Origin of the sequence: Vibrio sp. 1CM7H (assembly GCF_023161645.1) — a bacterium.
In the GTDB taxonomy this organism is placed as follows: domain Bacteria; phylum Pseudomonadota; class Gammaproteobacteria; order Enterobacterales; family Vibrionaceae; genus Vibrio; species Vibrio diabolicus.
The window spans coordinates 1,565,076-1,795,761 of sequence record NZ_JALNTV010000001.1 but is presented as its reverse complement, the minus strand read 5'-3'; the positions used below and the strand labels follow the sequence as shown (position 1 = coordinate 1,795,761).

Genomic DNA, 230,686 nt, shown 5'->3' with positions numbered 1-230,686 from the left:
GAGAAGGGTTTTATTATTCAGGGCCCGAATAACTGGCTTAACGCCATACCCCCCATTGACCCGTTGTGCCTGGTTCCTCACCAGACGTCCACCACTGAGCGGTCCATTCTTTACCGTTGTGCGTCACCACATCACCTTGGTCGTAAACGGCCGTCTTGTCCCATAAGTTGGTTGGTTCAACTGGTGGCGGTACATCCGCTTTGATCAGTGACAACGCATAACTGAAGTCTGCGCTTGGCGCTAATACTTGGTTCGCATTCACGTTCTTACTATCGAACATGTAGTGGTTCATCTCTTGATGCCAAATGCCCACATACCAATCGCCCGTTTGCTGCGCGTTAAATTGATCCGCAATTTCTGCCGCCCAAGTCGTCGTATTGTTTGCGCTGATTGGCAGTGAAATATCAACAATTTCATTGCCTGTCGCATTAAACGTACGGAAACGGATGGTGTCACCCGCTTCTACTGGTCCAAAACCTTGCTGAACAAAGTAGCCCAGAGATGTCAGATTGTTGCCCGGTTCGGTTGGATCAACAGGGTCAGTCGGTGGCGTCGTGCCCGTTCCGTTTAACGTAATGTCACTACAGTTGTAGAAACCTTCACCAGCGACATCAATGCGCTGCCAACGAGTATAAAGCACCGCATCGCCGGAACGATCAGCTGGGAAAGTCACCTGAATACGGTAGCGTTTTTCCGCATCAACATACACGTCACCTGCGGTGTCAATCAGCTCTAAATCCCCCCAAGTAAGCGGTTTTGAATCATCATAGGTCGGCTTGGTGAGATAGAATTCCCAGTATGATGGGTTGTGCGGCGCCTTGCCGTAAAACACCAATTCAATCTGGTTATTTGCATCTGGCGTAACATTGGTGCGCTGCCAGTTTGGAGAAGGAATGTTCAAACCTTTCTTAGCGGCATCGCCGGCAGAACACAGTTCGCCGTCACGGACTACGGCTTTAACATGCTCCATATCTCGGTAATTTGGTACGTTTGCTGCAATTTCACTGCGTTGCACAAACGGGTAAGCACCAGATTCTTCAAAAGCCGCTTTACACGCTTGGTTGGGGATCTCATTGGTCCAAAAACCACCGTCTAAATAACACGTATTCTGACGAGCACTTGGAAATTCTACCCAGCCGTGGGCGTTGACGTTAAATGAGCTCAATGCGGCAACAGCGCTTAAGCTCAAAAGAGGAAGTGTTACATGTGATTTCATCGTTCATCCTTAAATTTGCTGACTCGCCGCTCATGAACACAAGCGGTTTAAGCAAAACTAGCAGGATGAGATTATTTCGAAGGTGAGAATAAAGGTGGAAATTGTAAGAGTGCCATCTGCTTTCCAGCATTTGTTGTGTACTTATCTCATACTCGACTGACTCTTTCGAGTCACTTCAAATTCATGTGCCACAAAACCATGCCAATCTTGACCGACTAACGTTCGTCTTTCGGTGTGTCCATTACCACCATGGTTGTGATCGACTTGACGTGCTCACACTCACCCAGTACATCGGCATGGAACGCTTTATATGCGGCTAAACTTTGCGTTTCTACGCGTATTAAATATTCATTGGCTCCCGTAATATTGTGACATTCCACCACTTCATCCACAAAGCGCACGTGTTCTTCAAAACCAAGCTGTGCTTGCTTAGAGTGCGAGGCCAAACCAATCGACACATAAGCGACAAAACCTACGCCAAGTTGCTGATTATCCAGCACCGCTCGGTAGCCTTTGATCACGCCTTTACGCTCTAAATCTTGCACTCGGCGTAAGGTTGCAGACGGAGATAAACCAACGCGTTCCGACAGCTCCACATTGGAGATTCTTCCGTCTCGCTTGAGCACTTGCAATATTCTTTCGTCAAATCTATCCATAATGATGTTTCATTGCTTATTTAATTTCTAATCATCAAATAAAAGCACAATATTGACCTCAGTTCTACTTATAGTTGTTCTCAACTTATCGAGAACTGATTCAAGGAACAATCTATGGAATATCATCAATTGGGCGCTTTGGCGTTGTTCGCTTTTATCTCCACTTTTACGCCGGGTCCCAATAACATTATGTTGATGACCTCAGGGGCAAATGTTGGATTTAAACGCACCATTCCACACATGTTGGGCATTACCTTCGGTTTTGGTGCCATGCTGATTTTAGTAGGCATTGGTTTGATGAGTCTCTTCAACGCTTACCCGATTACTCACTCCATTTTGAAAGTATTGAGCTTGAGTTATTTGCTGTACTTGACGTACAAAATCGCCACGAGCGGCAAAACCGAAGCAAAACACGATTTTCGCCCAATGTCTTTTTTAGGGGCGGTGGCATTCCAATGGGTGAACCCGAAGGGTTGGTCGATGGCGTTAACGGCTATTACCGTGTACAGCAGCGGTGGCGCATGGCTAGAGCTGACTTTTATCGCGGGTATCTTCTGCTTAGCTAACTTGCCATCGGTAACATTTTGGACCGCGGCAGGCATGCAACTTCAACGCTGGTTGACCACATCTAGGCGTGTAAAAGGGTTTAACTATGGGATGGCAGCGCTTTTACTGCTGTCGACTATCCCAATGATATAGAAGACAAAATAGCCGTAAAACCGTGATCTAATACAAAGTTCAGGTAGATACTGAATCAATAATCACAATCTAACGCCACTTTTGGACAATGCCAGGGTCATAGTAGCGAAGCAATGCGCTATTTATTAAAAGCACACTAATCATAAGCCACAGCTATTTTAATGTTCGTTGCTTGCTCGCAGTAACTGCGATGAATCTATCACCCTGGCCAAAAGCTCATGAGCTTAAGGTCCTTTACACAAGGAGCGTTACACAATGCACACTCGCAAGCTTATTCTTGCTGCCACTTTTGGATTATTATTGGCGGGTTGCAGTCAAACATCCACCACAACCAATGCTGAAATGATTCCACCCGAGTATCCAGTGGATTATTTCTTTAAAAACAGCGAAGTTTCTAGCTATCAAATCTCTCCTGCTGGTGACTACATCTCAATGATGAAGCCATGGCAAGACCGTAAGAACGTCTTTGTTTATCCCACAGATAACCCCGATCAGATAAAACGCGTCACATCCGTAACAGGGCGTGACATCGCATACTACTACTGGGTTGGCGAAGACACCGTAATTTACTCTCGTGATACGGGAGGAGATGAGAACTTTTATCTCGTGACGGTTAATGTCAAAACAGGCGAAGAGAAAACCATCACACCGACATCCGGTGTTGTGGCATACGTCATCGACACGCTAGACAATCAACCCGATGACATTTTGATTTCGAGTAACGAGCGTAACCCGCAAGTCTTTGATGTCTATCGACATAATCTAAAAACAGGCGAAAATACTCTCGTCGCGCAAAACCCGGGCAATGTGCGCTCATGGGGTACCGATCACGATGGCAACATTCGTGTCATCACCACATCAGATGGTGTTAATACCTCCGTTTTATATCGCGATACGGTTGAAGATGAATTTAAGCCGCTAAAAAATCTCACTTTCAAAGAGAGCTTTAGCCCCATTTCATTCACGCCGGACAACAAAAACTTATATGTGGCATCACGAATTACGCGTGATAAATCAGCCATCGTTGAATACGATGTAAAAGCCAATAAAGAAATACGAGAAATCTTCTCTCACCCGGAAGTTGACGTGAATAGCGCTCATTACTCTGAAGCGCTTAATAAGCTGGTTTCAGTCTCTTACGTGACAGATAAAAACCACTATCACTTCTTAGATAATTCCTACCAACAAACCTTCGAACGCCTCTCAGAGAAACTGCCAAATGTGGAAATTTCTGTAACCAGTGCGACGCGAGATGAAAGTAAAATGATTGTCGTCACCTACAGCGATGTCGATCGACCGAATTACTACTTCTACGATCGTAAAGCAGACAAATTGGAGAAATTGGCAGAAAACGCTCCATGGCATAAGCCAGAACATATGGCGAAGATGACGCCTATCCAATACACCGCTCGCGATGGAGAAACCATTCATGGCTACCTAACGCTGCCGAAGGGTCGAGAAGCCAAAGATCTGCCTTTGCTTGTGCTCCCACACGGCGGTCCATGGGCTCGTGATCACTGGGGATTTCAGCCTGAGGTGCAATTATTCGCTAACCGCGGTATCGCGGTGCTGCAAATGAACTTCAGGGGCTCAACTGGTTATGGTCGCGAGTTTTGGGAGAAGTCGTTTAAGCAATGGGGACAATCCATGCAGGATGACATTACCGACGGTGTCAAATGGGCTACCGAACAAGGTTACGCACAAGATGGCAACGTATGTATTTATGGTGCCTCTTATGGCGGCTACGCAACTCTGGCGGGGGTGACATTCACTCCTGATTTGTATAAGTGCGGAATCGACTACGTTGGCGTATCTAACTTATTTACCTTTATGGACTCCATTCCACCTTATTGGGCACCATTCCTTGCAATGTTACACGAGCAAGTAGGCAATCCGAATGATCCTGAAGACGCGAAAATGATGAAAGCCTACTCACCAGTGTTCCATGTCGACCAAATTAAGGCACCTTTATTGGTTCTGCAGGGAGCACAAGATCCACGCGTGGTGAAGAGCGAGTCAGACCAAATCGTTAATGCACTGCGTGAACGAGGCGTCGAGGTCGAATACATCGTGAAGGAAAATGAGGGGCACGGATTCCGCTCTTTGGAGAACCGTCTTGATGGTTACCAAGCGATGGATAGATTCCTAAAAACACATTTACTTGAGCAGACTCAGTAAGCCTTTACATCGTTAAGTTCGAAAGGGCATGTTGGCGTGCCCTTTCTTATTTTTTCTACGTATTTTGCTCGCCCCAGTCCCCAGTACCACTGCAATACTCCAATAATCCAGCTCAATTCACAGTGTAAATTTATATAAAGACACTACCCTCTTATGAGAGATCTTGATAACCTTAAATGAGAAAGAGAATAATTATCGAGTAGAGTCAAAGATGAAGAAGAAGCCTCAACCTAAAACGATTGTTGTCACAGATACAGAGACAATTACCCCAAATATGCAGCGTATTACTTTGCAAGGTGAAGCGCTAAGCCAGTTTCCACGCGACTGCGAAGGTAGCTACATCAAGCTATTGTTCAATGAGATGGGCGGTACCGATTTGAGCACGCTAAGCGACGATGACCGACCATTAATGCGAACCTATACTATTCGTCGTTTCCATCCGGAAACACACACCATCGAAGTCGATTTTGTCCGCCACACCACACAAGATTTACAGTGTGGCTTTGCCGCGCGTTGGGCGATGGCCGCACAAAAAGGCGATACGATTAATATCGTAGGTCCAGGCAGTATCTCTAATTTGAATACCGAGGCTGACTGGTTCTTTATGGCCGCCGATATGACAGCACTTCCTGCTCTTTCAGCGAAAATTCGTACGCTACCAGAAGAGGCAAAAGGCTATGCCGTGATCAGTGTGATGTCTGCGGCAGACATCCAGCCTCTGCACGCACCAGCTGGTATGGAGCTAATTTGGCTTACAGAAGGTCAAACCCTAGCAGAAGCGGTACGCGAACAAAAATGGCTAGATGGGGACGCTTCGATATGGTGTGCGTGTGAGTTCGATTCAATGCGTGCGCTGCGCCAATACTTCCGCAACGAGAAAGAAGTTGATCGTGAAAATATCTACATCAGCAGCTATTGGAAACAAGGCGTGTCGGAAGACGGGCACAAAGTGATTAAACGTGAAGACGCGGAATCCAATCAATAGTGGTTCATGTCTTTTCGATTCCAGCTCTCATCCCAATAAAAACGCCCGGCACCACCGGGCGTTTTAGCAACATACCTTGTAATGAGGCACTTTAAACCGCTAATCAACAAGCTCTTGCGCCAAAAAGTCGATCAATAACCGCACTTTTGGCGACAAATTGCGACTTTGCGGATACAGCGCCCAAATGCCTTCGCGATCATCGCGGTAATCGGTCAGCACCTCGACCAACTCACCACTGTCTAACGCCTCTTGCACGTAGTAGTCCGGCAGCTGCACTAAACCCAGACCGCGTTTCGCTGCGTCCACCAAAGCAAAACCGCTGTTGCATTTAATCCGTCCCGACACGCGTAAAGACTTATCGCGTTTATTTTCTTTAAAGTGCCAATAGTCGACCGAGCCAACCAAGCACTGATGCCGTCCCAATTCCGACAACGTATGTGGCTCACCAAAACGCTCCAAATACATCGGACTGGCACACACATAGTTTTGGCGCGACGAAAGACGTTTAGCAATCATGCTGGAATCTTGCAAGCGGCCAAGACGAATCGCCACGTCCACACCTTGCTCAATCAAATCCAGCTTTTGGTTGGTCAGCACTAAATCAAGATCCACACGCGGGTACTTTTCCAAAAACTGATGCAAAAGTGGCGCGAGGTTCATTTCCCCATACGTCACAGGAGCCGTCACGCGCAGCAAACCGCGCGGTTCGGTCTGCATTTGCGTGACGGCAAGCTCGGCCAGTTCTAACCCTTCCACCAAATGTTTACACTGCTGGTAATAGAGTTGTCCGGCTTCAGACAGGGAGACTTTTCGCGTCGTGCGATGCAGCAATTTCACCGCAAGTCGTTCTTCAAGTGCTGATACCCGACGACTGATTTGTGCCACCGATGTTTTCAGCTTAGCTGCTGCTCCGGTAAAACTGTTGGTTTCCGCCACAGCAACAAATTCGCTGACCCCTTCCCAATTCGCCATGCTGTATTCCTGTCGACCTCTTTTAGACAAATAGTGATGAAAATGTTCTCGTCGCGCTACGCTTTGAAAACGGGAGAATTTTACGCATCAGGCAACGGACGAAGATCGCCGTACTGCGCATCAAGCTCAATGCCGAAGTATTCTTTCAATGCATCCAGATAGGCTTGGCCCGGCTCTAACTCCAATTCTATCTGCTCACCTTGGCTGGTGTATTTGAGTGTGTAGTTAAGCAATGTCACCAACCCACTTTCTGTTGCTTTCGCCGCGACTCTTGCGCTGGTAAAACGCGAGTGAGGAAAAGTGGAGGTAAAAAAGTTGCCACACGCGATATCACCCGCAAACACAAACTCTAAATCGAAGCTATAAAGGTTGTTCCATGTGTCCGTTCCATCCGTTGACAACACTTGAAGGAAGTAACCAAACTGAGCATCTTCGACAAAGCGGAAGGTTTGTAAGTCCGTCTGAATCACTTGGTTGAGGATAAACGGCAATGGCGCGCGCGGCGTATTGGAGCCAAAGCCCACATCGACAATCCATGCTTGTTCATCCAGCGTTACCAACGTGATTTGATGACTACGGCCCGTTGGTGTGCCCGACACATGCACACGTCCTAGTAAACTGCGTGCTTCAAATCCGAGAGTATTGAGTACCTCAAGCATTAAGCCATTCAATTCAAAGCAGTAACCACCGCGAGAGTGATACACCGTTTTTTGAATGATGTCTTCAATCTCAACAGAGATGCCGCGCTGCAACGCAATATCAAAGTTCTCAAACGGCAGGCTGCGGTGCTGCGCCACGTGTACTTTATGTAATGTTTCTAAATCGGCAGGTAGCTCTCTTGGCAAACCGAGCTTGGTTAAATAGGCATTCAGATCCGTCTTGTTCATAATCACTCTTACTTCGCTGATGGGTTGATTGCGTTCTACTCTAGCCCCTCTACCTAACTTCAGGTCAACTGCCTTTTCCGCTTTCCCTTCCGCGTTGAGGAGGCATCACACTCTTATAATCTGCTTACCTTACCATTATTACGTATATGTAAAAATCATTTTCAAAATGGACGGATTATCATTTTTATTGAAACACCTAGAATAGATACCAACAAAACGACGCAGCGCAGTAAGCAAACCTTAACTACGCTTATTACGTCACTCCATATACTGAGAATATAAAGGAAAATCCAATGACTGTTGAAATCAAACCTGGTCAAACTCACATCAAATCCAAGGCAATGGTTGCATGGGCCGCTGGCGAACCACTGAAAATGGAAGAAGTGGATGTACAGCTTCCTAAAGCGGGTGAAGTGCTAGTGCGCATCGTCGCAACAGGTGTTTGTCATACTGATGCGTTCACTCTGTCAGGCGACGATCCAGAAGGCATCTTCCCTTCGATTCTTGGTCACGAAGGTGGCGGTATTGTTGAAATGGTTGGCGAAGGCGTTACCAGCGTTGAGGTTGGCGACCACGTGATTCCTCTTTACACCGCAGAATGTGGCGAGTGTAAGTTCTGTAAATCGGGCAAAACCAACCTTTGTCAGGCAGTGCGTGAAACACAAGGTAAAGGTCTGATGCCCGATGGTACAAGCCGCTTTTCTATCAACGGTGAAACCATCTTCCACTACATGGGTTGTTCTACTTTCTCTGAGTACACGGTACTCCCTGAAATCTCGCTAGCGAAAGTAAACAAAGATGCACCACTTGAAGAGGTGTGTCTGTTAGGTTGTGGCGTAACAACCGGTATGGGCGCAGTTATGAATACGGCAAAAGTTGAAAAAGGCGACACGGTTGCGATATTCGGTCTGGGTGGTATCGGTCTTTCAGCGATCATCGGTGCACGCATGGTGGGTGCGAGCCGCATCATCGGTATCGATATCAACGAAAGCAAATTCGATCTTGCAAAACAGCTAGGCGCAACCGATGTGATTAACCCACAGAAATTCGACAAGCCTATACAAGAAGTGATTGTTGAAATGACTGACGGTGGTGTTGACTACTCATTCGAATGTATCGGTAACGTAAACGTGATGCGTCAGGCACTTGAGTGTTGTCACAAAGGTTGGGGGGAATCGGTGATCATCGGTGTTGCGGGTGCAGGTCAGGAGATCTCAACTCGTCCATTCCAGCTAGTAACTGGTCGTGTATGGCGTGGCTCGGCTTTCGGTGGTGTTAAAGGCCGCTCTGAGCTTCCAGAAATCGTAAACCGTTACATGGCTGGTGAGTTTGGCTTGCAAGAGTTCATTACTCATACAATGGGATTGGCTGACGTAAACAAAGCGTTTGATCTGATGCACGAAGGTAAGAGCATCCGTACTGTTATTCATATGGATCAATAATGCTGCCTCAGGCTCTCCTTTTGGGGAGCCTGAATTCATTCTGTTGTTAGAGAGTTTATTCATGACCATTGAAAATGTAAGCCAAACCAAAGTGTTTGGCGGTTGGCACAAACAATATACACACGAATCCAAAGCCCTAAACTGCACGATGCGCTTTGCGATTTTCTTACCACCGAATGCCACTAAATCGAACCCCGTACCCGCTTTGTACTGGTTGTCGGGCTTAACCTGCACCGATGAAAACTTTATGCAGAAAGCGGGCGCATTTCGTATGGCGGCCGAGCTTGGCATTGCGATCATTGCTCCGGACACGAGTCCAAGAGGCGAAGGTATCGCTGACGATGAAAACTATGACCTGGGTAAAGGAGCTGGCTTTTACCTTAATGCGACTCAAGCACCTTGGTCACTGCATTACTTCATGTACGATTACGTGACGAAAGAGTTACCAGAGATCATTGAAAGCAATTTCCCTGTCTCAGAAGTAAAATCCATTTCTGGGCACAGCATGGGAGGTCACGGAGCATTAACCATTGGTCTGAAAAACGCAGAACAATATCGCTCAATATCGGCGTTTAGCCCTATCTGTAACCCAGTCCAATGCCCTTGGGGACAAAAAGCCTTTACTGCTTACTTAGGCAAAGATATTGAGAGCTGGAAGCAATACGATGCAAGTGAGCTTCTCAAGCAAAAACCATCACCACTTCCTATTTTGGTTGATCAAGGTGATGCTGATGGCTTCCTTAACGAGCAACTTAGGCCAGAAGCGCTGGTTGCTGCAGCAAAAGTTCATGATTCAAACCTGAACTTAAGAATGCAATCTGGTTATGACCATAGCTATTATTTCATCTCAAGCTTTATTGACGATCATCTCAACTTCCATGCGAAGTATTTGTTTGCCTAATTCATAGAAGTAACTTGATGAATTAAAAAATAAAGCTACCTAGGTAGCTTTATTTTTGGTGCGTATTAACATACCAATCTTAAATAACATTGGAATAAAGATAGAGAGCAATGTAAGGATGAAATCGGGTTTGCTTATACCTCAATCATTAACCCTTCTAATTCTCATTCACAATACAATTCATCGGTTGAAAATAGGATTAATTTCCATTAAAAATCTGCGAACTGACGCGAATTCGTTATAGAGCGAAATAATAACGCATATTTCTGACCTTTTAATTAAGAAGTCACTTAATAACCTTGACGTACAGTAAACCGACAGTTACTTTTCAAACATAACATATTATAAAATCTCATCCGGTTGGCTCTATTATTACAATTACAAATAAAGTACCGCTAGCACCTTTGTCCTAGCTCAGCAAAAAGAATAAAACTCAAAGGGCATATGATGAAAAAGATAGTCGCGCTAGGTCTGTTTTTTGTTGCGCCATTCTTATCTGCAAGTACGATCGTATTTAGCAGTAGCCAACAACCTAGTGTCACATTAAAACTGGAAGAGATTCAATCTTTACCAACCACCAGCTACACAACCACGCTGCCTTGGATCCCTGCTTCTTCTGAATTTCTTGGGGTCAAACTTAGCACGCTACTCACCCACGTCTATGGCAAAGTGCCAGAACAAGTTGATGTCAGTAGCTTGAATGACTATCACTCGACACTGTCTCGACAAGACATTCTTAGATACCAACCAATACTGGCTTACCAACAAGATCAACACTATATAAAAGTCAGGAATAAGGGGCCATTTTGGGTAATATACTCTCTTAGTCTCTATCCTGAGCTCAACTACAATAAATATCACGCGCAAATGGTCTGGCAAGTAAATGAGATGAAAGCAAAATAATAAGAATGAAGTTATCAGAACCCACCCATCAAAAGCAGAGAGCACCACAATACTCTACAACCAGTAAAATGTTGCTTGTGGTGTTTGCCACTTCTTTGCTTCTCGCAAATGTATTGCTTCTGCAGCAGACACGCGCACTGTCACAAAACTTTAATAATGAGCAAAAACAAGCGACCTGGTTTTTATTCCAACTCTCTAAAGAGCTTTCGGAACTTGTCGGAGAAGCGAGACGAGTCGATGAAAATGTATTAAATATCGAAGGTGCAGAGCTGCAATATGAATTGGCCTGGAGTAGATTCGATTTATTAATTAGTAGTAATGAAGCCTACACTTTTTTCTCTCGAAATAATATGCATCAGTATTTCATTGATCTTTTTGAGGAATTTCAGGGTCTGGAAGCACAATTAGTTGAAGCAAGAACTGGCGATAGCCAAGCTGCGGCTCAATTTTATCGATCCACTCAAACACTGTACTTAAGCTTGGTCGATTTCGTTAATCAGAACTTTCGCCTAAGCAGCAAAGTCTATGAGGCACAGAAAGGAGAAACGCAACGGTTAATGCAAGCGCAGTATATGCTGTTTGCTACATTCGTTTTGTCGATCCTGTCTCTGACTTATTTCTTTTATCGTGAATCCCATTTCCATAGAAAACTGGCGCTCAGCGACCCACTGACTCATCTTGGAAATCGCAATGCACTATTTATCAACCTGAATGAGCTCACTCAAGAGAAAAGGCCTTTTTCTCTGTGGATTTTAGATTTAAATGGTTTTAAAAGTGTCAACGATACACACGGTCACCAAGTGGGAGACACCGTACTGCGTGAAATTGCTAGACGGCTTAAATCTATGGCGTTGAATGATTTTACCGTCTATCGCATGGGAGGCGATGAGTTCGCCGTCATCCTCGAAGGGGAGCATGTTGATGAAGAAGGCGTTCGTGAGCATATCAATGCGGTATTTGATGCGCCAATACTAAACTCCGACAACGTCGCGACACTATCAACCAGCATGGGCTTAGCGCAATACCCAAAAGACAGTAACAATGTTGACTTTCTTATCAGCATAGCGGATAAGCGCATGTACAAAATGAAATTTCAACGTTAAACGGTATTTATGATGAGAAAGTTCATGCAAGTACTGCTTCTACTAGCAGTCATTGCGGCAGGTGTGTTGGCTTGGGTATTTATCCCATCGCACGAAACCATCGGGCAAAAAACGCTTGAGCAGGCACTCAACGACGACTACAGCCTCGTTGGGCATCGAATCTACTCAACCGATCCGGATGCTGGCAACCGATTCGGCTACTTCGTATTGGCAACGGGACAGAGCATTGAAGAACAAGAGCCGTTTTTGGTCACTTCGGATCAGTTTATTCGCATGGAACAAACGGGTGATAACACCTTGTCTTTGACCGTCAATGGCCGTATCTACCAATACCACAACGACTTGTGGGTACCAAAATCGGACGGAAAGCTGCAGCATTTTTTAGTCAGCGCAACCGCTAAGTACGTGCGCTAAAAAACGGGAACATTACTACCCCCTCCCACCACACAAAAAAACAAAGCCCCGCATGCACTGCGGGGCTTTTTACGTTAAGAAGAAAGTACCGTTGAATGGATGAACGTTACTTCGCTAACACTTTTTCTTTAATCACTTTTAGTACCCCTGCCTCTTGGTTGCTTGGCGCAGAATAACGAGCGATTTTCTTAATCTCTTCATGCGCGTTGGCAACCGCGTACGAATGCTCACTGACTTGCAGCATTTCAAGATCGTTGAGGTAATCACCAAACGTCATGGTTTCTGCCGGAGTAAAATTCATCGACTCTTGAAGATGCTGAATGGCCGCGCCTTTAGAGGCCTCGGCATTCATCACATCCAGCCAAATTTTGGCGCTCACTACGACTTTATGCGTTGCGCCAAACTTCGCGTTCATGGTCGGGAACAGGAGCTCTTCCGAACCGTCAAAGTGACAAATTGCTACCTTGATGAACTCGTCTTCGACCTCAAGCAAATCCGGCACATATTCACAGCGGTGGTAGTACTTTTGAAACTCTTCCAGTGATTGCTGATCATGCGTTTCGATGTACGCCGAGCGCTTGCCACACAATACGATGTTCGCTCCGTCAATTTCACGAGCCGCTTTCACAATCTCCGCCACTTCCGCTTTAGGCATGGTGCAACTGTAGAGCTCTTTATCTTGGTACATCACCAAGGTGCCGTTTTCGGCCACATACAACACTCGATCTTTGATTGGCGCGAACGTGTCACGCAGGCTGTAATACTGACGACCAGACGCAGCGGAGAACAAAATACCTTGCTCTTCCAATTGCAAAAACAGGTCGAAAAACTCTGGATCCAAACGACCATATTGGTCAAGCAAAGTGCCATCCATATCGGAAGCAATAAATTTGATGCGAACTTGTGACATTAACTAAAACTCTAAATGACGCTGCGAAAAATATATCCATGTAAGGTACAGGATCTTGTATGAATCTCAAGTCGGGATGACGAGGCCTTTCGCGATTACCAATGGTGCTGTTTAAAGTAATCTTCACTGTGATCGATGAAGGCTCTCACCGCCGGAGACAAGTGTTTACGCGATGAATATAGCGCGTAAATGTTGAGATCATTTGGCTTCCAATCCGGCAACACCGACTCAAGCTGACCCGATTGCAGATAGATATTGCTCAAATAGGTTGGCAGCATCGAAATACCCATGCCTTGCAAAGCACCATGCAATAACGCCGTGGCCTCATTGCTGGTTAGGCGACACTCAATTCCCACCGATTCGAACTGCTCGCCCTGAGACAAATGCCACACGTGACGCTCAAAGTTTTTGTAACCCAAACAGTCGTGTGAAGATAAATCTCGCGGATGCGCGATCGCGCGATGAGTTTGCAAGTATTGCGGTGATGCCACCAACACCGATTCACACACCGCAATCGGCTTACCAATCAAAGAAGGATCGGGATCTGACGCAATTCGGATCGCTAGATCGATGCGTTGCTCGGTTAGGTCACTCACTGAATCTTGCAGATCAATGTCGATATGCACTTTGGGGTGCTTTTGCATAAAACTGTTTACTGCTGGGATCAACTGTGAGAACCCAAATGAAGTGCTAGACGCGAGACGGATTTTTCCGGACAGCTCACCATCAACGGCAATGTTCGACGTCAACGTCTCGGCCTGTTTTAACCAGCGCTCAATCTGAGGCAAGCTGCGTTCCCCTGCGGTGGTGAGCGACACCTTGCGCGTGGTGCGGTGCAACAAACGAGTTTGCAGCCAGTTCTCCATCGCCTCTACATAACGAGTCACCATTGGCCGAGACATGTCTAACCGCTCGGCGGTAGCGGTAAAACTGCCAGAATACACCACATCCACAAATACTTTTGCTGCCGTTACTCTGTCCATACATTTGCTCGAAATAAGAAATAGTGATGCACATTATTGTGTATTTTTCCGAGCGTATCAATTTCCTAATATAGCTCCCGTTCCCAAGCCATGGTCGCTTGGCCCCAAATTCTTTAGGAGCTTATTATGAAAAAATTCACTTTGATTGCTGCATCCATTTTAATGGCAAGCCCTGTTCTAGCGGCAAACCACTCTCCCCTTACTCTTGAGGTTTACAACGCCGACGGTAACAGCTTCCACGTAAACTCAACCTTGGTATACGGTGAGACTGACGCCATGGTTATCGACACTGGCTTCACCAAAGCTGACGCGATGCGTATTGCCGCTAAAGTGTTGGACTCAGGCAAAACGCTTAAAACCATTTTCATCAGCCAAGCGGACCCTGATTACTATTTTGGCGCAGAGGCCTTACACCAACAGTTCCCTGATGCGCAGATCATCACAACGCCAGCGGTTCAAAAAATTATTAAAGAGAAGTTGGCTGGAAAGTTGGCGTACTGGGGACCAAAGCTTGGCGCAAACGCACCGGTAAAACCAGTAATCCCTGTCGCATACGACAAAGCATCATTAGAGCTAGAAGGTCATAAGATTGAAATCCGTGGTAACCATGGCACATCAGCACACCGCCCTTACCTATGGATTCCAGATAACAAAGCGATTCTAGGTAACGTAGCCGTGTACTCAAACGTGCATTTATGGATGGCAGATGCCGCTGACCAAACCGCTATCAATGCTTGGGAGCAGCAGCTTAGCGAGATGCTTGCGCTTAAACCTCAAGTGGTCATTCCTGGTCACATGAAAGCAGGCACAAAGCTGAACGCAGACACCATTCGCTACTCGCAACAATACTTGCAGGATTTTCAGCAAGCGAAAAAACACAGCAATAACAGTGCTCAACTCATTGACACCATGTCAGCGAAATACCCAGAAGCTCAATTGCCAATCGCGCTAGAAATCGGTGCGAAAGTGCATACTGGTGAAATGTCATGGTAACCGTGCATTACTTCTTCGATCCCATGTGTGGTTGGTGCTACGGGGCATCACCACTCATCGAAGCCTTGATGGACACCTCTCAATTTAAGGTGGAGCTTCATCCCGGCGGCATGATTGAGAAGCGCGCAATTGAGCCTGAATTTCGTCAGCACATCATCAACAGTGACGCTCGTATCGCAACCGAAACCGGAGCAACGTTTGGTGAAGCATATCTGCAACGCGTGAAAAGCGAAGATGCGTTTGTTCTTGATTCTTATCTACCCACACAAGCGATCTTGAGTGCGGAGAAAATGGGGCTGAATCCATGGCACATGCTAAAGGCCATCCAATCCGCGCATTATCAGCTCGGGTTAAAAGTGAATGAAGCACCGACGCTCAAAGCCATTGCAGAATCGCTAGGTTTAGCAAACGGTGTGTGGGAGCAAAACATGACGTTAAGCGAAGCCGATCTAGATGAGAAAATTCGCTCTAGCCGACAGTTGATGCGCCAGTTACACGTTGGTGGTTATCCAACCCTGATTGCAGAAGTAAATGGCGAGTACCTGACCTTGCCGCACTCGGCCTACTACGACAAACCGGCACAGTGGAAGCTGGCATTACAAAAACTGCAATAAGCTCTTCCCCACTCGCTCTTGTTCTTAATCCAAGAGCGAGTGCCAACACCGACATGGCAATCCTGACTCAAACAGGTACAATCCTCGCTCGATTTTTTACTCGCGCGGATACCCACCATGCACTCGCCTGAACATTGTTTTACTCGTTTTACTGCTGATACTTCTGACTATGAATTACCAACGCAGTTTACGTTTCCGTTCTACTACACGCCGCATCCTCTTTGCGTTATGGCTGCAAAGCAATTGCAACAGCACTTATTAGCGCAAACCGACTTCGAACACGATTTTGGTTTGGTTAATGAAGAAACGGGGCGAGGCAAAATGTTTGGCGTATTACTAGTAGAAAGCTCTCAAGGCGATCTCGGCTTTTTAAGTGCGTTTTCTGGCAAAATTGCTGACCAAAACTTGATTCCAGGATTTGTCCCTCCTGTATACGACATGCTGACCGATGAAGGCTTCTTCCGCGCAGAGACAGATGCCATCAACGCCGCCAATGCGGAGTACAAAACCTGTGCCGCGAATCCGGAATTGGCGGAGCTTAAAGCGCAAATCCAAGCCGACCGAGCCGCTTATCAGCAAGAAGAGCAAACACAGCGCCAAGTGATGATTGACGGCCGCGCCGCACGCAAGCGACAGCGCCAACAGGGCGAGCAAACGCTCAATGCCGATGATCTCAAAATCTTGTTGGATGAGTTGGGTAAGCAAAGTGTCGCCGAGAAAAACGTTCTCAAATACTTAAAGCAAGCGTGGGATGAAAAGCTTGCAATCAAAGAAGCGCGATTGGACGAGTTAGAGCAGCAACTTGCTCATCTGAAAGAACAGCGCAAAACGCTCTCCAACGCTTTGCAGCACAAATTGCATAAACAATACCGCTTTCTAAACAACCATGGCAAAACACGCGACTTGGTGGACATTTTTGCGGACACCACAAACCCAGTACCACCAGCAGGTGCAGGGGAATGTGCTGCGCCAAAACTGCTCCAATACGCGTTTAAATACGGATTCAAACCGCTGGCGCTGGCAGAATTTTGGTGGGGTGTGTCGCCAAAGTCTGAAGTTCGCCAACACAAAAAGTTCTACCCATCGTGTAATAGCAAATGTCAGCCGATTTTGGGCCATATGATGCAAGGACTGGATGTCGAACCTAACCCATTGGCGGAGAATTGGGCAGACGACAAAGAGCTAGAGATAATCTACCAAGACGACGCTATGGTCGTCGTCAACAAGCCCTCGGGCTTACTTTCAGTGCCGGGTAAAACCATCAAAGACTCTGCTTATACTCGCCTACAAGCGATGTTCCCTGATGTGGAAGGGCCGTTTGTGATTCATCGCCTCGACATGGCGACCTCTGGCATTTTGGTGTTTGCCTTAACTAAGCGCGCGAACAAAAGTCTGCAAAAACAGTTTATGGCTCGCGGCGTACAAAAACGTTATATGGCACAGCTCGAAGGCGTATTAAACGAGCCTGAAGGGGAAATTTCACTGCCAATGCGTGGCGACCCAGACGACCGCCCACGTCAGCTGGTGTGTTTTGAGCACGGTAAACATGCAGATACCTACTGGCAACTGATTGACGTCAAAGATGGACGCAGCAAGGTATACATGTATCCGAAAACCGGGCGAACTCACCAACTACGTGTACACAGTGCTCATCACATGGGGTTAAACATGCCGATGGTCGGTGATGGTTTATACGGCGAAAAAGCGAATCGCTTACACCTGCATGCTGAGATGCTAGAGCTGGCTCATCCATACAGCAAAGAGCGCATGGTGTTTAAAGCTGAGTGCGAATTCTAACTTCTTCCAGATTTTAAATAACAAAAAGGCACTGACTATCAGTGCCTTTTTTGGTTTCTAACAACAGAATAAGCGTGATGCGTGATACAGCAAACCGTTAGCTCACCTTAAACTTGGTCCACACCTGAGAGCGCCAACGCCTTGCCATGATGATACCACGCACCCATTCATCGAGAGCGATTGCCATCCAAGCCCCTAAAACGCCATAACCCATGTGGATGCCAAAGATGTAGGAGAAAAACACGCCTAGTCCCCACATACTCAAAATCCCCATTTGCACTGGGAACTTGATGTCACCCGCGCCTTTCAGCCCCGCGATAAAAATCAGGTTAAACACACGTCCGGCCTCGAGCAAAATTGAGCCCATGACTAACGAGCCTGCCAATGCGAGTATTTCTGGTTGATCGGTAAATACGCGCAGAATCTCTTCTCTAAACAGGTAAATCAGCGTGGTTGCCGCCGTTGATGCCACAAATCCCACTAAGAAGTAGATTTGTACACGTTTTAAAATGCTGCTCACCCAACCTTTACCGATGTAGTAACCAGTCTGAATTTGCGCTGCCTGACCAATTGCCAACGCGAAAGCAAACGAGAAACGGGCAATGTTTTGCGCATAAGTGAAAGCTGCCAACGATGCCGTCCCCATTTGCACCACAAAGTACACAATGCAGATTTGCGCCACGTTGTAAGACAGCACTTCACCCGCGTTCATACCGCCGATTTTTAAGATCTTTTTGTAAATTTCTGCGGGCACTTGTTTCATGGTCGACATTGGTAGTTCAATGCTGCTGCGAGCTAGAATAAACCATAACATTAACGTACCGATGACTTGGCTGACGACGGTTGCTATTGCTACACCTTGCACACCATACACAGGTAAACCGAATGGCTGGTAAAGCGCAATATAGTTACCAATGATGTTGAACACACCCGAGATCAAGTTCACCACCATTGGAGAGCGTGAATAGCCATGGCTACGCAGAATGGTCGTAAAAACAACGCCAATCGTAACGTTAAACGTCATCGCACCGCTGATCAGCAGATATTCACGTGCGTATTGCTCGACTTGTGCCTCCAAACCGTAATACGGGAGCAGGAATATCGCGCCAAGCACGGCAATCACACTCAAGAACGCACCGACAATCACGGACAGCGCAATACTTGCAACGCCGACGTTCACAGACTCTTGCGCGCGCCCAGCGCCGTTGTATTGGGCAATCAAAATCCCCGTTCCGCTGCTGACAAACGTCGAAACGATGATTAAGAAAAAGGTAATCTGCGTGATCACACCAACAGCGGATACCGCTTTGTCTGAGTAGCCACTCAGCATGAACACGTCACTGGTTCCTAAAGCCGTCCGTAGCAAAATTTCGACAAGAATCGGCCAAGCCAATGCCACGATGGACATTCGTTGGTTGATGTTTTGGCTTTTAGGCATGTTTTTAACCTTTCCTACAACTAAAAACTGCCTCACAAAATGTGTGAAGCAGTTTGGAAAAAGAGTAACTCGAATGAAGCTCGATATGAGGTCGTGATTTAGCGCGGATTCTAGTCGCATATTGGTCACAACGACAACAATATTTCGATCTGTTTCGGAAAAATATTTCTAATGCTTTTTCACAACGAAAAACTCATTGCCGGAATTTAGAGATCGTCGATTGACGAACAATGAGCTCAATAGGTAGAAGGCGCAGTTCATGCTACTCCCAACAGAGTTGAGTCAGGATAGATCCTGCAAATACGGCGGTGGAAATGCATTACTTTGAATTATTAATCGAACCATCTGAAGCCATAAAGATCCGCCATGGAAAACTTTATAAGCCTTTGTTGCGCTTTGAGCACTCTCACCAAACCACACTTCTAGGCCCATACTAAAAATGACTGACATCACATTTGGAAACTTTGTTGTTCTATTCATCGCTAAAATACCGCCTAGAATAAGCGTACACGTTAATTAAGCAAGGATACGTAATGTCGACATTAGCTGGAGCACGCTTAGAGGAAATGGCGGATATCCGCTCAACAAGAAAAAAGAAAATTGTCTTTTTATGCTCCAGTATCGCCGCGGCATGTTTAACTTATGGCTCCATTGCTCAATTGTTTGAGGATAATTGGGGATTAAGCTTTTTCCATGCTCTGTGTGCCTTAGCCTGTTTAGGTATCAGTTATGTGATAAAGGTTCAACGACATCATCAATATGCCGACCTATGGCTGAGTGCAGTATTGATGTTCGAAGGGTTATTGCTACTTCTGTATAACGATGCCCCCTCAGGCAAACTGCTATGGCTATACCCCATTGTCGCTACTCTGGTGCTGATCAATGAGTTTAAAGTCGGTCTGCTGTTTAGTGGCACCTATATCTTACTGATCTTTTTTGGCGTCGTTTTTTTAGATCGGCTACCAACAGCCAGTGACATCATAGAACGACGATTTATGCTGACCCTGATAGCAACTGCATTTGTGTGTCACACATTCTCGTACTACTACACAAAAGTCCTCAACTACATTCAAACACTTTATCGTGAAGGGATTGAAGAGTTGGCGTATTTTGACCAACTCACAGGGCTTGCCAACCGCTGGAGCTTTGAAACTTGGGCACGTGCAAAGCTCGATGAGATCAACCATTCATCTGATGACCGTATCACTGCTCTGGTCTTCCTAGATATTGATAACTTCAAACACATTAACGATACCTACGGACACGATATTGGTGACCAAGTGCTTCAAGCCTTTGCAACTCGATTAAAAAACAATGTTCGCCATAAAGACAGAAAAACCGACAAACACGACTACTCCATCGCTCGATTTGCGGGCGACGAGTTTGTGCTCATGCTGTACGACATAAACAGTAAAGATGACCTCGACAGCATTTTGAAGCGTATTGTGAATCTATTCCCAAAAGGCTACCGAAGCTACGATATGATTAACGAGTTAACAATGAGTGTGGGCGCTGCTATCTACAAACAAGATGCGAAGGATTTATCTGAATTGACTCGGTGCGCAGATAAAGCAATGTATGCGGCTAAACACACAGGGAAAAACCAATACGCGTATTACGAACACTGCAATACCGAAGAGAAGTCAGCCTCTGAAACGCCGGCTGTGTCAGAAGCTTGCTAACGGTTAAGCGAATACATGCATCACCCATAGCCCCAGCACCAGAAATACGATTAGCCACACAGCTTGCAGCACTCTGCTCGGCTTATCTTGCTGGCGACCGAATTGGCCTTTAAACGCACGGTCCTTCACTTTGCCCATTAAGCCTTTTCCTAGAGCACGTCGATAGAATTCACGTCTCTTATGGGCTGCATTGGCGACCTCGGTAAAACGATGTCTTTGCTCATTGGTGAGATCTTTGTCCTCGTAACGAGGAGGGAGATCAGAATGCTTGCGTTGTACTGCCATCACTTCCTCCCTGGTCGATGGGTACATTTTTATTAAGTATATACCCAAATAACCAAAAGATGCGTTATAAGTGAAGGACATAGACGAAAAAACCACCCGAAGGTGGCTTTGTTACAGGCAAAAAGGACGCTTTAGAAGTACTCACATAAATACGCAGTCGCGTCTTTCACTTGAAGCTCAAATGAGGAGTTCCCTTCCACTTCAAAAAACTCACCACTTTGGTAAGTCGTCCAATCACTCTCGCCGACACGCTTGACCACAAGTGCACCTTTTACAACCGTCATACGCTCAGGCGCTTGAGTGCCGAACGTGTATTCACCAGGAAGCATTACACCAACGCTAACGTCCTGATCATTCTGGTTAAAGCCTAGTGATTTTACACTACCTGCAAAATAGCTATTTTCCTTAATACTCATTATTGGTTTCCTTATCAAAAGTCCGCTCTTTTTTACCTTGTTTCTTCCTGTTACTCAAGCTCTGAAAGCCATTAAGCTCAACGTTATAAAGCACATCCTTTGCTACTGAGCGAGGCCACCTTTTTCTAGGCTTAACCAGACGACGTAATTAGTGAGATAAAGTCGGTGAATTAGTTAACGCCAGCAAACAATAAAACCATCAATAAGAGTGTATCCGAATGTAAAAGTGGACATTAGATCATAATTTCTTAGTCTTAATCGCGGGATTGTTTGTTTTTGAGAAGGAAGGTTTCCACCATATTAAAAAAGGGAAGAAAAGTAGACCAATGACGGACTCAGCTCGCCGAAGGCGGAAAACAAGACAGGAACCAAAACTTTCATTTTGGGCTCGCCACCAATCCAAAGTCCTCAAAAGCACATTTGCCGTTTTTGGGGTGGGTCTTTTGACGTTTTTCAGCTATCAAATCCACCTATCCTATCAAGACCATATTGACCCGGAAAAAGTCTACGGCGAGTGGATTGAGATCGGCGCTCCACCCTACCAAACAGAACGTCTGACTTTCACCGAGGATGGGGTATATCGAAACCATCGACTCATCACGACAGAATTTGAATTCGATGGAAAGGTCATCACGTTGAACACTGGATTAGGAAAAACCGCGTACCAGATCTCGGGCTCTCACCTTTCACCTCAGATTCGCCGCATTGAGCCTCTTATTCCAGACCAACGATTCATCCGTAAGGGATTTGAGCATACCGTTCAAGGCTCAGAAACCGGAGCGGCTTCAAAACGTCGCGCTGCATTAAGTGAACATTTCAGCCGTGACTAGCACGTCTTCACGGCTATTTCTCCTTTCAATTATCTTTCTACTTCGATGAAACAAAACCTTAATAAACAATGAAATAAGGTATTCATCGCATTTATCCCACCCGATACTGAGTAAACAATAATTTTAGTTTCTGCTGAGATTTTATAAATTATTGACTCAGTCTGACACTTTCTGTGTAACAGAGTGCGAGTTTTAGTTAAGTTCTCTCAAGTGCCTCGAAAACCGTCTTAATTTTTTTTGACGAAAAAAAACTCTCTGAAATGCTGAGTGTGATGCTTTTGCACATGGAGTAAATCCAATCATCTTATCTGGTGCAAGAGCAGCCTATGTTCTAGGTAGAACATGAATCCAAGGATTGAGAGAGAAGTTATGATTCGATTTAACCTATGTGCAGCTGGCGTTGCTTTAGCACTATCAGGTGCTGCAGTTGCGGCTCCAACCGCACCAAGTATCGATATGTACGGTTCCAACAACCTTCAGTTTTCTAAAATTGAACTCGCGATGGAAACCACGTCAGGCTACTACGACATGGTGAAATACCATGAGCAAGCGAAGATCACTGTTAAATTTAACCAGTGGAGTGGCACGCCAGGTGATACTTACAACGTCTATTTTGATGGTGCAAAAGTAGCAACCGGCCCAATCACTGGTAGCCAAACAACAGCGACATTTGAATATGGTCAGGGCGGCCTATACCAAATGGAAATCGAGGCGTGTGATGCGACAGGTTGTGCGAAAAGCGCACCAGCTGAAATCACGATTGCAGATACCGATGGTTCTCACTTGAAGCCACTGACGATGAATGTTGATCCAAACAACAAAACGTATAATACCGATCCAAGCGTCGTGATGGGTACGTATTTTGTTGAGTGGGGCATCTATGGTCGTGACTACACGGTCGATAACATGCCAGTCGACAACTTGACTCACATCCTTTACGGTTTTATCCCAATTTGTGGCCCAAATGAGTCTGTGAAGTCTGTTGGCGGCAACAGTTTCAATGCACTACAAACCGCTTGTACAGGCGTGCCTGACTACGAAGTCGTGATCCACGACCCTTGGGCTGCTTATCAGAAGAGCTTCCCACAAGCTGGTCATGAATACAGCACACCTATCAAGGGTAACTACGCAATGCTAATGGCATTGAAACAACGTAACCCTGATCTAAAAATCATCCCATCTATCGGTGGCTGGACACTGTCTGACCCATTCTTCGATTTCGTAGACAAGAAAAACCGAGACACATTCGTCGCATCGGTTAAGAAGTTCCTGAAAACTTGGAAATTCTACGACGGTGTTGATATCGACTGGGAATTCCCTGGTGGTGGCGGTGCAGCCGCGGATAAGGGCGACCCTGTAAACGATGGCCCTGCTTACATCGCACTGATGCGTGAATTGCGCGTAATGCTTGATGAATTAGAAGCTGAGACAGGCCGTACTTACGAGCTAACGTCAGCTATCGGTGTCGGTTACGACAAGATTGAAGACGTAGACTATGCAGATGCGGTTCAATACATGGACTACATCTTCGCGATGACTTACGACTTCTATGGCGGTTGGAACAACGTTCCTGGTCACCAAACTGCGCTTTACTGTGGTTCATTCATGCGCCCTGGTCAGTGTGACGGTAGTGGCGTTGATGAGAACGGCGAACCGTACAAAGGTCCTGCTTACACAGCAGATAACGGCATCCAGCTTCTTCTTGCTCAAGGCGTTCCTGCGAACAAGCTAGTACTTGGTACAGCAATGTACGGTCGTGGCTGGGAAGGCGTAACTCCAGATACGCTAACCGATCCAAATGACCCAATGACAGGTACTGCAACAGGTAAACTGAAGGGCAGTACAGCGCAAGGTGTTTGGGAAGATGGCGTAATCGACTACAAAGGCATTAAGTCATTTATGCTAGGTGCCAACAACACTGGCATTAACGGTTTCGAGTACGGCTATGATGCACAAGCAGAAGCACCATGGGTGTGGAACCGCACAACGGGTGAGTTGATCACATTTGATGACCATCGCTCAGTGCTAGCAAAAGGTAACTACGCGAAGTCTCTAGGTCTTGCGGGTCTATTCTCTTGGGAAATCGACGCGGATAATGGTGACATTCTCAACGCAATGCACGAAGGTATGGCTGGCGGTGTGGTTCCTCAACCAAACCGTAAACCAACCGCAGCTGCTGGCGCAGATCAATCTGTAACTGGCCCTGCAAGTGTGGTTCTAGATGGCAGCCTATCGAAAGACTCTGACGGCACTATCGCAAGCTACGCGTGGGAGCAAGTCTCTGGTACAGCAGTGGTACTAGCAGGCGCAGGCACAGCGAAAGCAAGCTTTGATGCAGCAGAAGTTACTGTTGAGGAGCAATTAACTTTCAAGCTAACGGTGACTGACAACGAAGGTGCAACGGCATCTGACCTTGTTGTAGTAACTGTGAAGCCAGCAGGTGTGGTTGACCCAGCGAACAATGCGCCAGTAGCGCAAGTTGTTGCTCCAGCAACAGCAAACGCTGGTGACGTTGTGGTTGTAGATGCGTCAGGCTCTAGCGATGCAGACAACGATACTCTTACTTTCAACTGGACGCTTCCTCAAGGTTTGAACGCAACGGTTGAAGGTTCTAAAGTAACTTTCACTGCTGCTGAATACCCGCAAGACACTAGCCTGAGCTTTACCGTAAGTGTGAGCGACGGCAAAGCGTCTTCAACGGCAAGCGCAACGGTTGTTGTTGCACAGCATACCACCGATCCAAACCCAGGCACCTGTGACAACGCATGGGATGCAAGCGCAGTGTACACAGGCGGCAACCAAGTCACTCATGCAGGTAAAACTTGGGAAGCGAAATGGTGGACTCAGGGTGACGATCCTAGCCAATCTGGCGAATGGGGCGTATGGAAAGAAGTTGGCGTAGCTAACTGTAACTAAGCCCAACCTTGCAGACTTTCTGTAAAGTTAACGATCAAAGGACAGCTTCGGCTGTCCTTTTTTGTTTTTATCTCATAATGAGAAAAGCGATACCACTGACGAAAAACAGTCCGAGGTATTGCTTTCAAATCGAATTAGCCCAAAACGGATCGAGCCGATTAGTAAGAATGAAGATTACCAAGAACGATCGAGTAAACGGTCAAAACTACTGAAGACTTGTGCACACTTCATCACTCGGCCATGACCTTGACCTTGCGTTGTCACTAACTCAACATTTTCAATCTCTTCAGCGGCTTGTGCAGAGATACTGTACTTAGTGAACTTATCCTGCTCATCATGAACAATGATGGCTGGAGACGAGCGCTCAGCCAAACGCTTCAGCGGAGCAATTGACTGTAATGGGTAACCAAATTGATCTTCAACTTCAGAAACTACGGCATTAAAAAGCTTCATCGAATAACCTGAACGCGCAATGCTACCGAATAGGTTCTCTACGTAATTCAATACCGGTGCAATAAGCAGTAAAGGCTTGTTTTCTAATTTGCTATGTCTGCACTCAAGAGCAGAAGCGGTGCCCATGCTGTGCCCAACTAGACCAACAATATCGTCTACCGTATCTAACACATCTTCTAACCCTTTGACAAAACCCGGAATGTGCCCATACTGCCCTTCACTCTCACCATGTGCTGGATGATCGTATGCCAAAGCGGTGAACCCTTTCGACGCAATATGTTCCATCAACGGATAAAACTGACTTGCGGTGCCAGACCAACCATGAGTTAACACCCAAATAGGTCCAGAGCCCAAAGTGTAGGTTTTGATAATGCCTGCATGCCCTTTAATTTCACCTTTGGCAAGTCCTTGAGGTTCGGTGTTTTTAGGTGCTGTGCGAGCAGGTGTCAGGAGCAACTTACGCGCGGTATTCTTTGCATGTGACGGGGCAAGTGTGTGGTGTAAACGCGTACTGATGTTCACCAAACTGCGCTTAATACTGAAACGTTGCGATGTATTAAAGTAAATTTTTTCACTCATGATTATGTCCTTAACTATCAGCCACGCACAAAAAATAGAACGGTCGTGCTTTTTATGCTGATAAGAAAGAGCGAACTCAGCCGCTCTTTATGATTTTATGTCTACAAACCTGGAAAGCGAATAACTGGTATCAGCCTTTCCAGCGAGAAAATAAGTTGTCGATCCCTTGCCAAAACAGGCGCAAGCTTTCTTCCTCACCTTTAATTGAGTAAAAAACATGCGCACTCAAATAAAGACCGTATAAATCAAACGTTGCTTGGCGTGTATCTAAGTCTGCTGCAAATTCTTGCTTCTCTTTGCCTTTCGTTATTTGGATCTCCAAATAGCTCAGCCAAGTGTCTATGGATTTACGCAGTCCGGCCTGAAGTGGGCAATCTTTATCTGCCGTGTCATTCCAAGCGTCTAGAAACATACAACTTCCTTGAAATGCGTGGTTCCAAGTCATCCAAGAGTCGAGCAACCCTCGAATTTTACGTTCGATATTGCCATCCCCTGCTTCACGAACAGGCTCAATAACCCGAGCAGCGAACACTTTATTGGCGTGCTCCAATACCGATAGTTGTAAATTCAACTTCGAATTGAAGTGGGCAAACAGACCACTTTTCGACATACCGCATTGCTTGGCTAACTCACCAATCGTAAGACTTTCTAATCCGTCTTCGCTGGCGATCTCAAAAGCCCGTTGCAGAATAAACTCTTTTGTCACTTTTCCTTTTTGCATAATCTTATTTTTAGCACGATCGTTCTTTTTTGCAATCTAGAGTTAACTGGTCTAACCATGCATTAGTGTCATTTTCGACTCGCTAATCACGTATTGAGTTGGTTAATGGGTTAATAATTAAGAAGTTTGAAGTAAGTCTTAAATTTAAACACAGCTTCAGTGTAAGCGCGAGTCTGTTGACTTTTTCACGCATTAATTCAGCCACAACCTGCTACTTTCACCTAAGTTTTTTATTTAGGTAAGTAATGTAATGGCAAAGAAACAAAAAATAGCCAGCTTAGAGTTTGCGCGTATTATTGCGATGTTTGCAATTATAGGATTGCACTGCCAGATGGCCCTGACATACTGGCAATGGGATGGAATACCGTGGGTTGGCTATATGCTCAACCAATTGGCTCGTTTTGCTGTGCCACTGTTTTTTCTCATTTCTGGTTATCTTATCCAGCCCAAACTAAGCCGCGCACCTATCGAAACACTAAAAAACTACGCCAAACCACTGATGAAGGTTTGGCTCATTTGGAGCGTGCTCAGTTTATTGATGCCATTCCAGTGGCAAACTGTCGCTGAGGCGGGGTATCTCGCCGAAAGGCAGGGCTACTGGGGCTACTTAATGTCGACCCCGCTCAATTCACTCGTCGAAGGCGGGCTCGTTCACCTGTGGTTTATTCCAGCTCTGGTCATTGCCGTTGCCTTAATTGCCTTCCTCGTGCATATCAATATGGCTCAATTGGTACTGCCAACCGCCGTATTGCTATACATATACGGCGTGTTTGCTGGCAGTTATTCGACTATTACCGATCTGCCAGCGCCTTTCTTTACTCGTAATGGGCCGTTTTTCAGTACTTTGCTGGTAACACTGGGTTATCTAGCACGAGAAGAACAGTGGCGATGGTCGCGAAACAATACGATTCGATGCATTCTTCTTGGTATGGCGCTGCATTTTGGTGAAGCTTATTGGCTAATGCAACACGAGGTCGCTTTTAATTCTCACGACTTCCTGTTTGGTACTGTTATCTGGGCCCTGGGTGTCTTCATGTGGCTGTTAGTCCACCCACATTTTGGCGATATGCCTTGGGTATTCAAACTATCTCCTAGCGTGTTAGGCATTTATGTTAGCCATCTGCTTGTGATAATTATTATGATGAATGTCGCTGGATTTATCGGGTTGCAATACCTTGCGAAAGATGTGTTTATTTATCTTGCAACGATTGTCGCAACCATACTGCTTGTGAAAGCAATTGAGGCTTCACCGTTGAGAAAATGGCTGCTGCGCTAAATCCATTCAGCGCTCGATATAGCTAGCTCTAACTCAAAAGGGTTAGAGCTAGCCAGTTAAAAATGAGATTTCTCTCTCACTGACCAATTTTTGACTTTCTAATCCTTCAGAATTTGCCGTCACTCACAAAAAACATTGTTCATTTCCTTTAAATTGGCTCGAATATTACAACATTGCTCATTAAACGGAGGCTGTATGTGGGCAGGTCAAGGACTCGTTCCTTTTTTAGAGATTAGCCATTGGTTAACTTACGGTTTGTATGCCGCTGTGGTTTTATTTGGCGCAGCAAGCATTGCGTCACTCAGAAAATAGTGGCGCACACTATCATTTCCTAACTCCTACTGTTAATTCGAGCTCTCTCACAACTAACTCATTAATTTGTGGCTAATATTTCTCCAACCAGACAAAGGAGAAATGTCTATGCCAATCTATCCAATTGTGGCTTTCTGCTGTTTGTTGTTCTCTAGCGCCACCTTTGCTGCCCCCACCAATGAACTGAACCTTGTTAATTCTGGTGTCGGTTACGCGGCTCTCATTATCTTTTCGATTGCTTACATACTGGTTATGTTGGAAGAGTATCTGAAAATGAGAAAATCCAAGCCTGTGCTGCTCGCTGCAGGGTTAATTTGGATTCTGATTGGCTACACCTTTGCTCAACACAACCAGCCAGAAATCGCCAAATCCGCACTAGAACACAACTTGTTGGAATACGCGGAACTGCTGCTGTTTTTGTTAGTAGCGATGACTTACATCAATGCTATGGAAGAGCGCAAACTCTTCGATGCCTTACAGGCGTGGATGGTCGGCAAAGGCTTTGGCTTCAAAAAGCTGTTTTGGCTGACGGGGTTTCTCGCCTTTATTATTTCACCGATTGCCGATAACTTAACCACAGCCCTCTTGATGTGCGCTGTGGTGATGAAAGTCTCTGGTGATAATCCTAGATTCGTGAATCTTGCCTGTATCAACATTGTTATCGCTGCCAACGCTGGCGGTGCATTCAGCCCGTTTGGTGACATTACGACCCTGATGGTGTGGCAAGCCGGGCATGTCAGCTTTGCTGAATTCATCCCGTTATTCGTCCCGTCACTGGTGAACTATTTGGTTCCTGCGTTTTTGATGTCACTCTTTGTTCCAAACACCAAACCGAATACGATTCACCAACACGTAGAACTGAAACGCGGCGCGAGACGTATTGTCGCACTATTCATTCTGACGATTGCCACCGCAGTCTCTTTCCACGCTTTACTGCACTTCCCACCCGTTATGGGCATGATGATGGGCTTGGCTTACCTACAATTTTTCGGTTATTTCTTACGCCAAACACTCAAACATTCTTTGGCAAAAAAAGCGGCCATGGCAATTGCCAATGGCGACGATCACGCATTAAAACGCTTAGGTTCAGTCGTTCCGTTTGACGTGTTCCACCGTGTATCTCGCGCAGAATGGGATACCTTGCTGTTCTTCTACGGCGTAGTGATGTGTGTCGGCGGTTTGAGCTTACTTGGCTATCTCGAACTGGTTTCAAACGTCATGTACAACCAATGGAACCCTGTCTGGGCCAACGTGATGGTTGGTGTTCTATCTGCCATCGTCGATAACATTCCGGTTATGTTTGCTGTACTGACCATGGAACCAAGCATGTCGATGGGGAACTGGTTACTTGTCACATTGACTGCGGGTGTGGGGGGCAGCTTGCTTTCAATTGGCTCTGCGGCAGGTGTCGCATTAATGGGAGCCGCGCGTGGTCAATATACCTTCTTTGGCCACCTAAAATGGGCTCCCGTCATCGCCTTGGGTTATGCCGCCAGTATTGCAGTGCATTTGTGGATGAATAGCGGTTTATTTACCTAAAAGCACCGCGCGTCAGGCGCTTAACTTGCGATATAACCTAACGGTCGGATGGATGGTTAACGCCATCCATCACTTCGATAGTTCCCAATTCATATGGGTTGATGCCCTCTAAACAGCCGACATTATAGCCGTACTCACTCGGGTCAGAGCGACGCTGATGGTGCGTATAAATACCACATTCGCCACAGAAAAAGTGCTTCGCTGTGCGAGTGTTAAATTGATACAGCTTCAAAACGTCTTCGCCTTGCACGATACGAATACCATTCAGAGGCACAGATGCCACAATCGCGCCGCGACGTCGACACATGGAGCAATCACATCGTCTCGGCTTCTCAATACCATTAGGTAATGCAAGTTCCAGCTCAACTTTTCCGCAGTGACAACTCAGTCGATGTAATGCGTTGATTTGGGTAGTGCCGACTGTCTTAATCATAACTTTTCCTTGTTGTTTTTCTACCTGTGTACATTATGTTAAACAGGCTAGCATCAGCACAATCTTGTCCAAAAACTCGACATTCATCACTTTTCGCGACATTTTATTGGCCGATTTGTTAGTTGCTATTTTGGCAACTGTTTATCGCGTTGGATGGACGTGTTGTCTCCGGCGCGGTTTTTAAACCAAGGAAAAAATTTTATGGATAAAGATCATAGCCTAAGAGAGAACCTCTTGGCTCTGACGCTCGGCAGTGCGTTAGTGTCGCTTGGGGTAATATTTTTCAGCAAAGTAGGATTGCTCACCGGAGGTACGGCTGGTTTGGCGATCTTCCTTACCAAAGTGAGTGACTTCAGCTTTGGTCAGATATTTTTCGCTCTCAACCTCCCTTTTTATATTTTGTCTGTAGTGCGCATGGGATGGCGCTTCACCATTAATACTTTCATTGCGGTCTCGATTGTTTCTTTTGCGGTCGATCATCTGCACCATGTGATTGAAATTTCACGAATCGAACCTTTCTATGCAGCACTTCTAGGTGGTGGGTTAATTGGAATAGGTATGTTGGTGATTTTCCGTCACAAGATGAGTTTAGGCGGTTTTAACATTCTAGCGTTGTACCTTCAGGAACGTTTTGGGATTCGAGCGGGTAAAGTTCAGATGGCACTCGATTGTGCCATCGTAGTGATGTCGCTGTTCATTGTGGATGTGCACCTTATCGCTCTATCCGTCCTAGGTGCCGTGGCGACAAACTTGATTTTGGCGATGAACCATAAACCAGGACGATACCAGGCAAAAGCGCAAATAGCTTAATCAACATCGTGTAATGAGTGAACTTGCAAAATATGAGCCCCGAGCCATTCGCTCGGGGCTTTTTTATTCAACGTTGAGATCATGTCAACGAACTCGTTGTGCAGTATTGCTGCATCCCCACATCCACTTGAGCTTTATATTTCTGGTTAAGATGGAAGTGCACTTGCATCAGCAAATCATGCGCATGGAACAGCTCAAACGCGTCACCACCATTTTTCTGACAAATGGCTTCGCAGCGCTCGGCATGCTGCTTGGCTTGTCCGGCTTCACCCGCTTTGAGTAAACTCATCGCTAAGCGATACTCTGCACGTTCTTCTTTCATCCAACCACCCGCCACTTTCCAGTAATCCAACGCGAGCTTGGCCGCTTCTAGCATCCTCGATTTTTCCATATCCGTGCGCTCAGCCAGCGCTTCATACTGACACGCCAAGTTGTTTGCCGTGATTGCGATAGAGCGCGCTAGCGGCCCTTCAGCATCTTGTGGTGTCATACCTAGCGCGGCTTTCTCCAGCCATTGGCTCGCCAGTTCAAGCTGAGCAAGCGCAGAAAGTTCATTCGAAATCAGAGCGTAAACTCGGCGTTGTTCTTGCTCTTCCAATAATTCCATATTGTCAGTGCCATCTACGAAGTAGCGCGCAACGGCAATACTGCGTTGCAATGCCGAACTCTCGGCAACATTGCGTTTATCAAAGCGCTCTAAACAAGCAAGAAACGGTTCTGGACGCTGGAGGTGCCCAATCGCGGTGTGCAGCATCAATGCGAATATTCGCTCGATGTGGCTAACGTTTTCCACCTCACTCAGAGCCGTTTCCAATTGAGCATAAGTTTGTTCGGGCTGTGCTTCGTGATGCTGCCAACACTCACTCATGAATGCATCAAAATCCGTTTTGAAAGGCATGTCCTTATTATCCTTTTTCTATTCGTATAACGAATATGAAACTCTACACTATCGTTTCCCCTGTGTAGCTCGCTTAATCACAATATGAGAATCGCCTTACTTAAAGTGGTGTACCTTGCTCCAACGCAAGTAAACGTTGCTTGCGCTCTACTCCACCAGCATACCCTGTCAATTTACCGCTTTTGCCAATAACGCGATGACAAGGCACCACGATAGAAATAGGGTTTTTTCCGTTTGCCAACCCAACAGCGCGCACAGCTTTAGGGTTGCCAATCGCGTTGGCGAGATCTTGATAGCTCCACGTCTCGCCGTATGGAATGGTCGTTAGTGCCTGCCAAACTTGATTTTGAAAATCCGTGCCTGTAGCCGCCAAAGGCAGCTCAAATTCATTACGTAGGCCAGAAAAATATTCATTCAACTGGGTAACAGCTTGGCGCAAAATCGGGTGTTGATCGTCTCGCGCTCCCAGTTCACTCGGCTTAGTGGTGCATGTTTCAAACCAAATGCCAAGCAAGCCCTCAGTGTTAGATTGGATGGTCACCGTTCCTAATGGGCTCGGCATTTCGGTATAAAATGTTTTCATGATTGATTCCATAAGTGAAACGTCGCGTAGCTTCCCCAAGGGGCCGCAGTGTGCGTATTCAGTGATGGGTAACGCTGCATCGCCTTTTTCACCACTAAGTCTTTATCTAAAAAGCAATCGGGTTGAGATTGCCCTCGCAGTTGAGCATAACTGACTGTCCAAGGTCCAATGCCTTTCAAGGCTAGCCACTTCTGGGGGTCGGCTTCTGAGTTGTCCTGCATGAACTGGGCGAAGCGCACTAGCGTCTCTTTACGGCTTTGCGGCATGCGCAAAAAGCTCACGTCGGTATTCGCTATCGCATCTGGTGTCGGGAAAAAGCGTTTTTCTGACTCTCCACTAAGTGTGGCCACCAATAAGTTAAGTTGACCAATCGCCGCTTTGACCGACACTTGTTGGCCTAAAATCGCTCGAACTCCAGCCTCCCATGCATTCCATACACCAGGAATCCGAATACCTTTACTCGACACAAGCCCCGGTGCAACATAATCCAAATGCTGCTCAACAGTACAAATATCGGCGTCAAGATCGAACATACGACGAATGTCAGACACCAAGTTTTGCAGCTTCGTTACGTCTTCAATTTCAAACGCTAGCTCTAGGTACCCTTCACCTTTGGTTGCTTTAAACCACGCTTTACTGGTATCCAGACAAACGTTGCGCTGATAACTCTCATCACTCACCTGCTCAACCCCCTCAATCGCTCGTAAACGGTAGAAGTCCAACATGTGCTGCCAATTCAATTCACCTCGATAAGGCAAGGCAATTCGATTGCTACCCATACCATCAAACTCTTTGCGACGGACTTGAGAAGGCGTCAGTTTGAGAAACTTTTGGAAAGCATCGTTAAAGCGGCGTGTACTATTAAAACCGGCGGCGAAGCCTACTTCCGTGACCGACATAGAACTGGAATGAAGTAACTGTTTGGCGAACATTAATTGTTGATATTGCGCATACTGCTTGGGTGACATGCCTAGATACTGCTCAAACAACATACGTAAGTAGCGATCCGAAATCCCAACACGCTCTGCTAGCTCAGACACCGAGTGATGATGCAGTTCCCCTCGATCAATTAACGAAATCGCTCGTTGAAAGGTCGTTTCTACGCCTTTCCATGCCCAAGAACCCGGCGCGCTATCAGGTCGACAACGCAAACAAGGACGGTACCCCGCTTGGAGAGCTTGCGCTTTATCGGTGAAGTACTCTACATTTTCTTCTTTAGGTAAATTAGCCGGACAAATTGGGCGACAAAAGATCCCCGTTGTTTTCACAGCCACATAAAATCGCCCATCAAAGCGGCTGTCTCGCGCGACTCGCGCCTTATGACACTGCTCGAAAGTCAGTGAGGTATGGGGGTGAATAAACATAGTGCTTTCCTTGCTCATGCCTTTTGTCATTTATTGTTCACAGGCATCGTTCAATATAATGTTATTGTAGCTTGCTTAAGCGCCTACAATTAGCCATTTTCGGAACTCAATATTGAGATTTATTGGCATTAGCGCTTTTGTACACTAAAGTTAGATTCAGAACATCACAACAACGTCGGCTAAAGGGAATTGGCATGGACTTACACACTTGCGTAATTGTACTAAGAAACCAAAAGGTTATTACCAGTAAATCCGTAGATCATTCAATTGGAATTATCGAACGAGACTCAGATAACGAGATCTCAGAAATTCAAATTAATGCCACGGATGGACGTAATATTCGAACCTATCACTACAACAATGTAGAGGAGTCACTAGAGAGCTTAATGAACCTCTGACGGTTTTCTTTAACACACCTTTCTCCCTTGTTAATAGCGAAAGCAATAGAGCACAGCAACCTGTGCTCTTTTTTTTTGTTTAACAGCAAAAATGTTTATCGAAAATAATGATGGAACCTGATTTAAAACACGACAAAACTGGCATAAAAAACTCATAAAAAACACTCAAGCAACTGATTAAAAATAACAAAAATCCATTATTCAATTTTTTAGAACGAGTTTATCAAAATACTCCCGTTATTTTTATTCTCACCACCACCTAAACTGTTCTCAACAGCACGGGAGCACACGCTTCCCACTCATTGAAAAGAGTCAGAGGACAGAATCATGAAAGCACTATTACAGAAAATCACCACTTCAAACGCAGGTTACAGCGCACTATCACTTCGCATTCCAATCGGCATTATCTTTATGGCGCACGGCGCACAAAAACTGTTTGGTTGGTTTGGTGGCTATGGGTTAGAAGGTACAGGTCAGTGGATGGCATCCATCGGTTTAGGTCCTGGCGTGCTAATGGCATTCCTTGCTGGCAGCGCAGAGTTCTTTGGCGGCTTGTTCATCTTGCTTGGCCTGCTAACTCGCCCGGCAGCCGTTGCTTTAGCGTTCACGATGGTGGTAGCGATATTCTCCGTCCACTTTGAAAACGGTTTGTTCATGGCAAACAACGGTTACGAGTTTGGCTTAGCTTTACTGGCAGCAAGTGTTTCACTGGCGTTTTCTGGCGCAGGTAAGGCCGCGCTAGATAACTTCTTGAACAAAAAGCTCTCTTAAGGAGACCCCATGATTACGGTAAGACATGCAGCAGACCGAGGTCGAGCAAACTTTGGCTGGCTTGATAGCAAACATACGTTTTCTTTCGGTAGCTATTACGATCCACAACATATGGGCTTTTCTGAGCTGAGAGTCATTAATGACGATGTAGTCCAACCTGGCGCAGGTTTTGATACACATGGCCATCGTGATATGGAGATCATCAGCTATGTGCTGGAAGGTGTTATCGCGCACAAAGACAGCGAAGGTAACGTGAAAACATTACCTGCCGGGGAATTCCAACTCATGTCGGCAGGGAAAGGGATTTACCACAGTGAGTACAATGCGTCGAACCGCGACACGCTGCGCTTTCTACAAATTTGGATTCAGCCAAATACATTTGGAACCAAACCAGGTTATCAGCAAAAAGACTTTGGTCGCACGCCTGGATTAACAACTATCGCGACTCCAACAGGAGAAAACGGTACGCTACTTATTAAGCAAGATGCCACATTACATCAGTTAATTCTTGAACCAAATAGCGAACTTAACTTTGAGATAGAATCGGGTAGAAACTTATTCGTTCACCAAGTAACGGGGAGCCTTAGCATCGACAATACCACCTTGACGGCAGGCGACGGCGCGAAGATCGAACAGCAAAGTAAGGTTGTTTTACGCAATACATCAAACGGGAGCACAACCGCCCTGCTATTTGACTTGCCATAACTATCGATTCATCGAGATAAAAGAAAGCCGCCTGAATTTTCCAAGACGGCTTTTTAATTTCTCTGACTTTTCACTCAAAGCTATTCGTCGGAAGTGCCGGAACCAATTTGCTGAAAACTGTAAGCCGTCAGTGGATCAATCTCTTTGACAATTTCTTCCACTTGCTTAATCGCGTCTACAGACGAGCTAGCTTTACGATAGCTCAAATAGATAGGGCGACACCAATCTTCTACGCCAGACACCTTGTGAAGCTGCCCGTTGGCAATAAAGGGCTCTACCAGAGAGATGGGTAAGTAAGCGGCACCGCCCTTCTCCAAAATAAAGTCCAATGCAATGCGCGCCGTTGACGTGCGCAGATACGGAGCCGGGATCTTAGGGTGACGTTCAGAATGTTCTGAGGAGAAACGCGTCCCCCAGTCAACGTACACGTATTTGTTTTCAAAAACGGTGTCTAAAGAGTCTTTCTCAGTCGATACCAAAACGAGAACAACATCAGCCACTTTTTTGCAGTTAAGCTCATCAGCTTTGATTTGGTCGAACGCAAATGCCATATCTAACGTGCGCTCTAGCAAGCTGCGACTGAGCATTTCCCGCCCCATCACTTCTGCCATAAAACCATAACCACCAAATGAATCTGTGACGACACTTAAACAGTTCTGCAAGTAGGCGTCCCAAATATTTGGCGTACCGCCTAACGTTAATTGCAGCGCTTTGCCATCTTCAAGCGATAACTCTAGCTTCGCTTGTTGCAATGTGGTGACCATCACCTCTGCATAACTGATTAAGCGCTCACCTGCAGAGGTCAACTTTATGTTATTTCGATCACGAATAAACAATTGCGTATCGAAGTAACTTTCCAATTGTTTGATACGTGCGCTCACTGCAGCTTGGGTAATATAAAGATTCTCAGCGGCGCGTCCGAAGTGACGAACCCTTGCCAGCTCTAAAAATGTTCGAAAGACTTTTACATCCATAAACCATCTCCTGGTTAATATAAAACCAGATTAACAACTAATTAAAATCATGACGACAAAAAAGTTTTGTTTTTCTTTTGTTAGCTTTACGCCTAATTTTCGCCGTAGTTCACTACATTCATCAATAACGGTTACAGAGGCTGTTGACATGTCTGACACTGAATTCCGTCATGGCAAAAAACGTTTTTACGACAACGTAAAATTCCCACGCGGCTTTGCAAAGTCTGGCGATTTTACTCTCTCGGAAGAGGAAATCCTAACAATTTATGGGGATACTATGCTTGGCTTAGAGTCAGGCGAATTAACACCTGAAAATAGCGAAGAGAAACACTTCATCAAGGTGCTAGAAAACCCAGGCAAAGCAAAAACAAAACTTGAGCGTACGTGGCTAAAGTACACCCAACTTGCTCGTGGTCGCAAGCGCTTCCACACGCTAAATGGTCGTAATAAGCCTGACGCGACAGAAGATTACATTGAAGAGAGTTTGGTCGAAGACGATTAATAACCAAATAAACTAATTCTCGCCTTTTTCTAGCAGTAGGTAATAGGCGAAAGCTCGTTTGGTTTGACTGAGCGAGCAAAACAAGCTCATTTCTTCTCCTAAAGCCCAAGGGCGCGTTCTCCCAAGGGCTTTTTTAGTATTTAGTGCTGCCAGTCTACTTTGCAAGCATCGCGATCTTTTTCAAAAAGCTCTCTTTCAAGTGCTCTTGGTCGTACTCCAATTGATAGGTATTGTGGAAGCCAACCTTTAGCTCAACACCATTCCCTCGTAAGAAAACGTTGTACCCGTCGTAATCGGAAAACGCTTCTACACCTTCATACATTTTGCCAAATTCGGTTGGTGTACCGTTGTTCATCACACATTCGTAAGCCTGTAGTACTTTGCTCGGATCTAACTCATTTTTCATACCGAATTCCTCACTGGTTTACACATTTCAATTATGGTTAAGGAATGAGCGTCGTGCCATGTCCATCCCATAATATTTGAAGTTCGTGTGCGGTTTCACACTCTGTAGGTTGTTAAAAAACAAGGTTAAGTGCGAAGACAGAACTTAATTTAGATCATAAATTTTATCTATCAATTCGTCAGTTTCATAATGCAATTTCTTTGTAAAAAATCGGCTTATAAAAGCATTTAGATATAAAAACAGTCGATAAAATCAACACTGGTTAAAGAAAAAGCAAAATTTTGACCTAAAACAATAGCAGTTCGTCATTACTTATTTTATAATGCGAATTAATGTTTCGGTACATCGTAAATTCCAATAACTAGGGGCACAAAATGAGACTTATCCCGTTAACTCGAGCAGCACAAGTAGGTAAGTGGGCAGCTGCGCATATCGCTAAGCGTATCAACGACTTTAAACCTACTGCTGAGCGTCCATTCGTTCTGGGTCTACCAACTGGTGGCACTCCTCTAGCAACCTACAAAGCCTTAATCGAGCTTTACCAAGCCGGCGAAGTGAGCTTCAAAAACGTCGTGACTTTCAACATGGATGAGTACATTGGCATCCCTGCGGATCACCCAGAGTCTTACCGCTCGTTCATGTACAACAACTTCTTTAATCACATTGATATCCAAGAAGAAAACATCAACCTACTGAACGGTAACACTGACGATCACGACGCAGAATGTAAGCGTTACGAAGACAAAATTAAGTCTTACGGCAAGATCAACCTGTTCATGGGCGGCGTGGGTAACGACGGTCACATCGCGTTCAACGAGCCAGCGTCATCTCTGTCTTCTCGTACTCGCATCAAGACACTGACTGAAGACACTCGCATTGCGAACTCTCGCTTCTTTGACGGCGATATCAACCAAGTGCCTAAATACGCACTGACTATCGGTGTGGGTACACTGCTAGACGCAGAAGAAGTGATGATTCTGGTAACAGGTCATAACAAAGCTCAAGCACTTGAAGCAGCAGTAGAAGGTTGTGTAAACCACCTATGGACGGTTTCTGCACTTCAACTTCACCCTAAAGCAGTGATCGTATGTGACGAGCCAGCTCAACAAGAACTGAAAGTGAAGACTGTGAAGTACTTCTCGGAGCTAGAAGCGGAAAACATCAAAGGTTTTTAATCCATAGGATGACAGCCTAGATGCACGCTAAAAATACGAAACCCGTGATTGATCACGGGTTTTTTCTTATCTGAACAGCGGGCTTAAGTCGTTAATAAGCTTTAATACCAAACTGACGAAGACGCTTAGGCAGCACTTCATCTAACTTGTCTAGTTCACTCGGTTTGACTTCGATAAGGTTGAAATGATGCTGCTCATAAACAGTACGAATGGTCTCACGGTCAGCCTCAGCCATCTCCCCAGTATCACTTCCCCAAAACTGTAAATAGACTTTACCGCCTGGCAAATAAAAATCACTGGTGACATCTTGGTCAATCGGCAGCTGACGTTCATAAGCGTGCACCACACCAGCCAAGTACAGCCAGTTGTCGATGAGCAACTCCCCCTTAGAGCGCACGTAATGCCCATCTAATGTTCGGTATTTGGCTTCAAACTTTTGGCGAAAGCTTGAGTAAGATTTATCCGTGGAGTGTGACTCCGCATCTTGCCCTAAAAATTCAATGACAGACTGCTTAAGACGCTTATTACGCAGCACCACATCGTGCCATACGACAAAGGTATTTTGTGTCTCTTTATCGGTTCTTTGCTGGCCACCAGCGCGTATACCAGCTTCAGTGACACTCCAACCTTCTTCAGATTTGGCGATCCACCCCAACTCACTCAACAGTTGGTTCATGCGCTTCGCATTCAGTTTCAGCTTTTCACCCAGCTGCGTGGCGCTTAATGTTTTCCCTGAGCTGGAAGTCAGCTCAATATGTAAATTGGTCGGCCAGACGATGAACTGGCCAAATTTAGGGTGATCCACATACTCGCCGCCAAACTTGGCGCCTTCTTCTGTCAGAATCCATTTTTCGTCTTGGCGAACAATGTAGCCAGCACGTTTGAGATCGGCAAACAACAGCTTGGCTTCAACCTTGCGCATTTTAGCTAATGCCGACGTCGATATTTTTTCAGACATGTGGGTACCTCATGCTGCTGTAAAACTGAACACTATGTCATCATAGTAACGTATTGATTTCACGGCTTGAAGTCAGAGAAACAAGATTTCGTGTTACAAATAACAAAGCCAATCTCAAGGGACTGGCTTTGTTATGTTAAGTTGAAAGAAGCGGGGGCTATTTAATAAAAGCAATACAGCCTTGCAAAATCACTAAGTTCACAATGTCGATGAAGAATGCACCGACAATTGGTACTACCATAAATGCTTGTGGTGATGGACCATAACGACTCACGATAGAGCCCATATTCATGACCGCAGTCGGTGTGGCACCTAAACCGAAACCACAGTGTCCACTGGCGATCACCGCGGCATCGTAATTACTGCCCATCATGCGGAATGTTATGTAATAAGTGAACACCGCGAGTACGGCCGACTGAATAGCAAGAATAATAAGGAACGGGATCGCAAGATCAAAGATATTCCACAATTTCAAGCTCATCAGAGCCATGGCAAGGAACAGCGATAGCGAAACCGTACCAAGAATATCAACGGTTTCTAAATCAACCTTGCGCACCTTGGTCACTTCCATGATGTTGGTGATGACAACACCAATAAACAGCGCATAAACAAAATCTGGGATCATCAACCACTTGATGCCAAAACTGCTCACCCAACTCTCCAGATAGCTCGCGCCTGTCACGCAAAGCAAAATAATGGATAAGCTTTCTACAACTCTTTTCGCCGTGACACGATCTTCTTCATGTTCGTTATAGGTCACCAATTCAGGGAAACTCTGATGGCTTTGGTTGGTGCGTCCGTATTCCGATTCTAAGTTGTGCTTGTTGAGTAACTTTTGCGCGACAGGGCTGCCAATAATCCCGCCCATGACCAAGCCAAACGTAGCAGAAGCCATCGCCACTTCTAGGACATTGTGCAAACCATACATTTCTTGAAAAGTTTGCGACCACGCCGCACCAGTTCCATGTCCGCCAGAAAGCGTAATAGAGCCGGCGATCAACCCCATGAGTGGATCTAACCCCAATGCGGTTGCTAAGGATACGCCGACCGCATTTTGGATAAGAATGTAGACCGATGCCACAACAAGGAAGATGAAAACCTTCGCACCGCCTTTAATCAGTTGGGTGTAATTCGCGGCTAAGCCAACCGTCGCAAAAAACATCAGCATAAAGGTGTTTTGCAGTGGCAAATCAAATGATACATCCACACCATTTAAGTGCATCGTCGTGATCACGCAAGCCACAACTAGACCACCAACAATGGGCTCTGGGATATTGAATTTCTTTAAGGTTGGTAATTTGGTGTTAATGAACTGCCCTAAAAATAACACGCAAATTGCGACGAGAAACGACTCTTGTGGGCCGATAGATATTACCTGATTCATGAGACCTCTTTACTCTCCTCTTTCTCATTCATTGAGCAAGCGCCCAACGTGAGATAGGTGCCTAAGTCAATCAGATTGCCTCTCGAACCTTTTGTTTTCTAGGGTGTATTTGCCATCAATTCTCATCAAGTAAGAAATGGATGCGCCCAAAATCTCACTGATTATCATTAGATGAGAATACCAATACCAAGCTGGTGGTAAATGCCTTGATTGGATTAGAAAAATAACACTTCTCAACTTATGAGAAGTGTTTAATTTATGCTCATAACAAAGTATTCAAATTAGCTATCACATAGGTAGATATTTAGGAAAAGCGAAGGCTGGTACATACGCTTTATTTTAAATTATTACTTTCTCTCCGGCACACCAGGTGTTATACCTATATATAACACCATTTCAGCCAAGAGATTCACTCATGACCAATTGGCATGATCGCCAACCGATTTTTCGACAGTTGGCTGACCAGATCACTCAACAAATACTGCAAGGTATCTGGCAAGAAGGCGATGCTCTGCCCTCTGTTCGTAGCATCTCTGCGGATATGAAAATTAACCACCTCACCGTCATGAAAGGCTATCAATTGCTTGTTGATGAGGGATTAGTGGAGAAAAAACGCGGTCAAGGTATGTTTGTCGCTTCAGGGGCAAAGCTCAAATTGCTCGCAGACGAGAAGGCACGTTTTCTTCAACAACAAATTCCGCAGATAGCCGACACAATACAGCGTCTGGATATGTCACTCGACGAATTCATTCAACAACTAAAACCACACTTGAAAGGTGACCAATGAGCGCATTAGTCAGTGTAAACAATGTCTCCAAGCAATATCAGCAACAAGGAGAAGCACTGCATGAAGTGAGTTTCGACCTACATGCAGGACAAGTACTTGGCTTACTCGGCCATAATGGCGCAGGTAAATCAACGCTTATTAATGCCCTACTCGGCGCACATGAATATCAAGGCACTGTTCGTATCAACGGATTTGAACCCATTATGCAACGCGACAAAATAATGCAGAGCTTGTCCTACATCTCGGATGTGAACGTTCTGCCAGATTGGATGACTGTCGCTCAACTGCTTAACTATACCGAAGGCGTGCATCCAGGGTTCAATCGCGCTCAAGCAGATACGCTGCTTCGTCAAACGGACATCAAACCTCGTGCGCGCATCAAATCTTTATCCAAAGGGATGAAGGTGCAATTGCACCTCGCGATTGTAATCGCGACTAACACCCAAATCCTCATATTGGATGAGCCGACACTCGGGTTAGATCTCGTGTATCGTGATACGTTTTATCGTCACTTATTGGAATGGTTTCACGACGGCGAGCGCGTGTTGATCATCGCCAGTCATGAAGTATCAGAGATTGAGCACTTACTGACTGATGTGCTGATTCTCAAGCATGGCCGCCCTGTACTACAAACCTCGATGGACAGTATCAGTGAAGACTACTTTATCCTTGAGGCCAGCGACGAATACCGCACACAAATTGAAGCGATGAACCCACTGTCGTCACAAAAAGGGCTCGGTTCAACGAAATGGTTACTCACTGCCCAGTATGCCCAACAAGCAGAAACAATGGGGGCCATCCATGGGGTGAAGTTAGCGGATCTATTTTTAGCATTGCAGAAGGAGGCAGCGTAATGCGTTCAGTTGTCGCGATGTTGCAAAAAGAGTGGTTAGAAAACCCTCTTGTTTTACGTATTCCACTGTTTGTGTTGGCGTGTGGACTTATTCTCTTTGTCAGTTTAATGAGTAACGACACTCTACAACACAATATGTTTTTCCAAATGAGCTTTGGTGGCGATGTCAGTGACATTCACAAAGAGCTTGGTGACGATGTAAACATGTTGCTCACCGGCGGGGCGGGACTGCTGTCTATCTTGTTAGCCGTTCAATACTTCCCGAGAACACTGCGCAAAGAGCGCGCAGAGGGCAGTATTATGTTTTGGCGTAGTATGCCGGTCAGCGATATAAAAACTCACTTAGTGAAGCTAGGGTTTGGTTTATTGGTGATTCCGCTCGTTTGCTCGGCGCTTGTGCTCGCAGCAGATTTGATGTTGTGGTTGCTGAACATCTCTACTGATCACCAATTGGCTTTGTTGTACCGCCAAGCCTCGTTAGGTTACGTGCTGCTGCATTGGGGAGAGTTTTTAATCAGAATGTTATTCGCCGGTATTCTACTATTACCGCTGGCATTAACCGCAATGGCTATTTCTCAGAAAGTGAATTCACCACTGGTCATTTTGTTTATCGCCATTTATGCGCTGCGCTGGATGCCAATCGCACTATTTGGCTATTACGGCCTAGATCAGTTCTTCTCCGAAGTGCTTTACCTTCCACTGCACGCCATTGTTGCACCAAGCCCATTTAATGCAATTCCTCAGGCGGGCTGGTTAAACGTTGGCATTTACGCTTTCATCGGCGTTCTTGGTTGGACAGCTAGTCTCAAATTCAGCCGAACCATTCAATAATCCGTCGTTCGATAAACGGCCAAAATCGAGCCATAAAAAAACGGTCACAACCTGTGTTGTGACCGTTTTTATTTCGACCTTAGGAGATCATGAACTTAAATTTAACCAAGGAATGAAATGTAACCTTGTAAAATGATTAAGTTAACGATGTCTATAAAGAAAGCCCCCACAATTGGCACCACCATAAATGCCTGCGGCGACGGGCCAAATCGGTTAACGATAGAGCCCATGTTCATCACGGCTGTTGGGGTTGCCCCCAAGCCAAAACCACAGTGACCACCCGCAATAACCGCAGCGTCATAGTTGCGTCCCATCACTTTGAACGTAACGTAGTAAGTGAAGATAGCTAAGACCACAGACTGCACAGCTAAAATAACCAAGAATGGAATCGCTAAGTCAAAGATATTCCATAACTTCAAGCTCATTAATGCCATCGCCAAGAACAATGACAAAGAAACGGTACCGAGCATATCGACGGTTTCTGCATCTAACTTACGAAGCTTGGTCACCTCTAAGAAGTTCGTGATGATCACACCAATGAACAGCGCATAAACAAAGTCTGGAATCATCAACCATGAGATTTCATACGTGCTAACCCATTGCTCAACATACTTCGCCCCCGTAACACAGATCAGTAGGAAGAAGAGTTTCTCCACCACTTTTTTCGCCGTTACTTTATCTTCTTCGTATTCGTTGTAGGTCACCAACTCAGGGAATTTTTCGTGAGTTTTGGCATCCCGACCACCACGACCATACTCCGATTCAATGCTGTTTTTTTCTACGAGGCGCTGTGCCACTGGGCTACCAATGATACCGCCGATGATCAAACCAAAAGTGGCTGATGCCATCGCAATTTCCAAAACGTTATCCAATCCATACACGTCTTGGAAGGTTTGTGACCACGCAGCACCTGTACCATGGCCACCAGACAGAGTAATCGAGCCAGCAATTAACCCCATCAAAGGATCTAAACCGAGCGCCGCCGCGAGTGAAACGCCAACGCCGTTTTGTATGATGATGTAAAACGATGCGACAGCTAAGAAGATAAAAACCTTCGCACCTCCTTTCATCAACTGAGTGTAATTTGCGGCCAAACCAACCGTCGCAAAAAACATTAACATAAACGTATTTTGTAACGGCAAATCGAACTCCAAGTCGATGCCGTTGAAATGAAGAGCAGTAATCATGCAGGCCACAATAAGGCCACCTACAATCGGCTCAGGTATGTTGAACTTCTTTAAAATCGGTAGCTTAGCATTAATAAAATGCCCCAGGAAAAGCACACTGATTGCGACCAAGAAGGACTCCAGTGCACCTACAGATATTAAATGATTCATATCGCCTCTTATTATTGTTCTCTTCATCCTCCGTAATGATCGAGTGTTAATTTAACCTTCATTCAATAGCAAATGTTCTCGCTTTACTGTTTCGAAAATACTCAAAAGTTGGTGTAGATGCGCCTTAGGCTAGTTTAAGGGACGCTCCTTTAGCGATGTGTCAGTTTTCCGCTGTTAGCAAGCCCTTAAATGTGAAAGGAGCCGATATAGCTCCTTCAAATGCCCCCTCGCAATACCTGTGTGTTACTGCTTGGGGTATAGTGTTGTGAGTAAATTCTGGGTGACACTTTCTGAACCACGTTGGGCTCCCTTACTTAAACAGAATGTGTCAATTACTATCAAACAAAGTTCCTTCCCGTTGTAACCTCTAAACGCCGAGATCGCGTTCAAAACAATTGGGTTTGCTTGTTCCTGTCGTAGTTTTTCAACTCTGGCTCATGGTGTGTAAACGAGCCGAATCCAAGGAAACTCTCAAGCTGCAACAAACGTTTTCGTCACAACGGAGCCGGATTATAACATATTGCTGATAATTTTCTTCAATTCAGTGACATTCACCAATCCCATGGTTTCATTCCATAATGATTAACTGCTGAATAGCATTTTTACAGACAAAAGAGCAAAGCCAATTCAACTTGGCCTCACCAAAAAATAAACCTTAAAAGCCAATCACTTATCTATCGTCTCCTGAGTAAACGTGTTTTGATCGGCTTTCTTGAGGGCCCAGCAACCAAAATGTACGGTGTTGTCATGGTAGTCTTTCGAGGCTAACTACCCGATTCTGGGTGATAAAAACAATCCCAATTATGCATCACACAAAAACATGTATAATTTTTATGTAAGTTATTCAAATAACAAGAGCCCTACATGAAAATTCATTCGCTTTTCCCTGTGCTATTACTCTGTGCCATCTCATCTGCCACTGCAGCGGAAAATATCCGTATTGAATATTCTCCCGTGGAAACAACCCATGAAAACATCGCCCTGCAATCTATCCAAAACAGCGATGTAAACCCAATTTTTCTTGAGCTATCTCAGATCCACTTTCCATTTCGCAAACCACTCACACTGGTTTACGGCGGAGAAGATGGCCCAATGTACGATCCCGATACGCACACGATACACATTCCTTACACTTTTTATTTGGAATCACTCAATTACTTCTCCAATAACCAGTATGAAGAACGCCTTGGAAAATCCCCAAAAACAGGGGCGTTAGATACGTTATTACACACCTTGCTGCATGAAGCCGGGCATGCTTACATCGAAGATCAAAACATCCCTGTTCTCGGAAAAGAAGAAGATGCCGTCGATAATTTTGCCACGATCTTAATGATTGACTTCCTAGAAGATGGCGCAGAGATGGCCATTAGCGCCGCCGACATGTTCGCATTTGAGTCCGATGACAGACCGGACTACTACGACTTCGGTGAGTACATTGATGAGCACAGTTTTGATTTGCAACGCTACTTCTCTACCTTATGTTTGGTGTACGGCAGTGATCCGGAACAGTACAAGTCGCTTCTCGATGAAGTTGAAAAAGACTACCTACGTGATCGCAAAGACTTTTGCCAATACAACTATGAGAACATACGCGCGAATTGGAACCACTACCTGCAACATAATGAACCAAAAGAAAAATCGCCACGTAGAATTCAGTAAGACAAATCAAGTAAGACGATCGCAATGACAAAACTCACTATATTTTATGACGGAACTTGCCCACTGTGCGCCAAAGAAATGCACGCACTTAAGCGACGAGATGTAAAACAAGCGATAAAAATTGTCGATATCTACAGCGATGAATTTTCTGATTACCCACAGATAGACGCGCAAAAAGCCAATACTATTTTGCATGCGCTGAATGACAACAATGAACTGATACTTGGTCTTGATGTGACTCACCGAGCATGGCAGTTTGTCGGACGAGGTTGGCTATATGCACCACTACGTTGGCCATTATTCAAACCAATTGCCGACTGGCTTTACCTGCGCTTTGCCAACAATAGGTATCGTGTCTCATACTGGCTTACTGGTAGCTCCCGCTGCAACTCGGGCCAATGCTCTCGCTAATTGTGATCCTGCTTAAAAATGTGAGTCTCTCTCGTCCACGATCACCAACTTCCTGTACTTCTCACCCGCCAACTCGGTTAATCTGCAATCAGTACAAAAATAATTATTAACACTTTTATTTGGTAAAACTATTGAAGTTTACCAGTTTGTAACGCTGCGCCGAGACGTAAGGAAGTACCTATGAATCTAACGATAAGAAAGCGACTTTATATTCTTTCCATCATTCCCGTGTTAACGATTGCTTTGGGTATGATGTGGTTTACCTACCTCCAAACCAGTACCTACAACCAACAACAAATCAATCATACGCACACGACGATGATGGCGATGAAGAAAGCGGAACTGAAAAACTATGTGCAGATGGCTCATTCCGCACTCAAACCGTTATTGGATCGTAATGCCTCATTGCAAGAAGCTATTCCAGTGCTCAAAGAGCTAGAGTTCGGCCAATCAGGTTATATTTTTGCGTACGACTCAAAAGGCGTGCGTGTTGTTGTCGGAAAAAACAATAAAGGGGTTGGAGAAAACTTCTATAACCTACAAGACAAAAAAGGCAACTACCTGATCCAAGACCTGTTGAAAAACGCCAAAACGGGTGACTTCACAACCTACTACTTCCCTAAGTTAGGGCAAACCGAAGCATTACCTAAACTCAGCTACTCCATGTTCATTCCCAAGTGGGATATTATGATTGGCACAGGTTTTTATACTGATGATATCGATGCGATCATTACAGAGATGGAAAACACAGCAAACGATGAGCTAAACAATACCTTAGCCGCTATTGCTATGTTTTGTGTCTCTATTGCCGTTGTCGTGGCCATTTTTGCCGTACTCGTCAACCGTAGCATTATGCGCCCTATCGAACAGTTTGACAGCTCAATCCAATCTTTCGCGCAAGGTGACGCCGACTTAACCGCGCGTATGGAAGAATCTAGCGTGCCAGAATTTAAGCAGCTCGCGCATAACTTCAATATCTTCGTTGAGAGCTTGCAAGGAATTATTAAGAGCGTCAGCCATGTCGGACAAGAGGTAGTATCAGAAACTAACAACATGTCTCAACGCGCCTCACAAGTGGATGAATTGGCTTCAGGTCAACGTGAGGAAACGGAACAAGTCGCGACCGCAATGACAGAAATGACGGCCACCGCTCACGAGATCTCTGGCAATGCAAACCAAGCCGCCGATTCCGCTAAAAACGCCGATGACAACGCACAACAAGCGAAGCACATCGTGGACTCCGCCGCTAACTCCGTTGAAGCGCTAGCAAATGAGGTATCTGAAGCAAGCACTGTAATTTCACGTCTAGAGAGTGACGTGCAGAACATCTCATCCTCACTTGAAGTCATCCAAGATATTGCTGAACAAACCAACTTGCTTGCGCTAAATGCCGCCATTGAAGCGGCACGAGCGGGCGACCAAGGACGCGGATTCGCAGTTGTAGCGGATGAAGTGCGTAAGCTTGCAAGCCGCACTCAGGACAGCACAGGTGACATTCACAAGATGATCGATCAACTTAAAGCTGGATCGGATGCCGCTGTAAAAGCGATGGAATCTAGCCAAGCACGTGGCGAAGCGACAGTAGAAGAAGCACGTGCTGCATCGGTTGCGCTGCAAGATATTCAAGCAGCGATTGCGAATATCATGGACATGAACACGCTGATCGCTACCGCGACCGAAGAGCAAAGCCAAGTTGGACAAGAGATTTCACAACGCATCGAAGTCATTTCTCAGCAAAGTAGTCAATCGGCGCACCTTGCCAATCAAAATCGCTCGGGCAGCCAAAACCTCAATCACAAAGCCAACGAGCTTTACGACTTGGTGGGACGCTTCACGGTTTAACTTCCTTAACCATACTTAATAGTAGAAACAGCGACGCCTTAACGTCGCTGTTTTTATTTCTGCTATCCTCAAGCGACTTAGCTATAATGCCGCCAACTAAGCACCCATAAGGGCAAAACCAGATGATTATCATGACCACCAATTTCGGTGACATCGAAATTGAATTGAATCTAGAACGAGCGCCAGTTAGCTCAAAGAACTTCAAAAAATACTGTGAAGATGGCTTTTACGACGGCACCATTTTCCACCGCGTTATCGACGGCTTTATGATCCAAGGTGGCGGTCACACCGAAGACATGGCAGAAAAGCCAACACGCGCCCCAATCGCAAACGAAGCAAACCGTGGTCTAAAGAACCTTGTTGGCACTATCGCAATGGCGCGTACCGATGCACCGCACTCTGCAACGGCACAGTTTTTCATTAACTTGGAAGACAACGATTTCCTAGACCACACCGCAACCACCAACCTAGGCTGGGGTTACGCGGTATTTGGTAAAGTGACCGCGGGTATGGATGTCGTAAATCGCATCGCGAAAGTGAAAACAACTTCTAAGCTTGGTCATGATGATGTGCCATGCGATCCAATCATTATTGAGAAGGTGACGATCAGCGAATAAGCACACTCGCCTCTTCGAAGAAGTCGTCACTATAAAACGATAAAAGCGCCTAACGTCTTATGACTTAGGCGCTTTTTGTTTTGAAGGCTCAGCTTATTAGTTTAAGTTTAGTAACGGAGTTATTGATAGAAAAGCTCGGCTTTTGCTCCAACCAAATCCAGCTCAGAGCCCTGAAAATCAGCCAGATATTCCGCGACAAGGTTGTACCCGACCCAATACCCCATGTACTTCGGCCAGCGGCTTTCATCACTGCCAAGAAAGTAAGCATCGAAGTTGTAATCTAAACTGGTCAGCTTGTCTTTCATCTCAGCATAGAAAGGACGCCAATCTTGATCTTTGATGTTCTCAAACAAGCTCGGAGTGACGCCACCATTCACCTTACGTTCGAAATGACAAGCTAACCCTTCCATAATCAGCACATCACCAAGCGCAACGCCATTCTCTCCCGCTCGCATACGGAACAGGTGATGCAACTCATGCGCTAGCACCGCGGCTAGTTCTTTCTCAATAACGTTTTTAATATCTGCACGTTGCGTATCAAGCAGAATCTCTACACGATAGGCGCTTAAGCAATAGCCACCAATCCCCGTCTGCGGTACGTCATTGCGATCAAACGGGCTAACGGTCAGGTCAACGTTACTTAAATCGAGGTTACTTAAATCGATGTTACTTAAATCAAAGTAACTAGAAAGCTGTGAGCTCAGGTCATCAAGTTTCTGATGCAAATACTCAGCGATTGGAGACAACTCTCCCGTCGCATTTAAGAGGGTGACGCGATAACTCATTTATCTTCCTTGATAATTTAGGTTAAGAGTAGCGAGTTTACAGTGTAAAGAGTGAGCAGTTCTAGCGATTACATCCCTTTGAACAAACTTTGAGATGCACGGCTCACAGGGAGCTTAGTTTCTCCAACATGCACAAACATTCTTCCAGCAAAGTCTTTGTTTACTTTGTTAATTTTGCACACTTGCACCACGCTTGAACGGTGCACTTGCCAGAACTGTTCTGGGTTAAGCTGCCCTATCAACTCTTTCAACGATGTACGAATCAAATACTCCTGCACTTTGCCTTGTCCTTGTTGGGCATACACAGAAACGTATTTTTCTTCCGCTTTGAAATACAACACATCAGACGTGGCGATCAGATGAATATCTTCCCCTTGCGTCGCTTTAATCCACTGTAAATACTGCGGCGTTTGTGGCGCGGATAATTGCTGCAACTGCTCTAACAGGCTGCTCATCTGCACATTACTGCTTTCTTGCTCTCGCTTAGCAAGGCGTGCTTTCACTCTTTCACACGTCGTCAGGAGGCGCTCATCCGAGATAGGCTTAAGCAAATAATCGGCAGCATTTTGCTCAAAAGCTTTGATGGCGTAATCATCGTACGCGGTGACAAACACAATCAAAGGTGGATTGGCGAGTTGATTGAGCTTTTGTGCTAATGTCATGCCATCCAAAACTGGCATACGAATATCAAGAAACGCAATGTCAGGTTGGTTTTGCTCAATGGCTTGCAACGCTTGTTCACCATCTGCGACTTTGGCTATCACCTCTAGCTCTGGCCACACTTCAGCTAGGCTTTTATCAAGATGACGCCTCAATAGCGGTTCATCATCAGCAATAATGGCAGTAAACCCTGTATTCATTCCACTATTCCTTGCTTGTCATTGGCCAACTCAAACGGACACTCACGCCACCTTCAACTGGTTCACTGATCGACACTTGTCCTTCGCCTGCAAACAACGCATCGACGCGTTGTTTCAGGTTACTCAGCCCTACCCCTGAACCACAATGCTTGCTGACATGATTCAAGCCAACACCCGTGTCTCTAACTTCAATCTGCAAGTTCTGTTGTTCGCGCTTTATGAGTAAACTGACTTCGCCACCTTCTCGCTTTGGCTCAATACCGTGAACAATGGCATTCTCCACCAAAGGTTGCAACATCATCGGTGGCAGTTCTGTTGTTCCTAAACCGTCTTCTACTTCAATTTTGTAGCTTAGACGTCCATCCAGACGTATCTTCTGAATACTCAAGTAGGCTTCAATTAAGGCAATTTCATTCTCAATCGTGGTGTGCTCTTCACGTGAGCTTTTTAGCGTCGCACGTAATAGTGCGGTAAGTTGATCCAACATCTGCTTGGCCTTATCAACGTCCTGGGACATCAACGCGCTGATATTTGCCAAGGTATTAAATAGGAAATGCGGTTCAATCTGGCTTTGCATCTGTTTAAGCTGACTTAGCAACAGTGCACGTTCCTGCTCTGCCTTTTCACGCTTGATACTCTCTAATTCACGCTGAGCAATCGCTTCTTTCTCTCGTGAGTGGAAATAAAAGTAACACATGCCGCTGAATAACAAGCCCATCAGCAACACTGGCAGCATGCCCGAAATGCCGAAGTATTCACCGAGCCAAAACTGCGCATTAATGACGCCAAACAACAAACAGGCGGTCAGTGACAAAGCAATTTCTAGTCTACGAGGGATGCTAGGAAACAACTTGTCGACTAACCAAGAGAAGAACAAGGCGGAGTAACCAAAACCAAAACTCACCAATACATGTACATAGTAAGGACCACCCCAAACAGACAATGTCATTACCGAGATAAACAAACAGAATAAAGTCGTGACAACCACACTGCGTAGCCATCCACTTTCTACCATTAACTTAGCTGAATACATTTAGAATTTCCCTTTGATATTAAATACAATCATATGCTTATCATTGATTTGTGCGTAAGCAGATTGGTCGTCTCCGGTTAAAAAGCGTGCGGCAACTTCCACTTCTACACTTTGATCGCCAGTATCAATCCATTGGTAGTTAAGCCACTGCGTGACAATCACACCGCCATCTTGCGGCGACAGCATCACATCCAACGTAGGGGTTACATCACTTAGCCAGCCCATATCCGCTTCGCCGTTCCATGCAGCCCATGCTTCTACATCCCAACTCCAGTGCAGCATTACGTTATGCTGAACGATATTGGCATGCTGAAACCCTTGGGCGTAGCTTGTCGCAAGTAGAGCGCTGCTAGCCAACAGAGAGTTGTTAGGATCAGGGATCTGAGAGAGTAATTCGCCACGCTCCATTGCTTGTTGCCATTCGTTTTTCGACCATGCTCGGCTGTCGTACCAATATTCCGCAATCACGTTGTGTCCGGCTTGGTTTGCCCAGTTCAATCCAATTAAGGCTTGGAATGCGCTGCCCTGCTCCTCAACCGAAACAGGTTGGTAAAGATCACCCTGCTGAAACTGATACCCGACACTTTGCTTTTGCCACAGCATTGATCCGTGCATGGCGATGGATTCATCCCACACGGCAATGGCACTAGCACCAAGCAAACCTCGGCGCACATCATCGTAATAACCAATAAGTTGATACTCGGTGTCTCCCACCAGCGCATAACGACGAATACCAACACCTTGTTGCTCTGCGGCTTGATCAAGTGCACTTTGGTCTTGTTGCCCCCAGCTTGAATCGGTCGCAATGACGGTCCATTCGCCGTCCATATCATAGTGTGAAAGTGAAAACACGCCCGCGCCCTCTTCTGCGACTAAGCCAACCGGGTTTTGTCGATAAGGCTTAAACAGATCCAAAGGTCGGTAGCCATAACCCACGCCCCAATCCACGCGCAACTTACCCAAACTCATATCAAGAGTGGTGTCACCGACTTGCCACTCCCCTAGCCAAGCCAGCTCACGAATCAGCAACTGGCTATCAGCTTCACTCCACCAGTCACTCTCACCTTGTTGATTGAGGTACAAACCTTGGCTGTACAGAGCGAACAAACCACTGAAGTTCTGATAATTCACCTGCACATCCAACAGTGCATTAAGTGAATCACGAGAACTGCCCTGCGCCTGCATAAATGCGCTATCACGCTGCTTGGCAGTTTCGTAGCTGACAGCCCAATCCCACTCAAAACTCAGCTCATCATTGGCAAAAACTGGGGCTGCTGCGCCCACACACAACGACGCAGCAATCAACAAACTGGTGCTTTTGTTAAGGTTAGACTGGTGCGATTTCATGTGACTTCCTTGCTCGTTTTCATGGTTCTATTTACGGAGTTCAGGCTAAAGCTGAGTCGTATTGGCTTTCGGCAAATAGCTTGGGTTGTAGAACTTGTTATCCAGCTGCCAAGGCACGATTTCTTGGTACTCGATAACGGTCTTTTTGCTCGGCTGGATGCTATCAAGCAAGATCATCTTACTGACGTAGTCTTCGCCATTGTCGCTTGCACGTCCGTATTGCGCTTGCTTGGCGAGTTTGCCAGAGCGCAAGTAAAGATCAGCTTTGATTGGAAACGCATCTTGCTCAGACAACCACAAGTCGATCTTCTGATAGCTCGCCCCTTTAGTTTTCGCAGTTAAAACAAAGTGATAAGCCGCGACACTTTCTCCGTTCACCGAGACGATTTCTGTCGCTTTCCATTCACCTTGATAATCTTGGCTCCACGTCAGGGTTGAGATGTCGCCGATAGACGCTTCACCAAGCAGCTTCTGCATCGGCGTAATGCGAATCGGACGGCGGCTCTTTGGCATTTGTAGCCAGTAGTTGTCGCCCATCATCAACATCTTTTGCCCAGCTTCGACTGCCGATTTGAACACCACCAGCGATTCACGATTTGGACGCGTGTACACGTGGTAAAGACGGGTTTTATCTAACTCTTGATCTTGATATAAGCGCACCAATGACACCACTTTGGAGGAATCATCTTGCAAGCGGTAGCTGTCGGCTTTTTCAATCAATTGCGCAACTTGCTGTGCATCTAGCGCTGTTTCATTCGCACTGGCATTCATGCTTGCAACGCTGCTTACCATCAACAATGCAATTGGTAATAGTGATTTGAAATTAAACATAAATCAGAGCCTCCGTAATTGGCTTGTTCACCCCTTTGCGCGCTGAGAAAAACGCCGCAACCAAACAAATCATCAATACTGCGAATCCTGCGACAGCCACCAGCTCCCAAGAGAAGTAAATCGTCAATGGGTAACCTTCTGTACGTCCTGGTGGTGGCGGCATTTGCACATCCACGACCATCAGTAAGACGGTCACTAGCGCCGTAAACAAAGCGCCGATTAAGCTGCCAATCACGGCAAGTAACCCAGCTTCACGCAAGAACCCAGCAATGATTTCGCGAGGGTAGCTACCAAGAGCCGACAAGGTGCCGATTTCACGTGTACGCTCGGTGACCGACATGGTCATGGTGTTGAACAGCGCGACAAAGACCACCAACGCCATTACTGCGCCCATGATGCCGAAGATACGGTCGTACAAATCTTTCACTTTGAGATAGAAGAACGCGCGTTCTTGCCAAGGCGTAATCTCAATATCTTGGTCGCCAAAGTTCTTCTTTTGCTTACTCAGCACCGAAGCCACTTGTTGCTCGACTTGGCTAGTTAAACTGGTATCGAACAGAAAGACCGACAACGCACTGACTTTGTCTGAACCGAGCAGCGATTGCGCGCTGTTGATGTGCACGTACAACTGGCGTTTATCAAGCTCTGGTACGCCTGTTGAATAGATGCCACGAACTTTGAAGTCATACGCGTTCAACGCACCGTCGGTTGTGGTCGCCAGCAAGGTGATCCAATCACCAACGTGCACGCTTAGGTTGTTCGCTAAATCAACGCCAAGCATCACTTCTGGTTCTGCTGGGTCATAACGCGATGCATGAATGTTGGAAAGTGTTTGCCCTTCACGCACGTCCAAAAATGGTCCTTTCATATCGAATTCGCGTTCGTTGACGCCAATGCCGATAAAGATCGAGGACTTGTTGCCGTTGGAAATCAAACCGCTGAACTCAACTCGTGGCTGCACGCCTCGCACTTCATTCAATCCAATCAATTGCTTGGTGATGTCGTCCGCATGAGTTAAACCGTTACTCAGCGGCATCTCTTCTTCTTTGGCGAAGTAACCCGGCGTGGTTAACGTCAGATGCCCCGTGTCACGCGCTGTCGATTCTTTCAAACTGTCATAGGTGTACAGACCAAAACCACCCGCACTGGTTAACGCAAACACCGCAATGGCAATGATCAGCATCGACAATAAACTGCGACGGCGATTGCGTTGCAGGTTCAACCAAGCAAGGCGAACGGAAACAGGAATTAGCTTGCCCATGAAACCTCCTCCACACTTGCGTGCGTTTGGGTAATTTTGCCGTCCACCAACTCAATGGTGCGGTCACAGCGGGATGCCATACGAGGGTCGTGTGTGGCGACAATAAAAGTGGTACCAAGCTCGTGTCCGAGCCCTTTCATAATGTCGATGACCTTGTTGGCAGTTTGGCTATCAAGACTTGCGGTTGGCTCATCAGCAATCACCAGCGCCGGTTTGTGTACTAAAGCACGAGCAATTGCCACGCGTTGTTGCTGACCGCCTGATAGGTTATCGGGCATGTGATGAATAAACTCGCCCAAACCAACGTGTTCTAGCATTTGTGTGGCGAGCTCGGTTTGTTCTGCTTTTGAAAAGCCGTTGAGATGCAGCGGATACGCCACGTTCTCTAACGCTGTCATCACGGGCACAAGATTGAATTTTTGGAACACAAAACCAAGCTTTTCACGGCGCATTTTCGCAGCTTGCATTTGTCTGGTTGGGTATGGGCTGCCTGCAAATGTCACCTGACCTTGGTATTGAGTATCCAGCATACCAAGCACGTTAAGTAAGGTACTTTTGCCTGAGCCAGACGGTCCACACAGAGCCACCATTTCGCCAGCAAACACTTCACCAGACACGTCTCGCAATGCACGCACCGTTTGGTTGCCAAGGGCGTAATCGCGGCTAAGTTGATTAAAAACGATCATGACGCCTCCCTAATATTTCGCTAGCAGCGCTTTTGCGGTTTGCGTTTCTAAATTGCTGTCACCCAACTGCTCCATTTGCGCTAACCATATTTTGGCTTGTTGAACGTCTTCAGCGCGCAGCGCTGCTTCAATGGCATAACGGTAAATCCATGAAGTAGCCGCAAAAGGTTGCTGACTAAAACTCGGTTCATCGAGCAGAGAAAGGTACAGCTCGTAGCCGCGCTCAAAGTGATTGAACATGTCTGGCAGAGAGGTAAAGGTAGTGGCTGCCATGGCGGTAGCTAGCTGGTATTCAGGTAAGCCTTGTAAGCGTTGTTGCTCTTGCAGTGGTACTGGCTGATTCGCCATTAGGTCCAAACCTTTTTGGATTGTGGCAAGACCGCGCTCGGTGAACTTCATCTTGTTCCAAGGCATAAACGCCTCACGACCTTGCAACGTCTCCGCACTGCCTAAGTAAACCAAGGTCACCGGCGTTGCGCCCTGCTCTTCGAGTTGTTTGGATAATTCGCCGTAAACGGTATCAACTAAGCCAGAGTCACCCTGCGCAGCTTGGTTGAATTGACTGAGTGTGCGCTCGCTTGGATTAGCCAGAGCCAGATTGCTGCTAAGTGCAAATGCGGCGATAAACGTACTTGCCAGTTTAAGAGCTTTAATTGAGCGAGATTGAGAAACCATCATGTACTGTCCTTAGTTGAACGTGATTTGATGGTTTCAGATTAAGGGAGAAAATCGCACGCTGCTTTTGCATGCGACCAATGGCAGTTATGTGGAGTGAATGGTTGTTTGCTGCGATGAATGACATTCCATCCTTAAAGAGAACATTTATCCCAGCTTGTTTGTAAGCGTCTGTCTTTCACCACAATAGGAATAAAAATACTGGCTTAAAACCTGCGTCTAGTGTATTTATCCATTCCACAGCTTTCCAAGCAGCTTACCCATAACAGACGACATCGACGCTCCTCTCATACACACCTTTGCATGGTGTCTGTTATTTCCAAATAGGATTCTTAGCATCGGAATAGTTCGAACTCTCGAGTTCTGGTTGTTTTCGCGCTCGAACTGGGTGCGTTATTAGGTCGTAGAAAATGAATAAGCGTTTTTTCCCCAGGGTCGATTTGCCACTGCTGATGGCGATCATTCCGATCATGCTATTGAGTACACTAACACTTTGGAGTGCCAGTGGCTTTAATGAGGCCATGCTCTTCAAGCATTTAGCACGCTGCGGACTGACCTTGGTTTGTATATTGGTCATGTCATCGATTCCCGCCGCTAGCTATCAACGCTCAGCTCCATATCTCTACATTATTGCGGTTGCGCTGCTACTTGCTGTCGCTTTGTTTGGCGATAGCACTAATGGTTCTCAACGTTGGCTCGATATTGGCTTTTTTCGCTTTCAACCCTCGGAGCTAATCAAACTCTCGATTCCAATCATGATCGCGTGGATGCTACATATTGAAGGTGGCAGACCAGATAGTAGGAAAATCGCATTCTGCTTACTCATCACAATGATTCCTGCTGGGTTAATCGCGCTACAACCGGATTTAGACGGTGCAGTTTTTACCGTCATTTACGCCTTATTCGTTTTATTTTTAGCTGGCATGAGCTGGAAAATAATCGGTGGCTTTGTCGCGAGTATATTAACGTTGGCGCCTATTTTGTGGTTCTTCGTCATGGAAACGTATCAAAAAAGCCGCGTTACTCAGTTCTTGCACCCGGAGTCGGATCCGTTAGGTTCGGGCTACCAAATCATCCAATCTTTAATTGCGATAGGCTCCGGCGGAATGAAAGGCAAAGGTTGGATGAATGCTACGCAAGGAACACTTGGCTTTATTCCAGAAAGTCATACGGACTTTATTTTTTCGACTTATGCCGAGGAGTGGGGTTTTGTTGGTAGTTTAGTCTTGCTCGCACTGTACTTGTTTATTACCGCGCGCGTCATGTTGCTTGCATGTCAGTCTGACCACTTTTTTAGTCGGCTTGTGAGTGGCGCATTAGCGATGAGCTTTTTCCTGTATGCTTTTATCAATACAGGTATGGTGAGCGGCTTGTTGCCAGTAATGGGAAGCCCTCTGCCGTTCTTTAGTTACGGCGGCACGGCCATGCTGACGCAAGGCATCTGTTTTGGTGTGATCATGTCACTGTGTTATTCCAAATATCGCAACGCATAATGCTGCTAGCAAAAAGTGCGATCAAAAAAGGCTTCCCTCGGGAAGCCTTTTTACAACGGTGGAAGCTAAGAAATTATAGCTCTGCGTTGTGGTAAACCTGCTGAACGTCGTCACAGTCATCTAGAAGATCTAGGAATTTCTGGAACTTCTCAGCATCTTCACCCGCTACTGGAGTGTGAGTTTGAGGAACGAAAGTGATTTCTTCCACATCGATCGTTAGATCTGGGAACGCACCATTTAGTGCTGTTTTCGTCTTGAAGAACTCTGTGTGAGGAGCAAATACAGTGATCACACCATCTTCTAGCTCAACGTCAGTTACGTCCACATCTTCCATCATTAGCGTTTCTAGGATGATTTCATCATCGTCGCCTTTGAACTGGAATACCGCTTGGTGATCAAACATGTGAGAAACTGAGCCCTCAACACCAATTTTCGCACCAACTTTAACAAAGCATTGGCGTACATCTTGGAAAGTACGGTTGCCGTTATCGGTCAGACAGTCAACGATAACACTAGTACCGCCAGGGCCGAAGCCTTCGTAGCGCGCTGGTTGGTAATCTTCACCACCGCCGCCACTCGCTTTGTCTAGTGCTTTGTCGATAACGTGCGCTGGTACCTGATCTTTTTTCGCTTTCGCGATCAGGTGGCGAAGAGACAAGTTCATGTCTGGGTCACTACCGCCGTTTTTCGCGCACATGTAAATTTCTTTACCGTATTTGGAATAAACTTTAATTTTCGCGCCTGCAGTTTTCGCCATAGAGGCTTTGCGCACTTCAAAACTTCTTCCCATCGGGATGTCTCTCTAAATTCAAATTTAATGCGAAGGATTTTAGCAAAAAGCGAAACCTTTTCAATTTCGCTTAGCAAAGGAATGGGGAGGTTACCTCATTCGCCACATAGTTTTATACCGTTGTCACGATTCGCGTTAAGCGACACCCATTACTCGTTTGTACTTTTCGACCGATTGCTGAAAAAACGCTTTTTCATCAGCATCGTTAATCTTGGACAACTGTTCTTCTATTGCTTCAGGACCAGATTTGGCCTCTCTGAGCTTCCAAACCAAAAACGACGCTTGTTTATCCAGTTCGATTTTGTTTTTTTCATCAGGCGGCAATAGGGATAGATTGAACGACATTTACAGCCTCAAGGTACTTTAAATACTAGCCGCGCACTATAGCATACAGAGTTACAATTGCAGAATAGAAACGCACTTAACTTGATCAATTTCAAGTTAACTATTTGGGACCCGTACTGATTTTCAGCGCTTTTGGTAAAAACTGCTCGAATATTTGATGCAACCGATCTTTGGTCACAGGTTTGGCGACAAACTCATTCATACCGACGTCAAAGCAATGTTGTTGATCTTCTTTAATAACATTGGCACTCAACGCAATAATGGGAACGTGTTTCCCCCACTCACCCATTTGTCGAATACGCTCAGTAGTAATGAAGCCATCCATCACTGGCATTTGGCAATCCATAAACACCAAGTCAAAAGCTTGCTTCTCACATAGCTGAAGCGCTTCTTCACCATGATTTGCGACGCTCACTCGAACGCCGAGCTTTTCCAACATAATACGCACGACTTTCTGGTTTACGATGGTATCTTCAACAATCAATACCCAAGGTTGATTGTCATGCTGGAGGCTGGTTTCATTATCTTCAACTTTTGGAAACGTCAAAACATTAGGTCGTTCCGAGTAGGTAGACCGTGCTTTTACTACAACTGGAATCGAAAACTCAAAACAACTACCGAGCCCCAACTCACTTGTCAGCTGGATTTCTCCCCCCATTAAGTTCACCAACTGAGCACCAATCGCCAAACCAAGGCCGGTACCACCGTACTTTCTGGTTGTACTGCCATCGGCTTGTTGGAAACGTTCGAAGATCGCTTGTTGGTTCTCTTTCGCAATACCAATGCCAGAATCAACGACGCGAAATCGAATCATGGCGACATCATGCTCTTGACGTGTTAACTCAACAAGAAGCTTCACATGACCACGATCAGTAAATTTGATCGCGTTGCTCAACAAATTGTTCAATACCTGTTTTAAGCGTGCAGCATCACCTTGCACTTCCGCTGGCAAGTGAGGATCAATATCGCTAAGCAATTGCAGATTCTTCTGCTTGGCTTTGACGGTATGTAAGCTGATCACATCATCCAAAATACGGCGCAGATCATAACTCGCATTTTCTAATTCGACTTTACCTGCTTCGACTTTGGAAAAGTCGAGAATATCGTCGATGATCGTCATTAAAGAGTGAGAAGAACTATCGATGATCTCTACAAACTCTTTTTGCTGAGGATCGAGTTTGGTGTCACCCAGTAATGAAGCGACACCAATAATGCCATTCATCGGTGTTCGAATTTCATGGCTCATGGTTGCAAGAAATTCACTTTTTTTGCGGTTGGCGACTTCCGCTCTATCTCTTTCTTCTTCAAGCTCAGTCTGATGTTCACGGACTTTCTCAACGCTTCGGTTGTATTTCTCCGCCAACACGCTCACTTCATCAAAACACCAACGCTTTGGGAGCGTAACTTTGCTTGGGACCTTCCCGCCACTAAAATCGCTCACGGCGCCAGAAAGCAGTTGGAGAGGATTGACCAAGAGGCGGAAGGCGACCCAAAGCACGCCAATTATGAGCAATAGGATCTTTATCGCTTCTGTCGTAAGCAAGAAAAAAAATTGTTGCCAAAGATCTTCATAAATCGAGCTCAGATCCGCCTGAACAGTCAATGTCGCCAGATCATAGGTTTTATCACCAACACGATATTGCATCGGCCAACTTCTTTCTACGACATCCTCAGAAAGAGCGGTGCCCAGTTCGACGATAACTTCATCTTCATTAGCGATACGTAAATAATCCACAGAGGGCATGCGCATTGCGCCCTCTGCTTGAGTGAGTAACAGCTCCCTATCCTCCACCCATAAGCTGGCAGAAAAGCTCGATAAGTAACTGGATTCGACCTGCTTTAGCTCGACGTGCAAATGGGCTAAATCTTCATTAAAAACTCGATATAAACTCACAGCGGAAATGATGACAGTAAAGATTAAACTCAACGTTAACACCGCCAACATAAGTTGGTTGCCGATACTAAATCGACGTTGAGATCGCTCTTTTTCATCCATATGAAATCGCTCCGATAAACTTGCGCTACTCTAAATATAGCCACGCGCAAATAATAATCGAGGATACGATGAAAAGACTTCTACTTAGATTGGCTTTTAGTTTTATTGCGATAGGAACTTATGCTACTGCCGCTGAAGTGAACTATTACGTTATCGCCGACCAAGCAAGGCCATTTCAAATAGAACAACAGGGGCAAATGCATTCCGGGATTGTGACTGACATCGTCAGTGCCATTTTCGCTGAATCGGATTATCAGGTGAATTATCACACTTATCCGTTTAAACGAATGATTTCCATATTAGAAGAAGGTGGCGAACCAAACTGGCTAACTTACGGCAGCCCAAACTGGGGCAAGGTGCAATCAGAAAACTTGTCTGAAGAGCCCATTTACACTGTAAAACATGTATTGGTATCGAGTAGTGAGAAACCGTTAGAGTTCAAGAATATGGACACCATGCATGGCCGATCTATCGTATTACTACTCGGTTTTGATTATCCGAATTTAATCCCATTCTTTGAGGATGGTAGTGTGAATGAAATACGCGTTAAAGATTATGATGCCGCATATCGAGTGATAACCCGAACACCAGGAGATACAGCCTTCGTCGAAATGGAATCACGCGTTATGTACAACTTAAAACGCCTCAATTTGTCGCTAGAAGATTTTCAGATCCAATCTTTCGACTCAGTTATCCCTGACTACTCGATCTATTTGGCCTTTTCGCCCCAAATGCAGCCAGAAACTCAGGACTACATCAATACACGTTTGGCTGAGTTAAAAATATCGGGTGAAATTGATGAGATCATTCAAAGATATCAATAAATGACCTAACGAATGAAAACGCCAACGATTCTATCGTTGGCGTTTTCATCTATTGATGACATAGATGATGCTTTACTTGGTGTGATTGACAAACTTAGGATCAAACATGTGCCCTAATTTACTCGCCTTAGTTTGCAAGTAGTGTTGATTGCTCGGATTATTACCTTCTTGCAAGGGCACACGCTCAATGACGTTGATATCAACCGCTTTTAACGCAGCCAGCTTACGTGGGTTGTTTGTCATTAGTCGCACCGCATCAATGCCCAAATGCTCTAACATCCCTTTACAGAACGCGTAATCACGCATATCGGCAGCAAAGCCCAAACGTTCATTGGCTTCTACAGTATCGGCGCCATCGTCCTGGAGGTGATAAGCTCGAATTTTATTAATCAAGCCAATACCACGTCCTTCTTGACGCAAATAAAGCAGCACACCACATCCCTCTTCGACAATATTTTGTAGCGCCCTATTGAGCTGAAAACCACAGTCGCAACGCGTACTAAACAAGGCATCGCCAGTAAGGCACTCCGAATGCAACCGAATAAGCGGTGCAGCGCTGCTTTCAGGCTCTCCATACACGAGGGCAAGATGCTCTTTGTTCGTGGCAGTTTCAACGAAGCCATACATCATAAATGTGCCCCATTGGGTCGGCAATTTGGCTTTATCGATGAACTTCACGAGATTGTAGGGCTCGACATGTCTCAGCTCAGCCCGAACGTTCATCAGAATTTCTCCTAAATGATTTTCTCCTTTACCGTCTCCCCCATCCCCCCAAAAGGCATCTTTGTGAGAATGCTCTGTAAGACAAGCGTTACCCGTTCTCATTAACTGCTGCGCTAAAGGTGGATTTTGCAGAAACTTTTCTCTAACGATGAAAGCCATAACGGCCAACTTCATATCCTCCCAGTCACTTCTGACGAAATGTTCGTATTTTCGGCTTAAGGCGAATGCTTCATCGGGAGTGCTCGCGTGTTGAATTTTGCTTTGTAACTGCGCATCGAGGAACTTTTGGGCTTGATAATAATGTTCGCTGGTGGGCCAAGTTTGGGAGGATATATTGACTGGGGCATGGCAAAAATTGGAAAGAAAACCGTGGGACTCATCGGGCTCATAAAAAAGGATTTGGTCAACCATACTCGCGCTCCTTGCTTTGTGGTCGCGATAATCAACAAAAAGCATATCGCTATTGATATATCTTTTAGTAACGCTAGGTAAGATTGTCAAACTTCTACACAGATGAAAATGAGTTTGGATCTAGAACTTTTTAGGTGAAATAGAGGTGAATTAGAACGTTTGGATAAGAAAAATAAAGAGATGTGAGATGTTGTGGTGAGACGCTATGGCTAAAATGGAGCGAAAAATAAAAAGGGCAGTCCGACGACTACCCTATGGATTGCTATACCAAACTAGAGCAATCAGTGTATCAAGCCAAGCTCCCTTGCTTCTTCAATGGTCAATCCACTTTCACGGATTTCACGTAGCGCTTCAATGCGTCTTCTGGCTTCTGCTGATTTCACTGTTTTCTCAGGCTTCACAACGGCTTCTTCATCAGGTAATTCCCATTTGTGAGCGATGTTGGTCATCTCGTCATGGTCGATAGAATTAATGGACATATTTCCTCCGAACACACCATGTTTTCGATGCGTAATCTATAGCAAAACAGGAACGAGGTGGTAAGAAAAACTGTAGGGAAATGTGACCCCTCCCGCCCTTTCGTTAACTCCTTAATAGATCCATCATTTAAGTTTTGCCAAGGGGCAAATTTACGATTAGATTTGAATAATTCCCCCTAAGAAAAGTGTGCTGATCCAGCTCTCAATTCTCGTCTTCCTGACTTCATTAACAACGCCGGATACCACTTTTTATTTCGCCTAACTTTCGAGTCACTTCACTGATTCACCGCTTGCCACTTTCTAAAAACCATCACACCTGATAATGATAATAATTATCTTTTACATTAGTAAGGTGTTTATATGGATGGTATTAACTTAAATCATGCATACCACAATAATCCGGTCATCCAGATCCGAGATTTATGCGTCGATTACATCACCGATCATGGTGATTTCAATGCGGTAAAATCCGTCAGCTTCGATATCGGCAAAGGAGAAGTATTTGGACTTGCTGGTGAATCGGGATGTGGCAAAAGCACGATCGCATTCTCGATCAATCGTCTCCATAAGCCGCCAGCGTTCATTTCTGGCGGTAAAATATTATTTGATGGCAAAGACATTCTTAACCTCTCAGATTCTGAGCTAACCGCTCTGAGGTGGAGTGAAATCGCCATGGTGTTTCAAAGCGCGATGAACTCACTCAACCCTGTCTTAACGATCCAAGAGCAATTCGCAGATGTATTGCGTCATCACCAAGGACTCACCAACGCTCAAGCGAAAGATCGAGCAGAAAAACTATTGGACTTGGTCAATATTCCACGAGAACGGTTAACGGAATACCCTCACCAATTTTCAGGTGGAATGCGTCAGCGCTTAGTGATTGCTATTGCTTTGTCTTTGAACCCTAAGCTGATCATTATGGATGAGCCCACAACCGCTTTAGATGTGGTGGTACAAAGGGAGATTTTACAACAAATCTATCAGCTTAGAGATGAATTTGGCTTCTCAGTACTCTTTATTACGCACGACTTGGCGCTGATGAGCCAATTGTGTGATCGCATTGCCATCATGCGGCATGGAGAAATCGTCGAAGTCAATCAGGCATACGAAATTCGTAATAATCCTCAACATCCCTACACACAAAAGCTATGGGCTTCTTTCCCAAACATCCACGACGTCCACAAACAACCAGAGCGACTAGGAGCGCAATCATGAATCAGCCTATCATCCAAATGAAAAACGTGATTAAAGAATTCAGAGTAGGCGGTGGTTTAGCGAAAGAGGAAACCTTCCGTGCGCTCCAAGGCGTGAGCTTTGATCTGTATGCAGGAAAAACGCTGGCTTTGGTTGGAGAATCAGGCTGCGGTAAAAGTACGTGTGCTCGCTTGATCACTAAAGTCTATCCGGCAACAGAAGGCGAGATCCTTTTCAATGGCACTAATATCAATGAGATTACGTCACGCTCAGCGCTCCAAGAGTATCGCAGTAAAGTACAAATGGTGTTTCAAGATCCGTTTGGCTCACTCAATCCAACTCATACCATTCGCCATCATCTAACACGCCCTTTAAAGATTCATAAGCAAATCCAAAGCGAGCGTGACATTCCTGCCCGCTTGGAAGCGCTTTTAAAGCTGGTGGAACTACCTGAAGAGACATTAAATAAGTTTCCTCACGAGCTTAGTGGTGGACAACGTCAGCGAGTAAACTTAGCACGTGCTCTCGCCGTCGGTTCGCAAATCATTCTTGCGGATGAGCCAACATCGATGCTGGATGTCTCCATTCGCCTCGGGGTACTGAATCTAATGCAGCGCATGAAGCAAGAGCTAGGAATCGGCTTTTTGTACATTACTCATGATTTGGCGACCGCACACTACATCGCGGAAGAAACAGCTGTGATGTACAAAGGGCAAATCGTTGAATGGGGTGATACACACTCAATACTGAAGAATCCGCAGCACCCGTACACCAAACTATTGATTTCAGCCGTTCCCGATCCAGATCTTCCTTTTGGTAACTTAGTGAAAAGTGAACCAAACTATTCGATAGATGCCGATGAAATTCGTAGTCGTAGCAGCATCATTGTCGACGAATTTGATCAAATAGGACCCAATCACTATGTAAAACAATGGACTGAGGCTGCGTAATGGAATTGAGGACTTGGCAAGATCAGATCGCCATGTGGTATGAACATCGGAAGCATGATCAAGTTGAAAAACTGGAAACGATCTTATATCAAGCGCCCGACGGCGTGTTTGGCCCAGAACTGAACGAAGTTCAAAGCAAAGCGATTGCTTGCTGGCTAGACGGTTGTTTACGTGTGTTTCAACATGCTAGGTACCAAGATCCTCAAAAAGCGTATCAAACCTTGCTTTACACGAGCGCAAAGCTTGAGCAAGCGGCATGTCAGGTATCGACCGATATTCTGATCAAAGATTGGTGTTTAAAGCGACTTCAGCACCTTACCGTTTTAGCGTTAGAGTTTTGTAATCAGCAATGTGATCAAAATGAGTGGCAACAACAAGCATATAACTTGATCGAGTCGCATGTTGCTTTGATGCGTTCTTTACATTGGAATGAAGACAAGAAGCATGATCAAGGTTTATCTCATTAATTCGGAAAGATGATCAAGGCTTACTTTGAGGAATTTGAGGTAAAAAAAAAGCGAGTTTCCTGAGGAGAAACTCGCGAAGTCTATTCAGAATGAATGTAACAATATGAGCCAATCTATTAATCATCAGAAAGGACAAAAGGTTGTCTATTCGTGATAAATAGTAGTCTCAGGCTTGGCTCCTAATGTCAGTGATTTGTTAGAGTTAAGTCTGTTTTTTATCATCGAAAGACATTGTTACATTTCAAATCAATACGCCACGCCTATTGCTTGATACACATCAAGCAACGCTTTTAAATCGCCATTTCATCCAGAGCGCGGAATACCATTTCATCCATGTGGCCATCGAAGATTTGACGGCACACCTTCCGACGTACCGCTAATCCAGCAATCAAGCGCTCAATGGTAAGATGCTTAACATCATTTTGGGTGTTAAACAGCTCGACGGTTTTGCTTAATGTCTCATAAGGAATTGGCTCATCCCCTACCCTTAGCCAATCAAGCTTCTCTATGTAATCAGAGCACTCTTCTTTGATTGAGGCATATGAGTGCCCTGTCATCGCAGATAAAGCCGTTATACTGCGTTCTAGAGCCTCTGGTGAGGTATATTTAGATAAAGTAATGGTGATCTCGTCTGCATTGATCTCTACCAGGTGTTTTCTTTGCTTCACGCGGCGGCCTAAATTCCCTCTTGGAGATGGCGCTTTGCGTTGGATAGGCTCAAATTCGCCGTCTATGATGCCTGAGAGCTCTTCAAGCTGTTGTCGGGTAACCATCTCATTACGAAGTGGATTTGGCAGCGTAGGCGCCATGTTACGCTTTCCTGCGTTGGTTGTTCGCGCACGTGAATAACGTAAGACTTCTTCCACATCGCATTTAATATCGATCTGGTAGTCCATCACTTTGTCATTCTCGATCATAGTTTCGATCGTCAGGTGATAACCCCACAAATTCACCACAAACAGCTCATCCGTTCCCTTACCATCCGATAAACGCTTCAGCTCTCGGATCAAATCCATCGAGAATCGTCGCCATTCGATGTTGCGTGCCAGCTTCTGGTTTAATTCACTCAGCAGCATGCAGTCAGTATGACGACGCACCATGCGGCTACGGAAGAAAGAATACAGTTGGAATACCAAAGTATGTTGCTTCAAGATCTCTGGTGGGAACAAGAAGAAATAATCACGCGTTAATAGTTCTTCATAAAACGAAGGCTCCCAAACCAAAATGTACAAGTTTGGCTTGATACGAATTTCACCATCGCTTCCCTCTACAGGCGCTTCTTCAGACGCAGTGATGGTTCGAGCAAGAAAACGAAAACGATCACTTTTGAATCCTTCTGGCATGTTTTCACTTAGCCAACGACCAGTAAGTTCATGCAGCTGGAAATCGGTAAACTCAATACGATCAATGCTGTCGCGAATAGAATCACGTGCTGGACCACTGTCTTTTTTGCCTCGAAGCGACAAAATATCAGTAATGTATAACGGCGTCTTGTTCGGCACGTGTGCTGCGTCGAGTTGATACTGATCTTTGTGATGATCATGGTATTGCACGGTCAACGTGAACAGAGCAAACAAGGTCATCAGATCATCCACAGTCATGATATTTTTGGATGATCGCGTTTCAATAACCGCTTTGGTACCAGAGATCGACACCATGGATTTCTGATAACTTTTTCGAGTTCTTGGTGGTGCAAGTGCTTGGTCAATGATCCCAGCCCAATTCGTTGGAGATACGACAAATTGATCGGCTTCATCTTTCATCGTTGGAGGGGTATTCAACCCATGTTCATTCAACAAACGCTTGTTCACTTGGGTTTGAGCCAATGCTTTTGAACGTTTTTGCTTTTCGTTTTGGCGTACTTTGTCTGTAACAAGACTTGTTGCACCCAACACTGAAATAAGCTGATTAGGATTAACAAACTTATGTAACATCGTCTTACCAGCAAGTCCTTCTTCAAACCGCACTGGAGTTTGAGTAAACAAACCAATGTTTACTGCTGCACGTAAGCGTTGTTGCAGAGCTGCACGAGTGAGTTGTCCGTCCGTTGCTTCCACAATCTCTGTGGTTGAAACCAATCCATCTTTGCTGCTGAAACCTCGCAATGAGATCAGATTAAGCAACTCTAAGATGCTTTTGGTCACCCCTTTGAAATGTTGGTACTGCTCTACCCAATCTGCAGAGGATTCATGTACCTCAAAAAGATGGCCATCCTTATGGCTTCTAGGTGCTTTAATCAGAATTTTTTCATCAGCCGTCATTTTAGATCCAGATCACACTAGCCGTAGTTGTGCTATGGTTCCGAAGAATAAAGAAAAACAGATCATAAATAAAGAAAAAAGATTGTTTTTTAAATAACTGATCTTTTTGATTAATCTGATCTTAATTGATTATATGATCTAATGATCTGGCTATCGTTTTTCCGCTAAGTGCATGTTCTATAAAGTGATTATTTTCATGCATGTCGGAACTATGATCATGTTAATTCTGAAACTATGATCAACAATAGCCTGAAAGCATGATCACATTTGCTCGTAAGCATGATCATTAAGTTTATGAAAAGATGATCAAAAGAGTCTTGAAACGATGATCATGATGTTTTTACAGGTTATCCACAGATGCTGTGTTTAATAATGATCTTAATGAGAATTTTATTGAGCATTGTCGATGTTATTGATACTCGGATCGATGATCAAGAGCTGAGATAGCTATCGTTCTGGAGACAATATTGATGATAAATTACTCATGTGATGAAAATGCATCCAAGTAGCTCTTATTCCGCAGTAAAACCTAGTTTCGGACTATTCTTAGGAAGCATGATCATGAGAGTAAGATTTATCATAGTCACTTGAACAATTTCATTGTTCCGGCTTCTCTATCCACTAATTTCTTCTCCATCCCCCATTCTGACTGCATTCAACCGTAAATTAGAGACAAAAACTCATGCTTCCGAGAGATTCTATAGCTTGATCATATTTCCGATTGATGGATCTTATTTAATCCGCGTGTTTACACCCTCGTCTACTCTATTTTTCCATGATCATGCTTTCGTATTTGTGTTTTATCATGGAAGCATGATCATAAGCATACCTTGATCATACTTCCATAGGAGCATCACTTGAACAGCCCTTTTTGGCTCGGATACATGATCAAGGTTGTTATTAGCGTTCATGTTGAAAGATTGCTTTCTATTTTTTGTTTAAATTAGGTTGGCCTAACATAATCCGTAATTTAGCTTAAGAATATAATCGTTCCGGTAGAAAATTGATTTACATTGTAAATGAGTGACGCTGTAACACTTTTATTTTTAAGTTTAAGGTGTCCATTTATTCGAAGATTATTTAATTAAAAATAGTTATGTTTTTTACCATAAATCATAAAAGCGTCGATTTGAGTGTTTTTTTATGTGATGGTTATTCAAAATGTTCGTGCACCTTTTTGTTGTTTTTGGTCTTTACTGCTGTACAATTGCAAGCATAAATCCTTCCAACGGAATTTGGCATGAAAAGAGAAAAAACGATTGAAAACCTTCTTGAGTTGGCGGAGCTGACTCAGCAGGTTCAAGCTGACCGTATTGAAATTGTTTTAGAAGAGCGAAGCGATAACTACTTCCCACCAATGTCTAAGGCGATGATGGAAACCCGTTCAGGTTTAACTCGCCGTAAGCTCGATGACGCGATTGGTAAAATGGAAGCCGCTGGGCATCAATTTACCAAAAACAACGCGAATCATTATTCAATTACGTTAGAAGAAGCACATATGCTTATGGATGCGGCTGAAGTGCCTAAATTTCATGAGCGTAAAAAGAATTCAGGTAACAAACCTTGGATTATTAATGTGCAGAACCAAAAGGGCGGTACTGGTAAATCAATGACCGCGGTTCATTTAGCGGCATGTTTAGCGCTAAATTTGGATAAACGCTACCGTATTTGTTTAATCGACTTAGACCCACAAGGCTCGCTACGTTTATTCCTCAACCCACAAATCAGCATGGCAGAGCATGACAATATCTATTCTGCTGTAGACATTATGTTGGGTAACGTGCCTGATGGTGTAGAAATTGACAGTGAATTTTTGCGTAAAAACGTATTGTTGCCAACGCAATACCCGAACTTAAAGTCGATTTCAGCGTTTCCAGAAGATGCAATGTTTAATGCTGAAGCATGGCAAACGCTATCTGAAGATCCATCACTTGATATCGTTCGTCTGCTAAAAGAGCAACTGATTGATAAAATTGCTGATGACTTCGATATCATCATGATTGATACCGGCCCACACGTTGACCCACTAGTATGGAATGCGATGTATGCATCAAATGCGTTGTTAATCCCTTGTGCGGCTAAGCGTCTGGACTGGGCTTCAACAGTAAACTTCTTCCAGCATTTGCCTACGGTATATGAAATGTTTCCGGAAGACTGGAATGGTCTTGAGTTTGTTCGCTTGATGCCAACCATGTTTGAGGACGACAATAAGAAGCAAGTTTCTGTTTTAACTGAAATGAACTATCTTCTAGGTGACCAAGTTATGATGGCTACTATCCCTCGTAGCCGTGCGTTTGAAACCTGTGCCGATACCTACAGCACAGTATTTGATCTGACAGTAAGCGATTTTGAAGGCGGTAAGAAGACGCTAGCCACCGCACAAGATGCTGTTCATAAAAGCGCACTGGAATTAGAGCGTGTGCTGCATTCTAATTGGCCGTCATTGAATCAGGGGTAATAAGTAAATGGCTTTGAAAACGTCTGAATTAAACGCGAAATTATTTGGCAAAACGAATAAACGTCGTGTTGTGACTCCACAAGAGGCGCAAACCGCGGCAAAAGAAAAAGCTCAAACGATTGAGCTAGCTGTCGCAGGTGAAAACATTGTTCAGTTTGAACTTGTTCGTATTCCTGCAGAGAAAGTCGCGACAGAAACAACGGTGTTTGTTGATAACGCTCGTGAGCAATCGTTCTTAAACGAACATGCTTTATCTGATGTTTTAGTCACACTCAAAGAGCGTGGCCAACAATATCCAGCGGTGGGTCGTAGAACTAAAGATGGCAAGATTGAAGTTTTAGATGGTAGCCGTCGTCGCATGTCTTGTATCCTCGCGGAGCAAGATTTTTTGGTTTATGTTGCTGACAACATCAATACTGACCATGCTAAGTTTTTATCTGATGTGGCAAATGCTCACAAGCCGCTCTCTTTGTACGAAAAAGGTAAAGAGATGCAGGCTAAACTAGATAGTGGTGAAGCTGAAGATCAGAAAGCATTGGCGAAAATGTTCCAGTGCAGTGAAGCGTTAGTAAGTGGCGCTTTAAAAGCGGCGGCATTACCGTTAGAACTGCTTCAAGCGTATCCCAATGTCGGCGATCTTGGTCGTCCAACTATCGTGAAACTGCACAAACAGTTTTCAACGTTAACGCCAGAGCAGCAGCAAGAGCTGTTAAATAAGTGTCGCTCTAGCGAAGGCTTTTTATGGCAGCGAAGCACAGCTCAAGGCGTTGCTCGTCTGACAAAAGAAGTAACGGAAAGCATCGAAAACTGGATTGCTGAGCTTGCACCAGCAAAACCTGGCAAGAAGACCGAAAAAGTCGACTTAGTAAAAGGTCGAGCAAGCTACAGCCGAAAAGGTAGCAGTCTGGCGTTGAACTTGAAGAAAGTTGACGACAGCTTGATGGAAGAGATTCTTGCCTTTGTGCAAAACAAGCTGCAATAACAAAAGATGATTGAATCAACCGCCTCCGGGCGGTTTTTTTATATCTGAGAAGCGTCAAATTAAAGATGTGATACCATTGCGTCAGTTCAACGTTGGATAGACAAAATGCAGACACAATCTGATTTCCTTTCATCACTTCAACAACAAGCTCACCAATCTTTCCAAAGATTCGGCATCGTCATTCAAGGCGAGTCTTCTTGGCAAGATGCATTGGTGTCAGAGTTCCATAAAACACAGATGTATCAACGTTGGTTTTGTGTCGGCGATTTTGGTTTGGAAAACGCATACAGTGTTTCGCCTAAACAAGGGCACATGTTGTTAGGCAGAGAGTGTGACGTTCTATTGTTTGATGCTCGAAATGGTTTTGACGCAAATAGCTTTACCGCCGCGCTTGGCTCATTGGTTGGCGGTGGCCTTCTTATTATCATTACTGAGCCGCGACAACCTACGAATTTTGCTCAGCAATGGATGCACAAACAATGGGAGAAGCTCGTTGTTATTGAGCAAGACAAAGCATTGCCAACGGCTCCAGACATCAAGCAAGCAGAAAAAGAAAGCCACTACACGGAACAAGAACATGCCATTTCTCTAATTGAAAAGGTGGTAACTGGACATCGAAAGCGACCGTTAGTTTTGACCGCTGATCGTGGGCGCGGAAAAACAAGTGCCCTCGGCATTGCGTGTGCGAACTTATTACAGCAGAAGCCACTTAGAATCTTAATTACGGCACCATCTATAAAAGCTGTTGAGCCTGTTTACCAACATGCTTTGCGGTTACTTCCTAATGCGCAGCGTATTAGGAAGGACAGATTAGAATCAGGGCAGGGAGCCATTCAATTCATTGCTCCTGACGAACTTCTATCGAGCCGACCTGAATGTGATTTGTTACTTGTCGATGAAGCGGCTGCAATTCCAGTTCCTATGCTCAAAAGCATTACCGAACATTATCATCGACTCGTTTTTTCTACGACTATTCACGGTTATGAAGGTTGTGGCCGGGGCTTTACGATTAAATTTGTTGATTGGCTTCAGAAACAGCGTTCGGGAATGAAAACATGGCACATGACACAGCCCATCCGCTGGAGCATGAATGATGCGCTCGAATCATGGCTCTATGACGCGTTTTTGTTGGATGCGGAGTTAACGTACCATCAACTTAACCAAGTCGACTCAATTCCCCTTTCTAAAGCCGATAAGAACGATTTGATATCGCAGCCTAGTTTGCTGCGCGAGTGCTTTGCTCTTTTGGTTAATGCTCATTATCAGACCTCGCCGAATGATTTGATTCACCTTTTGCAAGACGACAACAGTCAGCTCTATTTTGCTAAGCAAGATAATGCGGTTGTGGGGGTAATATTAGCGGTCGAAGAGGGTGGGCTTGACGCCGAATTGGTTGAAGAAATTCAGCTTGGTAAGCGTCGTCCTAAAGGACACTTAGCCCCAGTTACGATTGCAAACCACCTTGGATTCCCCAATATTGCGAAGCTATCGACGCTGCGAGTCATGAGAATTGCTGTTAATCCGGCATTGCAAGGAAGAGGCATCGGTCAAAAAATGCTGCAGAAACTTGAGCAAATGGCGGCTAAACACATTGCTTACTTATCCACGAGTTTCGGTGCGACGGAAGAGTTGGTCTATTTCTGGCGACAATCAAACTTCCGTGCAATTCGCTTAGGCTCAATGCGCGATGCTGCTAGCGGTTGTTATTCAGTCTTAATGGTCAAACCTTGTGATTCCCAACAGACGGCTTGGGTCGACCAATCTCAGGTGCTATTTGAAGAAATGTTGTCTAACAATGTGGCTGACGTCTATCCAAAATTGGAAGCCTCTATTTTTCGATCTCTATTACCGCAACCTTTGGGAATGAGTCCACTTCATCCCGCGAAGTTATTACTAATTGAATGCTATGCTGATGGTGGTAACAGTTATGAGTCCGTGTCTGCTTGGCTTCAGCAGTGGTTACTCAACTTAGGTTTGAACTCCGCTTCCGACTTGATGATCAGTAAGCTTTTTCTTAACCGTAGTTGGACTGAATGTGCTCAGCAATTTGGTTTACCTGGAAGAAGGCAAGTTGAGCAGCAGTTAAGGGACGAAGTTAGACACATTTGGAACGATTTACACTGTAAACAATAAAGGGAAATTTACACTGTAAATGAAATAAAAAGGAGCTGATTTTACACTGTAAATCCAGCTCCTTTTTATTTCTGTGTGTATTTTGATTGAGCTTTAGGTTAAATCGAAATGCTCTCCTAATATCTGTTTAACCGTTATTAATGGATTACTTTCTTTAGTGACGTGAGCCCTATAATAAGAAATGCGAGGTTTGTTCAGAAAACGGATTTGGGTAGACTGAAAGTGTTGATGGGAAGCAAAGTGGTAAGGGTATGTGGAAGCTGTGTCTTGAGTTATCTGAAGATAAGACCAAGGTGATAGCCCGTCTTCCGGGAGAAGTGGACCTCGGTGGTGAGCTAAATCAAAATGAATTAAACGAGCAGCTCGTCGCAATGAACGCAGAAAAGCTGTTTGTTGTAGAGGGGGAAGTTGTTAGATTCATTAACTGCGCCAAAGAACGTAAAGCCGAAGCTTACGAAGGCATCGTCATTGCAGAAAAACGCAACGCACAAGTTGAGGTCGAATTGTCGAATAATGACATGCTCGCCAGTATGAACGTTGTCGGTGCGTACGGAGGCCGAGGTTTACGTGGCCCCGAGATTGTTCAAGCTCTTGCTCAAGCGCGAGTTTCGAAAGGCATCAACAAACTGGCTTTGAAGAAAGTGTTGGTTGTCAGCACTCAGCTCAAACCTGGCGAAACTTTTTCTCAACCTGTAGCGGTTGGTAAGCAACCTATCAAAGGCAAAGACGCTCTTTTTACTCCTCTTGTTAAAGACATCACCAAACGCATCCTCAAACCCAAAGACGGCCAATCTGCTAGCGACAAAATTGATTTACGTAACCTCGGTGAAACTATCGCGGTTGACGTAGGCGATGAGGTGATGCGTCGCACGCCTGCGACCAAAGGTACGCCAGGTTTTACTGTTCAAGGGCGAGTGATTCCTCCACAAGCTGGAAAAGACAGCCCAATGAAGCCAGGCAAGGGCACCGAGATAAGCAAGCACGACCCAAACCTATTGATTGCATCGGTATCCGGTACGCCTCTGATTAAAGACAAAACCATTGAAGTTGATAACGCACTCTGTCTCAATAGCGTTGGCGTGAATACAGGTCACGTGAAATTCAAAGGGAATGTGATTATCGGTGGCAACATTGAATCCGGAATGATTGTTAAAGCGACGGGCTCTATTACTGTAGGCGGCTTCATTGAATCGGCTGACGTACAAGCGCAAGACGACATTCAAGTTGGTAAAGGGATCATTGGCCACACAGTGAGTGATGGCCAGCCAAAGAGTTGTCACGTCAAAGCCAAAGGTTCGATTCGTGCCAGCTACGCCCAATATTGTGATTTGCAAGCTGGCGAAGATATTGAGTTGGCGGTGCACAGCATGAATAACGATATTGTTTGTGGGCGCAATCTGACGGTGCTGGATGAGAACGGTAGGAACGGTACGCTCAGCGGCGGAGATGCAAAAGTCGGTGACAAAGTTGTGTGCTTACAATTGGGCGTAGAAGGCGACACCGTCACTAAGGTAGAAGCGTTCGCGCGCTATTCTGCATTTAAGGAGCGATTAGCTGAGCTCAAAGATCAATACAAACGCGCTCAAGAAGGAACGATGGATGTGATTCGTAAAGAGCTCGAATTTAAGAAACGTCCTAAAGCCGAACGTACCGACGAAGAACAAGCTCAGATTGATGTGATGAAAACACAAAACAACGAGCAGCTTGAAGCGATAAAGCAAAAGCTAGAACAAACGGAACATGACTTTGAAGTCGCGTTAGAAGAAAATATTGTCGAAGCCAAAGAGCGTGTCTTCACTCGCGTGACGGTGCAGTTTGGCGACGAACAAGTAACGACAAAGCGCACTCATGGCGGTTGTTCGTTCCGTTTCAATCAATACGAAATTAAAGTCTCGGCGAACTTGGAAGAAGAGGACGTCGCTGCGGTTTAAGCTTTCTTACTCACTGAGCCCACACGTCGCAACAAGATGTATGGGCTTTTGTTTATCTACAATACAAATCGACAATGTGCTCTTGATAGTAGTCCGCAAGCGCACCGACTTGGCTGCTACACATTACTTTCATTGCTTGTTTAATGTGTTCTATTGGCCAGTTCCACCATTGGATATTGAGTAGAGTTTCAATCTCTTTATCGCCGAATCGTTGACGTACGACTTGGTTGTTTCCAACCACCACCGAATAAGGTTGGACGTCTTTCGTCACTACGGTGCGTGCTCCGATGACGGCTCCATCGCCGATGTTTACTCCGGGCATGATCATCGCCTCGCTGCCAATCCAAACATCGTTCCTCACCACCGTGTCTCCGGCACGCTCGAAACCGTCTTGCACGCCTTCTCCAAATTCTTCAGGAGAGAAGGGGAAGGTCGAAATCCAGTCAATGCGATGACCTTGATTTCCTGCCATCATGAAGGTGGCTCCAGAAGCGATGGAACAAAACTTGCCAATGATTAATTTGTCGATACTATCGGGTTCTCTACTTTGCCATTCTTGAAGTGTGACGGGGTCACCCAACAAGTAGCGTACCGCTTGCTCTTCGAAGCTTTTTTGATGATAGAAGCCCGAGTAATAGCTGTAATCGCCAACGATGATATTGGGATTTGTGATGTGATCTTTAATGACTTGACCTTTTAACCACGTGTCGAAAACACTCATAACTCATCCTTTCAAATTTAGGTTGTACAGAGTTTAGAGGCTTTCTATTATTTCCAGTAGTTTGATTTTAGAGATTCAGAATTACTGTATGGAAATAAAATGGCTCAGCTACGTACCACTTTATGTTGCTTTGTGCGAGGAGCGAAGTATTGCTGGCGCAGCAAAGCGACTGAATTGTTCGAATGCGCATGTAAGTCGGCAACTTAAACAGCTTGAAGAGATATTGTCGGTGCAGCTTATTCAGCGAACTACGCGCCAGTTTAATTTGACCTACGATGGTTTGCGGTTTTATCAGCAGGTAAAGCAACTGCTCGAAGGCGCTGAGCAGATCAATGAGCAAGTCATGGCAAACGAGATCGTATCGGGAAAATTGAGAATAGCGGCGTCTGCTTCTTTCGGAGCCGCGTTACTCAGCCAAACATTGATAGAGTTTCGATTGCAACATCCACAAGTGAGCGTCGAAGTGATCTTCACAGAGACACCTCTCGACTTGATTGAGGCTGGGTTTGATATCGCATTCTACTTTACCGATACTCCTCCAGAGGGATACGTCGGCCATCAGCTACGCACTTTACACTGTAAACCGATCGCTCATCGCTCTTATTTAGCTGATAAACCAAATGTAAGTACGCCAGAGGAGCTTTGCGACTTGAAGCACATCCTTTATAAAAGTCGTGACTTGGTGTTAGATAAATGGATGTTTACGCATAAGCAAACTCAGCAGCAGTACAGCATTGAGTTAGAAAGTACGCTGAGTTTTAATCTTGTCCAGTCCATGTTGGATGCTACTTTGGCTGGCTGTGGTGTAGCCATGTTAGATGAATTTGCATTGGCTAAACTCGAACTTGCACAAAAAGAACAACTCGTGAGTTTGCTGCCAGATTGGCAAACGGATGCGATTTTGCCGCTTTATCTGCTTTACCCAAAACGTGAGCACTTACCAAGAAGAACGCGAGCGTTCATTGATCACTTTAGGAACATATATTCTGTCGGCGAATTGCGACAGCAAACTTAGTAACAATAGAGGAAGCAAAGGAATGCGAAAACACTGTATTGCGATTGGTGGTGGTGGCTGGATGATGGGAGAGAATCCGAGTCCGCTCGATCAATACATTTTGTCTTTGTCTGGTAAGGAGAATCCAAACATTTGTTTTCTACCGACAGCCACGGGAGACGCCGATGAAGTGATTGAACGTTTTTACGATGCGAAGCTTAGTGAGAACGCAACCCATTTTCCGCTGTTTAAGTTTGATGCTGGTTGGAAAGAAACGCTATTTGAACAAGATATCATTTACGTCGGTGGCGGTAATACGCGTTCGATGTTGGCCATTTGGCGCGAATGGGGAATCGATAGAATACTCAAGCAGTGCTATGAACAAGGCATCATCATTTGTGGCATGAGCGCTGGTTCAATTTGTTGGTTTGAGTTTGCGGTGACAGACAGTGATCCCGAAGCATACCAAGTTATGCGTTGTCTCGGATTAATTGACGGTTTGGCTGTGGCGCATTTTTCTCATGTAGGTGAGAAGTTCGAGGTTTTCCAAGCCTTTGCTCGTTCTCAACCGAGCATCACTTGTTATGGCATTCAAGATTATGCGGCATTGCACTTTGTTGATGGAAAATTGTTAGCTACTGTCACCAGCCTTCCTGATGCAGGCGTGTTGGTTAAAACAGGTAACGAAGAAAACATATTACGAGGGTGAGCTTCTTCAAATCAGCATTAAAGGCAATAACTACTGATCGGACACAGAAGAAGCTCATGGATTCAGCTAACTTACATTAAGTATCGTGCTTACAGCTCGTAACGCAGACCTAAGTGGTAGTAGCTTTCGTCTGCGTGCGCACCGCCAAACGAGACTTCTTGTCCATTGCTGTAGCCACGCGAACCGTTACGATCAACGTAGTTTGTGTAGATAGAAGAACGAGGCGTCAGTTTGTATTGCACTTCTAGCGTTGTATCTTTCAGCTCTAGCTCGTCACCATCACTGTTTTCTAAAGAACGATAACCAGCACGCAGTGCCCATTTGTCATTTACACTGTAAACCGCCGTCAGTTCCATCACTTTGTCGGTACTAGTTTGTGAGTAATAGCCCTCAAGTTCATCTTCCGAGTACAACGCACCCAACATCAAATCACCTAGGTAGTAACGCGTACCTGCGCCCCAGAATGTGTAATCGGTGTCGTTGCTTTCACGTGCATCACCTTTATTTTTCTGCATCGCCACCACTGGCGCCAAGGTACCCAAATTCCCCATGTCTAGCGTATAACGCAGTGCAGCGTTGTAACCGTAGTCGAGCTCAGAAGTGTTGTTTCCTAAAATGTACGCGACAGAAAAGTCGAAATTACCTAGGCTGTTTTGATATTGCAGCGTGCCATCTTGACGGAAAACTTGCGTCGCGGTTTTGTCGACTTTATTCGCTTGGCGCGCCATAGAAACATCGGAAGAGGCGAACACATCACCAATGTCGGTAAACATAATCAATCCAGATGCCACGCGACCACCAGTAATGCGACCATAATCTTTCGCATCAATACCCGCCCATACATAACGTGCGGTCAGAGACGGTTTGTCGTTTACTTGGTTTGCGTATTCAGCGGCACCCACTTGGTATTGCGCTTGGCCGATGATCGACGCGTACTCGTTGATGGTTTGTGAACCGTTTAAACCAATACGGCCATCAAACTCGCCATTTGCATCGCCGTGCTCATCATTTTTACTGGTGACATTGAAACCAAGACGAGAGTAAATATTTAAAACTGACCCATCTTCCGCTTGATACAGCTGCGCTGCCATTGCGTTTGATGCCATCAATGTTGGGATAAGTAGAGTCAAAATGTGCTTTTTCATGATTAACGACCTTTCATTTCTATTGTTTTAGGTACGACAAAGCCCCTTCCGAGTAACGGAATAAGAAAAATTGTCGTGAAGTAGAGAGAGGGTGCGCCCTTGTTTGCCAAGGGCGCGAGCTAGTCCATTCCTATAGGGGAAGAATGATTTAGCTTAAATCGACGTCTTTGCTGCCAAAGAAGTAAGTCGCGAGGAAGCCAACGATGTAAGAGATAAGCAGGCCAGCAACAAACACCATCATGCCCGGGAAGATGCCATTTTCTGATGTCATGAGAGGAATCGCCACGATACCGGACGGGCCAAACACCGTATTAAGACCAACTGGCAAGCCAAGGTAAGAAACTAAGCCGATAAAGAAGCCGCCCGCAGCACCACCAATACAAGCGGTAACGAATGGTTTTACGCGTGGTAATGTCACGCCGTAAATCAATGGTTCGCCAATACCTAGAAGGCCAGGAATAATAGCGCCTTTAACTTGAGTGCGCAGTAGAGCGCCTTTTTTGGCTTTGAAATACAGCGCCATTGACGCGCCAACCTGACCGCCACCAGCCATCGCCAAGATAGGAAACAGCGAGTTAAAACCCTGTGCTTCCATCAATGCAAAATACACTGGAACAAAACCCTGGTGGATGCCAAATACCACAGAAATTAAGAACAAACCTGCCAAGATTGCAGCGCCTAATGGGTTATCGTTCAAGTTGAGGAACAACCAAGACATCCCTTTAAACAGCTCGCCGCCGATCGGCATGATGATCAAGAAGGTTACCGCACCCATGATCAATAGAGTAATAACGGACGTTAAGATCATGTCCAGATCATCAGGCATGTATTGACGAACCTTACGCTCGACTTGCGCACCGATGATCGCCGCCAAAAGTACGCCGATAATGTTGCCGCGCGGATCAATCGCAAAGCCGAAAAACTCGTTCATGCCAGAATAAATGCCGGATGTCGCCTCTGGGTTGTAACCCAGCACAAACAAAGAGGCGAGAATGGCACCATTAACACCAGAGCCGCCAAACGCTTGCTGCGCGTTGTAACCAATCAGAATACTTAGGAAAGCAAACAGACCCTTACCAAAGACTTTCATGTAGGCGATCAAATCCAACATAAACTGGCTTGGTGTCTGGTCGAGAACAAACATCTGTTCCAATAACGTCGCAAAACCTAGCAACAAACCAGCGGCAATAAAGCCAGGGATCAACGGCGTAAAGATGGTAGCAAACTTGCTTAAAAAACGCTGAACCGCACTGGTTTGCTTGCTCTTCATCTGTTTTTTCTGCTCGGCCGCGACGGCAGAAAGATCTTGTTGCGGCATATCTGCTTCTTCACTATCACCAGAAGTTAAGCTGTCGATCAATTGATTCATCATCTCAGCCGCTTGTTGAGCTTTTCCGGGACCGAGAATGATCTGAAATTGCTCATCGCTTTCCACCACACCCATTACGCCGGGAATCTGCTTGATAACTGACTGATCAGCCAAACCATTGTTGGCGAGCGATAAACGCAAACGCGTCATACAGTTACCACATTTGCTTACGTTGCTACTGCCACCCACTGCGGACAGCAACTGCGATACTGTGTTTGAAGTTATTTTTGCCATAGGGTCTATCCTTCAGAACTCGGATTATTTAGTTATTATTTAGTGCTGCGCGAATAAAACCGTTGTGCGCGGCGAGGCGTGATTTGGCTTGTTTGGCATCCAAATCGGCCAAAATCATTAAGATGGCGGTTTTGCAGTGGCGATCGCATGCAGTTAATGCTCGCTCTGCTTCTTCTTTTGATGCGCCGGTTGCTTCGACAACAATGTTGGTTTGGCGTTGGATGAGCTTGGCGTTAGTGGCTTCTACATCCACCATTAAGTTACCAAACACCTTACCGCTACGAATCATTGCGCCTGTCGTGAGCATGTTTAGCACCAGTTTTTGTGCGGTGCCGGCTTTCATACGAGAAGACCCAGTGACAACCTCTGCGCCAACTATCGGCAGAATCGCGATGTCGGCCGCTTTTGCCATGGCACATTCTGGATTACAGGCGATAGATGCGGTCGTGGCTCCGATGTATTTAGCGTACTCCAAACCACCTAGCACATAAGGTGTACGGCCACTTGCAGCTATGCCTACAACCACGTCATGCTTGGTGAGGTGAAGCGCTTTTAAGTCGTCTTGACCCATTTTCACGTCGTCTTCTGCGTTTTCTACCGCTTTCAAAATCGCTTGGTGTCCACCAGCAATTAAGCCAATCACCATATCTGGGTGCGTGCCGTAGGTAGGAGGACACTCGCTCGCATCAAGAATGCCTAAGCGGCCTGATGTGCCAGCTCCCATGTAAACCAAACGGCCACCATTGGCGAACGCTTGGGTAATTGCATCAACCGTCTTTGCAATTTGTGGTAGTACCGCTTTGACCGCGAGCGCGACTTTTTGATCCTCTTCATTAATGACTTGCAGCATCTCGATGGTCGAAAGCGTATCAATCTCTGCACTGGCTGGATTACGGCTTTCTGTCACCAATCGGCTTAAATCAATTTTCATGTTTTACACTCTTCGTAATGTTCAATCTGAGGGCGATTCTATGGAATAAAATATTCTGTTTTGGTGATAAAAATCACACTTGAGGTTATTCTTTGTGTAGGCGAAATTTGGAATAATGAGAGAAAATATACGTCCATTACATCCGGTATAAACTGGCTTGGTTAGAATAATCATGTAGTTAAATCAAACTCCAATTATTTTTGTTTTGGAATAATTTATTTAAATTTTTTGAGGTTTTTGTTGTGTCAGTTGTCAATAAGATAGTCGCGAGGCGTACTCAGCTTTCGCAAAGTGGTCGTTTGGTCGGCGATTGGATTGTTGAAAACGCAGAAAAGGCCGCGCTGCTCACTAGCCAAGAACTTGCGGCGCAAGTAAAAGTGAGTCAATCGAGCATTGTGAAATTTACTCAGCGTATCGGCTTTAAAGGCTACAGCGAGTTTAAGTTAGCTCTGAACGAAGAGATTGGCCGTAAGCATGCGATGCAGTCGACACCGCTGCACAGTGATATTTTGGCAGACGATCCCATCGCGGTTATTTCACAAAAGCTGGTGAGAGCAAAAACAGATGCTATGTTTCAAACCACCAATGCGCTGTCTTATGAAGCGTGTCACCAAGCGGTGAAATGGTTGAGTGAAGCGCGTCGAGTGCAAGTGGTCGGGATTGGGGGCTCTGCACTGACCGCGAAGGATTTAAGCTTTAAACTGCTTAAACTTGGTATTACGGCGCTTTCTGAACAAGACAGCCACGTGCAGATTGCTGTTGCCCGCACGCTCTCTCCAGAAGATGTTCAGATCGCAATCTCGTTTTCGGGTGAGCGCAAAGAAATTCTCGTCGCGGCAGAAGCGGCAAAAGAGCAGGGCGCGAAGGTGATTGCGTTATCTGCTCCTGGGAGAAGCCGCTTGCGCGGTATTGCCGATATTACGTTTGATACGATTGCCAATGAAACGGAACATCGCAGCTCATCCATTGCTTCACGCACCGCGCAAAACGTGATCACCGATTTGCTGTTTATCATCTTGGTTCAGCAAAGAGACGACAGTGCCCGTCAGTTGATCAGCGATATCAGTACTGATATCAAGCAGATCCTCACATGATCGCTTGTTCAACAGTGGACTAAAGATCCGGATCGTGCCTCAGCAAAGCAATAAAAGCGGAGAGATGTTTTTCAATGGTGAGATCGGCAGAAATTGCCGGTAACTCCAACGTGATGCAAGGTAAATCACGTTCACTACACCAAGTGCCGAATGAGCCGGGTGTTTCGTAGTCGACATCGTCTACGATTGGCAGCTGGAACTGCTCGCCGAGCCATTTGGCAAGGTCGGAATGTTTGGGATCATCTACAAACGCAAGCGGTTCATGAAACGACACCACAAACTTTGGCTTGCGCAGTTCAATCAAGTTAATTAATGCGCTAACTTCTGGCTCTAGCTGGTTTTTAGTGCCAGTTTTCACTTTTACGTCTCGAACGGGTGTGTGAGAACTCCATCGATACACTGTGCCATGCTCAGTCCAATTTTGGGTTGGAAACGCGCGATTGAGGTCCACTTGGTTTGCATTTGCGCGTGTGCCTAGCTGGTTGCCGTCCGGATTCAGTGACAGAATCACATCATGTCGTAAGTTTTCAGCAGGCAAGCTTCTTAGCGCGCAGGACAAACCTGCAATCGAGGCCGTCTCATCCCCGTGAGTGCCTGCTAAAATCAAACCTCGCGAAGCACTTTCGACTTGTGCCGGAAAATACAGTAATGGCGCACCAAGCACGGATTGACCGTATATTGTTGGCCGAATTAAAAATGCCGCTCTTTCCGTTCTTGGAATTAGACTCACCGTAATCTCCTGATTGATGAAGTAGTATCAATATCTAAGCTAATTAAACCTAGCTAAACCGAACCGTTTAAACTCGTCAACGGTTGAAATGTTAATTGTGGCACTTGCTTCACAAGACGCGTTAGGAGAACGAAAAACGATATGGATTTTAAAAAACATTCAACGGCGTTGCTGATTTCCTCTTTATTCACCCCTTTTCTTGCTACATCGGTTGCTGCGGAGACCTTACCTAAAGGCATTCAACTTGCCGCAGAACAGCATTTAGTACGTGCGAATGACGCAGAGGCGGCGACGCTTGACCCAGCGAAAGCCGAAGGTCTGCCAGAAATGCATGTGATTCGTGACTTATTTGAAGGGCTTGTGATTCAAGATCGTGACGGAAACATCATTCCCGGTGTGGCAGAATCATGGGAAACCAACGACAACCAAACCTTTACTTTTCACTTGCGCAAAGACGCGAAATGGTCGAATGGCGAGCCTGTGACAGCGGATGATTTTGTCTATTCACTGCGCCGAGCGGTGGATCCGAAAACCGCTTCTCCAAATGTTTGGTATCTCAAACTCACCAAGATCAAAAACATCACCGATGTAGCAGAGGGCAAAAAGCCTTTGGACGATCTCGGTATCAAGGCAGTGGATAAATACACCCTACGTTTTGAGTTGGACAGTCAAGTGCCGTACTTTGTTGCTATGACTGGGCACACGTCCATGATGCCAGTGCATCAAGCGACAGTGGAAAACCGCGACAAGCCGTGGAGCGATCCAGACCAATTTGTTAGCAACGGTGCATTCACATTGGATAAGTGGGTCGTGAATGAGCGCATTGAACTGGTTAAGAGTCCAAGTTACTGGGACAGCGCAGATACGCATCTAAACAGAGTGACTTACATTCCGTTTGAAAACCAAAACGCGTCGATCAATCGTTATGCGGCAGGAGAGTTGGATATCACGTCAGATGTGCCGACTCATATGGCGCAGAAGCTTAAACAAGATTATAAGCAGGCTTACACGGTGGTGCCATTACTGTGTACGTATTACTACGCGTTCAATACCACTCGTCCGCCATTTGATGATGCGCGAGTGCGTCAAGCGGTGTCGTACTCCATCATGCGTGATGTGATTACGAATGGTGTCACGCAAGTGGGCAACCTTCCTGCTTATACCTTTGCGCATCAGTACACCGCCGGGTTTGATGCGACGCCACCTGAATACAGTAAGTGGAGTCAGCAACAACGTGACGAGAAAGCGCGTGAACTGCTGAAAGAAGCGGGATACGGTGATGGCAAACCTTTGGATTTCAAATTGCTGTACAACACCAGTGAGGCAAACAAATCGATCGCCGTTGCAATAGCCTCGATGCTACACAAGAATCTCGGTGCAAACGTTGAGTTAGAAAACCAAGAGTGGAAGTCGTACTTGGTGGCGCGTAAACAAGGCAATTTCGATGTGATGCGTGCGTCTTGGTGCGGTGATTACAATGAAGCGTCTACTTTCCTGAGCTTACTTCGCTCAGGTTCTTCGGGTAACTTTGCACGTTACAGCAATGCAGCATACGACAACGCGATGAACAGTGCATTGGCTGCAACCGATGAGAAAGCGCGCCAAGGATTTTACGACCAAGCTGAACAGTTGCTGGCGACAGATATGCCCATCGCGCCAATCTATTACTACATGCAAGCACGTTTGGTTCGTCCTACGGTTGGCGGTTTTGCCAAGAATAACGTAGAGGGCCGTATCTACTCAAAAGACCTCTACATTAAGAAGTAGCGCTCAAAACAAGCGATAAATAAGAAGCCCCGAAGATGTATCTTACGGGGCTTCTTTTATTGCTAGCGAGTGGAGAGCTTGTCTACGAGTATTGCGACTCGTTTGCCAAGATACTCTGCTGTTGCAACATCTGAGGCATGCAACTGACCATCTTCACCGCCTTGAGCAACAATGCCACCTTGTACGCCATATCGGTTCAGATTCTGCTCGCCAGAATTGCTGATCTTATCCAATCCGACCCACATCATGCCATGCTGACTAGCTAGCGTTTGTAGGTATTGTAATGTGCAAGATTGGTCGCCATTCATTGCTCCACCACTGGTAAAGCCAGCCGCGATTTTTCCTGCCCATTTTTGGTAATACCAAGATTCACTGCTTGCATCTGCAAATGCTTTAAACTGTGCTGCTACGCCGCCCATATAGGTCGGTGAGCCAAAGATAATCGCATCGCACTCAGCAAGTTCATCTATTAGGTTAGGGTTCACAAAACGTCCCTCAATAATCTCACTGCCTTCAATACGGTGAGAGAGAATTTCAAATCCACCTTGTTGCTCAATGCCCTGTTGTTCAGCGCCAGCGGCAATCGCGCGAGCTAACTGGCCAGTAACGTCGGTTTTAGAGAAATAAATAATCGCAATTTTGGACACAATGGTTCCTTTTTCATTGTTGATTTTGAATCGTGCGAATAAGGCTAAAACCTCAAGCCAAGTTGAGGTCAAGAAGAGATTTGAGATAGATAAAGTACGAATTGGTATCTAAAGAGCTTTCTTATAGGGTAAGTCGACGGCATAACTACAGTGAATGCAACGACGATGAATGTCGTGTATAAAAGCGTTAAAGGAAGATCTTAAAGATGTAGAAAACTCTCTTGGAAACAATGATAAAGGTACCGATGCTAGTGATGATTAATAGGCGGAAAAATAGATTAAAATATGTAAACTCAGACCTGATCCAAGGCGGGAAAAGTACATTTCATCGTTTCTTAAGGCGAGGGATTATTATCATTATGGTAGGAGGCCTTTCTACAGCCTTTTCCACGGTATTTGCACACTTTATAGGGGGGATGTTTGATGTGGATATGAATGTTCATCCAGAGAGCTTAGAAGAAAAAGTGCATGCACTACTTTTTGTTTCGGTCAGTCTTGTTTTTTACCTCTTTTCTGCCCTTATCTCGCTAAATATTAGTGGGTGGCTCATAATGAAGCTAAAAATATAAGCTTAACTAAAACCATGTCCTTGTATTTTAAGGAAGATGGAACTAGTGACGATTTTTTCTTTGCTTGCACCATCTCTATTTTTTGTATTTATTTAAGGTTCGTAAAGAAGAAGCCTCCTTTGGTTAAAGTGGCGCTTTTGGTTTCGGCGATGTGTCATGTTTTTATCATGAAAGAATACAGTGGTGACCTTTCAGCTTATACGTTTTGTCTCTTCACTGTTTTTCGCCATTAACTTTGGGTTATTTCTTTCTGCGAGTATAAATACGAGATTTTGCTTTACTTGGCTCTGGCTTGCTTTTCGCCAGCTTTAGCACTGCTTTTTGTAAAATCTGGTTGTTTGGGTAAGTGATCAGCATTCAATCTCTAATTTGACTGATGGCGTTGGTACAATAAAAACAATAGGAGAATATAATGAATAGAATAGTAAGACTTTTGAAAATAGGTAGTCTCCTTACGTTTTTCTCCCTATTTTTAGTTTGGCTATTTTGTACAACACCTGATACTAGTACATTTAAGACTGTAAACTTGAGCTTGGATGAGGTGCTTTGTGCTGATTCTAGGGGATGGGGAAATGGGACAAAAGTTGCGATAATTAAAGATAAAAAAAGCAATCTACAATATTATGCAGATAGCCTGTCACCGCAGATGTGCAGATGGTTACAAACACAACTTTTAAGTACAACAACACTAACTGCTTCCGGTGCCTATGATGCTAGTTATGATCAGGGAAAAAATATTGAGTTACAACAGATATATTTAGGAAAAGAAATGATCTATCAAGATCAGTATATAACCGAAGCAGGATTTTGTAAGTATATCCCTCTATTAACATGTATATAAATTAACGTATTACGGAAGTATTGGTGCTAGCTCTTGTTGCATAAAGGATAGAGCTCAATGATGTAGCGCTGACATGTCGTGTATTAAAGTGTTAAAGGTATACTTAAAAAGGATGAGTAGATGATCGTTTTATCGAGGGGCGTATCACTGTTTCTACTATTGATGTTGGTAGTTATGCTGCACACTGAGCTTTCTATTAGCGGCGATTATTCGACTATTTATGTTTTTATCCCTTTTGCATTGGTCTATTCATTGCCTTTGCTTACCAATTCGGTTCTGCTCAAATTTAAAGCGATTATTGTAATGGCTTTTCTGGTCTCTGTGGTGCAGTGCGCAGGTATTTGGCTACAGTTTCCTGTTATGAGGGGCGCGGTCATCGGTTACTTTTTATTAATTACCATACCAATATTTTTGACTCTTTATTAGAGGGTGAAAGTGGAATAAAAAAGCCTATGTAGAAAACTCTCTTGGAAACGATGATAAAGGTACCGATACTAGTGATGAGTAATAGGCGGAACTAGTGACGATTTTTTCTTTGCTTGCACCATCTCTATTTTTTGTATTTATTTAAGGTTCGTAAAGAAGAAGCTTACTTTGGTTAAAGTGGCGCTTTTGGTTTCGGCGATGTGTCATGTTTTTATCATGAAAGAATACAGTGGTGACCTTCAGCTTATACGTTTTGTCTCTTCACTGTTGTTCTCCATTAACTTTGGGTTATTTGTGACTACCAAGTGATATTAAAAAGCCGATGTAGATACATCGGCTTTTTAGTGGGTTATTTCTTTCTGCGAGTATAAATCCGAGATTTTGCTTTACTTGGCTCTGGCTTGTTTTTCGCCAGCTTTAGCACTGCTTTTTGCAAAATCTGGTTGTTTGGGTAAGTGATCAAGTTACCGTTATCGTGCTTAATTAACACGTGAAACATACTGATTTCTTGAATCTCGCCGCTGATGTCTTCGTCTTTGTCTACGACTTTAATGCGATCGCCCACTCGGTATGGGAAGACAAAAAAGATCAAAAAGCTGGCAGTGATGTTGCTCAGAATTGACCATTGCGCAATAAACGCCACACCCAATACGGCGAAAATGGACGATAGGAACAATGACACATCGCCATAGCCAATCCCGGTGATAATGGCAAAAACAGACGCGGTTAAAAATAAAAGCACGACGTTAAAACAACGCTGAATAAAACTCAGGCGGGCCTTTTTTACACCTTTTGAGGTCGCTAAGTTTAAAATGGCTCGATTGACGATTCTCTTCAGAATGCGATAAGCAATCAGGACAATAATGCCCATTAAGACTTTGTACCCGAGAGAGCCAGCGGTGAAATACTGGCTCACTTGATCTAGATGGATCCAATCATTCATTTCTTCAACTCGACGATATTAAGAAAACCGCTGTTATAGCTGATTTTCTGATGTAAGTAATCACAAATTTTCTCTCTCCATTTTTCGTCTCTCTACCTAGGAACTTCGCCCTAGAGCCTACGGAGAGTTGTAGAGTTTTATCAATAGTGTGCAGAGCTTTGCTTCTGTTTGCGCTCACCGCATATATTCAGCCAAAGTTGATGCGGTTTTAAAGTGTTTAATGTTTGAGCTGTATCTCATATCCGGTATTGTATGAGGCTAGGAGCGTATAAACGTGCTGAATATGATTTTTGTCCTGATAACCTAAGACGTGTTGAGTGAAATGGCTTGCTAGGATATCTATCAAATGGAAGAAGATGAAAAGGCGATTATGATGTTGGTAGTGATTGTGGGGCTAGTGCTCGTTTGGATAGTGCTTGAAGAGCTTAACTATCTTGGATTCTCAATAAAATAAGCCCCGTTAAACATGAGTCAAACGGGGCCTTTCTCTTTTGTAAATGCTAATTTCGGTTAGCTAACCGCACGTACTTTGCCTTGCTTCAGGTCATTCAGCACTTGCGCTTTAGGACCATCAGCAATGATGCTGCCTTTCTCCATCACAATCACTCGATCAACGATGTCGAGCATCGACGTTTTATGCGTAATCAGTATCAATGTTTCGCTCGGTTTGAGCTGAGATAGCTGGTGCTTAATATGCATTTCAGAGCGGTTATCCATCGCGCTGGTCGGTTCATCCATAAGTAGGACGGGAGGACGGCCCAAAAATGCACGAGCAATCGTGACGGCTTGACGTTGACCACCAGAAAGCATCGCACCACCTTCACCTACTTGACGTTCTAAACCAGCTGGATCCGATTGTGTAAATGCGGTCACGCCTGCACGGTTTGCTGCATCAAGCACGTCTCGGTCATCCGTTAGTGGACGACCCAAGGTAATATTGTCGCGAATCGAACCGTAGAATAGATTCGAATCTTGAGGTACACAGCCGATGTTACGTCGAACATCAACGTGGTGAAGCTGTGCAATATCAGTATCATCGATACGTACGTGCCCCTCTGTTGGCTTATACAAGCCCATAATCAAGCGCTCTAACGTTGTCTTACCCGAACCAATCCGACCGATTATCGCGACTTTTTCACCAGGATTTATCGTGAGAGAAATGTTACGTATAGACGCGACAGGAGAGTCTGGGTAATGAAACGTTACGCGATCAATTTCAATCTTACCTTGGATGATTGGGCGATGGATGTAGCGTTTCCCTTCTTCTTGCTCGTCTGGCATTTCCATGACTTGATTGATAATCGTCATAGAAGACTTCGCCTGGTTGTAGCGCGTTGAGAGCAAAGACAGCTGAACCAAAGGCCCTATGGCGCGACCACTCAACATGGTTGCGGCGATTAAGCCACCCATAGTGAGCTCACCCTCTGCAATCAGATAAACACCGAGAATGATCATCCCAACGTTACTACTTTGTTGTACGAAGCCAGCCGCGTTCTGGATGCTGTCGGTAATGCGGCGGCTTTTTATGTTCCAGTTCGCCATGTGCGCCACCGCTTCTTCCCAACGGTATTGGAATTGGCTTTGCGCGCTGAGCATTTTTACGGTTTCTAGCCCCGCTAGACTCTCAATTAAGTTGGCGTATTTTTGCGATGCTAAGCGTGACCCTTCCTCTATAGAGCGACGCAGCGGTCCTTGTATCAGTAGCGAATGGACAATCAAAATGACCACGCCGACCATTGGAACATACACAAGATCGCCAGCCATTAGCCATATAATCACCAAGAACAGAATGGCAAAAGGCAGGTCAATTAGGGCACTGACGGTTGCAGACGTGAAGAATTCTCGAATAGATTCAAACTCTTGAAGATGGCGAGCGAATGCGCCGACCGAAGGCGGCTTGGACTCCATTCGGATGCCCATCACTTTGCTGAACAGCTTGGAGGAAATCAGAATGTCAGACTTCTTTCCTGCGACATCAATAAAGTAGTTTCTCAACGATTTGAGTATGAAATCGAATAGAAAGACAACAAAGATGCCGCTTGCCAATACCCATAAGGTTTCAAACGCGAGATTCGGTACCACTTTGTCGTACACCAAACGAGTGAACAGCGGGGCGGCAACGGCAAAGAGGTTGATGAGAAGTGAGGCGATTAAAACATCGCGGTAGATACGTTTTGACTGCCACAAGGTTGACCAAAACCAGTGACCTTCGTTGGTTTTGAGCACCTCGGGAGAGCGTTCATCGAAACGGAATTGCTTTTTAACTAAAAAGTAGCGACCAGTGTACTGCTCAAGCAGGTCTTCTAATGGAATGGAGATTGGCACCATTCCACTTTCTAAGGTGGTGACTTCGGCTTCGCGTGTCTCCGCGTTAATGCTGTTGAGAACGCATGAGTCACCGCCTTTAAGAACTAAGATTGCCGGCAGAATCAGGCTGGAGATGTTCTCCAGCTCTGCACGGTTTTCCTTGGCAACCAATCCGGCCCTTTCCGCTGCTCTTGGTAGCAAAAATGGAGTTAGCTTGCCGTCTGAAAGCGGAAGGCCATTGACCAGCGCTTCTGGCGAGTTAGCTAACCCATAGTAACGGCTAACGTAGATGAGCGAATTCAGTAAAGGGTCTTTCATCTGTGGTAAACCTTTTTATTCCTTGTCGACGATGAATCCTTGGAATACCTCAACAAAATGCTCGGTGAGAAAGTCCAACTGGATTTGAGTTTCAATACGCGACGCGATAGTCGTAATGCCTAGGTTATGAGCAGTACGAGAAATCGACGTTAGCGTGAATTTCTGTTTTTCGTCGTGTAAGTTGTGTGTGAATAGGTAATCGAGCTTCACATAGTTAGGGCGGAACTCTTGGATGTACTCCAATGACTGGAAGTTACGTCCATAGTTATCTACGCCAAACTCAGCCCCGGATTGGCGAATGGCATTACATAACAGCGCCGTGTGGTGAGGCTGATCAATAAAACACTCTTCTGGAATTTCAAAGTGTAGCTTAGAGGCCACTTTTGCGTGTTTTTCTAACATGCTGGTGGTCCAGCGAATGAACGATGGCTGAGACAAGCTGCTTTGCGCAATATTGATCGCGACAGGATCGGTTAGCTCGCCACTTTCCAACATCTTAATCATCGACTCAATAACGTATTGGTCGAAAATATTGGTGGCGTCTAGCTGCTCTAGTGCGAATAAATATTGGTTGGCACAGAACGTTTCGCCCTCTTTTTCGATGCTTGAGAACACTTCGTTATGGAACACTTTACCCCAAGTGTTCTTCGCTGCTTGGAAGCGGAATTTAACCCAATCGCTATGAATCGCTTCTTCAACCAGCGCTTTCCACTGCTGTTTACCCATTAAGTTAGAAGGTGTGTCACTGCCGATAAAGCCGTAAGCTTTGTCTGGTTGAGCTTTGGCTTTCGAGAGCGCATTATCCACCATAGATAAGATTTCAGAGCGCGTTTTTTGGTCTTTACTATGCGCAACACCTAAGGCTGCTTTTGGTTTGGCTAGACCGGTTGGATCAGTGTTCAACCCGTTAACGCAGTTCACGATGCTGTCCGCCAAAATGCGTAGTTCGCTTTCATCCATGTGTGGGAAAAGCAGGCCAAACTCATCACTAGATAGGCGTGCAATGGTAGCTCCCGGCACATCAATGGTATTTTTCAGACGTTGAGACAGTTCTTTTACGTGGGCATCGGCGCGTTGGTAGTCTTTTGTCTCGTAAATGTCACCAATGTATTCTGCATGGAGTAGCGCGATACCCCCTTGCGTTTGCTCTGCAAGCCATTGGTCTATTTGGTTGATGTAGAACGAGCGATTACCCAGTTTGGAGATAGGGTCGAGGTAAGCTTGAGCACGCAGTCGTTGTGCCTCTTTCGCTTGCTCTTTGAATGACAGCTCAATTTGAGCAGACATCATGTTAATGCCATCTACCACCGCGATCAGATCTTTAGTTCTTGGACGAGCAAGTGGTTCACCAAATTGGTTATTAGCGATTTCATGCATTTTCTTCACGATGGCCGCTAATGGTTTTAGTGAGCGACGGAGGATGTACGAAATCGCAATTAAACCAGCCAGGAAAATGACACTGAATGCAGATAACAAACCAATAAAGCCTTGCCAGAGCTGCTCGTAAGCTGCTCCTGGGTGGCTAATGATTTCCACTTCAGCAAGTTGCATCCAACCACTGGTTACTACGCGCTTATCGTGAATGGCTTTGAATAGATTCATGTCGATAAACCATTGTGGCACCGTACTTGGTTTAACCGGGTAAGTGCGCACGATTTGGTAGTCAGAATCTAAAGCGGTAAGGCGAACAACCGAATAGGTGCTGCCGTCAAACAGAGCATTAATCACGGATTCTACCGCGACTTTATCTTTGTCTTTAAGGTAAGGAGCCAATGCCAAACCTACGGTGTTAATGGTGTTGTTGACCTCTGAACGTTGTTGTTGTTCCAAGCTGTCTCGAGTCGTGTTGAATTGGATTACGAATACTGATGCCAACAAGAGTATAAAGACCGTAACCATTCCCACTACAAGCTTCTTATATAGGGTCATGTTTCTCACTCGTCATAGTTAATTTTAGGTTTATTTAACTGCAACTTACGTTCGCGCGAGCGTAAGTCATTCCAAAGGCTCAACCGTGATGCTTTCCCAGCCAGCTCTCCAGTGCTAGCAGAAGACTTCATCAACCACAGGTTTGTACCATTAAAACTGTATATCGGTAGCAAGTCGCTACGTTTAGAGGCTCGGACAATATCAGGGTTGATATTGTCGAGAATGAGCGGCTCAGAGCTTGGGGTTGGGTAGTAAGCTAATACCATGTGAAACTGATTCAGTTCGATGGCTTTTACGTAGATCAAACGCATCTTAGAATCTGGTATTCCTAGCTCGAGTAACGAGAAGTACTTGGCGATGGTGAAATCCTCACAATCCCCTGCATTACTCCCTAAAAATTCGAGTGGCGTAGCCCAATAATCTGTCTTTCCCCACAGTTTTATGTCGTCAACAAAATACAGCTGGTTAAAAAAATCGTTGACGCCAGCGAGCTGTTCATGTGTCTCTAATTGTTTAAATAAGTCGAGGTTTTTTCGCCATGTATTTACGCGCAATCCCGCACGTTCGCCGTACACCGCTGTGACCGTATTGACCCATTGTTGTTCTTTACTGCTTAACGCACCAATTTGGAACGAAAAACAACTTAAACTGATTAATAATGTAACTTTACGCTTCAAATTGGATCGCATATTCGACTCATATCACAAGTATACTCTTCTAAAGGGTTCGTCAGTGAGAAACAAGTGCTTTTTATTTAGTCACTTATCGCTCAATACTCGCCGTTGTGAGTACCTTGGTGTGATTTACTCCTTCAAGGCGTTCGTTTTGGCACTTAAAATCGGCTTAAGTAGATATTCCAAAACGGTTCGCTTCCCTGTGATGATATCGACCGATGCCGTCATTCCTGGAATGATTGGTAAATCTGCATCTTGACCAAAATTCGTTTTATCGGTGCGGACACGAACGATGTAAAAGCTATTTCCTTCTTCATCTTGGGTTGTATCTGCGCTGATGTGCTCCAATTCACCCTCTAAGCCGCCGTACTTAGTGAAGTCGTAAGCCGTAAACTTCACGATGGCGTGTAGGTCCGGGCGCAAAAATGCAATGTCTTTGGGCGCAATTTTCGCTTCTACTAATAACGTATCTTCAGTTGGTACAATTTCGACGATATCCATGCCTGGCTGGATAACACCCCCAACGGTGTTGATGTTCAGCGTTTTGATTTTGCCTGTGACTGGCGAGTTCACAACGGTTCGATTGACTCTATCTTCTAAACCCACTGCTGATTCAACCAAGGCAGATAACTGGTCTTGGGCGCTGTTGAGCTTTTCTTGCTGTTCTGAACGGAATTTGAGCGCAACATCAATACGGTTGAGCATGGATTCTCGAATTGCTGACTTTAGTACCGGGATTTTGAGCTCACTGGAAGTCATTTCGCGGCGGGTGTCGTTGACTTGGCGTTGTAACTTGAGTAATTCAATACGAGGCACAACACCTTCATCAGCCAACGGTTTGGTGATGTCTAATTCTTTCTTCGCATATTGATAGCTTTGACGTAAGTTCCTTACTCGCGCTTCAATCTCTACTAAGTCCTGCTGCTTTTGCTGAACTTGTTGGTCAATCACCGAAAGTTGGTTGCGTAAATTGTCTAAATCTTCGCGGTACTCTGCTTTCTGGCGCTGAGTGAGTTTCGGCTGAGTTTCTTCTAAAGTTGGCGGAAAGGTCAGTTTGCCATAATCGAGTACTACGCTTTGGCGCCAGTTTTCCGTTTCAAAATCACGATTCACGGCAACACTGTTGATCGAAGCTGAGAGTTGCAGCACAGACGCAGTTAGGTTGGCAACTTGTTGTTCACGCTCACGAAAATCAGAGCGAAAGCGAGTGTCATCGATAAGAAGTAACTGCTGACCTTTTTCAACCAACTGACCTTCTTTGACTAAAATTTCTTTGACTAAGCCACCTTCTAAGTTTTGTACAACTTGAATCTGTGAAGAGGGAATGACTTTTCCCTGACCAACAGTGACCTGGTCGATTTCAGCCCAAGACGCCCAGCCTATTGCAGCAATAAAAAACAACACCATCACCCAGAGCATCAAACGTGCGCTGTTGGGGGTGTTGAGGAGCAATGCTGCAGTTTTGTCGTCAACAAAATCCAACTCTTCATTGTTGAGTTTGTTGTAGTTATCTCGGCTCATCACAGTCCCTGCTTATATAAATGCTGATTATCTTTTTGATCTTATTATTATTAACCTATCATGTCAGTATGCTCGGCGAATAAAAATATGAGACGAAGACCATTCTCTCTCCGAATGAGCGTTTTCAATGCTTCTCTAGCAAAAGAAAAGTGAAGATATCGTCAGAGTATGGCTATTGCGCCTTGAACTTGGTTTTATCCAACTGATGTTTTTTTAGTTTGTCGTACAAGGTTTTGCGTGATACCTGTAATTCTAGTTGAACCTCTTTGAGTCTGCCTCGGTGTCTTTGTAGTGCATCGAATAATAAGCAATATTCAAAGTATTCTGTGCGCTGAGTCATACTCTGAATTTCGATACTTTTTTCACTGTTCCAATCTTCCATTCGGAAGGTATCTGGCTTGAGTGCGCGAAGTTCTGCAAATTGGCGCAGCTGCTTAATATTTTCTGGCCATTCTAAATCGGTCAGATGTTTGACTTCTTCTAAGCTAATGTGTGGCGGTTGAAGCTGATAACGGCTCGCTGCGTGGCGTACAAAGTGCTTATATAAAGGTCCAATGTCTTCTTTTCTTTCATCGAGTGTCGGCAAGTGAATTAGACTAGCCAGGGCTTTGATAGACGGATCAACTTGGGTTGTTGCACCAAAAACACGCTCAAGTTTCGGGTGGTTAAATAAGCATTGCCATTGTTCATATGACACATGCTCAGCACTATGTAAGTACAAGCTGCAATGGCTTTTTCCTTCAATCAAGCGATGTATGGCTTTATCGAGAGCTTCTAATGAAAGCTCATAGAGATCCTCACCAGAAGCGGCGATTAACTCGCTGTCTGGCGTTGCATGTATGTCGTGGGCAAATTGTGCGGCGAGCCGGCGACCTGTGCCATCTTGACCAACAAAAATGATCGGCTGGTTCGTTGGTGCGCTGATCAAAGCGCGACGAATGCTCACCATGGCTTCACTGTGACCAATCATTTTCGGACCAACATGAGTTTGCATGTCGAGCTCTTTTTTAAGCCAGATGTTTTCCTGCAATAGATTCAACTTATCACCAGCGTTATTGAGCGACTTCATAAGTTGTTCCGTTGAAAAAGGCTTTTCGAGAAAGTCGTACGCGCCGCTTTTCATCGCATCTACCGCGGTTTTCACATCTCCATGTCCGGTAAGTACGATAAATTGAAAGTGATCGTTTTTGCTTCGCAACGTTCGCATGAACTCCAATCCATCCATCACAGGCATATGGATATCGGTGATGATGATCGCTGGCGTATTTGGGTCGATAACGCGCAAGGCTTCCACGGCGTTTGGTAAGCAGGTGACGTCTATCCCTTCAATAAGCAGTGCTTGAGCGACGGCATCACGAATATGTGGTTCATCATCAACAAAGAAAACGGGATTATTCATGGTTGTTTTCCACTTCTGGGTTGCGTTGGTTTTGGATAGCGATTGGCAGTGTCACGATAAAGGTCATGCCTCCTGCTTGTTGTTCCGTGTTCTGATGTTTATAAGCACTGAGTGAACCGTGATAGCTTTCTAAAATGCGTTTGGAGATGGTCAAACCTAATCCTAAGCCCTCTGGCTTAGTCGTAAAAAATGGGTCAAAGACTTTTGCTAGGGCTTCGTCCGACATGCCGGGCCCGTTGTCGGAAACAAGAATGTCACAGCTGTCATCATGACACTGAACGGCAATAGATATTTGCGGATCAATGCAGTAGTTTTCCATCGCTTGTGCAGCGTTGTGGAAGAGATTGATCAGAACTTGCTCTAACTCAACGCTGTGAATTGCTAGCTTCACATTATAATCGATGGCTGGGACTTTTAATGTCACCCCTTGTTTAATGAGTCTGTTGCTCAAAATGCTGGTGGCCGTATGTACTGCGTCGTGCAGCACCGCGATTTCATTGTGTGAATCGTGCGTGGCTTTCCGAGTGAAGACTTTTAAGCGTGCGATCACTTCCGAAATGGTGTCATTGAGTGTTAGCATTTTGCCCAAGTTGTCGGCGACCATTGGGTATTTTTCCATTGCCAACAAACGCTGCGAGTTTTCGGTATAGGTTCTTAGTGCGGAAAGTGGCTGATTTATCTCATGATTAATACTGGCAGACAGCTCACCCAACAATGCCAATTTCGCGGCTTGGGTCAACTCTTGTTGCGTTTGTTTGAGCTCTTGCTGGCTTTGCTCATATTGATGAATGGTCTGTTGTAGTTTTTGGTTGGCCTTACTCAACACTAAGGTTCGTTGCACCACTTTTTCTTCTAGGCTCACATTAAGGTCGGCTAGGCGTGCCTTGTTCACTAGTGTTTGGAACCACGCCAACGCAATCAGCGCAATGAGCGCATATAGAATCAGGAAGACGATATCAGCCTGTAAAACGGCGGCAAGGACGGTGTTGTGGTTTATCAAGGCAACGACGCGAAATCCTTTATCCAATACATGTGTCGCGTATGCGAGGTAATTGGGTGAGAGGAGCAATTGATTATCAGCAAACTCGGTGACGCCACTTTGCGCGGTAAGCTCACCAAAATACTCTGGTAAGGTATCGCCATACTGACGCGTGTCGGTAAGCTCGTTTATCGCACTCGGTGACAGCGGGAAAAGTGCACGATAGCGCCAGTTAGGCAAATTGCTCATAAACACGACATTGTGTTTATCCGTGATGAGTACGTCCGTCGTGGTTTGCGAAAGACGCTGTTCTAACTGCTCCAAGTTCACTTTTACCGTGATCACGCCAACGACCTCATCATTTACCCAAAGCGGAGATGAGAAGAAATACCCACGTTTATTTGAACGAACGCCTAACCCGACATATTGAGCTGGTTCACCGCGTCGCGCATTTTTAAAATAGGGACGATAGCTAAAGCTGGAACCAACAAACGTATCTTCTTGCTGAAAGTTACTTGAGGCAATGACTAACCCTGTGCGGTCATGAACGTAAATCGTATCGGCCAAACTTTGTTTCAACCAATCTGCTAACAATAGGTTGAGCTCGTGAGAGGGCGCTCCGCGTTCTACTGCTTTGAGTAATCTCGGATCGTGACTTAATAGGTTTGGTATCTGTTCAAACTTTGCCAGCTCGTAGTCGACTTCTTGTGACACTTGCGCCGCTTGTCTCTCTAGCTTTTGTTGCCACTGATCATGTTGGTATTGAGTTGCGTAATGATGAGTAAGCGCAAGCCCTGAAATGCCAACGGCACACAGCAGCAGTAGAAAATGACGTAGGGCTTTAGGGTTGAGTAAGTTCACGATCAGCTCACTGGTTTTTTGTGTCATGGTATCAAATGACACACTGTGATGCTGTGAGCGGCAACGATAACAAGCATAATGATGTCCTTGTATTTCCTCAGTATCGGGAGCACAATCGACAAAAACGAGTGAAGGAGTAAAGATGGAACTTGCTGATATTCGTCGTGAGTACACCAAAGGTGGGCTACGTCGTAAAGATTTGAAAGCTGATCCTATTGATCAATTTAATCTGTGGCTAGAGCAAGCGGTTGAAGCGGGTTTAACGGATCCGACTGCGATGACAGTTGCAACGGTTGATGAAAATGGCATGCCGTTTCAACGCATTGTTCTATTGAAAAACGTCGACAAAAATGGCTTTGTATTTTACACCAACCTAGGCAGTCGCAAGGCCCAGCAGCTTGAGCATAACAGCAATATTAGTTTGCACTTCCCTTGGCATCCGTTAGAGCGCCAGGTTCATATTACTGGTGTGGCGGAAAAGCTCACCGCCGTAGAAAATATGAAATACTTTACTTCTCGTCCAAAAGAGAGCCAATTAGCCGCAATCGCGAGCAAGCAAAGTAGCCGTATTTCTGCTCGAGGCGTATTAGAAGGTAAGTTTTTAGAGCTAAAACAGAAATTTGCTAAGGGTGAAATACCGGTTCCAACCTTCTGGGGTGGCTTTCGCGTAAAACCACAGAGCATTGAGTTTTGGCAGGGTGGTGAACACCGTCTTCATGATCGCTTTCTTTTCTCCCAACATGATGGAAGTTGGGACATTGACCGTCTAGCGCCATAAACTCTCTTGCCTCATGAATAAACAAACACCGCCACTTGGGCGGTGTTTTTGTAGGTGGAAAGTGGCGCGAATTATCGTTCTCCATTCAACACTACCGATAATTGATGCTTAAGCAGCGTTTTGGGTACAACAGAGCCGTAGCCAGCTTCCATTGCTTTATCTATTAGTTCGTTCTTGCTGTTCGCTGCAAACTTATTACGTAAGCGTGCGACGTGACCTTCAACGGTTTTTGTTGATATACCCATGACCTGAGAGATAAATTGTGGCTTCTTGCCGTAGAGCAGGAGGAAAAGCGTTTCTTGCTCGCGACATGTGAGCTTCTCTGGTTTTGGTTGTAAATCAGAGAAACGAAAGATGGATTGCTGATTAGGGTTGGTGCTGATTGCACGACAAACCCAATACCCCACTTCAATCACGGCGGTGTCGGTGAGTTCTCTTCCGTAGAAAATGGTCCCTACGATGTTACCATTGTCATCTCGCCACGGTGTTTTAGTAAAGATATGCGCTCGCCAGCGGCCATCTGGATAAGGATGGATATCAAGAATTTTGAGTGACTCACCAGTTTCGATGACGTGTTTATCTTGGCGTTGAAATTCTTGTGCACATTCAGTGGTTGGGCTTGCCATCTCAAAATCAGTTTTACCGATGCACTCCTCGGGCGACGTGTGTCCCAACAGTTCTGCGTATTCCTGATTTACGTAGCGGAATACCGAATCTTTATCTTTGCATCCCCAACAACCTGGTAGCTGTTTAAGGAGGGATTGTTCTATGGTATCGACTGAAATATTCACAAAAGGACTCACTACATACTGCTTTTACCAATACAGAGACGTCCGTGTTGCGTTGTTAATATTGACATTGCCAAGTAGGCAGTCACGTTGCTAGAACACGTTCGTTGATTGGCGCTCAATCCAATTAAGTTCATGGTGTTCGATATTTTCGTCACACAGCGACAAACAACAACGAAATTGAACGAAGAATTTAATTGGGAAAATGGTCTGTTTCATTACAGATATGTGCGCTCACGGATGTCCGCCTGATGCTCGGCTTACAACTCGTATCGTCCTTGATCATGCTTCCTACAACTCAGTTGTAATTTAGTTGGCGTTCATATCACTCATCGAGAGGGAGAACGGCGCCTAAGTCATATGAGAGGGACAGTGAGACGAAAGCTATAATATCAGCTTATGCCATTGTTTTCATTGTTGAGAAGCGAAAAAAAAGCCAGCCTGAAGACGGGCTGGCAACACAAGATATAATCTTGTCGACGTGTAGAAGAGGTTCTAAATTACCTAGCGAGGGTCTGCTAAGTAAGTTAGAGGTATCAATGAGATACCGAGAGCTTTAGATCGTATGCATCTTAAAGCTCGAGGACTAATGTATTGAATCAGAAGCATATTAGTAAGGGGGGAAATCCCTCTATGTTGATTTCAAGAGGTGGCTTTGATCTGTTTATGAGGCGATTTATCTATTTTGAACCGCAGTGTTCTACCAAATAACGGATTGTTCGGTAACAAGGATCTTTATATCTATTGGTTATGTATACGTAAGGTGCTTCTATCTATCCGTTTTTGTTAATAAAATTGGTTGCTCATTGACCGTAAGTTAACCTCGCATGATCATCGTTCCGGAACTATGATCATGTAAACCAACTTGATCATGCTGTTTTGAGCTTGTGCGATTGAGTTGGGGAAAAGTTGCAACCCAACAAGGAAGGTATATGATGCCAAGACGTAAGCTGACCGTGTAAAGACGACTGTTTAAAATGAGTGATTCAGATAACCCCAAAGCCCCGCCATATCAAGAGATTATGCTGCCTAAGCCAGCAGAACTGATCACACTTCCGTCTTATATGGACTGCCATGATCATTCTTACACACAGATCGTGATTGGTTTAAAAGGACAAGCCGAATTTGAAGTGCGTGGACGAGGTAATCTTGTCGGTCCTGGCCAAGGTTGTGTGGTAACCGCATGCTCTGATCATGCTTTCGGTGGCGTCATTAATCAATCGGATATTTTGGTGCTGAATATGCCAAAACCGACAAATGATGATCCTGAAATGCTGCAGAAAATCAATAATCTAGAAAGAGACCATGTCTACTTTCAGTTAGACGGTCAAATTCAGAAGCTGATACAGATGTTGGTTCAGGAAATGCGAAACCATCCGGATGATCTGCTGTTAAGTCGTGCGTGCAACGACACTGTGATTGCACTGATGCAGCGCCATATCTCGGCATTTGAGACTAGCCGAAAAGAGTCACGCTTTGATTTGGAGGCGATTGATCGCTACATCGAGCAGCACCTTAGCCATAAGATCAGTGTGGCTCAGTTAGCGGGACGAGTGTTTCTTGGGGAAAGTCAGTTCCATTGCTTGTTTAAGGAGCAGATGGGGATTACACCTCATCAATATGTTCTCGGAAAGCGTATCGACATGGCTCGTGAATTAATCGAGCAAGGCCACCTTTCTTTAGGGCAAATTGCCGAATTCACTGGTTTCTCAAGCCAGAGTACGTTTACTCATACTTTTACTCGCTTACAGGGAATATCGCCATCCCGCTATAAAAAACAAGTTGGATAACAACGCGTATTTTTAGGTCAAATTAGCAGCAATCAGAACAAAGCCATGCAATATGCATGGTTTTTTTGTGTTTTATTCACGTGACCTATCTCTCGTTTTGTTAAATTCTCTGTCCTTTGGTGTGACTGATATGCCACTTGATCCTACATTTTCTCTTAGAACGAGCGCTTCACAAAAATCTTATTGATATTCCTGACATTTTGTTGTGAATTCAATGAAAAAATTAAAATTTACAACACAAAATATTACCTATTTGAATGTGACTATGTGGATGTTTTGTTATAAAAGCGAGTTTTTGGCAAAAATGTCGTAGTTTTTGACAAGTATTCTTATCGGCCTCAAAATACACTGCCAGCCATTGATAATCCTCGAAGCGGTTTTCGAGGAGTGAGATTGAGGAACACACATGTTTACAGCTACGAACGTGTTGACACCGGAATTTATCGGGCAGCCGCTTGATAAGTTGTGGTCACTGATCTCGCCATTGTATATGGTGGACGAGTCTCAATGGCTAGAGCAACTATTGCCACTAGCGACGCCGACAGAGGATGAAAAATCGGCGATCACTACCCAAACGACCCAACTTATCGAAGCCATTCGTGCCGATAAGAAGTCAATCCAGATGATTGATGCTCTATTGTTGGAATACAGCTTAGATACTCAAGAAGGTATCTTGCTGATGTGTCTTGCAGAAGCATTAATGCGCATCCCAGATGCCGCGACAGCAGATTCTTTGATTAAAGATAAGTTGAGCGTAGCAGACTGGAAATCTCACCTGAAAAACTCTGACTCTGTGTTTGTTAACGCATCAACATGGGGACTTATGCTAACAGGTAAAGTGGTTGGCCTTGGTGAGCAAGGCACCCAGAGCCCAGGTCAGGCTGTAAACCGTCTGGTAAATAAATTCTCTGAGCCTGTGATTCGTAAAGCCATGTATCAGGCAATGAAGATCATGGGTCACCAGTTTGTTCGTGGTCGTACGATAGAAGAAGCGCAAAAGAACGGTCGCCCAATGCGCGACAAAGGTTTCACCTACTCATTCGATATGTTAGGTGAGGCGGCGTTAACCACAGCGGACGCGAACAAGTACTTCAAAGATTACCTAATGGCGATCGAAGCGGTAGGTCGAGAGACTTACGGCAATGACACCAGTCCTGCGCCTTCGATTTCCATCAAGCTTTCTGCATTACACCCGCGCTACGAAGTCGCAAATGAAGAACGTGTAATGACAGAGTTGTATGACTCACTAATGCAGCTATTGAAACGTGCAATTGAAGTCGACGTTGCAATCACAATCGATGCAGAAGAAGCGGATCGCCTTGAGCTTTCTCTGAAGCTATTTGAGAAAGTGTACCGTAGCGATCTTGTGAAAGGTTGGGGCAAGTTTGGTTTGGTTATTCAAGCCTACTCAAAACGTGCTCTACCAGTCTTGGTGTGGCTAAACGCACTCGCGAAAGAGCAGGGTGACCTTATTCCGCTGCGTTTGGTTAAAGGCGCGTACTGGGACAGCGAAATCAAGTGGTCTCAACAAGCGGGTTACGCTAATTACCCGGTATACACTCGCAAAGAAGCGACGGACGTTGCGTACCTAGCTTGTGCTCGTTTCCTACTTAGCGAAGGTGTTCGCGGTAATATCTACCCGCAATTTGCAAGCCACAATGCCCACACGGTGACGGCAATCGCCGTTATGGCTGAGCACAAAGAGTACGAGTTCCAGCGTCTACATGGTATGGGTGATTCACTGTATAACCATGTTATGGAAATGTATGGTCAGCCAGTACGTATTTACGCTCCTGTCGGTAGCCATGCTGATCTTCTTCCGTACTTGGTTCGTCGTCTGCTTGAAAATGGCGCGAACAGCTCGTTTGTACATCGATTGGTTGATGCGCGTTGTCCGATTTACGAGTTGACTCATCACCCTGTTGATGTGTTGACGGGTTTTGACACGCTACACAACGACAAGATCCCATTACCTGCCGACATCTTCCCTGAGCGTAAGAACTCATACGGCGTCAACATTGATATCGACAGTGAGGCGAAGTCATTTGAAGCGCAGGTAGAAAGTTTCATGGACAATCAGTGGGTTGCAGGCCCGATGATCAATGGTGAGCGTTTTGCCGAAAGCATGATCAAGGAAAATGCGGCTGAGATCATCACCGCACCGTACGATCGCCGAATTGAAGTCGGCAAGGTGGCATTTGCAACACTTGATCATGTTTCCGCTGCAATTGATGCGGCGCAAACTGCTTTCTCTGATTGGAAAGGCGTGCCTGTTGAGCAAAAAGCGGCTTGTTTAGAAAAGCTTGCTGACTTAATGGAAGAAAATCTGGCTGAGCTGGTGGCGATTTGTCACAAAGAAGCGGGCAAGACGATTCACGATAGTATTGATGAAGTTCGTGAAGCAGTGGATTTCTGTCGTTATTACGCGAAACAAGCGCAAAACCTACAGCCATTTGAGCTAGAGGGTTTCGATGGTGTGAAACGCATTTCTAGCCGTGAAGGTCTTGGTGTGTTTGTGTGTATTAGCCCTTGGAACTTCCCGCTGGCTATCTTCCTTGGTCAGGTAACGGCAGCACTGATTGCAAGTAACACTGTGGTTGCAAAACCTGCTGAGCAAACAAGCTTAATCGCCGCTCGCGCTATTGAATTAATGCTTGATGCTGGCTTCCCTGCTGGTGTGATTCAGTTACTTACTGGTCGCGGCGCTGAGATTGGTCATGCACTGACTTCTCATGATGCTATTGCTGGTGTGGCATTCACTGGTTCAACGGCAACTGCGCAACGCATTAACGTCACGCTTGCGGAGCGCAGCGCGAAACCGGTTCCGTTTATTGCGGAAACAGGTGGTCAAAACGCAATGATCGTGGACAGTACTGCATTGCCAGAGCAGGTGGTGCGTGATGTGATTCGTTCGGCGTTTGCATCTGCCGGTCAGCGTTGTTCTGCCCTTCGTGTTCTATTTGTACAAGAAGATGTAGCAGACCGTATGATCAACCTGATTCAAGGTGCGATGAATGAGCTGCATGTTGGTCTACCTTACCTACACAAAACGGATGTTGGTCCGGTTATCGACAGCAATGCAAAACAAAAACTCCTTGCTCACCTTGAGCAAATGAGCAAAACACAGACTAAAGTCGCTCAGCTACAGCTGGATGAATCGTGCCAGCATGGTGACTTTGTCTCACCAAGTGCGTTTGAAATCTCGGGCATCGATGTGCTGAAAGAAGAACAATTTGGTCCAATCTTGCACATTGTTCGCTTTAAAGCGTCTGAATTACCGAACGTGGTTGCGCAGATCAACAAAACGGGTTTTGGCTTGACGATGGGTATCCATAGCCGTAACGAAACCACGTACCGTTGGATTGAGAAACATGCTCGAGTAGGTAACTGCTACATCAACCGAGACCAAGTTGGTGCTGTGGTTGGCGTACAGCCGTTTGGTGGTCAAGGCTTGTCGGGTACTGGCCCGAAAGCTGGTGGTCCACACTACCTATTCCGCTTTACTCAACATCTTCTTGCTCAAGCAGAAAACGCATAAGGAGTCGCATTATGGTTCATCAGATCACCTATTTTAAAGATGCATTCTCTGCGTGGGAGCAGTGGAATCTGACTGATTTTGATTACAAATGCGAGCATGTTCTGGCATTTAAATCTGCATTAGAAGGGCAGCAGTCTACCGTTGCCAAAGTGGTTTCTTACCACTTGCAACAAGCATCAACTCTTCTTGCAGAAACTCACCAGTTAGTTGGCCCTACCGGAGAAACTAACGAACTGTATGCCGCAGGACGCGGTGTGGCTTTGGTGATTTGTGAAAACAACATCGAGCCTGCTGATAATGCGTTATACAGTGCTTTTGCAATGATCACCTGTGCCTTAATTGCAGGCAACAGTGTGGTCGTTTGCAGTGACAATGCAGAGCTAAACCAACTGGTTAAGCAAGCTGTAGCGTTGGCAAACTTCCCATCTAACTTAGTCCAGGTTGTTGCGTACGATGCGTCTGCCCCGTTGCTTGAGAGCGATGTACGTAGTGTGGGTTATGTTGGGCGTTCACAGGTTGAGCATGCGCTCAATCTTCAACTAGCTAAGCGTGACGGTGCAATCGTCGGCTTAGTTTCTGAAACGGATTTAGAGTCACCGAAATTGGCTCATGATCCTCATCTCTCGTTGCGCTTCATTACCGAGCGCACTCGAACGATAAATATTACCGCGGTGGGTGGTAACGCGACTCTACTCGAGTTGGGGAACGAAACTCACTAACCTGACTTGTAATGCCAATCTGGAGTAACTGGACTGAGAGCCGGTCCAGATTGGTTTTTTATACTCTGATGTATTGCTGAGACGGTAAAATATCAGGGCAGGCAAGGAAGGAAATAATTATAACGAGGACTATCTAATGATAGAAAATAGCTTTGCTATCACGTCCACTTTTGTGGCGTATTTACTGATTATGGTTGCTATTGGCGTTTACGCGTATAAGAGGACTTCCAATTCATCTGATTACTTCCTAGGTGGCCGTAGCCTAGGTCCGTGGCCTGCTGCATTATCTGCAGGTGCTTCAGATATGAGTGGTTGGTTGCTGCTAGGCTTGCCTGGCTATGCGTACGCTGCGGGTATCGAGGCCTTCTGGTTAGCCGGCGGTCTACTTCTTGGTACATGGGCAAACTGGCTCATCAGTGCAAAACGCCTACGTACCTACAGTATCCAAACTGACGCGTTAACGTTGCCAGAGTTCCTGTCACGTCGCTTCAACGATAAGTCGAAACTGATCCAGACAATCTCTGCGTTTTTCATTCTTCTATTTTTCCTTTTCTACACCAGCTCAGGTTTGGTCGCAGGGGGCAAACTGTTTGAGACGGTATTCGGTCTAGATTACACCTACGCTGTTATCATCGGTACGGTGTGTGTGGTTTCTTACACACTATTCGGTGGTTTCCTTGCGGTATCTTGGACTGACTTAGTGCAAGGTCTGCTAATGGCCGCTGCGCTAATGATTGTTCCTGTTGCTGTTATGGACGGTGGTCTAGGTCAGCTAACTTCTGATCTGCATGACATCAACCCAGAACTTGCTACGCTATGGAATGACGCCAAAGGTGAACCACTGTCTGCGATTGCTATCATCTCTTTAGCGGCATGGGGTCTTGGTTACTTTGGTCAGCCACACATCCTAGCGCGTTTTAAAGCGTCTCGTTCAAACAAAGATCTAACGACTGCACGTCGTATCGCTGTGATTTGGACTGCACTATCTATGGTTGGTGCAATGCTTGTTGGTCTTGTCGGTCTGGTTTGGGTTACGGGTCATCCCGGCACTCAACTAGAAGATGGCGAGAAGATCTTCATGCTATTGGTTAACGCAGTATTCCACCCTGTCGTTGCAGGTATGTTGTTAGCAGCAATCCTAGCGGCGGTAATGAGTACAGCAGACTCACAGCTCCTTGTTTCATCTTCAGCGCTTGCAGAAGATTTCTATAAGCAAGTATTCAAGCCAGAAGCCTCTTCTGAAGAAATCGTAATGATTGGCCGTATCGGCGTTATCGTGATTTCTCTTGTTGCGCTATTCCTAGCAATGACACCAGATAGTTCAGTACTTGGTCTTGTTTCTTACGCTTGGGCTGGCTTCGGTGCTGCATTTGGTCCTGCGGTTGTACTTAGCCTTTACTGGAGCGGTATGAACCGTAACGGCGCACTAGCTGGTATCCTTGTTGGTGGTATCACTATCGTTGTTTGGAAGCAGCTAACTGGCGGTTGGTTTGATGTGTACGAAATCGTACCGGGCATCATCTTCTCTACGCTTGCTATCGTTGTTATCAGCAAAGCGACAGGCGGTGCAGCGCAAGACGTATTAGACCAACATCAATCGTACGAGAAGAAACTAGTTGAACTAGACTAATTACTTCCTTTTACGAACACAAAGCCCGCTTATACAGCGGGCTTTGTTTTATCTGAACTTAATAAACGTTAATGGTGATTGCTTGAGGCCAGACTGTCACGTCGCTTTATTCTTTGTGAGTGTGTCAGTCACGACGAACTTTGGCGTAAATGACGGTGTTACTCAGCTCGCCAGAAGGCGCACGCCGAGCATTGCGTAGCTCACCTTCAAACTCATACCCACAGCGCTCAGCAACCGCACGACTTTTGCGGTTATTCGCATCGGCTAAAATCGCGATTCTTTTCGCGTCCAACGCTTCGAATGCATAGTTTTCAATCGCCGCTACCGCCTCAGAGATATAACCGTAGCCTACCGCGCGATCATCAAGCCAATAGCCAATCTCAAATGCCGGTATCTCTTGATCATGGATCATTAACCCAATGGCGCCGAGTAAACGATCGCTTTCCTTGTCGATTAGGTAGTAGCGCAACTCTTCTTCGAAGTTTTCAAAGTTTGCGATGGCTTTCTCTGTCCCTGCAATCATCGCTTCTAAAGTGAGCACGTGAGGTACCCATGGCAGGTAAACTTCAAGCGTTTTTTGGCTACGAACAACGGCCTGATGTGCTTCTTCTGCACGTTCCAAGCAAGCTGGGATGAGCTTTAAACGTTTGGTTTCCATGTCGAATCTCCTAGGCTTTTATACTCCAATCGTCTCGTAATGCAGGATTCAGAGCGTTATCACTAAAAATCATTTAAACAGAAACACTTAGAGACATCTAGCCTTTGCAAGAACATTATTCACTTGGTTTGTAAGGGAGAAGCTGAGAGAATTGAGGCGTTATAAACATAAAATGGTTTAATATGAAACTTCTAGTAAGAAACTTAGCTCGTGAGACGACAGAGCAAGACATCCGTACTCTGTTCTCAAACTACGGCAAAGTTGAGCTTTGCACCGTCGTGCTTGATCAAGAAACGGGTTTATCAAAAGGGTTTGGTTTTGTGATCATGCCGGATGAAGCCGAAGCCGTTGCGGCGTTGGAGGCACTAAACCTGTCTTCAGTACACAAGAGCAAGATTCGTGTGAAAGTCGCACAAGACTAGTATTTTTGCCTTTCAAGGTGAAAGATAAAACCAGCTGAGAGGCTGGTTTTTTAGTGCCTTAATTTTGAGAGGTTGCTACGGTTACTTGAGGCGAAAATATTTGCTGGTATACGCAGACTTCTCGTTCTTTTCCCTGCATTTTGATGATGTGATTGTCGATATACGTCATGCCCAACTTTTGAATGACTGATTGGGATTGTCTGTTTTCGACCAAGTGCATCGCTTTTAGGCCCGATAACTCAAAATGTGGTCTGGCAAATTGAATTAAAGCCATTGACGCTTCTTTAGCAAACCCATTACCCCAGTAATCGACGCCAAGCCAATACCCTAATGTGCCGACTCCCTTAGAAATGTTTAGCAAGCTAACAGCACCAATTAACGCATCGTTTTGACGTAGAGTAATGGCATATATGACCCCACTACGTTGGTGATATACGCCAACATGGCTCTTAATCCAAATTTGTGCCATCGGCTCTTCATAGGGATGAGGAATGTTTGCGGTCATATCAGCAATGCTCTTGTCTCCTGCGAGTCGTGCGACTGTTGCGCTGTCTGTCGGATGAAATGGGCGAAGAATAAGCCTTTCTGTAGTGAGCGTTGGTTGAAGCGTCATCGTGCGTCCTTGAGATGAGTCAGTATTGTGGAAATTGCAGATTCACACTGTAAATCAGGCGTGTTTAAACAACCAAGTAATGCCTGAATCGAAAATGTGAGTGAAAGCCATATTTAAAACGCCATAAAATTGATCATTGCAGATTGAAATAGCGAGTAGCAACAATTGCTTATGTGTGATGTGTCGTATTATTACACACATAAGCGCGTTCGTTCATAATAATGGTACAAAAGTTGAGGTCTGACCAATGTCTCAATTTTTTGATACTTTCGTCCAATTTTTTGAAGATAGGACACAAAAAATTAAAGGGGCTTTTTTATTGTGGAATTATTTTGAACAAAATATGTCAATTGTCAGTAGTACTGAAAAACAGGGAGAAGAGAAATGCCGGATATATATTGCGCAGCTTGTAGAAAATCAACGCAACATAAAGTGATCATGAAGCGTTGCGAGCCACAGCCCGTTGATTCGTTGACAGGTAAAGTGGTGAGTTTTACACAGCTGATGGCGAAATTTGTATCAGGTGAACACTACTACGAGATGGAACCACAATACTACTGCCGATGCTGTAATCATCGTGCAATTGGAGAAGTGATTCCTCATCCTACCAGGCATACGTCGGCAGCTCTCTAATTCAGAGCGATAGCTATGATTAATAGCTAAACAGGGCGGCTTGCTTGCCCCGCACGCCAGATCTATAAAGGCGTATCACACGCTTTCAAATTTGCGACTCTACGGGAGCCGCTAGATTACTTTTGTTCTTCATACTCGGTTATGGAGAGAGCGGCAGTAATCGCAGCCCTTTCCTTCCTTAGTTATTTTCGAATTATTCTCTGCTGAATTTCACATGCTGTGCATTTGATGGTTTGCAATTGTTTAAGCAACGATTAATGTGATGCTTCCTGAGTGGTTACAAGGATGTGGTTAATGAGTTACCAATTGGACCGGATTGATTTACACATTTTGAGAGTGCTTCATTCAAGAGGCAGAATTCCAGTTGTTGAACTCGCAAAGCAGATCAACTTAACGACCTCGCCGTGTTCTGACCGCGTGAAGCGGCTAGAAAAAGAGGGGTATATCAATGGCTACCATGCTGAGCTGAATGCGGAAAAATTAGGGTTGGATGTGCAAGTATTCATCCATATTCGCTTAGACCAAACCAGTTTTTCCATTTTTGAAAAGTTTGCGAAAGCCGTCGAATTGATGCCGGAAATTGAAGAGTGTTATTCGCTCTCTGGGGACTTCGATACCATGATAAAGGTTCGTGTTAAGAGTATGAAAGCGTATCAGGAGTTTATGTCGAGTAAGTTAGGCACGCTTCCGGGCGTGATCCAGACTCGTAGTGAAGTGGTAATTGAAGAACATAAAACAGGATTTGGCGTGAACCCGGAGCTCCTTGGTTAGGCGAGGCTGATGTCTATGACTGCAGCGCTTATGCGTTGAGCATATTATTTAACGTGACTTGGCGTATTACTTTTTCAAGATCAAAAAAGGAGCCGAAGCTCCTTTTTGATAAATCGGTGAGCGACTATGCGCCGATAAAGGTGCTGATAACACCAATTAAACCGCCAAAAACACCGCCCCAAACGACTAGCCAGCCAAGGTGTTCTTTAATCATTTTTTGCACCATTTCTTTGACCAGTACGGGTGTTAACTCGCTCAAGCGCTGATCAATGATGCCTTCAATGTTCTGCTTTATCTCATCCATCATAGCAGGAGATTCGAACTGCTCTTTCAGTGCTTCTTTGATGTTATCGCTCTTGCTCAACTCAATAATGGATTCTTGCATCTTTTCGACGAAAGGCTGCCGCATAGGTTGTAATGCCTCCGCGCCGCCAAACATTGCTAGCATGCCGCCAAATTGAGAGCCTTCGATCACTTCTACCAAAGAGTCAAACGCTGGGTTTAAATCCACTTTCTCAATCACAGGTTGAAGATCGATGTTTACACCGCCCGCCATTTCTTTGTTCAAGAATCGATCGATGTTCGCTTCGGTAAAGAACTGCTCCATCATCAAGTTTTTGATAGCCAGTTTAAACTCTTCAAATCGCGCGGGGATCACGCCAGAACCGTATAATCCAGGCACTTTCTCAAACAGCATGTGGATGGCAAGCCAGTTAGTGATGGCGCCTGAGAACGCAAACAGCCCTGCATACCAAAGGTAGTCGTTTTGTAATTGATGACCTCCAGCCATCAAAGCGATAGCGAGGACATTCGTTAGCAAACTTTTGTTCATAGTGACCAGTTATATGTGAATATCGGAATAAATAAGTGGGCCTGATTCTATACCTAAGTCACATTGAGATGCTAGGTTTTGCCGTGATGAGTGACCGTGTTGCGAAGGGATAAAAATGGATGTGCAGAAAAACAAAACCCGACAATTACTGTCGGGCCACTGCTTTTTCTTAGAAAAACTAAGATTCTATTTTTAATTTTAGATGCGGTAGATCTTACAACAAAGTTGGCATTTCCATCTTTCTGAGTAGCCGAATAGCTTGTCAGCCCAACTTGGTTTGAGTTGTACGATCTGCATTGAACCACATTTACACATAAGCTAATTACCTTATTGTTAATCTAATAACTAAGCCATCTATTGAGTATAGCTGTTTCTCAAAAAGTGAAATGACAAATGAAGACGGCTCAAAACTCTGTATTGTGTTCATTGCAATGGATACGCAACGAGGCGGTATATTAGCAGAAAAAATGTGAGCTTTATCATGGAGGGTGTTTCATATATGAGAAACTATAATGGCTATATGAGTATAGGGTTATCAATAAAAATGAAAAACGGCGCTTCATGCGCCGTTTTTATTGGGTTTCTTGCTAATTAAGAAACGTGTTGATTTTCTAACTCTTCAGCGATAAATCCGCCAGTTTGATGCGCCCAAAGCTGGGCATAAATACCGTTGTTCGCGATGAGCTCTTGGTGAGAACCTTGCTCAACAATACTGCCTTTATCTAGCACGATGAGGCGATCCATTTGTGCGATGGTCGACAATCGGTGCGCAATCGCAATAACGGTTTTTCCTTGCATTAACTCATTCAAGCTTTCCTGGATGGCTGCTTCGACTTCTGAATCCAGAGCCGATGTTGCTTCATCCAGTACCAACAATGGTGCATCTTTGAGTAGCACACGAGATATTGCGATACGCTGACGTTGGCCGCCAGACAGTTTCACACCACGTTCACCAACTTGCGCATCGTATCCGACATTACCAAATGGGTCGGTCAGAGTTTCAATAAACTCATGGGCATGCGCTTGCTTAGTGGCTTTCAGCAAATCTTCTTCTGTCGCATCTGGGTTGCCATACAAAATATTGTCGCGAATCGAGCGGTGCAGCAGAGAAGTATCTTGGGTCACCATACCGATCTTTGAACGCAAAGAGTCTTGTGTGACTTCAGAGATGTTCTGTCCATCGATCTTAATGCTGCCGTCTTCGACATCGTGGAAACGAAGTAACAAGTTCACCAGAGTTGATTTTCCGGCGCCGGAGCGCCCAACCAAGCCGACTTTCTCTCCTGGTTTGATGTTGAGATCGAGGTGGCTAATCACGCCTTTGTTCTCACCGTAATGGAAGCTGACGTTATCAAAGTGAATGCCACCTTCAGTGACAACTAAGTCTTTTGCGTCTGGTTTATCTTTAATATCAATTGGCTTAGAGAGCGTTTTCATTCCATCGACTACGGTTCCCATATTTTCAAAGAGGGCGCCAACTTCCCACATGATCCACATCGACATACCATTTACGCGTAATGCAAGGCTAACAGCAATCGCAATCGCGCCAACGCTGATGGCACTATCCAACCACAGGTAAATCGATAAAGCAGCAACGGAAAACACCAAAATATAGTTTGAGATCTCTACAGCAACGTCAAAGCCGGTCACTAGGCGCATTTGACGATAGACCGTATTCAAAAATCCCTTCATCCCTTGCTCAGCATATTGGGTTTCGCGCTGGCTATGAGAAAACAGTTTGACCGTCTGAATATTGGTATAGCTGTCGACGATGCGTCCGGTCATTGTCGAACGTGCATCGGCTTGCGCTGAAGCGACATCTTTGAGCTTAGGGACAAAATAGATTTGGATAGCGATGTAAGCGAGCAGCCAGACGATCATTGGGATCATCAAACGCCAGTCTGCCGTCGCTAACATAATTATCATGCTTGTGAAGTAAACCGTAACATAAACAAACACATCCATAGCTTTCATGACGGTTTCGCGCACAGCTAGTGACGTTTGCATGACTTTAGTTGCAACTCGGCCTGCAAAATCATCTTGATAGAAGTTTAAGCTTTGATTGAGCAAATACCGGTGTGCAAGCCAGCGGATAGACATTGGATAGTTGCCCAATAATGTTTGGTGAACGAGCAACGAATACACGATCACCAAAATGGGCATGACAACCAACAATAAGGTTCCGTAGAAAATTAAATCTGCTTTATTGTCTTGCAAGAACGTTTCTGGATTGCTGGTAGACAACCAATCAACCAATTGTCCCATCGCGCCAAACAACATAACTTCAACGACAGCAACAATCGTGGCCATCAAAGACATGATGATCAAAGGCTTTTCGTAGCCGCGGGTGTAATAACGTAAAAAAGCGAGCATCCCTGAAGGAGGCTGATCTGGTGTGGATTTGGGGAACGGCTCTGTAAAGCCTTCAAATCGTTTAAACATAACTCATCCTAAAGTTAAAACAGTGCCATTTGGGGTGGCTAAATCCATCGATTCACGCAGCTTTGGACGAAGCCGCGTGTATAAGAGTTTTTGGCTGCTCTCGAGAAAGCAGACGGATTGACGAGAGGGGCGAAAAAATAGTCTAACCGATTGTGTTTTAAATGTAACTAGTTGGTTATGGGTGTGGTTGTCTATGGTTCTGATTCTTATGATGAATTCTTCGCATGTTCATCGCGATGCCATAAAACCTTAAACCTGCATAGTGACAATAAAATTTCGGGAGAAATAAGCTAAGTTCAGTGAAAATTACTTCTAGATAATTAAATTAATTGTGAAAACAGCAAAACTGAAGTTAACAATAAATTTACAATCTCCTCATTCTAGTGATAAGGAATGTATTGGATGCTATTACACGAATCAGTGACCCAATTTGCTAATGGGAAAGAAGAAAGCACGCAAAGTGCTCAGCGCCAAACCGCAAACTGCGTAGTGATGGTGCCACCGAAAGAGTTTCGTTTTAATGAAGAAACCGCACAAGATAATGAGTTCCAACATAAAGTGTCACTCAGCCAAGAAGAAGTCTCGCGTAGAGTGATGGCCGAGTTCGCGAGTATGGTTGCAACGCTGCGTCAAGAGGGCGTTCAAGTTGTTGAGTTTGATTATCCAGCTTCAGATGTTTCGACGCCAGACGCGGTATTTCCAAACAACTGGTTTAGCACTACGCCAGATGGCACGTTGTACACCTTTCCAATGGCCTGTGAAAACCGTCAAAAAGAAGTGCGTCCCGATGCGCTTGTGGCGGCACTAGCGCAAGCTGGGCGAGAAGTTCATCGACGTAGCAGCCTAACTGAATATCTTGATGAGCAAGCGTATTTAGAAAGCACGGGTGTGATGGTCTTTGACCACTTAAATAAAACGGTCTATGCCGCACTCTCACAACGTTGTGATCGTCTGGTTTTAGAAGATTACGCCGATCGCATTGGCTATGAACGAGTGATCTCTTTCCAAACCCGTTTGCCGTCTGGTGCGCCTATTTACCATACCAACGTGATGATGGCTGTGGGTGAGCAGTTCTGCGTGATTTGTGACGAAGTGATCCCAGAATTTGAGCGTCGTTTTGTTCTGAAATCACTCGCCAAAGATAAGCAAGTGATCTCTATTTCGATTGAGCAAATGAACCAGTTCTGCGGCAACATTCTTCAGTTGGAAACCATCAATGGAGACAAAGTCATTGCGATGTCGCAATCGGCATACGATGCTTTCTCTCCTGCACAAAGAAATCAACTTGCGACGCACGGTAAATTGCTGCCATTCGATGTTTCTACCATAGAATCTATTGGTGGTGGCTCGGTTCGCTGTATGTTGGGTGAGGTATTTTTGCCTAGTCGACAAGCGGTGTTATAAACAATATTGCGCAGTTTTGCTTGCAAATGCAGGTGACGTTCATTCTATCCCAAATAATAAAACCGTTAGCCTCGAGGCAGTACGAGGCTGACGGTTTCACTTTCTAGCTTCTTCCTAGGATATTCCGAGCTTAACCCATACTCTCGCGCAAAGACTTGATGTCTTTGGATGGTGGCGCACCAAATAAACGGCTGTATTCACGGCTAAATTGAGAAGGGCTTTCGTAACCCACTTTAAACGTAGTCGCCATGGCATCGAGGTTTTCTGTCAGCATTAAACGCCGAGCTTCGCTGAGTCTTAATTTCTTTTGAAATTGCAGTGGCGTCATAGATGTCATAGAACGAAAGTGGGTATAAAACGCCGATTTACTCATGCCACTGTAGGCGGCTAACTCACTGACACTTAACGGCTTTACGAAATTATTCTTCAACCAATCAATGGCCTTCGCGATTTGATGGCTGTGACTTCCTGCAGTTACGATTTGATTAAGACGAGCGCCCTGTTCGGTGATTAACAGTCGATAAAAAATCTCTCGTTTAATGATCGGCGCTAAAATTTTGATGCTTTGTCCTTCATCCAGCAGCTCTATTAAACGCAGAAAGGCGTCAAGTAATGGCTCCGACAACTCTCCAACCGCTATGCCTTTTTGTGCTTCTTTGCTTTGATTAAACGTCAGCTCACTATCGACAATAAGTTGAGATATTTCAGTCAGATCCAGCTCCATAATCACCCCTAAATAAGGTTTATCTTCACTGGCTTCAATGATATTGGCGATAATCGGCAAGTCGACAGAGGAGATTAAAAAGTGGTTCGCATCGTAAACAAAGCTATCTTCACCCAACAACACGCGCTTTCTCCCTTGAGCAATTAAGCAAATACTTGGGTTGTGGGTGTAGCTTGTCGGTGGTGTTGGGGTTGCCCAACGACTGAACCTTAATCCTGGAATTTCTGTGTCATATTGGTTCGCGCCATTTGCCCATTTCTCAATGTGCTTGGCAAGCTTTTCTATTGCACTGGCCAGGGTTGACGAAGTGTTTGACGGTACCTCTTGCATAAGTCAGTGCTCTCCTCTGGTTGGCCTTAGGTTCGGTGTTAACGGCATGCGATTTCTGCCTTTGTAGTTAACGCCTCTTCGGAGTCAATTAAGCGACTTCATTAAGCATAGTTATAACAGTTCATTTCTTTAAGTAAAGAATATTGGGCAAGTGTCTATTTCGAGGTTAAGCGATCAGAGAGTGATCTTTCTGGTTGGTTTTTGAGCGGGTTAATTGTCTGTTATGAATTTTATTATTTAATAGTCAAATGCTTATGTATAGATGAGTTTTTATTCCGTTTTTTCTAACCGGTCTCAAGTATGGTTGTCTTTTGTATTGGTTTGGAATATTGGGCAAGTATTAGCAATGAATAGGCTAACGGTCATCTATCAAAGCGCAATACAGTGAACCTATGGTTTGGTGAGTTGTAAGCACTCAAGAACACTATTTGGAGTCATGATGAATAACAAAAGCAATACTCAAATCCCTGACGTACTGCAAGCCGGTGTATTTCAAGGTCGAGGCATTTTCGAGTTTGGTGAAAAGAATGAAGCGTATGCGGATTACTTTACCGGTACGAGTTATCTGGCGTTGCTCAATCAGCCTGGTCTTATCGTGGCGAACGTAACGTTTGAACCAGGGTGTCGCAATTTTTGGCATATTCATCATGAAGGTGGGCAGATTCTGTTAGCGACAGGAGGGCGAGGTTGGTATCAAGAATTTGGCCAACCAGCACAAGAGTTGAATGTTGGCGATGTCGTGCATATTGCGCCAGGTACTAAGCATTGGCATGGCGCAGCTAAAGACAGTTGGTTCTCACATGTAGCAATAGAAATACCGGCTGAAGGCGCAAGTAATGAATGGTGCGAACCAGTCTCTGATCAAGAGTACATGCAACTAAAGTAGCCCGAGCTAAGTTTTCAGTGAGAAAAGGGAATATCGATGAGACAAGCATACCGTTTCAATCAGTGGGTGAGATGCGTTTTGGTGAGTGGTGTCTGGATGTTCCCCTGCATTGTAAACGCAGAAGTTAATAGCGCTGGATTGGAGGAAAATATGGTGAAAATTCGTTTTATTTTCGATGATTGCAGTGTTTCAGGCACATTGAAGAGCAGTGCGAGTACAGACGATTTTGTTCGTCAATTGCCTCTTACATTAGATCTACAAGACTACGCAAATACAGAGAAAATTTCTTACTTACCGAATAAGTTAACTCGCGAAGGCGCACCTTCTGGAACTCAATCAAAAGCGGGTGACATCTCTTATTACGCCCCTTGGGGAAATTTAGTTATCTTTTATAAAGACTTTGGTTACGCGTCTGGGGTAATTAAATTAGGTCAAATCGATGATGGGATTCATTGCTTTATTTCGAAAGAAACAAACCGTGTCACGATCGAAAAAGTAAATTAATGACCCAGTTAACAATGTGAATTATTAATGTGGAAATCAGAACGCTAACAAATATATTTCTAGAACTTCTATGGATTAGAACACCGTTACATAATGGAATTTTGATATGAAATCATTAAACAAATCTGTTAAATCAATATTAATATTGGTGCTCACTATGACAACGCTATGCACAACGAATATCGCTTCAGCATCAGAAATATTCAGTGATAAAGAGCGAGCTATTATTCCTATTTCTGCTTTTACTGCGAGTGGTGAAATAGAAAAACTAACACAAAGCCTTAATGATGGGTTAGACGCAGGCCTAACGGTCAACGAGACAAAAGAAGTGCTGGCTCAGTTGTACGCGTATGCTGGATTTCCGCGCAGTTTGAATGGACTAGCAACATTTATGACGGTGTTGGAGGAACGTAAAAGCCGAGGTATTACCGATATCTTAGGGCGAGAATCAAGCGCGTTACCTAACGATAAAACCAGCTTAGAATTTGGCGCTGAAAACCAAACACAACTTGTTGGTGCAGAAGTAAAAGGCGCGCTATTCGATTTTTCTCCGCAAATTGATGAATACCTAAAAGCACATTTGTTTGGTGATATTTTTGAACGCGATGTGCTCACTTGGAAAGAGCGTGAAATTGCTACGATTGCAGCATTAGCAAATATGAACGGTGTTAATAGCCAATTAGCAGCTCACTATAATATCAGTATGAATAACAATGTTTCTATTCAAGAGTTAGAGGAATTTATTGTTGTATTAAGTGAGTGCTGTGGTGAAAGTGTGTCTAACAATGCTCAATCGGTCCTAAAAACAGTTTTGGAAAAATAAATATTATTTGGCCAATCATATCAATTAGAAAGGAATTCGTTTTATGAAAAATAAATCATCATTGTTTATTTGGTCTGTGCTGTTGTCGACGGGATTTATGCTTCCAATCGCTCAAGCAGCCGATGGTAACTCATCTTCGCAGCAAGTTTATCGCTCTGCTGATCAGAAATCGTTTCAAGGACCTGAAAACCTATTTACCGGGAAAGTTAACGTCGAGATGTTGTTTCCTGAAAACGAAGTTGCAAACTACAGCGCCGCCTATGTCACTTTTGATGCAGGAGCTCGAACCGCTTGGCATACTCACCCTGCAGGACAACACATGATCGTCACTTCCGGTACCGCACTTACAGGAACGCGTGATGGGCATGTAATTCGATTTGCTGCTGGTGATAGTGTTTGGTGTCCGCCTGGTATCGACCATTGGCACGGTGCTACACCAAATGCGCCAATGACTCACCTAGTGGTTACGGCGTCAAAAGACGGTGAAAACGTTATCTGGAAAGAGCAAGTCACCGATGGTCAGTATGCAGCAGGACAGTAATAACCAAGGCCACGTTTTTATAGTGAGCGCAGAGCTTTTACTCTGCGTTTTTTATTGTCTTGTTGGGCCAACCAAGCGCATTTCCCAATCCTCGACTTCGCCAGTTTCTAGGCGGCGCTCGACCAACTTGCCCCAAGACTCGACTAACGGCAGTTCAGACAGCTTAGTGAGTTCTTCTCTATCTAAACAGCCAGTGAAAACCGCGCCCATGATGCGAGCCAATGGCCATTCTGGATAAGGTCTTTCACACAGAATAATCTCGTCACCTGCACCGATATCGCCTTCTTCCAATACTCGGAAATACCAGCCTGTTCGAAGCGTATCTTGCAGTCTTCTCGCCATGTCGTGTTGGTCAAAGCGTACGTTAAGTTTCCAACAAGGCATGCGACCTTGCGATACTTCCAGTAGTGTTGAGCCGATGCGAATTTTATCTTTCAAGCAAATCGTGGATTCGGTGACGCCTTCGGAGCTGATGTTTTCGCCAAAGCCGCCGGCGGATTGGAAAATTGGTCTTTCACCTAATTGTTGTTGCCAGATTGGGTAGTGCTCGCTTGGGTAAATATGAAGCGCTTTTTGAATCCCACCATGAAAGCGCGGATCGCCTTGCTCATCACTGGTAAAACCAAGCTCTGTTGCGTGCTGGCGTTCGGGCAACACTTGTTTGTTGATTGCGCTTTGCGCTCCATGAGCATAAGGGACAGTTTTCCCTGCTAGTACAGCTTTTACGACGCCGATTTTCTTCATGTAACCTCCTTATTATGAATGAGAGATAAAGTGTTTACCTTCATTCGCGATGCGGAGCATGATAGCCTAGTGAACTTGTGTCGGAATAGGGATGAAAAGACAATCAACAATGCTAACTCGCCAAATTGATTCGAAGTCAGGCGTCATGACCTCCAATGAAATGATGGCCGCGAATCCCCATTCTCCTGTTTTGGTGAAAACCATCGACATGCCAAAAGGTTACATTGATGCGCTGCATCAACACACTTGGCATCAAATCATCTTTCCTATCAAAGGGTTATTGCAAACGCAAACGGAGCATTATCAGCATTTGGTTCCGCACACTTCTGCGTTATTTGTTCCTGCGGGTGTTCAACACGAGTCGATTGCTCTGAGTAACACGATCTTTGTTGGCATTTACCTTAACCCTGCGTTTGGCGCAATGTACGAGCCACAAGTGAGAACCATTGCTTTAACGCCGTTTTTAAATGAGCTTTTACAAGAGATCCGCAGACAGTGTGAAAATGAGGCAAGCCATGAAGAAGTGCTGCATTTGCTGGCGGTGTTGCATGATCAAATTTTGAAAAGCAACGTGCAGACATTTCAGTTATTACTGCCACAAGACAGACGACTCAAACTGATTTTCGAGCAACTGACTGACGAGCCCGCGTTGAGCTGTTCGCTAAAAGAGTGGGGGGAGAAAATTGGGGCGTCTGAGCGCACTTTATCACGGTTGTTCGCCAAGGAATTCAACACTTCATTTCTGCTTTGGCGGCAACAAATTCGGCTGATTTACTCGCTTTCTTTGTTAGATGAATCGTTGCCAATCCAAGCCATTGCAGACCTAGTGGGTTATCAAAACGACTCATCCTACATCAAAGCATTTAAAGCCTATTTTGATATGACGCCACAACAGTTTAGAGTGAACGGCGCATCGCGCAGGTAGAAATACAGAGCTTCGACTTCACTTAATGCTTTTGAGTAGAAGTCGCGAAACTTCCTTTTTGAATTTCAATTACATGGTATGAATAACAATGGCACCAACGATAAATACTCGAGTGAATCAATTCTGTTTTGGTCAGCCCAAAACGTCGCTGTCGTTGGAAAAAGAGCCCCTCAAACCGCTTGTTCAGGGCAAGATTCGGGTGAGGCTCGAAGCTACAAACATTAACCCAAGTGACTTGCTTTCCATTTATGGTGTTGGGCAATACCGCCGCGTTCACGTACCACCTCGCGTGCCGGGATTTGAAGCGGTTGGGCGTGTGGTGGAAGTCAGTGCTGTCGGTCACACTGGCTTTCAGGTTGGGCAAAAAGTGTTGGTGGCGATGAGTGGTACTTGGCAATACTACATCGATGCTTCGCCCGAGAATCTTTTTCCGCTACCTGAACGTTTGGATAACGGCTATGCCTGCCAGTTGTACATCAACGCGCTAACCGCGTGGGTTATCACCACTAAAGTGGCTAAGTTGAACAAAGAGGATGTGGTAATCATCAATGCGGCAGGGTCAGCGATCGGTAAGATATTTGCCCAGCTCGCCCATTCACTGGGTTTTACACTGATTGCTGTCACTTCAAAGCCAGACGAGTATCCGTACGATACGATTCCAGTGCTGGACGCGAAGCAAGACTTACATGCGCAACTGCAAACGCGCAAACTGCCACAACCAACGGCCGCTTTGGATGCGATAGGCGGTGAGGCTGGCACGTATCTCATTCGTACCTTGAAAGAAAACGGTCAATACATCAACTACGGAACGTTGTCGTTGGCGCCTTATACGCCGGCGTTTTTTGAATCGATGAAGACCAACAACATCGACTTTAGCACCTTCTTTTTGCGATATTGGGAAGAGTCGGTAGGTAAAGGCGGGAGAAAAGCGGTATTCGCTGAAATGTTAGACCACTTTATTGCCAACGATATAAAGTTAAATGTAGCGTCTGAGCTGCCACTAGAGGATTTTCAAACTGCGATTGAAATGGTTGAGCAACGCTCATCGGCAGTGTCAGGAAAAATCATTTTGACGTTATGAATTACAGTGAGTCTGTTGAGAAAAGGGAGGATAAAATCCTCCCTTTTTTGATGGGTTATTTGTAATGATGGGACTATTTTAAATGGAAAATTTGTTCTGTTTCGAGCGATGTCATCGTACGTACTTGACGCCAAATGTAATAAAAAATACCGAACATCATTAACATGCTTGGAATTGCAATCATCGGGTAGCTGTAAAGCGTCATCTTACCCAACTCTTCATTAAAGGCAGCCGTGCCCGAAGGACTGGTCACGATCCAAGTCGCAAGGAAGTAGTTCATCGCGGATGAGAACGCAAAAGTACTCGCAAACAGATAGTTTGATGACATTAGACAACGTTCAAATGCCTCTGATTGACCGTTCTCTTTCAAGCGTTCGTTAATCAGCGATAAATTCAATACCGTGTCATTCAATACTAACTTCTGCATCAGTGGGTAGCGGGTAAACGTTGAGCCCAAAACCGCTAAACCGATCAGGCCAGGGATCAGGGCTTCTTTCAAGGCTAACCAACGTGTATCGAGCTCTAACAAGCCAATGCCGCCAGTTAATAAAACACTGATAAAGCCAAGTGCAGAAATAAAGTTAAATTTCTTGTTCCGGACAAGGTCCATACCGCCGTAAATGATAGGAAATAGCAAAGCGACAACCAGCGCCATTGCTGTTCCTAGGTGTTCATCGCCGCTAAACTTCATCAAGATAAAGGAAGGGATGAATACGTTAAAAAGAATCTCGAATAGGGGATTCGGCTTTTTCGCCGTTGTGTTACTCATAATGTTTTACTGGCTCTACTCTATGTCGGCTGTTATTGTACTTTGACGAGAAGTGTTCATCTAGTCGCGCTTGATGTAAAGCGTTAAAGCGCCGAGTTGTGTAACGACTTATGAAATAGACCGGAGCATAGCCAGTTAGTTGACATGATTGACTACTTTTTTTGTGTCTTAATCGCGCTCCCTCTGCGCAATGATCTGATTGCGTGCTCTGAATAATCGAGTCGCCACGGTGTTGTGATTAAGCTCTAATACTTGAGCAATTTCATTATGATTAAACCCGACTACGAGTTTTAAGACCAATGGCTCTCGGTATTTGGGTCCGAGAATCATCATTTGTTTTTGAAGCCAATCTTGTGCCATGTCGTGGTCACTGCCAGGGTAGGTTTTTGCCTGTATTACACACTCATCAATATCGACAAAATCGTACTGCTTTTTATCAAAGCGCCGAGCATTCTCACGACGCAAAATGGTGATGAGCCAAGGCTTCGCGGCATTGGGATCATTTAAGTTATCAAAGAATCGCCACGCTTTCAGGAAGGTGTCTTGCGCCAAATCTTCAGCAAGGTGATGATCTTTGCATAGCCAATATGCGAGACGATAGATATCTTGGTATCGCTCCTTCGTCAGTGCTTCGTATCGTTTGTGTTTTTCCATAGCATTAAGATCAGAAGTGTAGAGCTGAGCAGCAGGTAACCTCTGAAGCTTCAAAGGTTACCTGCGGTTTCGTCCTTGCCCGCTTAAAATGGCTGGGTAGAAAAACGTGAGTATTGAAGGGCGTCTGCGACTTCTTGAGCTTTAGATTCTGAAGTCATGAGATGCAGCAATTTAAGGGCGGCCTGATAGCTGACTAGGCTGCCGTTTGAGGTGATGACGCCCTCATCAACAACAAAATTCTGGTCGACCTGTACATCAACTGCTGGATAGTCTTTTTGTAATCCGGTTTCACCTCCTGCCCATGTCGTCGCTTTCTTACCGTTTAAAAGGCCAGCCTCGGCCAATAGATACGCACCAGAGCAATTACTTGCCATCCAATCTGCCGCCTTTGATGTGGTTTGAATAAAGTGAATGAGATCCTTGTTTTCGATTAGCGCATCCATGTCGTAGCTGGATGTTAAAACCAGCACGTCGAGTTCCGGTTGATCGCCAATCCAAGCATCCACACCAATTTTTAATCCCTCTTCAGTGGTGATGGTTTTCTGATCAGAGACGGAAATAGTGACTACTTCATAATCGCTAAACCAAGTCAGACGACTTGCGACGCCAAAGACCTCTAAAGGCGCAGTAACATCAGAGGTCAGTACGCCGTCGTAAACCAGAATGCCAATGCGTTTATCCGCCGCATGTGCCGTTTGAAGTATCCCAAAGAATAGGACTAAGGTCGCTATCAATAGTTGTAGTGCATTCTTTAATCCATTTTTACCCATTGTTTTTTCCTCGCTAACAGAGCATCAAGTTATTGAGATTCATTATATTTGGGCTGATTGGTGATTGAAGAGCCACTTTGTCTTTACTAAAGTGAATAAAGTTCACGAATGGAATGCACGAGTTTTATGGATAAGATACGGTCCCTACGATTTTTTATTGCCACTTTAGAAGGTGGCAGTTTTGCTGCGGCCGCCAAAGCGTATGGCACAGACCCTTCTACGGTGAGTAAGGCTATCCATCGTCTTGAAAGCGACTTGGGAATACAGCTTTTCCAACGTTCTACGCGACAGATCCGTCTGACAGAAGCCGGTCGTCGATACGCAAATACCGCTAGGTTTGTACTGGACGAACTGACGGCGTGTGAGGATTCATTGAAAAGCCACAATGATGCGCTTTCAGGGCTGCTTAAGATTAACGTGCCAGTCTCCTACGGTCGCCTTTACATTCGCCCTTTATTAAAAGAGTTTTGTCGCCGCTACCCCAGCATCACTATCGATATTCATTACGATGATGCCTACGTTGATATTATTGAGCAAGGGATTGATGTGTCGATTAGATCTGGTGTCGTTCAGGACAGCCAGTTGATTGTGCGCCAGCTGAGTCCTATCGATTTTATTATTTGTGGCAGTCAGGATTACTTAGCGCGGCATGGTGTTCCGAGTGGCCCGGATGTATTCAATGACCATTCTTGGGTTCGTTTTCGTTTTAAACAAACGGGGAAACTGTTGCCGATTCGGATGCCAGAACCTGACGGTGCAAGTGAGTATAACCCCGAGAGAAATTTTATTGTAAACGACGGCGAATCCATGGCAGAGCTTTGCGCAGAAGGCTTAGGGTTAACTCAGATTCCTCACTTTATCGCGAGAGATTGGCTCAAAGCGGGGCGTTTAGTGCCGATATTTCCGAGTATGCGCCAAGCAGGAAATGGCGTGTATCTTCTCTATGCCAACCGGGAATATGTGCCTGCTCGAGTGAGGGTGTTCATCGATTTTATCACTCAAGCAATACAGGAGATGGATGAAACGCCATTCCATACGTGGGCTGAAACGTTGCCGATTTACCAACCGAACCAAGGAGATTGAAAACTTCATGTGAGTCTTTGGTTAAAACACTCCAAGCCATATGGTGCTTTTATGGGTTTTTGTTAGGTTATTGGGCGTTATTATCGACAAGCGCAGTTTGCTCTTCGTCACTCATAAAGGAAAGACAATGCCAACTAAGATCTTAGTGCCTGCTTTGGCCCTACTTCTCAGCGCATGTGGCGGCGATGGGGAGTCGTCAGCACCTGTAGAAAACGGCTCTCAAAACACAGGTTCCACATCGTCACAAGGCACATTTGCCGAGCAGATGCTCGAAGCGGTCAACAGCGCTCGCTCTACTACACAACAGTGTGGCGCAACCACCATGCCACCTGTTGGGGCCCTGACTTGGAGCTACGCTTTGGAAAGCGCCGCTTATCGACATTCAAGCGACATGGCGAACAGCGATTTCATGAGTCACACAGGCTCTGACGGCAGCAATATGTCAGATCGAGTCAACGCAACGGGCTATGCTTGGAGCGCTATTGGTGAGAATGTCGCCGTAGGGCAAAGTTCCATTAACGCCGTCGTTAATGCTTGGTTATCGAGCGAAGGTCACTGCCTCAATATCATGAGTGCGGATTTTGATCAGATGGGCGCGTCGCTTGTCGAAAATCACTCGGCAAGCTACGGGTATTACTGGACTCAGGTTTTTGCCAAACAGCGCTAATGCGATAAAGAAACCTGATAGATAAACCAAAACGCCAGTAGTCACCATCTGCTGGCGTTTTATTATTTACGTCTCTTTTAGCTTGTCAGGTTACGAAGTTTTGGGTCATCCGTCAGGTATTCAACGAATTCGATCTCAAAACCTGCAGGGTCAACAAAATACACATTCTTGCGGTATGGTTCATCAGCGCCAGGTTGGGCAATCGGATAACCTGCATCGGTTAGTCTTTTGATGATTGCATCGACGTTGTTGGTCACATAAGCAAAATGCGCTAGCCCTACTTGGTGGCCGCCCAACTCGCGGTTCTCACCTTCACCGTGGTCACTCATAGCAATGTATTGATACTCGTCGCCAAAATGTAGCCAGTTTCTTGGCTTACCACTCCATTCGCCTTTCCCCTCATCACGCACGTACCAATGTGGAAATGCAGTTTGATAAAACTTCAGCATTTCAGGGATGTTTTTCACGACTAAATTAATATGTTCTAGTTGGATCATGATGTGCTCCTTTTTTCATTTCCTAGCCAACGATGAATATGCTAAAACCTCAAGTTAAGTCGAGGTAAAGGGCTTTTTTAAAATTTTTTAGGGTTGATATCTTTGGATCTTGATACATGGAGAGATTTGGTGGGGTGGTACTTTGAATCTGCGAGTTGGGTTAGGTGCTTGCAACCCTCTTTCATCTTTTGTTCGTGCTAATCATTTTCGAGCGAGTTTGTGGTGAGTAGATTCCCAGTCTCACCTAGGTTCGCGGGAATGACGTGAAGAGAGCGCTAAACGAACAGTCATTCTGAAGGAGCCTAAGCGAGTATTCAGAATCTATTTGCAGCGCGTTTCGATGCTGGTGGTGTGAATTGAATTATCCGCGATTGTAGAACTTGCCACCTTGAGCTCGGAGTGCTGAGATCTTTAGAGTTTGATACAAGCGAAGGTTAGGTGGGGTTGGTGGTTTGAGGTTGAGAGGAGGATTATGTTCAGAACCCTCTAACCGTTGATGCGTCACGTGTATGTGTGTGAATTTCTTTCGTTCAAGCTTGCGATGGATAGATTCCCTGTCTCACCTAGGTTCGCGGGAATGACGTGAAGAGAGCGCTAAACGAACGGTGTCATTCTGAAGGAGCCTAAGCGAGTATTCAGAATCTATTCTCAGCGCTTTGTGATGCTGGTGGTGTGAATTGAATTATCCACGATTGTAGAACTTGCCACCTTGAGCTCGGAGTGTTGAGATCTTTAGAGTTTGATACAAGCGAAGGTTAGGTGGGGTTGGTGGTTTGAGGTTAAGAGGAGGATCATGTTCATGAATCCTCTAACCGTTGATGCTTCACGTGTATGTGTGTGAATTTCTTTCGTTCAAGCTTGCGGTGGGTAGATTCCCAGTCTCACCTAGGTTCGCGGGAATGATGTGAAGAGAGCGCTAAACGAACAGTGTCATTCTGAAGGAGCCTAAGCGAGTATTCATAATCTATTCGCAACGCGTTGTGATGCTGGTGGAGTGAACTGAATTATCCGTGATTGTAGAGCCATTCCCTCCAGTTTGAACTCGGAGTGCTGGAGGATGTGCTTACACCCCTCCCCAAAACCAAAAAAGCCAGCAGTTGGTACCTGCTGGCAAAGTCTTTGGGCTTCTAGGTTTTTTGCTTTTATTTCTTGTTACTCATCGCTGTCACGGTGCCCCGATTGGTTTTCCGGGAAAGAAAACACAGCACCGCGCGCTTTGTGCTCAAGAAATTGGAGATTAACCTTGCTTACGGATTAGGTAGTCAAACGCGCCTAAGCTTGCTTTTGCACCTTCACCCATCGCAATGATGATCTGTTTGTAAGGAACCGTCGTTGCGTCACCGGCTGCGAAGACACCTTCTAGGCTGGTTTCACCACGGCTACCAACTTCAATTTCGCCGCGCTCAGAAAGCTCTACTTCTGAATCTTTTAGCCATTCTGTGTTTGGTACTAGACCGATTTGGACAAAGATACCTGACAGTTCAATCTCTTTGATTTCATCTGTGTTACGGTCTTTGTACTTCAAGCTTGTTACGCGAGTACCGTCACCCACAACTTCAGTAGTTTGCGCCATCGTGATGATGTCTACGTTTGGTAGTGAGTTCGCTTTGTCGATAAGCACTTGGTCTGCGCGAAGTACGTCTGCGAATTCAAGAACCGTTACGTGTTCTACGATACCAGCAAGGTCGATAGCTGCTTCGATGCCTGAGTTACCACCACCGATAACCGCAGTTTTCTTACCTTTGAACAGTGGACCGTCACAGTGAGGGCAGTACGCGACACCTTTGTTGCGGTACTCTTGCTCGCCCGGAACGTTCATTTCACGCCAGCGTGCACCAGGGCTTAGGATGACACTCTTACTTTTCAGCGTTGCGCCGCTTTCAAGTTGGATATGAATCAAGCCATCTTCTGTGTGTGCTGCACCCATTAGCTTCTCTGCTTGTTGCTCAGTCACGACGTCTACGTCGTATTCTTTTAGGTGTTCGGCTAGGTCAGTTGCCAGTTTTGGACCTTCAGTACGTTTTACCGAGATAAAGTTCTCGATTGCCATGGTGTCCATCACCTGACCACCGAAGCGTTTAGCGACAACGCCAGTGCGAATACCTTTACGCGCTGCGTATAGTGCTGCTGCACTACCACCAGGGCCACCGCCGACAACTAGCACGTCGTATGGGTCTTTTTCGCTCAGTGCTTTGGCTGCTTTCTCGCTCGCGCCGTCATCCACTTTGTTCAGGATTTCAGTTAGAGACATACGACCTTGACCAAATAGCTCGCCGTTCACGAATACACTTGGTACGGCCATGATGTCGCGTTGTTTCACTTCATCTTGGAAGAGTGCACCGTCGATCATGGTTGCTTTCACTTTCGGGTTGATTGCCGCCATCATGTTGAACGCTTGAACAACGTCTGGACAGTTTTGGCACGACAGTGAAATGAACACTTCAACTTCCAACTCTTTATCTAGCGCTGCGATTTGTTCAATCACTTCCGGCTCTAGTTTGATTGGATGACCACCAGAGTGCAGTAATGCCAATACCAGAGAGGTAAATTCGTGACCCATTGGTAGGCCAGCAAAACGAAGTGCTGTGCCTTTTACTGGGTTCGTCACCGTCATCATTGGTTTACGTGCGCTTGCGTTGTCGTCACGTTCAACGGTGATAAAGTCGCTCATCTCTGCGATTTGGTTCGCCAGAGACAGAATGTCATTCGATGCTTTGCTTTCATCTAGACTAACCACTAGACGAACGTCTTCTTTTACATTAGCCAGATATTGTTTGAGTTGTTGTTGGATCGCTTGGTCTAACATAGTTGTTGTTACCTTAAATAAACAAAAGAGTGGTTACTCTGGATAAAATCAGTAGGGAGAGAGCAAACCAGGCAGAAGGTCGTCAAGGTATCTAACCTGGAATGCTCTCTAAGTTAAGCGTCAATTAGCATGTCAAATTGAGCTTAAATTCAGTGGCTTAGATTTTACCTACTAGGTCTAGAGAAGGAGCTAGCGTCTCTTCGCCTTCTTTCCATTTTGCTGGGCAAACTTCGCCTGGGTGTGCTGCTACGTACTGAGCTGCTTTCACTTTGCGTAGTAGGTCTTCTGCGTCACGACCGATACCTTCAGCAGTGATTTCCATTGCTTGGATAGTACCTTCTGGGTCGATTAGGAACGTTGCACGGTCTGCAAGACCTTGACCTTCACGCATCACACCGAAGTTGTTTGTGATGTTGCCTGTTTGGTCGCCAAGCATGTAGTACTGGATCTTGCCGATTGTTTCTGAGCTATCGTGCCAAGCTTTGTGAGTGAAGTGTGTGTCTGTTGATACTGAGTACACTTCAACGCCGCGTTTTTGTAGCTCTTCGTAGTGGTCTGCTAGGTCACCTAGTTCTGTCGGACATACGAACGTGAAGTCTGCTGGGTAGAAGAAGAATACAGCCCATTTGCCTAGAACATCTTGTTCTGTTACTTCAACGAATTCGCCGTTTTTGTATGCTGTAGCTGCAAATGGTTTGATCTTTGTATTAATCATTTTTACTTTCCTCAGAATGTTTTAGGGTGAGCAGTTCTTGCTTTCGGAAAGTATATTCGCATTGGAACGTGTTTAAGGAAAATCGCTTGTAACTATCCTATTGATAGTCATTTCCTATCTTTCTTAATAGGGAAACCCGATATAAGTGAGTTTGCTTTGATAGGTTTTATTGAAGAGGAAGGCCAAGTGGTAATAGAGAATACTGATGATGACCTTTAAGAGAGCGTCTGGCTAAGATCGAAAGAACCTGCATCTCGGCAGGCTCTTTCTAATAGGAAGTGGGGAAGCTGATGCTTCTATTTGGTTAGCCCAGATTGTCGAGCACTTTGCCGCACAACTTCTTCAGCATGATCATTTCATCCAGTTCTAATGTGATTTTACACATCATGGCGTTTGGCACCGACTTGGCTTGTTCTTTAAGGTCACGACCTTGCTCGGTTAGGTTGAGTACGCGAACGCGCTCATCGGTTTCACTACGACCACGCTCTACATAGCCTTTCGCTTCTAGGCGTTTAAGCAGCGGCGTGAGCGTGCCTGAATCCAAATGCAGTTGTGAGCCCAATTCTTTAACGCTGGCGCCGTCTTTCTCCCACAACACCATCATCACTAAGTACTGCGAATAAGTCAGATCAAGTTCGTCCAGCAAAGGGCGGTAAGCTCGGATCACCGCATTTGCTGCACTATAGAGCGGAAAGCAAACTTGGTTTTCGAGTAAGAGTTTATCGTCGTTGGTCATGGTGTTGTCGGTGTAACACTGGCTCATTGGCGTTGCCTACCTGCTCACAGAGAAAGAGAGACATAAAATAAATTGTGCACAATATAGTTGCAAATGATCTTTACTTCGATATAAGATTGCAGACAATTAAATTGTGTGCAACTTAAGTTAAGAAGGACAATCGCATGACTACTCTATACAAAACTCAAGCTACTGCTTTGGCTGGTCGTAATGGTCAAGTAAAAACAGATGACGATCTTCTCGATCTAGAGCTGTCATACCCGAAGGAAATGGGCGGCACAGGTGCAGCAACTAACCCTGAGCAGCTTTTCGCAGCGGGCTATTCAGCATGTTTTTCTAACGCGATTCTGCACGTAGCACGTGAAGGTAAAGTAAACCTGAAAAGTGCACCCGTAACAGCGGAAGTGGGCATTGGTCCGAACGATAACGGCGGCTTTGCATTAACAGTGAGCTTAGCGGTAGAGCTAGATATGCCACAAGAACAAGCATTAGAGCTAACGCGCATTGCACACCAAGTTTGCCCATACTCAAACGCCGTTCGTGGCAATATTGATGTTGCTGTTACAGTAAACGGCGAAGCGATCTAATCGATTTAGACATTATTTCTAATAGAAGGAAAGCCTGCGAACGTGCAGGCTTTTTTCGATTATTTGATGGCAGTGCAGAAGCTGACGTCTGCATGGTGCGTTTGTGGATCGTAGCTATGATAAAGCTCGAAGCAAGGTCGACAGTCGTTCTCAATACCAGATTCAACCACTTTGCTCATCAAATCATCCCATGCTTTAGGGTATTGGCTGAATTCGGTAATTTGCTGGCGCATCACCGCATATTGACCGCCGGGGAAGTCTTGCAGCTCAATGCCTTTTGGTACTTCGGTATCTTCTGGCACCATTAGACAGATGTCAGTACGACACTTCTCGTCTGGCGTGATTTCTGGGTTATCGTGATAAATGAAGATACAGGTATTGCCCGCCAAACCTTTCATTCCTGCCCATTGATACAAGCGACCTGATGGTTCTTCATAACCTTGGCCATAAGGGCCGTTAACGCGAATGTAAGCCAATTTTGCTTTATCAAAGTTTTGCGTTTCCATATTGTTGCTCCATGTTGTGAGTTCAGAGTCAGTATATGAATCGCTTAGGGTTCGTTCGTTTCCATTCTTGCGCAGTGCGTGTCCAATCTTGCTGTTTCGCGCGAGTTCAGAAAATTGCTGGTAGTTTTTACAGTCGCGAAAGGCGGTTGGTGTTATGCCATAATGCTGCTTAAACGCTTTAGCTAGGCTTTGCGAACTAGAAAAACCGTACTCTAACGCGATGTTCAGCACTGGTTGCTTTGATTTGAAAAGATCGTCTGCTGCCGCCTCTAGCCGTAAACGTCGAATGAAGTCGGCTAATGTTTCGCCTTGTACCGCCTTGAAGGTACGGTGAAAGTGATAGGGAGAGAGGTTGGCTAGCGCTGCCACTTCGAGCAAATTGAGAGGAGCGTTAAAGTGCTGTTCCAGATAGCGAATAACAGGAACGAGTCGTTGGTGATAATCGACACGCATGAGAGGGGCCACCTTTGTTTGATTTGCTCAAAGCGTACCGCAACGAAGCAAGGATTCAAGGCTAGTATCGAATAAATGCGTCGTAGTCATTTATTTCTGATTGTGATGCATTCTGTTGCGGGTAGGAGATGGTTCTTAAGATGGCTTCTCAACGGTAATTGAAATCCGTTCAGAGCGCTTAATATCCCGTCAGCTCCATATAACCAGTCCCAGAATGAGAGCCCTCAATACGTACTGGGCCTTCCCAATAAGGCACTGAAAGCGGCATTTTCGCGTTCGGGTTGAGTGCAGAAACGGTTAGCTCGATTTGTTGCTTAGGAATCGACACTTGCCACTGGGTTGGATACTTTCGCCCTTGGATTTCTGTTTGATTGGTTGCCTCTAACTGAATGTCTTTTTGTGGGATAGCGATGCCAGAACCATCTTGCTGCATCAGCCTTGCGCTGGAGTAATTGGCTGCTCCGGTTTTGGAATCCCGCAATTGGAACACCACCAAGCTGGTTTCGTCACTCAACCTTAGAGCAAACCAGTCCCAGCCTTGTTGTGAGTCGAGTAAGAACTGCGAGCTCCACTCTCGGTCTATCCAACCTTTACCCGACACTTGATGGGTTTCGCCGTCGATGGTGACGTCACCGGAGACATCAATAAACGGTTGGCTGTAGTAATACGAAGCCACCTGACCATCGGCGCTTTTGGCGCTGTAACCTTGCTCGCCTTGTTTTTGATAAGGTGCGCTGCTGGTAAGCGTCAGCGAATAGCCAAACTGTTCCGAGTTCGCCTTCAATGTGGCAGGGAAGAGATCGGTGGTTGAAGAAGTCCACTGCCAATCGTCTAGATAAACCCGAAATGGTGAGGTGTCGACGCCAGCTAGAGAGGCTTGATCGCGTGACCATTTTTCATCAGCATAATGTTTGTCTTGCGTTGTAACCGCGCTATGCGCCATGTAGATTTGCTGAGTTTGCCATTCGGTTTTCTTCACGTCATCTTCGCCCATTGGTGGCGCAGCAGCAAAGCGAAATTGAGTCCACTGTATTCCGATAGGATTACCTTCTTCATCAATTAAGTTAGCGGTTAAGTACCACCATTCATGACGAAAGTTTGGGTGCGCTTGATGATCGGCAGGAAAGGTGAGTTCAACCCCTTTTTCAACGGGTGTGAATGGGTTGCTCTCGCTTTGTGTTTCTCCACTGCCTAGCAACGTGCCCATATTTTTTTGTTGGGGATCTTCACATCCAAATAGGAACAGACTGCTTATGAGTAGAGTAAGTTTGCTTGCCAATCGAACCATCACAACACCTCGCTTTGCAAACTGGACACGACAGGCTTACTGACCAATCGCCACAGCGGAATAAAGGTTGCAATCACCGCCACCAAGATGGTGATCGCCGCAATGCTGAGGGCGTCACTCCAATTCCACAGATAATTTAAGCTCCAACCAAAAGCGCGCAAGGTGACGATGTCTGTCAGCACATAACCCACCATGGCACCGAGGGGCAGGGCGATAACCAGAGTAAAGCTGACCAGAGCGACGATCTGTCCGACCACCATGGTCATTAATTTACGACGACTAACACCAAGTGCATACAGCCTTGCAATGGCGGCTTTGCGCGCGTCGAGCAACATAAAACAAGCACTGAACAAACCAATCACGGCGACCATCAAAGTCACGCCATTGAGCGCTCGCGTAATGGCGAAGGTCTGCGAGAAAATATCCAACGCGATGGATTTGATTTGCGCCTGATCGTAGAGCTGACTTGGATGCAGATTCAATTGCTCGCGCAGTTGGTCGTAGACGATTTGTGGGTCCCCCGAGACTTTAATGCCAAGGCTTGTCGGCAGGTCGGTAAAGCCACTCTCTTGCCATAATTTGGGTGCTAATAACACTTCACCATTGGGTGAGCCATAATCGTGAAATATCGCACCCACAAGCAGGTTCTTATTTGGAACAGCATCAAGCGTGAGCGCGCTACCCAGTGATAAACCCAGTTTGACCGCGGTTGGTTCACTAATCGCGACTGATTCACCTTGGTAAAAACGCTGCCAGAAGTTCTCCAAATGCGATTTGAACACCATGGTTTGTTCTAAGGTGTCTTTGTCTTTGGTGCCAAGCAAAATCGGTAAGCCTTGCAGGTTATCGTCGACGTAGTATTGCTTGTAGACGGTCTCAACCTTGTCGAACTGCCCTAACGCGCGCTCTACATCAGCGATTTCTCCTTGGGCAGGGCTGACGTAAATATCGGCGTGTAGCCTTTGTTCTAACCACTGTTTTAGGGTGGACTCGAAGCTACCAACTAGCGTGTTCATGCCCATATTGGCTGTAACGGCGAGTAGCAGTGCCATCATGGCGAGAGAAAGCGGAGAAATCAGCTCGCGCAACTCAGCAAACAGATATTGCATCAAACCAGAACTGGTGCGCTTTTCACACCAATTGGCTAAGACGCTGAGTGTTTTGGGTAGATACAAAGGAATCGACACCACAAGCACGCCGAGCCATGCCATGGTGAAGCGGTGATGCTCACTCAGCCATAACCCTGCGAGTGCGAGAGTCGTCAACGCGGCACCTATCACGAACAATTGGTTTTCGTTAGAGGCTTCAGGCGCTTGATAAAATCCACCATGAGAAGAGAGCGGCTGGCGCACTCGCTGTTTAAAGTGCTGCCAACACGCCAACAGGGTTGCGGCTAACGTGAGCAGCAGTGCTTGCGCCCACCATTGCCACTGCCAAGTTCCGGGCAGAAGTGTCGCGCCATAAAGTTGTTCTAAAGTCAGTGCCACGGTCGGATGTAACCAGTGGCTAAGCTGCATGCCCAATACAAAACCGAGGGAAGAGCCGATGGTAACGAGAATAGTGAGTTCAACTAACAGCGCAGAGAACACAATGCTCGGCGCAACGCCTGCCTGTTGAATCTGCACTAACAGTCGATTGCGTTTCAGCAAGCTGTACTTTACGCCGTTGTAGGCAATGAACAGCCCGACTAAAAAGGCAAGTAAGCTCATTGCGGTGAGATTGAGGTGAAAGCTATCGGTCAGCGAACCAAGGTCTGTAGTTTGATTATTGGAAATCCATTGTCCTTGCTCACCAATGATGCTTTGCCAATTTGCTTGCGTGTCTTTATGCCCTTTATCACCCGAATGGAAAACCGCAATGTAACTGAGCTGTCCTTGTTTATTGAGCAGTTGCTGGGCAAAGCCAATGTCCATCAACATTCGGCTACCTAACTGCCATTCGTCTGGTAGCACCACCACTTGGGTTGGAATGTCGTCCAAAGTTAGGGTTTCTACCTCTCCTAAGTTTTGATGTTGAGATTGGCTCATCATCACGATGGGCTTGCCAGCCAAAAGCTCAGGTAAAGGCAAAGCACTGTCGAACAAAGACACGTTCTGTTGGTTTTCTGAAGAATAGCGCGAACGTGAAGAGATGGCGGCAATTAACTCGCTACCTTGTACTGACCAGCGACGCCCTTGTTTGTCTCTCACTCTCCCTTCGATTATAGGTAGCGCTGCACTGAGTCCGTTTTGTCTAAGGGTGAAGTAGAGCGATTCGGGCAGATAGTTTTGCCCTGCTGGTGGAATAATTAAGTTCTGAGCTTGTGCGCTAAGCTGCTCGGTAGACTCAGCATAACTGCGCTTGGCATTGAGGTTGATGGCTTGCACCGCAACAAACAAGGTCACAGCCAGCACAATACCGATCAGAATCGCGGCGGCTTGCAGTGGGGCCTGCCGATAGTGCGCCGCAAACAGATTCAGGGCGAGTCGAGTATGAGTGAATCTGGTGTTTGGTTGCTTAGCTTGCTTCATGATGTTGCTCATTTACATCACTCTGATTTTGCGTCAGTCCGCTTTGCAAACGACCATCCTTCAAACGCCCATCTTTTAAACGTAATTGGGTTTGCATGAACTCGGCACACTCAGGGCTGTGGGTCACCAAGAGCACAGCGGTATTGCCTTGGGTGGTGATTTCATTCAACAGTTTCATCACTTCTAAGCCCGCTTTTTGGTCAAGGTTTCCTGTGGGTTCATCGGCAAGCAGAAGTTTGGGTTTGTGTGCCAATGCTCGTGCAATCGCGACGCGTTGTTGTTGACCGCCTGAAAGAGCAGAAATATGCCTGTCGAGAAGCTGGCTGATGCCTAACGTTTCGACCAGATAATCGCACCAGTCATTCCATTTCTGTTGATTCAAATTGAGAGGAAATGCGATGTTTTTCTTTACGTTAAGAGGTGTTAAGAGGTTGAATTGCTGAAAAATAACCCCGAGTTTTTGATGTCGGAAGCGGCTCCATTGTGGGTCTTTCCAAGCCACCGTGTTATCGCCATCTAACCACAACTCACCTTCGGAAAGCGGCTCAAAGCCAGCGATGATATTGAGTAAGGTACTTTTGCCGCTGCCACTCGCCCCCGTCAGTGCGACACTCGCTCCTGAATTCAGGGTGAAATCGACTCCTTCCAACACGCGATGTGTCTCTTTGCCATCAACAAAGCTTTTGCTGGCGTGTTTGAGTGTGACAAGTGGGCTTTCCATTTCCTCTCCCTACAATCAAAAGGTGTCGTTTCTTTTGGCAATGGTTATTACAGTAAGTTCTATAGAAACTTTAGCCAACAATCAGATAAAAACAGCGATTTACATCGATTTCTTAATAACTTGTACTGAATAGAGGAGGGAATAGATTAATCGAGAAAGGGATATAACAGGCATTAAAAAAGCCCGAGTCAAACTCGAGCTTTCAAAGAAATTCAGCTTGGTCAGCTTATACGTAGTACGCTTCAACTTCGCCTTTAAGTTTGATCAGCATTGGGTTACCAAAACGGTCTTTTGCTTTAGGAGAAGCAATTTTTACCCAACCTTCGCTGATGCAGTATTCTTCTACGTCAGTACGCTCTTGGCCGTTGATACGAATACCGATTTGGTGATCGAAACATTCTTTGATGAAGAATGGGCTACGTGGGTTACCCGCTAGGCGATCTGGTAGAGCTGGTTTAGCTGTATCTGTCATGTTTGTGTGACCTTGAAGTCATTAAAAAAAGTGCGTCATTGTAGTCAGTGCAAGGCGAGTGTTCAAGGATTGTGACTGGTTTTTAATGGACCGAACTGCAATAAAGCCCTAATTTTTATCTATCTCCTTTTGCTCTTTCGGTGAGCCTTTTAAAACTAATTCAATCATTATCTTTTTATCATTTTGATTCTCTTACTAGTAAACAGTTTCTCAGGTTCTCGTTGTTTATACTATGGTTATTAGGTGCGATAAGTATTAGGAAAACAAATGGAACTTGTGATCTTAGCTATCGCTAGATTTCGAAGTGATCAAAAAGAAGCAATGAGTAAAAACTTCGTCAATTTAGCGCAGTGCTTAACTGAGAATGGACATCATGTTGTCACTGTTTCTCCAACTGAGTTTCGTTCTCATATTAAGGTTGAACAACATACCTTTCGTAATGAGAGTCGATATGAATCTCTGTTTGAGGGGCTGATGAATCTAATTTACTTATGTAGAGAGCTCAACAGGCTGCTCGAGAAAACCAACAGTGCGAAGGTTAACCTACACATTGCTACGCCTGTAGAACTATTGGTGGTTTTTTTCTTTTTAAAATCTCGATATCAAAAGCAGACGACTTTATCCATTTGGCAGTCATATTTGACCTTAGACGAGGTCCGTAATAACAAGCATTATTTTTTTCGGAATTGGTTTAAGTATTTACATTTACTTCTATTTAATTCGTTTATCAGTGCGCCTTTATACAAGAGTTTGTTAGACAATTTTTGTCAAGCGATTGTGCACAGTAACTACCAGAAATTTCAGTTATCTTCTCTGTCTCATTTGCCAGTATATTTCATTCAAAATGGGGTTTTTTCTGAGCACTTTTCGCGACCTAATCCTGCAAAGCAGACACAAAGAATGTCTTTACTTTATATCGGGCATTCTAAGCCATCAAAAGGCGTTGACGCTTTAATTGAATTGGCTGCAATACTAAAGAAACGAGAATATATCGACTTTGATCTAACTCTCTGTCTCAGTGGTTTCGGCGACCAAGCAAATATAGAGAAACTTGTTTCTAAACATGAGCTACATCACCAAATAGAATTTAAAGAGAGCATTGATATTTCAGTTGAGATGGCGAGTGCAGATTTGTTGGTTTTACCACTAAGGACATGTGTCGGAACGAGCCTAACACCTAACCTAATCGTGGAGGCGGTATCTTGCGGATTACCGATTGCGATTCCTGATTTCGAGCAATTATCGGATGTTATTCAATTTGGTTCTAATGCCATTGAAATTGATCTGGATGATTTAGAAGCGAGTGCAAGTGCGATAGAGAACGGTTTTAAGTTAGGTCAACTTGACCAGATGTCTAGAAATCAAATAGAGCAGTTTAAAGTTCGTTATACGTTAGAAAGTTTTGTGTCTGGCTATACGCGAACACTCGGCCTTGGGTAGGAGGGAGTATGGATAAAATTAGCTTTATCGCTCCGTGTTTTAATGAAGAGTCTGTCATCGAGGAGTATTACTCGCGTTTGTGCGAAATTGCTAAGCAATACGATCAGTATTTGTTTGAGTTTGTTGTAGTTAATGATGCTAGTGTTGATAAAAGTGCAGTAATTTTAGACAAGCTGGCTATGGCGGATGAACGATTAGTGATCGTGCATCTTGCTGCGAATGTAGGGCAGCAAACCGCTTTGTTTGCTGGAATCGAAGCTGCAACTGGAGATATTAATATTACCATTGATATTGATCTTCAAGATCCCCCAGAAGTTATTACACAGTTCTTGGAAGAGATTGATAAAGGCTTTGATATCGTCCATGCCCAACGCTTGTCGAGAAGAAATGAAACCGCTTTTAAGCTAATTAGTGCAAAATTGTTTTACCGCTTTTTATCTCTCACTTCTCCCGCTAATTTAATTGAAGATTGCGGTGATTTTCGGGCATTTACTAAGCCAGTTAGAGAGGCCATTTCATGTTACCGAGAGAAGCACAAATACTTGAGGGGTATTTTTGCCATTATCGGATTTAATCAAACCATTATTCAATATGAACGTGATGGTAGGCATGCAGGAGAAACGAAGTATTCACTTACTAAGATGTTTGCTTTAGCGTCAGACGCGGTACTTAATTTTTCCCGCTTTCCTATTCAACTGATGTTTGTTATCTCAACATTGATGTGGTCACTTGGCTTGTTATATCTCACCAAAGCACTAGTAAGTAAGTTCGTTTTTGGCACAACTGTCGATGGTTGGACATCAATCATCTTTTTCCAAGTCTTTTTCTCAGGGATTTTATTGTTCTTTATTGCCTTAATCGGCTCTTACGTCGGGCGAATTTTCGAGCAAGGTCAAGACCGACCCGATTACATTATTCGTTACACAAGGAATATAAAGAGTAGCGATGAAGATAGTTAAGTTTGGTTCAGTGGGTGTCATGAATACTCTGGTCAGTTACCTCGTTTTTTGTGTGCTTATTTATTTTGATGTCTATTATTTGACATCTTCTGTTTTGTCTTTTTTAGTGGGTTCTGCCTTTAGTTACATCATGAACTCAAGATATACGTTTTCTGTTTGTGCAAATGTAAGAAGCTTTTTTAAATTCATCACCATAACGGCAGGATCATTGTTCTTGAGTGTTTTACTGCTTTATATCTTTAAAAGTATTGTAGGCATTCATGTTCTCATTTCGCAGATTTTGGTCGTGTTGATTCGTTTCCCAATTGTATATCTATTAATGAAACGCATTGTCTTTAATCAAGCTCATTTGTTTCAGCGCTGAAAAGAGGTGACTTATGAAAACGAATCGGCAAGAAAAACAAGATTTCTACAGTGATTCTGAAACGGTGAAAAAGTATGAAGATCTACGTTTTTCAAATGTTGGTGGACAATTTGTACATCAGTCTGAAGTGTCTTTGTTTTCACAGTTTCTTAATATCTGCTCCTTGCAAGAGTCAATTCTAGATATACCCTGTGGCACGGGAAGAATGCTTCCAACTATTACGGCGTCTGGCTTTCAACAGGTTTATGCGGCAGATTACTCTGATGAGATGCTCGCAGTTTGTTACGAGAACCCTTTGCTCCAAAAAACACATTTTTCTAAACAAGACATCTATTCAACGACATATCCAGAGCAGCAGTTTTCAGTAGTATTATCTAGTCGTTTTCTGTTTCATTGCGATGATCAAGATCGGTTGTTTGCAGAGTTTGAACGGTTAATTGCACCAGAAGGATATCTTATTTTTGATAGCCTAAGGTGGTCTCCGCGAACTTGGACCCGACTTTTTTCGGAACAGCTAGGAGGAGATGTTTACACCAATAGCACATCTAGTATTTACAAGCTGGCAGATGCACACGGTTTCGAGGTTATAGACTCTCAAGTGATCCTGCTCTTTCCTAGCTTTGTTTATAACTTTATTCCAGGCATTTTAATGCGCCCGTTGATATGGCTTGAGTCAATTTGGCCAAGTTTACTCAAAACGAAACAAGTTTGGATACTTAAGAAGCGATGAGTGAAGAAAGAGTTAGATGGCTACTTGGGATTAACTTAAGTCTGTTATTCGGTTTTTATGTTTACATCATATTCAATCTCGCGCTCGTTAATGATGATTACATGGCGCTTTATACCACATGGTTAATGAGCGTTGGGAAACGGCCGAATCTTGACTTCAATGTTGATAGCTATACTTTGCTTTTTGATTGGATGACGCCAGTTTACTTTTTCTTTGGCGATAGATTCGAGCTTATTTACGTTTTTCGTTCGTTTTTTGTTTTGTTTTTGTTGGCGATAGGTTGGCAAGTCTATGTGCTTCTTCGCCAAATATTTACGGTCAATATTGCACTCACTACATTGTTATTACTCTTTGCCTCTTCTGCGATGGTGATGCGTGGCATTGACCTTCGTCCTGACCTCGTTATTCTTTTTCTTTGGTTACAAATAATCATTGTGTTGTATGTGTGCCCAGGAAGTGATGCTCATAAATTGTTTTGGGTGGGTTTACTATTCGGGCTTGCGATACTCTTCAAATTTAAGGCGATTTTGATTGGCGTAGTGATTGGGCTCTTCGGGCTTATTCGGCTAATTCAAAAGCGATCCGTACGGGACTTTGTCTTGGATGTAAGTGCGCTTTTTTTAGGCATTATCTCTTGCGCGGCTTTGTTTGTTGCGGCCGTTGGAATCTCTTCACTTGAATTGTTTTTGTACACGACGTTTGATTTATTTCTGTATTCGACATCGCATGGTAGTGACGCAAACTCTCTGAAGGTTGATGTACTGATACAGTACTTTTTACAAGATATTGTTTATTGGCTGTTTGCTCTTATAGGAGTGGGAATATGTGTCAGTAAGTGGAAAGTACTATCGTTTAAGCAAGCTCAGTTTTTGATAGCTCTGGTTACATTAGCTGTGTTGTCGGTTTTGGCTAACCCCCACTATCATGCATATAACTTGGTCACACTTTACCCTTTACTTGCGGTATTTGTTGCGTTCTCAATCCAGTACGTTGTTTCATCTACTCGGGAGTGGTCGAAAGGGACGGTCGTCACTTGTATCGTACTATTCTTGATTGTGATTGCTCGTATCCTCCACTATCCGGTACAACATAATAATCAGCACCAAGTCGCCCTACAAACATTCATAGAAAGGCAAACGCAAGTTGACGACGCGGTCTTTGCCTATGAAGGAATAGGTCTTTTTCGTCCATCTACTTATCATTGGCGAACATCTGCCATCAAGATAAACAACTACTATCGGGGTCAGTATGACGTTTGGCAGGAAATTCGTGCAGTAAAGCCGATACTCATCGTCGAAAGTTATCGAATTCCTGATTGGTTATTAGAGGAGGACCGTGATGCTCTTCGGCAACACTATGTATCTATTGCTCCGTTTATTCTGACTCTTGGGTTAAAAACACAATCTAGTGTTCGAGGCGATTTACTGCGCTCGGGTTGGTACGTGCTTGAGAGTGACCGCTTGAACCGCTGCTTTATTGATGGTGTTGGTGTGTCTGTCGGAGAGAAGATATGGCTCAACTCCGGAGCGTATACACTGATGTCCCAAGATGGTACTTGTACTCTTCATTGGTATTTTTCTCATCTTGGCATTGAGGCGCTCAGGCAAAGCAATCCTGAGAGTTCCCCCTATTTGTTTGGCCCTTAGTAAAGGTTGTAGAACTTAGTTTTGTTCCCCTACAACCCCTTTAAATACTGCGCGTTGGCTGTTGGTTGAATCATGGCATTCAGCGTTTGGATGGTTTGTTCGCTGTGTTCTTCAAGTAGAGCTAAGAACGCGTCAATCAACTCAGGTTTGCTTGCTGAGACTTTCGTTTCGGTCTGGATATCACGCAGATCGATCAACACATCGGTAAATAATTGAGGCAGATCGTGCAGCACTTGCAGGTTTAAAACGTTGTGTTCGCTGTAGATCGAATTGTGGCTGCCTTTCTGTTTTTGCACCACGTAAGGATTGTCTTTTAAGTTGATGATAGACGTGCGTTTATCACAGCGTTTCAAACAACCTTTGTTGATCTTCACCTTACGGCATCCTTCGGTTTGTTGGAACAAACATTGGCGGCTCGTGAGTAGGGTATTTGGATGATAAATGCTGTAGAAGGTGCGCATGTTTTGCGGACGCTTGATATGGCGCATCTGCTTCATATTCAGCTCGTTAGAAACAAATGCGCCACTTGCCGCGAACTCGTCTTGAAGGCATTTAAACGCATATGAGTTCACCGTGTTCATTTGTGGGCCTGCCACCCAGCCTAAGCCGAGCTCTTTTGCGATCATGCCGACGCCTGAGTTGTTGGTGATCAACAACTCAGGTTGGATGGTTTCCAAAAATACGCGCGCGGCGTGGTAGTCTTCGCCAATCAAAATGGCTGGGAACCAAGGTTTGAGCATTGGGTTGGCTTGGAACAACTCAATCATCGCGCTCAGTTCGCCAGACAATCCCATTGGCAATTGATAGTAAACATCAATGTCATGGTATTCGCACAGCATGGCTTCTTGTGCTGACGAGATCAGAACCGATAATTTTGGCGCACCTTGGCGAGGTTCAGGTTGAGGTAACGCTGGCAGAGTTGGCACATCAATCGACCCTTTCAAGCTGCTGCCGGATACTTGTGTCGAAGCGACATCGAACGACTTAGTTTGCTCTGCCACTTTCTCAATGATCGCGGTTTTGTCGTCGTAGAGTTTCTTTTTCACCGCTTGCACATCATCAGCAGACTGGCATTGATAAACCTTCGAAAAATGCTTTACAGCGTGGTCGCGCGGGTTGTCGATGTACATCGCCTTGCCGAAATCACCTTGCAAAAATGCGTTGGAGAAATCACGGTTGAACACCGTGTACAACTCGGTGGTATCTTCAGAGAGTTCCAAACCTTCGCACAAGCGATCGATTTGCTGACGCCAATTGTCGACCACGGTATAGACATAGTGCGACTTCTTGATTCGTCCTTCCACTTTTAATGAGTACACGCCAGCATCGGCAAGCGCTTTCAAGTCCCCAAAGGCGGAGTTGTCTTTCATATTGAGTGGGTAGTTGTTGCCCGTTTTGGTCGTTTCGTACTGTTCGCGACAAGGTTGGCTACAGCGTCCACGGTTACCTGATGCGCCATTGCGAGCGGAACTGATGTAGCAAATTCCGGAGAATCCGATGCAGTATGAGCCGTGGACAAACACTTCCATCATTACGTTGTGCTCGCGACCAAATTGCGCCAGATGTTTTATTTCATCGATGTTAAGTTCGCGAGATAAGTTTACTCGGCTTGCGGTGAGCTGGTTGAGAAAGAGGATCTGGCCTTCGTTATGCGTGTTTAATTGCGTTGAAGCGTGCACATCCAAATCGGGAAAGTGATGTTTGAGAATGTAGGCCAGACCGAGATCTTGCACGATCACGCCATCGATTTTGGTGGTGTTCAGTTGGCTGAGTAAGCGAACAATCGCCGGAATTTCACTTTCTAAAATCAGCACATTCAACGTTAGGAAAACCTTACAGCTGTGCTGGTGGGCTAACGTTAACACGCCATTTAAGTTATCCAAGGTGAGGTTGGTCGCTCGGTTACGAGCATTAAAGCGGTCGAGCCCACAGTAAATTGCATCGGCGCCAGCGGCAATGGCGGCTTTGATGGAATCTAAATCACCACCGGGTGCTAATAACTCAAATTGATCGCGTGTCACTACTTTTCTCTTTCTTACTAAAATAGGCGGCAAATGTTACGTATTTCACGCTTTTGATGCTCAGCTAGTTAACGCTTTATTAATCTGAATCAATTAATCCGTGTTACACGGTCGACTCTTGAGTAGGTAGAGTGCAATTCGCGATAGCGGAATCTGACTTCTATAGTTTTCCTACACTTGGTTTTTCTATATTTACAGTTTTCGACTCAGAGAGAGGAAGGGACGACAAATGAAAAAAGTAATCATCGGGTTGGTCGTGGCGTTGACGTCATTGAGTGCGTTGGCTGGGGAGGGTGTGGTAACCGTTGCGAGCACGCATTCAGCAAAAGATACGGCGGATAAATTTGTCGCTATCGCGCAAGAAAAAGGGTTGAACGTCTTTGCGCGCATTAACCATCAAGAGAACGCCACGAAATTCGATATGACGTTGCGACCAACCGAAGTTATCGTGTTTGGAAACCCTAAAGTGGGCACGCCACTGATGATCTGTGCGCAGGAAGTGGCGCTCGATTTACCCCAAAAAGTGTTGGTGTATGAAGATGATGAAGGCAAAACGTGGTTAGCTTATAACGATCCTATGTATTTAAAGCAGCGCCATCATATTGAAGGCTGTGACGAGGTATTGAACAAAATCAGCGGCGTGCTGGGCAATTTAACCAACGCGGCGGCGAAGTAGGGCTGGTTATTGGTTTCGCTTTTTTTACCCCAAAAACGAAAAAGCCAACCTCACAAGGAGGTTGGCAAGTCTTACCTAGATTGGGGGGAGGTAAGATCAGGAGGCGGCGAGTACGCTGTGCACTTCTGACTTAATCGAGTCAGACTGCGTACCGAAAATCGCTTGTAAACTGTCGCCAATCACTAACACATCTCGCGCGCCAAGTGCTTTCAGCTTAGCAACGTCAACATTGGCAATGTCTTTCACCGAGACACGCAGGCGAGTGATACACGCATCGACTGATTTGATGTTGGCTTTCCCACCTAGAGCAGCCACCACATCCAGCGCAATTTCGTCTGGTTGTCCGGCAATTTTTACTTCTGCAATGTCGGTTTCACGACCTGGCGTTTTCAGATCCAACTTCACAATCAGGAAGCGGAACAAGCCGTAGTAGAGCGTCGCCCAGATTGGACCAATGATGATGAACAGCCATGCGTTGCTCGACATTGGGTAGTAAAGGAAGAACTGAATTGCACCGTGAGCGAAGTCTGTGCTGTGTTTGATTTCCAAAAATGCGGTGAGTGCAAACGCTATACCCGTCAGGAAAATATGAATCACGTACAGCACTGGCGCGACGAATAGGAAGGTAAATTCGATTGGCTCTGTGATACCCGTTAACCAAGAGGTAAACGCCGCTGACAGCATCAAACCGCCGACGATTTTCTTACGCTCTGGAGAGGCGCAGTGATAGATTGCTAATGCCGCTGCCGGTAGTGCCCACATGGAGTACATAAAGCCACCAGAGAGATAACCTGCGGTTTTATCGCCCGCGAAGAAGCGAGTGAGCTCACCGGTAAACTCTTTGCCGGTTTCTGGGTCTACATAGCTGCCGACTTCAAAGAAGAACGGCGCATTCCAGATGTGGTGCAAACCAACAGGGAGTAAAGAACGTTCGCCCGCGCCGTAAACCGCCCACGCGAGTACCGGGTTTTGGTACGCTGCCCAATGAGAGAATGCATCAAGAAGTTGTCCGACAGGTGGCCATGCAAACGCGAGAATCGCACCAACGACGATCGCCGATAGACCGGTGACAATGGGCACAAATCGCTTACCCGCGAAGAAGCCCAAATATTCCGGCAGTTTGATGTTGTAGAAGCGGTTGTAAATGATTGCCGCGACCGCACCGATAAAGATGCCGCCAAACACCCCGGTTTGCAGCGTCTCAACGCCCATGATGGTAGCATCAGTTTCTAAGCCGCGTAGGCCAGTCACAATACCGAGCGATGCGTTCATAATAATTAGGCCAACTAAGCCTGCGAGCGCAGCGGCACCGTCATTGCCTTTTGATAACCCGAGCGCCACACCGACCGCAAACATCAACTGCATGTTGCCGAACACGCCTTCACCGGCGGCGAGCATCACCTTGTTGACCGCGTCTGGAATAAACGCAAACCCCGCGTTACCAATACCCAGCATCAAGCCAGCCACCGGTAACACCGCCACAGGCAGCATCAACGACCGCCCTATTTTTTGTAGTTGTCCAAATATACTTGCAAACATGGTTTCCTCCTGACGAATGCCAGTGTTGTAGGACCTGATTCCTTCAGGTCATGTTGTTTCACGTAAGGTCAGGATGATCATAGCGAGCAAGGCGGCGCCTAAGGTTACAAAAGGCAATCAGTTTGTAAGTGGCCGCTTACAAATCTCTTACACCGAGAAGTGAAAATTGCAATCGGCTCGATTGTGCATGGGCGTTTAAGAATGCATCATATTGGCCAGCGCCAAATTCAGGGGTAGGCACAGGGACGGACACAGGGAAAGTAGGATGGAAAACAAGCAGATACTGGTCGTCGATGACAACCTCGACCTTCGCGAAGCATTGTCAGATTACCTTGGTCGCGCAGGGTTTGAAGTGCTTTGCGCAGAAAACGGCGACGTGATGTGGCAACTGCTCAACGATCACCATCCTGATTTGATCATCCTCGATATTATGATGCCCGGTGAAGACGGCTTTACCTTGTGCCAAAAACTGCGCAAAAACTCCGATATCCCGATCATCATGCTGACAGCCGTCACTGAAGAAGCCGACCGAGTCGCAGGGCTAGAAATGGGCGCTGATGACTACATCACCAAATCATTCAGCCCGCGTGAACTGCTCGCGCGCATCAAAACGATTCTGAGACGAAGCCAATCGACCGCCAATAGCAAACTGACGCGTAAAGTGCGTTTTGACGATTGGTTGTTAGATACCGTAACCCGGCAACTGACCCACGTTGCTAGCCGCGAGGTCAAGCAACTGAGTGGCGCGGATTTGTCGCTGCTCGGTTTGTTCGTCAACCACGCGCAATCAATATTGTCTCGCGATGACATTGCGCGCGAGATCTGGGGACGCGATGCCGACCCGTTTGAACGCGGCATTGACGTGCAGATCAGCCGCTTGCGTCATCACCTTGAAGATAAAGACCGTTCGCTGATCCTAACGGTGCGCAATAAAGGCTACATGCTGACCACGGACGTGCATTATGAGAATTAAACGCTGGACGGGATCACTGGTCGTTCGTACCAGTGTGTTCTTGTTGCTGGTGATCATTCTGGCGCAGGTATTATCCGGGATTATCTGGTATCAACACGCCAGCGAACGCGATAAAGAAGGCCTGACCACCACGGTCAAAAGCTTAGCACTGAGCGCTTCTTCCACCATCGCTTTCTTTCAAACCCTCCCTTCGGAATATCGCCACTTGGTACTCAATCAACTACGCAATATGGGCGGCACGCGCTTTTTCGTCTCACTCAATAATCACCAGATTGAGGTCGACCCACTGCCAGAAAGCGAACGCAAAACGTTGGTCATCAACCAAGTTCGCGAGGTTTTGGAAAGCGAGCTGAGCGGCATTCCTAATATCGAGGTGGAGTTTACCCAGCGTGACAAACTCAAAGTGTTCAACAACGAGCTACCTATCGACGAACTGCCGCTATTGTGGGCGCATTATTCGCTTTCGTTTGGTGACCTCAATCCGCCTATTCTGGTGATGCAGGTCGAAGTCGCGCAGAACGAATGGTTTTATCTCGCGGCGGTGCTACCCGCGCCTTACATCAACCTAGAGACTAACTATTTTGAGCTGCGCCAATGGCTGACGTTATTGTTGTCTGCGCTGCTACTATTGCTGTGTACTTGGTTTATCGTCCGCAAAGAAATTCAACCGATTCGCGAGCTGGCAAAAGCCGCAACCCTGATGTCGAGTCGATTAGACGTGCCCGAAGTCTCTGAGCGAGGCAGTAACGAACTGAAAGCGGCGGTACGTGCGTTTAACAAAATGAATCGACGCATCGACAGCCACATTAAAGACCGCGAGATGCTGTTCAGCGCCATCTCCCACGATCTGAAAACACCAATTGCCTGCCTAAAACTACGAGCGGAAATGCTGGATGACGACGCCGACCGAGAACGCTTTATCCGCCTGAGTAACGACCTAGACTTGATGGTCAAAGGCGCATTGCAATGCATTAAAGAGACCGATATCCACGAGGAAATCGAGCCGATCAATTTCACCCAACTGATTCAGCACATTTCCGCCAATATCGCCGATGCGCCGGACACGATTCGCATCCACGGCGAAATCCGCACCCACTTTGCTGGTAAACCGTTAGCGATTAAGCGCTGCATTCAGAATCTGGTCGATAACGCGCTCAAATACGGCCATCAAGCGGACATTACGCTGAGTGAAAGCCCAGAGTCGATCCAGATTGAAATTGAAGATCACGGTGACGGTGTTGACGATTTATTACTTGAAAAGCTCTGCCAGCCATACTTCCGCGCAAGAAACGATAAAGAAGGCAGTGGGCTGGGGTTAACCATTTCACAGAGTATTGCAAAGGCTCATGGCGGCAACTTGTTGCTGAGCCATTCTCAGTTTGGCGGCCTCTGCGCCACACTGACTTTCCCGAGAGACTGACTATGAACAAACTGGCATTCTTGTTCCCACTGTTGCTCGCCCCTTGCGTCGCTCACGCTGAGTCGCCACAAGGGGTAGAGTTTTTACATTGGTGGACTTCTGACGGCGAGCAGCAAGCGCTGCAAACACTTAAAGCTCAGCTAAAACGGCACGATATAGAGCTGCTGCAAAGCCCGGTGTTAGGCGGTGGTGGCGACAGCGCGATGACGGTACTGCAAGCTCGCGCGCTGGCGGGCAACCCACCGAGCTTCGCGCAAATCGAAGGGCCAAGTATTAAGGCGTGGGATGCCATCGGTATTTTGCACAACGTCAACGCGGTAGCGGATGAGCAGCGCTGGGACGAGGTGCTCTACCCGCTGTCTATCGAAATCAATAAAACACAAAACGGCTATATCGCCCTGCCACTTACGCTGCACCGCTTGAACTGGTTGTGGGTCAACCACAAGCTGCTTAAACAACTGAATCTTTCCGCGCCGAAAAATTGGCAAGAAATGTTCGCCGCCATGGAGCTTGCGAAGCAAAATGGCATCGTGCCAATCGCGGTCGGTGAGCAGCCGTGGCAAGTCGCCCAACTTTTCGAGAACTTAGTGATCTCCACTGGCGGCGTTGAGTTCTACACCAATGCAATGGTTAAACTTGAGCGAGACAGCATCGACAGTGATACCCTGCGCCAAGCGTTGACGCAATTTCGCCGCCTGAGTTTGTTGATCGACAACCAATTACCCGACAGTAAGTGGGATACGGCGACACAAGCGCTAGCCGACGGTCAAGCGCTGTTTCAAATCGGTGGAGATTGGATTTTAGGTGAGCTGCTCGCCAATCAAGTCTCAGTCCCGCAAGAGGTCGGCTGTTACCCAACGCCTGACAGCGATGGTGTATTCCTCTACAACATGGACAGCTTGGTGTTTATGTCGAGCAAGTCGTTTTCTGCCGAGGCTGCTCAGCAAACCGCAAGCGCGCTGGCAGACGTCGAGTTTCAAGCTAAGTTCAATAAGGTAAAAGGCTCGATTCCGGTACGTACCGATATCGACATCAGCGACTTTAATCCGTGTCAGGTCCAGTCATATCAAGACTTTCACTACGGCGTTAAACACAACCTCGCTGTGCCGAGTATGATTGATTCGATGGCGGTCAATCCGGTTGCCCAGCAAGCGATAAACTCGGAAATTTTCCGTTTTTACCGCAATCCCAAGATGGAACCCGACGAGCTGATAAAACGCATTATTGCTATTTCGCAAAGCGGTTAATGGCAATGAATTTGTGCCGAGTGGAATAAAAAAGCCCCAATGATTGGGGCTTGAATGAAGCGAAGTATGCCGTTTAAAAATAGTGGAAGATCGGCGGTTCATGCATCAAGAAGTTTTGATGGGAGATATTCCACGCATACGCGCCCGCTAAGGTAAACACAACGTAATCACCAATATCGACGTGGGCGACGTGTTGATTGCGTGCCAGCACATCTTTGGGCGTACAAAGCTGGCCGACAAAGGTCGCTTGTGCATGCTGAATGGGGTGAGAAATCTCATGGTGTTGCTCGCTTTTCAGGATGACGAATGGATGATCATGGCTCTGCGCTGCTGGCGTGCGGAAATGGTGAGTCCCCCCGCGTGCGATGACAAAGTTTTCGCCAAGATTTTGCTTAATATCCAGCACTTCCATCACGTAATAACCACATGCTGCCGTGATGAAACGTCCACATTCAAAACGCAGTGTCCAGTCTTGCACTTGCTCTTTGGCGATGAGGAATTCCAACTTGTCGCAAAACTCCATCCACGGAAAGTGTTGCTCAGGGTTTTGGTAGTTAATCCCCATGCCTCCACCCAAGTTGATCATCAGCTCACCGAGTTCAAACTCTTGTTGCCACGCCTTCACGACTTGGAAATATCGCTGCATTAACGCTAAGTGACGTTCAACATCGAGCTGATGCGACATCAAGTGAAAATGGAAACCTTTCAGTGATACTTGCGGGAAATCGCGCAGCAACATCAAAGCATTGCTCAGTTCGGATTCGTCCAAACCAAAAGGAGTCGGCTTGCCACCCATAGCCAACTTGCTGAGCGTGATGTCGCCAATATCAATGTTCATACGCAAAAAGATCGAAGCAGGGCGGTTGAGGCGCTCGGTTAGTGCTCCAATGCGTTGCAGCTCGGTGAGGCTTTCGACATGAATTGCATCGACATCAAGCTCAATCGCTTGTTGCAATTCACTTGGCATTTTTCCTGGGCCACCGAAGATCAATGGCCTATCGAGTTGTTGCTGGTGGAGGTGTGTCAACTCCCCGCCAGATGCCGCTTCAAAACCATCGACATACGGAGCGAGCGTTTTAAGAATCGGGCCCGATGGATTGGCTTTGGCTGCGTAAAATAGCTCGACATTTTTCGGCAAAACGTGACGCAGTTGTTTGATGTGTTCTTCTAAGGCTTTTAGGTCATACAAGTACGCGCACAAGGGTTGATTTTGCTGCTGTGCGAGCGTGTGAACTTGTTGGCTAACGCGTGTCGGTAGGGAGAGTGAATTAGACATGTTGCGCTCCTTTTTCGTATTGCTGCCAAGGTGTGGCGACTTGGGTATAGCCCGACTCTTTATCGGCTTTTTGCATCAAACGTGTGGTGAAATTATTTTTGCTTGGGAAGTGACCGCCATTCAGCAACGCTTCTAGTTCCGGCTGTTTTCCATTCACGGATTGCCAACGCACAATGGCACTTTGCACCGCATTCCACAGCGTTTGCTCTAGTGGCTCATCACCTTCTGCGATGAAGAAAATCGCTTCGCTGATGTTGTTGATAAAGGTGCAGTATCCGATGCGATTCCAGCCTTGTTCGCGACTGTAGTAAACCGATTGTCGCGCGCGTTCAGACAAGTCAGTTAATGTTTCTTCTGGCCAGAACTCCGGCAGTAATTTAGTGCCTTCCAAATCACGAATCCAAACACAACACGGCATCTCTTGCTCAAAGCCAATCAAGGTGTTTTGCAAATGCGGCTCAAACGCCACCCCGTGTTTGAAGTAGTAGTTAAACACACCCGGAAGTAGGCAATGCAAATAGCGTTCAAACCACAGTGTCGCGATGTCGGAATAGCGATTTTGCGTTGTACGCGCTTTGTTTTTAAGGCGTTGAGCAATGCAACTGTTGCCGTTTTTGTCGTAAGCAAATAGAGCGCCGGCGAGGGTTGGTTTTAAGATGTCGACTTCGCTCAGCGAGAAATTTTCGCGATACAAAATACCAAACGATTCGCGCGCTTTGGTGTTGTCGTCCCAATTACGATCAGCGACGCTTTCTAGATTCAACGTGGTGGCGTAAGGCTCTGTCATCACTTTAAATACGGGGTTGTGCAGCTGTTCGTTTTCTCTAATTGGTTTAAGAATCGACGTGAGCTGCACGGCGCTGTCGAGTTCGTACCACGCGTTTTTGCGCACGCAATTGGTTAATCGTACGTTGATGGAGAATTTCGCAAACCAGTCCATGTCTGGGTGGTAGAGGGTACGAACCGAAGAGGTCGGCTGCATCTTTTCACCACCTAAACCCAGTGGCGTGATCTTGCCTTGTTCAATGGCACGCTTCACGCTTGGGTTGCTCAAAATGGTGTAGCTTTCCCAAGGATGACAAGGGTAGAGGGTCTTCCCATCGCTGGTGGCGTGTTGTGGCGCGAGCTGTTGTAGCATGCGTTGCGCAGGGTTAGCTTCTCCGTCGGAACTCAGCACATCAAGTAAGGACGTATCCACTTCAAACCAGTACAGCGGGACTTGCGCGCCGACTTCTGGAGAAAACGCCAAGAGATCATCCATGGTGACGCCCGAACGACTTTTTGGGGTCGGATGGAAAGTGTGCCCCCAAATCAGAGACTGTTCCGAAGCGATAAATTCGTTGTGATGCGATTTGGGCGCGACGTTGAGAAACTGCTCGGTAACCAGCACGCTATTTTCCAGTTGTTCGATCAGCTCATGGTTAAACGGGATCGCCAACACCTGCTTGAGATAGTTAAGCAAAAGCGTAAGAGTTTGCGTGGCATCCAATTTCGCCCAGCCAGATCCCGGCATTTTCGCCCACGGCAGTTCTGCCAATTTGATTTTGCCCAGTTTGCTCGCGTAGTGAATCGGCAAAACCAGCACGCCATTTTGTTGAGACAGATGAACGGCTACCCGTTGCTTGGCGGAATAGTTGCGTTTTAACGTTTGGGGTAGCGATGTCGATTGGTAGCGCCATTCCACTTGTTGATTCGGTAGCGCAAATTCACGTAAGTAACAATTAAGAACACCCATTATCGTGTTGAGTTGGGCCTTCTCCCGATTGAGCTGCACATCATGCGCGCGCAACTCGCTAGTCTGAGAGGATTGAGTTTGTAACATGTTGATTTCCAAATTTTGAATGGAGAACCAGCGCGATCAAGGTGATTACGCTGACTATCGCAGAAAGTAGGAAAGGAACCTCAAGTAGCCCCAAGCTAGAAATGAAAGAAGCGCAAAATCCCGCCGCCACGCCACCCCATTTGGACATGGCATCAAAGCGAGAAAATACTTTGCCACTGAGTTTGCGATCCAGATTGCTCGCAAGATGCTGATGCAATCCGTGATAACAACACACCATCGCGATGCCGAAGATAATTCTCGCAGCAATGAGTGCGGTTTCGGACGCAATCAAATGCAAGGCAGAGCTCACGGCAAGCAATGCAAAACCGAGCCACAACGTGCGCAGCGGTTGATGGCGATTCAACCCATCTGACAACACGTGGATTTTGCCTGCCAGCAACAGATAGACGCCATGCGGCAGTGCGTACAAAAAACCGATCCATGCGTGGTTAGTGATGCCATATTGCTGCACAAACGGCGAGAAATAAGGAAAGGTCACTACCATAGAAAACGCAAACCCGAATTGAGCAAAGAAGATCCAACGAATGGCATGCATTGCGTTTTTCCGTGCAACCGGTTTTTCTTGCCGAGATTCTGAGTTTGGCTTTTCGAGGTTTTGTTCGGCGGGTTTATCCACTGGCAGTGTTAGCGTGATGCCCATAGCAATTAAAGGCAAAACGCATAACCAAAGGTATGCGTTGAGCGGGTTGGTCTCTGACAAGCTCCATCCGAGCCCAATAGGCGCAACGATCAGCGCCAAGCGAGCAGATCGCTGGGTTTTATTGAGTGACTTGCCGAGTGTTTTGGCTTCTTTAATTTGACTAGATAAGTAGCTGTTCGAGGCGGCCATGGTGCCGCCAAAGGTTCCTTGAACAATAAGACCAAACACAAACATGGCGAGGTTGTCTGCCAAGCCGCACAGCGCAAACCCTGCTGCAAGGCCAAGTTGTGCACGCAAGAGTGAGCGGCGGCGACCGTAGCGATCGGCAAAGTTGCCCCAAAATCGCGCCGCCAACGCAGTACAAAACGTGGGTAGGATAAACAATACCCCTGCCCAGTCCGCATCAATGCTTGCGCCTAATGTTGGCAACACGACGGGTAGAAATAGCGGCATACCTAACGCGGCAAACGCAGCGATAAAGTGGCACAACAACACACTGTAGATGAGTTTGGTCATAATCGTTTAACGTACGCTTTTTTTGATGGCTTCTAAGTAGGCGCGTTGCGCTTCTTCGCTAGAAAGCAGCAAGAAGTTCGGAGCCGACAAACCATAGAATTTATTGATGTCACTCGCGCCAGAGGCTTCTTTCGAGAGCAAACTGCCAGAGCTCAACAAGTACTTGGCGTACAAATCAGGCGCCTCTTGCAGTAACTCGCGTGCCAGTTTTGTCTCTAATCCTTCGCCTTCCAATCGGTTGAGTTGCTCAGCAATGCTTTTGGCCACGATGGCGTAAAGCGATGCTGAAGAGGCAATGCCCTTCGCAGCTATGGCTTCTACAATCGCTGCGATATCCAACTGTAATGTAATGGTGGTAAACATCTGACCGAGCGCCAATTCATTGTCGACTTTGATGCGTTGGTCGAGCAGTTCATCGCAATCCACTGGAAGTGTTTTTGCGCCGTGTTTTTCGGCGGCATGCTCTGTAGCAAAGTGGAAGCGCTCTGGCCAAATTCGCGCCGCGTCGTTGTCTTTCATCGCGAGCGTCATTCTGCCCTGTTGATCAAATGCAACGATGGCGTTTTGCTGGTTGGACTCCAATGCGATGCCATAACGAAGCCACAAGGTGAGGTGCACTTGGCATAATAGGTCGACGTAATCTTGGAACCACGCCAGCGTATCTTGTTGATAGTACTGCTCTGCCAAATGTTCTAAGAACAAGCGGTCGTCAGGCATTGGGCTTGCCAGTGCGGCAACCGGAACTAACGCTTTGTCTTCGCAATGAGTAAGTGGGTACTCACGTACGATGTACGCGAAGGTTTTATCCTCGCCGACGTGTCCACCGTGTTTTTCGTTGCAATGGAACAAGCGAGTGTTTAAGTCAGCGTCCGTTTGTTCAAGGTGGCTAAGTAGGCGTTCAAACCAGTGGCCGTCATACAGTGTTGAAGGCTTGATTAAGCGAATGTTTTTCGTGCCTAGCGATCGCATGATCAGCGGAACTTTAATGTGAATATGCGGTGCCTCGTTGACGACCACAGTACGAACGGAAAGCGTTGGCGTCACGTTTAGGTACGTAAACGGCGCTTCTATCATGCCTTCGGGTAAGGCTTCTAAAGAGCGAAGGGTGAGCGGATGCGCAGGGAACAGTACGTGGCTCAGTGCAAAATCAGCAGGAAGCCCAACTTGCTCCATTGTTGGCCAGCAATCAGGTTGTTCGCTGGTTAATGTCACCAGTGATTTTTCAATCGCAATCCAATGCAGAGCAAAGCTTGGTGCAAACTCGGGCGCGTACTTAGCAAGGTCTTCATCGCTCAGACCAAACTTCGCCCGCGCAGTTGGATAGTACGGGTGGTCAAGGTAAGAAGCGATCTGGTCGGCTAGCAGCAGTTTTTGATGCCAAGAACCAAGCTTGGATATTGGTTGAGAAATGTGGTCTGCGTGATGATGAAATGCTTGGTCACACAGCGCTTTGTGTTTCTCTGCACATTCCAGTTCTTGAAGATACCCCGCCAACAATTCGTGAGAGCTCTCATGCGCCAGTGTCGTTAGCAGCGCAATCCACTCTTGATAATGCTGCTGATGCTCGACTTGGCCATTTTTCTCCACCCACCAACCTTGTGGTGTTTCGTCATTGGCGTGACCGTAGCGCCAGTGCTGCATGTAATACGTTGGCGCAACGGGTAAATACAACGTGAAATCAGAGTTGGCAAATATCAGCCAGACTTGCTCGCCTTGAGGAACAATTACCCCTTTTGGCGCGTCGCTACTGAACTTGGCTTTCGACAAAATGCCAAACATGTCTTCGCGTAAGCAAGTGTCGATCAATCGTTGCGTTAGATACAAAGCGTTGTCGTTCATGCTGCCACCTCACGAGTCGGAGCTAGATCGAAATTGCTAAGCGCGTTCTGCAGCGCTTGGTCGAGGTTTCGCCCTGATGGTGAGACAATCGAAATTCGGGCGAGATAATCCTTATTGGAATAACTCTGCTGGAAGTGTTCTCCAGCGGCTTTTAGTACCTGTTGCTGGGTGATGATATCGTCATCGTGTTGGATGAACGACGTCGAACCTCCGTCGATCACACCACTGTGTTCCGCAACTACGTAGTGCACGTGCGCTGACCCATGAATTTGGTAATCGCCGTCCAATCTTCGACCCAGATGCAGACCCAAAATCGTGCTAAACCAGCCGAAGTGAGCGAGATTGTTGAGCAAGAATTCGCGACCATCTCCAATACTGCGGTAGTTAATTTCCACCAGAACCGGGCCATTTTCCGTAATGATAAATTCGCTGTGGCAAACTCCAAAACCAACGCCGAACGCTTTCAGTTGAGCCAAGCAAGCTTCTCGGTGAGCAATGCCGTTTGGTCCGTTCCAGTCTGCAGCTGTTTCGATAAAGTAAGGCGGCTCTGAGAGCGACACATCAAAACCGCCCACGGCGATAAGGCGCTCACCATCTCCCAGAGTTTCGAGCGTAACCAAAGGCCCTTGAAGGAATTGCTCCACCAGAATGGCGGTGTTTGGGTGTTTTTGCCAAAACGCATCGCAGTATGCGTCGAGCTCGCTTTGGGAGTCACAGCGCTGCACATCCAAACTCGCCACGCCTTCTTTGGGCTTTGCTACGACAGGGAAGGCCATGCCTAATGCCACATTCGAATGGCGGTGCAACAAATAGCTGTGTGTGTTGGGTAGGGCTTTTTCATTCAACACTTGTCGAGTTAAGTGTTTGTTTTTGGCCTTTAACGTGACAGACCAATCTTTGGCCGGTAGATCAAAAAATTGTGCGCATATGGCGGTGGAAGTTTGTAAGTGATCACTATTGCTGAAAATAGCGTCGGGTTTTAACTCATTCTCAGTGATGGTTTCGATGATCTCCAAGGGATTGAAGACATCGCACTCTAGAATGGCATCCGGATTAAAGTGACTATCACGACTTGCCAGCTCTAAATGGCTGAGCTTGTGATCGGTGATAAGAACGACGTGGAGGTCCATCGCTTTAGCTGCAGGCACGAAGCCGTGAGTGACTGCATCATTAACGACATGACTTACGATAATCATCGTAGATTTCATGAGCTTTCCTAATTTTCTAACGTTGATACTGTCTGCTCACAGTCGGCTTCCAATGTGCTTCTCGCGAGGCTATGGGGCAGAAGGTTTGGTCTTTATTGTTATTGTGTTTGATTTTTTGTTGTTGCTTGTGTTTTTAGGGTAAATAAATATAGAGCATAAAATTAATATTGCAAATGTAAATAATATTTGTTCTTATTTCTATCCGTTGGCTTTATAACAACTAAACGGAATTATGGAATGAATAAATTATTGACCCTGACCCCTTTGGCGGTCGCGATTGGTTCTTCACTAGTGGTACCAAGCGCAGTGGCTTCAGAAGAGACAAACTCAACCCCATCGGCAACCGAAACCATTCAAGTCTACGGACACCAGTACGAAGGTTACGCTGAACATATGCCTCAATCGGGCACCAAAACGGACGTCGAGTGGCTTGATGTGCCGCAAGCGGTCTCGGTGGTGACCAAAACGGAAATGCAAGATCGTGGCGCGGTGCGCTTAGTGGATGCGTTAGATGGGGTTGCAGGGGTCAATAACACCTTGGGCGAAGGCAGCCGCGATCAGTTCATGATCCGTGGTTTTGATTCACTCAATGATATGTACCGTGACGGTATGCGAGACGACGGTACGTTGCAGTCTTATCGCAGCTTGGCGAACGTTGAGCGCGTTGAAATTGTGAAAGGCCCGGCAGGCGCGCTGTATGGCCGTGGCTCGGCAGGTGGCATCATCAACTTGGTGACGAAGCGCGCAAACGGCGATAACTTCACCCACGTAAAAGGCAGTGTGGGCAGCAACAGCCAATATGTTGGTCAAGTCGACAGCTCAATGGCATTTTCTGACAAGGTCAACGGACGTATTAACTTGGAATACCGTCAGGCCGATTCTTACGTCGATCATGTTGATTCGAACGATTTCTTCATCGCGCCGACCATTCGCGTGTTGCCAGCGGACGGTCATACCATTGATATTGACGTTGAATACGCCCATCAAGAATTAGTGCCATATCGTGGTGTGCCATCAAAAAATGGCAAGCCAGTTGATTTGCCAGTGAGTACTTACTTTGGTGGCACGAACGATTATCAGGAGTCGGACAGTCTTCGCGTTGCAGTGGACTATGAATGGCGTTTGAACGATCAATGGGTATGGAACAACCGAGCGGCGTTCAACCATATCGAACTTGAGCAAAAAGGCACGCGTCAGGGCAAAGTGACGGGCAATGAAGTGTCTCAAACCGTGAATAACTTTGGCTACGATCCTCGTACTACAACCACTTTGCAATCTGAGCTGATTTGGGAAACCAACGACAACCAATTGATGTTGGGCGCGGATTTCAACCAAATTGATATCGACCTGACGTTGGCAAGTGACAAAACGCTTCCTCCGCAAAATATCTACAACCCAGTTGTGGGCCCAACACCCGATCCGGGCTTCAAACCATTCCGTGACAATACCACCACAACCACGGGTGTGTACGTGCAAGATGTGTACACGTGGGGCGACCTTTCTGTGATCGGTAATGTGCGTTACGACTCGATGGATCTCGAACAGCAAAAAGCGGGCGCAGGAAAGGAAAAATTGGACGATGACAAAGTCAGCTACCGCACTGGTTTGGTATACCGCATCAATTACGACACATCCGTTTACGCCAGTTTAGCGCGCTCTTGGCAGTTGCCGTACGCAGGCATCTACATCAATCCAAAGTTGGCGGAATTCTTCCATACAGACCTAAAAGAAGTGGGGGCGAAAGCGTACCTGCTGGATAACGCATTAATGTTGAATGCGGCACTGTTCCAGATCGACCAAGAGCAGCCACAAACCAACGTAGACGGCGATGTCATCGACAAAATTGAAGTACGTCACCAAGGCATTGAGCTAGAAGCTCGCGGCCAAATCACCAAACAGTGGGATATCTCTGTTGGTTACAGCTACTTGGACGCAGAAGACAAAGCCACAGGTAAAAAGCCGAATGATGTGTCAGACCACTTGTTCTCCCTTTGGAGCACTTACCAATTGGATGACAACTGGCGTTTGGGTGGCGGCGTGAAATACGTGGGCGACCGTTATGCAGGTAACGACGAAGCCGTCGCACTTGGCGATTACACCACGGTGGATTTGATGGCGGCGTACACCACTGGTCGTCACAAGATCCAAGCGAACGCTTACAACATTTTGGATGAGAAATACATTCTTGGCGCAACAAACGGCACGTCTGGCCTAAACCAGATTGGCTACGGCGCACCAGCCGAGTTCATGCTTAGCTACGGATATCAGTTCTAGGCTTTTTGTGCGTAGTTAGCGCCTGTTAGCCAATTTTTACCTCATATTGAGGATGTTTAGCCCCGAGAGCCTACGGGATGTATTCTGCCCGAGGCTCAATTTCTCGCAAAGGAGATCTTAATGTCTTACCAGAATTTGGATGGTAAAGTGCGTGTACGTGCTGGTTTGTCTACCACTTACAGTGTGCTTGCGATTGCAATCGCTTCTGCCACATCCATGAGCGCGGTTGCCGCTCCTGCTAAAAAAGAACAAACTACCGCGATGGAAACCGTCGTTGTCACTGGTAGCGTGATTGGTAAATCTGAAATTGAAGACGTCAAAGAGTACCCTGGTGCTCGTACCGTCATTACCCGTGATCAAATTGAGAAAACCGCCGCAGGTTCGATTGATAACGCGCTGCAGCGCGTGCCGGGTATTAAAGTTCAGGATGAAAGCGGAACGGGCGTATTGCCTAACATTTCTGTACGTGGTTTGAAAGCAAGCCGTAGTGGTCATGCTCAGTTTTTGATGGATGGTGTACCGCTAACACTTGCGCCATATGGTCACACTGGTCAGTCTATCTTCCCAGCAACACTGTCGATGCTTGATCGTATTGACATTGTACGCGGTGGTGCCGCAGTACAGTACGGCCCAAACAACGTCGGTGGTGTGATCAACTTAGTGACCAAACCGATTCCACACACGTGGCAAACTGAAATCAGTAACCGCCTTACCGTGTTTGATGGCGGTGATGCGCCGCTGAATGATTTTTACCTGCGCACGGGCGGCTGGTTAAGCGACACGTTTGCACTGCAGTTGGAAGGTAACTTCCTAAAAGGTGAAAGCTTCCGTGAACATTCCGATACGGACGTGAAGAACTTTCAAGCTAAAGCACAGTGGCTATTGAGTGACACTCAAGAGATTCAAGCATTCCTGCAACGTTACGATGCTGAAACGCAAATGCCGGGCGCACTTTCGCCACAAGACTACGAACAAGATCGTCACCAATCGAAACGCCCGTACGATGATTATGAAGGTAAGTCGACACGCTGGAGTGTTAAGTACATCCACGATTTGCCATTTGCCGACAGTGCCGAGCTAGAAGTGCTAACGTTTGGTCACAAATCAGAGCGTCTTTTCAAGTGGGGCTTTAACAGCGCTGGTGGCCATTGGGCGGATCCGGCTCTGCCTTCTACGAAAGTAAGTACTTCACCACGAGAGTTCCGTGTTTATGGTATCGAACCTAAGCTTGCTGTTTTTGTTGATGGAGGTGCCATTACGCAAAACTGGATTATAGGGACTCGTTACATTAATGAAGACATTCAATATAAAGTGACACAAACACCAGTGTCAGGCGGAGCCACAAATGTACCGCGAAACTGGCACCTTGATACCGATGCGTACGCAGGATATGTGAGCAACGAAGTCGGGTTGTTTAATGGTGCGTTAAAAGTCACGCCCGGACTTCGTTATGAATTTGTTGATATGTCCTATAAAGATTTGGGCAGCGGGCAAGAATCTGGAAACAAGGTGACTGAATTATTGCCTGGTGTGACGATCGCATATAACTGGAATGAACAATGGCTGAGCTATGCCAATGCGCAGAAATCTCTTCGCGTTCCTCAGCTTGTTAATGTTCGAGGGGTCGGTAAGGAAAGCAGTGAGTTGGCTTGGAACTACGAACTTGGCGTTCGGTATGTTCAAGATTCAACAAGCTTCAATGCAGCTTTGTATCGCATTGACTTTAAGGATCAGTTGCAGTGGCGGAGTGCGACAAATACGTCTGAAAATATAGGTAGAACCCTTCACCAAGGTTTAGAGCTTTCTGCTCGTTACGTGCCTGAAGCACTACCTGCACTGAGTTTAGGCGCAAGCTATAACTATCTAGACGCTACGCTTGAAGAAGAAGGTGAGAATAAAGGTAATCAACTGCCTTACACCTCTAAGCATCAGCTTGGTTGGGATGCAACCTACGCATTTTACGGCATGGACACCACGCTATCGGGCTTCTACTTCAGTGATTCGTATACCGATAACGCCAACACCAGTGCCGAAGACGCAATAGGTGAAACGGGCAAAGTGCCGTCTTACATGGTGTGGAACTTCAATTTAGGCACGGATTTATACAAAGACGACAAAGGCAAGTTGCGCATGAATGTTGCAGTAAACAACTTGTTTGACGAGGAGTATTACTTCCGTGGGATTGATACCAGCCCAGTTGGTCGATACCCAGCTCCGGGACGCTCTTACACGCTGGCTCTGAACTATCAGTTTTAAGCGTTTCGTTCACCGAGTCTGAAAAGAAAAGTCGCCAATTTACCTTGGCGACTTTGCCGATCTTAGCACTGGAAAAAGCAAGATGAAAAATAAAAAACAATTTACGATCAAACACTTTTCAACCGTTTTGCTGATGCTACTGAGCTCAGCTTTGATGTCATTTAGCGCATTTTCTCAGGCGCGCAGCGTGCAAGATGAGCAAGGCACTTTTGAGCTAGAAGCGATACCACAACGTATTGTGGTTTTAGAGTTTTCGTTTGTCGATGCATTAGCGGCAGTCGATGTCTCACCGGTAGGCGTTGCCGATGACAACGATGCCACACGAGTTATCCCTGCTGTTCGAGCCAAGATTGAACCTTGGCAATCGGTCGGCATGCGCTCACAACCGAGTTTAGAGGCGATTGCGGTGCTCAAGCCGGATTTGATCATTGCTGATGCAGAACGTCATCGTGCGATTTATCAAGATTTGCAGCGAATTGCGCCAACTTTGCTGCTAAAAAGCCGTGGTGAGACATATCAAGAAAATCTCGAATCCGCACACAAAATCGGCGTGGCAATTGGCAAGCAAGCGCAAATGACGCAACGAATCGAGCAGCACAAACAGACCATGGCGGAGTTCAAACAGTATTTTTCGACACAAGAAACCATACAGTTTGGTGTGGTTTCCGATAAAGGGATGTGGCTGCATAGCCCGGTTTCTTACGCTGGTGGCGTTTTGAGTACACTAGGCATCCAAAGCCCTCTGGCTCCGTCTGAGCACAATGCGTATATCCCAACCAGCTTCGAACTTTTACTAAAAACCAACCCTGATTGGTTACTAGTTGGACTTTACTCTCAACCAAATATCGTGGATGAATGGCGCAAAAATCCATTATTTAAGTTGCTAACTGCGGCGAAAAAGCAGCAACTGGTCGAAGTCTCTCCGGAACTGTGGTCATTAAATCGTGGCATGTTGGCGGCGGAAGAAATTGCCCGCAACCTTGAAGCGTTATTGGGGCGCTCATGAGTGCTTCGATAAGCTCAGAAAGCCCGACTTCGGTTAGCAAACTGCATTGGAAAGCGAGCTTGTTTGTCTGTGCTATGGCGTTGTGTACGCTGTCAGGCTATACCGCCTCAATGATTGGCTGGTCTAACTTTTCCTTGAGTGTTAATGACCTGACAAGCTATTGGTTTGCATTTGATGAGGGCAATATGCTGCATCAAATCCTCGCGACGTTGCGCGCTCCTCGCGCCTATGCGGGGTTATTGATTGGTGCTTCGCTTGCGGTATCCGGTGTGCTGATGCAAGGGTTAACTCGCAACCCTTTGGCGTCGCCATCCATTCTCGGCATTAATGCTGGTGCGGCGTGTTTTATGGCCTTGGCTTCCATCGGCGTACCATTCTTTAGTCAATTGAACCCCATCATCAACGCAGTATTCGGTGCGCTACTAAGTGGTGGTGTGGTCATGTTGTTGGGCGGTTTTTTCTCTGCGCGTTCTCACCCGTTGCGTTTGGTGTTGGCGGGCATTGCCATCAGTGCGCTACTGATAGGGTTAACTCGTGCGTCGGTAATTTTGGCAGATGACATGGCTTACAGCGTGTTGCATTGGTTAACGGGTTCACTCTCTGCGGTAGATTCTCAGCAGTGGCAGCAACTGTGGCCTTTTGCGACTTTAGGTTTGGTGCTCGCCATGGGATTAGCGCGAAACTTAAATTTACTCGCGTTGGGGGACGAAGTTGCTGTTGGGTTGGGTGGTAACCTTCGTCTTACGCGATTAATCAGTGGTTTAGCGGTTGTGCTGTTGGCGGGTACTAGCGTGGCGATTGCTGGGCCAATTGGCTTTGTCGGATTGTTAGTGCCGCACTTGGTACGCCCGATTGTTGGTCACAACTATCACATTCTTATTCCGGTTTCCGCTTTGTGTGGCGCGGCATTGGTGACGTGGTCAGATGCTTTGTCACGCGCGATTGCCTTTCCGGCCGAAACGCCGGTGGGCGTGATTACCGCACTGTTGGGCACTCCTTGCTTTATCGCGATTGCAATGAGGAAATCATCATGATGAATCAAACCAAATTGATGGCACTGCTTGGGCTTTTGCTGATTGCATCGTCTCTCACGCTGTTTGTTGGCGCGGCGAATCTGTCGGCTCAACAGGTTTTTGCATTGCTGTTTTCTTTCTCTGATTCGGACTTTGTAATTCACCAATATCGACTGCCGAGAATGTTGCTCGCTATTGGCGTGGGCGCTGGATTAGGGCTATCAGGCGTTTTAGTGCAAGGCGTCATCCGTAATCCACTTGCCTCCCCAGATTTAATGGGGATAAGCGCAGGGGCAGGGCTGGCGGCTACCGCTTGCTTGGTGTTGTATCCGAATGCGCCGGTGGCAATGTTGCCGATGGTCGCTATGGCGGGAGGCTTGCTTGCCGCAGGCTTTATTGCAGTGTTGGCTTATTGGTCGAAGCCAACGCCTGCGCGCTTGGCGCTGATTGGCGTTGCTGTCAGCGCGTTTTTAGCCAGCGGTATCGACTTTCTTCTGATTGTGCACCCTATCGAAATCAATACGGCGATGGTCTGGCTAACGGGTAGTTTGTGGGGACGAAACTGGCAACAAGTGCCGTTTATTTGGAGTGCTCTATTGCTGCTACTGCCATTGGCGTTTTGGCTGGCATGGCGGTTAGATGTGATGGGACTGGGAGAAGAAAGCGCCACTACACTTGGCACGAAACCAAAACAGATCCAAATTCTTGCGTTGATTGCTGCCGTGCTATTGGCGAGCATCAGCGTGTCTGTGGCAGGCACGATCAGCTTTGTTGGCCTGCTTGCGCCGCATCTTGCGCGTTTGCTGTTTGGTCACAATCACAAGTTGTTGATTCCTGCTTCTGCAACCCTTGGCGCGCTGTTGGTGATTTGCGCCGATGGTCTAGCGAGAGGCTTACAGCCACCAATTGAGCTGCCAGCGGGTGTGCTGACTTCTGTTATTGGCGCACCATATTTCATTTTTCTTTTGTATCGTTATCGAGGTTGGTAAGCATGTTACGAACGCAGAATTTATCCGTCGCGTACGGCAAACAGACCATCATTCCGGATCTCTCTTTGTCGATTCCTCAAGGTAAAATTACCGCGCTTGTTGGCCCAAATGGTTGCGGTAAGTCGACACTATTAAAAACCTTGGTACGCATCAATAAACCAGCTTCTGGCCAAGTGTTGTATGGCGACAAACCACTAAGCAGCTACGGTGATAAATGCTTGGCACGCTCGTTGTCTTTGCTGCCGCAGATTCTTGTCAGTCCTGAAGGTATTACAGTCAGAAAACTGGTCGAATATGGCCGCTCGCCTTATCTCTCTCACTGGGGGCGGTTAAGTCAGCAAGACAAAGCCTTAGTCGAGCAAGCAATGCAAGATACTGGCGTGATTGAGTTTGCTGACAAGCCAGTTGAATCGCTGTCTGGCGGTCAAAGGCAAAGGGCGTGGATTGCGATGGTAATGGCGCAAGATACCGACGTAGTGATGCTTGATGAGCCAACCACTTACTTGGATCTCTCTCACCAAGTTGAGCTGATGAAACTCATGAGGCAAATGAACGACAAAGGCAAAACAGTGGTCGTAGTGCTGCACGATCTAAACCAAGCGTGCCGTTACTGCGATCATTTGGTGGTGTTGGAAAAAGGTCAGTTAGTCACGCAGGGAACACCGCAAGAGGTACTGACAGAAGGTATGTTGGCATCGGTGTTTGATTTACAAGCGAGAGTATTTAACGACCCAATCTCAGGCACGCCGATGTGTGTGGCGGTGTAGGTTTACGTCTTTCGAAAGCTATCTTCAATAAAAACGTCGATCCATAAAAACAAACCCCGCTAGTAACAAAGTTGCTAGCGGGGTTTGTTGTTTTTAAGAGTGTCCTTAATGTGGCGTTTAAGCCAGTTTAAACGTTGCCACTTTCGAATTGAGATCCTCAGCTTGCGATTTCAGCTCAGCAGATTGATTCATCGATTCTTCGGCACCAACCACCAAGTGATCAGTTACATCTTTAATTGACGTGACGTTTTGTGTGATTTCATTGGTTACGTGCGTTTGCTCTTCGGCGGCGGTCGCAATTTGTGTTGCCATATCGCTGATCAGCGCAACGGCCGCGTTGATTTCATCCAGAGCCAGTGCTGCGCGATCAGCATCTTCCACCGAACCTTGCGCGAGCTGAGAGCTTGTATCCATGATGGTCACTGCGCGTTGTGTGGTTTGCTGCAAAGTCTCGATCGTCGAGCGAATCTCTTCGGTTGAGGTGTGTGTGCGTTGTGATAGCACGCGAACCTCGTCTGCAACAACGGCAAAACCGCGACCTTGTTCACCTGCACGTGCCGCTTCAATCGCCGCATTCAGAGCCAGTAAGTTGGTTTGCTCTGCGATGTCTCGAATCGTTGATAGCACGGTTGAGATGTCTTGCGCGTGCTGGTTGAGCTCACCGATGACAACGCTCGCTTGGTTGACTTCAGAAGACAAATTATTGATGGACGATTTGGAGTTGATCACCAACTCATGACCGTTTTGTGTGCTTGCTGAAGAGTCTTGAGCGGCTTTAGCCGTCTGCTCTGCATGTGCTGCAATCTCTTGCGTTGCCGATGCCATTTCAGTCACAGCGGTCGCCACCATAGTGATTTCTTGTTGCTGATGGTTCAGATCGGAAACCGATTGATTCGCGCGATTCGTGCTCAGCTCCGATTGTTGGCTCAGTTCTTCCGCTTGGTGACGAATGTGACCAATAAGTTGCTGCAAACTTTCAACGAACTGGTTGAAGTTTTCAGCCAGCTCACCAACTTCGTCACGGTTTTCTACTTTGATGCGTTGAGTTAGGTCGCCGCTGCCGTTTGCGATTTGTGCGAGCGCATTCGAAACGTTGTAGAGCGGACGGAACAAGATGTTACATAGCAGATTAAACAAAGCTACACAGATAACGACGACGATGGTGGTTGCGATGATCTGATCCCAAACAGCATCGTAGAGTGGGGCAACCAACGAGTTTTGATCTAACACCGTCACTGTTGTGAGTTTGGTGCCCTCAATATGGCGCGCGTAAACCACATATTCGGTGTTGTTAATCGAGACACGACGCTCTGTGCCGGAACGTGCGGCAGAGGTAATATCGCTGTTGTTTAGGCCTAGCTTGCTAACAGGTTGGTTCAGCAGCTTACCGTCGTTATGGGTGAAAATATTGCCTTGTTCATTGGCAATAAACATATAGCCTTCACCCGGTAGGATCACTTGGTTGAGGCTGTTCAGAATATCACCGATCTCGACGTCAGCACCCAGAACGACGGTTTGACCATGTAGTTGCAGTGCTTTACCAAGCGACACGACGTTGGCCCCCGTGGCCGCTGCGACGGTTGGGTTATCCATAAAGACTTTCGATGGATTGGCAATGGCGTTGGTGTACCAACCCCATTTGCGAGGGTCGTTATTACCTGGTGGCAAAACCACCCCATTAGCGTTGTCTTGTGAGCCGTCTGGGTAAGCGAGAAAGACGTTATCAAACGCGCCAGAGTCTCGGACTTGTTTCAAGTGCGTAACCAGAGAACGCTTCTCTGAATCGGAAGAGAGTGACGTCAGTGCACGCTCTTTTGAGAGTAACCAGTCCTTTACGTATTGATTGTAAGATGCGCTAGTGCTTTCTAATCGTTGCGCGACTTCGACATCCAGTCTGTTTAATGAATCTCGAAAAGACAGCCCTTCTACCAGCACTCCCCCGAGAATGATGGCAGCACTGGCAGAGATCGCCAGTTTGTTTTTTAATGATAGATTTTTGAACATAAAGCGAATAATAGATCTTTGAATAATAGTTGTTGTGTTTTTATTCTCATCAGGACTCACCGAGCCGTTGAATATGCAGCAGAAAGTCAGATTCGAATCTGTTCAATAATTATATTTTATTGCTCAAAATAAATACTGACTCCATGTCGCGATTTTGAGTTTTACATCAAATAAGAAAAAGGCTTTTAAGCTGTGTTATTTATCTATTTGTAAAGTAAGGATTTGTCTATTTTTGTAAATGATAATTAATTTCATTAAAAGGTGATTTGCGTCACGTTTGAGTGGTAAATAATCCATTAAAAATGTGAAGGTCATCGAACGAGGATTATATTGATCGGCTTAATCATTGTTATGGGCAATAGTTATGCGCAGTATATTGTTAGTCCCCGCGTTATTACTGTCAGGGTGTGCTCTGACACAACAATCGACGCCGATTCAGCCTGACGCCAATTGGCATGTCGACCAGTTATCGAACGGTATGAAATACCATCTTTACCCAACAAAAGACCAAGAAGTATCGGTCCGTTTGGTTCTGAATGTCGGCTCATTCCAAGAAGAAACCAATCAAAAAGGTTACGCTCACTTTGTTGAGCATATGGCGTTTAATGGCAGCACGCATTTTACCGGCAACGACGTTGTTAAACTTTTCGAGCAATCTGGTGGTAGCTTTGGTGCCGATATCAACGCCTTTACCACTTATCAGCAAACTTCTTACCAACTTGATCTTGCCAATAATACAAAGCTGGAAGATGCCCTGAAGTGGATGAGAGATATCGGAAACGGACTTCAGTTTGCTCCTGAACAAGTAGAGAAAGAAAAAGGGGTGATCCTTGGTGAATGGCGACGTGCTAACCCGGATGATAAGTCCTTTTCCATGCATGCTTATCAAGCGTCGATTGAAGGCACTATGTATGGTGAACACGACCCAATTGGTACTCGCGAAGCGATTCAAAATGCCTCATCAAGCAAGCTAAAAGCGTTTTACGACAAGTGGTACCAACCACAAAATGCCGAGTTGGTTGTGACCGGTAATATCGACGTGGATTCACTGTCCAATATTATCGAAAACAAATTCTCGAACTGGGAAAGCACCTCGGATACCGTAATAGAGAAGCGCCGCGATATTCGAGTGAACAACCAAAACCGAATCTTGCCAAGTAACACGATGGAATCACCAAGCCTTCATTTAGTGATTGAGCGTGGTCTAAGTGGCAGCACTACGATTGAACAACAGCATCAAGTGTGGCGTGATGAAGTCGCAACACAGCTAATTCAACAACGTCTGATTCGTGTACTTAATGATGCCGCTGAACCTTTTCAGTATGCTTATGCCCAGCCTTACTACTCCAACTACCAGCGCATGATGTCGGCAGGTATTTCGTTTTCGCCTGAGCGTCGTGAACAAATGCATCAAACTTTCATCAGCACGTTGGCGTCACTGAGAGATTATGGTGCGACCCAATCTGAGTTAGAGAGCATCATGTCAAATTGGCAAGGTGAGCTCGCAAATATTGATTCAGACTGGGACCAACGTAAGCCAAACAGTTATGCAGAAGCGCGCGTTTTTCAAATTGACCAAGGCAGTGTGAGTCAATCAAAAGAGAGTTACGCCCAGAGTTTGTCTGAATTCATCAACAACGAGAATCTAGAGAGCATTAACACGCAATTGAATGCCTTGTTGTCTGAGCAACCGATCTTTGTGATTGGGTTAGGGAAAAGTGAAACGTCAGCTCAGTTCAATGATGTATTTACCGATCTATACAGTGCCTACCTCCAAACGGGCGAAAAACCGTTAGAGATGTATGACAAAGTGGATGGATTCTTACAGCCTACTCAAGAAGGTACCATCACTAGCATGCGTCAGGAAGCGGGAGGCTTTCAAGTTTATACGCTATCAAACGGTGTCGAAGTGTGGTTCCAAAAAGATGCCAAAGCGGGTGGCCGAGCTTATATTTACTATGCTAGCCAAGGCGGTAAAGCCGCCGTTGATCCAGCGTTATATGCTGCGTATGAAATCGCTGCAACGACGGCGATACGCAGTGGGTTAGGGGCATTTTCTGGTTCAGAGTTAGACAGTTACTTACGCAAAAATAACATTGCGCTTAGCGCGATTCTTGATGCGACCAGTCACGGTTCACAAATTACCGCGCCAACAACGCATTTAACTTACGCGTTGAATGGACTATACAATCTAGCGACGGAGATTAAAGTCGACGAGCGCCAGATGGCGGCAGCGAAGCAAGAGTTTAAGCAGCAGAGCGGTGCTTTTTTTGAATCACCGATGGGAAAACTGATTCAAAAAGCAAACGGCAATTCTTATTTGCCAGGTAGTCGTCATCGTATAGTGTCCAGTGATGATGTTGAACAAGTGACTTCCGAGCAGATACTGGCGGTGCATGAGCAACTTTTCAAAACTAATGATGGTTTTAAGATGGTCATTGTGGCCAATGTCGAGCCGGAAGAAATTACGCCACTCTTGCGTAAGTATGTGGCCTCCATCGAGATGAAACCGAGTCGTTCGATTGATTACCATGTTGCGTTCAACACCGACGTGCCGGCGCGAACAGTCGTTGCGGATGGTCATGAACCTTCATCCTTGTATGTAATGCGTTTGACTAACACGAACGATTACCAACGTACGGCAAGGGATACGGTTATCGAAGATATTTTGCAACGTATCAGTAATGCGCGTGTCTTGGATATTGTTCGAGAAGAGTCTAGTCTCGATTACAGCCCAAATATTTACACCGTGACGCAAGATCGCGAACCAATCTCTGATTGGCTCTTGGAATCTCAATTTGAGCCCGAAGACGTGGCAGTTTTAGATAGCAAGTTAGGCAAAATGTTTGATGACTTAGCTTCGAACATCACGCAAAAAGAAGTGGATACGGCAGCGAAGCAATTGGCGGTAGCGATGCAAGGATTAGATGATAACCCTGCTCAGCGCGCATGGTCGTATACACGCTACTTGGTGCATGATTACGGCGTCGATGTGTTACTTGACGTTGAAAAAGCGGCTAAGAGTGTGGCATTAGAAGAAGTGAAAGCGCATGCGAGAGCGGCTTTTGGTCCACAAGCAAAGCGCTCGGTGATGATTTTAAACCCGGCCGAATAATCACTGTAGCTTCTGACGACGCTCGTGTCTCTAGTAATAAAAAAGACGGCGTGAAAGCCGTCTTTTTTATGCACTTTAACCAAAGAGTTTACGCTGATTTACGCGCAGGCCGCTTTTCATTGTTGGTATTGTTTTCTTTCGTGCTGGCGTTCTCTTGAGTCTTCCCTTTCAGTGTCACCACTTCTTTTTCAGGTAATTCGGCCGCCTCACCAAAGAATTTACCACCAGGTTCGATGCTGAGGTTATTACTCCAGATCCTCCCACTTACACGTCCCTTGGCAAGTACTTGAATGTGTTCTGCGTGACAGTTACCATCCATCATGCCATTGATGATCAGTTGCTTAGCGTAGATCTCACCGTTTACTCGGCCGCTTTCTGCAACGACGAGAGTGCCTTCTACATTAATTTGACCATCGACGATGCCATCAATCTGGACATCGTTTTCTACTTTGAGTTCTCCGCTAACAGCACAGCCTTTGGCGATGAGAGTTGAAGCTGCTGAGCTACTCGTTGTTCCACGGTTTTGATTAAAGATTCCCATCGTATTCTTCGCTCCTTAGTAAAAATGTCTTCGAAATCATTGAGGCTCCAATCGACAAATGGCTTCGGATTCAGTGCTCGCCCAACAAAACGCACCTCGTAGTGAAGGTGAGGGCCAGAAGAGAGCCCACTGTTGCCGGAAATTGCAATCAGTTGTCCTTTTTTGACGAACTGACCACTTTTTACTTTGAACTTTTTCAAGTGCGAATAAGAACTCGAAAAACCGAAAGAATGTTGCAGCCTGAGGAAGTTACCAGAGCCTTTATTGCTGCGGCGGGTGACTTCCACAACCCCATCTGCTGGGGCATAAACCTTAGTACCGGTATTCACGGCAAAATCGAGCCCGCGATGCATCTTAGCGACTTTTGTCACCGGATGAATGCGCTTACCGAAGCGAGAAGAGAGCCGCGCTTTACCGACCGGAGACCCGCTTGGTATTTGGTTTAACAACACCATGCGAACGTTCGACGTAATCGCCGCCGCATCAAGTCGGGCATCCAAATTATCCGTGGTAGTATGTTCTCCAACTCCAAGGACTTTCTCTAACTCTCCCAAACGCTCCGAAACAAGTTGTACTCGCTCTTCTCGCTCTGAGAGATCGCTTTCCAGCTCGGATTTTAATGCTTTCAGTGTGCTGAGCTCTTCACCCATAGTGCGCGAATGTTCTGTCAATTCAGCTTGTTTTAACGCGGCATTATCGACGCGAGTGTACAAGTGATGAATTAAGATCGCGGTTGCGGCCAGAGCAATGACAAAAAAGCATAAAAACGTTTTTAGATTGCGTTGCATCCTTTTACTGAAGTACCAATGTCTGGAGCCATTGATGGTTGATATAGAGATCGTCAACTGGTCTTTCATCGTCTTCTACTGCTCGTATCTGGTATACGTCTCGTCACTGAGTTAACGGGAATGTAAGGAAAACGAACGGGGACCGCTAGAGGCAAATTGGAAAGAAGTGTCAGGCCGTGAGGCGTTTTCAGATATTAGATAAAAGACTCAATAAAGATTTAATATCCTAGCGCTTTTGGTCGTAGTTACTCCAAATCGCTTTATTGAACTGAAGATTTTGATTTGTAAGGTGGTTATCCGAGAAATTAGATTGTGAATATTGCCAATAGCATCCTCACGCAATTCAACTTACTTCACGGTTTACCTTATAAATGTTGGATAATTTATCAAACCGACATTCATTATATCGATAACTTGTTTATGATAGCGGTCGATATAAAAGTGCTATTCAAAGGCTTTAAACCTAAGCGTAATATTTCGCTTAGGAACACATAACTATGACAACGGAGTTGGTCGTGAAAAAACTACTATTGGCTACAGCAGTGGTCGCAGCTGCAGGGGGCGCTGGCTACCTGTACCAAAACAATACTACCCCGAGTGATTCAGTATCACTACTTTCGCAAGTTCCTGCGGATTCGCTCATGGTGACGTATCAGACGGAACCTTTTAATCATTATAAATACATGAATGCATTTGGCACGGCTAACCAAGGCTCGATTGCTGAACTTTTTGCCGATGAACCACTTTCTCCACAGCAACAGTTTGCCGTTAACTTGTTTGATGGATATCTGGAGAGCGCAGCATCGCCAGAAACGTTAAAAGCCTACTTAGGTACCGGAGAAAATATTAACCCTGTGTTGTACACAATCGGTATGGTACCAGTGTACAAATTGAAGATTGAAGACCCTGCCGCGTTATGGAAAACATTGGATCACGAAGAGCAGATGAGCGGTGCTAAGCACGAGCTGGTTAAACTTGGTGAAGTGGAGTTTCGTCGTTACGAGATGACAGATTCAGTTGACCCGCAAGATGGCATTGGCTTGGTTGTTGCCGTGGTTGACAACGTACTTACGTTAACGGTTGATATTCCGCAACTGGGTGTTCAAAACCCGCTTAAAATGGCATTGGGACTTGAGTCACCAAGTCAAAACATTGCGGAGAGTGGACGCCTAGCGGCGTTGCAGGCTAAATACGGCGAAAACAATAACTCTTTCGGTTACTTTGATCACCGTGAATTGGTTAAAGGTTTGACGACGAAAGATGGCAATATCTTTGCGCGTCAAGTCAGCATGCTGGATGCCATTGATCCTGAGCCGACTATTCAGGAGATGCGTTCACCAGCCTGTCATACTGAACTTACTCAAGTTGCAGAAAACTGGCCTCAATCCGTCGCATTTGCGGAATACAAGTTGAAAGGCGAGCAGGCATTCATTAAAGGTGCTTTTGTTGTTGAATCGAAAAATAAAGTGATTCTAGATGCGCTTAAGTCGATTCGTGGCGTTTTGGCAGAATCGAACAATGATAAGAGCTTCTTTAGCATGGCGCTTGGTTTAGACATTAATACGCTAGCGCCATCGATTGGTCAGATTTGGAGCGACTTGACTCAGCCTCAGTACCAATGTTCTTTATTGACTCAAATGCAGCAAGAGATGGGTGGCCAAAACCCAGCCGCAGCTGTGAGCATGGGCTCCGGCATGGTTAACGGCCTGAAAGGATTAAGCCTGCAAATGTTTGATATCCACGTTGACACTAATGCTCAGCACGGTGAAGTATTTAGCCAGCTAGATGGTATGTTGTCTCTATCTGCCAATGATCCAATGATGCTGATTCAAACCGCGCAAATGTTTGTCCCTGAACTTGCTCAATTACAAATTCAGCCGGATAACCAGCCAGTTAATGTCAGTGACCTGCTAGAAATGCACACAGGCTTGAAGATGGATGTGTTTGCTCGCTTAAACGAAAACCATTTTACGCTCTACAGTGGTGAGAATGCCGAAGACGCGAGCAAAGAAGTGATGGCACAACCACTTTCTCCAAATGGCTTGTTCAGTTTTGACTTCGATTCAGAACGCATTTTGGAAGTGTTGGAAAGTGCGTCAGCCGTGACTGGTGAGCCGTTACCTGATGATGTTATGAAAAGCTTACAAGGCGAGCTTGTTGGTGGTATGACGATGGATGTAACAGATCAAGGTATTGGTTTTGAGTTTGATTACCGTGGTGCGACCAAACCCGTGACGGTTGCACAGCAGTAAAACATCGAGTAGAAAAAGGCGGCGCAGTGCCGCCTTTATTTCATCGTCGAACTCAGGTTTGTTTACCATCGAGTCGGACATTCATCAAGACTATGACTGCAACCAAACAGGGTTACTCCAGGCCGTGCTGCCGTCTTTATCTTCGACTTCTAAACTTATCCATCCCTCTGCGTCGCTAGGTATAGGTAGAGACAGCTCTATGCGTTGAGTATCAACTTTCGGGTTAATCGTCAGGGTATTCAGCACTTTGCCGCCTTTACCGATCAATCGAATTTCTTTTAGACCATCGGCTGCAACGACGTGGATATCCCACGTATCGCCAGCTGTTGCTGTTTCACCAAACATAATGTTTTGCGGATAAAGAATAGGGCCTTGTGTTGCGTAGCCATGGCCGGCTTTAAGTGCTTGCGCAAACTTCGACGGCGTTAGCTCTCCATCGACTCTTGCCATCATTCGAATCTGCCCCGTGAGTTGGTTCCACGCATCGTGGGTGTCGGTTCCCGCCGTAAAGTACATTGCTTCACCTTGATCCCAGAGTTTATGCGCTTTCTTCAACGTTGGTTCATTGTCTACGCGCGCATTAAGCTCCATAAGGTCGAAGCGATCCGTTTTACCACCAGGGACTGCATTTTTAGCGATGTTCGTAAAGTAGCCATAATCGTTGTATGGATGGTTCATCGGTACGACTTCAGCCCCCATCTCATGTACGGCGTCAAGTAACGTGTGAACGTCAGCAGTGCCAGGATCGACCTTTAGCTCGGCGCCATTATCGATAGGAAATGGATTCATATGTCCCCATGATGGCGAAACTTCGATCGACGGGATGAAAGGCACGCCACGTTTCGCAGATAGTTCTGCAAACTTCTGGTGGTTAATGGTTGAGTCATGATCGCTAATGAAAGTCAGGTCAAGATCCGTTGCCAACTGAGCGCGCACAACAATTTCTGGCGGAGTAACGCCTTCCAACACGTTGCCATGATGGTGTAAATCTGCGCCATACCAATGCTGACGGTTAGGAAACGTCACTTGAGGCACTTCTACTCGTTGCTTCGTCGTTTTACCGGATGTTAGGGTTACGTCTAATGTTTGGGTTTTAGCTGTAAAGCCTCCACCAGAGTTGATACCTAATTTGTATTGACCGGGTGCCAGTTTTAGCTCCGCATGACCTGCAGGCAGCAGATCGGTAAAGAAGGTGCGTTTACCCAAAAATTCAACCGGTGGCGCTTGACCTTCAAGGATGGTGATTCTCGCATCTTTGGCCAGACCTGATGTTGCCTCTTCAACTTGAAGTGAGAGAGTTGCTGGGCGTTTTAGAGACGTAAAATCGAGTGTTTGCTCGCTATTTCTCGCCACTTGAATCGATTGCAGCTCGCTGTTTGCGTGACCAGTCGCTGTGCCGTAGATTTGGTACTCACCCTCAGGCAGCGCCATGCTGTACTGGCCATCTTTGGCCAATGTCCAGGCATAGGGTTGTCCTTCTTTTTCGATCATCACGATAGCATCTTCAGGAACATGACCATTATCTGCGCGTAATTGGCCGTTGATGGTGCCTGTCGCTTGTCCTAGTCGGTCAGCTTCTGCCTTGACAATGGGGGCCATGTCTCCATTTGGAACCACTTGTAATCGGGATTGGAAAGTGCGGCTTTCACCTGCTTTCAAGGTATGCCCTAGGTACATGTCACGACCATTGTATTTGACGCGATCAAAATAAGGAGCATGAAGTGCAAAGGCCCAGTCTCGATCATAAGCGACCATGCGATCGGCGAGGGCATTGTCGGCCATGGATTCTTCTTTCCCTTCCAACCCCGGCACGGCAAATTGGTAGCCAGTGTCTGGCCAAATGGTGTGCCCTGATTCTAACGCGAGATCTTTTTTACCTTGGTTGGTCATGACCGTTTTAAGCGCAATTGAGTCAGATCCAGAAGCGAGCGTATACCACGTTGTGATATCAACGTTATCGAAGTTGCGGCTCACTTTGATGACCGCCTTATTGTCGCTGTCTTCGATAATTTCAATGGACTTGCGATCATTCGGCCATGCGGACCAGCTGTTAGGAATGAAGTCAGCAAAGGCAACACGGTCAAGATCTACTTTACCATCCTTTACTGCTGCCAAATCGACCAATGTTCCTCGCGGTACGCCCCATGGTGGTGCGGATTCAACAGCGAGAGCGAAGGCGACATGTTCGTTTTGAACGGTAATGTCTTGAGCGTGTGTAGCTTCGCCATCGGGGATCGTGGTCTTTCCCTGTGTGATACTCACTCCCGCATGCGCTGAAGTTCCAAGCAAAAGGCCAGAGATTAAAGTTGCCACTGCACTTTTTGAAAAATTATGCATGAAGACACTTCCTTTTTTTCATGATTTATTATGTGAGTTGTCGATGGCATTGTGCGTTAACTTGATTAGACGTTCAATTAAAAAAGCGAAAGAAATGAAGAGGTCAACTCGTTTCTATTATTGTTTTACAATTGATTTATGAATCTTAAGTTTTGATTTTAAAGGTCTTTTGTTGTTTGATTTGTTTTTGTATAGAGCAATAAAAATATTTAGAACACTAATTATTTTGGGAGAGATGTGAACGATTTTTGGCAGCATTGAGCAAACAAAATGATAACAATTACACTGTATATGTGAGAAAAAAGGTCAAGATAGTTCTGAGAACGCATATAATATTTTGAGTTAAATTTGACTTTTTATTCTTTATGTTTGGGTTTTTATCTTGTCTCTGACTAAAAGACCTCTAATAAAGATTGGAGCAAACATAGAGACAATATGTTTTTTGAGTGAACTATATGCGGTGGCAATATGTCGAAGACATATCAATTGATTGCTTGAGGTTTAGATGGGGTTTATTCGTAAATATAAACTGAGCGTAGTTTTATTTTTGAGCGGTGTGGCATGTTTAATTGCGTACCACGCTCAGGGCTCTTACGTAGATGAAAATGGCTTATTAGTAGAGTCATTTGGGTTTATCCCTTTATTTTGGCTCTTTTTAGGGTTAGCCTTCGCCTCTTTTGTGGGCACTTTTTTCAAACACCGTAAACGTAATTAAAGAGCAAACGTGAAGTTTACTCCTTTATCTGAGGATGGGAGTATTGCTGATATTTTGGTAACTCTTTCCTTAGATTACTAAATGTTGCTCGTGCACTTTGTTTTGATAGTTTGTTGATTAGCCAGATTGGCAAAAGGCCTCCGGGGTCAGCAAACGCTTTGTAGTCAATGAGTGTCGTGCCATTAGTGAGCTTTTGTAATTCCCAAGTTGCATCAACCGAACGAATGCGAACATAGCCCTTTTGTTCAGCAAGATATGAGTCTGGTGCGCTTTTGATTTTTATCGTGAACCCGAGTTCATCGACCCAATATTTAGAGTAGGTGAGCATATCACGATTTTTTGCAGGCCATGGCGCCGTAAATTGGGTATAAACGATGTTTTCGGTGGCTGATATTTGATTTAAAACTCTGCTATGACTGGCATTGTCAATCCAGTTCGGGATATTGTCACTATCTTCCAATAGCGTTAAAAATGCGCCATAGCTGGTGGGTGTGAACATCCGAGCACGAATCTCAACTAAACCGTCGGTATGCTCTCGAGAGTAGATAGTGATTCCGTTATCGTCACTATCAAATTGCCAGTACTCGTTGGCTTTCGCGGCGGTGCCAGCGGATATAAAAGTGGCGAGTAGTAGCGCGCCAATTCGTAAATGCAACATCATGTTAGTACCCGCCAACTTATCCTTAGTTAAAGCTTATACGATGTGTTCTTAATTATAAGGACAATAGTAAGTCTTTTCGTTACTGTTCTGAAGGTTGATCTGCTCCAAAACCTCGTTGAATATTGGTGAGCGTTATTGCTGCAAACACCACAATAACGATTGATAGATGCCAGGCTTGGCTTAAACCAAGCTGTACCAATGTTAAGCTGACCAATGAGGATACGATCATTTGTCCACCTCCAGACATGGCTGCTGCAGCACCAGCCTGCTTTTTGTAGGGTTGCATTACCATGGTTTGCGCGCAAGGTAGGGCAATGCCGTTACCTAAGATCATTAATAGTTGCCCCAACATTAAATACAGCGGTTCTACCGGGCAGAAGAACAACCATATTGCAGCACTGAGATGCAAGAATGGACTACAAAGTAGCATTCTTTTGTTGCCGATAATTGGCCTTACTCGGTTACAAATCGTGGTGCCGCCTAACATACCTAAAGCGGGAATGAGTGCCCACATTGCGTATTGATCGGATGTCATGCCAATTTGGTCTTGCATGATAAATGGCATCACGGACACGGTCGTTATCATCAGGCTGAAGTTTAACCAACTGATGCTGGCAAAACTCATAAAGTAACGTGACGTCACCAAGTCTCGATACTGGAAAAGCATGTTGCGTGGTGATGGAATAACAGATCGTTTTGCTATGGTTTCTGTAAACTTAAAGGCGATGATTACCCAAGCGAGTGAGACATAACCTAGCAGTGAAATGAACACCATACTCCAACCAAAGTGGAAGTTGATAAAGCCGCCAATCACAGGCGCAATGAGTGGCGTGATCGAAGCTGCCATAGCGATATAAGACATGGCGACAGGGAGCTCATCACCGCTAAATCTATCTCGAGTCGATGCTCTCGCGAGTACCGCGCAGCACCCAGTTCCTAAGCCTTGTAGAAAACGCCCCATCACCATGCCTGTGAAGGTGTCACTGAGGTAAATGATCATTAATAGACCAGACATCGCGATGAGCAAACCCGTCAGTAGTACTTTTTTTCGACCCAAAGCATCCGATACCGGACCGTAAATGAACTGAGAGGGACCAAAGCCGAGTAAGTAAATACTCACGAGCAGTTGGGCTTGATCAAGGGAGATAGAAAAGTCTTTTGCGATCCATGGCAAAGAGGGCATAACAAGCCCCATGCTCAATTGGCCAACACTGATAATAAGACAGGCGAGTAAGATAGTGCGAAAGTTGATTGGGCGACTCATGATGGATCACCATCAGAATAACCTCTTTGCTTTCGTGTTCTGAGGCAGCCTTCATCATCCACTTCATTTAACTTAGATTTGACGCGTTTTACGGTAGATAGGCTGACATCACACTGCTCCGAAACACTCTTCAACGTATAGCCTTCTAACAGCAACGTTGCGATCTGTTGGTGTTTAGTTTTGTCTGCTGGGCGTCCGCGAAATTTCTGTTTCCACAAATCTGGCTGCTCTTTAATGGCTTGTCGCCCTTGCTCCGCGGCAAACAGGCGATGTTCAGTCTGCACTTTTCCATATCCAGATAACACGGTGAGTAGCGTTTGAGTTTGAACAGAATCCGGTTCAAATGTGAGTGGTTCACAAACGGTTTTCAGTGTGACCCCTTTTGCTAGTAATACTTTGATTGTATTTAACGCCTGACTAAAATCGCGACCAAATGCCGTTAGCCACCAGAGCACAATCGTATCACCTGCTCTGACGGAATCGAGCAGTTGTAAGAATGCCTCTCTCTCGGTTGGAGGCATGCAACCACGAACCTTATCCTCAAAATGCTGAGCTTCGGGCGCAAAAGCTTTTAGAGTATTAAGGTGCTCTTGGTAAGCTCGATTTTTTGGCGAATAACGTGTGTAAAGATAAGTAGCCATATGGACTATACGCCTTTTAAGTTTGGTTCATATACTGTAATGGCTCATAAATATACAGAGGTTCATTAATGCTTACAACACTAAATGGACCATTGAGGTTGAGCAAAAGCAAATAAAAAAGCCAACCGAATGGTTGGCTTTAGTCATTCAAGCTTTCGTTGTCTGCCGCTCGATTAGTTTCACTGGTACCATCATTTTGACCAAGCTACCGTTTTTAGTATTGATTTGATCAACAATGATCTTCACGCATTCGCGAGCGAGACGACGAAAATCTTGGCGGAATGTGGTTAACTGATAACTCAACCACTCTGTCTGCGGAATATTATCGAAACCAATGACTTGTAAGTCTTGCGGGATACTCAATTCGCATTCGATACGCGCAATATCCATAACAGCCATTGCAAGGTTGTCGGTCGCACAGAACACGGCTTCTGGTCGGTTTTTATCAGCGAGTATTTCGCGGATTTTGTCGAGTGAGCTAGCGTAATCATAAGTGGCTTCAACGATGCGTGGCGTATTATTAGTTAGGTCTTCAAATTCAGAGCAGAAGCCGCTTTGGCGCTCGTCGTTGGTAAATGTTGGCACTTCACCCGTCAGGTAAACCGCGTTCTTCACGCCACTTTTGTGCAAAAGTTGCGCGGCTTGTTGGCCAGCTTCGTAGTTGTCACTGATAACGTAACTGCTCTTAGTGCCTTCTACGACGCGCGCGTACTGAACGATAGGGATATTGAACTCTTCACACTCTTCATACAGTGATTTGTTGAAGGTAGCGGAAGCGGCAATGACACCATCTACGCGGTATTGGAAGATGTTCGGGATCGAGTGGTTGTCTTCATCATCCACTTGCCATGGAATCAACACCGCTGAGTAGCCTTGCTTCTGCAATTCACTTGAAATCAATTGAAGTGTTTTCATGTGGATAGGGTAGTCCGCATCGGGGAATACCAAACCGATCAACTTAGATTCGTTAGTGGTCAAGCTACGTGCAAAAGCATTTGGACGGTAGTTTAGGGCTTTCGCGGCTTCGAAGACCTTTTGCTTGGTCTTTTCAGATACTGAGCTGCCCGGAACAAACACACGCGATACAGTAGATTGAGAAACGCCAGCCAGTTTGGCAACGTCCTTCGATGTTACGGTTTGTTTTGCAGGATTCATGTGAGTTGATTCATAAGTCAGTTTAACTGTGACTAGGTTAACACAAATAGGTACGTAGTCATAAAGAGAAATAAGCAAGATTTAAGTAAATAAAGGGTTAGATTGTCTTTGATGGCGCAATTTGGGTAGTACCCAAGTCACATTTCATGTTTTGCATACGAAAAAAGCCTTACCCAAAAAAGGTAAGGCTTGCTCTTATTTCCCATTTCCACTAAATCGAATAAGTTATGTAACCGGAATAACTTATCTCGTGGTTATCAGAAGTAGTAGCGAATACCTGCCGCGAATTGATCATCACGGTTTTCGAATTCGCTGCCATCGTACTGATCTTTACCTAGGTCGAACTGGTATTCAGTCCAAACTAGGAATTTGTTCTTCTGGAAGTGGTATTCAAGACCAGGAATCAGCAAGTTACGCTCGTAACCTTGCGTCTCGTCACCACGATCTTCCATGTAGTTGTAGTTCAACGTTGGGCGTAGGCCGTTGTCGAAGTGGTAGTAAGTGTAGATTTCGCCACCTAGGGTATCGAACATTACGTCCGTACCGCCTTGGCTCACTGCTTCCCAGTTTTCGCCAACGTGGAAAGTCGCACCCGCGTAGAAGCCACCGTTGCTGTAGTTTGCGCCCAATAGCATGATGCGCATGTTGTCGCTGTTTTCTACGCCAACCACGCTTGCGTCTAGATCCGCAACTTCATTTTGATGGTAAGCTGCACCAAGTGTTACGCCGTCAACCGGTTTGTAAGTGATCGACGCACCCATGCCGTTTTTCAATGAGGCTGTCGCATTGCTTGCTAGAGCAACATCTTCACGCGTGGTTTGGTAAGTAAAGCCGTAGCTCACTTTTTCATTGATTGAATTACGGTACGTAATTGAGTTTTCTGCACGACCCGCGCCGGATGCGATACCCCAGTCAGCTAGGTTGTAAACACCTGAGCCACGAGTACCGAATACACGACCTAAATCGGTGTACCATGCTACGTCGTAGAAGGTAGACCACTGCTTAGTACCCGCAGCAATCTTGCCGTATTTTTCGTGATCAACACCTGCGTATAGCAAGCGGTCGTAAATGTTGTCGCCGTTCGCGCCAGAGTTGTAGCCCCATTCCGCGTGACCGAAACCAGTCCAGCCGTTATCCAGACCCATTTGGCCTTTCAAACCGAAACGTGAGCTGCCGCTGTTCCATTCACCGTTGTCATCACCGCCACGGTCTTGGTAGCGAAGATCGAAACGGCCATCGATGGTTAGGCTGTCGCCAGCGTCATTAACAAAAGTGTGTGCAGCAAAGGCTGAGCTAGAAGTAAGCGCTGCTAAAATCACTGCAGAAAGGGTCGACTTTTTCATCATCAATCTCATTATTCAGGGCGCAGAAAGCCACCGTGCGTTCTGCCCGTTTTGATTAAGGGTTCTATCTTGAGGTTGTGCCCCATCCTTGAGGCACGAGTTGGGAGCATGTCGCCTGAACCGAGAGGGGACTCAGGCAACATAAAGGCGGGTTGACAATCCGCCCCTAGGACTTCTTATAGAGAAGGGTTTAGGATCTGTTGAGTACGCTCGAACACGTCTAGACCTTGCTGTTTTAGCCAGTAAGGAAGGTCGATCAGTACCCAGTTCTCAGATAGCTTGTCGCCGTCACGGTAGTAAACGTCAACCACTTGCATGTCTGCACGTACTTCACCACCTGTCATACCTAGGAAACCACCGATTGGCGTGTTAGATAGGTTTGGCCAGCCGAAGAAACAAGAGAAGTTACCTTCTGCGAAACGACATACGTGGCCGTTAAATTTCTTGTCTTTTAGGTTGTTACGGAACGGCAATTGGTGCTGCTGTTGGTAACGAGGGATTGTGTAAGACGCACCGATACCACATGGACCGTACCAGATCATGTCTTTAGACCAGCTCTTCTCAAGAACTTCTGGTGGGCAACCCATTGCGCCGCTGTCGTTCAGTGCAGATAGGTCATCAACCATCTTGTTCACTAGTGCTAGTGTTGCTACGCCTTCTTCTGGTGCTGCGTCTTCGAACAGTAGACCATCGTGATTACGAGGACCAGGGTATACGAAGTGCTTACCTGTTGATGGTGGTAGTGGGTAACAACCCGCTTGGTCCATCGCACCTAGAAGGTCTAGGAATAGGCCAGTCTTAGTGATCTTGCCGTTTTCAACACAGTTAAATTCTGCGTAACGGATGTTCATGATTTTGCCAGTTGGGCGCATGCCTAGGTATTCAGCGTCGAATAGACCCATGAAGTGACCCATGCTCATTACCCAGATTTCACCTGATGTTACTTCGTTCTCACCACCGATGAAGATGTCTTGACGACGCTGCATGCGAGTCATTGATTTCATCAAAGGAGCCCAGAAAACGTCAGCCGCTGCTTGAGCGCCTTGTTGCTCACGGAATGGGTAAACACCACGCCATAGGTAATCTTCTGAAGTGTGTGCTTTTAGTACTTCTGCCACGTTCTCGTGAGTTGCGTTTTCCATTGCGCTGAAGTATTCACGTACAACGCGTTTCGCTTCTTGATATTTAGACATAATAAACTCTCTTATTTGCTGTCGAGTCGGCTTTGGGAACAGGACTCGAAATTAAGTTTTTTCATCCGGCCGGGGAGCCAGCCGGAGTTCTTGAAATTTAGTTACGCTTTTGCTGCTTCGGCTTTTTTGCTCTTATCGAACACGCCGCCTTTTAGTGTCTCTGGCAGTGATAGCCATAGAAGACCAGCAAGGATCCATACGATTGGTGAACCCCACATTGCGGTTTGTAGGTCGGTACGCTCTTGGATGAAGATAAGTACCATTGGTGCCCACATACCGAGGATACGACCGCCGTGGAATAGCGCCGCGCCGTAGCTACGTAGGTGTGCTGGGAACAGTTCTGAGAAGTAACCCCCCCATACCGCTGAAGAAGACAGACCGAAGTTGTAAATCAGACCAAGTAGAGCCAGCATGTTTAGGCCGCCAATCACCATGTTGCCTGGTGCAACAAAGAAGATTGAAACCATGATGCCCGCTAGGATGAAGCCAAATGCGTTCACCTTACGACCGAATTTGTCAGCTACCCAACCCCAGAACCACGCACCAAACAGTGAACCAAATGCTGAGATAGAGAAGATGAGACCGATGGTTGCACCGTCGAACATACGTACATCACGTAGGTAAGTGGTTACGAAGCCACCAAAGAATTGGAAACCGTAGAAGTTAAGGCCAGCCAGTAATAGGCACGTTAGTGTGATCTTACGGTAAGGCTTGCTTAGCATTTCGCCCCAAGAGCCTTTTTTCGCTGGTGTATTTGATTCTTCTGCTTTTGCTTGCTCTTCTTCACCGTAAGCGATCACTTTGCTGTCGCTAGGTAATACAAAGATCATGACCACAGCGGCTGCCAATGGTGGGATACCACCAACAAGCATTAGGCTTTCCCATGGTGCATCGATGCTTGCAATAAATGCTGCATACGCACCCATTACCATCAGCGCTACAGAGAACATAGAAGACGCGAATGCCGTCAACTTACCACGTACCGTTGGCGTAAATAGGCCGATCATCAGGCTCACTGCCACGGTGAAGTAACCACCCAGTGACAAACCAATGATGAAACGCATTGCTGCCCATGTTGTGTAGTCGGTGAACATCATATTGATGATCGTTGCGCCACCGTTTAGGGCTGTGATGGTAATAAGAGTGGATTTCTTACCAAATTTTGTTGCGAACCAAGCACAGCTCAATGCACCGATAAGTGCACCAACCGACTGCCATGTATAGAACTGGGCAGTGTCTGACAGGCTAATACCATCATACGCTTCAACGATGTATGGGCGTACGTAGTCAATAATTACAAAGTTATAACAATAAAAAAAGTAACCAACCAGTATCGCTAGATAGGCAGCTACCCTTTGAATCATAGGAACTTCGCTCATGTGTCTTTTGGCATTCATGACCGATAAACCTCTATTTCACTTAGGATTTGTTGCTATTCAAACTTAAAGAACACGATCTTATTGGGATCATCTTCGATTTCGTGTCGTGGTGAATCATAGTTTTTTTAAGGTCATTAGATCCGTGATCAATATCAATTTTAAAATGAATGCGTACCCAATTAGTGGTTTTTAGTGATGGGAGTCTCATTAAATCGGTCTTTTTGGCATTTTTGAATATATAACCGTCTATATTGGTGATTATAGTCACAGTTATGGCGGGATTATCGTTTAGATATGCTTTTTTAAAGTAATATCCAAGCACAAATAATTAGCACCCAGAATTATGGAAACCCTGAAATGGTTACGTACTCAAGTTTTGTGGTGATTGCGTTATACGTGTTAATCACCATACTAATCAGCTATTTAGTGAATAAGCGCTACAGCAATGGTGGCGACTTTTCCACGGGTGGAAAGCAATTTGGCTGGTTTACGGCGGGTGTTTCGATACTTGCGACTTACATTAGTGCGATGACGTTTGTAGGGATGCCTGGTTGGGTTTATAGCTCTGGCATGGAAGCGATGAGTATTCACCTTAACTATCCCATCGTTATCTTTTTCACTGTCATTTTCTTTGTGCCTGTCTTTTATAAGCTGGGTCTGACTTCGATTTATGAATACCTTGAGCACCGCTTTGGGGTGTATGCAAGAACCATCAACTCGATTGTGTTCATCGTGGTTCAATGTATCTCTGCGGGGGTGATTTTGTATGCCGTTGCGCTGATCTTAGTGCAAGTTCTGCCTATCAGTATTTCTGAAGCCATTATCTACATAAGTATTTTCACCGCTTGCTATACCTATGCGGGCGGGATTTCCACGGTTATCTGGACCGATATGTTGCAATCTGCAGTATTGGTTGCGGGCAGCATCGCTATCTTTGCCATTCTAATGACAGAGATTAATGCGGCAGATTACCTTTCTCGTGATCACCTGAATATCATCAATTTAGACTTTGATTTGGGCGTGGATACCACACTCTGGGCTGGCGTGGTTGCTGTGAGCTTTTTGCATTTGAGTGTGTACGGCACCAACCAATTGATCATCCAACGCACGTTAGCGACGAGATGTGAAAAGACGGCGCAGAAGTCGATGCTGTTGTGTGGTTACGGTGCGTTTTTCGTGTATTTGTTCTTCGCGGTGCTCGGTGTTCTTCTGAGTGTTTTCTATCAAGATCAATCGTTTGAAAACAGCAACGAAGTGATTTTGGATTTCGTCTTCAACCACACTAACCCAATCGTCGTTGGTTTGATCATTTCTGCATTGGCGGCGGCCGCAATGTCGACGTTGGATTCGACCTACAACTCGATGGCGACCGTCGCGACGTTTGATATCTACAAGCGTTTCGTTCGCAAAAGTGCCGATGATGAGCACTACGAAAAAGTCGCAAGGAAGATGAGTTTGCTTGCGGCAGCCATGGTGGTAGTGCCAGCTCTTCTGGCGGTATCGAATGAATCGGTACTCAAAACCATCGCTAGTCTGACTTCTATTTTTGTTGGTATCCGCTTGGGGTCATTCGTGCTTGGTTTATTCTGGGCGAAAGCCAACGAAAAAGGCGTGATCGTTGGTAGCATCATGAGTGTGATTGCGGTATTTACTGCGATGTATCTCGACGTGGCTTGGCCGTGGTTCGCGCCAATTGGTACATTCGTCTTCCTTTTGTTTGGTGTGTTAGTGAGTCGTCGTTGGGGCGCTGTTACTGCCAAACAACAAATCTTTATCAATAATCAAAAACATCTTTTTGCAAAGCCAACCGCAAGCCATTACGGGCTATTGGTGTTCGCTGTGGCGACCATCGCCGCTTGTATGGTTCTCCCTGATTGGCTTTATGCTGCATTGTCGTAATAGGTAAGTTTATGCTGTCCATCTTTGATATTTACAAGATTGGTGTGGGCCCTTCTAGCTCTCACACCAATGGTCCAATGATCGCGGGTTACCACTTCACTCGTTTGATTGAATCGAACTTGGCAAAAGTGGTTCGTATTCAAGTCGATTTATACGGCTCACTCTCGTTAACGGGGATTGGTCACCATACTGACCGTGCAACCATTTTGGGTCTGTTGGGTAACAAACCAGATACCATCAAAATCGCTTCTGCGAACAAAGCGATGCGCAAGGCTATTGAAGAGGGCATGATGTCTGTCGATGGCCGTCATGAAATCGAATTCAACTACAAAACGGACATGTTGTTCCATGAAGAGAATCTTCCTCTGCATGAGAATGGCATGACGATTACTGCGTTAGATGCGCACGGCAATCAGGTTGGGTTTGAAACTTACTACTCTATCGGTGGTGGTTTCATCGCAACGGCAGATGAACTGCAAAATGGCAGCGCGACTTCACCCGTAGAAGTTGAGTTCCCATTCTCCAGCGCGGACGAAATGTTGGCACAGGCAGAGAAGAATGGCATGAGCCTCGGCGGCATGATTCTGAAAAACGAACAAGCGTTTCAGGATATGGAAGCCATCAATCAACGCGCAGAACAGATCTGGCGTGTGATGACGCGTTGCATGGAGCGCGGTTTTGAGACAGAAGGTATCTTGGATGGTGGCTTGAACGTGACCCGCCGTGCGCCAAACTTATTGAAGAAGCTTGAAGCAAATGCAGCAATCGAAAACGATCCAATGGAAATCATGGATTGGATTAACCTGTTTGCCTTTGCTGTGAGTGAAGAAAACGCGGCTGGTGGACAAGTCGTAACGTCGCCAACTAATGGCGCGGCGGGTGTGATTCCGGCGGTATTGATGTACTACCATCGCTTCATCAAAGAGCTCGATACCAAACAGCTTAAAGACTTCCTTGCTGTATCCGGTGCGATTGGCATCTTGTACAAAACCAATGCGTCTATCTCGGGTGCCGAAGTGGGTTGTCAGGGTGAAGTTGGTGTGTCTTCTTCGATGGCGGCTGCTGGCTTAACCGCGCTACGTGGTGGCAGCAATGAGCAAATTTGTATTGCGGCCGAGATTGCCATGGAGCACTCACTAGGCATGACTTGTGACCCAATTGGTGGCTTAGTGCAAGTGCCGTGTATTGAGCGTAATGCGATGGGTGCAATGAAAGCGATCAATGCTTCTCGCATGGCATTAAAGCGTAATAGTAAATGTTTGATCTCGTTGGATAAGGTGATTGAAACCATGTATCAAACGGGCAAAGACATGAACAAGAAATACCGCGAGACGTCACTGGGTGGATTGGCTTTGATTCACCTAGCGCCACCTTGCGAATAATGAGTTAGGCAAATCTAACCAACAAAAAAGCCGAAGCACTGAGATGCATCGGCTTTCCTTTTTTGGAACGTTTATAACTTAGCTATGCGTTTGCTCACCTTTTGGTGTGCGTTGGTTTGGTTGATAGTGCAAAATCACCATCGAAGTAGGTGATAGCAAAACCTCGCCTTCAGCATGCCCTGGGTTGAGGTTACGTACGTTTGTGTCGCAGATCGTTACCCATTCTTGCTTTCGCTCATTAGGGAGCTTAAAGCGCGCTGTGGCGTTAGTTTGGTTGATGAGATAGACCAGCTCTTGTCCTTCTTTACCGATACCAAGGTGAAGTGCGACAGAGCTTAAACGGTTCCAATCATCGTGCTCCATTAAGCGACCGTCTGTACGGCGCCAGAAAATACGGTTGTTATTGCGGTTTTCGCCACTGAAAGCTCGGATAAATGGCACCATGTATTGATTTCGGTTGGCGACCATTTGTGACATCCACGTTTTGAAATGTTGCTTACGCTCCGTTTCTCCCCAGTTAAGCCAACTGGTTTCGTTATCTTGGCAATAGGCATTATTGTTACCGCCTTGGGTGTGAGACAGCACGTCAGCAGTGAGGATGTGTGGGATTCCAAAAGCAAACAGCAAGCTGGCAATAAGGTTGCGTTTTTGCTTCTCACGCGTGGCGATGATCATCAGATTTTCTGTCTCGCCTTCGACACCGTAGTTTTCTGAGCGATTGTCACCGTGGCCGTCGCGATTTTCTTCGCCATTAGCTTCATTGTGTTTGTGCTTGTAAGACACTAAATCTTGCAGTGTGAAGCCATCGTGATACGTGATGTAATTCACTGTGAGTTTGTATGGCCAGTTCGCTGCACTATAAATATCACGAGAGCCCATTAATCGAGTGGCAAACTCTTTTAAATAGCCTTGATCACCGCGCCAAAAACTGCGGGAAATATCACGCAGTTTGTCATTACATTCGTTCCAACCAAATGGAAAGTTACCCACTTGGTAGCCATTTGGACCAATATCCCAAGGTTCGGCAATCAATTTAGTTTCACGCAAAATTGGGTCTTGCGCGACGGCTTTAAAGAAAGCTGCTTCAGGGTTGTAATCATCGCCTTGACGCCCTAACGTTGCAGCCAAGTCGAAACGAAAACCATCGACTTTAAATTCGCTAACCCAGTAGCGCAATGTATCCATTACAAGGTTTAAAGCGGGTTGATAGGTGAGATCGACCGTGTTGCCACAACCAGTGTAATTTGCGAAGTGGTTGCCATGTTTGATGTAAAAACGGGAATCGAGCGCTTTCAGGTTGAAAATTGTAGGCCCTTCCCCCCCCTCTGCGGTGTGGTTGTAAACTACGTCGAGAATCACTTCGATGCCGTTTTTGTGCAGTTCCCGAATCGTTGTTTTGAGCTCTGTGACGGCGTCTTTTTCTGCATAGCGCGGATCAGGCACCATAAAGAGATAAGGGTTGTATCCCCAATAGTTGACCTTTTCCATCTCTAGTAGGTGAGGTTCATGCATACACGCAGCGACAGGTAGCAATTGCAGCGTGTTGATGTTTTGCTGTTCATAAAAGGCCAGCATTTCAGGTGATGCAAGACCTAAATAGCGCCCCTTCAGTTTGTCCTCAACTTCTGGGTGGAGTTGGGTAAGCCCTTTGACGTGTGTCTCAAACAACACCATCTCTTCTCTTGGTATACGCGGATGATCCGTATCTTGCCAGTCAAAATTATCTTCGATAACGATGCACTTCGGCATATCGAAACTTTTGGCTGGAGAGTAGGGAGGGTGGTAGTGGAGGGCTTTATCAATTGACTTTGCGTAAGGGTCAGAAATTAATAGTGGCTCTTCCTTGTGGGAGACAAGGTAACCGTATTTTTGCCCCGGCTTAATATCCGGAATAAAAGTATGACGTATGCCAGCGTATTCATTCGGTAAATCATGAAGCGCGTAACTGCCATCGCCTGCAAACAGGGCGAGTTTTATGTCTTTATTCCCCGGAGCGTGAATAGAGAAGTTATAACCTTCTTTATTTACAGTTGCACCCAAGGGGTAAGGGCGAGAGAGAAGTCGTGTCATCGGAGATACTTTATTTAATATTTATTGCTACCTTTAGGAAACTATAAGTTAAAAACTTTGTCTTACTAAGGTCAACCACCCTAAATATAAAAATATTCATGTAATTTAATTACTTTATGTGACGGCTTAGAATCAAAAATATGAAATGGCTATCACTTTGTAGCGGCTCAAAACCGAATAAACTTACTAATTCCTCCCTAGATTGGTGATCTGACTCGAAAAAACACCATTCGGTAAATTTTCTACTCCCTTCTCATCCCCCCTAAATTAGTTTGGGGCGGAGGAAGTCATCCTTGTACGCCTCGGGTAATCTCATAACTGTTGAAACAAACGGGGATTCGTTCCCATCTTACCTCTCTTTCTTTAGGTGTGTTTTTACTGCCTATATATTCACCTAAAAGAGTGAGCAGGGAAGACAGAATTATAAATACCCTTAATGGAGTTAAGAATGAAAAAAGTAAGTGCAATTGCCGCTGCTGTGGCTGCAACTTTAGCTGCTGGTTCTGCGTTCGCAGTGGATTTCCACGGTTACATGCGTGCTGGTGTTGGCGTGAACGCTGACGGTGGTCAACAATTAACATTCGAAAAGAACAAGATCGGTCGTCTAGGTAATGAAAGCGATATCTACGGCGAGATTCAACTAGGTAAAGAAGTTTACAACAACAACGGCAAAACGTTCTACGTAGACTCTATGGTTGCAATGACTTCTAATGGTTCAAACGACTGGGAAAGCACTTCTGCTAACTGTGGTTTGGATAACGGCGAAGTGAAATGTGTTGACGATGCACAATTCGCACTACGTCAATTCAACGTTCAAGCTAAAGGCCTACTAAACTTTGCTCCAGAAGCAACACTTTGGGCTGGTAAGCGCTACTACCAACGTCACGACATTCATATCTCTGACTTCTACTACTGGAACATCTCTGGCGCGGGCGCTGGTGTTGAAGGTATCGAAGCTGGTCCAGGTAAAGTTTCTTTCGCTTGGGTTCGTAACGACCGTGGCGATATCGCAGATCCAGGTAACGATGGCGGCGATACAAACGTTAACACTCTAGACGTACGTTATGCAGGTCTTCCTTTATGGGACAACGGTTCTCTAGAAATGGGCTTGAACTACGCAATCCTTAACGAAACTGACGCTGCGCCAAACGGCACTAAAGATGCGAAAAACGGCGTAATGTTCACAGCAGAATTGACTCAAGGTCTAGACGCTGGTTTCAACAAAACAGTGCTTCAGTACGGTACTGAAGGCTACTCAAAAACAATGGCATTCTACGGCGACGGTAGCTGGTACGGCGCAGAAGCTGATAACGGTGCATCTGGTTACCGCCTAATCAACTGGGGTGTAATCGGCATGGGTGACAGCTGGGAAATGGGTCACCAGTTAGTTTACGGTGTTGGTGAAGACATGTGGGCTGGCCAAGACAAGTGGGAAACAATGTCTGTTGTAGTTCGTCCAATGTACAAATGGGATGACAACCACAAAACTATCTTCGAAGCTGGTTACGCTATCGATGATAACGACGGCGACGAAAACAAATACGGTAAGCTAACTGTTGCTCAAGCATGGTCTGCTGGTTCTAGCTTCTGGGCTCGTCCTGAAATCCGTGTTTACGCTTCTTACCTAACGGCTGACAAAGAAGACAACTCTAACACATTTGACAACGGTCGTTCAGACGATACGTTCCAATTCGGTGTACAAGCTGAAGCTTGGTGGTAATCATCTAACCACTAAGTCCTAAATTGTCCTAGAATGATACAGCCAGAACTTATCTGGCTGTATTTATTTAAAAAACAATAAAGAGTCGAGGTAGACAGTAATGAAAAAATGGCTTGCTCCCGTACTGCTGGGCATGTTGGCTACTGGTTGTGCGTCCGTAGAACAAGTAGAGATGAGTCCAAAAGGTCAGCAACAAGTGATCACTCAATCGGGTGATATTCAATGGGTAACGGTTGATGTACCTGTGGTTACTGAATTCGCTTTGACTGATAAAAGCCAAATGCTGTTGGATGGTAACAGTGCTGGCGCTATTGCAGCGTTTGCTCTTCCGGGCAACCGTGGCAGTCTCGATATCAAATTAGAGACATTCGTAAGTAAAGAACTTCAATTTTATGCTCCTAATGTCGCAGTGATGAACTCGGCAGGAGAAACCATTTACCAAGCAGATTTCTCAAAGTTTAAGTACGAACCAGCAAAACTGTTGGACAACGATAAATTCGTACTTGATCTCAATGTGATTCCAGACATGACAGGTAACGATCTGCATGTATTGGTGTACACGACTTCCGCTGATCTAAAAGGCAGTACGCAAGTTCTGCATCCTGCAAAAGCCTTCGCCATGGCGCGCCACACTCAGCCGCCAGATATTGCAGACCCTTTAGCGAAACACAGCCCACTGGGTCAGTTCCGTTTGTCGGTATCCGCAAATGATATCGTGAATACCAAGATTGTTGCGAAAAACGACAACATTCCGCAAGGTACGGATCTCACTAGCTACTACCACAGCTCAATTGAAGCGGCAGTTGCAGCGAACGATATTCCGAAAGCACTCACCTTGCTCGATGAAGCAAAAGAGCTGGGTATTGAAGGTGCGCAACAAGTGTTTGTGAAAGCCGTAAATAAAAAATAATCGAATATAAAAGGCCAGCAAAATGCTGGCCTTTTTTCATAGAAAATAAACCAATAAAAATACCCCTACATAGAGTTATCTTATTCACATTATTATTTTTATTGTTTTGTTTTTTATATTGGTTAGATCAATAATTATTGACAGTTCCTAACTTATTTTTTGTACTTAGGAAATAAATAAACTTCTCGAAGTAATTTAAATTCGCAATCCGACGATATTTATTTAGCGTTTGATATTTCCATTTTAATAACGATTAATATTTCTTTTAAACGTTGAGTTTATTTTGCTTTGGATATACTAAAAAAGGAATTACGTAAAATGAACATGATGAAGACCTCTCTTGCTGCTGCCCTACTTGTTGCCTTAGTGGGTTGTCAATCGACTGCAGAACCAGAAGCGGCCGCAGAGCCAGTTGTGAATATGTCTCAAGACGAAGTGGTTGCTTTCATGAAAGCGTGTGACAACCCAGATAGCACGGCGAAAGGACCAATTTCTAAACCACTGTTTGTGGTGGGTACGTTTGCGGATTCCGACTGGAAACACGTGCCTCAACGTCAATACACCTACAAAGGAAATAATTTCTACCAAGCTGTGGTTCAAGAAAAAGTAGGCTCCTACAAAATGCAGTATGCGACCGAGTTGTGGTTCCCACAATTTACCGCTAAAGGGAATCGAATGAACGTTGGTGAATTAACACCATTAACATTTGGTGGTTACGGTACAGATACTTCAGTTGATATTAAAGAAGACGGGAAATATGTCTGGAGCCTTCAGTTTGAAGGAAAAGGCAAACCGCTTCATGTTATGGTAAATAAGTGTCAATAATATTCCATTCAGTTATTTAAAATCTGTTTTTATTTATTAACCCCTACATGGGAAGCATGTTGGGGTTAATTTTATTACTCAAATGTTTTTACTTAATTTGAGTAAGTTAGGGAGAATAAAATGCGTAACGTCCGACGTAACCATCGCCTGTATCGATCTCTGCTTGCGTTAAGTGTGATTGGTGCTTTATCTGCGTGTAATTCTTCTGGTGGTGGCGATACTAATAGCAGCACTCCGCTACCGGATACCAGTTATGCTTGCCAAGCCAATGTCATGGCGCAAAGTAACCAACTTCGTACTTATCAAATCATGGTCGAGAGTTTTGTGGATGGCGATGCGAGCATTGGTCACGGTACGGGCTATGGCACCAGTCATCATAATGGCGATTTGCAAGGGGTGATTGATTCACTTGATTACATCCAAGATTTAGGGATGAACGCGATTTGGTTGACGCCGATTTTTGAGTCTGAAGCGATCGCAGGACAAGATCACTGGGCCGATCGTTTGGACGCCACGGGCTATTTTGCGACAGATTACTTTAAGATCGACCCAAAATTTGGTGATTTAGCGACCGCGAAAACTCTAGTCGAAGAAGCACACAAACGCGGTTTGTACGTATTTTTTGATGGCGTATTTGGTCATCACAAAGATGGCTTGATCAAACCCTCACCTTCCGGTTTGTTGCCTTCTGGCTCAAACAATCCCGTTGATTACCCGGCCAGTCTCGATTTCTACAAAGAAGTGGCGACGTATTGGATCAAAGAGCTCAAGATTGACGGCTGGCGCTTAGATCAAGCCTATCAAGTTCCGACAGACGCTTGGACACAACTTCGTAAAGCTGTCGATGAAGCCTCGCAAGGTGTCACGTACACCAATAGCAAAGGCGATCAAGTGAATCCGTTGGGTTACATGGTGGCAGAGATTTGGAAAGGGGAGTCTGAGATCGCGAATGAGGCGTATGGATCGAACAGCGATCCAGCATTGTGCTCTGCATTTGACTTCCCGATGCGCTATCGCATCGTAGAAACACTGGCCGTGAATGAGAGCGGCGTGGGTGGTCGCGGTGTGGATTGGCTAGACAACGGCTATAGCACACACAACCAATATCCAACGCATGCGCAGCCGAATTTGATGATCGGCAACCATGATTTAGTGCGCTTTGGTGACTTGTTGCAACGCGGAAATTTGGCGGATGTGAATGATGCAGAATATTGGTTACGCCATAAAGCTGCGTTTGCCTTCCAAGCTGCGTACACTGGGCCAATCACGCTGTACTACGGCGATGAAATCGGGGATCAAGTGGATGGTTTTGCCGTAAAAGAAGACAACAACACCTGCGCCATTCAAGGTTTGTGCGATGATCACGTTGCGCGCAGCAGTGCGAAAATTGAAGGTGTGACGGCGACGCTTGATGCAAACCAAGCCGATCTCAAAGCTTACGTGAAATCGCTGATGACGATGCGCAGTGCGCACCCAGCATTGTATCAGGGGTCACGCACGAATTTAGTTGCGAGTAACGGCAGTTATGTGGACTTGAAACAATCTGGTACAGACAAAGTACTGTTTGCGCTAAACACTTCGAAAAGCGCGAGAACAATTATTCTTAATCAGGAAAGTGTTAGTACTGGTGAGTTGGTGGATCTGCTCACGAATGAAAAAATTACGCCAAGCAATGGTCAATATCAAATTCCGATGTCGCCATTACAAGGTCGATTCTTTGCGGTTACACCCTAGGAAGTATCCAGAATCACCGCTCATCAGTTGAGCTGACCAGAAGCTTTTCTCATACACAAGCCAAGTGTTGTTGCTGACCCCCATAGGCGCACACTTGGCTTTTTTCCGTCCGTTTTACTTTTCCCTTAATGGTTTTCCAACGATGTAGCCAACAGGTTGCTTCGCTTTTTGCATTGGCGTTTGTTTTCGGCAGGTAGATATTTGTGAGATAAGCTGCACATTAAAAAGTAAATTAACACTTGTGCAACGTAAAAGTGTGACCGAAGGATTACTTATGCCTTACTAATATGTTTATCGTGTTTGGGATTTACATAACTAATGGAAAAGTATAATGAAATCCATAACGAAACCCCTCTGTCTTCTTGCTGTTATTAGCTCTCCGCTTGCATATAGCCAAATTCTCAATGGTGACTTTGAACAGTGGAATGGCAGTGCGCCTACGCAGTGGTCAGTGATTGACGCTGGCATCGCGGTGTCGCCAAGCAGCGAACAAATCAAATCGGGCGGCCTGGCTGCTCAAGTCGTCGTGAATACAGGTACCCAAAGCAACACTGACCTTTTGCAAACCATTAATGTGGAGCAAGGGAAAACCTATCCGTTTTCTGTCTCGGTTTATCACACCGAAGGAAATGTAAAAGCACGTCTGGTGGTTGATGGTTATCACAATTACTCAGATCCGCAGCAGGTAAACCAGTGGCAAGAGCTGGCGTATAACTATACTGCGAGTTCGAACAAGACCATCAATGTCGGGTTGCGTTTTTATGATGAGGTCGGTTTTGATGGCTCAGAAGTTGTCTACGTCGATAATTTTCAACCGACTGAGACAAGTACACAACCTCCTGTAGAAAGCTGTAGTGATCATGAAGTGGTTCTTACACTCACGACGGACAACTATGGCTCAGAAACTAGCTGGGAGTTGAAAAATAGCCAAGCGCAAGTGCTTTTCTCTGGTCAGGGGTATGAGTCGTCAACCTCTGTTGAAAAGACCATGTGTTTAGCCGATGGTAACTACCAATTTACGATTCAAGACAGCTATGGCGACGGCATTTGCTGTGGCAATGGTTCGGGGTCTTACGCGTTGAAGGTGGGAGATAAGACTCTTGCTTCTGGCGCTGAATTCTCGAAAAGCGAAACCACCGACTTTACGTTAGGTGACTCAACCACGACCCCACCAGTGGTTGATGGTTACTACCAAGCGGCGTCTGGCAAGACGGGCTACGCTCTAAAAACGGCGCTGTTTAACATCATCAACAACCACATTAGCCGAGGTTATTCTGCGGTGTGGACCTTGGTAAAAGATGCCGATATTGATCGTTATTACGAAAATGATGGCTCTATTCTCGATATGTATTCAGAGAAACCTGTGGGCAGTGATGCTATCAGCTTCACGAAAGTGACAGACCAATGTGGTCAATATAGCCAAGAAGGGGATTGCTACAACCGTGAACACTCGTTCCCGAAAAGCTGGTTTGGCGGTAAAGTTGAACCGATGAACTCAGATGGTCACCATTTGTTTGCGACCGATGGCTATGTGAACGCGAAGCGCAGTAACTGGCCATTTGGTGAAGTTGCCACCGCGACGTACGTGTCTAGTAATGGTTCTAAACTTGGTCAAGCAAGCACAGGCCTAGGTTATTCCGGTACGGTGTTTGAGCCGATCGATGAGTTTAAAGGCGATTTTGCTCGTGCCTATTTCTACATGGCAACCCGCTATGAAAATGTTGTAGGTAACTGGGAAGGCAATTCAAGCAATGCGGATGCTGTCCTTGATGGTTCAAGTTCAACGGTTTTTGAACCTTGGATGTTAAACATGCTTAAGCGTTGGCACAAAAATGATCCCGTTAGTGAAAAAGAACAAAACCGCAATCAACAAGTGTTTGAGTTTCAGGGCAATCGCAATCCATTCATTGATCACCCTGAGTTTGTTGAACAGATTTGGGGAAACTAACACCTTCTTGGTTTTGGTATCCACCATTTAGTGACGCCAAAAAAACAAAGGGGAAGCGTGATGCTTCCCCTTTTTCATTACGGATGTTTTTAAATGAAACTAGTTTTTCGTTACCGTCACGATTGGCGCCGACTTGTCAGCCGCGTTGAAGTGGAAGTTGTAATTTCCCGCTTCTGCAATCGCAATTTTGAGGTTTGCACTACCGCCACCGACTTCCATCGTTAGCGCTTTACCAAGCTCAACACTGCCTTCGCCACCGAAGTTGGTGTCTGCTGCCCAGTCTGCGCTCGCAACTTTCATCTCGTAGTTGCCCGCCGCTAGGTCAATGTCTAGCGAGTAAACGTCATTTGCTACATAGCTGAACTTCGCAGTGGAGTCTTGCGCTGGAGTATCCCATGTGGTGATAGTGCCACGTAGGTAAAGTGCTGTTTCACCGAACGTTGGTGCATCTGCTGACTTCGTCACTGAAACGACAGGTTTTTCTACGCTTTCATCTTGAACATGTAACGCGTTCAGAGTGAAGTTGTACTTACCAGTTTCAGCGACAGACAACGTACAGTTTCCCGCAGAGCCTAAGTCTAGTGAGCCAGAAGCCAAATCCGCAGCATCACAACCGATGTTTGGATTTGCCCATCCTGAATCCGCAAATTTGAACTCGTGTTCACCAGCTTCAAGAACGCCAGTTACAGAGTACATGCCATTGCCAATAAAGGTCATCGCCCAGTCACTGCTATCTGACCACTCGTTCATGGTGCCTTTGACGTAAACCACAGTTTCGCCGTAAGGAGGAATGCTCGATACGTCTTTATTGTCCGTGTTTACTGGTAGGCCTGCACCTTGCGCGCCGTCTTGTGGCTGTACGAATACCGCTGTTGTCAGTGCTGGTACTGTGAACGTTTCATTGGCGAAGCTTGCACCTTTCACGATGTCATCCGCAGAGTTTTGTTGAACTTCATGTAACTCGAAACCAGTAGCGCCAGCAACTTTGAAAGATTTCTCTGTTGATGTTGAGTTCACAACGGCCACGATAGCATCGTAGTTCGAATCCAAATCGGCACCTGCTGATGTGCCATCGTCGATAGACATCACAATCAAGCCTTCTACTTGGTCTTGGCCCACGTTGCGGAAATCAACACGATTCATCACTTCTTGCGCGGTGTCTAAGCGGAACAGTTCGCTTGTACTACGGATTTTTAGTAGCTCTAGGAATTGTTGCTTCGTCAGCTCGATGTCCGTTGAGTCTGGTTTCGCCGTGCTGTCACCGACGATGGTTTTGATCAACTCCCAGTTTGCACCGTCTTTGTCTTCACGTGGTAGACCAACGTTCCAGTTATTGTCGCTTCCATCGAAGAATACACGGTTGAACCAGTCACCAGAATCGTACGAGTCACGCTGCATTGACTTAGAGCGCAATAGCTCAGAACCCATGTGAATGAACGGAATACCTTGACCTAGCATCACCGTTGATAGTGATACAGACTGCATTCGTGCGCGTTCAGCAGATGAAGTACCTGTCGCAATCTTGTAAGCGTTGTTGTCCCACAGCGTTTGGTTATCGTGCTTAGACACGTAGGAAATGTTTTCTGATGGCACTTTTGTGTAGCCTGCTGGAGCACCATTGTAATCAACATTCTTACCAAGTTTGGTTTCGCCTTTGTAATCCAGAAGGACGTAGTCAGCTAAGTTACCAGCCATACCTAGACGAACCAGATCTTGGTTGTGTAGGCGGCCATTCACAGATTCTGCATCAGTTTTAGTTTCTTCGTTCGGGTAAGCGGCGTTACCAAAGCCTTGGTTGAAGCGAAGTGGGTGCTTACCTTCTGAATCTACACCGCCATCAAACGGGCTTCCGCCACGAACTGCGTCACGCAGACGATCAGAGAAAGTACCGATTTCTGTCCCCGCCATGTTGACTTGTGTCGCTTGATCGAAGCGAGCGTTTTGCGCGACTTCACCGAAGTCCCAGCCTTCGCCGTAGAATAAAGTATTCGGATCAATTTCACGGACTTTTTCAAGTGCGTAAACCATGACATCTTTCGGCTGGTGGCCCATAAGGTCAAAACGGAAACCATCGACTTTATAGTCATCCGCCCACACCATCAATGAGTCAACCATCAGTTTACCCATCATTAGGTTTTCGGTGGCGGTGTTATCACAACAGGTTGAGTTTTCTACGCCGCCAGTGTTGACGTTTAGGCGGTGATAGTACCCAGGGACAATTTTATCCAGTACTGATTTTTCGTTCACACCAGATGCATTCGTGTGGTTGTACACGACGTCCATGACCAGTTTCAGATCCATTTTATGCGTCGCTTGCACCATTTCGCGGAACTCAAGGATACGTTTAGACCCGTTAGGATCGGTCGCATAACTGCCTTCTGGTACAGTGTAGTGGTATGGGTCGTAACCCCAGTTGAAGCTGTCTAGCATGCGAAGATCGTTCATCAACGCTTGTGCTTTGCCCGTTGTTGGGTCGTAGCTATTTAATACCTCTTCAATCACTTTGCCGTCATCTTCGGTCTCACAAATGGAGGCTTCTGGCTTGATGCCACAAAGTTTACCCACGGTGTCGGTGATATCGACTCGCTGGTCAGCGTCTTCATCCACGGTTGCAATATCAAATGCTGGCAGGATATGTAGCGTTGTTAGGCCAGCATCTTTTAAAGCTTGTAAGTGAGATACAGACTCACGCTCAGGTTCTGTAAGCGCCAGATATTTGCCATCAAGACTTGGTGTGCCTTTGCTGTCGTTAAAGCTGAAATCACGAATGTGTGACTCGTAAAGGACGTGGTCTTCGTCTTTTTTAACCGTTGGGCGTGCGTAGTTTTTCCAATCTTGAGGCATTAAGCTTGGATCATCTAAATCAACCACTTGCGAGTATCGTGAGTTCTTAGACAAGCTCATTGAATATGGGTCTGTTACCAAACGCGTTTCAACGACGCCAGTTGTTGGGTGGTATACCTTAACTTGGTAGCGATAGTATTTGTTGACAACGTTGCTTTGTGCCTCAGAAACCCAGATACCTGTTGCTGGGTCTTCCGTCATGGCAACGGTCGCTTCTTCTGCTAAGTTTTCATCGTAGATTATCAGATCAACATCTTGGGCAGTTGGTGCCCATAGTTTGAAGGTTGCGGCACCGCCTTCCACAATCGCGCCGAGTTCTTGACCAATCGCGTTACCTGCCTTGGAATCGGCAAACACCGCATCCAAAACGCCCGGCTTTTGCACTTCAGTTGCAGAAATGACGTCACCATTTGCGTTGTAAGCTACCATAACGATTTGTGACTTCAGGATCGTGCGTAGGGTCGCGTCATCGACATCAATGCCTGCAGCTTGGAGGCTAGCAAGGTGACGGAAGCGTGATTTCAGACCATCAGATAAATCACCTGCTTTCGTCAACTCAACCGCTGTGCCACCGGAGATTTGCTTGTCTTCATCCATTTTAATGTCGTTGCTGAGGCTGTAGAACAGCTTCATGGAATCCGCATTGGCCGCCGCTTCCCACGCGATGGTGTTGGCATCTAGCCAATGCGCTTTTTGACCATCAATATCAACAGGGCGTTCTTCGATTGGCTCGTAGTAAAGCTCACTGCTGCCGTGGAAGCCAAACAACCCTTTAGATTCGCCGATTTTCGTCAGCTCCACTTTTGAGTTTGCACTGCCGAATGCTTTCTCATCACCTTTGTGCAGAATGAAGTTCATGCATTCGTGTGGGTCAGAGGCATCTGGGTTCACTTTCAGTACGTAGTAAGCACCGTAGGTGTCGTTGATGCCATCGAATGGATGCGGTGCCGACCAATCCGTTCCTGTGCCAGGAATGCCCATTGCGTCTAAATCTGTGCTGGTACAGCCTTCACCGTTCCACAGGTGCAAGCCCCAACCTTCGTAGTCGCTGGCCGTTGAAGCGGACGCCACGTCGCGTTTGTAATAAATGACGACCTCGTTCTCTCCCGCAGGGTACAAGCCTGAGCCTGGGTTCGTCGTATCTTCGTTCGTGCTATCACTACCACAACCGCTGATGACTGCGACGGAAATCAAAGGCAGTACGGTTTTGGCAATTGTTGATAATTTAAATGTCTTATTGTCCACGTTTACAAATCCATTGTTATTGAATTGATATTGAGCTGCGCGCTGCCTTCGCTGACTCAGTCATCAAGAAGGTTTCGCACACGCTAGAAAGGCAGATGCCGAAAAAGGAAATGTTCAACTAGATGCTAATACACTGAATCATCAGCAAAATGTGAGAGCAGGCAGTTAAGTTTTTTACAAGTGAAAATTTTCTGTCACAGTCGATTTTGTTCACAAATTAAATAATAAAACAGACGCATAGTGAGAGCTTCTGCACATCATTAAAATGTAAATTTTTATAGGAGGAGCAAGGGGGGATGATAGGGGAGGAGAATATCTCAGCCCCAAAACCGTGATTAAGTTCTATAAAAATCGCAGTGATATTTTTTAATTAAAAATAAGTTGCAGTGATATTGCATAAAATACCGCCATTAAGTCTTGGCAAGCTTCAGATTTTCGCTAAGTGGTCGTTATATAATGAAGGTAGTCGGCGTTATGTCGGCGCGTAATCTTAAGATTTCCCTGAGAGGGAGATGAATTGGGCCCTGAAACCAAAAGAGGCTATTTATGAGTAGTATGGGCATTGCCATTGCGGCAACTGGCCTTTCACTCGTCCTGATATTTGTGTGGATGATCTCGTTGTCGATGCGGAAACAGAGACTCGAGGCAGAGAGGAAAGCTCGCGAAGCCGCTTATCGAAAGGCGATGCAAAAAGCGCGAGAGCAAGAGCGTAAAGAGCGTGAGTTCAAAGCAGAAACCGGGCATATCCCCACCATTTTATTTCTAGCGAAAGAAGCCGAGAAGGACAACATTCGTCAAGCGCTGTATTGGTATGATAAAGCCGCTAAGTTGGACAACGTGACGGGAATGTACGGTATTGTTCGCTTGAGTGAGCGCATGCGTGAAGATGTGATTTTAAAAGAGCAGGCAAACTTTTGGCGTACCGCCATTGCCGGAATGGAAGGTGATACCGAAGCGAAATTTGCGACAGGCAAAGCGTTGGTTTTTGGTCGCGGATCGGAAAAAAATATTCCCAAAGGTAACCAACTGATTGAAACTGCAGCCGAAGAAGGCTGTATTGATGCCATGCTTTACATGGGTGAATGGCAACTTTCACCAGACAATAGTGCAGGACGCAGTGCAGATGCGCTTTATTGGTTTATGAAAGCGGCTGAAAAAGACAGTGCGGACGGAAAGATCCAAGTTGGCTTATGTTACCTAAATGGTGTTGGTACAGAAAAAAGCATGGTCAAAGGCTGCTATTGGCTTGAAAGAGCCGCAGAAGGTGGCAGCGCCGAGGCGATGTATCATGCTGGCGAAGCGTGGAAGGACAAAGGTAAAACAGGCAATGCGATTGCTTATGTTTGGCTGTTTCTTGCTGCCAATATGGGGTATCAGCCAGCGCGTACGTTGCGTGACGAAGTGGCGACCAATATTGGTGTTGACGTCGTCGTTGGATTGCAATCTATAGCGAAACCGTTGCAAAGAAAGCTGGCGTCAGGGATGGTAAGAAAGCATTCCATTATTCGGGCGCTGAACAAGGTGTACAAACGCGAAGCGTATTTTCCTGCAGAGGAGGAGCTTAACGCGGTGCTGAGTGACGAAAATAAAGACGATGCTAACGCATGGGATGAAGCATCGGCGCCGAACTTCCAGCCAGACATGACCACAGCAACGACGGAAGGACAGACAACCACATCGTCTACCGAAAAAAAGCTCTCTAAAGAGGCGCTCGATTTCACGCAGAATTTCCTTCAACCATAATTTATCTTATCCATAAGCCTCATAATTGAGGCTTTTCTTTTGCCTTTCTGTCTCAGTATCTCTGTCGATCACAATTACAGACTGTAAACTTATCTAAGCGATTTATTTACTGGATTGCATACTATTTATTCGATTTTTCAACACATTTTTAGTGCTTCGCTAAGGTGGGATATGTTTATCTTCAAATAGAGGGATTTCCCTCTTTATCTACTTCTCATGTTGGGCTCAAATCAAGTCTCTTCAATTGATAGTAATAATGATTGAAGAGCAATACTTGATGCCCAGAGTAATAGGTGAATAGTATTCATTACTTTATCTAATAATGTAAATTAAAAATTGTATTATAAATCTTAAATTGTGTTTTTATATTTAGGCATGGATTATTGATTTTATAATTAATTAGGCGCAAGATGACGTACAAAATAAAATAGCATAGATAATATGCAGAATTACACTAGGAAGTAACTTTTTCATTACATGTTTCAGCAGAAATGGAGCGAATTAGTTTGCTCTGTTTTTATTTCTATTAGAGATTTGTGTATGTTGAGAATCATTAGTGCAGATAAATTCATCTCTTCAAGATTTATCTTAGAGTACAGTAAGGCTGAGTTCGCTTCTTTATTAGGCGTTTCCGTTGCTAAGATAAGTAATATTGAAAGTGGAAAATCTTCAATCCCCCCGGTGTACGATTACGCCATTAATTATTTACTTAGTGAGCATCCTTTTAAAGATAGTGCTGTTGACGCTTTATGCTCTCACGAAACGTTAAACTTTGCTCGGCGTATTGACGTCAACACCAAAGTAAAGCGCCTGTCCTGCAAGCGCTGCGATAGCCGAAGGCTGCACGTTATGGCAGGAATGAGTGGGTTGTATTTTGTTGAGTGTATGGATTGTAAACATACCATGTACTCGTCAGGCATGTCTGTAAAGCGTTATCAGCAATGGTCGAATGGTGGAGTCAAGCTAGATAGTCATTTATTCAATTAAGTTGTTTTTTCTTTATATCCAAAGTAAAGAGCCATCAATACATGTGTTGATGGCTCTTTTATTATGTGTTTAAATTTGGTTAAAAGCGGGGTGTTTTAAACTGCAATAATATAATTTAACTTATTATATAGTGATGGAAATCTCAAAACTTTATTTTCTTATAATAACCTTCTTTTTAATAATGGGCGTTGTCACATAATTATTGAAGGATCTTTCCTTTTAGGTGCGTTTCAATATCATTGAGATAGAAATTGGAAAGTGATGAAAGTCTCTAAATTTTAATTCGATAAAATAAGTCTTTTAAATATGAAAATTTAATCACGAAATTTGTAATTTGAATTTTAAATAAATATTTCGTTTGTAATATCTGTCCTTGTCATTTTTAAAGAACAAAAAAGAGATATTTCAAATGAAACGTTTAATTATAGGTGTTAGTAATTACATGCCTGAAGACTTTAGCTTATTAGCTGAATCTTTAGATGAACAATTTAATCGTCACTTACTGCCTTTAGAACAAGTTGAATTAACCGACGTTGGTGCAGCTATTATTACGTCAGCAGACATTAAAGCGGGTCTGCACAGAATGATCTCGGAAACAGGGTACGGAATTCCTGTTTTCTTAGTGACCGATGAAACTCCAGTTTCGGCAGAAGATTACGTTTGGTTAACGGGGGTTATTGATTTAGAAAGACAATCTATCGATTACTACTGCCGTCAAATTAATGAAGCCGTGACTAAATATGAGTGTCGTCTGCTCCCTCCTTTCTTCAAGCAATTAACGCACTACGTTGAGATGGGTAACTCGGCGTTTGACTGTCCAGGGCACCAAGGTGGTCAGTTCTTCAAAAAACACCCTGCTGGTAAACAATTCTACGATTTCTTTGGCGAAAACCTATTCCGTAGCGACTTGTGTAACGCGGACGTGGACTTAGGTGACTTACTGATCCACGAAGGTTCTGCACACCAAGCGCAAGCACACGCTGCAAAAGTATTTAACGCTGACAAAACTTACTTCGTACTTAACGGTACTTCTGCTTCAAATAAAGTGGTGTGTAACGCGCTAGTAACTGAAGGTGATTTGGTATTGTTCGACCGCAATAACCACAAGTCGAATCACCACGGCGCGTTAATCCAAGCGGGTGGTATGCCGGTTTATCTAGAAACGGCGCGTAACCCTTGGGGCTTCATTGGTGGTATGGATGAGCACTGTTTCGATGAAGAGTATATTCGTGCTCAAATCGCGAAAGTATCTCCAGAGCGTGCACGCGATGAACGTCCTTTCCGTCTTGCTATTATCCAGCTTGGTACTTACGACGGTACTATCTACAACGCTCGCTACGTGATGGATAAGATCGGTCATCTTTGTGACTACATCCTGTTTGACTCTGCGTGGGTTGGTTATGAGCAGTTCATCCCTATGATGAAAGACTGTTCGCCACTGCTACTGGATCTGAAACCAGAAGATGCGGGTGTGATCGTGACTCAGTCTGTTCACAAGCAACAAGCTGGCTTCTCTCAAACGTCGCAAATCCACAAAAAAGACCGCCATATCAAAGGCCAAGCTCGTTACTGCAATCACAAACGCTTTAACAACGCGTTTATGATGCACGCATCGACATCTCCGTTCTATGCGTTGTTTGCAGCATTGGATGTGAACGCGAAGATCCACGATGGTGAAGCAGGCTTACGTTTATGGAGCGACGCGGTTAAGACAGGTATCGAAGCGCGTAAAGAAATTCTCAAAAGTTGTGAGTTAATTCGTCCGTTCATTCCAAATGAAATTGAAGGTCAACCTTGGGGCAGTTACGACACTGATGTGATCGCGACCAACAAGAAGTTCTTCATGTTCGAGCCAGATGCAAACTGGCACAAGTTTGAAGGTTATGGTGAAGGTCAATACTTTGTTGACCCATGTAAATTGTTGCTAACCACGGCAGGTATTGCCGAAGACGGCAGCTACGCAGATTTCGGTATTCCGGCAACGCTATTGGCTAACTTCCTTCGCGAAAACGGCATCATCCCTGAGAAGTGTGACTTGAACTCCATCTTGTTCCTACTCACTCCTGCCGAAGATATGGGTAAGATCCGTCACCTTGTCGCGCAAATCAACCGATTTGAAAAATTCATTCGTGATGATGCACCTCTCAGTATCGTGCTACCAGGCGTCTACGAAGCGAACAAAGAGCGCTACCGTGGTTACACCATCCGTCAGCTATGTCAGGAAATGCATGACATGTACAAAGAGCTGAACGTGAAACAGCTACAAAAAGCGATGTTCCGCAGTGAATACTTCCCACAAATGGTTCACAAACCAGACGTGGCAACACGTAAATACTTCCGCGGTGAATGTGATTACCTACCACTTAAAGAGGCCGTCGGCCGCGTAGCCGCCGAAGGTGCACTGCCTTACCCTCCAGGCATTATCTGTGTGATCACTGGTGAAATCTGGACTCAACAGGTGGTGGATTACTTCTTATCTCTAGAAGAAGGCATCAACCGATTCCCAGGCTTCGCGCCAGAAATTCAAGGTGTGTACCTTGAAGATGTCGACGGTCGCACTACCGCATATTGCTATGTCCTAAAAGATTAATCTACCCGTTCGCACCACGCTCTGGCGTCGGTGCGAACCGCTTATTCGTGGAGAATAATTTATGAGTACTGAAACTAAAAAAATGTCGGTGGTGCAGTTAACCATTCTGACGTTCATCAACATGGCTGGCTCCGGTATCATTATGCTGCCAAGTAAACTGGCGCAAGTGGGCACCATTTCTGTGTTGTCTTGGTTGATCACGGCAGCGGGCTCTTTGGCGTTGGCTTATGTGTTTGCAAAATGTGGTCGCTTTAGTAAACGTGATGGCGGTATGAACGGTTACGCGTCTTACGCATTCGGTAAATCGGGTGCGTTTATGGCGGGCTGGACTTACGGTTTGTCGCTCCTTATTGCGAATATTGCGATCGCGATTACCTGTGTGGGTTACGGCTCCGCATTTTTTGAAGTGACCCTATCTCCGGTCGAAACCTGTTTGTACACCATCGCCATTCTTTGGATTTGTACTTTCGCTAACTTCGGTGGTGCGAAAATTACAGGTCAAATCGGTACCTTCACGGTATGGGGTGTGATCCTACCGGTATGTTCGCTAGGTATTGTTGGTTGGTTCTGGTTTAACCCAACCATGTACATCGAAGCTTGGAACCCACACCACCTGCCATTTGGTGAAGCTGTGAGCGCTTCTATTGCCATGACACTATGGGCGTTTCTTGGTCTTGAATCGGCTTGTGCGAACTCTGAAGCAGTAGAAAACCCAGAGAAGAACGTACCAATCGCAGTATTGGGCGGTACGTTGATTGCTGCGGTGGTTTACATTGTATCGACAAACATCTGTTCTGGTATCGTTGCAAACTCTGAGCTTGCCGCTTCTACCGCGCCATTCTCAACCGTATGGTCTGTGATGCTTGGCTCAGCAGCAGGTAAAGCGGTTGCTGGTATGGCGGTATTGGCTTGTGCGGGTTCTCTATTAGGTTGGCAGTTCACTATCGCGTCAGTGTTCAAATCATCTTCTGATGCGGGCTTCTTCCCTAAATTGTTCTCTCAAGTGGACAAACGTGGTACGCCAATCAAAGGTATGGTGGCCATCACGGTTATCCAATCGGTGCTGTCTTTAATGACTATTTCTCCAACGCTGAACGAGCAGTTCGAAGCGCTGGTTAACCTAGCGGTAGTAACGAACGTAATTCCTTACATCCTATGTATGGGCGCAATTTTCATCATGCAGCAAGTGGCGCACGTGCCAGAGCGCGAGATGAAAACCACCAACATTATCGCTCTGATTGGTTCCCTATACAGCTTCTACGCGCTATATGGTTCCGGCTACGAAGCGATGATGTGGGGCTCAATCGTCACCTTCCTAGGTTGGAGTGCTTACGGTCTGATTGCTGCCAAGCATGAGCCTTTAGCAAATTAAAAAATAATAATGAAAGAGCCTTCCCAAACGCGGTGTGGAAGGCTCTTTGTTTTTAGGCGCTTATGCCAAGCCCAAGTCAGAACAAGGCTCTTGGGAATAAATATCCAATGATGTGAAAACTCATTTTCGACATTTGGAGGACGAAAGATGATAAGTCAACCTGTTAAAATCGGTGACGATACCGCCGTAGTCATTCCAAGCGTAATCCTGACTCAACTCGGGATAAGGGAAGGAGATACCCTAGAAATCGCACTGAATAAAGACAAAATGGAAATCAAGAAGATGGTGTTGAAAACCAGCGCTCCAACTTACTCTGAAGAAGTTAACGAGAATTGAGTTAGAGAATCTTGGTTTGTCGGATACACTACTGGTTTCGCAAAACTGGCGCTTGCCGCTGTCTTTGAACTATCGATAACAACAATAAGAGGTAAGGTACTATGCAAGGTATCCTCTCTATACAATCTCATGTTTCTTTTGGTCATGCTGGTAACAGCAGTGCCGTTTTCCCAATGCAACGCATGGGCTTCGAAGTATGGCCGATTCATACCGTTCAATTTTCTAACCACACGCAGTATCAAGAAGGTTGGACTGGGCGAGCGTTTGCGGCTGAAGACATTAGCGAGTTAGTGCGTGGTCTTAGTAACATCGGTGCATTGGAAAAGTGCCAAGCGGTGTTGACGGGCTACCAAGGCAGCGCAGAGCAGTGCCTTGCTGTTGAAGAAACCGTGACGAAGGTGAAGCAAGCGAACCCGAACGCACTTTATGTTTGCGACCCTGTGATGGGCGCGCCAGACAAAGGCTGTATTGTGGCGCCGGGTATTGCAGAAAACTTGTTAAACCGTCTGATGCCAATGGCAGATGTGATCGTGCCTAACCAGTTCGAGCTAAGCCAATTTGCAGAGATGGAAATCCACTCGTTAGACGATGCGATCACGGCATGCCAACGTGCACTAGCGAAAGGTCCAAAAATAGTGCTAGTGAAGCACCTTTACTGCCTAGAGAATGGCAGCTTCAACATGTTACTGGCAACGCAAGAAGGCATTTACTTAGCGAAGCGCCCTCAGTTTGAGTTTGCCAAACAACCTGTGGGGGTAGGCGATCTTATTTCGGCTATCTTCACCGCTGGATTATTGAAGGGGTGGTCTCCTAAACAAGCTTTCCAACACTGCCATGACGCATGTTACGGGGTATTAAGCGCCACTTACCATGCAGGGGAGTGGGAGCTGCAAACTATCGCGGCACAGCAAGAGTTTGTTGAGCCAAGTAAGCATTTCTCAATTGAAGAGGTGGCTCTGGCCACCGCGTAATTGAGCGCAAATAATTAGTATATAAAAAAGGGGAGCCATCATCGGCTCCCCTTTCTATTTATTCTGTCAGTCTTACTGAGCTTTTTGCTGTTCTGATTTACAAACTGCTGCTGTGAAGACAACGTCTGTTGAACTGTTTAGTGCAGTTTCAGCAGAGTCTTGAATCACGCCGATGATGAAGCCAACCGCTACAACCTGCATTGCTACGTCGTTTGAGATACCAAACAGACCACACGCAAGTGGGATAAGTAGTAGCGAGCCACCTGCAACACCTGATGCGCCACATGCAGAAACCGCAGCCACAATACTGAGCAGTAGCGCAGTCAGTAGATCAACTTCAATACCCATAGTGTGCACAGCTGCAAGCGTTAGCGTTGTGATAGTGATTGCAGCACCAGCCATGTTAATGGTCGCACCTAGTGGGATAGATACTGAGTACGTATCTTCGTCCAGTTTTAGCTTCTCACATAGTGCCATGTTTACCGGGATATTCGCCGCACTTGAACGAGTGAAGAACGCGGTTACACCACTTTCACGTAGGCAACGGAATACAAGTGGGTAAGGGTTTTGCTTAGTTTTAACGAACACGATCGCCGGGTTTACAACGAGTGCGATGATCATCATTGCGCCAAGAAGAACCGCCAGAAGGTGTGCGTAGCTTGCTAGTGCGCTAAAGCCTGTTGTTGCGAACGTTGAAGCAACTAGGCCAAAGATACCAAATGGTGCAAGACGAATGATAAAGCGAACAATGTGAGACACGCTGTGGCTGAGATCTTCAAACACGGCTTTCGTTGTTGCAGATGCGTGGTGTAGCGCAAGACCCAGACCCACACCCCAAGCAAGAATGCCGATGTAGTTTGCTTCTACTAGTGCATTTACTGGGTTGTCGACCAGTTTAAACAACAGTGTGCGTAGAATTTCAGCAATACCTTGAGGCGGCGTTGCACCTTCAGCGCCGGTGACAAGCGTTAAATTGGTCGGGAAAAGGAAGCTTAGAACCACTGCTGATAGCGCCGCGAAGAACGTACCCATCAGGTACAGTACAACGATTGGACGCATGTACGTGTGCTGGTTTTTCTTTTGGTTCGCAATTGAAGCGGCAACCAAAATAAACACAAGGATTGGCGCGATCGCTTTAAGAGCACCAACAAAAAGGCTACCAATTAATCCTGCACTTTCGGCATGGCTTGGGGAAATTGTGGCGAGCAAAATACCAAAGACAATACCGACAAGGATCTGGACGACGAGGTTACCACGAGCAAATCGGGCAACGAGGCTGTTGTGTTGCATACATCATTCCTGCAATTTTATGCCAGAGCGAGCAGGGCAATAGTCCATCATTACACGGCGATAATGCCCTTGTATTGCAAGGGGTGAGCATTGCTTCTGGTCACTAAGACACATGATTATCAATTATCCTGTTTTTATAAATTCAGCCATTTTCTTGCTGAATATCACATATCTTAGCTTGGTAATATTTTGTGTCTAGTTTTAGTTTGTTTTTGGATTAAATGTTTGCTCAATGTTATTTAAATAAGATTTTTATGTTGAAAATTATCATTAGTTATGAGTAATGGTTTTTAATAAAGTTGTTAAAAAGGAGACTTTCGTCTCCTTTGATTTTATTGACAACTCAAACGTAACAAATCAATAACTTTGTTGGCGCCTGCGCTTATCACTCATGGCATTTCGAGTGAGTTTCCCGAACTGTCGACTTTGAACTCGTTGTTCTGCCAAAGTCGCGCCGTTAAAGGCTTGTTCTCGCAATAGTTTTTGATAGTTATTGAAACGACGAACCTCCAGTTTGCCATTTTCAATCGCAGCTTGAACTGCGCAACCCGGCTCAGTTTGATGCTGGCAATCACCAAAGCGACAACGCTGAGCGAGAACCTCAATGTCAGAAAATGCCTCACTGACGCCCACTTCGCAGTCTGCTAGTTGAAGCTCGCGCATTCCCGGAGTATCAATCAAGATGCCGCCATCAGGTAATAGATGGATAGAGCGCGATGTAGTTGTATGTCGCCCTTTGCTATCGTCTTCACGAATATGCCCAGTCGCCTGTTCTTGCTGCCCGAGTAATGCATTCACAAGAGTTGATTTGCCAACGCCTGAAGAACCGATAAAAGCGACGGTTTGCCCCTCATTACACCAACTCATGAGCTTAGAAGTACTTTCTGCATCTAAGCCGTTGACCGTCTCAATGACTAGCAGAGGGTCTAGCTTCTGTACTTGGCTTTTGAGTTCATTGACGTCGTCACACAAATCGGCTTTGGAAAGCACGATGACGGGTTCGACTTCGGCTTCATGAGCCAAGGCGAGATAGCGTTCAATACGACTTAAATTGAAGTCGTCGTTAAGGGAACAGACGATAAAAACGGTATCCACATTTGCGGCTATGAGTTGCTCTGCCACTTTGCTACCTGCTGCTTTGCGGCTAAAGAGGCTCAAGCGATCCATTAAGCGAACAAATTGCTGATCGTCATTTAAGATAACCCAGTCTCCGACGGTCATATTGGGTAGAGAGTGGTGGGCATTGAGATGGACTTGCCCCGTTTCTGTCGCCAATAGGTAACCACTTCGGTGATGCGCAATCACACGTGCAAAGATAGTGTCGTCGTAATCGTCTAGTGTCAGTTGTTGCTGAAAAAATGGTTTCCAACCCAATCGTTTTAGTGGGTTTGAAGTTGAAATTAACGTGTCACAAAAAGTATGTGTTTGATTCATTGTTGAATTATCCCAGACGCAAAAAAGCGCCTTAATACAAATCGCATTAGGGTCTAATTCGGATAGAGTTGACCCCGGTGAAGACCGGGCAGAGAAGGGGAGTTGTGGCTATGCCACGTAATTGGTGCGGTTAGGGTTACCCTTGCGATGCCCAGTTAGTGTTATTCAATACAATCATCATGTGTCCTCTTCGTTGGTTAATAAGTAAGTGAATTAATTAAGCCAAGAGAGTATAGCCGCCCTTTTTCTTAGAGGGTAGCTATACTGCGAAAATATTAGCTTTGTTTGTTGATGCGCTCTTCCATTATCTGCGAATACGTGTTGGCTTTTAAGCCGTATATGATTTGGACATGACGCTCATCCAGTATCACGACGCCATGCGCGCCATGATTTTTGAGTGCATTTTTATCTATGATGGACGTCGTTCTAAGGGTAAGACGCAGCCGAGTCGCGCATGCTCCAGTTTCTAGCAGGTTTTCTATCCCCCCAATGGCGTCAATGATCGTATCGACGTCTTGTTCGACATTGGGGTTGGTTTGAGTTAGGAAACTGAAAAACTGTTTCAGCGCTGACTTAACTGTCATTTGAGGAGCCTTCAGTCGTCAGTTTTGAAATGGCTTCAACAATCGGTGCCGGCGAGAGTGTATGCGGTACCTTGGTGATTAACGTGCCATCCGGCTTCAAGAAGTAAAAGTAAGAGCTGTGATCAAGCGTGTATTTGAGCTCCGAGCCTTCCAATTCGGTTTTTCGGAAAATTACGCCATAGTTGTGTGCCAGAGGTGTGGTTACATCAAGCGGTGCCGATAGGCCTTCAATCATAGGATGGAAGTAATGGGCATATTTCGCCGAGGCATCGGCCTCATCACGCTCTGGATCTAAAGAAATGAACATTGGGCGCAGTTGTGCTTTTTGCGTTTCATCGATTTGATTCAGGGCCCCTGCCAGCATAGCAAGCGAAGTTGGGCAAACATCTGGGCAGCGAGTAAAACCAAAATAGACGACTCGAATGCGAGGGTCATTCACATCGAAGATATTGACGGCTTGGTCATTTTCCCCAAACAATACCGTTTGTTGAGAGGTGGAACTATCCACTTGCTCTGGCTTCGTTTTCTGATTATCTAAATAGCTTTTTACGCCAAACCCGAGGGCGAAAGCAACTACGAGAAATAGGGACCAATTGCGGCTCATAACGATTCCTTATCTTTGCATTTTTATAGCAGGGTAAACGGTACTCTCTCCATCACTGAGTTCACCAACCCAGGTCATGGCGTCTTGAGTGCAAACCGGCAGAATGATGTCACCTTGATATCGACCGGGAGCGACTTGCTTCAGTAAAAACTTGGGTTCTCCCATCTCCATTTCTCTTCCTGAAAGGCTTAGGACGAGTTGTTCAGCATCGCTTGTGTGCCACTCAACATTAAGAGTAGTAGGGACCAAGGGTTGAGCAGTATCTGCGTTGAGCGTCATCGTAACATTCTCTTGAACGCACGAGGCAGTAGAGAGAAAGCAATACTCATCTATCGGTTTGATCGGAGTGGATGAAGAAAAGCTTTTTAGTAAAGTTGGGGCATAAAACCCCGCAACCAGTGCGGCTGAAACAGCGGCGATTTGTAACACTTTCATTAAGGTTCAGCATTTATCACTTAACATTACCTGCATCGTAGCACAGAAGCGTCATTCGCCAACTCGTGGCCTAGATAAATTGTGCGTTGTGCCTCGATGACAGAGATCAAAATAACCGCGCGGTGTAGGGGTTGTTGAATCAAGCCCATAAAGATTTTCAATTGCGATGATTTTCTCTTTGCCAACAAACAAGAACGAAGCCAATTGGCTCCGTTCTTGTTTGTTGATTCCGTATTGATTTGATACCGCAGTTACTTGTCTGAATCCGCGAATTTTTCGAGGCTCAAAACCAGCACAATGGCAGCAAGCATCATCACAACGGCAAGCACTAACTGAGAAGGTTGTGACGTCACGTGTTCAAATTCAAATGGTGATAGGTTGTGCTGTAGCAAGGGCACTTGCTCACCCTTTGAATTGGTGCGCCAAGTGATGGTTTCTTTCCAAGGCCAAATCTTTGGCAACGTACCAATCATTAATCCAGTCAAAAACATCAGAGTGAAATCGCGGAACTTGCGTAGTAACCACGACAATAGATGCGAAAAGGACAGCAAACCAATCACACAACCTGACAAAAACAGCGCCAATGTATCGACTTGGAAGCCTTTCACGGCGGCTAATACTGGCGCATACATCCCAATCAATAACAAGATAAAGCTGCCAGAGATGCCCGGTAAGATCATCGCGCAAATCGCGATAGCCCCAGCGAACAATGTGTTAATGGCCGTTGGTTCCATGTGCAGAGGTTTAAGCACGGTGATGCTGTAAGCAAACCCGACACCAACAAGTAGAGTCACAAAGCGGATAAGATCACGTTGTTCAACCTGACGAATAATGTGATAGACCGATACCAAAATCAGACCAAAGAAAAATGACCAAAGTGGGATCGGGTGTGTGTCAAGAAGCCAAGTGATCAACTTTGCTAGCGTAGCAATGCTGGTGAAAATACCGGCAAACAGAGCGATAAGGAAGAAACCGTTGATGTGATTAAAGGCGGCTTTAACCCCTTTTTTTCGCCAAATAGAGAAAAGTGATGGGTTAATGCGTCGAATGCTCTCAAGCAGCGTATCGTAAATGCCGGTGATAAACGCGATGGTGCCGCCTGATACGCCAGGAACAACATCTGCTGCGCCCATGGCGATTCCTTTGAAGAAAGTAATTAAGTAGTTCATTGCTCTAATGCTAAGTCGTTTCGATGGCACAGAGTATACAAACATTGCGACGAAAAAAGTATGAAATAGTGCTGTAGCTAATGGGTTTTATATCCAAGCAATTGCTTATTTTTGTTACAGGTTATGAGGTGATTCAAATACAACGATATCTTAATATTTGGTTTACATTATTGAGATGATTAACTGTACTATCAATGGCTACGTTTGTTGCATTATGCAAATGCAATTTGATAATTGAATTTGCGTTTTGCTATATTTTATATAGACAAATTCACTTTATATGAGATCCTGTGCCCAAAAATAAGTCTTTTCATTTTGGCATGATTAATGCATAATACTGCTCGACCCTTCTTAAGCCGAGGGTCACCTAGCCAACTGACGTTGTTAGTGAATACAATTTGTTCACACTAAATATAAGCCAATCGCGATTATTGCGGTTGGCTATTTTTTTATATGAACAACGTTACTTACGTGCTTTGCAAATTGCACTTCCCTCGTTCTAGACTCATAAAAAAGGGCTGACGCATCACGCCAACCCCTTGTATTTCACTTTAGGTTTTAATCTGTTTTCTTGAGCTGATCAGTACCCCATCAACTGGAGTAAATTTTCAGCTGTTACAATGGCCTCTTTACGATTGGCGATATTGAGCTTTTGGTACAAGTTGCGAATGTGAGTTTTAATCGTGGTGCCTGCCACATCAAGCTCTTGCGCGATTTGCTCATTGCTGAAACCAGAATAAATCAAACCAAGCACCTGCCACTCACGTTGAGTCAGTGGGCTTGTGCGAACCAGTTCCGGTACGTTAGGGTGGTTTACCAGCTTCTCAATGAAGTCTTCATCAAAGTGAATAGAGCGGCTGCGCTGATTGGAGGAAATATCCTTCATCAATTGTTGAGCGCGGTGGCGTTCTAGATCGCCTAACTCATGGCGTAGGCTTAACTTCTCCAGTAGCCCGCCAATGGTGGCGCCATCAATGAGGAAATTACCTACCATCCCCGTCTGGTTTGTCATCACTAACGCTTCTTTTAGCAATGCTTTTGCTTGCTCTTCGTCTTTTTGGCGAGCAGCAAACACTGCTTCGACCACTAAGTTGCGATTAGTATCTGTGATTAGGTTGGTACGACGAGCTTCACTTTGGAGGAAATCCAATGCTGCGCGCGCTTCGGTATATTGACCTAAGTTGATGTGCGCTCGTGCAATGTTGCGCCATTGCAATTGTGAAAAGTGGTTGCATGCCGATTCAGGACGAACTGCAGTGTTGAGCCATTCTTGCATTGCATCGGTATTCCCGCGCGCTTGCCAAAACAGGATCAACGATAGTGAGGCGTTTGCTGTCCAGTCTACATGGTAAGTCGACTGCTTCATCAAATGTTGAATGTGCTCAATGAATTTACCGGCTTTGTCTAGCTCGCCACGGCCAACCGCAATACGCGCCAGCATCGAGTAGCTGTGTAAGTGCTTACTTGGCGAATGGTTTTCGAGAATTTGTAGACCTCGGTAGGCACATTCTTCTGCTTCATCAAGTCGGTTCCAGCACCAAAGCACTTGTGCACGAATACGCAGCAAAAACTCGTGCAGAGGAACATGTTGAAGTTGCTGATCTTCAATCAGGCGGAATGCGGAATCTTGCAGCTCAAAGGCGGCTTGTACGTAACCTTGCGCAATCAAAATCTCGCTTTGTTGTAAAATCGCCCATAACGCTTGGTGGTAAACTTGGTACTGACGCGCCAATTTTTCGGTTTGTTGCATCATCGGTAACGCGCGGTCGAGTTTACCTAGCACGTGGTTAACTTCGCCAACAACCGAAGTTGCCACAATGCGGCTACGGTAAATCGTGTTATCAAGTTGGCTAAGTGCTAGCTCCGCTAATTCGAGTGCTTTCTCTGGTTGGTTGCTGTTGATAGCTACTTGAGCAAGCAGCGCGTTTGCTTGACCTTGATAATGAATATCTAACTCGATGTTACGCTTTTTATGCTCCTCTTCCGCTTCTTCAAGCAGGTGGCCTACTTGGTTATAACGGTGCTGACTTTGAGCCAACCAAGCTCGGAGCATCGTAAGTTTTGGGTGGCTGAACAGAAGCTCAGCATCCAACTTATTAATTGAGCTTTCCAGTGTGCTGAGCTCGCCTTGGTTAAACATCTTCCAGCCGAATTCGTTTAGAATTTCTACCACCAAGTCTTTATCGTTCGACTTTTGTGCATGGTGAATCGCTTGGTGCGGTGCTTTTTGTTGTAACCAGGCAACAGCTGCATTGCGGTGGAGATCTTTTTCTTGCTGAGGAATACGCGCTTGGCGCTCATGAGACAAAAACTCGCCAAATAAGTTATGGAATCGGAACCAGTTTTGCTCCCCTTCGAGTGGGTAGATGAATAAGCCGTAGCGGTTTAATGATTCGATCAAACCAAGCGCATCTTCGCGTTGGGTGAGGGCAAACACCAACTCATCATTGAAGTGGTCAAGCACGGAAACTTGCATCAAGAAATGACGAGTTTCGTGATCGAGCAAGTCGAATACTTCTTCGACTAGATAATCCCACAAATGCGCGTGATTGAACTGCGATACCGACTCTACGGTTTGTGCCAATGTGCGGTTTTGATGTTGCGCTTGCAACGCGATCAACTGCATCGCCGATGGCCAACCTTCCACATAGGTTCTGAGGCTGTTTGCCATGTCTTCGTCGATGCCATCGGCAATACGCTGATTAAAGAAGCGAGTCGTTTCTTCGGTATCGAACGCCAACATCTCGTTGCCGATTTCGATCATTAAATCACGAACACGTAAGTTTGCAGTACCCAGAGGCGGCGCTGCACGACTTGTTACCACAACGGTGAGGTTGTCTGGCATGTGTTTTAAGAAGAAACGCATGGATTCATGGATTTCATCGTTGGTGATCAAGTGATAGTCATCCAGCACCACGTAGCACTCTTGATGAAAATCAGCCATTTCCGCGAACACTTCGCTGAATAAAGAACGTAGAGAAGAGATTTGGCGCTTTTCCGCCAGTTTTTGTGCGTTAGAGCAACTGAAGTTGGTGGCTTTGTTTAATGCTTGAAGTAGGTAGTTCACAAAACGAAAGCCGTCGTTATCGCTGTCATCAATGCTGTACCAACCGACGTTTGGTTTATCGGATAGCCACTGCGCTGCCATGGTGGTTTTTCCGTAACCTGCTGGGGAGCGGAATAAAACCAATTTGTAGTAAGGCGCTTGCTGTAGTAAGTCCAACACTCGTGGGCGCACGATGGCATTGTGCAGGCGTCCTGGTCGAGTAAGCTTAGATGGAATCCACATTAGTAATTATGTCCTTATTTATGTATACCCAAGTGATTGCGACGTGATCATTTCAGTAAGGCCCCCTCGAAAGCTTCGTCTTACTGAATGATGTCATCAGCATCAAAAACTGCTTGAATGCCGGTTAATGTCGCCTCTTGTTGGGGCTTGCATCCGTCTGAAAAAGCATTCCATACGGTCACTTAGATATAAAAGCTAGCGAAAACTAGAAATAACTCACACCGCCTAATTCTAGTTTGTATAAAAAGCGTACAATCCTGTGAGCCGTGTGGGATGGTACGACATCAGAAATGTCCGTTACTTTGATCCACTTCCTAATTCTCAAGGGTTGATGGATTTACCATCAACTACGCCCTTTATTTGTGATTCTTGTCACTTAAATATCTTTTGTGTCGAACGCATTAAGATCTCGTTGCACATCGATTATGAAAAATCTTTCCATGTTAACCAAGTTAATGTGACCAATATTGCAATTTTCACATCATCAGATGAGTGGGCTATAAAAAGCGTCATGAACGGGTTTTAACCTTTCTCATATTCCATTGTGATCAAAATCACTAAGAACTAGAGCAAAGTTCACTTTGGTGAGATTTGGATCACTAACCTAGCAATGGTACCCCCTCTACGCCCTCAGCCCTCCTCCTTCAAAGGAGGAGAATTAGGAGGATGTTTATTCACAGAGGTAAATGCACGATGTATGGCAGATGAATTACCAAAAGACGTGAGAATTTCGTAATGAAACCTACTCAACAAAAACAATTTGACAAGAAGTCGTTCCAAGAAAGCGTAAAGAAACACCTATCTGTAACTTACGCTCACACGATTGAAAACGCAGACAGTCGAGCTTGGTACCTAGCAATGGGTCATGCACTGGCTGAGTTCACTACTTTAGATTTGCTTGCTACTGAAGAAGATCCACGCATTAAAAGTGCGAAGAGCGTTAACTACCTTTCGCTAGAGTTCCTTATCGGTCGTTTGACGGGTAACAACCTAATCAGCATGGGTCTGTACGAACAAGTAACAGAAGCAATGGCTGAACTGGGTTACAACCTAACTGACCTGCTAGAAGAAGAACGTGACCCATCATTGGGTAACGGTGGTCTTGGTCGTCTAGCGGCATGTTTCATGGATTCATGTGCGGCGCAAGAATTCCCAACCGTCGGTTACGGCTTGCACTACGAATACGGTTTGTTCAAACAGTCTTTTAAAGATGGTCGCCAGCAAGAAGCACCTGATGCATGGCGTGGTGTAGAAGGCTACCCTTGGGAAATTGCTCGTCCAGAACTTGCTCAAGAGATCGGTTTCTACGGTCACGTTGAAGTGGTGAACGAGAACGGTAAAGAAGTTCGCAAATGGGTTCCTGGCATGTCTGTAAGAGCAATGCCTTGGGATCTACCAATCGTGGGTTACGAATCAGACACGGTTTACCCGCTACGACTTTGGGAATGTCAGGCAATTGCACCATTCTCGCTAGCAAGTTTTAACAACGGTGACTACTTCGAAGCGCAGCACGCACTGATTGACGCGGGCAACATCACTAAAGTGCTTTACCCGAACGACAACCACGAGAAAGGTAAAACACTTCGTCTAATGCAACAGTACTTCCACTCAGCTGCGTCTGTACGTGACATCCTACGTCGCCACGAAGCAGCTGGCTACTCGCTAGCGGATCTACCGAAGCAAGAGACTATTCAGCTTAACGATACGCACCCAACGATTGCGATTCCTGAGCTAATGCGCATCCTGATGGACGAAAAAGGTCTAACTTGGGAAGCGGCTTGGGAAATCAGCTCTCAAACATTCGCGTACACAAACCACACGCTACTTCCAGAAGCACTAGAGACATGGCCAGAGTCGCTAATTCAGCACCTACTACCACGTCACATGGAGATCATTTACGAGATCAACCACCGCTTCCTACAAGATGTACGTGCAATGTGGCCGGGTGATGTCGCGAAACAACAGAAGCTTTCTATCATCGAAGAAGGTTTCCACCGCATGGTTCGCATGGCAAACCTATGTGTAATTGGCTCTTACGCAGTAAACGGTGTAGCGGCACTTCACTCTGAATTGGTTAAGAAAGACCTGTTCCCAGAGTTCCACGAAATGTACCCAACACGTCTACACAACGTAACGAACGGTATTACGCCACGTCGTTGGTTGAAGTTCTGTAACCCAGGTCTTTCTAAGCTAATCACAGAGAAAGTCGGCCCAGAATGGCCAGCGAAACTAGAGCAACTAGAAGGCATCGCTAAGTACGCCACTGACGAGAAATTCCAGAAAGAATTCATGGCAGTGAAGAAAGAGAACAAAGAACGCCTAGCTAACTGGGTGAAAGAGAACATGGGTATCGAACTCGATACTAATGCGATCTTCGATGTTCAAATCAAGCGTCTGCACGAGTACAAGCGTCAGCACTTAGACCTTCTACACGTACTGTCTCTGTACCATCGCATTATTAACGAACCAGGCTTCGAATGTGTGCCTCGCGTTGTGTTCTTCGCAGCGAAAGCGGCACCGGGTTACCACCTAGCGAAAGAAATCATTTTCGCTATTAACAAGATTGCTGAGAAAGTGAACAACGACCCTCGCATCGGCAACAAGCTGAAAGTGGTCTTCATTCCTGATTACCGCGTGAGCATGGCTGAAATTATTATTCCTGCGGCGGACGTATCACAACAAATTTCACTTGCGGGTAAAGAAGCATCAGGTACTGGTAACATGAAGATGGCGCTTAATGGTGCCCTAACGATCGGTACGATGGATGGTGCTAACGTTGAGATTCGTGAAGAAGTAGGCGATGAGAACATCTACATCTTCGGTCTAGACGTTGAAGGTGTGAAAGCGCTGAAAGCTCAAGGTTACAACCCATTTGATTACTACAATGCGGATCACCTACTCAAAGCGTCTATGGACCTACTACTGGGTGAGGAATTCACTCCAGGTCAACCAGGCTTACTGCGTGCAACGTACGACAGCCTACTAGACGGCGGTGACCCGTACTTATGTCTTGCGGACTTCGCATCTTACGTGAAAGCGCACGAAGACATGAGCGAACAATACAAAGACCAAGCTGGCTGGGCGAAGAAAGCCATTCTTAATACCGCCCTTGTCGGCAAGTTCACCTCAGATCGCTCAATTCGCGACTATGTGAACAACATCTGGAAACTAAAAGCGGTTCACCGTTAATAGAACAGAGTTAAGACCAAGGTAGCCAAGCGCTACCTTTGGTCATTTTCCAAAAGAAGTTATTGATAACAATAAAACCCTACATGGAAGGTGTTGGTATTACCTTCGGAGAAAGCGATGAAAGAACAAACAGCATTAAAGAAAGTCGCGGAAATGGCGAGATTGGCTGATAGCTATGTCAGTGCTTGGGGAGATGAGGCAAAAGTGTCTGAGGAGACGCTACGCCGCTTGCTCGCTTCGCTTGGCTACGATACTAGCAGCGATGAAAAACTATTGGCTTCTGCTGAAAAGAAACATAAAAAAGACGTACTAGCCCCTGTTCTTGTTTTACGCGACGGCGAACCAGTCGAAGTGGAACTAAACCTAGGTACGAGTGCTCGTGAGAGTGAATTCAGCTGGCGTTTAGAAACAGAACAAGGAGAGGTACTTGAAGGCTATCTTCAGTCCCAAATTGTTCGTGATGAGCGTGCTGAGGGTGGCCCTCTAGTGTTTGCATTGCCAAAGAACTTGGCTTGGGGTTATCACAAATTGATTGTCAGCCGTAAGCGTCGTAAAACGCCTTACGAGATGTCATTGATCATCACGCCGAAAGCGTGTTTCAAACAAGACGATCTAAACCAACATAAAAAGCTATGGGGTCCTAGTATCCAGCTTTACACACTGCGTACTCAGCACAACTGGGGTATCGGTGATTTTGGTGACCTAAAACAGTTGGTGAGCGATATCGCTTCTCGTGGCGGTGACTTCATTGGTTTGAACCCGATTCACTCACTGTTCCCAGCGAACCCAGAAGGCGCGAGCCCATACAGCCCGTCTTCTCGTCGTTGGTTGAATATCATGTACATCGACGTAAGTTCTGTACCTGAATTCGCACTGAGTGCTGAAGCTCAGCAACGTGTTGGCAGTGCAGAGTTTCAACAGCGTCTACAAAAAGCACGTGACTCTCATTGGGTGAACTACACAGAAGTTTCGCAACTGAAAATGAGCGTTCTTCCGCTGCTGTTTAGTGAGTTTAAAGCTCGCCATTTAGACAAAAACACCGACCGCGCTCGTGCATTCTTGGACTTTGTAGAAAAAGGTGGCGACAGCTTGTTACACCAAGCTGCATTCGATGCGCTTCATGCTGATTTACACGCAGAAGATTCAAACATGTGGGGTTGGCCTGTATTCCCTGAGAAATACCGCACATTCGACGCAGCCGGTACTCAGAAATACATCAAAGACAACCAAGACCGCGTTCACTTGTACATGTACCTACAGTGGATCGCAGACGATCAAATCAAAGAAGCGCAGTCACTGGCAGAAGAAAAAGGCATGGCTGTGGGCTTGTACCGTGACCTTGCTGTCGGTGTTGCCGACTCAGGTAGTGAAACTTGGGCCGACGACGGTAACTTAGTGTTAGACGCAAGTATCGGTGCGCCGCCGGATGTACTTGGTCCTCTGGGTCAAAACTGGGGTCTGCCACCGCTTAACCCTCAAGTTTTAGAAGCGACGGGTTACGACGCGTACATCAAGTTGTTACGTGCCAACATGAAGCACTGTGGTGCACTGCGTATCGACCACGTACTTGGCCTGCTTCGCCTTTGGTGGATTCCAAAAGGCGAGAAAGCGACAGAAGGCGCGTACTTGTACTACCCAGTGGAAGACATGCTCGCAATCCTAGCGCTTGAGTCGCACCGTCATCAGTGCTCTGTGATTGGTGAAGACTTAGGTACTGTGCCAGATGAAATCGTCGATATCCTTCGTGATGCAGGTGTGCACTCATACAAAGTGTTCTTCTTCGAAACATCGAAAGAAGACGGTGGGTTCATTTCTCCGAAGCACTACGCAGAGCAATCGATGGCGGCACTGTGTACGCATGACATGCCAACCCTGCGTGGTTTCTGGCACTGCGATGATTTGAAAATGGGTCGTGAGATTGGCCTGTACCCAGATGAAAAACAGTTGGAAGGCTTATTTGCTGATCGCTTGAAGTGCAAGCAAGGCATCTTAGACAGCGTTCGCTGGCACGGCTATTTGCCAGGAGGCATTGGTCATGATGCTCAGTACGTACCGATGGACTCGTACCTAAGCGAAGCGCTGCAACTGCACGTAGCAGCGGGTGACTCTGCACTGCTTAGCGTTCAGCTTGAAGACTGGCTAGAAATGGATCAACCGGTCAACATTCCTGGCACGGTGGATGAGTATCCAAACTGGCGTCGTAAATTGTCGATGAACCTAGATGAAATCTTCAGCCGTGAAGATGTGAATCGCATTTCTAAACGCCTCACTGAAGTTCGCGCACAGGCGAGCAAATAAGATGCGTAGAGTGACGTAGATGAATGAGCGGATTACCAATTTTGTTAGCTCAGAGGTACGAAAGTTCCGTCTAGGTCACTCATTCCGAAAACACAATCCGTTAGGATGAAGTACCGTTATTATGCCCGCGACAATAGCGGGCATTTTTTGTTTTTGACATCGCTTGATGCATACATGTTTTAAGCGAAGTCTTTTGTGAGTTCACAACGTTGGCTGTGGAGAAACCGATGTTTGATTCAGATTTCTGGTCTTGAAAAGGATATTGGCTCTAGGGAGAAAGATTTGAAAACCACCAAAACCAAGAAAATAAAGAAACAACACGAACGCGCATACGAACTGCTTGCTGAGGCGGCTTACTCAGACCCATTTTCGGCGTTGGGGCCATTCATTGATGATGGCGAAGGATCGCTGCGAGTGTGGATGCCGGGCGCAAACAAGGTTGAACTGCTTGTTAATGGCGAACCTCGCGTGGCGCTTGAGCGTGATGGCGACAGCGGTTTCATCTTAAAAGAGCAACGCGATTTACACCTGACCCACTACCGTTTGGCGGTCGATTGGAATGGTGTTGAACAAATTATTGATGACCCGTACCAGTACCACAATATTTACCAAGAGTACGAGCATCTGCATACGCCCAAAGACATGTATCACTATATGGGCGCACACTTTGTCACGCTAGAACGTGGCGGTGAAAACATCTCCGGTGTTCGCTTCCTTGTCTACGCACCGCATGCATCGGCTGTTAGCCTTGTGGGTTGCTTCAACCAATGGGACGGTCGTCGTCACCCAATGCAACGTTTAGATTATGGCATTTGGGGCTTGTTCATTCCTGGCTTAGAAGAAGGCGTTCAGTACAAATTTGAGCTCAAAGGGCCAAATGGGGAAGGGCTGCCACACAAACAAGACCCTTGGGGTTTTTACTCTGAGCAGTACCCATCGTTCGCATCCATTACTTACGATCACAAGCGTTACCAATGGCAAGATGCCAAATGGCAAAATCGCGCAGTGACGCAAAAGCGTGATGAAGCGTTATCGTTTTACGAGCTGCATGCAGGGTCATGGAAGCGCAACGAGAAAGGTGATTTCCTCAACTACCGCGAACTCGCGGAGCAGTTGGTGCCATACCTTGTGGATATGGGCTACACCCACGTTGAGCTGATGCCTGTGTCTGAGCATCCATTCTACGGTTCATGGGGCTATCAACCCGTTGGCTTGTTTGCGCCAACCAGCCGTTTTGGCTCACCTGATGATTTCAAATTCTTCGTGGATGCGTGTCATCAAGCTGGTATCGGTGTAGTGCTGGATTGGGTTCCTGCGCATTTCCCATCGGATGATCATGGCTTAGCGAACTTTGATGGTACGCCTCTGTTCCACGACCCGGATCCGCGTCGCGGTTGGCACCAAGATTGGAATTCGTACATCTACGATTTAGGTCGTGAACATGTGCGTCGCTTCCTTGTATCGAATGCGCTGTACTGGTTTGAACAATTCCATATTGATGGCATTCGCGTGGACGCAGTCGCGTCGATGCTCTATCTCGATTATTCACGTAGCCACGATCAGTGGGTACCGAACGTCGACGGTGGCAACGAAAACTACGACGCAATCGCAACCTTAAAATGGATGAACGAAGAAGTGTACAAGCACTTCCCGAATGCGATGACGATTGCGGAAGAGTCAACGGCGTTTCCGGGGGTGTCTGCGCCAACCTTTATGGGTGGTTTAGGTTTTGGCTTCAAGTGGAATATGGGGTGGATGCACGACAGTCTTTCATACATCAAAGAAGATCCTGTTCACCGCAAATACCACCACAATACTATCACCTTCCCGCTGGTTTATGCGCACAGCGAAAACTACGTCTTGTCTCTCTCTCACGACGAGGTGGTGTACGGCAAAGGTTCTATCCATAACAAGATGCCGGGCGATGAATGGCAGCAAACCGCAAACCTACGTGCTTACTACGGTTACATGTATGGTCAACCGGGCAAAAAGCTGAACTTCATGGGCGCGGAAATCGGCCAAACGGCGGAGTGGAATCACGATGATCAGTTGCAATGGTTCTTGCTGGAATACGAACGTCATCAAGGCGTTCAAAAGCTGATGCGCGATTTGAACCACTTGTACCGCAATGAAGCGGCGATGCACGATCAAGATTGTGTTCCTGCTGGTTTTGAGTGGCGTCTACAAGACGAGGCAGATGCAAGCATCCTAGCGCACGAGCGTATCAGTAAAGAGGGTGAGCGTATTCTCATCATCACCAACTTTACGCCCGTACCACACGAGCGTTTCCGTTTAGGTGTTCCAAATGCAGGTCAATACGAACTGCTGCTGAACACGGACGACAGCAAATACGGCGGCAGCGATTTTAAAGTGCAGACCAGTGTGAAAACGGAAAAAGTCGAAAGTGAATCACTGCCTCAATCACTTGAGCTTCGTTTACCACCACTTTCAACCGTGTTCTACAAGCTGAACAAATAATTCAACCTAATCAAATTCTAAGCCCGTTTTACAATGTAAATCGGGCTTTTTTTGACCTGTTTTTTACCTCGAAAACTTGTTGTTCCTGATTGAATCAGGCAAGCTCGCTGGTTTGTTTATCATCAATCGCTAATGCATTGGGGAGCCACACATGTTGAAAAGGCTTAAGTCATTTCTATTTAAAATGGTGTTGATATTACTGATCGCCCCAGTCGTTTTGGTTGGTGTGGTGAAATATGTCGATCCGCCAATATGGGGATGGAAGTTAAGCCGCATTGTTGCGCCACCAAAGAACTATCCAAACAGCAGCCAACACGAATGGGTACCCTTGTCGCGTATTTCAAAAAATATGCAGTTAGCGGTGATTGCGACCGAAGACCAAAAATTCCCTCATCACTATGGATTGGACTTCGAATCGCTATTCGACGTGATTGCCGAGGCAGGTGACAATGGCCCGTCGAGAGGCGCGAGCACGATTACCCAACAAGCCGCGAAAAATGTGTTTTTGTTTCCTTCTCACTCCTATGCTCGCAAGGCTTACGAGCTTTACTTTGCCTTGCTGATGGAGCTGATGTGGAGTAAAGAGCGCATTCTCGAAGTGTATCTAAATGTGGCTGAATTTGGTCCCGGTATTTACGGTGCAGAAGCGGCGGCGCAGAATTATTTTGGTGTCAGTGCAAAGCAACTCTCGAAGTGGCAAGCAGCGCGTTTAGCCGTGGTGTTGCCAAACCCATATCGAATCAAAGTCTATCCACAAAGTGATTACACTGCTCGCCGCACAAGATGGGCAATGAATCAAATGAGCAATCTTGGCAGCGTGCAACTTTAAGTTCCTCAATCCATTGCGCTTAAATAGAACTACGCCCCTATATCAATAAAATGTGAAGCGTCACAACCTTTGGGGCGTAGGCAGTTAGAATGATGTGTTCAGTTTCTTATCTAGGCACAATTAGTGTGAATAAAACTAATAAATGTGCATGGTTACCATGTGCTGCCAATGGACTGAACGATGAAACTGAACCTGATTACCACTACTTTACTGCTTGCGTCGGCAAGTGCCATCGCCGAGCCTAACATCACCATTTCTACCACGACCAACAGCCGTGACTTCCCATTAAGTGCAGAACAGCCTTTGGTTGTGCCTCTAACCAAAGACGGATACACGCTAAAAATCACGGGCGTTGAAGGTGACTGCGTTGCACCCGATGGTCAGAAAGTGAAGTTCAACAAACCTCTTGCGCTGAACTGCGGAAAACCAACGGAACTGCCGTTAAAAATCCGCTTTACCGGCGATTACTCTTTCGCTTTTGATGCGGAAGCCAAAACACTGCGCTTCAAGCGAGAGCCTAAGAAAGCCGCCAAAACTGAATTTAAACGCCCGATCCCGCAAGTGCAATGTGAGGTCTACCAAGGCGGAGAAGTCACCATTGCGTTAGGTGACAGTTTCCCTGAAGGCACCAAGTTACGAGATGCTTACTCGGGGCAAATGGTTGAAGTGCAAGATCAGCAAGTATCGCTGACGCCAAGCAAAGACTCTGGCGGCCTAGTGCTACTAGAGCCTGTACAGAAAACCAAAGAAGCGGTGCCATTTGATTACCGAAACGCGAACATTTACTTCGTGATGGTTGACCGTTTCAACAATGCTGATACGAGCAATGACAACAGCTATGGACGTAAGAAAGACGGTAAAGAAGAGATCGGTACCTTCCACGGCGGTGACCTTAAAGGCGTGATTGAGAAACTGGATTACATCAAGAGCCTAGGTACAGATGCGATTTGGTTGTCGCCAATCGTTGAGCAAGTACACGGCTTTGTGGGTGGTGGCGATAGTGGTTCATTTCCGTTTTATGCATACCACGGCTACTGGACGCGCGATTTCACCAAGATTGATGAGAACTTCGGTAACGAAGAAGATTTAAAAACGCTGGTGGAAGAGGCGCACAAACGAGGCCTCAAAGTCTTGATGGATGCGGTTATCAACCATTCTGGTTACTCAACGTTAGCCGATTTGCAATTTGACGGTATTGAGGTGTTAAAGCCTAATGCCGATCTGCCCAAGAAATGGGGCGACTGGCAACCAAAAGCGGGTGAAAGTTGGCATAGCTATCACCAGAATATTGATTATCAGAGTCCGAACTGGGCTAAATGGTGGGGCGGTGACTGGGTAAGAACAGGTCTACCGGGATACCCAGCTCCGGGTAGCAGTGATATCACTATGTCATTGGCGGGTTTGCCTGACTTTATCACCGAATCAGACAAAACCGTGAAGCCAGCGCAATGGTTATTGGATAACCCTGGTACTCGCGTAAAGGCGCGTGACAATTACACCGTCTCGGATTATCTAATTGAGTGGCAAACTGATTGGGTGAAACGCTTTGGCATTGATGGCTATCGCGTCGATACGGTGAAGCACGTTGAAGGTGATGTGTGGAAACGCTTGAAAGAAGAGGCATCAAGCAGTCTTGAACAGTGGCGTAAAGAAAATGGCAAATCAGGTCAGCCGTTCTGGATGATGGGCGAAGTCTGGGGACACACCGCGTATCGCAGCCCTTATTTCGATGATGGTTTTGACGCGTTGATCAACTTCGATATGCAGAAGAAGCTAGACAAAGGCGCGGCGTGCTTTAGCCAAATGGCAGACACTTACCAAAGCTATGCGGAAACTATCGCGAACGAGAA

General features: G+C 45.8%; 192 protein-coding genes and 1 pseudogene (1 of these 193 running past the window's edge). 99 read left to right on the top strand and 94 right to left on the bottom strand.

All coding sequences use genetic code 11. The features are described 5' to 3' along the window. Positions 1-37: 37 nt before the first annotated feature. Together MSG33_RS07865 and MSG33_RS07860 are read right to left on the bottom strand one after the other, a co-directional pair. Positions 38-1,216 carry a lytic polysaccharide monooxygenase gene (locus tag MSG33_RS07865; protein ID WP_237308958.1) on the bottom strand — a complete coding sequence of 393 codons (1,179 nt, stop codon included), beginning with the start codon at positions 1,214-1,216 and terminating at the stop codon, positions 38-40. 215 nt (positions 1,217-1,431) lie between these two features. Further along, positions 1,432-1,872 (bottom strand): Lrp/AsnC family transcriptional regulator, encoded by a 441-nt coding sequence (locus tag MSG33_RS07860; protein ID WP_029862756.1) that lies wholly within the window; start codon positions 1,870-1,872, stop codon positions 1,432-1,434. A 114-nt stretch (positions 1,873-1,986) separates the two neighbouring features. Between MSG33_RS07860 and MSG33_RS07855 the strand changes: the two genes are divergently transcribed. The 3 genes from MSG33_RS07855 (at position 1,987) to MSG33_RS07845 (ending at position 5,734) form a co-directional block, all read left to right on the top strand. After that, positions 1,987-2,571, top strand: coding sequence for a LysE family translocator (locus tag MSG33_RS07855; RefSeq protein WP_005391978.1), 585 nt, complete (start codon positions 1,987-1,989; stop codon positions 2,569-2,571). 255 nt (positions 2,572-2,826) lie between these two features. Further along, positions 2,827-4,749 carry a S9 family peptidase gene (locus MSG33_RS07850; RefSeq protein ID WP_248380488.1) on the top strand — a complete coding sequence of 641 codons (1,923 nt, stop codon included), beginning with the start codon at positions 2,827-2,829 and terminating at the stop codon, positions 4,747-4,749. 211 nt (positions 4,750-4,960) lie between these two features. Next, the gene (locus tag MSG33_RS07845) at positions 4,961-5,734 is read left to right on the top strand and encodes a siderophore-interacting protein (protein WP_248380486.1); all 774 of its coding nucleotides are present in this window, start codon (positions 4,961-4,963) and stop codon (positions 5,732-5,734) included. A 99-nt stretch (positions 5,735-5,833) separates the two neighbouring features. Here MSG33_RS07845 and MSG33_RS07840 read toward each other — a convergent pair whose 3' ends face one another. Both MSG33_RS07840 and MSG33_RS07835 read right to left on the bottom strand, forming a co-directional pair. Then, the gene (locus MSG33_RS07840; RefSeq protein WP_005391982.1) at positions 5,834-6,706 is read right to left on the bottom strand and encodes a LysR family transcriptional regulator; all 873 of its coding nucleotides are present in this window, start codon (positions 6,704-6,706) and stop codon (positions 5,834-5,836) included. An 80-nt stretch (positions 6,707-6,786) separates the two neighbouring features. Further along, positions 6,787-7,593 carry an arylamine N-acetyltransferase gene (locus MSG33_RS07835; RefSeq protein WP_248380484.1) on the bottom strand — a complete coding sequence of 269 codons (807 nt, stop codon included), beginning with the start codon at positions 7,591-7,593 and terminating at the stop codon, positions 6,787-6,789. Positions 7,594-7,886: 293 nt separating this feature from the next. Between MSG33_RS07835 and MSG33_RS07830 the strand changes: the two genes are divergently transcribed. The 5 genes from MSG33_RS07830 (at position 7,887) to MSG33_RS07810 (ending at position 12,356) form a co-directional block, all read left to right on the top strand. Beyond that, positions 7,887-9,035, top strand: coding sequence for an S-(hydroxymethyl)glutathione dehydrogenase/class III alcohol dehydrogenase (locus MSG33_RS07830; protein WP_005391984.1), 1,149 nt, complete (start codon positions 7,887-7,889; stop codon positions 9,033-9,035). Between the two features lie 61 nt (positions 9,036-9,096). Then, positions 9,097-9,936: an S-formylglutathione hydrolase gene (fghA, locus tag MSG33_RS07825; RefSeq protein ID WP_046875601.1), complete on the top strand. Its 840-nt coding sequence runs from the start codon at positions 9,097-9,099 to the stop codon at positions 9,934-9,936. Between the two features lie 447 nt (positions 9,937-10,383). Continuing rightward, entirely contained in the window at positions 10,384-10,839 is a 456-nt protein-coding gene (locus MSG33_RS07820; protein ID WP_005391987.1) for a hypothetical protein, read from the top strand. A 5-nt stretch (positions 10,840-10,844) separates the two neighbouring features. Beyond that, a complete protein-coding gene (locus tag MSG33_RS07815) occupies positions 10,845-11,942 on the top strand; it encodes a GGDEF domain-containing protein (protein WP_109169350.1) in 1,098 nt (365 codons plus the stop codon). Positions 11,943-11,951: 9 nt separating this feature from the next. Further along, on the top strand, positions 11,952-12,356 hold the full coding sequence (locus MSG33_RS07810) for a hypothetical protein (RefSeq protein ID WP_104972166.1): 405 nt from the start codon (positions 11,952-11,954) through the stop codon (positions 12,354-12,356). 106 nt (positions 12,357-12,462) lie between these two features. Here the strand turns inward: MSG33_RS07810 and MSG33_RS07805 are convergent, their stop codons facing one another. Together MSG33_RS07805 and MSG33_RS07800 are read right to left on the bottom strand one after the other, a co-directional pair. Next, positions 12,463-13,266 carry an HAD family hydrolase gene (locus MSG33_RS07805; RefSeq protein ID WP_104972165.1) on the bottom strand — a complete coding sequence of 268 codons (804 nt, stop codon included), beginning with the start codon at positions 13,264-13,266 and terminating at the stop codon, positions 12,463-12,465. 95 nt (positions 13,267-13,361) lie between these two features. Then, positions 13,362-14,249 carry a LysR family transcriptional regulator gene (locus tag MSG33_RS07800; protein WP_248380482.1) on the bottom strand — a complete coding sequence of 296 codons (888 nt, stop codon included), beginning with the start codon at positions 14,247-14,249 and terminating at the stop codon, positions 13,362-13,364. Positions 14,250-14,375: 126 nt separating this feature from the next. On the opposite strand from MSG33_RS07800, the gene MSG33_RS07795 reads away from it, so the two are divergent. From MSG33_RS07795 to MSG33_RS07785, 3 genes are all read left to right on the top strand, one after another. After that, a complete protein-coding gene (locus tag MSG33_RS07795; protein ID WP_006740944.1) occupies positions 14,376-15,242 on the top strand; it encodes an MBL fold metallo-hydrolase in 867 nt (288 codons plus the stop codon). Beyond that, on the top strand, positions 15,236-15,856 hold the full coding sequence (locus MSG33_RS07790) for a DsbA family protein (RefSeq protein WP_248380480.1): 621 nt from the start codon (positions 15,236-15,238) through the stop codon (positions 15,854-15,856). The genes MSG33_RS07795 and MSG33_RS07790 overlap by 7 nt, the downstream gene beginning before the upstream one ends. 117 nt (positions 15,857-15,973) lie before the next feature. Then, the gene (locus MSG33_RS07785) at positions 15,974-17,653 is read left to right on the top strand and encodes a pseudouridine synthase (protein WP_248380478.1); all 1,680 of its coding nucleotides are present in this window, start codon (positions 15,974-15,976) and stop codon (positions 17,651-17,653) included. 97 nt (positions 17,654-17,750) lie between these two features. Here the strand turns inward: MSG33_RS07785 and MSG33_RS07780 are convergent, their stop codons facing one another. Then, a complete protein-coding gene (locus tag MSG33_RS07780; protein ID WP_248380476.1) occupies positions 17,751-19,091 on the bottom strand; it encodes an MATE family efflux transporter in 1,341 nt (446 codons plus the stop codon). 533 nt (positions 19,092-19,624) lie between these two features. Here MSG33_RS07780 and MSG33_RS07775 point away from each other — a divergent pair. Continuing rightward, entirely contained in the window at positions 19,625-20,773 is a 1,149-nt protein-coding gene (locus MSG33_RS07775; RefSeq protein WP_248380474.1) for a GGDEF domain-containing protein, read from the top strand. Positions 20,774-20,776: 3 nt separating this feature from the next. Here the strand turns inward: MSG33_RS07775 and MSG33_RS07770 are convergent, their stop codons facing one another. Both MSG33_RS07770 and MSG33_RS07765 read right to left on the bottom strand, forming a co-directional pair. Next, complete coding sequence (locus tag MSG33_RS07770) at positions 20,777-21,058, bottom strand: hypothetical protein (RefSeq protein ID WP_041853103.1); 282 nt, start codon at positions 21,056-21,058, stop codon at positions 20,777-20,779. A 131-nt stretch (positions 21,059-21,189) separates the two neighbouring features. Beyond that, positions 21,190-21,474, bottom strand: coding sequence for a pyrimidine/purine nucleoside phosphorylase (locus MSG33_RS07765; protein WP_005392006.1), 285 nt, complete (start codon positions 21,472-21,474; stop codon positions 21,190-21,192). Between the two features lie 326 nt (positions 21,475-21,800). Here MSG33_RS07765 and MSG33_RS07760 point away from each other — a divergent pair, with 326 nt between their 5' ends. Beyond that, the gene (locus MSG33_RS07760) at positions 21,801-22,304 is read left to right on the top strand and encodes a DUF2850 domain-containing protein (protein WP_104972159.1); all 504 of its coding nucleotides are present in this window, start codon (positions 21,801-21,803) and stop codon (positions 22,302-22,304) included. Positions 22,305-22,673: 369 nt separating this feature from the next. After that, positions 22,674-25,220 (top strand): glycosyl hydrolase family 18 protein, encoded by a 2,547-nt coding sequence (locus MSG33_RS07755; protein ID WP_248380473.1) that lies wholly within the window; start codon positions 22,674-22,676, stop codon positions 25,218-25,220. A gap of 174 nt (positions 25,221-25,394) precedes the next feature. Here MSG33_RS07755 and MSG33_RS07750 read toward each other — a convergent pair whose 3' ends face one another. Both MSG33_RS07750 and MSG33_RS07745 read right to left on the bottom strand, forming a co-directional pair. Continuing rightward, a complete protein-coding gene (locus MSG33_RS07750) occupies positions 25,395-26,252 on the bottom strand; it encodes an alpha/beta fold hydrolase (protein ID WP_248380472.1) in 858 nt (285 codons plus the stop codon). A gap of 130 nt (positions 26,253-26,382) precedes the next feature. Beyond that, the gene (locus MSG33_RS07745; protein WP_005392013.1) at positions 26,383-26,973 is read right to left on the bottom strand and encodes a TetR/AcrR family transcriptional regulator; all 591 of its coding nucleotides are present in this window, start codon (positions 26,971-26,973) and stop codon (positions 26,383-26,385) included. A 250-nt stretch (positions 26,974-27,223) separates the two neighbouring features. Between MSG33_RS07745 and MSG33_RS07740 the strand changes: the two genes are divergently transcribed. Continuing rightward, entirely contained in the window at positions 27,224-28,249 is a 1,026-nt protein-coding gene (locus MSG33_RS07740; protein ID WP_109169336.1) for an acyltransferase family protein, read from the top strand. A gap of 420 nt (positions 28,250-28,669) precedes the next feature. After that, positions 28,670-30,100, top strand: a complete 1,431-nt coding sequence (gene nhaD, locus MSG33_RS07735; protein ID WP_005392020.1) for a sodium:proton antiporter NhaD — start codon at positions 28,670-28,672, stop codon at positions 30,098-30,100. Positions 30,101-30,137: 37 nt separating this feature from the next. On the opposite strand, the gene MSG33_RS07730 is transcribed toward nhaD, so the two are convergent. Beyond that, complete coding sequence (locus tag MSG33_RS07730) at positions 30,138-30,533, bottom strand: GFA family protein (protein ID WP_248380471.1); 396 nt, start codon at positions 30,531-30,533, stop codon at positions 30,138-30,140. Positions 30,534-30,734: 201 nt separating this feature from the next. Between MSG33_RS07730 and MSG33_RS07725 the strand changes: the two genes are divergently transcribed. Beyond that, positions 30,735-31,343, top strand: coding sequence for a YitT family protein (locus tag MSG33_RS07725; RefSeq protein WP_248380470.1), 609 nt, complete (start codon positions 30,735-30,737; stop codon positions 31,341-31,343). 79 nt (positions 31,344-31,422) lie between these two features. Here the strand turns inward: MSG33_RS07725 and MSG33_RS07720 are convergent, their stop codons facing one another. From MSG33_RS07720 to MSG33_RS07710, 3 genes are all read right to left on the bottom strand, one after another. After that, positions 31,423-32,241: a hypothetical protein gene (locus MSG33_RS07720; RefSeq protein ID WP_248380468.1), complete on the bottom strand. Its 819-nt coding sequence runs from the start codon at positions 32,239-32,241 to the stop codon at positions 31,423-31,425. A 100-nt stretch (positions 32,242-32,341) separates the two neighbouring features. After that, positions 32,342-32,824, bottom strand: coding sequence for a methylated-DNA--[protein]-cysteine S-methyltransferase (locus tag MSG33_RS07715; protein ID WP_005392035.1), 483 nt, complete (start codon positions 32,822-32,824; stop codon positions 32,342-32,344). Beyond that, entirely contained in the window at positions 32,821-34,188 is a 1,368-nt protein-coding gene (locus MSG33_RS07710; RefSeq protein ID WP_248380466.1) for an AlkA N-terminal domain-containing protein, read from the bottom strand. The genes MSG33_RS07715 and MSG33_RS07710 overlap by 4 nt, the downstream gene beginning before the upstream one ends. A gap of 194 nt (positions 34,189-34,382) precedes the next feature. Here MSG33_RS07710 and MSG33_RS07705 point away from each other — a divergent pair, with 194 nt between their 5' ends. The 3 genes from MSG33_RS07705 (at position 34,383) to MSG33_RS07695 (ending at position 36,062) form a co-directional block, all read left to right on the top strand. Continuing rightward, the gene (locus MSG33_RS07705; RefSeq protein ID WP_017633816.1) at positions 34,383-34,586 is read left to right on the top strand and encodes a hypothetical protein; all 204 of its coding nucleotides are present in this window, start codon (positions 34,383-34,385) and stop codon (positions 34,584-34,586) included. Positions 34,587-34,913: 327 nt separating this feature from the next. Then, complete coding sequence (locus MSG33_RS07700; RefSeq protein WP_006740929.1) at positions 34,914-35,357, top strand: DoxX family protein; 444 nt, start codon at positions 34,914-34,916, stop codon at positions 35,355-35,357. Positions 35,358-35,366: 9 nt separating this feature from the next. Then, positions 35,367-36,062, top strand: coding sequence for a pirin family protein (locus MSG33_RS07695; protein WP_182035898.1), 696 nt, complete (start codon positions 35,367-35,369; stop codon positions 36,060-36,062). 80 nt (positions 36,063-36,142) lie between these two features. On the opposite strand, the gene MSG33_RS07690 is transcribed toward MSG33_RS07695, so the two are convergent. Continuing rightward, positions 36,143-37,036 (bottom strand): LysR family transcriptional regulator, encoded by an 894-nt coding sequence (locus tag MSG33_RS07690; protein WP_005374436.1) that lies wholly within the window; start codon positions 37,034-37,036, stop codon positions 36,143-36,145. 148 nt (positions 37,037-37,184) lie between these two features. Between MSG33_RS07690 and MSG33_RS07685 the strand changes: the two genes are divergently transcribed. Continuing rightward, the gene (locus tag MSG33_RS07685; RefSeq protein WP_005392041.1) at positions 37,185-37,538 is read left to right on the top strand and encodes a DUF413 domain-containing protein; all 354 of its coding nucleotides are present in this window, start codon (positions 37,185-37,187) and stop codon (positions 37,536-37,538) included. Between the two features lie 154 nt (positions 37,539-37,692). Here the strand turns inward: MSG33_RS07685 and MSG33_RS07680 are convergent, their stop codons facing one another. Beyond that, positions 37,693-37,944, bottom strand: a complete 252-nt coding sequence (locus MSG33_RS07680) for a DUF3081 domain-containing protein (RefSeq protein ID WP_005392042.1) — start codon at positions 37,942-37,944, stop codon at positions 37,693-37,695. A gap of 374 nt (positions 37,945-38,318) precedes the next feature. Here MSG33_RS07680 and nagB point away from each other — a divergent pair, with 374 nt between their 5' ends. Continuing rightward, complete coding sequence (gene nagB / locus MSG33_RS07675) at positions 38,319-39,119, top strand: glucosamine-6-phosphate deaminase (RefSeq protein ID WP_006740926.1); 801 nt, start codon at positions 38,319-38,321, stop codon at positions 39,117-39,119. Positions 39,120-39,210: 91 nt separating this feature from the next. On the opposite strand, the gene MSG33_RS07670 is transcribed toward nagB, so the two are convergent. Together MSG33_RS07670 and gltS (MSG33_RS07665) are read right to left on the bottom strand one after the other, a co-directional pair. After that, positions 39,211-40,077 carry a glycerol kinase gene (locus MSG33_RS07670; RefSeq protein WP_248380464.1) on the bottom strand — a complete coding sequence of 289 codons (867 nt, stop codon included), beginning with the start codon at positions 40,075-40,077 and terminating at the stop codon, positions 39,211-39,213. A gap of 157 nt (positions 40,078-40,234) precedes the next feature. Next, positions 40,235-41,461 (bottom strand): sodium/glutamate symporter, encoded by a 1,227-nt coding sequence (gltS, locus tag MSG33_RS07665; RefSeq protein WP_046875620.1) that lies wholly within the window; start codon positions 41,459-41,461, stop codon positions 40,235-40,237. 415 nt (positions 41,462-41,876) lie between these two features. Between gltS (MSG33_RS07665) and MSG33_RS07660 the strand changes: the two genes are divergently transcribed. From MSG33_RS07660 to MSG33_RS07650, 3 genes are read left to right on the top strand one after another with little or no spacing between them, the layout of a single operon-like run. Then, on the top strand, positions 41,877-42,248 hold the full coding sequence (locus MSG33_RS07660) for a GntR family transcriptional regulator (RefSeq protein WP_005392046.1): 372 nt from the start codon (positions 41,877-41,879) through the stop codon (positions 42,246-42,248). Continuing rightward, positions 42,245-43,102, top strand: a complete 858-nt coding sequence (locus MSG33_RS07655) for an ABC transporter ATP-binding protein (protein WP_065645244.1) — start codon at positions 42,245-42,247, stop codon at positions 43,100-43,102. The genes MSG33_RS07660 and MSG33_RS07655 overlap by 4 nt, the downstream gene beginning before the upstream one ends. Then, positions 43,102-43,932 carry a hypothetical protein gene (locus tag MSG33_RS07650; RefSeq protein WP_248380462.1) on the top strand — a complete coding sequence of 277 codons (831 nt, stop codon included), beginning with the start codon at positions 43,102-43,104 and terminating at the stop codon, positions 43,930-43,932. The genes MSG33_RS07655 and MSG33_RS07650 overlap by 1 nt, the downstream gene beginning before the upstream one ends. A 101-nt stretch (positions 43,933-44,033) precedes the next feature. On the opposite strand, the gene gltS (MSG33_RS07645) is transcribed toward MSG33_RS07650, so the two are convergent. Beyond that, the gene (gltS, locus tag MSG33_RS07645; RefSeq protein WP_006740921.1) at positions 44,034-45,269 is read right to left on the bottom strand and encodes a sodium/glutamate symporter; all 1,236 of its coding nucleotides are present in this window, start codon (positions 45,267-45,269) and stop codon (positions 44,034-44,036) included. A gap of 864 nt (positions 45,270-46,133) precedes the next feature. Between gltS (MSG33_RS07645) and MSG33_RS07640 the strand changes: the two genes are divergently transcribed. The 4 genes from MSG33_RS07640 (at position 46,134) to MSG33_RS07625 (ending at position 49,798) form a co-directional block, all read left to right on the top strand. Continuing rightward, a complete protein-coding gene (locus MSG33_RS07640) occupies positions 46,134-46,928 on the top strand; it encodes a DUF4344 domain-containing metallopeptidase (protein ID WP_248380460.1) in 795 nt (264 codons plus the stop codon). Between the two features lie 24 nt (positions 46,929-46,952). Beyond that, entirely contained in the window at positions 46,953-47,339 is a 387-nt protein-coding gene (locus MSG33_RS07635) for a DUF393 domain-containing protein (RefSeq protein ID WP_161445544.1), read from the top strand. Between the two features lie 180 nt (positions 47,340-47,519). Further along, the gene (locus MSG33_RS07630) at positions 47,520-49,181 is read left to right on the top strand and encodes a methyl-accepting chemotaxis protein (protein ID WP_005392065.1); all 1,662 of its coding nucleotides are present in this window, start codon (positions 47,520-47,522) and stop codon (positions 49,179-49,181) included. A 122-nt stretch (positions 49,182-49,303) separates the two neighbouring features. Further along, positions 49,304-49,798, top strand: coding sequence for a peptidylprolyl isomerase (locus MSG33_RS07625; protein WP_005374458.1), 495 nt, complete (start codon positions 49,304-49,306; stop codon positions 49,796-49,798). Between the two features lie 119 nt (positions 49,799-49,917). Here the strand turns inward: MSG33_RS07625 and MSG33_RS07620 are convergent, their stop codons facing one another. From MSG33_RS07620 to MSG33_RS07585, 8 genes are all read right to left on the bottom strand, one after another. Continuing rightward, the gene (locus MSG33_RS07620; RefSeq protein ID WP_248380458.1) at positions 49,918-50,583 is read right to left on the bottom strand and encodes a DUF2268 domain-containing putative Zn-dependent protease; all 666 of its coding nucleotides are present in this window, start codon (positions 50,581-50,583) and stop codon (positions 49,918-49,920) included. Positions 50,584-50,651: 68 nt separating this feature from the next. Continuing rightward, on the bottom strand, positions 50,652-51,443 hold the full coding sequence (locus MSG33_RS07615; protein WP_248380456.1) for a LytTR family DNA-binding domain-containing protein: 792 nt from the start codon (positions 51,441-51,443) through the stop codon (positions 50,652-50,654). Between the two features lie 4 nt (positions 51,444-51,447). Continuing rightward, a complete protein-coding gene (locus tag MSG33_RS07610) occupies positions 51,448-52,476 on the bottom strand; it encodes a sensor histidine kinase (RefSeq protein ID WP_074190268.1) in 1,029 nt (342 codons plus the stop codon). Further along, on the bottom strand, positions 52,477-53,823 hold the full coding sequence (locus MSG33_RS07605) for a hypothetical protein (RefSeq protein WP_248380453.1): 1,347 nt from the start codon (positions 53,821-53,823) through the stop codon (positions 52,477-52,479). A 45-nt stretch (positions 53,824-53,868) separates the two neighbouring features. Next, positions 53,869-54,654, bottom strand: a complete 786-nt coding sequence (locus MSG33_RS07600) for an outer membrane lipoprotein-sorting protein (RefSeq protein WP_248380451.1) — start codon at positions 54,652-54,654, stop codon at positions 53,869-53,871. Then, on the bottom strand, positions 54,647-55,915 hold the full coding sequence (locus MSG33_RS07595; RefSeq protein ID WP_145534063.1) for an ABC transporter permease: 1,269 nt from the start codon (positions 55,913-55,915) through the stop codon (positions 54,647-54,649). Before MSG33_RS07595 ends, MSG33_RS07600 begins: the two co-directional genes overlap by 8 nt. Continuing rightward, complete coding sequence (locus MSG33_RS07590) at positions 55,903-56,601, bottom strand: ABC transporter ATP-binding protein (RefSeq protein WP_248380449.1); 699 nt, start codon at positions 56,599-56,601, stop codon at positions 55,903-55,905. The genes MSG33_RS07595 and MSG33_RS07590 overlap by 13 nt, the downstream gene beginning before the upstream one ends. A gap of 9 nt (positions 56,602-56,610) precedes the next feature. Continuing rightward, positions 56,611-57,279 (bottom strand): hypothetical protein, encoded by a 669-nt coding sequence (locus tag MSG33_RS07585; RefSeq protein WP_005383200.1) that lies wholly within the window; start codon positions 57,277-57,279, stop codon positions 56,611-56,613. A gap of 407 nt (positions 57,280-57,686) precedes the next feature. On the opposite strand from MSG33_RS07585, the gene rodA reads away from it, so the two are divergent. Next, positions 57,687-58,769 (top strand): rod shape-determining protein RodA, encoded by a 1,083-nt coding sequence (gene rodA / locus MSG33_RS07580; RefSeq protein WP_046875633.1) that lies wholly within the window; start codon positions 57,687-57,689, stop codon positions 58,767-58,769. A gap of 73 nt (positions 58,770-58,842) precedes the next feature. Here rodA and MSG33_RS07575 read toward each other — a convergent pair whose 3' ends face one another. The 3 genes from MSG33_RS07575 to MSG33_RS07565 all read right to left on the bottom strand — a co-directional run bounded on the left by MSG33_RS07575 (position 58,843) and on the right by MSG33_RS07565 (position 61,900). Further along, entirely contained in the window at positions 58,843-59,559 is a 717-nt protein-coding gene (locus MSG33_RS07575) for a YebC/PmpR family DNA-binding transcriptional regulator (protein ID WP_005392082.1), read from the bottom strand. 135 nt (positions 59,560-59,694) lie between these two features. Then, positions 59,695-59,904, bottom strand: coding sequence for a DUF3283 family protein (locus MSG33_RS07570; RefSeq protein ID WP_005374484.1), 210 nt, complete (start codon positions 59,902-59,904; stop codon positions 59,695-59,697). A gap of 100 nt (positions 59,905-60,004) precedes the next feature. Beyond that, positions 60,005-61,900, bottom strand: a complete 1,896-nt coding sequence (locus tag MSG33_RS07565; RefSeq protein ID WP_248380447.1) for an ATP-binding protein — start codon at positions 61,898-61,900, stop codon at positions 60,005-60,007. Between the two features lie 68 nt (positions 61,901-61,968). Between MSG33_RS07565 and MSG33_RS07560 the strand changes: the two genes are divergently transcribed. Further along, positions 61,969-62,724 carry an ABC transporter substrate-binding protein gene (locus MSG33_RS07560; protein ID WP_248380445.1) on the top strand — a complete coding sequence of 252 codons (756 nt, stop codon included), beginning with the start codon at positions 61,969-61,971 and terminating at the stop codon, positions 62,722-62,724. Positions 62,725-62,796: 72 nt separating this feature from the next. On the opposite strand, the gene ribA is transcribed toward MSG33_RS07560, so the two are convergent. Both ribA and MSG33_RS07550 read right to left on the bottom strand, forming a co-directional pair. Next, complete coding sequence (gene ribA, locus MSG33_RS07555) at positions 62,797-63,858, bottom strand: GTP cyclohydrolase II (protein WP_248380443.1); 1,062 nt, start codon at positions 63,856-63,858, stop codon at positions 62,797-62,799. 281 nt (positions 63,859-64,139) lie between these two features. Continuing rightward, positions 64,140-64,337 carry a hypothetical protein gene (locus tag MSG33_RS07550; protein WP_005392088.1) on the bottom strand — a complete coding sequence of 66 codons (198 nt, stop codon included), beginning with the start codon at positions 64,335-64,337 and terminating at the stop codon, positions 64,140-64,142. 360 nt (positions 64,338-64,697) lie between these two features. Here MSG33_RS07550 and MSG33_RS07545 point away from each other — a divergent pair, with 360 nt between their 5' ends. Genes MSG33_RS07545 through MSG33_RS07535 form a run of 3 tightly spaced genes read left to right on the top strand, consistent with a single transcriptional unit; the run spans position 64,698 to position 66,948 of the window. After that, entirely contained in the window at positions 64,698-65,552 is an 855-nt protein-coding gene (locus MSG33_RS07545) for an ABC transporter ATP-binding protein (protein WP_248380441.1), read from the top strand. Continuing rightward, entirely contained in the window at positions 65,549-66,481 is a 933-nt protein-coding gene (locus MSG33_RS07540; protein WP_170892440.1) for an ATP-binding cassette domain-containing protein, read from the top strand. The genes MSG33_RS07545 and MSG33_RS07540 overlap by 4 nt, the downstream gene beginning before the upstream one ends. Then, entirely contained in the window at positions 66,481-66,948 is a 468-nt protein-coding gene (locus tag MSG33_RS07535) for a transcriptional regulator (RefSeq protein ID WP_248380439.1), read from the top strand. The genes MSG33_RS07540 and MSG33_RS07535 overlap by 1 nt, the downstream gene beginning before the upstream one ends. A gap of 290 nt (positions 66,949-67,238) precedes the next feature. Here the strand turns inward: MSG33_RS07535 and MSG33_RS07530 are convergent, their stop codons facing one another. After that, entirely contained in the window at positions 67,239-69,209 is a 1,971-nt protein-coding gene (locus tag MSG33_RS07530) for a replication initiator protein RctB domain-containing protein (RefSeq protein WP_104972136.1), read from the bottom strand. A gap of 1,240 nt (positions 69,210-70,449) precedes the next feature. Between MSG33_RS07530 and MSG33_RS07525 the strand changes: the two genes are divergently transcribed. From MSG33_RS07525 to MSG33_RS07510, 4 genes are all read left to right on the top strand, one after another. After that, positions 70,450-71,667, top strand: a complete 1,218-nt coding sequence (locus MSG33_RS07525) for an AAA family ATPase (protein WP_005374503.1) — start codon at positions 70,450-70,452, stop codon at positions 71,665-71,667. 7 nt (positions 71,668-71,674) lie between these two features. Continuing rightward, positions 71,675-72,649 carry a ParB/RepB/Spo0J family partition protein gene (locus tag MSG33_RS07520; RefSeq protein ID WP_109169318.1) on the top strand — a complete coding sequence of 325 codons (975 nt, stop codon included), beginning with the start codon at positions 71,675-71,677 and terminating at the stop codon, positions 72,647-72,649. A 105-nt stretch (positions 72,650-72,754) separates the two neighbouring features. Continuing rightward, positions 72,755-74,782, top strand: a complete 2,028-nt coding sequence (locus MSG33_RS07515; protein ID WP_248380437.1) for a GNAT family N-acetyltransferase — start codon at positions 72,755-72,757, stop codon at positions 74,780-74,782. A 251-nt stretch (positions 74,783-75,033) separates the two neighbouring features. Then, entirely contained in the window at positions 75,034-76,713 is a 1,680-nt protein-coding gene (locus tag MSG33_RS07510; protein ID WP_193447584.1) for a FapA family protein, read from the top strand. 52 nt (positions 76,714-76,765) lie between these two features. Here MSG33_RS07510 and catC read toward each other — a convergent pair whose 3' ends face one another. Next, complete coding sequence (gene catC / locus MSG33_RS07505) at positions 76,766-77,434, bottom strand: CatB-related O-acetyltransferase (protein ID WP_248380435.1); 669 nt, start codon at positions 77,432-77,434, stop codon at positions 76,766-76,768. 88 nt (positions 77,435-77,522) lie between these two features. On the opposite strand from catC, the gene MSG33_RS07500 reads away from it, so the two are divergent. Both MSG33_RS07500 and MSG33_RS07495 read left to right on the top strand, forming a co-directional pair. After that, on the top strand, positions 77,523-78,449 hold the full coding sequence (locus tag MSG33_RS07500; protein WP_248380434.1) for a LysR family transcriptional regulator: 927 nt from the start codon (positions 77,523-77,525) through the stop codon (positions 78,447-78,449). A gap of 22 nt (positions 78,450-78,471) precedes the next feature. After that, positions 78,472-79,137 carry a peptidase E gene (locus MSG33_RS07495; RefSeq protein WP_248380433.1) on the top strand — a complete coding sequence of 222 codons (666 nt, stop codon included), beginning with the start codon at positions 78,472-78,474 and terminating at the stop codon, positions 79,135-79,137. Between the two features lie 89 nt (positions 79,138-79,226). Here the strand turns inward: MSG33_RS07495 and MSG33_RS07490 are convergent, their stop codons facing one another. The 3 genes from MSG33_RS07490 to murQ all read right to left on the bottom strand — a co-directional run bounded on the left by MSG33_RS07490 (position 79,227) and on the right by murQ (position 82,816). Then, positions 79,227-80,282, bottom strand: a complete 1,056-nt coding sequence (locus MSG33_RS07490) for a porin (RefSeq protein WP_025589113.1) — start codon at positions 80,280-80,282, stop codon at positions 79,227-79,229. A gap of 148 nt (positions 80,283-80,430) precedes the next feature. After that, the gene (gene murP, locus MSG33_RS07485; protein WP_104970362.1) at positions 80,431-81,885 is read right to left on the bottom strand and encodes a PTS N-acetylmuramic acid transporter subunit IIBC; all 1,455 of its coding nucleotides are present in this window, start codon (positions 81,883-81,885) and stop codon (positions 80,431-80,433) included. 28 nt (positions 81,886-81,913) lie between these two features. Next, positions 81,914-82,816, bottom strand: a complete 903-nt coding sequence (gene murQ, locus MSG33_RS07480) for an N-acetylmuramic acid 6-phosphate etherase (RefSeq protein ID WP_248380432.1) — start codon at positions 82,814-82,816, stop codon at positions 81,914-81,916. A 242-nt stretch (positions 82,817-83,058) separates the two neighbouring features. On the opposite strand from murQ, the gene MSG33_RS07475 reads away from it, so the two are divergent. Beyond that, entirely contained in the window at positions 83,059-83,910 is an 852-nt protein-coding gene (locus tag MSG33_RS07475; RefSeq protein WP_248380431.1) for an SIS domain-containing protein, read from the top strand. 19 nt (positions 83,911-83,929) lie between these two features. Here MSG33_RS07475 and mpaA read toward each other — a convergent pair whose 3' ends face one another. Continuing rightward, positions 83,930-84,640 carry a murein tripeptide amidase MpaA gene (gene mpaA, locus MSG33_RS07470; protein ID WP_053808187.1) on the bottom strand — a complete coding sequence of 237 codons (711 nt, stop codon included), beginning with the start codon at positions 84,638-84,640 and terminating at the stop codon, positions 83,930-83,932. A gap of 141 nt (positions 84,641-84,781) precedes the next feature. Between mpaA and MSG33_RS07465 the strand changes: the two genes are divergently transcribed. Next, a complete protein-coding gene (locus MSG33_RS07465) occupies positions 84,782-86,407 on the top strand; it encodes an ABC transporter substrate-binding protein (RefSeq protein ID WP_248380430.1) in 1,626 nt (541 codons plus the stop codon). Positions 86,408-86,469: 62 nt separating this feature from the next. On the opposite strand, the gene MSG33_RS07460 is transcribed toward MSG33_RS07465, so the two are convergent. After that, positions 86,470-87,054 carry a flavodoxin family protein gene (locus MSG33_RS07460; RefSeq protein WP_248380429.1) on the bottom strand — a complete coding sequence of 195 codons (585 nt, stop codon included), beginning with the start codon at positions 87,052-87,054 and terminating at the stop codon, positions 86,470-86,472. A 230-nt stretch (positions 87,055-87,284) separates the two neighbouring features. Between MSG33_RS07460 and MSG33_RS07455 the strand changes: the two genes are divergently transcribed. Next, positions 87,285-87,623, top strand: a complete 339-nt coding sequence (locus tag MSG33_RS07455; RefSeq protein WP_248380563.1) for a hypothetical protein — start codon at positions 87,285-87,287, stop codon at positions 87,621-87,623. A gap of 240 nt (positions 87,624-87,863) precedes the next feature. Here the strand turns inward: MSG33_RS07455 and MSG33_RS07450 are convergent. After that, positions 87,864-87,977: pseudogene (locus tag MSG33_RS07450) on the bottom strand (mechanosensitive ion channel family protein); the annotation flags it as partial. A 58-nt stretch (positions 87,978-88,035) separates the two neighbouring features. Between MSG33_RS07450 and MSG33_RS07445 the strand changes: the two are divergent. Together MSG33_RS07445 and MSG33_RS07440 are read left to right on the top strand one after the other, a co-directional pair. Next, on the top strand, positions 88,036-88,464 hold the full coding sequence (locus MSG33_RS07445; protein WP_248380428.1) for a hypothetical protein: 429 nt from the start codon (positions 88,036-88,038) through the stop codon (positions 88,462-88,464). Between the two features lie 120 nt (positions 88,465-88,584). Next, positions 88,585-88,890, top strand: a complete 306-nt coding sequence (locus MSG33_RS07440; protein ID WP_029832907.1) for a hypothetical protein — start codon at positions 88,585-88,587, stop codon at positions 88,888-88,890. 349 nt (positions 88,891-89,239) lie between these two features. On the opposite strand, the gene MSG33_RS07435 is transcribed toward MSG33_RS07440, so the two are convergent. The 7 genes from MSG33_RS07435 to MSG33_RS07405 all read right to left on the bottom strand — a co-directional run bounded on the left by MSG33_RS07435 (position 89,240) and on the right by MSG33_RS07405 (position 99,848). Then, positions 89,240-89,833: a mechanosensitive ion channel family protein gene (locus tag MSG33_RS07435; RefSeq protein ID WP_012842403.1), complete on the bottom strand. Its 594-nt coding sequence runs from the start codon at positions 89,831-89,833 to the stop codon at positions 89,240-89,242. A gap of 510 nt (positions 89,834-90,343) precedes the next feature. After that, positions 90,344-92,458 (bottom strand): type I secretion system permease/ATPase, encoded by a 2,115-nt coding sequence (locus tag MSG33_RS07430; protein ID WP_203343135.1) that lies wholly within the window; start codon positions 92,456-92,458, stop codon positions 90,344-90,346. 15 nt (positions 92,459-92,473) lie between these two features. Continuing rightward, positions 92,474-94,387: an EAL domain-containing protein gene (locus MSG33_RS07425; protein ID WP_248380427.1), complete on the bottom strand. Its 1,914-nt coding sequence runs from the start codon at positions 94,385-94,387 to the stop codon at positions 92,474-92,476. 5 nt (positions 94,388-94,392) lie between these two features. Beyond that, positions 94,393-95,076 (bottom strand): transglutaminase-like cysteine peptidase, encoded by a 684-nt coding sequence (locus MSG33_RS07420; protein WP_005392134.1) that lies wholly within the window; start codon positions 95,074-95,076, stop codon positions 94,393-94,395. 114 nt (positions 95,077-95,190) lie between these two features. After that, complete coding sequence (locus tag MSG33_RS07415; protein ID WP_005392136.1) at positions 95,191-96,582, bottom strand: HlyD family type I secretion periplasmic adaptor subunit; 1,392 nt, start codon at positions 96,580-96,582, stop codon at positions 95,191-95,193. A gap of 172 nt (positions 96,583-96,754) precedes the next feature. Then, positions 96,755-97,981 carry a response regulator gene (locus MSG33_RS07410; RefSeq protein ID WP_248380426.1) on the bottom strand — a complete coding sequence of 409 codons (1,227 nt, stop codon included), beginning with the start codon at positions 97,979-97,981 and terminating at the stop codon, positions 96,755-96,757. After that, the gene (locus MSG33_RS07405) at positions 97,974-99,848 is read right to left on the bottom strand and encodes an ATP-binding protein (RefSeq protein ID WP_248380561.1); all 1,875 of its coding nucleotides are present in this window, start codon (positions 99,846-99,848) and stop codon (positions 97,974-97,976) included. Before MSG33_RS07405 ends, MSG33_RS07410 begins: the two co-directional genes overlap by 8 nt. Before the next feature lie 115 nt (positions 99,849-99,963). Here MSG33_RS07405 and pdxH point away from each other — a divergent pair, with 115 nt between their 5' ends. After that, positions 99,964-100,599, top strand: coding sequence for a pyridoxamine 5'-phosphate oxidase (pdxH, locus tag MSG33_RS07400; protein WP_005392142.1), 636 nt, complete (start codon positions 99,964-99,966; stop codon positions 100,597-100,599). Between the two features lie 71 nt (positions 100,600-100,670). Here the strand turns inward: pdxH and MSG33_RS07395 are convergent, their stop codons facing one another. Continuing rightward, the gene (locus tag MSG33_RS07395; RefSeq protein WP_248380424.1) at positions 100,671-101,390 is read right to left on the bottom strand and encodes a helix-turn-helix transcriptional regulator; all 720 of its coding nucleotides are present in this window, start codon (positions 101,388-101,390) and stop codon (positions 100,671-100,673) included. Between the two features lie 974 nt (positions 101,391-102,364). On the opposite strand from MSG33_RS07395, the gene MSG33_RS07390 reads away from it, so the two are divergent. The 4 genes from MSG33_RS07390 to putP all read left to right on the top strand — a co-directional run bounded on the left by MSG33_RS07390 (position 102,365) and on the right by putP (position 109,064). Further along, positions 102,365-103,177, top strand: coding sequence for an AraC family transcriptional regulator (locus tag MSG33_RS07390; RefSeq protein WP_006740882.1), 813 nt, complete (start codon positions 102,365-102,367; stop codon positions 103,175-103,177). A 406-nt stretch (positions 103,178-103,583) separates the two neighbouring features. After that, the gene (gene putA / locus MSG33_RS07385) at positions 103,584-106,715 is read left to right on the top strand and encodes a bifunctional proline dehydrogenase/L-glutamate gamma-semialdehyde dehydrogenase PutA (protein WP_248380422.1); all 3,132 of its coding nucleotides are present in this window, start codon (positions 103,584-103,586) and stop codon (positions 106,713-106,715) included. A gap of 11 nt (positions 106,716-106,726) precedes the next feature. After that, the gene (locus MSG33_RS07380; RefSeq protein WP_006740880.1) at positions 106,727-107,434 is read left to right on the top strand and encodes a 1-pyrroline-5-carboxylate dehydrogenase; all 708 of its coding nucleotides are present in this window, start codon (positions 106,727-106,729) and stop codon (positions 107,432-107,434) included. A 136-nt stretch (positions 107,435-107,570) separates the two neighbouring features. Then, a complete protein-coding gene (putP, locus tag MSG33_RS07375) occupies positions 107,571-109,064 on the top strand; it encodes a sodium/proline symporter PutP (protein ID WP_005392162.1) in 1,494 nt (497 codons plus the stop codon). Positions 109,065-109,188: 124 nt separating this feature from the next. On the opposite strand, the gene MSG33_RS07370 is transcribed toward putP, so the two are convergent. Beyond that, complete coding sequence (locus MSG33_RS07370) at positions 109,189-109,722, bottom strand: GNAT family N-acetyltransferase (protein ID WP_006740879.1); 534 nt, start codon at positions 109,720-109,722, stop codon at positions 109,189-109,191. Between the two features lie 182 nt (positions 109,723-109,904). Here MSG33_RS07370 and MSG33_RS07365 point away from each other — a divergent pair, with 182 nt between their 5' ends. Beyond that, complete coding sequence (locus MSG33_RS07365) at positions 109,905-110,144, top strand: RNA-binding protein (protein WP_005392166.1); 240 nt, start codon at positions 109,905-109,907, stop codon at positions 110,142-110,144. Between the two features lie 58 nt (positions 110,145-110,202). Here MSG33_RS07365 and MSG33_RS07360 read toward each other — a convergent pair whose 3' ends face one another. Further along, the gene (locus MSG33_RS07360; protein WP_005392168.1) at positions 110,203-110,757 is read right to left on the bottom strand and encodes a GNAT family N-acetyltransferase; all 555 of its coding nucleotides are present in this window, start codon (positions 110,755-110,757) and stop codon (positions 110,203-110,205) included. A 384-nt stretch (positions 110,758-111,141) separates the two neighbouring features. Here MSG33_RS07360 and MSG33_RS07355 point away from each other — a divergent pair, with 384 nt between their 5' ends. Continuing rightward, complete coding sequence (locus MSG33_RS07355; RefSeq protein ID WP_012842405.1) at positions 111,142-111,390, top strand: hypothetical protein; 249 nt, start codon at positions 111,142-111,144, stop codon at positions 111,388-111,390. Positions 111,391-111,684: 294 nt separating this feature from the next. Continuing rightward, positions 111,685-112,161 carry an Lrp/AsnC ligand binding domain-containing protein gene (locus tag MSG33_RS07350; RefSeq protein WP_006740877.1) on the top strand — a complete coding sequence of 159 codons (477 nt, stop codon included), beginning with the start codon at positions 111,685-111,687 and terminating at the stop codon, positions 112,159-112,161. Between the two features lie 124 nt (positions 112,162-112,285). Here MSG33_RS07350 and MSG33_RS07345 read toward each other — a convergent pair whose 3' ends face one another. Further along, positions 112,286-112,993 carry a DUF445 domain-containing protein gene (locus MSG33_RS07345; RefSeq protein WP_248380420.1) on the bottom strand — a complete coding sequence of 236 codons (708 nt, stop codon included), beginning with the start codon at positions 112,991-112,993 and terminating at the stop codon, positions 112,286-112,288. Positions 112,994-113,584: 591 nt separating this feature from the next. Further along, a complete protein-coding gene (locus MSG33_RS07340; RefSeq protein ID WP_104972120.1) occupies positions 113,585-115,435 on the bottom strand; it encodes an ABC transporter ATP-binding protein in 1,851 nt (616 codons plus the stop codon). A 402-nt stretch (positions 115,436-115,837) separates the two neighbouring features. Here MSG33_RS07340 and MSG33_RS07335 point away from each other — a divergent pair, with 402 nt between their 5' ends. After that, complete coding sequence (locus MSG33_RS07335) at positions 115,838-116,839, top strand: arginine deiminase-related protein (protein ID WP_065645214.1); 1,002 nt, start codon at positions 115,838-115,840, stop codon at positions 116,837-116,839. A 130-nt stretch (positions 116,840-116,969) separates the two neighbouring features. On the opposite strand, the gene MSG33_RS07330 is transcribed toward MSG33_RS07335, so the two are convergent. After that, on the bottom strand, positions 116,970-117,893 hold the full coding sequence (locus MSG33_RS07330; protein WP_005392187.1) for an AraC family transcriptional regulator: 924 nt from the start codon (positions 117,891-117,893) through the stop codon (positions 116,970-116,972). Positions 117,894-118,329: 436 nt separating this feature from the next. Here MSG33_RS07330 and MSG33_RS07325 point away from each other — a divergent pair, with 436 nt between their 5' ends. The 4 genes from MSG33_RS07325 (at position 118,330) to MSG33_RS07310 (ending at position 120,647) form a co-directional block, all read left to right on the top strand. After that, positions 118,330-118,779, top strand: a complete 450-nt coding sequence (locus MSG33_RS07325) for a cupin domain-containing protein (RefSeq protein WP_086015559.1) — start codon at positions 118,330-118,332, stop codon at positions 118,777-118,779. A 150-nt stretch (positions 118,780-118,929) separates the two neighbouring features. Next, positions 118,930-119,283, top strand: a complete 354-nt coding sequence (locus tag MSG33_RS07320; protein ID WP_248380419.1) for a cyclophilin-like fold protein — start codon at positions 118,930-118,932, stop codon at positions 119,281-119,283. Between the two features lie 157 nt (positions 119,284-119,440). After that, on the top strand, positions 119,441-120,106 hold the full coding sequence (locus MSG33_RS07315) for a carboxymuconolactone decarboxylase family protein (protein ID WP_248380418.1): 666 nt from the start codon (positions 119,441-119,443) through the stop codon (positions 120,104-120,106). A 43-nt stretch (positions 120,107-120,149) separates the two neighbouring features. Next, entirely contained in the window at positions 120,150-120,647 is a 498-nt protein-coding gene (locus MSG33_RS07310; RefSeq protein WP_005398244.1) for a cupin domain-containing protein, read from the top strand. A gap of 51 nt (positions 120,648-120,698) precedes the next feature. On the opposite strand, the gene MSG33_RS07305 is transcribed toward MSG33_RS07310, so the two are convergent. After that, on the bottom strand, positions 120,699-121,391 hold the full coding sequence (locus tag MSG33_RS07305) for an MOSC domain-containing protein (protein WP_226421239.1): 693 nt from the start codon (positions 121,389-121,391) through the stop codon (positions 120,699-120,701). A 109-nt stretch (positions 121,392-121,500) separates the two neighbouring features. Here MSG33_RS07305 and MSG33_RS07300 point away from each other — a divergent pair, with 109 nt between their 5' ends. Next, positions 121,501-122,316: a helix-turn-helix transcriptional regulator gene (locus MSG33_RS07300; protein WP_048625576.1), complete on the top strand. Its 816-nt coding sequence runs from the start codon at positions 121,501-121,503 to the stop codon at positions 122,314-122,316. 88 nt (positions 122,317-122,404) lie between these two features. Next, positions 122,405-123,397, top strand: coding sequence for a zinc-dependent alcohol dehydrogenase family protein (locus tag MSG33_RS07295; RefSeq protein ID WP_248380417.1), 993 nt, complete (start codon positions 122,405-122,407; stop codon positions 123,395-123,397). Positions 123,398-123,470: 73 nt separating this feature from the next. Here the strand turns inward: MSG33_RS07295 and MSG33_RS07290 are convergent, their stop codons facing one another. The 3 genes from MSG33_RS07290 to MSG33_RS07280 all read right to left on the bottom strand — a co-directional run bounded on the left by MSG33_RS07290 (position 123,471) and on the right by MSG33_RS07280 (position 125,590). Further along, complete coding sequence (locus MSG33_RS07290; RefSeq protein WP_046875662.1) at positions 123,471-124,166, bottom strand: VC0807 family protein; 696 nt, start codon at positions 124,164-124,166, stop codon at positions 123,471-123,473. Positions 124,167-124,334: 168 nt separating this feature from the next. Continuing rightward, a complete protein-coding gene (locus MSG33_RS07285) occupies positions 124,335-124,820 on the bottom strand; it encodes a sigma-70 family RNA polymerase sigma factor (RefSeq protein WP_203343124.1) in 486 nt (161 codons plus the stop codon). An 83-nt stretch (positions 124,821-124,903) separates the two neighbouring features. Then, positions 124,904-125,590, bottom strand: a complete 687-nt coding sequence (locus MSG33_RS07280; RefSeq protein ID WP_248380416.1) for a DJ-1/PfpI family protein — start codon at positions 125,588-125,590, stop codon at positions 124,904-124,906. Positions 125,591-125,716: 126 nt separating this feature from the next. Between MSG33_RS07280 and MSG33_RS07275 the strand changes: the two genes are divergently transcribed. After that, the gene (locus MSG33_RS07275) at positions 125,717-126,673 is read left to right on the top strand and encodes a LysR family transcriptional regulator (protein ID WP_248380415.1); all 957 of its coding nucleotides are present in this window, start codon (positions 125,717-125,719) and stop codon (positions 126,671-126,673) included. Between the two features lie 127 nt (positions 126,674-126,800). Beyond that, positions 126,801-127,340, top strand: coding sequence for a CAP domain-containing protein (locus MSG33_RS07270; RefSeq protein WP_164665967.1), 540 nt, complete (start codon positions 126,801-126,803; stop codon positions 127,338-127,340). Between the two features lie 77 nt (positions 127,341-127,417). Here MSG33_RS07270 and MSG33_RS07265 read toward each other — a convergent pair whose 3' ends face one another. The 4 genes from MSG33_RS07265 to MSG33_RS07250 all read right to left on the bottom strand — a co-directional run bounded on the left by MSG33_RS07265 (position 127,418) and on the right by MSG33_RS07250 (position 132,121). Beyond that, positions 127,418-127,837, bottom strand: a complete 420-nt coding sequence (locus MSG33_RS07265) for a VOC family protein (RefSeq protein ID WP_025793617.1) — start codon at positions 127,835-127,837, stop codon at positions 127,418-127,420. A gap of 1,237 nt (positions 127,838-129,074) precedes the next feature. Then, positions 129,075-130,643, bottom strand: coding sequence for an alkyl hydroperoxide reductase subunit F (ahpF, locus tag MSG33_RS07260; protein ID WP_248380414.1), 1,569 nt, complete (start codon positions 130,641-130,643; stop codon positions 129,075-129,077). Between the two features lie 157 nt (positions 130,644-130,800). Further along, complete coding sequence (ahpC, locus tag MSG33_RS07255) at positions 130,801-131,358, bottom strand: alkyl hydroperoxide reductase subunit C (protein ID WP_005395542.1); 558 nt, start codon at positions 131,356-131,358, stop codon at positions 130,801-130,803. 304 nt (positions 131,359-131,662) lie between these two features. Continuing rightward, entirely contained in the window at positions 131,663-132,121 is a 459-nt protein-coding gene (locus MSG33_RS07250) for a MarR family transcriptional regulator (protein ID WP_248380413.1), read from the bottom strand. 137 nt (positions 132,122-132,258) lie between these two features. On the opposite strand from MSG33_RS07250, the gene MSG33_RS07245 reads away from it, so the two are divergent. Beyond that, entirely contained in the window at positions 132,259-132,681 is a 423-nt protein-coding gene (locus MSG33_RS07245; RefSeq protein ID WP_248380412.1) for an organic hydroperoxide resistance protein, read from the top strand. 59 nt (positions 132,682-132,740) lie between these two features. Here the strand turns inward: MSG33_RS07245 and MSG33_RS07240 are convergent, their stop codons facing one another. The 5 genes from MSG33_RS07240 to MSG33_RS07220 all read right to left on the bottom strand — a co-directional run bounded on the left by MSG33_RS07240 (position 132,741) and on the right by MSG33_RS07220 (position 138,631). Then, positions 132,741-133,640 (bottom strand): AraC family transcriptional regulator, encoded by a 900-nt coding sequence (locus tag MSG33_RS07240; protein ID WP_248380411.1) that lies wholly within the window; start codon positions 133,638-133,640, stop codon positions 132,741-132,743. A gap of 178 nt (positions 133,641-133,818) precedes the next feature. Further along, entirely contained in the window at positions 133,819-134,928 is a 1,110-nt protein-coding gene (locus tag MSG33_RS07235) for a lipocalin-like domain-containing protein (protein WP_248380409.1), read from the bottom strand. After that, positions 134,928-137,438, bottom strand: a complete 2,511-nt coding sequence (locus MSG33_RS07230) for an ABC transporter permease (protein WP_248380407.1) — start codon at positions 137,436-137,438, stop codon at positions 134,928-134,930. Before MSG33_RS07230 ends, MSG33_RS07235 begins: the two co-directional genes overlap by 1 nt. Next, a complete protein-coding gene (locus MSG33_RS07225; RefSeq protein WP_139059671.1) occupies positions 137,425-138,159 on the bottom strand; it encodes an ABC transporter ATP-binding protein in 735 nt (244 codons plus the stop codon). Before MSG33_RS07225 ends, MSG33_RS07230 begins: the two co-directional genes overlap by 14 nt. Positions 138,160-138,385: 226 nt before the next feature. Continuing rightward, the gene (locus MSG33_RS07220; RefSeq protein ID WP_124008152.1) at positions 138,386-138,631 is read right to left on the bottom strand and encodes a DUF3297 family protein; all 246 of its coding nucleotides are present in this window, start codon (positions 138,629-138,631) and stop codon (positions 138,386-138,388) included. Between the two features lie 267 nt (positions 138,632-138,898). Between MSG33_RS07220 and MSG33_RS07215 the strand changes: the two genes are divergently transcribed. The 5 genes from MSG33_RS07215 to MSG33_RS07195 are packed head-to-tail and all read left to right on the top strand — an operon-like array spanning position 138,899 to position 143,770. Beyond that, positions 138,899-140,071 (top strand): glycosyltransferase, encoded by a 1,173-nt coding sequence (locus MSG33_RS07215; RefSeq protein ID WP_248380405.1) that lies wholly within the window; start codon positions 138,899-138,901, stop codon positions 140,069-140,071. A gap of 8 nt (positions 140,072-140,079) precedes the next feature. Beyond that, positions 140,080-141,030, top strand: a complete 951-nt coding sequence (locus tag MSG33_RS07210) for a glycosyltransferase family 2 protein (RefSeq protein WP_130545676.1) — start codon at positions 140,080-140,082, stop codon at positions 141,028-141,030. After that, positions 141,017-141,394, top strand: a complete 378-nt coding sequence (locus tag MSG33_RS07205) for a GtrA family protein (RefSeq protein WP_281189399.1) — start codon at positions 141,017-141,019, stop codon at positions 141,392-141,394. The genes MSG33_RS07210 and MSG33_RS07205 overlap by 14 nt, the downstream gene beginning before the upstream one ends. A 13-nt stretch (positions 141,395-141,407) precedes the next feature. Beyond that, positions 141,408-142,124, top strand: a complete 717-nt coding sequence (locus tag MSG33_RS07200; protein WP_124008149.1) for a class I SAM-dependent methyltransferase — start codon at positions 141,408-141,410, stop codon at positions 142,122-142,124. Then, complete coding sequence (locus tag MSG33_RS07195) at positions 142,121-143,770, top strand: glycosyltransferase family 39 protein (protein ID WP_248380403.1); 1,650 nt, start codon at positions 142,121-142,123, stop codon at positions 143,768-143,770. Before MSG33_RS07200 ends, MSG33_RS07195 begins: the two co-directional genes overlap by 4 nt. Positions 143,771-143,799: 29 nt before the next feature. Here MSG33_RS07195 and MSG33_RS07190 read toward each other — a convergent pair whose 3' ends face one another. Beyond that, the gene (locus tag MSG33_RS07190) at positions 143,800-145,791 is read right to left on the bottom strand and encodes a U32 family peptidase (protein ID WP_248380401.1); all 1,992 of its coding nucleotides are present in this window, start codon (positions 145,789-145,791) and stop codon (positions 143,800-143,802) included. Positions 145,792-146,020: 229 nt separating this feature from the next. Between MSG33_RS07190 and MSG33_RS07185 the strand changes: the two genes are divergently transcribed. Beyond that, positions 146,021-146,467, top strand: coding sequence for a DUF302 domain-containing protein (locus MSG33_RS07185; protein ID WP_248380399.1), 447 nt, complete (start codon positions 146,021-146,023; stop codon positions 146,465-146,467). Positions 146,468-146,563: 96 nt separating this feature from the next. Here MSG33_RS07185 and ptsG read toward each other — a convergent pair whose 3' ends face one another. Continuing rightward, positions 146,564-148,006, bottom strand: coding sequence for a glucose-specific PTS transporter subunit IIBC (ptsG, locus tag MSG33_RS07180; RefSeq protein WP_248380398.1), 1,443 nt, complete (start codon positions 148,004-148,006; stop codon positions 146,564-146,566). Positions 148,007-148,271: 265 nt separating this feature from the next. On the opposite strand from ptsG, the gene MSG33_RS07175 reads away from it, so the two are divergent. Genes MSG33_RS07175 through MSG33_RS07165 form a run of 3 tightly spaced genes read left to right on the top strand, consistent with a single transcriptional unit; the run spans position 148,272 to position 151,646 of the window. Then, complete coding sequence (locus MSG33_RS07175; protein ID WP_005395571.1) at positions 148,272-148,979, top strand: response regulator transcription factor; 708 nt, start codon at positions 148,272-148,274, stop codon at positions 148,977-148,979. Then, a complete protein-coding gene (locus MSG33_RS07170) occupies positions 148,969-150,399 on the top strand; it encodes an ATP-binding protein (RefSeq protein WP_248380397.1) in 1,431 nt (476 codons plus the stop codon). The genes MSG33_RS07175 and MSG33_RS07170 overlap by 11 nt, the downstream gene beginning before the upstream one ends. A gap of 2 nt (positions 150,400-150,401) precedes the next feature. Continuing rightward, positions 150,402-151,646 carry an ABC transporter substrate-binding protein gene (locus tag MSG33_RS07165; protein WP_024700884.1) on the top strand — a complete coding sequence of 415 codons (1,245 nt, stop codon included), beginning with the start codon at positions 150,402-150,404 and terminating at the stop codon, positions 151,644-151,646. 73 nt (positions 151,647-151,719) lie between these two features. On the opposite strand, the gene MSG33_RS07160 is transcribed toward MSG33_RS07165, so the two are convergent. From MSG33_RS07160 to MSG33_RS07140, 5 genes are read right to left on the bottom strand one after another with little or no spacing between them, the layout of a single operon-like run. After that, on the bottom strand, positions 151,720-152,922 hold the full coding sequence (locus MSG33_RS07160) for a type III PLP-dependent enzyme (protein WP_248380396.1): 1,203 nt from the start codon (positions 152,920-152,922) through the stop codon (positions 151,720-151,722). After that, a complete protein-coding gene (locus MSG33_RS07155; RefSeq protein ID WP_248380395.1) occupies positions 152,915-154,744 on the bottom strand; it encodes an IucA/IucC family protein in 1,830 nt (609 codons plus the stop codon). Before MSG33_RS07155 ends, MSG33_RS07160 begins: the two co-directional genes overlap by 8 nt. Next, positions 154,716-155,921 carry an MFS transporter gene (locus MSG33_RS07150; protein WP_248380394.1) on the bottom strand — a complete coding sequence of 402 codons (1,206 nt, stop codon included), beginning with the start codon at positions 155,919-155,921 and terminating at the stop codon, positions 154,716-154,718. Before MSG33_RS07150 ends, MSG33_RS07155 begins: the two co-directional genes overlap by 29 nt. 6 nt (positions 155,922-155,927) lie before the next feature. Then, positions 155,928-157,760, bottom strand: a complete 1,833-nt coding sequence (locus MSG33_RS07145; RefSeq protein WP_248380393.1) for an IucA/IucC family protein — start codon at positions 157,758-157,760, stop codon at positions 155,928-155,930. Next, positions 157,757-158,968: a hypothetical protein gene (locus MSG33_RS07140; protein WP_248380392.1), complete on the bottom strand. Its 1,212-nt coding sequence runs from the start codon at positions 158,966-158,968 to the stop codon at positions 157,757-157,759. Before MSG33_RS07140 ends, MSG33_RS07145 begins: the two co-directional genes overlap by 4 nt. A gap of 237 nt (positions 158,969-159,205) precedes the next feature. Between MSG33_RS07140 and MSG33_RS07135 the strand changes: the two genes are divergently transcribed. From MSG33_RS07135 to fecE, 6 genes are all read left to right on the top strand, one after another. Beyond that, positions 159,206-161,242 (top strand): TonB-dependent siderophore receptor, encoded by a 2,037-nt coding sequence (locus tag MSG33_RS07135; protein ID WP_025790542.1) that lies wholly within the window; start codon positions 159,206-159,208, stop codon positions 161,240-161,242. Between the two features lie 120 nt (positions 161,243-161,362). Further along, complete coding sequence (locus MSG33_RS07130) at positions 161,363-163,498, top strand: TonB-dependent siderophore receptor (RefSeq protein WP_248380390.1); 2,136 nt, start codon at positions 161,363-161,365, stop codon at positions 163,496-163,498. A gap of 82 nt (positions 163,499-163,580) precedes the next feature. Further along, positions 163,581-164,504, top strand: coding sequence for a Fe(3+) dicitrate ABC transporter substrate-binding protein FecB (locus MSG33_RS07125; protein WP_248380388.1), 924 nt, complete (start codon positions 163,581-163,583; stop codon positions 164,502-164,504). Continuing rightward, positions 164,501-165,538: an iron chelate uptake ABC transporter family permease subunit gene (locus MSG33_RS07120; RefSeq protein ID WP_248380386.1), complete on the top strand. Its 1,038-nt coding sequence runs from the start codon at positions 164,501-164,503 to the stop codon at positions 165,536-165,538. Before MSG33_RS07125 ends, MSG33_RS07120 begins: the two co-directional genes overlap by 4 nt. Then, a complete protein-coding gene (locus MSG33_RS07115; protein WP_062858899.1) occupies positions 165,535-166,506 on the top strand; it encodes an iron chelate uptake ABC transporter family permease subunit in 972 nt (323 codons plus the stop codon). The genes MSG33_RS07120 and MSG33_RS07115 overlap by 4 nt, the downstream gene beginning before the upstream one ends. Positions 166,507-166,508: 2 nt before the next feature. Beyond that, positions 166,509-167,273, top strand: coding sequence for a Fe(3+) dicitrate ABC transporter ATP-binding protein FecE (fecE, locus tag MSG33_RS07110; protein ID WP_140140901.1), 765 nt, complete (start codon positions 166,509-166,511; stop codon positions 167,271-167,273). A gap of 117 nt (positions 167,274-167,390) precedes the next feature. On the opposite strand, the gene MSG33_RS07105 is transcribed toward fecE, so the two are convergent. Then, the gene (locus tag MSG33_RS07105) at positions 167,391-169,277 is read right to left on the bottom strand and encodes a methyl-accepting chemotaxis protein (RefSeq protein WP_048625453.1); all 1,887 of its coding nucleotides are present in this window, start codon (positions 169,275-169,277) and stop codon (positions 167,391-167,393) included. A gap of 364 nt (positions 169,278-169,641) precedes the next feature. Between MSG33_RS07105 and MSG33_RS07100 the strand changes: the two genes are divergently transcribed. Further along, positions 169,642-172,392, top strand: coding sequence for a M16 family metallopeptidase (locus tag MSG33_RS07100; RefSeq protein ID WP_248380384.1), 2,751 nt, complete (start codon positions 169,642-169,644; stop codon positions 172,390-172,392). A gap of 88 nt (positions 172,393-172,480) precedes the next feature. On the opposite strand, the gene MSG33_RS07095 is transcribed toward MSG33_RS07100, so the two are convergent. Together MSG33_RS07095 and MSG33_RS07090 are read right to left on the bottom strand one after the other, a co-directional pair. Further along, positions 172,481-172,933, bottom strand: a complete 453-nt coding sequence (locus MSG33_RS07095; RefSeq protein WP_074190324.1) for a polymer-forming cytoskeletal protein — start codon at positions 172,931-172,933, stop codon at positions 172,481-172,483. Continuing rightward, positions 172,837-173,790 (bottom strand): M23 family metallopeptidase, encoded by a 954-nt coding sequence (locus MSG33_RS07090; protein WP_005395595.1) that lies wholly within the window; start codon positions 173,788-173,790, stop codon positions 172,837-172,839. Before MSG33_RS07090 ends, MSG33_RS07095 begins: the two co-directional genes overlap by 97 nt. A 428-nt stretch (positions 173,791-174,218) precedes the next feature. Here MSG33_RS07090 and MSG33_RS07085 point away from each other — a divergent pair, with 428 nt between their 5' ends. After that, positions 174,219-175,973: a hypothetical protein gene (locus MSG33_RS07085; RefSeq protein ID WP_176319837.1), complete on the top strand. Its 1,755-nt coding sequence runs from the start codon at positions 174,219-174,221 to the stop codon at positions 175,971-175,973. Positions 175,974-176,063: 90 nt separating this feature from the next. Here the strand turns inward: MSG33_RS07085 and MSG33_RS07080 are convergent, their stop codons facing one another. After that, positions 176,064-178,310 carry a CehA/McbA family metallohydrolase gene (locus MSG33_RS07080; protein WP_248380382.1) on the bottom strand — a complete coding sequence of 749 codons (2,247 nt, stop codon included), beginning with the start codon at positions 178,308-178,310 and terminating at the stop codon, positions 176,064-176,066. Positions 178,311-178,815: 505 nt separating this feature from the next. On the opposite strand from MSG33_RS07080, the gene MSG33_RS07075 reads away from it, so the two are divergent. Beyond that, positions 178,816-179,025 carry a DUF3955 domain-containing protein gene (locus MSG33_RS07075; RefSeq protein ID WP_199804528.1) on the top strand — a complete coding sequence of 70 codons (210 nt, stop codon included), beginning with the start codon at positions 178,816-178,818 and terminating at the stop codon, positions 179,023-179,025. Positions 179,026-179,041: 16 nt separating this feature from the next. On the opposite strand, the gene MSG33_RS07070 is transcribed toward MSG33_RS07075, so the two are convergent. From MSG33_RS07070 to MSG33_RS07040, 7 genes are all read right to left on the bottom strand, one after another. Continuing rightward, positions 179,042-179,686: an START domain-containing protein gene (locus MSG33_RS07070; RefSeq protein ID WP_174856113.1), complete on the bottom strand. Its 645-nt coding sequence runs from the start codon at positions 179,684-179,686 to the stop codon at positions 179,042-179,044. 79 nt (positions 179,687-179,765) lie between these two features. Further along, positions 179,766-180,950, bottom strand: coding sequence for a multidrug effflux MFS transporter (locus tag MSG33_RS07065; RefSeq protein ID WP_248380380.1), 1,185 nt, complete (start codon positions 180,948-180,950; stop codon positions 179,766-179,768). Beyond that, entirely contained in the window at positions 180,947-181,591 is a 645-nt protein-coding gene (locus tag MSG33_RS07060; RefSeq protein ID WP_005395606.1) for a recombinase family protein, read from the bottom strand. Before MSG33_RS07060 ends, MSG33_RS07065 begins: the two co-directional genes overlap by 4 nt. A 147-nt stretch (positions 181,592-181,738) precedes the next feature. Continuing rightward, complete coding sequence (locus MSG33_RS07055) at positions 181,739-182,746, bottom strand: LacI family DNA-binding transcriptional regulator (protein WP_182033939.1); 1,008 nt, start codon at positions 182,744-182,746, stop codon at positions 181,739-181,741. Between the two features lie 257 nt (positions 182,747-183,003). Next, on the bottom strand, positions 183,004-184,089 hold the full coding sequence (locus MSG33_RS07050) for a porin (protein ID WP_248380378.1): 1,086 nt from the start codon (positions 184,087-184,089) through the stop codon (positions 183,004-183,006). A 176-nt stretch (positions 184,090-184,265) separates the two neighbouring features. Continuing rightward, positions 184,266-185,282 (bottom strand): nuclear transport factor 2 family protein, encoded by a 1,017-nt coding sequence (locus tag MSG33_RS07045; RefSeq protein WP_005374772.1) that lies wholly within the window; start codon positions 185,280-185,282, stop codon positions 184,266-184,268. Between the two features lie 101 nt (positions 185,283-185,383). After that, entirely contained in the window at positions 185,384-186,679 is a 1,296-nt protein-coding gene (locus MSG33_RS07040) for an MFS transporter (protein ID WP_182019603.1), read from the bottom strand. Between the two features lie 339 nt (positions 186,680-187,018). On the opposite strand from MSG33_RS07040, the gene MSG33_RS07035 reads away from it, so the two are divergent. Both MSG33_RS07035 and MSG33_RS07030 read left to right on the top strand, forming a co-directional pair. Further along, entirely contained in the window at positions 187,019-188,560 is a 1,542-nt protein-coding gene (locus MSG33_RS07035; RefSeq protein WP_248380376.1) for a sodium:solute symporter, read from the top strand. A gap of 11 nt (positions 188,561-188,571) precedes the next feature. Beyond that, complete coding sequence (locus tag MSG33_RS07030; protein WP_045484172.1) at positions 188,572-189,942, top strand: L-serine ammonia-lyase; 1,371 nt, start codon at positions 188,572-188,574, stop codon at positions 189,940-189,942. Positions 189,943-190,020: 78 nt separating this feature from the next. On the opposite strand, the gene glgX is transcribed toward MSG33_RS07030, so the two are convergent. Further along, positions 190,021-192,012 carry a glycogen debranching protein GlgX gene (gene glgX / locus MSG33_RS07025; protein WP_248380374.1) on the bottom strand — a complete coding sequence of 664 codons (1,992 nt, stop codon included), beginning with the start codon at positions 192,010-192,012 and terminating at the stop codon, positions 190,021-190,023. 448 nt (positions 192,013-192,460) lie between these two features. On the opposite strand from glgX, the gene MSG33_RS07020 reads away from it, so the two are divergent. The 5 genes from MSG33_RS07020 to MSG33_RS07000 all read left to right on the top strand — a co-directional run bounded on the left by MSG33_RS07020 (position 192,461) and on the right by MSG33_RS07000 (position 199,149). Further along, positions 192,461-193,732 carry a maltoporin gene (locus tag MSG33_RS07020; RefSeq protein ID WP_006740823.1) on the top strand — a complete coding sequence of 424 codons (1,272 nt, stop codon included), beginning with the start codon at positions 192,461-192,463 and terminating at the stop codon, positions 193,730-193,732. 100 nt (positions 193,733-193,832) lie between these two features. After that, positions 193,833-194,642 carry a MalM family protein gene (locus tag MSG33_RS07015; RefSeq protein WP_005398230.1) on the top strand — a complete coding sequence of 270 codons (810 nt, stop codon included), beginning with the start codon at positions 193,833-193,835 and terminating at the stop codon, positions 194,640-194,642. 318 nt (positions 194,643-194,960) lie between these two features. Next, on the top strand, positions 194,961-195,467 hold the full coding sequence (locus MSG33_RS07010) for a hypothetical protein (RefSeq protein WP_006740821.1): 507 nt from the start codon (positions 194,961-194,963) through the stop codon (positions 195,465-195,467). Between the two features lie 120 nt (positions 195,468-195,587). After that, a complete protein-coding gene (locus tag MSG33_RS07005) occupies positions 195,588-197,201 on the top strand; it encodes an alpha-amylase family glycosyl hydrolase (protein ID WP_248380372.1) in 1,614 nt (537 codons plus the stop codon). A gap of 331 nt (positions 197,202-197,532) precedes the next feature. Continuing rightward, entirely contained in the window at positions 197,533-199,149 is a 1,617-nt protein-coding gene (locus MSG33_RS07000) for an endonuclease (RefSeq protein ID WP_248380370.1), read from the top strand. Positions 199,150-199,248: 99 nt separating this feature from the next. Here the strand turns inward: MSG33_RS07000 and pulA are convergent, their stop codons facing one another. Continuing rightward, positions 199,249-203,238 (bottom strand): pullulanase-type alpha-1,6-glucosidase, encoded by a 3,990-nt coding sequence (gene pulA / locus MSG33_RS06995; protein ID WP_248380368.1) that lies wholly within the window; start codon positions 203,236-203,238, stop codon positions 199,249-199,251. A 546-nt stretch (positions 203,239-203,784) separates the two neighbouring features. Between pulA and MSG33_RS06990 the strand changes: the two genes are divergently transcribed. From MSG33_RS06990 to pdxY, 6 genes are all read left to right on the top strand, one after another. Next, entirely contained in the window at positions 203,785-204,981 is a 1,197-nt protein-coding gene (locus tag MSG33_RS06990) for a hypothetical protein (RefSeq protein WP_248380367.1), read from the top strand. 540 nt (positions 204,982-205,521) lie between these two features. Further along, positions 205,522-205,968 (top strand): helix-turn-helix transcriptional regulator, encoded by a 447-nt coding sequence (locus MSG33_RS06985; RefSeq protein ID WP_031780583.1) that lies wholly within the window; start codon positions 205,522-205,524, stop codon positions 205,966-205,968. A gap of 409 nt (positions 205,969-206,377) precedes the next feature. Next, positions 206,378-208,558, top strand: a complete 2,181-nt coding sequence (gene speF / locus MSG33_RS06980) for an ornithine decarboxylase SpeF (protein WP_104970419.1) — start codon at positions 206,378-206,380, stop codon at positions 208,556-208,558. A 61-nt stretch (positions 208,559-208,619) separates the two neighbouring features. Next, positions 208,620-209,930 carry a putrescine-ornithine antiporter gene (potE, locus tag MSG33_RS06975; protein WP_005396773.1) on the top strand — a complete coding sequence of 437 codons (1,311 nt, stop codon included), beginning with the start codon at positions 208,620-208,622 and terminating at the stop codon, positions 209,928-209,930. A 147-nt stretch (positions 209,931-210,077) separates the two neighbouring features. Further along, complete coding sequence (locus MSG33_RS06970; RefSeq protein WP_005396772.1) at positions 210,078-210,266, top strand: AbrB/MazE/SpoVT family DNA-binding domain-containing protein; 189 nt, start codon at positions 210,078-210,080, stop codon at positions 210,264-210,266. A 101-nt stretch (positions 210,267-210,367) separates the two neighbouring features. Beyond that, positions 210,368-211,237 (top strand): pyridoxal kinase PdxY, encoded by an 870-nt coding sequence (gene pdxY, locus MSG33_RS06965; protein ID WP_104970421.1) that lies wholly within the window; start codon positions 210,368-210,370, stop codon positions 211,235-211,237. A 72-nt stretch (positions 211,238-211,309) separates the two neighbouring features. Here the strand turns inward: pdxY and sstT are convergent, their stop codons facing one another. The 7 genes from sstT to malT all read right to left on the bottom strand — a co-directional run bounded on the left by sstT (position 211,310) and on the right by malT (position 220,042). Next, a complete protein-coding gene (gene sstT / locus MSG33_RS06960; RefSeq protein ID WP_005396770.1) occupies positions 211,310-212,527 on the bottom strand; it encodes a serine/threonine transporter SstT in 1,218 nt (405 codons plus the stop codon). Positions 212,528-212,884: 357 nt separating this feature from the next. Continuing rightward, positions 212,885-213,961: a ribosome small subunit-dependent GTPase A gene (gene rsgA, locus MSG33_RS06955; protein ID WP_248380365.1), complete on the bottom strand. Its 1,077-nt coding sequence runs from the start codon at positions 213,959-213,961 to the stop codon at positions 212,885-212,887. A 275-nt stretch (positions 213,962-214,236) separates the two neighbouring features. Further along, the gene (locus tag MSG33_RS06950) at positions 214,237-214,545 is read right to left on the bottom strand and encodes a PTS transporter subunit EIIB (protein WP_048625441.1); all 309 of its coding nucleotides are present in this window, start codon (positions 214,543-214,545) and stop codon (positions 214,237-214,239) included. Then, positions 214,535-215,149, bottom strand: a complete 615-nt coding sequence (locus MSG33_RS06945; protein WP_134646170.1) for an SCO family protein — start codon at positions 215,147-215,149, stop codon at positions 214,535-214,537. Before MSG33_RS06945 ends, MSG33_RS06950 begins: the two co-directional genes overlap by 11 nt. A 9-nt stretch (positions 215,150-215,158) precedes the next feature. Continuing rightward, entirely contained in the window at positions 215,159-215,584 is a 426-nt protein-coding gene (locus MSG33_RS06940; RefSeq protein ID WP_048625440.1) for a hypothetical protein, read from the bottom strand. Between the two features lie 251 nt (positions 215,585-215,835). Then, on the bottom strand, positions 215,836-216,753 hold the full coding sequence (locus MSG33_RS06935; RefSeq protein ID WP_031780580.1) for a DUF368 domain-containing protein: 918 nt from the start codon (positions 216,751-216,753) through the stop codon (positions 215,836-215,838). Between the two features lie 580 nt (positions 216,754-217,333). After that, a complete protein-coding gene (gene malT / locus MSG33_RS06930; protein WP_005396763.1) occupies positions 217,334-220,042 on the bottom strand; it encodes an HTH-type transcriptional regulator MalT in 2,709 nt (902 codons plus the stop codon). Between the two features lie 735 nt (positions 220,043-220,777). On the opposite strand from malT, the gene MSG33_RS06925 reads away from it, so the two are divergent. The 5 genes from MSG33_RS06925 to MSG33_RS06905 form a co-directional block, all read left to right on the top strand. Further along, positions 220,778-223,231: a glycogen/starch/alpha-glucan phosphorylase gene (locus MSG33_RS06925; protein WP_005396762.1), complete on the top strand. Its 2,454-nt coding sequence runs from the start codon at positions 220,778-220,780 to the stop codon at positions 223,229-223,231. A 117-nt stretch (positions 223,232-223,348) separates the two neighbouring features. Further along, positions 223,349-225,529: a 4-alpha-glucanotransferase gene (gene malQ / locus MSG33_RS06920; RefSeq protein WP_248380363.1), complete on the top strand. Its 2,181-nt coding sequence runs from the start codon at positions 223,349-223,351 to the stop codon at positions 225,527-225,529. 282 nt (positions 225,530-225,811) lie between these two features. Then, complete coding sequence (gene glgB / locus MSG33_RS06915; protein WP_233059817.1) at positions 225,812-228,007, top strand: 1,4-alpha-glucan branching protein GlgB; 2,196 nt, start codon at positions 225,812-225,814, stop codon at positions 228,005-228,007. 151 nt (positions 228,008-228,158) lie between these two features. Continuing rightward, complete coding sequence (mtgA, locus tag MSG33_RS06910; protein WP_248380361.1) at positions 228,159-228,836, top strand: monofunctional biosynthetic peptidoglycan transglycosylase; 678 nt, start codon at positions 228,159-228,161, stop codon at positions 228,834-228,836. A 180-nt stretch (positions 228,837-229,016) separates the two neighbouring features. After that, a protein-coding gene (locus MSG33_RS06905) for an alpha-amylase (protein ID WP_248380358.1) crosses the window boundary here: on the top strand, positions 229,017-230,686 show its 5' portion. Its footprint extends 391 nt past the window's final position; only the first 1,670 of its 2,061 coding nucleotides appear in the window; the start codon lies at positions 229,017-229,019; the stop codon falls past the right edge of the window.

Bases quoted from the DNA above. Each gene is read 5' to 3' on its own strand.
- MSG33_RS06940 (WP_048625440.1), bottom strand. From the start codon at position 215,584: ATGAAAGTGTTACAAATCGCCGCTGTTTCAGCCGCACTGGTTGCGGGG.
- MSG33_RS07285 (WP_203343124.1), bottom strand. From the start codon at position 124,820: ATGGAAAAACACAAACGATACGAAGCACTGACGAAGGAGCGATACCAA.
- MSG33_RS07550 (WP_005392088.1), bottom strand. From the start codon at position 64,337: ATGTCCATTAATTCTATCGACCATGACGAGATGACCAACATCGCTCAC.
- MSG33_RS07200 (WP_124008149.1), top strand. From the start codon at position 141,408: ATGAAAACGAATCGGCAAGAAAAACAAGATTTCTACAGTGATTCTGAA.
- MSG33_RS07845 (WP_248380486.1), top strand. From the start codon at position 4,961: ATGAAGAAGAAGCCTCAACCTAAAACGATTGTTGTCACAGATACAGAG.
- MSG33_RS07725 (WP_248380470.1), top strand. From the start codon at position 30,735: ATGGATAAAGATCATAGCCTAAGAGAGAACCTCTTGGCTCTGACGCTC.
- MSG33_RS07150 (WP_248380394.1), bottom strand. From the start codon at position 155,921: ATGACCAAACTCATCTACAGTGTGTTGTTGTGCCACTTTATCGCTGCG.
- MSG33_RS07540 (WP_170892440.1), top strand. From the start codon at position 65,549: ATGAATCAGCCTATCATCCAAATGAAAAACGTGATTAAAGAATTCAGA.
- MSG33_RS07510 (WP_193447584.1), top strand. From the start codon at position 75,034: ATGTGGAAGCTGTGTCTTGAGTTATCTGAAGATAAGACCAAGGTGATA.
- MSG33_RS07140 (WP_248380392.1), bottom strand. From the start codon at position 158,968: ATGAAATCTACGATGATTATCGTAAGTCATGTCGTTAATGATGCAGTC.
- MSG33_RS07300 (WP_048625576.1), top strand. From the start codon at position 121,501: ATGCTAACTCGCCAAATTGATTCGAAGTCAGGCGTCATGACCTCCAAT.
- MSG33_RS06935 (WP_031780580.1), bottom strand. From the start codon at position 216,753: ATGAACTACTTAATTACTTTCTTCAAAGGAATCGCCATGGGCGCAGCA.
- MSG33_RS07855 (WP_005391978.1), top strand. From the start codon at position 1,987: ATGGAATATCATCAATTGGGCGCTTTGGCGTTGTTCGCTTTTATCTCC.
- MSG33_RS07570 (WP_005374484.1), bottom strand. From the start codon at position 59,904: ATGTCGTTCAATCTATCCCTATTGCCGCCTGATGAAAAAAACAAAATC.
- MSG33_RS07520 (WP_109169318.1), top strand. From the start codon at position 71,675: ATGGCTTTGAAAACGTCTGAATTAAACGCGAAATTATTTGGCAAAACG.
- MSG33_RS07120 (WP_248380386.1), top strand. From the start codon at position 164,501: ATGAGTGCTTCGATAAGCTCAGAAAGCCCGACTTCGGTTAGCAAACTG.
- speF (WP_104970419.1), top strand. From the start codon at position 206,378: ATGAAACGTTTAATTATAGGTGTTAGTAATTACATGCCTGAAGACTTT.
- MSG33_RS07045 (WP_005374772.1), bottom strand. From the start codon at position 185,282: ATGTCTAAATATCAAGAAGCGAAACGCGTTGTACGTGAATACTTCAGC.
- rsgA (WP_248380365.1), bottom strand. From the start codon at position 213,961: ATGAATCAAACACATACTTTTTGTGACACGTTAATTTCAACTTCAAAC.
- MSG33_RS07095 (WP_074190324.1), bottom strand. From the start codon at position 172,933: ATGGGAATCTTTAATCAAAACCGTGGAACAACGAGTAGCTCAGCAGCT.
- MSG33_RS07705 (WP_017633816.1), top strand. From the start codon at position 34,383: ATGGACTTACACACTTGCGTAATTGTACTAAGAAACCAAAAGGTTATT.
- MSG33_RS07225 (WP_139059671.1), bottom strand. From the start codon at position 138,159: ATGGAAAGCCCACTTGTCACACTCAAACACGCCAGCAAAAGCTTTGTT.
- MSG33_RS06985 (WP_031780583.1), top strand. From the start codon at position 205,522: ATGTTGAGAATCATTAGTGCAGATAAATTCATCTCTTCAAGATTTATC.
- ahpF (WP_248380414.1), bottom strand. From the start codon at position 130,643: ATGTTAGACCAAGCGATCCAACAACAACTCAAACAATATCTGGCTAAT.
- ahpC (WP_005395542.1), bottom strand. From the start codon at position 131,358: ATGATTAATACAAAGATCAAACCATTTGCAGCTACAGCATACAAAAAC.
- MSG33_RS07075 (WP_199804528.1), top strand. From the start codon at position 178,816: ATGGGGTTTATTCGTAAATATAAACTGAGCGTAGTTTTATTTTTGAGC.
- MSG33_RS07790 (WP_248380480.1), top strand. From the start codon at position 15,236: ATGGTAACCGTGCATTACTTCTTCGATCCCATGTGTGGTTGGTGCTAC.
- MSG33_RS07290 (WP_046875662.1), bottom strand. From the start codon at position 124,166: ATGAGTAACACAACGGCGAAAAAGCCGAATCCCCTATTCGAGATTCTT.
- MSG33_RS06990 (WP_248380367.1), top strand. From the start codon at position 203,785: ATGAGTAGTATGGGCATTGCCATTGCGGCAACTGGCCTTTCACTCGTC.
- MSG33_RS07215 (WP_248380405.1), top strand. From the start codon at position 138,899: ATGGAACTTGTGATCTTAGCTATCGCTAGATTTCGAAGTGATCAAAAA.
- MSG33_RS07235 (WP_248380409.1), bottom strand. From the start codon at position 134,928: ATGGTTCGATTGGCAAGCAAACTTACTCTACTCATAAGCAGTCTGTTC.
- MSG33_RS07130 (WP_248380390.1), top strand. From the start codon at position 161,363: ATGTCTTACCAGAATTTGGATGGTAAAGTGCGTGTACGTGCTGGTTTG.
- MSG33_RS07090 (WP_005395595.1), bottom strand. From the start codon at position 173,790: ATGAAAGACCAGTTGACGATCTCTATATCAACCATCAATGGCTCCAGA.
- MSG33_RS07680 (WP_005392042.1), bottom strand. From the start codon at position 37,944: ATGAAAAATGAGTTAGATCCGAGCAAAGTACTACAGGCTTACGAATGT.
- gltS (WP_046875620.1), bottom strand. From the start codon at position 41,461: ATGAATCAGGTAATATCTATCGGCCCACAAGAGTCGTTTCTCGTCGCA.
- MSG33_RS07760 (WP_104972159.1), top strand. From the start codon at position 21,801: ATGACGGACTCAGCTCGCCGAAGGCGGAAAACAAGACAGGAACCAAAA.
- MSG33_RS07615 (WP_248380456.1), bottom strand. From the start codon at position 51,443: ATGAATACAGGGTTTACTGCCATTATTGCTGATGATGAACCGCTATTG.
- MSG33_RS07815 (WP_109169350.1), top strand. From the start codon at position 10,845: ATGAAGTTATCAGAACCCACCCATCAAAAGCAGAGAGCACCACAATAC.
- MSG33_RS07220 (WP_124008152.1), bottom strand. From the start codon at position 138,631: ATGACAGATACAGCTAAACCAGCTCTACCAGATCGCCTAGCGGGTAAC.
- malQ (WP_248380363.1), top strand. From the start codon at position 223,349: ATGAAAGAACAAACAGCATTAAAGAAAGTCGCGGAAATGGCGAGATTG.
- MSG33_RS07135 (WP_025790542.1), top strand. From the start codon at position 159,206: ATGAATAAATTATTGACCCTGACCCCTTTGGCGGTCGCGATTGGTTCT.
- MSG33_RS07710 (WP_248380466.1), bottom strand. From the start codon at position 34,188: ATGTTTATTCACCCCCATACCTCACTGACTTTCGAGCAGTGTCATAAG.
- MSG33_RS07445 (WP_248380428.1), top strand. From the start codon at position 88,036: ATGAATAGAATAGTAAGACTTTTGAAAATAGGTAGTCTCCTTACGTTT.
- MSG33_RS06970 (WP_005396772.1), top strand. From the start codon at position 210,078: ATGATAAGTCAACCTGTTAAAATCGGTGACGATACCGCCGTAGTCATT.
- MSG33_RS07765 (WP_005392006.1), bottom strand. From the start codon at position 21,474: ATGAGTATTAAGGAAAATAGCTATTTTGCAGGTAGTGTAAAATCACTA.
- pdxH (WP_005392142.1), top strand. From the start codon at position 99,964: ATGGAACTTGCTGATATTCGTCGTGAGTACACCAAAGGTGGGCTACGT.
- MSG33_RS07620 (WP_248380458.1), bottom strand. From the start codon at position 50,583: ATGAGTTATCGCGTCACCCTCTTAAATGCGACGGGAGAGTTGTCTCCA.
- MSG33_RS07035 (WP_248380376.1), top strand. From the start codon at position 187,019: ATGGTTACGTACTCAAGTTTTGTGGTGATTGCGTTATACGTGTTAATC.
- potE (WP_005396773.1), top strand. From the start codon at position 208,620: ATGAGTACTGAAACTAAAAAAATGTCGGTGGTGCAGTTAACCATTCTG.
- MSG33_RS06945 (WP_134646170.1), bottom strand. From the start codon at position 215,149: ATGAGCCGCAATTGGTCCCTATTTCTCGTAGTTGCTTTCGCCCTCGGG.
- MSG33_RS07600 (WP_248380451.1), bottom strand. From the start codon at position 54,654: ATGTTTAATTTCAAATCACTATTACCAATTGCATTGTTGATGGTAAGC.
- MSG33_RS07860 (WP_029862756.1), bottom strand. From the start codon at position 1,872: ATGGATAGATTTGACGAAAGAATATTGCAAGTGCTCAAGCGAGACGGA.
- MSG33_RS07435 (WP_012842403.1), bottom strand. From the start codon at position 89,833: ATGAATGATTGGATCCATCTAGATCAAGTGAGCCAGTATTTCACCGCT.
- murQ (WP_248380432.1), bottom strand. From the start codon at position 82,816: ATGAAAATTGATTTAAGCCGATTGGTGACAGAAAGCCGTAATCCAGCC.
- nhaD (WP_005392020.1), top strand. From the start codon at position 28,670: ATGCCAATCTATCCAATTGTGGCTTTCTGCTGTTTGTTGTTCTCTAGC.
- MSG33_RS07305 (WP_226421239.1), bottom strand. From the start codon at position 121,391: ATGAAGAAAATCGGCGTCGTAAAAGCTGTACTAGCAGGGAAAACTGTC.
- MSG33_RS07690 (WP_005374436.1), bottom strand. From the start codon at position 37,036: ATGGATGTAAAAGTCTTTCGAACATTTTTAGAGCTGGCAAGGGTTCGT.
- MSG33_RS07755 (WP_248380473.1), top strand. From the start codon at position 22,674: ATGATTCGATTTAACCTATGTGCAGCTGGCGTTGCTTTAGCACTATCA.
- MSG33_RS07115 (WP_062858899.1), top strand. From the start codon at position 165,535: ATGATGAATCAAACCAAATTGATGGCACTGCTTGGGCTTTTGCTGATT.
- MSG33_RS07625 (WP_005374458.1), top strand. From the start codon at position 49,304: ATGATTATCATGACCACCAATTTCGGTGACATCGAAATTGAATTGAAT.
- MSG33_RS06925 (WP_005396762.1), top strand. From the start codon at position 220,778: ATGAAACCTACTCAACAAAAACAATTTGACAAGAAGTCGTTCCAAGAA.
- MSG33_RS07565 (WP_248380447.1), bottom strand. From the start codon at position 61,900: ATGGATGAAAAAGAGCGATCTCAACGTCGATTTAGTATCGGCAACCAA.
- MSG33_RS06950 (WP_048625441.1), bottom strand. From the start codon at position 214,545: ATGACAGTTAAGTCAGCGCTGAAACAGTTTTTCAGTTTCCTAACTCAA.
- MSG33_RS07500 (WP_248380434.1), top strand. From the start codon at position 77,523: ATGGAAATAAAATGGCTCAGCTACGTACCACTTTATGTTGCTTTGTGC.
- MSG33_RS07000 (WP_248380370.1), top strand. From the start codon at position 197,533: ATGAAATCCATAACGAAACCCCTCTGTCTTCTTGCTGTTATTAGCTCT.
- MSG33_RS07780 (WP_248380476.1), bottom strand. From the start codon at position 19,091: ATGCCTAAAAGCCAAAACATCAACCAACGAATGTCCATCGTGGCATTG.
- MSG33_RS07005 (WP_248380372.1), top strand. From the start codon at position 195,588: ATGCGTAACGTCCGACGTAACCATCGCCTGTATCGATCTCTGCTTGCG.
- MSG33_RS07585 (WP_005383200.1), bottom strand. From the start codon at position 57,279: ATGATGGTTTCTCAATCTCGCTCAATTAAAGCTCTTAAACTGGCAAGT.
- MSG33_RS07785 (WP_248380478.1), top strand. From the start codon at position 15,974: ATGCACTCGCCTGAACATTGTTTTACTCGTTTTACTGCTGATACTTCT.
- MSG33_RS07495 (WP_248380433.1), top strand. From the start codon at position 78,472: ATGCGAAAACACTGTATTGCGATTGGTGGTGGTGGCTGGATGATGGGA.
- MSG33_RS07205 (WP_281189399.1), top strand. From the start codon at position 141,017: ATGAAGATAGTTAAGTTTGGTTCAGTGGGTGTCATGAATACTCTGGTC.
- MSG33_RS07440 (WP_029832907.1), top strand. From the start codon at position 88,585: ATGATCGTTTTATCGAGGGGCGTATCACTGTTTCTACTATTGATGTTG.
- MSG33_RS07040 (WP_182019603.1), bottom strand. From the start codon at position 186,679: ATGAATGCCAAAAGACACATGAGCGAAGTTCCTATGATTCAAAGGGTA.
- MSG33_RS07295 (WP_248380417.1), top strand. From the start codon at position 122,405: ATGGCACCAACGATAAATACTCGAGTGAATCAATTCTGTTTTGGTCAG.
- MSG33_RS07335 (WP_065645214.1), top strand. From the start codon at position 115,838: ATGCTATTACACGAATCAGTGACCCAATTTGCTAATGGGAAAGAAGAA.
- MSG33_RS07530 (WP_104972136.1), bottom strand. From the start codon at position 69,209: ATGACGGCTGATGAAAAAATTCTGATTAAAGCACCTAGAAGCCATAAG.
- MSG33_RS07650 (WP_248380462.1), top strand. From the start codon at position 43,102: ATGCGTTCAGTTGTCGCGATGTTGCAAAAAGAGTGGTTAGAAAACCCT.
- MSG33_RS07330 (WP_005392187.1), bottom strand. From the start codon at position 117,893: ATGCAAGAGGTACCGTCAAACACTTCGTCAACCCTGGCCAGTGCAATA.
- MSG33_RS07070 (WP_174856113.1), bottom strand. From the start codon at position 179,686: ATGATGTTGCATTTACGAATTGGCGCGCTACTACTCGCCACTTTTATA.
- MSG33_RS07355 (WP_012842405.1), top strand. From the start codon at position 111,142: ATGCCGGATATATATTGCGCAGCTTGTAGAAAATCAACGCAACATAAA.
- MSG33_RS07085 (WP_176319837.1), top strand. From the start codon at position 174,219: ATGACAACGGAGTTGGTCGTGAAAAAACTACTATTGGCTACAGCAGTG.
- MSG33_RS07125 (WP_248380388.1), top strand. From the start codon at position 163,581: ATGAAAAATAAAAAACAATTTACGATCAAACACTTTTCAACCGTTTTG.
- MSG33_RS07265 (WP_025793617.1), bottom strand. From the start codon at position 127,837: ATGATCCAACTAGAACATATTAATTTAGTCGTGAAAAACATCCCTGAA.
- MSG33_RS07850 (WP_248380488.1), top strand. From the start codon at position 2,827: ATGCACACTCGCAAGCTTATTCTTGCTGCCACTTTTGGATTATTATTG.
- MSG33_RS07345 (WP_248380420.1), bottom strand. From the start codon at position 112,993: ATGAACAAAAGTTTGCTAACGAATGTCCTCGCTATCGCTTTGATGGCT.
- MSG33_RS07145 (WP_248380393.1), bottom strand. From the start codon at position 157,760: ATGAACGACAACGCTTTGTATCTAACGCAACGATTGATCGACACTTGC.
- MSG33_RS07630 (WP_005392065.1), top strand. From the start codon at position 47,520: ATGAATCTAACGATAAGAAAGCGACTTTATATTCTTTCCATCATTCCC.
- MSG33_RS07165 (WP_024700884.1), top strand. From the start codon at position 150,402: ATGAACAAACTGGCATTCTTGTTCCCACTGTTGCTCGCCCCTTGCGTC.
- MSG33_RS07840 (WP_005391982.1), bottom strand. From the start codon at position 6,706: ATGGCGAATTGGGAAGGGGTCAGCGAATTTGTTGCTGTGGCGGAAACC.
- rodA (WP_046875633.1), top strand. From the start codon at position 57,687: ATGAATAAGCGTTTTTTCCCCAGGGTCGATTTGCCACTGCTGATGGCG.
- MSG33_RS07830 (WP_005391984.1), top strand. From the start codon at position 7,887: ATGACTGTTGAAATCAAACCTGGTCAAACTCACATCAAATCCAAGGCA.
- MSG33_RS07030 (WP_045484172.1), top strand. From the start codon at position 188,572: ATGCTGTCCATCTTTGATATTTACAAGATTGGTGTGGGCCCTTCTAGC.
- MSG33_RS07835 (WP_248380484.1), bottom strand. From the start codon at position 7,593: ATGAACAAGACGGATCTGAATGCCTATTTAACCAAGCTCGGTTTGCCA.
- MSG33_RS07370 (WP_006740879.1), bottom strand. From the start codon at position 109,722: ATGGAAACCAAACGTTTAAAGCTCATCCCAGCTTGCTTGGAACGTGCA.
- MSG33_RS07055 (WP_182033939.1), bottom strand. From the start codon at position 182,746: ATGAATCCTGCAAAACAAACCGTAACATCGAAGGACGTTGCCAAACTG.
- ptsG (WP_248380398.1), bottom strand. From the start codon at position 148,006: ATGTTTGCAAGTATATTTGGACAACTACAAAAAATAGGGCGGTCGTTG.
- MSG33_RS07430 (WP_203343135.1), bottom strand. From the start codon at position 92,458: ATGAAAGACCCTTTACTGAATTCGCTCATCTACGTTAGCCGTTACTAT.
- MSG33_RS07560 (WP_248380445.1), top strand. From the start codon at position 61,969: ATGAAAAGACTTCTACTTAGATTGGCTTTTAGTTTTATTGCGATAGGA.
- MSG33_RS07610 (WP_074190268.1), bottom strand. From the start codon at position 52,476: ATGTATTCAGCTAAGTTAATGGTAGAAAGTGGATGGCTACGCAGTGTG.
- MSG33_RS07275 (WP_248380415.1), top strand. From the start codon at position 125,717: ATGGATAAGATACGGTCCCTACGATTTTTTATTGCCACTTTAGAAGGT.
- MSG33_RS07010 (WP_006740821.1), top strand. From the start codon at position 194,961: ATGAACATGATGAAGACCTCTCTTGCTGCTGCCCTACTTGTTGCCTTA.
- sstT (WP_005396770.1), bottom strand. From the start codon at position 212,527: ATGCAACACAACAGCCTCGTTGCCCGATTTGCTCGTGGTAACCTCGTC.
- MSG33_RS07605 (WP_248380453.1), bottom strand. From the start codon at position 53,823: ATGAAATCGCACCAGTCTAACCTTAACAAAAGCACCAGTTTGTTGATT.
- MSG33_RS07315 (WP_248380418.1), top strand. From the start codon at position 119,441: ATGACAACGCTATGCACAACGAATATCGCTTCAGCATCAGAAATATTC.
- MSG33_RS07465 (WP_248380430.1), top strand. From the start codon at position 84,782: ATGGATTTTAAAAAACATTCAACGGCGTTGCTGATTTCCTCTTTATTC.
- MSG33_RS07340 (WP_104972120.1), bottom strand. From the start codon at position 115,435: ATGTTTAAACGATTTGAAGGCTTTACAGAGCCGTTCCCCAAATCCACA.
- MSG33_RS07740 (WP_109169336.1), top strand. From the start codon at position 27,224: ATGGCAAAGAAACAAAAAATAGCCAGCTTAGAGTTTGCGCGTATTATT.
- MSG33_RS07015 (WP_005398230.1), top strand. From the start codon at position 193,833: ATGAAAAAATGGCTTGCTCCCGTACTGCTGGGCATGTTGGCTACTGGT.
- putP (WP_005392162.1), top strand. From the start codon at position 107,571: ATGATAGAAAATAGCTTTGCTATCACGTCCACTTTTGTGGCGTATTTA.
- MSG33_RS07250 (WP_248380413.1), bottom strand. From the start codon at position 132,121: ATGAGCCAGTGTTACACCGACAACACCATGACCAACGACGATAAACTC.
- MSG33_RS07420 (WP_005392134.1), bottom strand. From the start codon at position 95,076: ATGCGATCCAATTTGAAGCGTAAAGTTACATTATTAATCAGTTTAAGT.
- MSG33_RS07060 (WP_005395606.1), bottom strand. From the start codon at position 181,591: ATGGCTACTTATCTTTACACACGTTATTCGCCAAAAAATCGAGCTTAC.
- MSG33_RS07695 (WP_182035898.1), top strand. From the start codon at position 35,367: ATGATTACGGTAAGACATGCAGCAGACCGAGGTCGAGCAAACTTTGGC.
- MSG33_RS07245 (WP_248380412.1), top strand. From the start codon at position 132,259: ATGACTACTCTATACAAAACTCAAGCTACTGCTTTGGCTGGTCGTAAT.
- MSG33_RS07545 (WP_248380441.1), top strand. From the start codon at position 64,698: ATGGATGGTATTAACTTAAATCATGCATACCACAATAATCCGGTCATC.
- MSG33_RS07380 (WP_006740880.1), top strand. From the start codon at position 106,727: ATGGTTCATCAGATCACCTATTTTAAAGATGCATTCTCTGCGTGGGAG.
- MSG33_RS07310 (WP_005398244.1), top strand. From the start codon at position 120,150: ATGAAAAATAAATCATCATTGTTTATTTGGTCTGTGCTGTTGTCGACG.
- MSG33_RS07805 (WP_104972165.1), bottom strand. From the start codon at position 13,266: ATGTCACAAGTTCGCATCAAATTTATTGCTTCCGATATGGATGGCACT.
- MSG33_RS07590 (WP_248380449.1), bottom strand. From the start codon at position 56,601: ATGATCGTTTTTAATCAACTTAGCCGCGATTACGCCCTTGGCAACCAA.
- MSG33_RS07795 (WP_006740944.1), top strand. From the start codon at position 14,376: ATGAAAAAATTCACTTTGATTGCTGCATCCATTTTAATGGCAAGCCCT.
- MSG33_RS07775 (WP_248380474.1), top strand. From the start codon at position 19,625: ATGTCGACATTAGCTGGAGCACGCTTAGAGGAAATGGCGGATATCCGC.
- MSG33_RS07415 (WP_005392136.1), bottom strand. From the start codon at position 96,582: ATGAGCCGAGATAACTACAACAAACTCAACAATGAAGAGTTGGATTTT.
- fecE (WP_140140901.1), top strand. From the start codon at position 166,509: ATGTTACGAACGCAGAATTTATCCGTCGCGTACGGCAAACAGACCATC.
- MSG33_RS07325 (WP_086015559.1), top strand. From the start codon at position 118,330: ATGATGAATAACAAAAGCAATACTCAAATCCCTGACGTACTGCAAGCC.
- MSG33_RS07210 (WP_130545676.1), top strand. From the start codon at position 140,080: ATGGATAAAATTAGCTTTATCGCTCCGTGTTTTAATGAAGAGTCTGTC.
- MSG33_RS07525 (WP_005374503.1), top strand. From the start codon at position 70,450: ATGAAAAGAGAAAAAACGATTGAAAACCTTCTTGAGTTGGCGGAGCTG.
- MSG33_RS07390 (WP_006740882.1), top strand. From the start codon at position 102,365: ATGAGTGATTCAGATAACCCCAAAGCCCCGCCATATCAAGAGATTATG.
- MSG33_RS07810 (WP_104972166.1), top strand. From the start codon at position 11,952: ATGATGAGAAAGTTCATGCAAGTACTGCTTCTACTAGCAGTCATTGCG.
- MSG33_RS07575 (WP_005392082.1), bottom strand. From the start codon at position 59,559: ATGGGAAGAAGTTTTGAAGTGCGCAAAGCCTCTATGGCGAAAACTGCA.
- malT (WP_005396763.1), bottom strand. From the start codon at position 220,042: ATGTGGATTCCATCTAAGCTTACTCGACCAGGACGCCTGCACAATGCC.
- MSG33_RS07800 (WP_248380482.1), bottom strand. From the start codon at position 14,249: ATGGACAGAGTAACGGCAGCAAAAGTATTTGTGGATGTGGTGTATTCT.
- MSG33_RS07455 (WP_248380563.1), top strand. From the start codon at position 87,285: ATGATAAAGGTACCGATGCTAGTGATGATTAATAGGCGGAAAAATAGA.
- MSG33_RS07195 (WP_248380403.1), top strand. From the start codon at position 142,121: ATGAGTGAAGAAAGAGTTAGATGGCTACTTGGGATTAACTTAAGTCTG.
- MSG33_RS07745 (WP_005392013.1), bottom strand. From the start codon at position 26,973: ATGCAAAAAGGAAAAGTGACAAAAGAGTTTATTCTGCAACGGGCTTTT.
- mtgA (WP_248380361.1), top strand. From the start codon at position 228,159: ATGTTGAAAAGGCTTAAGTCATTTCTATTTAAAATGGTGTTGATATTA.
- MSG33_RS07170 (WP_248380397.1), top strand. From the start codon at position 148,969: ATGAGAATTAAACGCTGGACGGGATCACTGGTCGTTCGTACCAGTGTG.
- putA (WP_248380422.1), top strand. From the start codon at position 103,584: ATGTTTACAGCTACGAACGTGTTGACACCGGAATTTATCGGGCAGCCG.
- fghA (WP_046875601.1), top strand. From the start codon at position 9,097: ATGACCATTGAAAATGTAAGCCAAACCAAAGTGTTTGGCGGTTGGCAC.
- MSG33_RS07750 (WP_248380472.1), bottom strand. From the start codon at position 26,252: ATGAGTGAAAAAATTTACTTTAATACATCGCAACGTTTCAGTATTAAG.
- MSG33_RS07770 (WP_041853103.1), bottom strand. From the start codon at position 21,058: ATGGCAGTACAACGCAAGCATTCTGATCTCCCTCCTCGTTACGAGGAC.
- MSG33_RS07820 (WP_005391987.1), top strand. From the start codon at position 10,384: ATGAAAAAGATAGTCGCGCTAGGTCTGTTTTTTGTTGCGCCATTCTTA.
- MSG33_RS07405 (WP_248380561.1), bottom strand. From the start codon at position 99,848: ATGACACAAAAAACCAGTGAGCTGATCGTGAACTTACTCAACCCTAAA.
- pdxY (WP_104970421.1), top strand. From the start codon at position 210,368: ATGCAAGGTATCCTCTCTATACAATCTCATGTTTCTTTTGGTCATGCT.
- MSG33_RS07715 (WP_005392035.1), bottom strand. From the start codon at position 32,824: ATGAAAACATTTTATACCGAAATGCCGAGCCCATTAGGAACGGTGACC.
- MSG33_RS07155 (WP_248380395.1), bottom strand. From the start codon at position 154,744: ATGTTACAAACTCAATCCTCTCAGACTAGCGAGTTGCGCGCGCATGAT.
- MSG33_RS07365 (WP_005392166.1), top strand. From the start codon at position 109,905: ATGAAACTTCTAGTAAGAAACTTAGCTCGTGAGACGACAGAGCAAGAC.
- MSG33_RS07350 (WP_006740877.1), top strand. From the start codon at position 111,685: ATGAGTTACCAATTGGACCGGATTGATTTACACATTTTGAGAGTGCTT.
- MSG33_RS07020 (WP_006740823.1), top strand. From the start codon at position 192,461: ATGAAAAAAGTAAGTGCAATTGCCGCTGCTGTGGCTGCAACTTTAGCT.
- MSG33_RS07270 (WP_164665967.1), top strand. From the start codon at position 126,801: ATGCCAACTAAGATCTTAGTGCCTGCTTTGGCCCTACTTCTCAGCGCA.
- MSG33_RS07175 (WP_005395571.1), top strand. From the start codon at position 148,272: ATGGAAAACAAGCAGATACTGGTCGTCGATGACAACCTCGACCTTCGC.
- catC (WP_248380435.1), bottom strand. From the start codon at position 77,434: ATGAGTGTTTTCGACACGTGGTTAAAAGGTCAAGTCATTAAAGATCAC.
- MSG33_RS07670 (WP_248380464.1), bottom strand. From the start codon at position 40,077: ATGTCTGAAAAAATATCGACGTCGGCATTAGCTAAAATGCGCAAGGTT.
- MSG33_RS07425 (WP_248380427.1), bottom strand. From the start codon at position 94,387: ATGACCCTATATAAGAAGCTTGTAGTGGGAATGGTTACGGTCTTTATA.
- MSG33_RS07515 (WP_248380437.1), top strand. From the start codon at position 72,755: ATGCAGACACAATCTGATTTCCTTTCATCACTTCAACAACAAGCTCAC.
- MSG33_RS07635 (WP_161445544.1), top strand. From the start codon at position 46,953: ATGACAAAACTCACTATATTTTATGACGGAACTTGCCCACTGTGCGCC.
- MSG33_RS07660 (WP_005392046.1), top strand. From the start codon at position 41,877: ATGACCAATTGGCATGATCGCCAACCGATTTTTCGACAGTTGGCTGAC.
- glgX (WP_248380374.1), bottom strand. From the start codon at position 192,012: ATGACACGACTTCTCTCTCGCCCTTACCCCTTGGGTGCAACTGTAAAT.
- MSG33_RS07700 (WP_006740929.1), top strand. From the start codon at position 34,914: ATGAAAGCACTATTACAGAAAATCACCACTTCAAACGCAGGTTACAGC.
- MSG33_RS07535 (WP_248380439.1), top strand. From the start codon at position 66,481: ATGGAATTGAGGACTTGGCAAGATCAGATCGCCATGTGGTATGAACAT.
- MSG33_RS07595 (WP_145534063.1), bottom strand. From the start codon at position 55,915: ATGGGCAAGCTAATTCCTGTTTCCGTTCGCCTTGCTTGGTTGAACCTG.
- MSG33_RS07230 (WP_248380407.1), bottom strand. From the start codon at position 137,438: ATGAAGCAAGCTAAGCAACCAAACACCAGATTCACTCATACTCGACTC.
- MSG33_RS07100 (WP_248380384.1), top strand. From the start codon at position 169,642: ATGCGCAGTATATTGTTAGTCCCCGCGTTATTACTGTCAGGGTGTGCT.
- MSG33_RS07105 (WP_048625453.1), bottom strand. From the start codon at position 169,277: ATGTTCAAAAATCTATCATTAAAAAACAAACTGGCGATCTCTGCCAGT.
- MSG33_RS07280 (WP_248380416.1), bottom strand. From the start codon at position 125,590: ATGGGTAAAAATGGATTAAAGAATGCACTACAACTATTGATAGCGACC.
- MSG33_RS07720 (WP_248380468.1), bottom strand. From the start codon at position 32,241: ATGCCTTTCAAAACGGATTTTGATGCATTCATGAGTGAGTGTTGGCAG.
- MSG33_RS07730 (WP_248380471.1), bottom strand. From the start codon at position 30,533: ATGATTAAGACAGTCGGCACTACCCAAATCAACGCATTACATCGACTG.
- MSG33_RS07865 (WP_237308958.1), bottom strand. From the start codon at position 1,216: ATGAAATCACATGTAACACTTCCTCTTTTGAGCTTAAGCGCTGTTGCC.
- MSG33_RS07320 (WP_248380419.1), top strand. From the start codon at position 118,930: ATGGTGAAAATTCGTTTTATTTTCGATGATTGCAGTGTTTCAGGCACA.
- MSG33_RS07655 (WP_065645244.1), top strand. From the start codon at position 42,245: ATGAGCGCATTAGTCAGTGTAAACAATGTCTCCAAGCAATATCAGCAA.
- nagB (WP_006740926.1), top strand. From the start codon at position 38,319: ATGAGACTTATCCCGTTAACTCGAGCAGCACAAGTAGGTAAGTGGGCA.
- MSG33_RS07240 (WP_248380411.1), bottom strand. From the start codon at position 133,640: ATGCGTGTCGATTATCACCAACGACTCGTTCCTGTTATTCGCTATCTG.
- MSG33_RS07080 (WP_248380382.1), bottom strand. From the start codon at position 178,310: ATGCATAATTTTTCAAAAAGTGCAGTGGCAACTTTAATCTCTGGCCTT.
- MSG33_RS07160 (WP_248380396.1), bottom strand. From the start codon at position 152,922: ATGTCTAATTCACTCTCCCTACCGACACGCGTTAGCCAACAAGTTCAC.
- ribA (WP_248380443.1), bottom strand. From the start codon at position 63,858: ATGGTTGACCAAATCCTTTTTTATGAGCCCGATGAGTCCCACGGTTTT.
- MSG33_RS07490 (WP_025589113.1), bottom strand. From the start codon at position 80,282: ATGAAAAAGCACATTTTGACTCTACTTATCCCAACATTGATGGCATCA.
- MSG33_RS07065 (WP_248380380.1), bottom strand. From the start codon at position 180,950: ATGAGTCGCCCAATCAACTTTCGCACTATCTTACTCGCCTGTCTTATT.
- MSG33_RS07410 (WP_248380426.1), bottom strand. From the start codon at position 97,981: ATGAATAATCCCGTTTTCTTTGTTGATGATGAACCACATATTCGTGAT.
- MSG33_RS07640 (WP_248380460.1), top strand. From the start codon at position 46,134: ATGAAAATTCATTCGCTTTTCCCTGTGCTATTACTCTGTGCCATCTCA.
- MSG33_RS07685 (WP_005392041.1), top strand. From the start codon at position 37,185: ATGTCTGACACTGAATTCCGTCATGGCAAAAAACGTTTTTACGACAAC.
- MSG33_RS07050 (WP_248380378.1), bottom strand. From the start codon at position 184,089: ATGAAAAAGTCGACCCTTTCTGCAGTGATTTTAGCAGCGCTTACTTCT.
- murP (WP_104970362.1), bottom strand. From the start codon at position 81,885: ATGGCAAAAATAACTTCAAACACAGTATCGCAGTTGCTGTCCGCAGTG.
- MSG33_RS07360 (WP_005392168.1), bottom strand. From the start codon at position 110,757: ATGACGCTTCAACCAACGCTCACTACAGAAAGGCTTATTCTTCGCCCA.
- MSG33_RS07185 (WP_248380399.1), top strand. From the start codon at position 146,021: ATGAAAAAAGTAATCATCGGGTTGGTCGTGGCGTTGACGTCATTGAGT.
- gltS (WP_006740921.1), bottom strand. From the start codon at position 45,269: ATGAATCATTTAATATCTGTAGGTGCACTGGAGTCCTTCTTGGTCGCA.